We start from the raw sequence: 227,779 nt of genomic DNA on the forward strand, positions 1-227,779 counted from the left end.
CGTAGGTCTGGGCGGTGAGGGTGGAGACGAGGTTGCGGTGGGTGGAGAGGATGCCTTTGGGTCGGCCGGTGGAGCCGGAGGTGAACATCACGCATGCCACGTCCGAGGGCGTCAGGACCACGCCGAGACCGGTCTCCGCCCGGGCGTCGATCAGGTCACGGTCCGTGTCGGTGAGGGTGGTGTGCCAGGGGCCGCTCACCCTCAGGTGGTGGCGTGCATCGGTGACCAGGGTGTGGAGGGTGGCGTCGTGGGCGGTGCCCGTGAGGCGTTCGTCGGGGAACTCGGGGTCCAGGAGGGCGTATCCGGCGCCGGTTTTGACGACGGCGAGGACGGCTGCGGCGAAGTCGGTGCCGCGGTCGAGGAGGATGCCGGCGAGGTGTCCGCGGCGCAGGCCCTGTGCGGCGAGGTGGTGTGCGAGGCGGTTGGCGCGGCGGTCGAGCTCCGCGTAGGTGACCTCCTGGTCCTCGAAGACGACGGCGCGGGCGTCGGGGCGCAGGCGGGCCTGTTCCTCGAAGAGTTCCGCCAGGGTCCCTTCCCCGATGTCGGCGCGGGAGCCGGTCCACTCCTCCAGTACCTGCCGGCGCTCGGCCTCCCCGAGCAGCTCCACCCGCGACAACGGCAGCTCCAGGTCCTCCAGCACCGCCTCCACGAACCGTACGAACCGGTCCTGGTGACCCGCCACCGCCGCGATGTCGCACACCGCGGCTGCCGCGTCGAAGTCGATCCGCAGGCCGTCCTGCGGCCCCAGGTCGTACACGCCGACCGCGAGGTCCTCCACCGGGCCGTTGCTCAGGTTGTGCTGGGTGGTCGGGAACCCGCAGAAACGCATCCCCGGCGTGAACGCCATGATGTTGACCAGTGGGGCCGCGATCCGCCGCTCGCCCTCGCCGAGGCCCAGGTCACGGCAGATGTCCTCATACCGTGTCCGCTGGTGCCGCAGCCCCGTACGGGTCTCCGCGACCACCGAGCCCAGCAGGTCCGAGGCCGACCCCCCTGCCGCCACCGCGATCCGCAGCGGCACCACGTTCGACAGCATGCCGGGCGTGCACCGTGCCAGTTCCGTCCGCCGGGCGGTCACCGGCAGTCCCAGCACCAGCTCCGGGCTTCCGCTGACCCGGTGCAGGTACCCCGCGACCAGCGAGATCACCAGCATCGTCCACGGCGCCCGGCGGGCCCGGGCCGCCTCCCGCAGCTGCTCCACCCGGTCCGGTGGCAGCACCACCGTCCGCCGTACGAAGGGCAGTTCGCCCCGCACCGGCACTCCGCCCGACCTGCCCTCGCCCAGCCGCGGGGTCTGCGGCAGCCCGTCGAGGTGCGCCGTCCAGTGCGCGCGGTCCGCGGCCGCCTCCGGGGAGGAGCGGTACGCCTCCTCCTCCGCCAGCAGACCGGCCAGCGAGCCGAAGGGGCTCGGCCCCCAGGGCTCCCCGGCGCCGGCCTGCTCGTACAGCTCGACGAGCCGGCGGTCGAGGAAGGAGATGCCCATGCCGTCGATGGCGAGGTGGTGGAAGGCGTGGAAGTAGAACCACCGCTCCACCCCCTCGTCGGTCCTGCCCGCCCGGATCAGCACGTGCCGGGTGAGCCAGTCGGCCGTCAGGTCGAAGGGCCGCGCCAGTTCGGCGGCCATCCGCTCACGGGCCGCCGCCCCCGGGTCCTGCTCCCCGCTGAGGTCCAGCAGCTCCAGGGCCCGGCCTTCCGGTTCGGGGTGCAGCAGCTGCCACAGGCCGCCGTCCTCGTCCGCCCCGGTGCCGCGCAGCCGCAGTGCGTCCGCCTCCCGCGCCAGCTGGTACCAGCAGCGGGCGAACAGGTCGGCGTCGAGCGCTCCCAGGATCTCCCGGTACTCCCCGATGTTGTAGCGGCAGCCCGAGGCGTCCAGGCCGTGGGCCATCCAGATGTCGCGCTGCGCGGCGGACAGGGGCAGCCGCACAGCGGCCGGCCCGTGCGCGGTGTCCTGGTCGGACGCGTTGGGGGACATGCACTGGCTCCTCGGAATAGTCTCTGCGGCGGGATTGCGCCGAAGCACCATGGATCGGCGGTGGGACGGGCTGGGTCGTGCGGGGAAGGCGCCGCGGTCAGCGGCGGTGGTGCGTCGGGACTGCTGGGCGGTCCGGCCGTACGTCATCCAACCCGCGGGCCGCGGGCCACAGCGGCAGTTGCTCCGGCACTCGGGAAGCAGTTCACGCCCCGGCGGCAGCCGCCAGGCCGGCTCCGCAGGCGGCCCGGACCAGGCCCAGCACCCGGAAGCGGGAGCTGCCGCCCTCGTGGGCGGCCCGGACGGCCCCGCCGAGCAGCAGCTCACGAAGCATCCGGCCGCACTCCGCCAGCCCGAGTCCGGTGAGCCCGGTCAGGTCGGCCAGCGCGAACTCCTCGTCGGGGCGGTGGCAGAGCCGGAGCAGCAGCTCCCGGGCGGCCGGCGGCAGCCGGTCCATCCGGTCCCGCAGCGCGGTGCGGAAGCCTTCCGCCCCGGCGGCTGCGCCGCTGCCCGTGCCCAGGTGGTCCAGCAGGGCCGCCGGGTCGGCGCGCAGGCTCTGGCACAGGGCGGCCAGGTCGCACACCACCAGCCAGGACGCCGCGGCCGCCAGCGCCCCCGGATGCCCGTCCAGACGGCGGCAGATCCACGCAGCCCGCTCCAGGTCGGCGTGGACCGGAACGAACTCCGGCCGCACCCGCCGGACCTGGTCGAGGAAGACCCGTACCGCCGCGGCGGCCGGGTCCACCGCGCCTTCACCCGGCACCTCCAGCGGAGCCAGCAGGAAGATCCGCTCGCCCGGGACCTCCCACGGCCGGTCCGAGGTGACCAGCAGCCGCAGCCCCGGGCAGGCGCGCAGCAGCCCGGTCAGCCGGTCGACCCGCGGCGGGTTCGCCGGAGCCCCGTCCAGGACGAGCAGGGCCGGCTGCTCGCCGAGCAGCTCGGCAAGGTCCGCGACGGCTTCCGGGACCTCGTCGGGCCGCCCCGGTGCCGGCGAGCACAGACCGGCCACCACCGCTGCGACCTGGTCCGCCGACTCGCCGCCGGCGCAGCCGAGGTAGTCGGCGGCCGCCCCCGGGAAGGCGTGCCACAGCACCGGCATCCCGGCCGTGTGGAGGCGGGCGGCGACCTCCAGCGCCAGCCGGGTCTTGCCCACCCCGGTCAGCCCCACCACGTTCACCAGCCGCTCGGTGCCCGCAGCCAGTTCCCCTGCCAGGACGGCGGCTTCCGCGTCCCGGCCCACCACCGGATGCAGGGCGGCCGGCGGCGCGGGCAGCTCGGCCGGGCCGTGACCGGCGGCCCGGCCCTGCTGGGCGGCCGCCTCCAGCGCGGCCCGGGCCCGCGGGCCGAGACGCAGCGCGTCGGCCATCAGCCGCAGGGTGTCGGGGCGGGGCCGTCTGGCCTTGCCCTGCTCCAGATCGCGGATGGCTCTGACGCTGATCGTCGACAGGTCGGCCAGCTCCCGCTGGGTCAGCCCGGTCCGCAGCCGGTGGGCGCGTATCAGGGGGCCGAGCGCCGTGGCGGCGGTGGGACCGGTCGACAGGTGCTGCGCAGGTGTGTGCGCGGTGGTGGTGTGCCCGTTCATGTGTGCGCTCCCGGCGAAGGTGGTGGGGAACGGCGCGGCCTGGGGTGAGGTGGCCCGGTTCCTGCTTCCCATCGTCGGCAGCCCGCTATCGCCCCGGCATCCCGCTGCGAACGGCCCCCGGCGGCCGGTCCTATCGCCTGCACTCCCCGCCCGGACGGGAGGCCGCGGCGTGATAGCGCGGCGATAGGAGCGGGGCCGGTCCCGGGATTCCCGCCGTTCCTAACGTGGTGTCCACAAGCCAGGGAGCGCCCCGGAAGAGCCGGAGCGCACCGACGAAAGGACCCGAGATGAACCTCGCCCACGCCGTCCGCGCCGCCCTCGTCACCGTCGCCCTCGCCGGGGCCGCCGTACTCGGCACCCAGGTCGCCCAGGCCGACGGCCCGGCCGTCCCCGCCACCCCCGCCGGCACCAGCGTCCCCGCGGCGGCCACCCCCTCGCCGACCGCCACCCACGAGACCAACCCCTGGGACTGACGCCGCGCAGCGGACCTCAGACCCCGGCGGCGGAACCCGTCGCCGGCGCACGCACCACGGACGCCAGCGCGTCCAGGGCAACCACCGCACCACTCGCACCGGCCGAACCGCCCGCACCGGCCGCACCGGCCGAACCGCCCGCACCGGCCGCACCACCCGCACCGGCCGCACCACCCGCACCGACCGAACCGCCCGCACCGGCCGCACCCGCCGGAGCAAGCGCTCCCCCCGGCCCCGCCGGGCCCAGCAGCCGCTCCGCCTCCGCGAGTTCCGGCTCCATCCGCCGGTCACGGAACGCCCGGACCGCCGTCTCCAGCAGCTCCCGCGACCGGGAGAGCTCCGCGGCACCACCACTCGCCGCGAGCAGCCGCGCCAGGTCCATCCGTACGAGCGCGGCACCGCCCTGGTCCATGATCTGCTCCCGCACCGACAGGGCCTGCGCATAGAACCCCTGAGCCGCCTCGCCCCGGCCCATCTCGGCGTACGCGTGCCCCAGGTCCCGCAGCAGGTGCCCTTCGCCTATCACGTCCCCGCCGTCCCGGCACAGTTCCAGCACCTCGCTGAACGTCCGTACAGCCCGGTCGTGTTCGCCCTGCCCCTGCAGCAGCTGCCCCGCCCGGCGCATGGTCCGCGCCTGGCCCCCCGTGTAGCCCACCGAGCGGTAGATGGACAGCGCCTCGTCCAGTCGGCTCTGCGCGGCCGCGGTCTGCCCGCGCCGCATCCAGATGTGCGCGCTCTGGGTCAGGACGATGGCCCTGCCCACCACATCACCGACCAGGTCGAAATCCCGCAGCGCCCGGTCGTACAGGGTCATCGCCCGGTCCTCGTTGCCCCGCATCCGCTCCAGCAGTGCGAGGTCCCGGTGGCACAGGGCCAGTCCCTGCCGGTCGCCGAGCTCCTGGAACACCCCGAGCGCCGAGGTCAGCGCTGTACGAGACTCCTCCGGCTGGCTGCGGCCCAGGTAGAGCGCGCCGAGCGAGCTGAGGAGCGCCGCGCTGCCGCGCCGGTTGCCCGCCGCCCGGACGGCCTCCAGGGCCAGCTGGTGCGTGCGCTCCCAGTCGTCGAAGTACCCGCGCGCCTCGAACAGCGTCGCCAGGGTCGTCGCCAGGTCCCAGCACAGTTCGTCCATCTGCTCCCGCGCCGCGTGCTCGACGGCCTGGACCAGGTTCGCGTGCTCGCTGTCCAGCCACTCCAGCGGGTCCACGAGCAGTTCGTCCACACAGCTCGCCGGCGGCTCCCAGCGGGGTGCCGTGCCGTGCAGCACCGTGAAGTCCCCGCCGTAGATCCGCCGGTGGGCCTGCTCCGCCAGGGACAGCCAGCCGCCCATCATCCGGCCGAGCGCCGCCGACTGCACGGCCGGCTCGTCGTGCACGGCGAGCTGCTCCCGGGCGAAGACCCGGATGATCTCGTGGAAGCGGTAGCGGAACCCGCCCGTGGACTCCACCCCGACGACGTCCAGCATCTGGACGTCGACCAGCGGCTCCAACAGGTCCGAGGGGAACGGCCGGTGGTCGTCGAGCAGGGCTCCGGCCAGCCATCCCGGCAGCGTCGCGCCCTGCGCCAGGCTCAGCAGGCGCAGCAGCCGTCGGTCCTCGGCGGCCAGCCCGTCATGGGTCAGGGACAGGCTGGCCCGCATGGTCATCTCGCCGTGCGTGAGCTCGTCGAGGCGGTGCCGCTCGTTGGCCAGGCGGTGCACCATCGAGGCCAGCGTCCAGTGCGGGCGGGCCGCCAGCCGGGCCGCCACGATGCGCAGCGCGAGCGGCAGTCCGCCCACGGTGCGGATGAGGGCCTCGGCGGCGGCTCCCTCGCGTGCCACGCGGTCGCCGCCGACGACGCGCACCAGCAGCTCCAGGGCCCGCTCGGTGTCCATGACGTCCAGTTCGACGCGGTACGCCCCGGGCAGTCCCGTCAGCCGGACCCGGCTGGTGACCAGCACCGCGCAGCTGTTGCTGCCGGGCAGCAGGGGGCGGATCTGGCTCTCGGACGCGGCGTCGTCGAGCACCACCAGCACCCTGCGCGAGGCCAGCAGCGTCCGGTACATCTCGGCCCGCTCGTCCTGCGACTCGGGGATCACCGGGCCGGGGATGCCCAGGGCCCGCAGGAACCGGCCGAGTACCTCCGCGGCGGTCGCGGGCGCCCCCGTGCCGCGCAGATCGCAGTACAACTGGCCGTCCGGGAAACCGGTCTCGCTGAGGCGGTGCCCGATGTGCGTGGCCAGGGTCGACTTACCGGTGCCGGGCTTCCCGACGATCACGGCGAGGCCCACGGCACGCCGGCCGCCCTCACCGAGCAGGTTCCGCTCGATCCGGTCGATCTGCTCCTCGTCGCCGACGAAGTCGGAGGTGTCGGCCGGCAGTTGGCGCGGAGCCTCCTCGCGGTACGCGGGCCCCTCGAAGGGGTCGGCGGTCCCGCCCCGCGGCCGGGGCGCCCCGGCCGCGGTGAGGTCGGAGCCCGCCTGGCGGGGAAACGCCGCCACGGCCGCCTCCGCCGGGCGCGGCAGGGCGTCCCCGCGGACGCGCGGCGGCGTACCGCCTCCCGCCCCCGCGTCCGGTCCGCCGACGCCGCCGGACGGCCCGCCGCCCGGTTCCCCGGAGCCGGATCTCCCGCCGCCGGGTCTGTCCTCCCCGCGCCCGTGCCCGCCGGCCGGCGCCGTCGCACCGCCGTCCGTCCGGGTGCCCGCACGGGAGGTGCCCGGGGGCCGGGTCTGCGACCGGCCGCCGTATCCGTCCGAGACCTGCCCGGACGGGGCCGGGACCTCGCCCGACAGGATCGCCGACTCCAGCCGGCGCAGTTCCCCGCCCGGCTCCAGGCCCAACTCCTCCACCAGCAGCTCCCGGCCCACCCGGTAGCTCTCCAAGGCCTCCGCCTGGCGGCCCGAGCGGTACAGGGCGAGCATCAGCTGCCCCCGCAGCCGCTCCCGCAAGGGGTGGACCCGCACCAGCAGCTGGACCTCGCCGACGAGCTGGTGGTGGCGCCCCAGGTCCAACTCCAGTTCGATCCGGGTCTCGGCCGCGATCAGCCGCTCCTCGTCGAGCTGGAGCGCCTTGCTGCGCAGCGTGTCGCTGGACACCCCGCTGAGGCAGTCGCCCTGCCACAACTCGCCGGCGCTGCGCAGCAGTTCCACGGCTTCGGCCGCGCCGCCCTGCCGGCCCAGCATGCGGGCGTCGGCCACCTTGCGGGCGAAGACGGCCGCATCGACGAGATCGCCCTCGGTCTTGAGGACGTACCCGGGGGGCCGGGTGGTGATGGCCGCGGCGATCTCCGCCTTCGTGAACAGCTTGCGCAGCCGCGACACGCAGATCTGCACCTGGGTGCGGGCCGTGTCCGGCGGCTCGTCGTCCCAGATCAGGTCGACCAGGTAGTCGGTGCTGACGACGCGGTTCGCCTCCAGGAGCAGGGCGGCCAGGATGACCTCCTGGCGTCCCGGCGGGACCCTGACCGGACCACCGCCGCCGGTCACCTGTAACGGTCCGAGAATCCGGAACACGACGGAATCCGGGGTGGCCGGCACCCCGCCGGGCGAAGCAGTCATGAGTCTCCCAGCTGGGGGCACGCCTGAGAACGAGTGGAGCGCGAGGGTCAGTCTTCCCGAACACCTCTCCGGTTGTAAATGGTGTGGAGATTCCGTGATGGTTCCCGCGGCCGGTGATAGGCCCGCGATAGCACCGAGTTGCGCCCGCGGCGCACGGTGGTACCTGCCGCCACCTGCCGGGGTGCGGGCCGTACGGAAGGACATCCCCCCATGAACAGCCGGAACGCCAGGAGGCTCCCGCCCAGCCCCGTCGTCACCGACTCCGGAGTCGACCACGTACGCCTCGCCTACCACTACCTCGACTGCGGCGACCTCGACGGATACGGCTCCCTCCTGCACGCCGGCGCCCTCGGCGTCGCCGAGCTGGAACGCCCCGCCGCCGGTGCGCGCCACCACATCACCCGGATCGTCGCCGAAGGGGACTGCGTCGTGGCGATGGGCCGGCTCTCGCCCCAACAGCAGGATTTCGTGGACGTGTTCACCCTCTCCGCCGAGGGCATGCTGCGGGCCTGCCGCCGCTACTACGGGGCCGGACCGGCCCACCACCGCTGACCTCCCGGGTCCGGGCGCGGCGGGCGCGGCACAGGTTGACGCCCCGGGGGGTTGCGACCAACCCGGCCGTTCCCGGCGCCGCGTCCGCCGGGCGGCGCTATGGTGCGGGCGGGGACGACTGCACGAGGGGGGCGGGGCGGCGATGCGTTTTCTCTTTGTCCACGGCACGGGGGTCAGGCGCGAGCGGCACGACACGCTCTTCGCCCTGGTCCGCGACCGCCTCACCGCCCGGTTCCCGCACGCGTCCGTCGAGTCCTGCTACTGGGGCGACCGCTTCGGCGCGGCCCTCGGAGCCGGCGGCGTCTCCGTACCGGGCCTGCGCCCGCGGCCCGTACCCGCCGGCCCCGGCCCGGGGGACGCCGAACCCGGCCCCGGGGACGCCCGACCCGACCCGGTGGACGCCGGGACGGCCGAGTGGGCCCTGCTGTTCGCCGACCCGCTCTGCGAGGTACGGGTACTGGCCGAAGCCGGCTGGGACACCGCAGACGGCGACGGCGGCGACGACGCCTTCGCCATGCCCGGCGTCCGCTCCGCCGGGGACCGGGTACGGGACCTGCTGGACCTGCTGGCCCGGACCGCCGGACAGCCGCCGACGGGCCCCCCGGCGCCCGACGGGGAAGCGGGCGCCGCCGGAGCCGAACTGGCCGCACTGCTGCACGGCACCGGACTCGCCGCCTCCTTACCCGCAGCCCTCGACTCCGTCGCCCGTTCCGCAGAGGCCGCCCGGGCCGCGCAGCGCGCCACCGGCGAAGCCCAGGCCCGCGAACTGGCCACCGCCCTCGCCCGGGCCGTGACGGCCGACGCCCTCGCCCGCGCCGGAGCCGAGGCCGACTGCACCGGCGCCGAGCGGGACCGCCTCGTCGAACTGCTCACCGCCCGCCTCGGCGGCGACGCCCGCTTCCCCGGCTCCCGCGCGGCCGCCGTCCTCGGCCGGCTCGCCCAGCGCGTCACCACCCAGCCCCTGCTCAACGCCTGGCGCGGCTCCCTCACCGCCGGAGCCACCCCCGCCGTCGGCGACATCCTCCGCTACCAGGCCCGCGGCCACGCCCTCCGGGACTTCCTGCACGAGCGGATCACCGCCGCCCCCGGAGCGACCGTACTCATCGGGCACAGCCTCGGCGGGATCGCCCTGGTGGACCTCCTCGCCCTCGCCGCGGCCCGGGGCGAGCCCGTCCCCGGCGCGCACCTCCTCGTCACCGTCGGCTCGCAGGCGCCCTTCCTCCACGAACTCGGGGCGCTGACCGCCCTCGCGCCCGGCGCGCAGCTGCCGCCCGGCTTCCCGCACTGGCTCAACGTGTACGACCGCCAGGACGTGCTCTCCTACCTCGCCGGGCCGGTCTTCCCCGGCGATCCGCGCGTCAGCGACCACGAGGTCGCCAGCCGCCAGCCCTTCCCCGCCAGCCACAGCGCCTACTGGAAGCAGGACTCCCTCTACGAGCGGATCGGACAGGCGGTGGCCGAGGCGGGGACCGGGTGATTCCCCCCGGCCTGCTGCCCCCGGGACTCGGCCCCCGGCGCACCTTCGCGCTCGTCGCCGGGGTCGAGCGGTACGGGATCAGCCGCCACTGGGACCTGCGCGGCCCCGCCCGCGACGCCCTGCGGTTCGCCCGCTGGCTGACCGGCCCGGGGGAGGTGCCCCCGGGCAACGTCCGGCTGCTGCTGTCCCCGCTCGACGAACCGGACTCCCTGGACTGGCCCGACTCCCCGCCCATGGCCGCACTGCGGGCGGCCCACCGCCCGGCCACGGAGGCCAATGTGAAGGCGGCCCTGCTCGACGAACTCCCGCAGTGCGACGGCGACCTGCTGTGGATCTTCTGGGCCGGGCACGGCTACCTCGGGCAGCACCGCCAGGAGCTGATCCTGCCCTGCGCCGATGCCAGCGCCGGCCAGATCCGCCACCTCAACCTCGACTCGGCGCTGCGCTGGTGGCGCACCGACCTGGTCACCCGGCGCCGGTTCCCGCTGCAGGCCGCCCTCGTGGACTGCTGCCGGGTCAGCGCGCCCCGCGACGGCCGGCTGAACTTCGGCACCACCGACTACGGCGGCGGGAGCGCCGTCCCCGGCCGACGCCAGTTCCGGCTGTACGCCTCCCGCGAGGGCGAGGCCGCGCAGAACGACGCCGAACGCGGCGCCGGACGCTTCACCGACGCCCTGATCGGCGAACTCGGCCAGCGGTCCGTACGGGAGGGCGTCACCGGGCTCCCGGCCGCCGCCCGCAGCATCCACCGCAGCTTCCAGGAACTGCGCGAACGCGGCGAGGGCTGGCAGCTGCCGCAGTTCCTCGTGGACCGGGACTGGGACGCCTGCTCCTTCCTGGACGAAGACCCCGAGGAGCGGCCCGGAGCCGCTCCGGCCCGCGCCCCCCGGCTCGACCAGAGCGCCTGGGACGCGCTCGGCGAACTCTTCGAAGGCCGCGACCTGCCGCGCTGCGCCCACGAGGCCTACACCTGGGCGTTCAAGGCGGCCGGCTGCGCCGCCCCCGTCGCCGGCGGTCTGCCGGGGGACAGCCTGCTGGAGGTGGTGCAGGACTTGGACGAACGGCAGGGCGGCCCGGAGGGCATGCCGCTCGCGGTGCCCTTCGTCCGCTTCCTGGCCGACCGGGCCGCGGCGGGCGACGGCCCGTGGGCGGCCCGCCTGCGGGACTGGGTGCACGGCACCCGGGAGCGGCTGCGGCTGCCCGCCCTCCCCCCGCCGCCGGCCCCGCCCCGCAGGACGGCCCTGCACGTCCGGCTGGAAGCACCCCCGGGCGGCGGCAGCGGCTACCTGGCCCGCATGTGGCTGCGGCGCGACCACGGCCGGCAGCAGGTCACCGAACACGTCTGGGAGGCCGAGGGCAGCCCGGTCGGCCTGGACGCCGTACGCGAGGAGCTGGTGCACCGGCTCGGCGGGATCGCCCGCACCCCCGGCGGCGGCCCCGACGCCGGACAGCCCTTCGACGGCGTCGAGCGCATCGAGTTCCACGTGCCGTACGAGCTGCTGGACACCGCCTTCGACCAGTGGCCGGTACCGCGCGGGCCCGGCCGCCGCACCACCCGGGCCCTCGGCCTGCTCCACCAGGTGGTGGTGCGCTGCCCGCAGGAACGCGAGGACGCGCAGGCGCCCTGGCGCGGCAAGTGGGCCTGGCTCGGCCGCCAGGGCGGACGGCACGCCGACGCGGTCCGGACGCTCGCGGACCCGGAGGTCACGGACGTCCTCGGGCTGGAGCTCGCAGCGGGACCGGCACCGGCCTGCGTGCTCGCCCACACCACGGGGGGAACCCGGACCGAGGCCCTGCTGGACGCCGTACTCGAAGGGGGGGTCCCGGTGATGGTGTGGCGGCGCGGGGGCGGCGCACCGCCCGGCGGACTCCTCGCGCTGCTCGCACCGCCCGGTGGCCCGGACCAGGCCCCGGACCCCGCCGCCCTGGACGTACTCGCGCTGCCCGCCCGGGTACGGGAGCTGCGCCGGGCCGCCGCGGGCGCCGGCCGGACCGCCGGTCCGGACGGCCAACCGGCCGAAGGGGCAGACCGGTTGGTGCTGCTGTGGGACGATCCCGACGACACCCTCACCCTCCGCTCCCTGTCGTGACGCCGATGCCCGTGCCGATGTCGATGCCGACGCCGACCGCGACCGACCCCATCCGAGCCGACCCGGGGCCACCCGGGCCGACCCGACGCCCGTCCCCGACCGACCGCGACCGACCGCGACACCCGACCATGGAGGAAGAGGCAGTGGCGAAGGACTGGTGGCTGTACCACGGGACCGGTGAGGGCGCGGTCCGGCGCGCCCGCCTGGAGGCCGCACCCCCGCCGCCCTGGCGGGACTTCACCGGCACCCCCGACCCGGACCACGAGCCGCCCGGATGCGCGGGACCGGCCTGGGAACGCACCCGGCGCCGCGGGCAGGGCTATGTGCCCGACGACCCGGAGAAGGACGTGGTGAACACCGCCCTTCACCTGCGCAGGCCCCTGTTGATCACCGGCAAACCGGGCGTCGGCAAGTCCACGCTCGCCTACAGCATCGCCGCGGACCTGGAGCTGGGCCCCGTACTGCACTGGCCGATCACCAGCCGGACCGTCCTGCGGGACGGCCTCTACCTGTACGACGCCATCGGCCGCCTCCAGGAAGCCGGACTGGAGCAGCTGCGCGCCCCCGGCACGCCCGCCTTCCCGGCAGGACCCGACGCCTCCGGGGCCCCGGCCGGCCCCTCGATCGCCCGCTACCTGCGCCTGGGGCCGCTGGGCACCGCGCTGCTGCCGCAGGACCGGCCGCGGGTCCTGCTCGTCGACGAGATCGACAAGAGCGACATCGACCTGCCCGGCGACCTCCTCACCGTCTTCGAGGACGGCGGCTTCGACATCCCCGAACTGGCCCGGCTCGCCAAGGAGGACCCCACCGTGGCCATCGGCACCGACGACGACCCGGATGCCGCCGTACGCATCACCCAGGGCCGCGTCCAGTGCCGGTACTTCCCCGTCGTGGTCCTCACCAGCAACGGCGAACGCGACTTCCCGCCCGCCTTCCTGCGCCGCTGCGTCCGGCTGCACCTGGAACCGCCGCGCCTGGACAAGCTCGCCCGCATCGTGCAGCAGCGCCTCAAGGTCGACATCGACGGCCGGGAGGAGTACCAGGAACTCGTCCGGAGCTTCCTCGAACGCGCGGAGGACGGGGACCTGGCGACCGACCAGCTCCTGAACGCCATCCAGCTCCGCCTCGCCGGCGCCTGGTCGGACCCCGACGACCGCGACCGGTTCCTCGGCACGGTGATGCAGCACCTGACGGGCCCCACCGCATGATCGAGGAGCTGCTCGGCGCCTTCGCCGAAGGCGCCGGAGGCAGCGGCCCGCACCCCGCGGCGGGGGCCGAGGAGATCGCCGACATCCTGTGGCTGGCCGCCCGGGTGGACCCGGCCGTCTTCCGGCCGCCCGCCGACACGGCCGCGGCGCAGCGGCCCGCCCCCGCACCGGACCCGTACGACACCGCCGCCACCGCGGACCCCGGGGCCGCAGACGGGGGCGAACCGGCCGCCCGGCTCTACCCCGGACCCGCGCCCGGACCCGCGCCCGGACCCGCCCGTGCGCCGGCCGGGTCCGCCGGCGGACGCCGGGGAACACCCCTGCGGCTGCCCCGCGCGGCCTCCCTGGAAGACCCCCTCGCCCTGATGCGCTCCCTGCGCCCCGTCGGCCGCCGCTCCATCGGCGGACCGGGCGAGGAACTGGACGAGCAGCTCACCGTGGAACGCAGCATCGAACGGATGGTCCCGACCCCCGTCCTGCGCCCCGCCGAGAGCCGCTGGCTGGACCTGGCCCTCGTCGTCGACACCCATCCCTCGATGCTGCTCTGGGCGGACCACGTCGACGAACTCCGGCAGGTCCTGACCCGCAGCGGGGTCTTCCGCGACGTCCGTACCTGGCAGTTGGCCGGCACCGGCCCCGGCGCGGCCCCGATGCTCACCCGCGGACGGGGCGGCCCGCCCCGCAACCCCCTCGAACTGGCCGACCCGGCGGGCCGCCGCCTGATCCTCGTCCTCTCCGACACCGTCGCGGGCGGCTGGCGCCAGAGCCCCCTCCAGGCAGTGCTGCGCCACTGGTGCGGGCACAACGCCGTGGCCGTCCTGAACCTCCTCCCCGAGCGGCTTTGGACCCGGGGCGCCGTCCGGCCCGTCCCCTTCGCCGTCCGCGCCGACCGGCCCGCCGCCGCCACCCGGTCCTGGCAGCAGGTCCCGCTCGGCCGCCGCGCCCGTCCGGCCCGGCCGGGACCGCGCCGCCCCGGCCCGGCCGTCGTCCCGGTGGTCGGCACCGGCTCGGGGAGCCTGGCCCGGCTGGTACGGGTGGTGTCGGGGGACGGGCGGTGGCGGCGCCTGGCCTGCCTGCGCCTGGACGCGGAACCGGCCCGCACGGCGGACGCGCCGCGCGAAGCGGACAGCGCTCCGTCCGAGCCGGCCGGGCCCCTCTCCGCACTCGAAGCCGTGGAGCGCTTCCGTGCCAAGGCCTCCCCGACCGCCCAGCAGCTCGCCGCGCACCTGGCGGCCGTCCCGCTGACGCTGCCCGTCATGACGCTGGTCCGGCGCTCCCTGCTGCGCGACTCGGAGCACGGCCACCTGGCGGAGGTCGCCCTCGGCGGGCTGTTCGCACCGTGGGAGGACGGGGAGCGCAGCCCCGCGGAGGTCGAGTTCCACTTCCTGCCCGGCGTACGCGAGGCCCTGCTCGGGGCCCAGCTGCGCGGGGACGTGGCCGCGGTCCGGGAACTGGTGCGGCGCCGGGTCTGGGAGTTCATGTCCCGCCACCGCGGTACCGGACCCGACTTCTCCGCCACCGAGGTCAGCACCGGGAAGGAGGGCCGCCGCGTGGTCCCCGACGGGGCGATCCCGTTCGCGGCACGGCCCCGCCCGGCCGGGGACCTGCCCCCGGCCCCGGCCCCGGCCCCGGCCGCGACGACGGCCGCCGACATCGCCACGGAACCCCGGGCGGCGCTGCGGGAGCCGCGGGACGGTCGTCTGCGGGACGGGGGTCTGCGGGACCGGGTGGTGCGGGTCCGCTACGACTCCGCCCCGGAACCCCTGGAGGTCGGCACCCTGCTGACCCCGCGGCTGGTGCTCACGGTCGGCGACGGCCGGGCCGCCTCGGGCGTGGTCGCCTGGGTCCGCGCGGGCGACCGGGAGGTGATGTGCCAGCCGGTGTGGTGGGACGAGGCCTCCCCCCGGGTCTTCCTCCTCGCGGCCGACCGTGACCTGGCCGACCCGGACACTTGGCCGCAGCCGCCGGCCTGGGGGGAGCCCCGGTCCGGCGGAAGAACGGAGCGGCTGCGCGTCGACGGGTACACGGGGCAGGGCGAACCGGTGTCCCTGACCGGCGAGGCGGTTCCGTCCGAGGGTGCCCGCAACGGCGAGCTCGTCCGCCTGTCCTCCGAACCCGAGACCTGGACCCACTACCGCGGCGCTCCCGTCTCCCGCGGGGGTGCGCTCGTCGGGATCGTGCACGGGGTCTGGCCGGACCGCATGGTGTTCCTGTCGGCGCAGGCCCTGCTCCGCCAGCCCGGCTTCCAGGCCGCACTCGCCGCCTCCACGGACCCCGGCCGGACGTCGGACGCTTCAGACGGCCCGGCCGTGTCCGCCGCCCCCGCCGAACGGTGGGCCGAGCGGCCGGGCACCCCGATGTGCCTGGTCGTCAGGGTCATCAGGGGCTCGGGCGCCGGATCCGGACCGGCAGCCGGACCGGCGGTCGCCACCCTCCTGCGCAGGATCCTGGCCCGCACCAGGGTGGCCGGACGGGTCGTCGAATCCTCCGAAGCCGAACTGTTCCTCATGGTGGACGCCCCGGAAGCCCTTGCCGGAACGGGCCGGGTCCTCGCTGACCTGCCGGACGCATTCGCCGAGTTGAGGCAGGACCCGGCGCATGCGGAGCTGGCCGTCGTGGTCGGGGCGAGCGCCGGTCCGATGCGCGCCGAGGACCCCGGCTCCCGCGGGGAGGCGGTCGCGGAAGCCGTCCGGCTCCTCGCCCGCCCCGAGGCCACGGGCCGGCCCCGCCCCGACCACGCACCGCCCCTGCGCCTCGTCCTGTCCGACGCACTGTACGAGAGCGTCCGCACGCTGTTGCGGCCCGACGTCCACACCCCCCTGCTCCCGATGACCGGTCCGGCCGGAGGGTGGCTGTGCATCGGGGACCCCGGCCGACTGGGCCGGGCGCTCATCGAGGTCGCCGGGATCCGCAGCGCCGGCCTCGGCTGGCCGCACTGTGGCACGGGCGCCGACGACGTCGATCCGCTCGGCTGCATCGGCGTGCGGCTGCCCGGCTTCCGGCGGTGCCTGGCCCATCTGGACGGCCCGGAACAAGCCGCCCAGCTGGCGTCCCTCGGTCCCGGATCGCCGGTGGACCTGCGGGGGACGACCTTCGAGGGCGGCCTGCTTGCCCGGGTCCTGAATGCGCTGCGGGAAGCGGGGACCGGCCGCCCGCGGCTGGGGCGGGCCGCCTTCGACCGGGCGCACTTCGTGGACGACTGGACGGCACACGAAGCCGAGTTCGCGGACAGTGCCTCCTTCGGCAAGGCCACGTTCGCGGGCCGGACCTCGTTCGACGAGGCCACGTTCGCGGGCCGGGTGACCTTCGAGGGAGCCGTCTTCCAGGGCGAGGCCGGCTTCCGCGGCAGCCGCTTCCACGGCCGGGCCGCTTTCCCCCGTACGGTCTTCGCGCGCCCGCTGACCCTGGCGGACGCGTGCTTCGACGACGGAGTGACCTTCGACCGGGCGGTCCTGGCCGTCTCGGTGTCCCTGGACGGGATGCGGGTGGAGGGGCCGGCCGACTTCAGCCGTACCGACTTCCGCGGCCCGACCGGGATGAGCCACGCCGTCTTCACCGGCCCGGCGTTCTTCTCGTACGCGAACTGGGAGGGCGGACTGCACTGCGCCGGCGCCCTGTTCGAAGGCCCGGTCACCTTCGACCACGCGCACTTCCGGGGCCGGGTGCGGTTCGAGGGCGTGCGCTTCACCTCCGCCACCGGTGTCGCACTGCCTTCCGCGGACGACCCCGACCGCTGGCGGGCCGAACGCAGCCGGGACGGTGCCTACCACCTGCGCCTGCTCGATGACGGGGAGGGGGAGGGGGTTCCGGCACCGGGCCCGGCCTCTGGCCCTGGTCCTGACACCGGCCCCGGTCCCGGCCCCGGTCCCGGCCCCGGACCGCGGGGTTGAGCGGTCCGGCCGTTCAGCCCGCGCCCCGTGAGGCGGCCTCCAGCTGGCGGCTCGCCCGCCGGTCGGCCGTGTCCAGCCCGGCCTCGATCTCGTCCAGCGCCCGGCGGGCCGTCGCGATGCGCTCCCTGACCTCGGACGACGGGTCCGGTCCCTTGCTGCCCGGCGGCGGCGCCCGGTGCGCTTCCGCCTCCATCTCGCGTGCCTCGTCCAGGGAGTTGAGCACCACCCCGATGAGCACGTTCACCAGCACGAAGGAAGCCAGCAGCGCATAGGACGCGTAGTAGATGATGCTGAGGCGGGAGATCTGGAGCCCGGCACGGACCGCGTCGGTGAGCCCGTCCAGGGTGGTCAGCAGGAACAGGGTGAGGGCGGCCCGGCCCACGGAGCCGTAATGCTGCGGGTCGGACTCGGCGAAGCAGACCCAGCCGACCATGGCGTACACGTACAGCACCAGCGCCCCGACGAAGAGGAAGCTCGCGGTGCCCGGCACGCTGCGGCCGACGGCGATGAGCAGGATCCGCAGATGCGGCAGGAACCGGGCGGTCCGCAGCACGCGGGCGAGCCGCAGCAGCCGCAGGACGGTGGTGTTCTCACGGACCATCGGGACGAAGGCGGACGCCACGATCGCGAGGTCGAAAAGGTTCCAGGGATCGCGGAAGAATGCTTTCGGCCGGTCGGCGTACGCACCCAGCCGCAGCAGCATCTCCACCGTGAACAGGGCGAGGCAGCAGTCCTCCGCCGCTCGCAGCGCCTGCCGGTACTCGACGGCGAGCCCGCTGTACGTCTCCAGCCCCATCAGGCAGGCGTTGAACAGGATCGCGCAGAAGACGACCACCCCGAACGCCTGGGCCTCCGTGACCACCCGGCACCGGGCCGCCAGTCTCATCCGCCTGCGTCGGGCCTGCATCGGGTCCGTCATCTCGCTCCTCGTGCTGTGCGGGTGGCGCACGTCGTCGACGTGGGACGGCGCGCCCGGCGGGCGCCCTGATCCGTCCTTCTAACGCCCGACATCCGATGGGGTTTCACCCGCCACGGCTACGCTTCACCTCTCGGCAGCAGAGATCGCGTAGGAGTGTGCCCCGTGCTCGAACCGGTTCAGGAAAACCCCTTCCCCGACAGCCACACCCTCGGCGAGGGACCCGGACCGCACCCGCAGCTGGAACCCGTACTGCCCCTGCTGGGACGCTGGCACGGCCGGGGACGGGGCGAGTACCCCACCCTGGAGCAGGACTTCGCCTACGAGCAGGAGGTCAGCTTCAGCCACGACGGCCGGCCCTTCCTGCGCTACGAGGCCCGCGCCTGGCTGATCGACGGTTCCGGTAAGGCGGTCCGGCCCGCGGGCCGGGAGGCCGGATGGTGGCGGGTCATGCCCGACGCCTCGCTGGAGGTGGTGCTCACCCACGCCACCGGCATCGTCGAGGTCCTGGTGGGACGGGTGGCGGGGGAGGAGATCGAACTGGAGACCGTGGACGTGGCCCGGACCCCGCTGGCCAAGGAGGTCACCGGGACCCGGCGCCGCTACAGCATGCGCGAGGACGAGCTGATGTCCGTACAGGAGATGGCGGCGGTCGGCCAGCCCATGCAGCACCACCTCGCGGCCCGGCTGCGCCGCGCCTGAACGGACCCGCCGGACGTGCGCGCCGCGTCGGACGTGGGCGTCTGACGTCTGACGTCTGCGCCGGACGTGCGCGCGGATGCGGGCGTGGGCCGCGGGGGTCCGGCGGGGCCGGACGGACGGTGGGGGACACCGGCCGGCCGGCCCCGCGGGCTCCGGGGCGGTCAGCTCCTGCCGAGCAGCCCCTTCATGACGTCGATCTCGGCGGACTGCGCCGTGACCACGGCGACGGCCAAGGCCTTGGCCTCGGCGGCGGCGCCCTGCTCCTGCTCCGTGCGCGCCATCTCCACCGCGCCTTCGTGGTGCTTGATCATCAGCTCCATGAAGGCGGTGTCGAAGGCCTGGCCCGAGGCTTTGCCCAGCCGGTCCATCTCCTCGGCGGACATCATCCCGGCGCCGTCGCCCGCGCCGTGCCCGGCATGCCCGGAGGCATCCGCGCCCTCCGCCGGCACCGGCTCGCCCCAGGCGGTGAGCCACCCGGACAGGGTGGCGATCTCCGGGTCCTGGGCCTTCTTGATCTCCTGGGCGAGCCGCTTGACCTGCGGGGACTGCGCCCGGGTGGCTGCGAGGCCGGCCATCTGCACGGCCTGGCGGTGGTGGGGGATCATCCCGGTGGCGAAGGCGACGTCGGCGGCGTTGTGCTGCCCCGGCTCCGTCGCGGGGGACGTCGTACCGGTGGCGGTCCCGGACGGGGAGCCGGCGGGGTGTCCGTTGTGCCCGACGGAACCCCCGCCGGCCCCGCCGCCGCAGGCGGTGAGGACGAGGGCGGCGGTGGCGGCGGCCGCCAGGGCGGCGCAGCGGCGTACGGAGGAACGGTGTGCGGTCATGGTGGTGCAACTCCTTCACGGAAGGACGGCATGCGGACATGAGGACGTGCCGGAACGCGGGCAGCGCCGCGCGGCGGTCCTATATCCGCAGGAGTTGCAGTTCCGACAGGTCGGGCGGCGCCCGGCCCGCGAGGGCGCAGGCCCCAGCAGACCCGTTGGGCGGCCGCATGCAGGGCGCGGCCGTGCCGACGGCCGCGACGGGCACGGGCGGCGCGTACGCGGAGGCGACACCGGCGGCCGCACAGGTTCCGTCCGCGTGATCGAGGTGCGCGGAACCCCCGCCGGGGTGGGCACGGTGCGCTGCGGCCCCGGTTGCAACCTCGGCGGCCTCCACGGCTCCGGCGTGCCCAGCGGCGGTGTGTACCGCCATCCGCCCGCGGCCCGGGCCCTGACCGGGGCCCGCAGCCGGCGCCGGCCGGGGGCCGAGCCCGTGCATGGCCAGGACGCCGGTCAGCACTGCGAGCACCAGCAGGACGAACCCCGGCCCGGCGGGGCGGCGGCTCGTACGGTACGCGGCGGCAATCACGCACTCATCGTACGAGCAGCCCGCACCCCCGGCGCCCCCGCTCCGCCCTTCGGCCCAACGGCCCCGGATCCCGGTGAACCAGCAGACCGGCCGCCTCACCCGTCCCTCCGTGCTCGCGGTACGGGCGGTGCTCGGTCGCGTCTCCTGTGCGGCGACGGCCGGCAAGGCGCCGCCGCCGGGGTGCGGTTCCGCGACGGCTGTCACGCCCCGGCCCGCACGCCCGGCTTCGGCGCCGTCGGCAGGGCCGACAGGCGGGCAGGGGTCCTCCGTGCGTACGCGGCGCCCTGGGCGACCGGCCGGCCCCGGCCCCCTCACCTCTTGCGGACAGAAGATGTCCGCAAGAGGGATTAGCGTGCTGCCCATGGCCTCCAGGACGTTGCACCCGCACTCCGTACTCGGCACCCGCGCCCTCAACCGGGCCACGCTCGCCCGTCAGCTGCTGCTCAGCCGGGCCGAGATGTCCGTGACCGGGGCGGTGGAGCACCTGATCGGGCTGCAGGCGCAGAACGTGAAGCCGCCCTACTTCCAGCTGTACGCCCGCCTGGCCGGGTTCCGGACGGCCGAGCTGGCCGGGCTGATGGAGTCCCGGGAGGTGGTCCGCATGGTCACCCTGCGCTCCACCATCCATACGCACACCGCCCAGGACGCCCTCGCCCTGCGCCCGTTCGTCCAGCCCGCCCGCGACCGCGAGGTGAACCACTTCCGCAAGGGCCTCGCCGGAGTGGACCTGGAGAAGCTCACCGGGCTCGCCCGCGCCTTCGTCGAGAGCAAGCCGCGCACCATGGCGGAGACCGCGAGGAGCTGCTCCGGGAATGGCCCGGGGCCGACCCGCAGTCGCTGTCCGTCGCCGCCCGCTGCCGGCTGCCGCTCGTGCAGGTCACGCCCCGCGGTGTCTGGGGGCGCAGCGGACAGGTCCGGCTGACCACCGTCGAGTCATGGCTCGGCGCCGCCGCCGGCCCGGCGCAACCCGTGGACGAGGTCGTCCTGCGCTACCTCGCGGCCTTCGGGCCGGCCTCCGTCAAGGACATGCAGGTGTGGGCCGGCCTGACGCGGCTGCGGGAGGCCTTCGAACGGCTGCGGCCGGACCTGGCGGTCTTCCGCGACGAGAACGGCGTCGAGCTCTTCGATCTGCCCGACGCCCCCCGCCCCGACCCCGACACGCCCGCGCCGCCGCGCTTCCTCCCCGAATTCGACAATGTGCTGCTCTCGCACGCCGACCGGAGCCGGGTGGTGCCCCCGGAGCTCAAGGGCCGCAGCTGGAGCGGGAACCAGGCCCACTGCACCCTGCTGCTCGACGGGTTCCTCGCCGGGCTGTGGAAGCTCGACGGCACCGCGCTGACCGTCGAACTCTTCGGTACGGCCACCGAGTCGCGCAAGGAGGCGATCGTCGAGGAGGGGCAGCGGATGATCGCCGCCCTGGCCGCCCGCGAACCGGCCGAGCCCACCGGATCAGCCCCCGGGTCCGCCGTCCGGTCCGGGGCCGGCCCGGGCGGTTCCGTGCGCTTCGGGTCAATCCGCGGCTGACGGCGCTCTAGTCGTCCTTTCGCCTGACACGGCACGATGCGGGGCATGACCGAAAGCACGCAGAACAGCACCCGTAACAGCGCCGCCGACCAGTTCCTTGCCGCGCGGGACTTCCTGCTGGAGCGCCGGGGGGACTACGAGGGCGCGTACACCGGATTCACCTGGCCGCGGCCGCACCGCTTCAACTGGGCCCTGGACTGGTTCGACCGCATCGCCACCGGCAACAGCGCCGACGCCCTGCGGATCGTCGAAGAGGACGGCACCAGCCGCAGCGTGTCCTTCGGCGAGCTGGCCGTACGGTCCGACGCGGCCGCGAACTGGCTGCGCGGCCAGGGAGTCGCGGCGGGCGACCGGGTCCTGGTCATGCTGGGGAACCAGCGCGAGCTGTGGGAGGTCATGCTCGCCGCGATGAAGCTGCGCGCCGTCGTCATCCCCGCCACCCCGCTGCTCGGCGCGGCCGACCTGCGCGACCGGATCGAACGCGGCCGCGTCCGCCATGTCGTCGTGCGCGCCGAGGACGCGGCCAAGTTCGACGAGGTCCCCGGCGGCTACACCCGCATCGCCGCCGGCGAGCACGTCCCGTCGGGCTGGCTGCGGCTGGAGGACATGTACGCGGCCGACCCCGCGTTCACCCCCGACGGCGAAACCCTCGCCACCGACCCGCTGATGCTGTACTTCACCTCCGGTACCACCGCCCGCCCCAAGCTCGTCGAGCACACGCACGCCTCGTACCCCATCGGGCACCTCTCCACCATGTACTGGCTCGGTCTGCGGCCCGGCGACGTCCACCTCAACATCGCCTCTCCCGGCTGGGCCAAGCACGCCTGGTCCAACCTCTTCGCCCCGTGGAACGCGGGCGCGACCGTCTTCGTCCACAACTACGCCCGGTTCGACGCCGAGCGGCTGATGGCCGAGATGGACCGGCACGGCGTGACCACCTTCTGCGCCCCGCCCACCGTGTGGCGGATGCTGATCCAGTCGGACCTCACCAAGCTCGCCACGCCGCCGCGGGAAGCCGTGGCCGCCGGGGAGCCGCTGAACCCCGAGGTGATCGAGAAGGTGCGCGAGGCCTGGGGCATCACCATCCGCGACGGGTTCGGGCAGACCGAGACCACCCTCCAGGTGGGCAACTTCCCGGGTGCCCCGGTCAAGCCCGGCTCGATGGGCCGCCCGGCACCCGGCTACACGATCGTGCTGGTCGACCCGGTGAGCGGCAAGGAGTCCGCGGAGGAGGGCGAGCTGTGCGTCGACCTGCGCACCGGTCCCGCCGGGGTGATGACGGGCTACCGCGACGATCCGGAGCGCACCGCGGAGGCCATGGCGGACGGGATCTACCGGACCGGGGACATCGCCTCGCGGGACGCCGACGGGTACCTCACCTACATCGGGCGGGCCGACGACGTCTTCAAGGCCTCCGACTACAAGATCAGCCCGTTCGAGCTGGAGAGCGCCCTGCTGGAGCACGAGGCGGTCGCCGAGGCGGCCGTCGTACCGGCCCCGGACGCGCTGCGGCTGGCCGTCCCGAAGGCGTACGTGACGCTCGCCGCGGGCTGGGAGCCCGGGCCGGAGACGGCCCGGGTGCTGTTCGCGCACTCCCGCGCCGTGCTGTCCCCGTACAAGAGGATCCGCCGCATCGAGTTCGGGGAGCTCCCGAAGACCGTGTCGGGCAAGATCCGCCGGGTGGAGCTGCGGGACCTCACCGCGGCCGGCTCGACGGCGGAGTACGAGGAGTCCGACCTGGGCTAGGGCGCGCCTGCCGCCGGGAGCTCGTACGCAGGTGTACGCGAACCCGTACGGATGCGGACCCGTACGCACGCGTACGCGTGCGTACGCGGCTCCCGCACGGCAGCCGGCCCCGGGCCCGGCCTGGCCGGGCCCGGGCGGGCAGGCGGCCGGCCCTACGCGGGCAGGTTCGCCTCGATGGCCGCGATGACCTCGGGGGACTCGGGCTCGGTGCGCGGCCGGAAGCGGGCCACGACCTCGCCGGCGGGGGAGATGAGGAACTTCTCGAAGTTCCACTGGATGTCCCCGGCCTCGCCCTCGGCGTCCGGGGTCTTCACCAGTTCCTGGTACAGGGGGTGCCGGTGCTCACCGTTGACCTCGGCCTTCTCCAGGATCGGGAAGGTGACGCCGAAACCGGCCGAGCAGAAGGTCTGGATGTCGTCGGCGTTACCGGGCTCCTGGCCGCCGAACTGGTTGCAGGGCACGCCGATCACGGTGAAGCCCTTGGCCTCGTACGCGAACTGCAGGCGGGCCAGGCCCGAGTACTGCGGGGTGAGCCCGCACTGCGAGGCGGTGTTCACGACCAGGATCGCCTTGCCCTTGTGGGCCGCGAGGCTGGTGGGCTCGTCGGACAGGGTGGTCAGGGGGATGTCGTAGAGGCTCATCGGGCTCTCCTCGGCAGGCGGGGGCTCCACACAGGGCGGCTGAACCCCCGAGCCTAGGCCCCCGCGCCGACCAACTCGTCCGCCGGGTCGTTGACCGGCAGCGGCATGCCGGTGAGGTCCATCACGAACAGCGGTATCCCCAGGTCGTCCGCGCGGGTGCGGGCGTCCTCGGTGTATCCGGCGAGGGAGAAGTAGACGCTGGTCGCGGAGGCCGTCAGCCCGTTCAGCCAGACGCACTCCACCGCCCGCAGCCCGGCGGGCGAGGTGGTCGGGTCCACCTGGGCGACCAGGCCCGGAGCCCGCAGGTCCACCACCGCGGAGGGGATCGGCCGGGCGTCGGGCTGCCGGACGTCCCGGAAGCCCAGCCAGCGCAGGTAGAGGGCGGCCGTGGCCACCGCGTCCCGGGCCGTACGGATGGTCACCGGGCGAAAGGGCGGCCGCGCAGGAGCGGCCCCCGCGCCCTCGGCCTCCGCGCCCCCGGCGGGGCGGCCGGAACCGGAACCGGATGCGGCCGGTCCCGTCCCGGACCCGGTCGGCCGGCGTCCCGGCCGGTCGGCGAGTGGCCGCTGCCGGGCCGTCGGCGGGCGGGAGCCCGCCGGGGAGGTGCCGGTAGCCGCCTCGCCTGCGGGCTCCGCGTGCCGCTGCGCCTCCGCGCCCGCGCCCGCGCCGGTGGCCGTTCCCGCTCCCGTCACCGCCGCTCCCGCTCCCGCTGCCGGAGCGGCCGGTTCCAAGGGGTGGACCGGCAGCCGCACCACCGTCCCGCAGGAGGGGCACCCCACCTCCGGATGCGGCCACTCGCTCTCCCGGCCGCAACTCGTGCACCGCACCGCGACCCAGGCGTCCGACCAGGTCCGGTGGGTCAGCGGTTCCGGTGGCGCCGTCAGGTCGAGCGGCGGGACGACCGGGCTGCCGCAGGCACAGGGGAAGACCGGGGAGGTGTAGCTGTTCTCGCGCCTGCACCCCGGGCAGCGCACCGGTACCGCTTCCGCCATGAGACCCGGATCCCTTCGTCGCCGTGCATGCGTCGCCGTGCACGAGTCGCCGTGCATGCGTCGCCGTGCGTGGATCCATGCTCCCCCACCGGCCGCGGCTGGTGGGAGCGAGTCCTCGTATTGCGCCGGATTCCGGCCGGGGTCCGGCCGATTCGTGCAACTGACGGGGCAAGGCGCGGCTTTTGGTGGGTTCCGGGGTGTGGAAGCGCCTTGACGTGCGCGGAACCGCCGCTTAGCTTGTTCCGTATAGCAGAACAAAACTTCCGGATTACGGAAAAGCCTGACCGTCGGACCCGCAGGAGAACTCGATGCCCCGTATGACAGCCGCCGCCGCTGCAGTGGAGATCCTCAAGCTCGAGGGCGTTTCGCAAGCCTTCGGCGTGCCCGGCGCAGCGATCAACCCGTTCTACCGCGAGCTCAAGAACGTGGGCGGCATCAACCACACGCTGGCCCGCCACGTCGAGGGTGCCTCGCACATGGCCGAGGGCTACACGCGTGCCAAGGCGGGCAACATCGGTGTCTGCATCGGTACGTCCGGCCCCGCCGGCACCGACATGATCACCGGCCTGTACTCGGCGATCGCCGACTCGATCCCGATCCTGTGCATCACCGGTCAGGCTCCGGTCTCGAAGCTCCACAAGGAGGACTTCCAGGCCGTCGACATCGCCTCGATCGCTAAGCCGGTCACCAAGAAGGCCACCACCGTCCTGGAGGCCGCCCAGGTCCCCGGCGTGTTCCAGGAGGCCTTCCACCTGATGCGCTCGGGCCGTCCGGGCCCGGTCCTGATCGACCTCCCGATCGACGTCCAGCTGACGGAGATCGAGTTCGACCCGGAGACCTACGCGCCGCTGCCGGTCTACAAGCCGCGCGCCACCCGCGCCCAGGCCGAGAAGGCCCTGCGCTTCCTGCTGGAGTCCGAGCGTCCGCTGATCGTCGCCGGTGGCGGCATCATCAACGCCGACGCCGCCGCCGAACTCGTCGAGTTCGCCGAGCTCACCGGCGTCCCGGTCATCTCCACCCTCATGGGCTGGGGCGTCATCCCCGACGACCACGAGCTGAGCGCGGGCATGGTCGGCGTCCAGACCTCGCACCGCTACGGCAACGCGACCTTCCTGGAGTCGGACTTCGTCCTCGGCATCGGCAACCGCTGGGCCAACCGCCACACCGGCTACAACCTCGACGCGTACATCGGCGACCGCAAGTTCGTCCACGTCGACATCGAACCCACCCAGATCGGCAAGATCTTCGCCCCGGACTTCGGCTTCGCCTCCGACGCCAAGGCCGCCCTGGAACTCTTCATCGAGATCGCCACGGAGCTCAAGGCCGAGGGCAAGCTGCCGGACTTCTCCGCCTGGGCCGCCTCGGGCCAGGAGCGCAAGGCCACCCTGCAGCGCCGCACGCACTTCGACAACATCCCGATGAAGCCGCAGCGCGTGTACGAGGAGATGAACAAGGCCTTCGGCCCGGAGACGCGCTACGTCACCACCATCGGCCTCTCCCAGATCGCCGGCGCGCAGATGCTGCACGTCTTCAAGCCGCGCAACTGGATCAACTGCGGCCAGGCCGGCCCCCTCGGCTGGACCATCCCGGCCGCGATCGGCGCCGCCACCGCGGACCCGGAGACCCCGATCGTCGCGCTCTCGGGCGACTACGACTTCCAGTTCATGATCGAGGAGCTCGCGGTCGCCGCGCAGCACAAGGTCCCCTACGTCCACGTCCTCGTGAACAACGCCTACCTGGGCCTGATCCGTCAGGCGCAGGGCGGCCTGGGCATCAACTTCGAGGTCAACCTCGAGTTCGAGAACATCAACACCCCCGAGCTGGGCGTCTACGGCGTCGACCACGTCAAGGTGGCCGAGGGCCTGGGCGTCAAGGCGATCCGCGTCACCGACCCGAACGAGCTGGCTGCGGCGTTCGAGCAGGCCAAGAAGCTGGCCCAGGAGTTCCAGGTCCCGGTCGTCGTCGAGGCGATCCTGGAGCGCATCACCAACATCTCGATGAGCAAGACGGTCGACATGAGCGACGTCACCGAGTTCGAGGAGCTGGCCACCGAGCCCGGCCACGCCCCCACCGCGATCAAGGCCCTCCAGGTCTGATCACCGCGTGACCGGATGACCGGTCCGGTACGCAGTGCACGGCGGCCCCCGTCCCTCCACACGGAGGGGCGGGGGCCGGTCTGCATGTCCGAGGGCCGCCGCCGGGCGGGCCGGACTCCCTCGCGCCGGGGCGGCCGGCGGGCCGCCCACGGGGCGGTGGACCCGGACGCCGCTGACCCGTCCCACCCCGGCCGGCAGACCCGGCGCCTTCCCCCCGCCCCCGCCTACGCGGTCCTGGCCGGGACGGAGAAGCCGCGGGAAGGGACGGGAGGCGGGACGGGGGCCGCTGGCTGGCCCTGCGCGTCGAGTCCCTGCGGGTCGAGCGGCGGCGGGTCGAGGCCCTGCGCATCGAGGCCCTGCGGGTCGAGCGGCGGCGGGTCGAGGCCCTGCGCATCGAGGCCCTGCGCGTCGAGGGCCGGCGGGCCGAGGGGCGGCGGGTCGAGCCGTTTCGCCGCCCACGGGCCGGGCTTCAGCAGCTCTCCGCCGCCGGTACGGCCTCTCCACCTGCCGAGGCCGGTCCGAGGCCGCCGGTACGGCTTCGCCGTCCGCCTAGGCCGGTCCGAGCAGGGCGGGTCGCTCCCCGACGACTACCGACGCCTCCGCGGTGACGGCGCTCCTGTGGGACTCCGCCGACGCCGGCGCACTGTCCCCGCCGCCGGCGGCCCCTGCGCGGGGGCCTACGTCCGCATCCGCCCCCCGTACCGGGCCGGCAGGCCGATCGGCGGGGCACGTTCCGGGGCCGGAAACGGCAAAGCGCCGAGTCACGGGACCGTCCGTGACTCGGCGCTCTGGTTGGTGACCGCCCGACGGGGCGAGGCTGGCGCGACAGGACGTTCGCACCGCCGGGCGGAGTAGGAGGCTCCTCAACTCCGTACAGGGGGCTCTGTGCGTGGCCCCCTGTACGGAAGAAAGGAGTGGCTGGGACCGTGGCGGTCGGCGACGAGAACTCCGGCGTCGTCTCCCTCAGGTCAAGAGACGGGCCTCGGAACCCATGACCACCGCACTGGCTCGCACGCCCGCCACGGTCCTCGTCCTGCCCTCACCGCGTACCACCCCTCATCCGGGTCCGCGGTTCGGGCTCAGCACCCGGGGCCCGACCTCCCGTCAGGCCCCCGGTACAGCTGTCGGCTCAGGCGTCGCGCAGGGCGCGGACGGCCTCCTCGACGCGCTTGCCGTAGTCGGCGTCCGCGGCGTGGAAGTGAGCCAGGTTCTTCTCGATGACGTCCTCCAGGGTGACCTGCGACAGGCCGCCGGCGATGTTCGCCACCAGACGCTGCTTCTCGGCCTCCGACATCAGCCGGAAGAGCTCACCGGCCTGGAAGAAGTCGTCGTCCTTGGTGTGGGCCGGGGCCTCGTGGGTGCCCGTGTAGCCGGAGACGGCCTTCGGGGCGCCGAGCGCGAGACCGGTCTCGACCGGACCCTGGTACGAGTTGGGCTCGTAGTTCTTGTCGTGGCGCGAGCCGTTGCGCAGCGCCATGACGCCGTCGCGGCCGTAGTTCTCGGCCTTCGTCGCCTTCGGGGCGTTGACCGGCAGCAGGGTGTGGTTCACACCGAGGCGGTAGCGCTGGGCGTCGGCGTACGCGAAGAGGCGGCCCTGGAGCATCTTGTCCGGCGAGGCGGTGATGCCCGGGACGAAGTTGTTCGGGGAGAAGGCGGACTGCTCGACCTCGGCGAAGACGTTGTCCGGGTTGCGGTCGAGGACCAGGCGGCCCACGCGCTGCAGCGGGTAGTCCGCGTGCGGCCACACCTTGGTGAGGTCGAAGGGGTTGAAGCGGTAGTCCGCGGCCTCGGCGGCGGGCATGATCTGGACGTAGAGGGTCCAGCTCGGGTTCACGCCGCGCTCGATGGCCTGGAGCAGGTCCGTCTGGTGCGAGTTGCCGTCGCTGCCGACGACCTCGGCGGCCTGCTCGGAGGACAGGCAGCGGATGCCCTGGTTCGTCTTGAAGTGGTACTTGACGAAGAAGGCCTCGCCCTGGGCGTTGGTCCACTGGTACGTGTGGGAGCCGTAGCCGTTCATGTGGCGGTACGACGCCGGGATGCCGCGGTCGCCCATCAGCCAGGTGATCTGGTGCGTGGCCTCGGGGGCGTGCGCCCAGAAGTCCCAGACGTTGTCCGGCTCCTGCTTGCCCGTGAAGGGGTCGCGCTTCTGGGAGTGGATGAAGTCGGGGAACTTGATCGGGTCCTTGATGAAGAACACCGGGGTGTTGTTGCCGACGAGGTCGTAGTTGCCCTCTTCGGTGTAGAACTTCAGCGCGAAGCCGCGGGGGTCGCGGACCGCGTCCGCGCCGCCGAGGGAGTCGGCGACGGTGGAGAACCGCAGGAAGGTCTCGGTCTTCTTGCCGACCGTGTTCAGGAACGCGGCGCTGGTGTACGCGGTGACGTCGTCGGTCACCTCGAAGTAGCCGTAGGCGGCCGAACCGCGGGCGTGCACCACGCGCTCCGGGATGCGCTCGCGGTTGAAGCGGGCAAGCTTTTCGAGGAGCTGCTGGTCCTGGACCAGGAGCGGGCCACCGACGCCGGCGGTGGCGGAGTTCTGATTGTCGGCGACCGGGGCGCCGGACTCGGTCGTCAGCGTGCGCTTCGACATGGTGACCTTCCGTACGGATAACTGCTGACGGAAGACGTCTTCCGTCATGCGGAACAGCCTAATTTCGGCGTGAACGCGACGTCAACAGTTTGTTGAACAAAGATGGGAGAGAGGTGATCCGGACGGCGCCGGTACTTGGGCGCGACAGGACAGGTGTCAGCACCGGCGCCATCCGGAAACTCAGGTCCCCTTGCGGGGAGGCCCGGGCCGAGGGGGCCCGGGAGGGGGGTCAGACCTGGTCGCCGGAGAGGCGCTCGACCGCGCGCAGCAGCGCGGAGTGGTCCAGGCCGCCGTCACCCTGGGCGCGCAGCGAGGCCACCAGCTGGGCGACGACCGCGCCGACCGGGAGGGCCGCACCGACGTTGCGGGCGGCGTCGGTGACGATGCCCATGTCCTTGTGGTGCAGGTCGATCCGGAAGCCGGGCTTGAAGTCGCGGTTCAGGAAGTTGTCCTTCTTGCGGGTCAGGACCGTGGAGCCGGCCAGACCGCCGTTGAGGACGTCCAGGGCGGCCTGGAGGTTCACGCCCGACTTCTCCAGGAAGACGACGGCCTCGGCGCACGCCTGGATGTTGACCGCGACGATGAGCTGGTTGGCGGCCTTCACCGTCTGGCCGGAGCCGTGCGGGCCGCAGAGCACGATGGTCTTGCCGAGGGCCTCAAGGACCGGGAGGGCCTCGTCGAAGTCGGCCTGCTCGCCACCCACCATGATCGACAGGACGGCCTCGATGGCGCCGGCCTCGCCGCCGGACACCGGGGCGTCGATGACGCGGATGCCCTTCTCGGCGGCGTTCTTCGCGAGGTCGATCGAGGTCTGCGGGGTGATCGACGACATGTCGATGACCAGGGCGCCGGACTTCGCGTTCTCCAGGATGCCGTTCTCACCGTAGGAGATGGCCTCGACCTGCGGGGAGGCGGGCACCATGGTGATGACGACGTCGGCGTCCTTGACGGCCTCGGCGATCGAGCCGGCCGCAGTGCCGCCGGCGGCGGCGAGGCGCTCCAGCTTGTCCTGCTCCAGGGTGAAACCGGTGACCTGGTAGCCGGCCTTCAGGAGGTTCTCGGCCATGGGGGAGCCCATGATTCCGAGGCCGATCCAGGCAATCTTGGGGAGGTTGCTCATGATGAGGGTCCTTCTCTTAATGCTTTGTACGAAAAGTTGGCGACGTGCCTGGCGGATCGCCTGGACTTGGTCCGCCTAACGGGCGGCGCGGGCCTCGGCCGGCAGCCATGCGAAGGACGCGGCGGCGTCGGCCGCCTTGTACTCCAGGCCTACCCAGCCTTCGTATCCGGCCTTCTTCAGCTGGTCGAGCAGCGCCTCGAGGGGCAGCTCACCGGTGCCGGGGGCACCGCGGCCGGGCTTGTCCGCGATCTGGACGTGTCCGGTCTTGGCGGCGTACTTTTCGATGACCTCGGAGAGGTCCTCATCGTTCATCGCCAGGTGGTACAGGTCGAGGAGGAACTTGGCGTTGCCGAGGCCGGTGGCCTCGTTCACCTTGTCCACCACCTCGATGCCGGCCGGGGCGCTCACCAGCGGGTAGAGCGGCGACTCGGGCTTGTTGAGGGTCTCGATCAGGAGGATCGCGCCGACGCGGTCGGCGGCGCGGGCCGCCACGACCAGGTTCTCCAGCGCGAGTTCGTCCTGGACGGCCGGGTCGACGCCGTCGACGCGGTTGCCGTAGAGGGCGTTCAGCGCCTTGCAGCCCACCGAGGCCGCGAAGTCCGCGGCCACGTTGATGTTGGCGTTGAAGCGCTCCGACTCCTCACCGGGGACCGAGACCGCACCGCGGTCCGGACCCGGCAACCGGCCGGCGTAGAAGTTCAGGCCCACCAGCTGGGTGCCGGCGTCCTCGAGAGCCTTCTTGAGGGCGTCGAGCTCGGCCTGGGCGGGGGTGGGGGTCTCGATCCAGGGCCACCACAGCTCGACCGCCGTGAAGCCGGCCGCGGCGGCAGCCGCGGGACGCTCCAGGAGCGGGAGTTCCGTGAAGAGGATCGAAAGGTTTACATCGAAGCGCTGGTCCGTGTATCCCATGAGGGGTGTGCGCTCCTTCCGTATTGCGGAAGTTAGTTTCTGCTTGATGGAAGACTGCATGGGCCTGCGCGCGGATGTCAAGTGCGGACTCCCGAAAAATCCTGACCGCGGGGTAGCTTGGCCCGCGTGCGATTGAGAGTGGAGTTCACGACCGAGCCCTTCGATCTCGAAGAGGCCCCTGCCCATGCCGTGGCCGCTCGGGAGGTCATCCAGAAGGCCCGGCTGGACGCGGTGGACGTCGGCCCGTTCGGCAACACCGCCGAAGGCGAGTCCGACCCCGTGCTGTCCGCCGTGGCCGCGCTGCTGCGCGACTCCCTGGAGGCCGGGGCGACCCGGGTCTCGCTCCAGGTCAACGTGATCGCGGAGGAGACGCCGTGACCGAGCCCCGCGACCACCCGTTCGTCACCGCGGTCAAGCCGTTGGTGGACGCCATGGGCGGGGAGCTCATGGACCCCTCCCTCGCGCAGCCCGACGACGTCGTGCTCAGCTGGGAGGGCCAGGAGGTGATCGCCGTGCGCCTGCCCCAGCTCTCCGACTCGCTGGACCACATCCTCGCCGCGCTGGAGCGCCGGCACGGCGTACCGTTGGCCCAGCTCGACCGGAAGTCGAAGCAGGACGTCGTGCGGATACTGGAGGCGCGCGGCGCCTTCTCCGTCCGGCACGGCGTGGAAACGGTCGCGGGCGCCCTGGGCGTAAGCCGCTTCACCGTCTACAACTACTTGAACAGGGAAAACCCGAACAAGAGCAGCCAAGAGTAAACGCTCTTTCACCCACCGTAACGAGCCGCCGCCCAATTCATCCGGGCGGCGGCTTTTGTGTACGGGAAGTTTCAACAAAGTGTTGACGCGGTGTTGTCGAGGGCGTTAGCTATGCGCAGCCCGTCAAAGCAACAACAGGCCACGGAGGCCTACCGTGACTTCGAGTCCGACCCCGGGTCTCACCCGGTTCAACGCCTTGGACGACAGCGCGGCCGCGGCCGACCTGCACGAGGTGTGCGCCAGCTCGGCATGGGGGAGCAAGCTGCTCGCCCAGCGCCCCTACGCCACCGTCGAGTCCCTGTTCGCCGCGAACGAGTCCGCCATGGCGGAGCTCACCGCGGAGGACCTGGGCGAGGCCATGGCAGGCCACGCGCCGATCGGCCGGCCGAAGCCGGGAGACCCGACCTCCGCCCGCGAGCAGCGCGGCATGGCCGGCGCCTCGGAGGAGCTCAAGAGCGAACTCCTCGAACTGAACCTGGCGTACCAGGAGAAGTTCGGCCACGTCTTCCTCATCTGCGCCACCGGTGCGACCGGTGAGTTCATGCGGGACGCGGTCAAGGTCCGGATCGACAACTCGCCGGAGCAGGAGCGGGAAATCGCCCGCGGCGAGCTCGTCAAGATCAACAAGATCCGACTGACCCGCCTCGTCGAACCCGTTGAACTCGTTGAACTCGTTGAAGGAGAGTGAGACCGAGATGAGCACCGAGACCACCGCGTCGGTGTCCACGCACATCCTGGACACCAGCATCGGCAAGCCCGCGGAGGGCGTCGCCATCTCCCTCTCGGCCCGCACGGGCCTGGACGGGCAGTGGGCGCCCCTGGGCGGCTCCGCCACCGACGCGGACGGGCGCTGCAAGGACCTGCCGGCCCTGCCGGAGGGCACCACCCACGTGCGTCTCGACTTCGAGACCGAGACGTACTTCTTTAGTAAGCACCGTTCCAAGAAGCAAGCCGAGGCGCAGCAGGACGCCCCCCGCGTAAGGGACAGCGGTGCGTTTTTCCCGGAAGTGACGATCACGTTCGCGGTCACTCCCGGCGAGCACTACCACGTACCGCTGCTGCTCAACCCGTTCGGCTACTCCGTTTACCGAGGGAGCTAGCATGGCCACGATTCTGGGCCAGAACCAGTACGGCAAGGCAGAGAACCGCGTCGTCAAGATCACGCGGGACGGCGACACCCACCACATCAAGGACCTGAACGTCTCGGTCGCCCTCTCCGGCGACATGGACGACGTCCACTACTCCGGCTCGAACGCCAACGTCCTGCCGACGGACACCACCAAGAACACGGTGTACGCCTTCGCCAAGGAGCACGGCATCGAGTCCGCCGAGCAGTTCGGCATCCACCTGGCGCGCTGGTTCGTGGGCAGCCAGGAGCCGATCCAGAAGGCGCGCATCCGGATCGAGGAGTACGCCTGGTCCCGGATCGCCACCTCGGACGCCAACTCCAAGTTCATCGGCTCCGACGAGGTGAACCACTCCTTCGTCCGCGAGGGCATGGAGACCCGCGTCACCCAGATCACGTACGACGGCACGAACTGGGAGGTCATCTCCGGCCTCAAGGACCTCGTCGTCATGAACTCCACGAACTCCGAGTTCTGGGGTTACGTGAAGGACAAGTACACGACGCTGAAGGAGGCCTACGACCGCATCCTGGCCACCCAGGTGTCGGCTCGCTGGCGCTTCAACTGGTCCGACGACGAGCAGCGGATGCCCAACTGGGAGAAGTCCTACGCCGAGGTCCGCAAGCACATGCTGCAGGCCTTCGCCGAGACCTACTCCCTCTCGCTGCAGCAGACCCTGTACCAGATGGGCTCGCGCATCATCAACCACCGTTCGGAGATCGACGAGGTCCGCTTCTCGCTCCCGAACAAGCACCACTTCCTCGTGGACCTTGAGCCCTTCGGCCTCAAGAACGACAACGAGGTGTACTTCGCCGCGGACCGCCCCTACGGTCTGATCGAGGCCACGGTCCTGCGGGACGGCGTAGACGCCCGTATCCCCGTGGACATGACCAACCTCTGATGCGGCACGCGCGTCCCGGGGCTCCGCAGTGGCCCCGGGACGGCGCGACACCCTTGAACTTCGTGAATCGGCACCCGGACGCACCACACGGGGCGGCAGTACTGTCAGCTGTCAAGGCCCCCGGCTCCGGCACTCAAATCTCCTGGGCCTTGCCGTGCCCGCACCGCCACTGAAAGCACGAGGAAGTCCCATGGCAGCATCGGCAGCCCTTGACAGCGCGGTCGAGCGCATCGTCATCGAGAACTGTGCGATCGCGACCGTCGACGCGAACGACACCGAGTACGCCTCGGGCTACGTGGTCGTCGCCGGCAACAAGATCGAGTCGATCGGTGCGGGCAGGGCCCCCGAGAAGCTCGACAACGTGGTCCGCCGCATCGACGGCACGGGTCACCTCGTCACCCCCGGCCTGGTCAACACCCACCACCACTTCTACCAGTGGATCACGCGCGGTCTGGCCACCGACCACAACCTCTTCAACTGGCTCGTCGCCCTGTACCCCACGTGGGCGCGCATCGACGAGCAGATGGCGTACACGGCCGCCCAGGGCTCCCTGGCAGCGATGGCCCGCGGTGGTGTGACCACCGCGATGGACCACCACTACGTGTACCCCAAGGGCTCCGGCGACCTCTCCGGCTCGATCATCCGCGCCGCCTCCGAGATGGGCGTCCGCTTCACCCTCGCCCGCGGCTCCATGGACCGCAGCGAGAAGGACGGCGGCCTGCCGCCGGACCACGCGGTCGAGACCCTCGAAGGCGCGCTCGCGGACACCGAGGCGACCGTCAAGCGCTACCACGACTCCTCCTTCGACGCGATGACCCAGGTCGCCGTCGCCCCGTGCTCCCCCTTCTCCGTCTCCACCGAGCTGCTGAAGCAGGGCGCCGAGCTGGCCCGCCGACTGGGCGTGCGCATGCACACGCACGGCTCCGAGACCGTCGAGGAGGAGCAGTTCTGCAAGGAACTGTTCGGCATGGGGCCGACCGACTACTTCGAGTCGACCGGCTGGCTCGGCGAGGACGTGTGGATGGCGCACAGCGTCCACATGAACGACTCCGACATCGCCGCGTTCGCCCGCACCAAGACCGGTGTCGCGCACTGCCCGTCCTCCAACGCCCGGCTGGCCGCCGGCATCGCCCGGGTACCGGACATGCTCGCCGCCGGCGTACCGGTCGGCCTCGGCGTGGACGGCACGGCCTCCAACGAGTCCGGTGAGCTGCACACCGAGTTGCGCAACGCGCTGCTGATCAACCGACTGAACCCGGTCCACCGCGAGCGCGCCCTGAACGCGCGCCAGGCCCTGCGCCTGGGCACCTACGGCGGCGCCCAGGTCCTCGGCCGCGCCGACAGCATCGGCTCGCTCGAAGCCGGCAAGTGCGCCGACTTCGTGCTGTGGAACCTGAGCACCTTCCTGCACTCCTCGATCGCCGACCCGGTCACCGCGCTGGTCTTCGGCGCCGCGGCCCCCGTGACGGCCTCGTTCGTCAACGGCAAGCAGATCGTGGAAAACAACCGACTCCTCTTCGCCGACGAGGACGCCATCGCCGTGTCCACCCGGGAAGAGGCCCAGCGCCTGGCGCGGATCACCGCCCAGGGCTGATCCCATGGAGTCCGGCCGGGGGGGACGGCCCCCGGCCGGTCGCCGCGGACCCGAGCGGGGTCCGCCGGCAGCCGTTCCCGGGGAGCGCCCGAGGCAATCCGAGGGCGCCCCCGGGGGCGGTGGAACGTGCCACCTGTGGTGGGGTCGGCTTTCGGCGGGTTGGCTTTCGGGTCGGCCGCCGGTTTCGGGTCGGCACTGGTTTTCGGGTCGGCTCACTGGTTTTAGAGGGTCGGCTCACCTGCTTTCGCGCCTACCTTCGCGTCGGCTCCCGCCGGCTCCCCACCGTACGACCAGACCGCGGAACGGTTTTGGGCGAATCGATTCCGCACTCCTGGGGCACGGTGACGTACCTCCAGCGCCGTCCCACCCACCCACAACTGAACACAGGCTCGACTCGCACAGCTTTCGCACCACCTCCATGACACCCACGTCCCTGCCGACGTGTCTAACCGACCGGAGGAAGCCGTGGCCGCAATGCCCAGGTTTCGCAAAGATGCAGTCGCAGTACCGCAGGAGAAGCACCCGGTCGACGAGACCCTGCCTCCACTGAAGATGTTCACCAGCGGCCTCCAGCACGTGGCCGCCATGTACGCGGGTGTCGTAGCCCCGCCCATGATCGTCGGACCCGCCGTCGGTCTCTCCGCCACCGAGACCGCCTTCCTGATGGGCGCCTCACTCTTCACGGCGGGCCTCGCCACCCTCCTCCAGACGCTCGGCTTCTGGAAGATCGGCGCCAAACTCCCCTTCGTCAACGGCGTTTCCTTCGCCGGCGTGACCCCGATGATCGCCATCGGGAAGGGGGAGGGGGACAACGCCATCCCCGTCATCTTCGGCGCGATCATCGTCGCCGGGATCCTCGGCTTCTTCGCCGCCCCCTACTTCGGCAAGCTCGTCCGCTTCTTCCCACCGGTCGTCACGGGTACGGTCATCACCCTGATCGGCGTCTCCCTCCTGCCCGTGGCGTTCAACTGGTCGCAGGGCGGGAACAGCACCGCCACCGACTACGGCTCCATGAAGAACATCGGCATGGCGGCCGCCACCCTGGTCATCGTCCTGCTGATGCGCAAGTTCCTGCGCGGCTTCCTCCAGCAGATCGCCATCCTGCTCGGCCTGGTCGCGGGCACTCTCATCGCGCTCCCGCTCGGCATGACCAGCTTCGACGCCGTCAGGAACGCGTCCCTGGTGGGCTTCCCGACCCCCTTCCACTTCGGGGCCCCCCAGTTCCAGGTCGCAGCGATCATCTCGATGTGCATCGTCATGCTCGTCTGCATGACCGAGTCCACCGCCGACATCCTGGCGCTCGGCAAGATCGTCGGCCGTCCCGCGGACGCGAAGACCATCGAGGGGGGACTGCGCGCCGACACCCTCGGCAGCGCGCTCAGCCCGCTGTTCAACGGATTCATGTGCAGCGCCTTCGCGCAGAACATCGGCCTGGTCGCCATGACCAAGGTGCGCAGCCGCTTCGTGGTCGCGGCGGGCGGCGGCATCCTGATCCTTCTCGGGCTCTGTCCGATGGCCGCCTCCGTCATCGGCGTGGTGCCGCTGCCGGTCCTCGGCGGCGCCGGGATCGTGCTCTTCGGCTCCGTCGCCGCCAGCGGCATCCAGACCCTGGCCGGCGCGGCCATGGAGAAGGGCGAGAACGCCCTGATCGTCGCCGCCTCGGTGGGCATAGGCCTGATCCCGATCGCCGCCCCGGACTTCTACCACGCCTTCCCGAAGGACCTGCTGGTCGTCCTCGACTCCGGCATCAGCACCGGCTGCGTCGTGGCCATCCTGCTGAACCTGGCCTTCAACCACCTCGGCGCCAAGAAGGGCGCGGCCGCGGCCGGCCCGGAACCGGTGCCGGTGCACTGAAACCCCGGCCCGGGGGTCGGGTACGGACGGTCCGTGCGGGCGGTGTACGTGCGGTGCGGGTACGTGCGGTACGTGCGGTATGTGCGGCGGTGCGCACGCCACCCACTGCGGGTGTGGCGTGCGCACCGCCGTGTTTGTACGCCGCCTGTGTGCCGCCGCGTGCGCCGCCGCCGGTGTACCGACCGCCCGGGCCCGGGCGGGGCCCGACGCTTACCGGTGGCTGAGGACGTTGACCACGCGGCCGGCGGGGTCGCGGACGAAGAACCGGCGTACGCCCCACTCCTCGTCCTGGAGGGGGTGCACGACCTCCGCACCGCTGGCCTGCACAGCCGCCCAGGCCGCGTCCACATCGTCCACTTCCACGCTCAGGTCGGGCACGACGGGCGCCGTCTTGTCCCGGGTCATCAGGCTGACCTGGGCCGTCGGGTGGGTGGGGGAGGCCAGCGTCATGATCCAGCCGTGGTTCATCACCTCCTCGAAGCCCAGTAGCCCGTAGAACTCCCGGCTCTCGTCCAAGGTCTCCGACTGGATGGTGGGTACGACACGGCGAACGGACATCGGCGACTCCCGGGCGTGGTGGAACGGCTTCCGTACCGCCCAGGTCTACTACGCCGCCCCGGCGGTCCGCGCGCCGACGGGGTGGACCGCTACAGGACCGGGGCTGCGGGGGCTGTGTGCCGCCTGGGCGGTGTCGGGGTGGGGTGGGGGTTTCCCGTCAGTCCCAGGGTCCTTCCGGGGCGGGACGGCCCGTCAAGGGCGCTCCTTCGTCGCGTCGCTACGCGATGGCCTGCGGCCACCCTTGACCGGCCGTCCCGCCCCGGAAAGACAAGGACTGTCGGGAACCCCCCAAAAGGACGCTCACCGGGGGGCCATGGCCCTTCGCGGCGGCCGGCGAGGGACGGGCGAAGCCCGGGCGCATCAGATCGTGGCCCCGCCCGGCTGTTTGGCGTCTGCACGCCGTCTGTGGCTGTGCACGAGCCAGCCGTCGTCCGGTGGGCTGTGCACGAGCCGGCCATCGTCCGGTGGGCTGTGCATCAGACGCCCACCGTTCGGTGGGCTGTGCATCAGACGCCCACCGTTCGGTGGGCCGTGCATCAGACGCCCACCGTTCGGTGCCCCCTGCCGCTCGGATCGTGGCTCCCGCCCGGCGGCTTGGTGTCTGCGCCCCCCGCACGGGCCCCGGCGGTTGCGGGAAGGCCTCCGCCCCCGGTGCCGGGGGCAACGGGGGCGGAGGGGCGGGGCTTTCGGCCGCTGTGCGATTCAGCCGAAGGTCGGGGGTGTGTCAGCCGACGAGCTGGTCGTAGGCCGGGAGGGTGAGGAAGTCGGCGTAGTCCGCGTCCAGGGAGACCTGGAGGAGGAGGTCGTGGGCCTGCTGCCACTTGCCCGCGGCGAAGGCCTCCTCGCCCAACTCGGCGCGCAGGGCGGCCAGCTCCTCGGCCGCGATCTTCCGGGTCAGCTCGGCCGTGGCCGTCTCGCCGTTCTCGAAGACGACGCCGGCGTTGATCCACTGCCAGATCTGCGAGCGGGAGATCTCAGCCGTGGCCGCGTCCTCCATCAGGCCGAAGATGCCGACGGCGCCCAGGCCGCGCAGCCACGCCTCGATGTAGCGGATGCCCACCTGGACCGCATTGCGCAGGCCCTCGTAGGTCGGCTTGGCGTCGAGGGAGTCGATGGCGATGAGCTCGCCCGGCGCCACCGAGACGTCCTCGCGCAGCCGGTCCTTCTGGTTCGGCTTTTCGCCGAGCACCGCGTCGAAGGAGGCCATGGCGATCGGGACCAGGTCGGGGTGGGCGACCCAGGAGCCGTCGAAGCCGTCGCCCGCCTCGCGGTCCTTGTCCGCCTTGACCTTCTCGAAGGCCACCTTGTTGACTTCGGCGTCCTTGCGGGAGGGGATGAAGGCCGCCATGCCGCCGATGGCGTGCGCGCCGCGCTTGTGGCAGGTGCGGACCAGCAGTTCGGTGTACGCCCGCATGAACGGGGCGGTCATCGTCACGGCGTTGCGGTCCGGGAGGACGAACTTCTCGCCGCCGTCACGGAAGTTCTTCACGATGGAGAAGAGGTAGTCCCAGCGGCCGGCGTTCAGGCCCGCCGCGTGGTCCTTGAGCTCGAAGAGGATCTCCTCCATCTCGTACGCGGCCGTGATCGTCTCGATCAGGACGGTCGCGCGCACGGTGCCCTGGGGGATCCCGACGTAGTCCTGGGCGAAGACGAAGATGTCGTTCCAGAGGCGCGCCTCCAGGTGCGACTCCGTCTTCGGCAGGTAGAAGTACGGGCCCTTGCCGAGGTCGATCAGGCGCTGGGCGTTGTGGAAGAAGTACAGGCCGAAGTCGACCAGCGAGCCGGAGGCCGGGCCGCCGTCGATCCGCAGGTGGCGCTCCTCCAGGTGCCAGCCGCGGGGGCGCATGACGACGGTGGCCAGTTCGTCGGCGGGCCGCAGGGCGTAGGCCTTGCCGGTGCGGGAGTCGGTGAAGTCGATCCGGCGCTCGTAGGCGTCGATCAGGTTGAGCTGGCCGAGGACGACGTTCTCCCAGGTGGGAGCGGAGGCGTCCTCGAAGTCCGCGAGCCAGACCTTGGCGCCCGAGTTGAGGGCGTTGATGGTCATCTTGCGGTCCGTCGGACCGGTGATCTCCACACGGCGGTCGTTCAGCGCGGCCGGGGCCGGCGCCACCTTCCAGTCCCCCTCGCGGACCTGTGCGGTGTCCGGGAGGAAGTCGAGGGTGGAGGTCCGGGCGATCTCGGCGCGGCGCTCACTGCGGCGGGCGAGGAGCTCCGCCCGGCGCGGGGCGAACCGCCGGTGGAGTTCGGCCACGAAGGCGAGGGCCGCTTCGGTGAGGACCTCCTCCTGCCGGGGCAGGGGCTCGGCGTCGACGATGGCCAGCGGAGACGGCGCTGGTGCGGACATAACTGTCACTCCTTCAGCGGCGGTGCCTGGCGGCCGCGGGGGAATGCTCGCGCGAGACGGCACGCAGTGTCGTCGGGTGTGGAGAGTTCCGCAGTACGGTCGCGGGCGCCGTTCTTGGTTCAGGGCGCTTCTGACCAGTGGATAGTAATTTCCTCATGGTGGAAGTTCAATGGTTTGTTGATGTCGAGATTCTCTGAGTCGACAGATTCCGCTTACCCGTGGCCCTCAGTGCCATTCCCGTCACCGCCCGTTCAAGCCAGTCGCGCCAGGTCGGCGGGGGTGTCGATGTCGAAGTCCTCCGCGATGTCCCCGCACTCCACCAGGACGAGCTCCCCTGCGTGGCGGGACAGGTGCACCCGCGCGCCCTTGTCCCCGGTCGCCGTCGCCGCGATGTCCGCCCACCGGTCGGCGCCGAACAGCACGGGATGGCCGCGCTCCCCGCCGTACGCGGCCGCCGCCAGGCTCGCCGGGGAGCGGTACGCCTCCCTGACCCGGGCCGCGGCCGCCGGGCCGATGCCGGGCTGGTCCACCAGCGACACCAGGGCGGCGTGGGCGTCCGTACCGGTCAGCGAGGCGAGTCCGACCCGCAGCGACGAGCCCATGCCCTGCTCCCAGTCCGGGTTGTCCACCACCGCACACCCGCTCAGGTCCGCCCGCTCCCGGACCTCCGCCGCGGACGCGCCGAGGACCACGTGGACGGGCCCGCAGCCCGCCTCGCGCAGCACGCACACGGCGTTCTCGACGAGCGGGCGGCCGCGGTAGGGCAGGAGGGCCTTGGGGCGGCCGCCGAGCCGGCGGCCGCCGCCGGCGGCCAGGAGCAGGCCGGCGATCACCGGAGGGCTGGTTCGGGAGGACATGCCACCGATTCTCGCTCCTCCCGCCGCCGCGCGGACGAACGGCCCCGGTGGGCCAGGGCCCGCCGCAGTCGGGTCAGCGCCGCCCCGACCCGCAGCGGCGCGCAGACCCGCTTCTCGGCGGCGGCCAGCAGGAGTCGTTCGTCACGGTCGGTCAGCATCAGCGGAGCTCCCTTGCCAATCGAAGGCCAATACAGCGAGTCTGGACCCCGATCGGCCCGGACGGCAGGGCCAATCAGGGGAGGTTGGCATGGCGAACACACGAGTGGCCCGAAGCGTGGACAGCACCATCGGCAGCCGGCAGCTCGCCGCCCTGCTGCCCGCCGGAGTACGCGCCCGCCCCGGCTACCGGGCCCTCGCCGACGCCGTCCGCACCCTGCTCCTCGACGGCCGGGTCGCGCTGCACGTAGGGCTGCCCGCCGAACGGGAGCTGGCCGAGGCCCTCGGCGCCAGCCGGGCCACCGTGACCGGCGCCTACGACCTGCTGCGCGAGAGCGGCTACCTCCGCAGCCGGCGCGGCTCCGGCACCTGGACCGAACTCCCCGAAGGCCACGGCCCCGTCGGCGCCCACACGCTCCTCGCGGCGGGCCGCAGCGCCGACGGCGGCCCCGCGATCGACCTCGCCATCGCGGCCATGGGAGCCCCCGAGGGAAGCCTCGCCGAGGCCCTCGCCTGGGCCGCGCCCCGGCTGCCCGAGGCCGCCCGCACCCCCGGCTACCACCCCTTCGGCCTCCCCGACCTGCGCACGGCCGTCGCCGACCGCTTCACCCGCCGCGGCCTGCCCACCCGGCCCGAACAGATCCTGGTCACCTCCGGCGCCCAGCAGGCCCTCGCCCTCGTCGTGGCGCTGCTCTGCGGGCCGGGGGACCGGGTGGTCACCGAGAGCCCCACCTACGCCAACGCCCTCGACGCGCTGCGCCACGCACGGCTGCGCACCGGGTCCATCGCCGTGTCCGACGCGGGCTGGGACATGGAGGTCGCCGAGTCCACGCTGCGGCAGACCGTGCCCAGGCTCGTCTACACCATCCCCGACTTCCACAACCCGACGGGCGCGCTCATGCCGCCCGAGGAGCGGCTGCGCCTGCTGGCCGCGACGCGGCGCACCGGGACCTGGCTGGTCGTCGACGAGACCGTCGCCGACCTCGCCCTGGACGTTCCCGCGCCGCCGCCACTGGCCTCGCTGGCCGCGCGCGGCGCGGCCGACCACGTCCTCACGATCGGTTCGCTGAGCAAGACCCACTGGGGAGGGCTGCGGGTCGGCTGGGTCCGGGCCGCCGAAAAGCTGGTCACCGAGCTGACGGCGGTACGGGTCGCGGCCGACATGAGCGGCTCGGTCCTGGACCAGCTCGTCGCGCTCCCGCTGATCGAGGGCCTGGAGGGGTCGCTGCCCGCACGCCTGACCCAACTGCGGATGCGGCGCGAAGCGCTGGTGCAGTCGCTGCGGCGGCACGCCCCGCGGTGGTCCTGGCAACTCCCGCCGGGCGGCCTCTCGCTCTGGGTCGACCTGGGCGAACCGGTCAGCTCGGCCCTGGCCGAGCGGGCCGCGGCCGCGGGCGTCCACATAGGCCGCGGCGCCCGCTTCGGGGTGCACCCGGGCACCTTCGAACACCGCCTGCGGATCCCGTACACCCTGCCGGCCGCGCTCCTGGACGAGGGCGTGCGGCGCCTCGCGGGAGCCTTCCACGACGGGGTGCCGCTGGCACCCGCACTGGAGACGCCGCACTGGGTCGCCTGAGCCGTCTCACCCGGACCGCACCGGCCCGCCCGATCCGCTGCGCGGGCGGCCTCAGCGCGTGCGGATCAGGCGCCGGCTGCCCGCCGCCGCCACCGCCGCGGTGCGCGAGTCGACGCCCAGCTTGGAGTAGATGTGCACCAGGTGCGATTTGACCGTGGCCTGGCTGAGGAAGAGCTGCTTGGAGACCTGCTGGTTCGACAGTCCGTCCGCGACCAGCTGCAGCACCTCCAGCTCCCGCTTGGTCAGCGCCTCCGCCGGCGTCCGCATCCGGTCCATCAGGCGCAGCGCCACCGCCGGCGCCAGCGCCGACTGGCCCGCCGCCGCGGTGCGCACCGCGGCCGCCAGCTCCTCCGGCGGGGCGTCCTTCAGCAGATAGCCCGACGCGCCCGCCTCCACCGCCGCCAGGATGTCCGCGTCGGTGTCGTAGGTGGTCAGCACCAGGACCCGCGGCGCGTCCGGCCGGGCCGTGATCAGCGCCGTCGCCGCCGAGCCGTGCATCCCCGGGCCGAACTGCAGGTCCATCAGGACCACGTCCACCGGCGCGGCGACCGCCAGCTCCACGGCCCGCTCGGCCGTCGCGGCCTCCGCGACCACCGCGAAGTCCGGTTCGGTGTCGAGGACCGCGCGCAGCCCGGCCCGGACCACCGGATGGTCGTCGGCCAGCAGCAGCCGGATCGTCATCGCAGGACCTCCGCGGCCAACGGCAGGGTGACGGCCACGGCGGTGCCCTGGCCCGGGGCGGACTCCACGGTGAACAGGCCGCCCAGGGTCTCGGCGCGCGAACGCATCGCGGGCAGCCCGAAACCGCCCCCGCCCGCAGGGGCGCGGGACGGGTCGAAGCCCGTGCCGTCGTCCACGATGTCCAGGGTGACCGAGGAGTCCATGAAGGTCAGGGTGATCTCGGCGCGCCCGGCCCGGGCGTGCCGCACCACATTGGCCAGCGCCGACTGGGCGATCCGCAGCAGCGCCACCTCGTACGGGGTGGGCAGCGCCCGGGGCGTGCCGCTGGGCGAGAACCGCACCCGCGGCCCCGGCACCCCGGCGCACAGCCGCTCCAGGGCCGCCGCCAGCGAACCGTGCTCCAGGTCCGGCGGCGTCAGGGCGCGGACGAACCGGCGGGCCTCGGCGAGGTTGTCCTGCGCGGCCTGCCGGGCCCGGGCGATGTGCTCGACGGCCGGGGTCCCGGCGGGCAGCGCCCGTTCGGCCGCCCGGAGCAGCAGCTGGATGGACGACAGGCCCTGGGCCAGGGTGTCGTGGATCTCCCGGGCCAGCCGCTCCCGTTCGGCGAGGATGCCCGCGCCCCGCTCGGCGGCGGCCAGCTCGGCCCGGGTCGCGATCAGCTCCTCGATCAGTTCGCGGCGGCGTTCGCTCTCCCGGTACAGGGCCTGGTAGCCCAGGACGGTCGCCACCGCCACCGCCCCGCCCAGCAGCGGCCCCAGGAACGCGCCCGGCGTCGGCGTGCTGCTGTGCGCGAGGAAGCCGCCGATCGCCGCACAGGCGGTCACCGCGACGGCGGCGACGCCCCAGCGCAGCCGCAGCAGGTGCAGCTCCAGGAAGTACAGCGGGAAGGCGACCCACAAGCCGTCGGGGGAGAGCGCCAGCAGCGCCGCCCAGACCGCGCCCAGGGCGGCCAGCCACAGCGCTCCGGCCCGCGGTGAGCTGTGCACCGCGGGGGCCCGTACCCCGGCGGCGTAGACGGCGGCCAGCACCGTGCACACCGCGGCCACCCACCCGGCGCCCGGCGCGCCGCCGGTCACGGCCCGTACGGCGGCCAGTGCCAGCAGCCCGAGGAACAGCCCGTGCAGGCACAGGCGCAGCACCGCGGAGACCGGGGTGAGGGCCCGGCCGGGGAGGCGGGCGGGGGCGTCGGCGGGGAGAGCGGAGGGGGGTGCGGGAAGGGCAGCCATGGCCCGACCAGGGTATGTCGCCGCGGACGGGCCGCGGTCAACCGAAAGTTCGATGTCCGGATGCACCCTTCGATACCAGGACGCCTCCCTCGGTGCGATGCCGGGTGCCCGTGCGGAGCACCAGGGTGGGGACCATGTTCGTCGCATGGAGAGATCTACGGTTCGCCAAGGGCCGGTTCGCCCTCATGGGCTCCGTCGTCCTGTTGATCACGCTGCTGGTCGGCCTGCTGTCCGGGCTCACGTCCGGCCTGGCCCGGGAGAACACCTCGGCCGTCACCGGCCTGCCCGCCTCGCACCTGGCGTTCGCCGCGCCCGGCGGCGGCCGGCAGGTGTCCTTCACCGATTCCCAGGTCCCCGAGAGCGCCTGGGCGGCCTGGCGGGCCCGGCCCGGGGTGCGGACGGCCGAGCCGGTGGGCATCCGCACCGCCAACGCCGTCTCAGGCGAGCGGACCGCCGCCGTCTCCGTCTTCGGCGTGGAGTCCGGCGCGGGACCCGGCAGCCCCGGTCCGCGGGACATCCGTCCGGCCCCGGGCACGGTGGTCCTCACCGAGAAGGCCGCCGAACAGCTCGGCGGCCTCACCGCGGGCGCCACGATGCGGATCGGCCCGCTCGAACTGGAGGTGGCGGGCGTCTTTGGCACGGCCGCCCACAGCCACACCCCGGTCGTCTGGGCGGACCTCCTCGACTGGCAGCGCATCGGCAGCCCCGGCGCCGCGCCGCAGAGCGTCGCGACCGTCATCGCCCTCTCCGGCGACGGCATGGACCTGGCCGCCGGGGACGCGGCCGCCGGCACGAAGGCCGTGACCGTGGACGAGGCCTTGGGCGCCATCGGCTCCTACCAGGCCGAGAACGGCTCGCTCCAGCTGATGCGCGGATTCCTCTTCGTCATCTCCGCCCTGGTGACCGGCGCCTTCTTCACCGTGTGGACGATCCAGCGCAGCGGGGACGTCGCCGTGCTGAAGGCACTGGGTGCCTCCACCCCGTACCTCCTGAAGGACGCCCTCGGGCAGGCCGTGGTCATGCTCCTCGCGGGCACCGGCCTGGGGACGGCGCTCGCCCTCGGGGCGGGGGCGCTGATCAGCGGAGGGGACGTGCCCTTCCAGCTCGACGCCGCCACCGTGCTGCTCCCCGCCGCCGTCATGACGGTGCTCGGCGCGCTGGGTGCGGCCCTGTCCATCCGGCGGATCACCGCCGTCGACCCGCTGACCGCCCTCGGGAGCGCCCGATGACCCTCCTCGTCCACGAAGCCACCCTCACCTACCCGGACGGCGCAGGGCGCCTCACCGCCCTCGACGGGGTCAGCCTGGAGGTCCCCGCGGGCACCCTCACGGCCGTGATCGGGCCCTCCGGATCCGGCAAGTCCAGCCTGCTCGCCGTCGCCGCCACCCTGGTCGCCCCCGACTCCGGCCGCGTCGTGGTCGCGGGGCAGGACACCGCCCGGCTGAGCCCGGCGCAGAAGTCGGCCCTGCGCCGCGAGCGGATCGGCATCGTCTTCCAGCAGCCGAACCTGCCGGCCTCGCTCACCGCGGCCGAACAACTCCAGGTCATGGCGCACCTCTGCGGCCGGTCCCCCCGGCAGCTGCGCCGCCGCGCCCTGGAACTGCTGGACGCGGTGGGGCTGGCCGGCCAGGCGGACCGGCGCCCGCACCAGCTCTCCGGCGGCCAGCGACAGCGGATCAACATCGCCCGGGCCCTGATGAACGAACCCGCCGTGCTGCTGGTCGACGAACCGACGAGCGCGCTCGACCACGAGCGCGGGGCGGCCGTGCTGGACCTGCTGGTCACCCTCACCCGCGAACGCGCCACGGCCACGGTGCTGGTCACCCACGACCACGCCCACCTCGACCGGATGGACCGCACGGCGACCATGACCGACGGCCGCCTGACCGAGACCCGGCTCCCGGTCTGACCGGTCTGCCGGACCCCTACGGGAGTTCCGCGGGCTCCGGCAGGCGCGGGGCCGCGTCCGGGCGGCCGTCCTGGAGGAGGTCCAGGCGCCGGCGGGCCAGGTGCAGGTGGCGGGGGTCGAGCGAGGGCAGGGCGCGCAGCAGGCGGATGAGCTCCGGGCCGGTCTCGGCCGCAGCCGCCCGGTCCTTGAGCTGGGTCCAGCAGTAGAGGGCGCCCGCGGCCGCGCCCGTGACCTCGGGGGCGTCCGGGTCCTGACGGGCCAGCCGGGCCCGCCCGACGCCGGTCCACAGCCGGGTCGCGAGTCGGAAGTCGCCGGCCATCCGGGCGAGGTCGGCCCGGATCTCCGCGCACTGGACGGCCTCGGGCGAAGCGTGCCCGCAGGTGCGCAGGACGTGCTGCTCCCAGCTCTGCGCGAGGGCGGCGGCCTCCTCGTGGCGCCCCTCGGTGGCCAGGGCGTGCAGGTGCAGCCGGGGATCCCCGCCCGTCTCCCGCCCCGCGTCCGGAGCCTGCTGCGGCGCATGGTCCGGGAGCGGCGGTACGGCCCCCTGCGGGGCGGCGGCCCGCTGCCGCGGCTCGGGGGCGCCCCGGCCGTCCTCCGTCGCCCCGGCGGCTTCCCGCAGGCCCTCCCGGGGCACCCGGGCGCCGAGTTCGCGGGCCGTCGGCAGGACCAGCGCCCCCGGCGGGAGCGCGGCAGCTCCCACCGCCAGGGCGTGCAGCGGGAGGTTGCCGGGCCGGCCGGGGCTGCTGCGGAGGTGCCTGATCCACTCCCGGGTGTAGCCGCTGACGGCCTCGCCGCCCCCGGAGCAACCGGGCGGCAGGACCACCCCGTACACCTCGGCGCAGGGGGCGGCGGGCAGGCCGCCGTACTCCTGGAGCAGCGGCCAGGCCGCCTTGTCCGCGGCCAGGTCCAGCAGGACCGTGGTCAGTGCGGCGGGCCGGCCGCGCAGCTCGGTGGCGAGCCACTCCCACGGCAGTCCCGTGTAGCGCACGGAGGCGGTGGTCGTGCCCGCGAGGCACAGGTGCAGCCGGCGGGTGCGGCGGTCGACCGAGAGCCGCCCCGACAGGTACACCAGCAGCGGCCCCGGGGTGGCCGCGGCCGCCCGCAGCCGCGTCAGGACGGTGTTCGGGTCGCGGGCGCCGTCGAGGTAGGTGGTGTCGCACGGGACGCCGCTGTTCAGCAGCACCGGTACGGGCACCACGCCCAGCGCGGCCAGGTTGGCGCTCGGGGCGACCTGGACGGTGCGGCGCCGTACGGCGGCGTCCCCGGCGATCAGGAGGACGTGCCCCCGCTGCTGCTCCACCGCGATGTTCTGCATGGGCAGACGGTACTCACTGCGCGTGGCGACGGCGAAGGCCCTGCCACCCCCGGCGGGGGGAGGCAGGGCCCTCGGGCGGACGGCGGCGGCCGGCCGTCAGGCCGGGTTCTGGTTCGACAGGGCCACCGACAGTTCGGCGGCCACCCCCTGCAGGATCGGCACGAAGGACTCCGCGACCGCCTCGGTCACCCGGCCTGCCGGGCCCGAGATGGAGATCGCGGCGGCGGTGGGGGAGTTCGGCACCGACACGGCGAGGCAGCGGACTCCTATTTCCTGCTCGTTGTCGTCGACCGCGTAGCCCGCCCGGCGCACCTGCTCCAGGGCGTCGAGGAAGCCCTCGGGGGTGGTGATGGTCTTCTCGGTGGCCGCGGGCATCCCGGTGCGGGCCAGCAGCGCCCGCACCTCCTCGGCGGGGGTGTGGGCGAGCAGCGCCTTGCCCACGCCGGTGGAGTGCGGGAGCACCCGGCGGCCGACCTCGGTGAACATGCGCATGGAGTGCTTGGACGGCACCTGCGCGACATAGACGATCTCGTCCCCGTCGAGCAGGGCCATGTTCGCGGTCTCGCCGGTCTCCTCGACCAGGCGGGCGAGGTAGGGCCGGGCCCAGGTGCCCAGCAGGCGCGACGCGGACTCGCCGAGGCGGATCAGGCGGGGGCCGAGGGAGTACCGTCGGTTGGGCTGCTGGCGTACGTAACCGCATGCCACGAGGGTGCGCATGAGGCGGTGGATCGTCGGCAGCGGCAGGCCGCTCGCGGCGGAGAGCTCACTGAGACCGACCTCGCCTCCGGCATCGGCCATGCGTTCGAGCAGATCGAAGGCGCGCTCAAGGGACTGGACGCCACCGCCGGCGGCGGTGGACTTGGCGGAAGCGTCGGTGGTGCTGGCGCTGGACGTCGGCACGGCGCGGTCCTTTCGGTGCTGGCAGGCAAGGAAGCAGCCTACCGGTCGGTCGGCGTCGGCCCCAGGGCGGGAGGGCTGCCGTCCCCGCCGGTCAGAGGTGGTTTGTCCTGGTGGCGGACGTCCTTGGGAAGTTACCGTCCGGCCCCCGGTGGTGGTAGCTACATTCTGTATAGCGAAATCTTAATTCCATCCTGTGGAAACCTCCAATTGCGGCCCCTTCGGGTCAGCGGTCCGTCCGGGCGCTCTTGACGGGTCCCGGATCGGCGGGAAGACTCCGTCAACAGAACGTTGAATTTCGCTCTGTGGAAGTAGATGGGGAGGTTCCGGTGGCCGACGCGGCTGTGGAACTGGTACTGCGCTCGACGCGCGTCATCACCCCCGAGGGGACGCGCGCCGCCTCGGTGGCCGTCGCCGGCGGGAAGATCGCGGCCGTGCTGGCGTACGAGGCCGAGGTACCGGCCGGAGCCCGGCTGGAGGACTTCGGCGACGACGTCCTGCTCCCCGGCCTGGTCGACACCCACGTCCACGTGAACGACCCGGGCCGCACCGAGTGGGAGGGCTTCTGGACGGCCACCCGCGCCGCGGCGGCCGGCGGCATCACCACGATCCTCGACATGCCGCTGAACTCCCTCCCGCCCACCACCACGACGGAGAACCTGCGCGTCAAGCAGGAGGTCGCCCGCGCCAAGGCGCACGTGGACGTGGGCTTCTGGGGCGGCGCCCTCCCCGACAACGTCAAGGACCTGCGCTCCCTGCACGACGCCGGGGTCTACGGCTTCAAGTGCTTCCTCTCGCCCTCGGGCGTGGACGAGTTCCCCGAACTCGACCAGGAGCAGCTGGCCACCTCCCTCGCCGAGATCACCGGCTTCGGCGGCCTGCTCATCGTGCACGCCGAGGACCCGCACCACCTGGAGTCGGCCCCGCAGAACCCCGGCCCCAAGTACGCCGACTTCCTCGCCTCCCGCCCGAGGGACGCCGAGAACACCGCCATCCAGAACCTGATCGACCAGGCCAAGCGGCTGAACGCCCGCGTCCACGTGCTGCACCTGTCCTCCAGCGACGCGCTGCCCCTGATCGCCGCCGCCAAGGCCGAGGGCGTCCAGATCACCGTCGAGTCCTGCCCGCACTTCCTCACCCTCACCGCCGAGGAAGTCCCGGACGGCGCCACCGAGTTCAAGTGCTGCCCGCCCATCCGCGAGGCCGCCAACCAGGACCTGCTCTGGGACGCCCTCGCCGACGGCACCATCGACTGCATCGTCTCCGACCACTCGCCCTCCACCGCGGACCTGAAGACCGGCGACTTCGCCACCGCGTGGGGCGGCATCTCCTCCCTCCAGCTGGGCCTGCCCGCCATCTGGACCGAGGCGCGCAGCCGCGGACGCTCCCTGGAGGACGTGGTGCGCTGGATGTCGACCGCCCCCGCCGCCCTCGCCGGTCTGGCGCAGAAGGGTGCGATCGAGCCCGGCCGCGACGCCGACTTCGCGGTCCTCGCGCCCGAAGAGACCTTCACCGTGGACCCCGCGGAACTGCACCACCGCAACCGGATCACGGCCTACGCGGGCAAGACCCTGCACGGCGTCGTGAAGTCCACCTGGCTGCGCGGCAGGCAGATCGCCGACCACGGCACCCCGACCGAGCCCACGGGCCTCCTCCTCGAAAGGCAGAACTGACAGTGGCACAGCGCTCCACCGGACCGGCTTCCTTCACCGGCAACGCGAACCCCTACGGAGGCGGCGACCCGTACGCGGACTACCGCACCGCGGACTTCCCGTTCACCCAGTACGCGAACCTCGCCGCCCGTGAGCTGGGCGCCGGTGTCACCTTCGCCAACGACGAGTTCTTCGCCCAGCGCGAGAACCTGCTCATCGCCGAGGCCGCGCACTTCGACCCCGAGCACTTCGGCCACAAGGGCAAGATCATGGACGGCTGGGAGACCCGCCGCCGCCGCGGCGTCTCCGCCACGCAGCCCTGGCCGACCCCCGAGGACCACGACTACGCCCTGGTCCGCCTCGGCGCCCCCGGCGTGATCCGCGGCATCGTGGTCGACACCGCCCACTTCCGCGGCAACATGCCGCAGGCCGTCTCCATCGAGGGCACCAACTGGGAAGGCGCCCTCGCGCCGACCCCGGAGGAGCTCCTCGGCGAGGACGTCAAGTGGACCGTGCTCGTGCCGCGCACCGCCGTCGGCGGCCACGCGGCCAACGGCTTCGAGGTCACCGCCGAGCAGCGCTTCACGCACCTGCGCGTCAACCAGCACCCCGACGGCGGCATCGCCCGCCTCCGCGTCCACGGCGAGGTCGTCCCCGACCCCGCGTGGCTCGCGACCCTGGGCACCTTCGACGTCGTGGCGCTGGAGAACGGCGGCTCGGTGCAGGACGCCTCCAACCGCTTCTACTCGCCGCCGACCAACACCATCAACCCGGGCCGCTCCCGCAAGATGGACGACGGCTGGGAGACCGCCCGCCGCCGCGACAACGGCAACGACTGGATCCGCTACCAGCTGGTGGCCGAGTCCGAGATCCGCGCCGTCGAGATCGACACCGCCTACCTCAAGGGCAACTCGGCCGGCTGGGCCTCGCTGTCCGTCAAGTCCGGCGAGGAGGGCGAGTGGACGGAGTTCCTGCCGCGCACCCGTCTGCAGCCCGACACCAACCACCGCTTCGTGCTGGACGCCCCGGCGGTCGGCACGCACGTGCGCATCGACATCTTCCCCGACGGCGGTTTCTCCCGCCTGCGCCTGTTCGGCTCCCTGACCGAGGCGGGTGCGGCGGCGCACACCGCCCGCCACCAGGAACTGGGCGGCTGAGCCAACCCGTTGAGCACCCCCGGGGGCCGACACTCCCGGGGCGTGCACGGCCCCCACAGGGCGCACCGCCGCAGCGGTGCGCCCTCCGGCGCGTCGCGGGGCGGCCGCTCAGGCGGCGTGGCCGCCGTCGACCGCGAACTCGGCGCCCGTGACGTACACCGCGTCGTCCCCCGCGAGGAAGGACACCACGGCCGCGACCTCACGCGCCGCCGCGAACCGGCCGAGGGCCGTCATGGCGGCCTGCGGTCCCGCGAAGGGGCCGCCGGCCGGGTTCATGTCGGTGTCCACCGGCCCCGGGTGGACGACATTGGCGGTGATCCCGCGCCCGCCGAGCTCCCGCGCCAGCGCCTTCGTCAGCCCGATCAGCGCCGACTTGCTCATCGTGTACAGGGTGCAGCCCGGGCCCGGCACCCGCTGGGTCACGCAGCTGCCGACGCTGATGATCCGCCCGCCGGCGCCCATCGGCCCCGCCGCGGCCCGGGCCGTCAGGAAGGCACCCCGGACGTTGACCGCCAGCACCCGGTCCACCTCGGCAGTGCCCAGCTCCTCCAGCGGCCCGAGCACCCCCACCCCGGCGTTGTTGACGAGCACGTCGATGCGCCCGAAGCGGTCCACGGTCTGCGTCACGCAGGCCGCCGCCTGCTCCGCGTCGCCCGCGTCGGCCCGCACCACCAGGGCGCGCCGGCCCAGTGCCTCGATCCCGGCGGCGACCTCCGCGGCCGCCGCGCCGTCCCCGACGTAGGTGAGGGCGACGTCCATGCCGTCCTCGGCGAGCCGCAGGGCGGTCGCCGCCCCGATGCCGCGGCTGCCACCGGTCACGAGTGCCACGCGGGTGCCGTCCATGGTGTTCCTCCTGCTTTTCCCGGAAAATCGTTGCGGGTTCAATGACATCGGGGCGGGGGCCCGGGCGCCGGCGGGAATGCGACCTGGCGTTCTCGCGCGCCGCACCGATGAGTCCGGACCGGGCGGGAAGTCTGCATCCCAGACACCGACCAAGGAGTGCAGAGCCATGGGCAAGCTGACCCTGACCACCTTCCTGACCCTCGACGGCGTGATGCAGGCGCCGGGCGGACCGCAGGAGGACCCCGGCGGGGGATTCCCGTACGGGGGCTGGCTCAGCCCGTTCGCCGACGAGGGCATGGGGGAGTTCATGGCCGAGGTCTTCGGCCGGGCGCAGGCCTTCCTGCTCGGGCGCCGGACCTACGAGATCTTCGCCGGGTACTGGCCGCAGCACGACGACCCGGCCGACCCGATCGCCGGGCGGCTGAACCGGCTCCCCAAGCACGTGGCCTCGACCACCCTCAAGGAGCCGGCCTGGGCCGGGACCACCGTGATCGACGGCGAGCACCTGCAGAGCGAGATCGTACGGATCAAGGACGCCCTCGACGGGGAGCTCCAGGTGCACGGCAGCGGCGCACTCGCCCAGTGGCTGCTGGTCCGGGACCTCGTGGACGAGCTGAACCTGCTGGTCTTCCCGGTGTTCCTGGGCGCCGGCCGCCGGCTGTTCCCGACCGGCGGCCTGCCGACGGCCTTCGACCTGACCGGCTCCCGCACCACGTCCGGCGGGGCCGCCATCCACACCTACCGGGTCGCAGGCCGCGCCACCTTCGGCACCGTCGGGGCCTGAGGCCTGCCGGGTGCGGCGGGGCCCACCAGGTCCCCGCCGCACCCCGGTCATGGCACGGGCGGTCGAACGCCCCGACCGGCTCGGATACCGTGGGCCCGCACCCGTGCGAGCCGCCGAAGCCTCCACCCCGCCGCTGCCGTTGGAGACCCAGGTGACCGCCACCTCGCCCGCCCTCGCCCCCGCCGAACGCCCCGCGCCCCGCCGGGCCTGGGCCGCCGATCTGCCCGTGCTGGCCGTCGCCGTCGTCTGGGGCGGCAGCTACCTCGCGGCCAAGGGCATCACCACCACCCACACCGTCATCGCCGTGCTCGTCCTGCGCTTCGCGCTCGTCCTGCCCGTCCTGGTCCTCGCCGGCTGGACGCGGCTGCGGGCGCTCACCCCCGCCCAACTGCGCGGCGCGGGCCTGCTGGGCGGCGTACTCGGCGGCATCTTCCTGCTGGAGACCTACGGGGTGGTCCACACCTCGGCCACCAATGCCGGACTGATCATCAGCCTGACCATGGTCTTCACCCCGCTCGCCGAAGCCGCGATCCGTCGCAGGACCCCCTCGCCGGCCTTCCTCGGCGCCGCCGCCCTGTCCGTCGCCGGGGTCGTACTGCTCACCCAGGGCGGCGGCGGCTTCACCGCCCCCGGCACCGGCGACCTGCTCATCCTCGGCGCCGCCCTCGCCCGGACCCTGCACGTCCTGCTCATGGCCCGGATCGAAGCCGTCCAGGACGCGGACTCCCTCTCCCTGACCACGGTCCAACTGGGCGCCGCCGTACTCGTCTTCGCCCTGCTGGCCGCCGTCCCGGGCACCGGGGACACCCCGTGGGCCGCGGCCGCCGGCTTCGGGGCGGCCCAGTGGGCCGGGCTCGCCTTCCTCGCCGTCTTCTGCACCCTGTTCGCCTTCTTCGTCCAGATGTGGGCCGTGCGCCGCACCTCCCCCTCCCGCGTCAGCCTGCTGCTCGGCACCGAGCCCCTGTGGGCCGCCGCCGCGGGCATCGCCCTGGGCGGCGAGCACCTGGGGGCCGCCGGATGCGCGGGAGCGGTCCTCGTCCTGGTCGGTACCGCGTGCGGCCGGCGTGCGGCGGGCCGGACGGACGATTGACCGGAAACGGCCGCCCGGCCTCCGATCCCCCCGACGTACTGTGGCCCCCATGCCCGCCCTCACAGGGGCCCGGTCACAAGCCCGGGAGTTCCTCCAGCCGCACCCGGCGCCGCTCCCGGCGCGACAGCTCGCACGCCTCCGCGACCCGGAGTGCGGCCAGCGCCTCCACCCCCTCGCAGAGGTTCGGGCCCTCGCCGCGCACCAGCCGGACGAAAGCCGCCAGCTCCGCCTCGTACGCCGGGCCGAACCTCTCCAGGAACCCGGTCCACGGAGCCCTGGCGGCCGGCGGCCCGTGCGGTTCCGTCGAAGCGATCGGCGTACGGTCGTCCAGCCCGACCGACACCTGGTCCCGCTCCCCGGCCAGCTCCATCCGCACGTCGTACCCGGCGCCGTTGCACCGCGTGCCGGTGGAGGCGACGAGGGTCCCGTCGTCCAGCGTGAGCACGGCCGCGGCCGTGTCGATGTCGCCCGCCGCCCGGAACTGCGCCGGGCCCGCGTCCGCACCGGCCGCATAGACCTCCGCCACCTCGCGCCCGGTGACCCAGCGCAGCGCGTCGAAATCGTGCACCAGGCAGTCCCGGTACAGCCCGCCGGAGGACCCCAGGTACGCGGCGGCCGGCGGAGCCGCGTCGGAGGTCATCGTGCGGACGGTGTGCAGCCGGCCCAGCGCGCCGGAGCGGACCAGCTCGCGGGCCCGCCCGTAGCCCGCGTCGAAGCGGCGCATGAACCCGAGCTGGAGCACCCCGCCCAGCGCGGCCACCTCGCGCAGCACCGCCAGCGTGCGGGCCAGGTCCGGGGCGACGGGCTTCTCGCAGAACACCGGCAGCCCGCCGCGCACCGCCCGGACCACCAGTTCCGCATGGCCCTCGGTGGCGCAGGCCACCACGACCGCGTCCACCCCCCAGGTGAAGACCTTCTCGACGGAGGGCGCGGCGGTGGCCCCGAGCCGGTCGGCCAGGTGCGCCGCCCGCACGGGGTCGGCGTCGGCGAGCAGGAGCGAACCCGCGTCCGGCCGGCGGGCCAGGGCCGCCGCGTGGAACGAGCCGATCCGGCCCGTCCCGATGAGCCCGATGCGCATGCACTCAACCTGACCCCGTACGGGGGACCTGTCAATCCGCCCGCGCCCGCCCCGATGCCCCTTCATGGTCCACTGTGGCGGATACTGGGCGGCTGGAACCGGAATGACCCGATCGTGACGGATGAGAAGACCGGCGGGACGGACGAGGGAAGGGCGCGGCGACGTGGCTAGGGTTCGGACAGGGGTGCGCGTCGTGGGCGCCGTGCTCGCGGCGGTGCTGGGGGCCTCGCTCGCGGGCTGCAGCAGCACGGGCGGCAAGCGCGCCGAGGAGCGGGCGAAGGCCGCCGAGGCGGGCCGGCCGGCCGTGTCCACCCCGCGCTGGACCTTCGCGATGGTCACCCACGCCGGCGACGGCGACACCTTCTGGGACATCGTCCAGAAGGGCGCCAAGGAGGCGGCGAAGAAGGACAACATCAACTTCGTCTACGCCCACGACGACCAGGCACAGCAGCAGGCCCAGTTCGTGCAGAACGCCATCGACCAGAAGGTGGACGGGCTCATCGTGAGCCTCGCCAAGCCCGACGCCCTCAAGGACGTCATCGGCAAGGCCGTCAAGGCCGGCATCCCGGTGGTCACGGTCAACTCCGGCTCGGCGCAGTCCGCCGCGTACGGGGCCCTGACCCACATCGGCCAGGATGAGGAGATCGCCGGCGAGGCGGTCGGCACCGAGCTGAACAAGCGCGGCCGCAAGCGCGCCGTCTGCGTCCTGCACGAGCAGGGCAACGTGGGCCACGAGCAGCGCTGCGCCGGAGCGAAGAAGACCTTCTCCGGCACCATGGAGAACCTGTACGTCGAAGGCACCAACATGCCCTCCGTGCAGGCGTCCCTGCAGGCCAAGCTCCAGGCCGACCCGGACGTCGACGCGATCCTCACCCTCGGCGCCCCCTTCGCCCCCACCGCGGTCAAGGCCAAGGACACGGCAGGCAGCAAGGCCGAGGTGGACACCTTCGACCTCAACGAGTCGGTCGCCCGGGACCTGAAGTCCGGCGCGCTCGGCTTCGCCGTCGACCAGCAGCCCTACCTGCAGGGCTACGAGGCCGTGGACCTGCTCTGGCTCTACCGCTACAACGCTGACGTGCTCGGCGGCGGCCGCCCGGTCCTCACCGGACCGCAGATCGTCACCGGGGACCAGGCCGCCGCGCTGGAGGAGTTCATCAAGCGGGGCAGCCGATGAGCGCGTCCGCCGCCGTGGACGAACGCCTCGCGCCGGCCTCGCTGGTCCGCCGCCTCCTGGGCCGCCCCGAGCTGGGCGCCGTGGTCGGCGCCGCGGCCGTGTTCGTCTTCTTCTCCTTCGCCGCGGACAGCTTCCTGCGGGCCTCCAGCCTGAGCACGGTCCTGTACTCGGCCTCCACCATCGGGATCATGGCGGTCCCGGTGGCGCTGCTGATGATCGGCGGCGAGTTCGACCTCTCCGCCGGCGTCATGGTCACCACCTCGGCTCTGGTCAGCTCGATGTTCAGCTACCAGATGACCGCCAACGTCTGGGTCGGCGTCCTGGTGTCCCTGCTGGTCACCCTGGGCATCGGATTCTTCAACGGCTTCATGCTGACCCGGACGAGGCTGCCCAGCTTCATCATCACCCTGGGCACCTTCCTGATGCTGACCGGCCTGAACCTCGGCTTCACCAAGCTGATCAGCGGTTCGGTCTCCACCAAGACCATCGCGGACATGGAGGGCTTCTCCTCCGCCCGGGCCCTGTTCGCCTCGCAGTGGAACATCGGCTCCGTCACCCTGAAGGTCACCATCCTGTGGTGGCTGGTGCTGGTCGCCGTGGCCACCTGGATCCTGCTGCGCACCCGCGCCGGCAACTGGATCTTCGCCGTCGGCGGCGGGGCCGACGCCGCCCGGGCGACCGGCGTGCCCGTGGTGAAGACCCGCATCGGCCTCTACATGGGCGTGGCCCTGTGCGCCTGGATCTCCGGGCAGCACATCCTGTTCTCCTTCGACGTGGTCCAGTCGGGCGAGGGCGTGGGCAACGAGTTCCTCTACATCATCGCGGCGGTCATCGGCGGCTGTCTGATGACCGGCGGCTACGGATCCGCCGTCGGCTCGGCCGTCGGCGCGTTCATCTTCGGCATGACCAGCAACGGGATCGTCTACGCCCAGTGGAACCCGGACTGGTTCAAGTTCTTCCTCGGCGCGATGCTCCTGCTCGCGACGCTGCTCAACGCATGGGTCCGCAAGCGGGCGGAGGCGAAATGACCACCAAGACCGACGCGGCCGCGGCCGCACCCGCGCCCGGCGCGGACACCGCACGGGTGAAGCTGACCGACGTCAGCAAGTTCTACGGGAACATCCGCGCCCTCCAGGGGGTCTCCCTGGAGGTCTCCGCGGGCGAGATCACCTGCGTGCTCGGTGACAACGGCGCCGGCAAGTCCACCCTCATCAAGATCATCGCAGGGCTGCACCGGCACGACGCCGGCTCCTTCGAGATCGACGGGGAGGAGACGGTGCTGGCCAACCCGCGCGCCGCCCTCGACCGCGGCATCGCCACCGTCTACCAGGACCTCGCCGTGGTCCCGCTGATGCCCGTCTGGCGGAACTTCTTCCTCGGCTCCGAACCCACCCGGGGCCGCGGGCCCCTGCGCCGCCTCGACGTGCCGTTCATGCGTGAGACCACCCGGGCGGAGCTGCTGCGGATGGGCATCGACCTGCGCGACGTGGACCAGCCCATCGGCACCCTGTCCGGCGGCGAGCGGCAGTGCGTGGCCATCGCCCGCGCCGTCTACTTCGGCGCGAAGGTCCTCGTCCTGGACGAGCCCACCGCCGCCCTCGGCGTGAAGCAGTCCGGTGTGGTCCTCAAGTACGTCGCCGCCGCCCGCGACGCGGGGCTCGGCGTGGTGCTGATCACCCACAACCCGCACCACGCCTACCTGGTCGGGGACCGGTTCGTCCTCCTCAAGCGCGGCACGATGGCGGGCAGCCACACCCGGGCGTCGGTCACCCTGGACGAGCTGACCCGGCAGATGGCGGGCGGCTCGGAGCTGGACGAGCTGAGCCACGAGCTGGAGAGAGTGGCAGAATCGGGGCCGCAGAGCACTCCGCCCGGCCCGGACACCCCGTCCGGCTCCACCGCACCGTGAGGGACGACACGCCTCGATGAGCACGTACCGGGATTTCGCGCTCGCCCACCGGGGTGCGGCGCGGGGCACCGTCCTGCGGACCGTCGGGACCCGTGAGCGCCGGTCGCACCTGACCGCACCGCGTGTCCCGACCGTCGGCATCGACATCGGCGGCACCAAGGTGATGGCCGGCGTCGTCGACGCCGACGGGATCATCCTGGAGAAGATCCGCGCGGAGACCCCCGACAAGTCCAAGAGCGCCAAGGTCGTCGAGGACACCATCGTCGAACTGGTCCTGGACCTCTCCGACCGGCACGACGTCCACGCGGTGGGCATCGGCGCGGCCGGCTGGGTGGACGCCGACCGCTCCCGGGTCCTCTTCGCACCCCACCTGGCCTGGCGGGACGAACCGCTGCGCGACGCCCTGCAGTCCCGGCTCGCGGTCCCGGTCATGGTCGACAACGATGCCAACACCGCCGCCTGGGCCGAGTGGCGCTTCGGCGCCGGACGCGGCGAGGACCACCTCGTCATGATCACCCTCGGTACCGGCATCGGCGGGGCGATCCTCGAAGGCGGGCAGGTCAAGCGCGGCCGGTACGGGGTGGCCGGCGAGTTCGGCCACATGCAGGTGGTCCCCGGCGGGCACCGCTGCCCGTGCGGAAACCGCGGCTGCTGGGAGCAGTACAGCTCCGGGAACGCCCTGGTCCGCGAGGCGCGGGAGCTGGCGGCCGCCGACTCCCCGGTCGCGTACGGCATCATCGCCAGGGTCGGCGGCAACGTCCAGGAGATCACCGGCCCCCTCATCACCGAGCTCGCCCGCGAGGGCGACGCCATGTGCGTCGAGCTGCTCCAGGACATCGGCCAGTGGCTCGGCGTCGGCATCGCCAACCTCGCCGCCGCCCTGGACCCGTCCTGCTTCGTCATCGGCGGCGGCGTCAGCGCCGCCGACGACCTGCTGATCGGGCCCGCCCGGGACGCCTTCCGCCGCCACCTCACCGGCCGGGGCTACCGGCCCGAAGCGCGCATCGCCAAGGCCCAGCTCGGCCCCGAGGCGGGCATGGTCGGCGCTGCCGACCTCGCCCGGCTCGTCGCCCGCCGCTTCCGCCGTGCCACGCGCCGCAGGGTGGAGCGGTACGAGCGCTACGCGCAGCTCGGCCTGCTCGGGACCACCGCCGCCGCGGTCCGGACGGCGGGGCCGGCGCCCGAGCCGGAGCAGCCGGCCCCGCCGCAGCTGCCGGGCCCGGAGCAACCGCAGGCCCCGGAGCAGCCGCAGGACGCGCAGCGGCCTCAGGACCGGCGATGAGGTCCGTGACCGCCGTGACCGCCGTGACCTCCATGACCGCCGTGCCGGCAGACCGGGAACCCCAGTGACTCCGCCCTCCGTGCCCCACCAGGCCTGCGCCCCGGACGGCGGCGGCAGCCCGCAGCCCCCCGCCGAGGACCGCAGGCACGTCGTCCGGCGCCGCTGGATCACCGCCATCATCATCCTGCTGCTGGTCGGCGTACCCGCGGGCTACCTCGCCGTCTCCGCCCAGCAGAGCCGTCAGAGCGGCCGCGACAAGGCCGCCAAGGTCGGCGCGACCAAGGTGCGTCCCGGCTGGCCGTCCCGCGTGCAGCGCAGCATCTACGAGGTGCCGATCCCGGAGAAGGCCTGGCGGGTCGGGTTCCTGGAGACGAACAACTGGCGCACCAGCCGGCTCTACACCCAGTTCGCCGTCACCCCGCCCGAGCTCGACGCCTTCCTCGGCTCCGTCGGTACCAGCCGGCAGGAGCTCACCCCCGGGGTGTCCATCTCGGCGCACGACACCTCGGTCGCCGGATGGAACTGGAAGACCCACGACGAGTGGATCGGCACCACCCTGGAACAGGACGACCCGCGGCCCACCCGGGACATCACGGTCGACGCCACGGACCCCAAGGTCTACAAGGTCTACGTGGTCTCCTCGACCACGCCGTGACGGCGCAACCCCCCGCGACCCGGTGAACCTTTCCGGTCACGGCACTAGCCTGGGATCATGAAGTTCACCAAGCGGCTGCACTCCTGCGTCGAGCTGGAGAAGGACGGGCGCACGCTCGTCATCGACCCGGGCGCCTTCAGCGAACCGGACGCGGGCCTGGGGGCGCACGCCCTGCTGGTCACGCACGAGCACCCCGACCACTTCGAGGAGGGGCGGCTGCGCGCCGCCCTCGACGCGAACCCGGCGGCGGCCCTGTGGACCCTGCGCAGCGTCGCCGAGAAGCTCGCCCCCGCCTACCCGGGCCGGGTGCACACGGTGGGCCACGGCGACACCTTCACCGCGGCCGGCTTCGAGGTCCAGGTGCACGGCGAACTGCACGCGGTGATCCACCCCGACCTGCCCCGGGTCACCAATGTCGGCTACCTCGTGGACGGTTCGCTCTTCCACCCCGGCGATGCGCTGACCATGCCCGGGGCCCCGGTCGACACCCTGATGCTCCCGGTGCACGCCCCCTGGAACAAGGTCGCAGAGGTGGTCGACTACCTCCGCGAGGTCAAGCCACGGCGCGCCTTCGACGTGCACGACGCGTACCTGTCCGACACCGCCCGGCCGGTGTACGACATGCTGCTGGGCACCCTCGGCGGCTCCGACCACGGCCGACTCACCGCCGGGGACAGCACCGACCTGTGACTGTCGGTGCCGGGCGGTAGGTTGGGACGCATGCGTATCGCCACGTACAACGTCAACTCGATCACCGCCCGGCTGCCGCGCCTGCTGGCCTGGCTGGAGAGCTCCGGCACGGACGTCCTGTGCATCCAGGAGACCAAGTGCTCCGCGGAGCAGTTCCCGCACGCCGAACTGCGCGAGCTGGGCTACGAGGCGGCCGTGCACGCCACCGGCCGGTGGAACGGCGTGGCCCTGCTCTCCCGGGTCGGCCTGGACGACGTGGTGCCGGGACTGCCGGGCGGCCCGGACTACGAGGGGGTCCAGGAGCCCCGGGCGATCTCCGCGACCTGCGGCGGAGTCCGCGTCTGGTCGGTGTACGTGCCCAACGGCCGCGAGGTCGCGCACGACCACTTCGGCTACAAGCTGGACTGGCTGCGCGCCCTGACCACCGCCGTCGGCGAGGACGCGGCCGGCCCGCGCCCCTTCGCGGTGCTCGGCGACTTCAACGTGGCGCCGACCGACGAGGACGTCTACGACCCGGCCGTCTTCGCGGGCGCCACCCACGTGACCCCCGAGGAGCGCGCTGCCCTGGAGGCCCTGCGCGCCGCGGGGCTCTCCGAGGTGCTGCCGCGCGCCCTCAAGTACGACCGGGCCTACACCTTCTGGGACTACCGGATGCTCGCCTTCCCCAAGAACCGGGGCATGCGCATCGACCTGGTCTTCGGGAACGAGACCTTCACCAAGGCCGTCACCGACTCCTATGTGGACCGCGAGGAGCGCAAGGGCAAGGGCGCCTCCGACCATGCGCCGGTCGTCGTCGACCTCGCCCTCGACCCGGAGCCGTCCGCCGCGTAGCCGGACGCCGCCCGGCCGGCCAGGCGCGCCCTGTGGCCAGCGGGGGATCCTGGTGCCACGCTGGGCGGTATGAACATCCCCTTCCTGGGCAACTGGCGGAACCGGCACCAAACCGAACGGGGTGCGGGGCTGGCCGCCGCACTCGCGGATGACCCCGAGGGCATCGACGAGTTGTTCGCGGAGTGCGAGTTGCTGCGGGTCCAGGCCAGGGCGGCCGGGCTCGAACTCGACCAAAGCCCGGCCTCGTTGGAGCAGCTCGACCAGCTGATGCCGCGCTGGCGGCGGGACCCCGAGGCCGTGCCGTGGCTGGGAAACGACGCGGGCTTCTACCTCGGCACGGTGATCGTCAGGACCGTCCCGGGATCCGGCTGGCAGGTGTGGCCGAACGGCCAGCCGGTGATCCGGCTCGCCTCGGGCCGGGAGCTGAACGTAATCGAGTCGGGGGTCTCCTGGGCGATGACGGGGTCCCCCGAGCTGAGCCAGGCGTACGCGGAAGCCTCGGAGGGCTGATTCCCGTACAGCGAGACGAGCTTTATGTCCCTTTAGGCGTGTCGAGGCGAAGTCCCCTTCCGCGGCTGGATAGTTTGCGCTGACCTCGACACACCGACAAGTGGGCAGGGCAGCGCATGGCCGTCGATCCGTTGATCGAGCTGCGGGACGTGAACAAGCACTTCGGGGAGTTGCACGTACTCCACGACATCAACCTCACCGTCGGCCGCGGGGAGGTGGTGGTGATCATCGGCCCCTCCGGATCCGGGAAATCGACCCTGTGCCGGACGATCAACCGGCTGGAGACCGTCGAGTCGGGGACGATCAAGCTCGACGGCGCGCCGCTGCCCGACGAGGGCAAGGAACTGGCCCGGCTCCGGGCCGAGGTGGGGATGGTCTTCCAGTCCTTCAACCTCTTCGCGCACAAGACCGTCCTCGCCAATGTCTCCCTCGCCCAGGTCAAGGTCCGCGGCCGCAAACGCGACGAGGCGGACAAGCGGTCCCGGGAACTGCTGGAGCGCGTCGGCCTCGCCGACCAGGCCGCCAAGTACCCCGCCCAGCTCTCCGGCGGCCAGCAGCAGCGCGTCGCCATCGCCCGCGCCCTCGCCATGAACCCGAAGGTGATGCTCTTCGACGAGCCCACCTCCGCCCTCGACCCGGAGATGATCAACGAGGTGCTGGAGGTGATGCAGCAGCTCGCCGGCGAGGGCATGACCATGGTGGTGGTCACCCACGAGATGGGCTTCGCCCGCTCCGCGGCCAACCGCGTGGTGTTCATGGATGACGGCAGGATCGTCGAGGACCGTAGCCCGGAGGAGTTCTTCACCGCCCCCGAGAGCGACCGGGCCAAGGACTTCCTCTCCAAGATCCTGAAGCACTGAGGGGCCGCCCTGTGATCCCCCACCGCGCCCCGGTGCCGCTCCGCGCTCCCGTCCGCGTTCCCGTCCGCGCCTTCGTCCTCGCCCTGGTCCTGCTCGTCTGCGCCCTGGGCTGCGGCCGAGCCGGCAGCCCACCGGTCAAGGGCCCCCAGCCCGAGGACCTGCCCGTCTACCAGGTGGACACCGGCTTCCGGCTGCCCGACTCGCCCACCTGGAAGCGCGCCGAACGCCGCGGCCACCTGGTGGTCGGCGTCAAGGAGGACCAGCCGTACCTCGGGGAGAAGGATCCCGCGAGCGGCCGCTACTCCGGCTTCGACATCGAGATCGCCAAGATGATGTCGGCCTCGCTGGGCTTCGACCCCCAGACCATCGAGTACAAGACGATCGCCTCCGCCAACCGCGAGACGGCCCTGCAGAATGGCCAGATCGACTACTACGTGGGCACGTACACGATCAACGACAACCGCAAGAAGCAGGTCGGCTTCGCGGGCCCCTACTACATGGCCGGCCAGTCCCTGCTGGTCCGCAAGGACGAGCAGGACATCGGGGGACCGCAGGACCTTGCGGGCAAGAAGGTCTGCTCGGCCGCCGGCTCCACCCCGTACCAGCGCCTGCAGAAGGAGTTCCCGAAGGCGGTCCTCGTCGCCTACGACACGTACTCCGTCTGCGTGGACAACCTGCTCACCTACCAGGTGGACGCCGTCTCCACGGACGACTCGATCCTGCTGGGCTACGCCGCCAAGGTCCCCGAGGAGCTGAAGGTGGTCGGCACGCCCTTCTCCCGGGAGCCCTACGGCATCGGTGTGCCGCGCAGCGACAACGCGCTGCGCTTCGCCCTCGACGACGCCCTGGAGGCGCAGGAGAAGAACGGCAACTGGAAGAAGGCCTACGAAGCCACGCTCGGCCTGTCCGGAGTGCCGGCCCCGACACCGCCCGCCATCGACCGCTACCCGGCGAGCTGAGGGAGAGGGCACCGCCATGAACGTACTCACCGACAACTTCGCGCTCTACGGGAAGGGCTTCCTCGGCACCGTCGAACTGACCGTCTACGCCTCCCTGCTCGCCCTGGTCCTGGGTTTCCTGATGGCCTCCTGCCGGGTCGCGCCCGTGGGGTCCTTCCGGGTCTTCGGCACGGTCTGGGTGACCGTCCTGCGCAACACCCCGCTCACCCTGCTCTTCTTCGCGGTCCTGCTGGGCCTGCCCCGCTTCGGGCTGGTGCTGCCCTTCCAGCTCTTCGCCGTCCTGGCGCTGGGCTGCTACACCTCCGCCTTCATCTGCGAGGTGCTGCGCTCGGGCATCAACACCGTGCCCAAGGGGCAGGGCGAGGCCGCCCGCAGCCTGGGCATGAGCTTCGGGCAGACGCTGGGCACGGTCGTCCTGCCCCAGGCGTTCCGCTCGGTGATCCCGCCCATCGGCTCCACCCTGATCGCCCTGGCCAAGAACTCCGCGATCGCCGGGGCCTTCAGCGTCACCGAGCTGCTGGGGACCTACAAGACCCTCAACGAACTGGGGTACAGCATCGTCTGGACCTTCGTCTGGATCGCCGTCGGCTACCTGATCATCACCCTGTCCATCAGCGCGCTGTTCCACGTGCTGGAGAAGCGCTACGGAGTCGCCCGATGACCGCGCACGCGCTGTACGGGGACACGCAGTCCACCGCCCTCTACGACATCCCGGGCCCGCAGGCCCGGCGCCGGCACGCCCTCTACGGGATCGGCTCGACCGTGCTGATCCTCGCCCTGGTCGGCTGGCTGCTCTACCTGCTCTTCGACACCGACCAGTTCACCGCCGCCAAATGGAGCCCCTTCACCTACAAGGGAATCCAGGAGCTGCTGCTCAGGGGCCTGGGCAACACGCTGAAGGCCTTCGCCTACGCCTCGGTGCTCTCCCTGGTGCTGGGGGCGGTGCTCGCCACCGGACGGCTCTCGGTCCACCGGCCCCTGCGGTGGCTGTCCACCCTGTGCGTGGAGTTCTTCCGGGCCATGCCCGTGCTGGTGATGATCTTCTTCATCTTCGTGGCCCTGAAGGTCCAGCCGCTGCCCGCTCTCGTGGCGGGCCTGACCCTGTACAACGGCTCGGTGCTCGCCGAGGTCTTCCGCACCGGCGTCAACGCGGTGGACAAGGGGCAGCGCGAGGCGGCGTACGCCCTGGGCATGCGCAAGACGCAGGTGATGACCCACGTCCTCGCCCCGCAGGCGGTCCGGGCGATGCTGCCCACCATCATCAGCCAGCTGGTGGTGGCGCTGAAGGACACCTCGCTCGGCTTCCTGATCACCTACGAGGAGTTCCTGCACGCGGGCAAGCTCATCGCCTCGAACCTCGACTACGACCTGCCGTTCATCCCCGTCGTGATGATCATTTCGCCCGTGTACATCGGGATGTGCATGCTGCTCTCCTGGTTCGCCACCTGGGTGGCGCGCCGGGAGCGGGGCAATGTCAAGACCAGCGCCGTCGAGGTCGCCGGCACCGATCCGGGAACGGTGCTGCCGGGCAGGTAGCTCCGAAGGGCCGGCCCGCCCGGCGGCAGCCGTGGATCACTGCTCGCGCAGCGGTACCGAGACGTACGAGGGATCGGTGCGCGGCGAGGAGAAGGTCAGCTGCGCGCCGGAAGGGTTGTGCTCGATGTAGAGCGGGTCGACGGTGTCGATGACCAGAGCGAGCCGGTGGCCCGCGGGTACGTCGTAGGCGGTGGAGAACAGCTCCAGGTCCACGCCGAAGGCCTGGCCCGGGGCGCGGCCGTGGAAGGTGTACGGCGCGTTGCTCACCAGCTTGCCGATGCCGAGCGGGCCGACGTCGTAGAGGTAGGCGACGAAGGTGCCGTCGGCCTTGGTGGGCGTGACGGTGGTGTGCACCGCGACCGTGCCGCGGATCCGGCGGGCCTCGTCGTAGCGCCCGGACTGCCAGACGGCGGCGAAGGCGCGGGGGAGGAGGGGGATCGAGGCGGTCGGCGGGGCCTTGGTGAACTGGTCGAGGATGCTGGAGAGGAAGAGGATGCCGCCGTTGGCCCCGGAATCGACGTTGGCGAAGACGTGCTCGCTGTCGGAGAGCGCCAGCTTCTCCGTGCCGCCGGCGCCCACCGACTTCCAGTCCGGGTACCCCTCGTAGCCGTCGTTGCTGCGGGACTTCAGCTGGACGGGGGCCTCGGCGTCGATTCCGTTGCGCTCGCCCTTGAGGTGGCGGTCGAACCAGCGGTGCGCGTTGGTCCAGGTGTCGTTGGGCAGGCCGAGGAGTCCGGTGCCCTCGGCGGTGGCGTGGTCCCCGGGCCGGAACTCCAGGCGCTTGGGGCCGGTCAGCCGGTCGAAGAACTCGGCGTACTGGTTGGGCGGGAAGATGGTGTCCCCCCAGGCGTTGCCCATCATGATCGCTGCGCCGTTGGCGTTGATCCGGTCCACCTGCTCGGCGGCCGAGCGCTTCCTGCCCCACTCGATCATCGCCTGCTCCTTCTCCAGCCGTGAGCCGAGGAAGTCACCGAGGATGGTCTTCAGTTCGGGTCCCGGGCGGCCGGTGAGGTAGCCGGCGGCGCCGAGCATTCCGGCGGCCTGGAGGTGTTGGGTGCGGCCGGAGTAGATGGACTCGATGAGGTCGGCCCAGCCGCTGAGGGCGACCACGGCCTTGATGCGCGGGTCGTGTGCGGAGGCCAGCAGGCTGATGCCCGCCCCGTACGAGACCCCGCCGAGGCCCACGCGGGCCGGGTCGGCGGGGGTGCCGGCGAGGGCCCAGTCGATGACGGCGGAGACGTCGGCCACGTCCGGCGGGCCGGCCACCTCGATCTCGCCGCCGGAGAGCCAGAAGCCGCGCGAGGTGTAACTGACCACGACGTAGCCGGAGTCGGCGAGCTTCTTGGCCTGGACCACGTATTCGATCTGGGGCATGCCCCAACTGGTGGGCAGCACGATCAGCGGGTACCTGCGGCCGGCGACCGCGTCGGCCGGGGTGAAGACGTTGCCCTTGAGGGTGATGCCGCCGGAGCCGGGGATGTCGTGGAAGCGCAGCTCCGGCGAGGCTGCCGGGGAGTCGGCGGCGACGGCCGCGACGGATGCGGGGGCAGCTGCCCGGGCCTGGTGGGGGGCCAGGCCCAGGGCGGCTGCCGCCAGCAGGGCGGTCAGGGCCGCGGCGGTGGTGGTGCGTTCCATCGGTCGCTCCTCGCGTACGCGGGGGGTCAAAGTGACCCGACGGTAACGGCGAGGGCTTACCGAGGGTAACCCGTCGGTAAGTTACGTGGTGGTAACAATTGAACAAGAGTCAGCAGCTGCTGCGGGAGGCACTCCGGAAGCGCTCCCCAGGGCGCCCCCCAGGCGTTCCGGAGGGGACCCCGCCACCCTGGCGGCGGCCGGAACCCGTCCCGCGGGGGATCAGCCGTTCTGCGGGGAGCCGGCCAGGGCGCTCTTCGCCTTCCACTGGTCCCAGCTCAGGTTCCACTCGCCGTAGCCGTTGCCGAGTTCGGCATTGCCCTTGGAGCCCTCGCCGACCACCTCGAAGGGGTCACCCACCTGGGACTGCGCGAAGAACTCCTTGGCGTCGGCGTCGCTCATCCCCACACAGCCGGAACTGGAGTTCGCGCGGCCGAAGTTCGCGGCGTTCCACGGGGCGGCGTGGGCGTACATGCCCGACCAGGTGAGCCGCATCGAGTAGTCGACCATCTTGTCGTAGGCATCGTCCAGGCCCACCGTCTGGGAGTCCATCCGGATGGTGCCCTCCTTCGACATGATCACCATCTTCCCGGACCAGGAGGCCTTCTTGCCGCCGGGCGTGCCCGCCGAGACGGGGATCGTCTTGACCGTCTGGCCGTCCTCCGTCACCGACATCTTCTTCGTGTCGAGACTGACCTGGATCCGCCGGTCCTTGCCGATCTTGAACTCGGTGGCGTAGTCCCGGGCGAAGATGCCGCCGCCCTTGCCGGAATCCACCCCGTTCAGCTTCATCTCGACCTTCACGTCGGTGCCGGGCTTCCAGAACTCCTTGGGCCGCCAGTCGACGCGGTCGTTGCCGGAGTAGTCCTTGACCCACCCCCAGGAGCCCTCCGCGTTGTCGGAGGCGGTCACCTTGAGCTGCTTCTCCACCTCGGCCTTGTTCGTCACCGGGTTGTCGAAGACGAGCGAGACGGGCATGGCCACGCCCACCGTGCTGCCCTTGGGCAGGTTGATCGAGACCTTGTTCACCTTGTCGGCGGCGCTGGTCCTGAACTGCGCGGTGGCGCTCTGGCTCTCGGTGTTCTGCGCCTCGACCTTGTACTCCGCTCCGGGCGGCGCATTGCGCTCGGAGGTCCAGGTCCTGCCGTCGTCGGCTATCTTCCCGGGCAGCTCGGCGCCCTTGGCGTCAGTCACCTTCACCTGGGCCAGCCTGCCCGCCGCGACGGTCACCGTGACCGGCCCGCCCGCCTTGACCTGATCGCCCGTGAGGTTCACCGAAACCGCCATCTCCGGCTTCTGCTTCAGCTCGGCCTTGCCGTCGGCGGACCCGCCGCTCCCGCTCCCGCCCGAGCAGGCGGTCAGTGCGGCGGCCAGGAGTGCGGTGCCCGCCATGGCGGTGCGGCGTGTGCGGCTCAACGAAGGGCCCCTTCAATCAGCGGGATGAACGATGCGTTCGCAGGCGTAGATGCGAACGGCACGACCTTAGGTTGCGCATTCCGCCGAAAAGGTCCTGCTTTTCCTTGTGACATGGACCGCAGCACAACGGTCACCGTCCGGTCATCATCGCCGCGCACTCCGGTCACCGGCACACGTGAGGGTTCGTCACATCCCCCAGGACGTACAGGAAGGACGATCAGCCATGTGTGCCCTGCTCGTGACCCCCGCCCGCCAGCACCGGGACCAGCACCGGGACCAGCGCCAGGACCGGCGCCGGGACCAGGACCGCGAGCTGACCGTGCGCACCCTGTCGGTCCCCGAGTACCAGGCCTTCCTCTCCCGGAACGGGGCGGCGAGCTTTCTCCAGTACCCGTCCTGGGCCTCGGTAAAGGACCTCTGGCATTCGGAAAGGGTCGGATGGCACTACCCGGACGGAGAAATGGAAGGTGCCGGACTCGTCCTCTTCCGCCAATTCCCCGGCACCCGTAAATACTTCGCCTACCTGCCCGAAGGTCCCGTCGCCGACTGGTCCGACCCGCGGATCGACCGCTGGCTGGCCCCGCTCATGCGGCATCTGAAGGCCGCCGGCGCCTTCGCGGTGCGGATCGGCCCCACCCCCGCCTACCGGCGCTGGGACGCCGCCACCGCCAAGGCGGCCACCGGGCCAGGCCGCCAGATCTCCGACGTCCTCGCCACCGAGGTGGACCCGGTCGGAGCGGCCCTCGCCGACCGGCTGCGCACCCGCGGCTGGAAGCGCTGCGGCGGCGAGGACGACGGCGACGCCCAGCCCCGCCACGTCTTCCGCGTCCCGCTGGCGGGACGCTCCCCGGACGAGCTGTGGTCCGGCCTGAACCAGGAGTGGCGGCGCAATGTCCGCAAGGCCGCCAAGGCCGGGGTGGAGACGGTCGTGGGCACCGCCGCCGACCTCCCCGCGTTCTACCGGCTGCTGCGCCTCACCGAGGAGCGCGACGGCTTCCGGCTCGGCCGCTCCCTGGCGTACTACGAGCAGCAGTACGCGGTCCTCAACGCCGAGGAGCCCGGCAGGATGCGGCTCTACCTGGGCATCCACCAGGGGGAGATCCTCGCCGCACACACCATGGTCGTCGCCGGGAGCCGGGTCTGGTACCAGACCGGCGCCTCCGCCGACCACCGCCGCGAGGTGCGGCCCAGCAACGCCCTGCAGTGGCGCATGATGTGCGATGCACACGCCCTCGGCGCACAGGAGTACGACATGCGCGGGGTACCCTCCACCCTTGACCCCGACGAACGCTCCTTCGGGCTGCTGCGCTGGAAGCTCGGCACCGGCGGACAGGTCGTCGAGACGCTCGGCGAGTGGGAGACCCCGATGGACGGATACGCCAACACGGCGCTCTACAAGGCCTTCCAGGCGTACCTGGCCCGCCGGTGAACCACGGCACCACCTCCATCCCCACCCCCACCACCCCCGTCCCCCTCCCCAGCCCCGACGCCGACGCCGGGCCGCAGGCCCCCTCCGCGCCCGCGCCCGCGCCCGCCGCCCCCGCGAAGGACTCCGTCCTGCGCAGCGGTGCGCTCATGGCGGCCGGCTCGGTCGTCTCCCGCGCCACCGGCTTCGTGCGCTCGGCCGTCGTCGTGGCGGCGCTCGGCACCGGACTGCTCGGCGACGGCTACGCCGTCGCCAACACGGTCCCCAACATCCTCTACATGCTGCTCATCGGCGGCGCCCTGAACGCGGTGTTCGTCCCCGAACTGGTCCGGGCCGCCAAGGAGCACGCCGACGGCGGCTCCGCCTACACCGACCGGCTGCTGACCGCCTGCACCGCCGCCCTGCTGGCCCTGACCGCCGCGGCCGTCGTCTGGGCCCCGCTGATCGTCACCGCCTACACCGACTACAGCGGGGCCCAGGCGGCCACCACGACGGCCCTGGCCCGCTACTGCCTCCCGCAGATCCTCTTCTACGGACTGTTCACCCTGCTCGGCCAGGTGCTCAACGCCCGCGGCCGGTTCGGCGCGATGATGTGGACGCCGGTCCTCAACAACCTCGTGATCATCGGCGTCTTCGGGCTCTTCCTCCAGCTCTCCCACGACGCGGACGGAAGCCTGACCGCCGCCGACACCCGCCTCCTGGGCATCGGCACCACCGCCGGCATCGTCGTCCAGGCCCTCGCACTGGTCCCCTCGCTGCGCGCGGCCCGCTTCCGCTGGCGCCCCCGCTTCGACTGGCGGGGCAGCGGACTCGGCCGTCCGCTGCGCAACGCCGGCTGGCTGGTGATGCTCGTCCTCACCAACCAGATCGCCTACTGGGTCGTCACCCGGCTCTCCACCGCCACCGGGGCCCAGGCGGCCGCCGCCGGCCTTGCGGGCGGCGCGGGTTACACCGCCTACAGCAACGCCTACCAGCTGTGGATCGTCCCCCAGGGCATCGTCACCGTCTCCCTCGTCACCGCCCTGATGCCCCGCATGAGCGCGGCCGCCGCCGACGGCGACCTCGCCGCCGTGCGCCGGGAGGTCTCGTACGCGCTGCGCTCCAGCGCCGCGCTCGTGGTGCCCGCCGCCACCGCCTTCGCCGTCCTCGCCCCCTGGGTGATGGGCAGCGTCTTCGGATACGGGCGCACCGGCCCCGCCGACATCGAGGCCATGGCGGGCATGCTGGCCGCGTTCGCCCCCGGGCTGGTCGCCTTCTCCGCGCAGTACGTCCTCTCCCGCGGCTTCTACGCCCTGTCCGACACCCGCACCCCGTTCTTCCTCAACCTGGTCATCGCCGCGTCGAACGCCGCGCTGTCCGTGGCCGCGTACGCCCTGCTGTCCCCGCGCTGGGCGGTCACCGGCATGGCCGCGGCCTCCTCCGTCGCCTTCACCGCCGGCGCCGCCGCCACCGCGTACGTCCTCTCCCGCAGGCTCGGACCCCGCCGCGGCCCGCGCAGCGAACGCCGCGCCACGGCGCTGCGCACCCACCTGAGGCTGCTGGCCGCCTGCCTGCCCGCGGCCGCCGCCGGGTACGGCGCCGCCCGGGCCGCGGACCGGTTCGGGGACCTCGCCGCGGCCGGATCGGGAACCGCCGCCATCGCCCTGGTCGTCATCCTGCTCGCCGGGCCGCTGCGCCTGACGGAGATCACCGACCTGCTCGGCTCCCTGCGCCGGAAGACCGGCCGTTAGCGGGAGGCGGGCCCCGAAGGACCCTGGGACACTGACCCGATGCCACGCATACTCCTGATCGAGGACGACCCTTCCATCCGGGAAGGAGTCGCCCTCGGCCTGCGCCGGCGCGGCCACGAGGTGAGCGCGGCGGAGACCGGCGAGGAAGGCCTCGGCCTGATGGCGGGCTTCCGCCCCGAACTGGTCCTGCTCGACCTGATGCTGCCGGGGATCAACGGCGTGCAGGTCTGCCGCCGCATCCGGGACACCAGCGAGGTGCCGATCATCATGCTCACCGCGCGCGGCGACGACTTCGACATAGTCGTCGGCCTCGAAGCCGGCGCCGACGACTACATCGTCAAACCCGCTCGCACCGAGGTCATCGAGGCCCGCGTCAAAGCCGTCCTGCGGCGGCTGCACGATCCGGCCGGCCAGCGCCCCGGAGTCGAGTTCCACGGGGAGCTGGCCGTCGACCGGGCAGGGCTGACCGTCGCCAAGAACGGCGAGCGCATCCCCCTCGCGCCCAGCGAGATCAAACTCCTGCTGCACCTGTCGGCCTCACCCGAGCAGGTCTTCTCCCGCCAGCAGCTGCTGGAGTACGTGTGGGACCACAGCTACCACGCCGACGCCCGCCTCGTGGACGCCTGCGTGCGCCGGCTGCGCCACAAGGTGGAGGACCCCGCGGCCGGCCCCCGCTACATCCAGACCGTGCGCGGCTTCGGCTACCGCTTCGGTCCGCTGTAGGGCGCGCGCAGTGGCACGCACAGCCCCGCTCGGCCTGCGCACTAGGCTGATGGCCGCCTTCCTGCTGGTCGCCGCGATCAGCGCGGTGGGCACGGCCGCCCTCACGTACCAGAGGGCGCGCACCGCGATCCTCACGCAGAGCCAGGACACGGCCGTGAGCACCCTGCGCGACCAGATCGACTCCAAGGCCTACCAGCTCCCCATGGACCAGGCCACCCTCCAGGCCGCCGTCACCGACCTCGGCAAACGCGGGAAACCGCACCCGTGGGTGGTCTTCGGCGAGTACGGCGAACTGCGCGCCTCCTCGAACATCGACCCGGCCACCTCCTCCGTGGTCACCGAACAGCTCCGCCGGCAGATCTCCGGGAACCCGCACGGGGCCTTCCAGCGGGTGGAGGAGCCCGGCGGCGCCCCCTACCTCACCGTGGGCATCCCGGCCGTCTTCGCCCAGATGGGACGCCAGGAACCCACCGGGCTCGTCTTCTACGCCGTGATGCCCCTGACCACCGAGCGGGACATGGTCGACGCGATGGTCGACGCCGCGCAGCAGGGCGCCATCCCCGGCCTCGCCATCGCGGTGGTCCCCGCCCTGCTCGCCGCGCGCAGCGTGCTGCGCCCGGTACGCGACATGCGCCGCGCCGCCGAACGGCTCGGCCGGGGCCGTCTCGACACCCGCATCGAGGTCAGGGGCTCCGACGAACTCGCCGGCCTGGCCCGTACCTTCAACGAGACCGCCGGCGCCCTCGAACAGTCGGTGAGCGAACTGCGGGACGCGGAGGCCCGGGCCCGCCGCTTCGCCGCCGACGTCTCCCACGAACTGCGCACCCCGCTGGCCGGGATGCTCGCCGTCACCGAGGTGCTGGACGAGGACGCCGAGCACCTGGACCCCGACACCGCCAAGGCCCTGCGGCTGATCAGCGCCGAGACCGGCAAACTCGCCGTACTCGTCGAGGACCTGATGGAGATCTCCCGGTTCGACGCGCGCGCCGCCGAGCTCAACCTCGACGAAGTGGACATCGCCCTGGCCGTCACCAAGACCCTGGAGCGCCGCCACTGGGACGACGGGCGGGTCACCACCGAGCTGCCGAGCGGCGTGCGCGCCCGGCTCGACCCGCGCCGCTTCGACGTGGTCCTCGCCAATCTCGTGGGCAACGCCCTCCGGCACGGCGGCGCCCCCGTCTCGGTCACCGTCGCCAACCGGCCCGGCCCCGACGGGGAGCGGCTGCTGATCGAGGTCGCCGACAGCGGACCCGGTATCGCCCCCGAGGTGCTGCCGCACATCTTCGACCGGTTCTTCAAGGCCGACTCCGCCCGCACCCGCTCGGCGGGCAGCGGCCTGGGCCTCGCCATCACCCTGGAGAACGTACGGCTGCACGGGGGCACCCTGCACGCCGCCAACGGACCGGCAGCAGGCGCCGTGTTCACCATCGACATGCCCGCGGAGGCCCGCGCATGAACCGGCTCCGCACGGTTGCCGCCGCCACGGCCCTGCTGGGCCCGCTCACGCTCGCCGGCTGCGGGATCACCCCCACCGGGGTCGTCGAGAGCGGGTCCCCGGCCACCGTCATCATCGGGCCGCGCGACCGGTCGGGCGTGGTCTACTTCGTCACCCCCGACGACCGGCTCCTGCCCTCCTCCCAGGTCGACTCCCCGCCCTCGTCCCCCACAGGCACCCTGCTGCGGCTGCTCGCCGGGCCGGGCCCGCAGGAACGGGCCGCCGGCCTCGGCACCCGGCTGCCCGTGGTCGAGGGAGACCAGACCGGGCCCGTCGGGGTCACGCTCGTCAGCCCCGGGACCGTGGAGGTCAGGGTCCCCTTCAAGATCGGCGACCTCTCCCGGCTCGCCCGCCGCCAGCTGGTGTGCACCGTGGAGGCCGCCGCCGGGAGCGAAGCCGCCGACGTCCAGGTGATGCTGCGCGGTCCGGACGCCACCGGTTACGAGACGCCCTGCGCCGCCGGACGCTGAACGCCCTCTTGCACGAGGTGCCCGCGGCGGCCACGGTGACCCCATGGACCCCGGCCTCCCCGATGTGCCCGACGTCTTCGACCCCCGGATCTACGCCGAGGGCATCCCGCACGAGCGCTACCGGCTGCTGCGCGAGCACCACCCGGTGGCCTGGCAGCCGGAGCCGGAGGTCATGGGCTGGCCCGCCGGACCCGGCTTCTGGGCGGTCACCCGGCACGCCGACGCCGTACGGGTCCTGCGCGACCACCGCACGTACTCGTCCTGGGCCGGAGCCACCCAGATCCGCGACCCCGACCCCGCCGACCTGCCGTTCCTGCGCCGCACCATGCTCAACCAGGACCCCGCCGAAGCCGCCGGGCAGCACGGCCGGCTGCGGCGCCTGGTCGCCCGCGCCTTCACCCCCGCCCGGGTCGACGCCTTCGCCGGCCGGGTGCGGGAACGGGCCCGCGCCCTGCTCGGCGCCGCCCGGGAGCAGGTCGAGGACGGCGCCGCCGACCTGGTGCGCACCGTCACCGACGAGTACGCCCTGCTGAACCTGACCGACCTGCTCGGCATCCCGCCGGCCGACCGGGGCCTGCTCCTGGACTGGACCGTACGGATCATCGGCTACCAGGATCCCGAGGACGCTCCCGCGCCGCTCCTCGGACCCGACGGCGCACCGCTCAACCCGCGCTCCCCGGCGCTGCTCGGCGAGATGTTCGGCTACGCCCGCTCCCTGGCCGCCCACAAGCGGGCGCACCCCGGCGACGACGTGATGACCGCCCTGGCACACGCCGGACTGGACCCCGCCGAACTGGAGATGTTCTTCTTCCTGCTCACCGTCGCCGGCAACGACACCGTACGCAGCGCCGCCCCCGGCGGGCTCCTCGCGCTGGCCCGTGCACCGGGGGCCTACCGGCAGCTCGCCGCCGGAGAGGTGCCCGTGGACCGCGCCGTGGAGGAACTGCTGCGCGTCCACCCGCCGGTGCTCAGCTTCCGCCGCACCGCCGCCGCCGACACCGAACTGGCGGGACAGCGGATCCGGGCGGGGGACAAGGTGGTCGTCTTCCACGCCTCCGCCAACCACGACGGACGCGTCTTCGCCGACCCCGGCCGCCTCGACCTGGGCCGGACACCCAATGCGCACGTCTCCTTCGGCGACGGACCGCACGTCTGCCTCGGCGCCCACTTCGCCCGGCTCCAATTGCGCACCCTCTACGAGGAGTGGCCCCGCCTGCTGCCCGCACCGGAACTGGCCGGACCGCCGCGCCGGCTGGTCTCCAACTTCATCAACGGGATCACGCGGCTGCCGCTGCGGGTGTCCGGGCCGCCCCGGTGACATCCGCCGCCAGTTCCGTCACATCGGGCCCGTAGGCATCGGAGTTGACGACCTTCAGCACGATGCAGAACGACCCGTTGCGGTACTCCCGGGCGAGGCGGGTGTGGTGCCTGGCCAGGTAGCGGGCAGCGGCCTGGTTGCTGTTGGCGGTCTGCCCCGACAGCAGGAACACCGGCCGGGAGTCCCGTCCGCCGGTCAGCCGGGCCAGCAGCACGTACTCGGCCACCCCCTTCTCCCAGCGGTACGTCTCCCCGCCCACCTGGATGGCCCCCCGGTCGGGCCCCGCCTCGGTGCTGAGGTCGACCCGCACGCCCGGCAGCATGGAGGCGAGGTGCGCCGTCGTACGGGCATTGGAGACGGGTCCGCCCACACAGAACTCGGCCCGCTCGCCGAAGCCCTGCCGGGCCGCGTCGTGGGTGACGATCTGCACGTTCGCCCCGCAGTCCTTGATCAGGGCGGATATCTCCAGCAGCGCGAAGGCGTCGTTGCGGTGCAGGGAGGAATCCGTGCCGCCCATCTGCCGGTTCACCACGAACAGGCAGTCGGAGCCCGTGGGCAGACCGAAGAAGGCCTGCTTGCGGCGGAGCGCGCGGCGCCAGAGGTAGGTGCGGAAGAACCAGCCGAACCCGCCGCTGAGGGCGGTGGCCGCCACCCCGAGCACGATGTTGCGCACGTCGTCGTTCATGCGCGGGATGCTAGGGCATCGGGCCGGCGGTGCAGAGACCGGCCGGGACGGCCGGACGGCGCATCCGGCCGCCCCCGCGCCGGGCCACCCGCCCGCAGGCCTGCGGGCCGGTCCCCTGACGGGGCGGCACCCCGGCCGCTAGGCTCGGCGGACGCTGCCGACCGGAGGTCCGCCATGCACCGTCCTGCCGCACGTGCGCTCCCGCTGCTCGCCCTCGTCGGGGCGCTCCTCTCCACGGGGGCGACGGCCCCGCCGTCGCCCTCCGCCGCCCCGGCCAAGGTCCCGGTGGCCGTGGGGTACGGCGGGGCCGTCGCCAGTGTCGACGCCGACGCCTCCGCCGTGGGCATCGCCGTCCTGAGGTCGGGCGGCAACGCCGTCGACGCGGCCGTCGCGACCGCCGCGGCCCTCGGGGTCACCGAGCCGTACTCGGCGGGCATCGGGGGCGGCGGCTACTTCGTCCACTACGACGCCTCCTCCGGCCGGGTGCAGACCATCGACGGCCGCGAGACCGCCCCGGCGACGGCCACCGCGTCCCTCTTCCAGGAGGACGGACTGCCGATCCCCTTCGAGGAGGGCCAGACCAGCGGCCGCGGCGTCGGCGTCCCCGGCACCCCCGCGACCTGGAAGAGCGCCCTCGACGCCTGGGGCACCCGCCCCCTGGACCGCCTGCTGAAGCCCGCGGAGAAACTGGCCCGGGAAGGCTTCACCGTCGACTCCACCTTCCGGGCCCAGACGGCCGCCAACGAGGCCCGCTTCAGGGACTTCCCGGCGACGTCGAAGCTGTTCCTGCCGGGCGGCGCGCTGCCGGTGGTCGGCTCCACCTTCAAGAACCCCGACCTCGCCGCGACCTACGCGGAACTCGGCCGCAAGGGCGCGGGCGCGCTCTACCGCGGCCCGATCGCCGAGGACATCGTCCGGGCCGTCCGCAAGCCCCCGGTCGACCCCGCGGCCACCCGCACCGTCCGCTCCGGCGACCTGACCACCGGCGACCTGCGGGCGTACGCCACGAAGCGGCAGGCCCCGACCCGGGTGGGCTACCGCGGCCTGGACGTCTACGGCATGGCGCCGTCCTCCTCGGGTGGCACCACCGTCGGTGAGGCCCTCAACATCCTGGAGCGCACCGACCTGGGCTCCCTGTCCGAAGCCCAGTACCTGCACCGGTTCATCGAGGCCTCGCGGATCTCCTTCGCCGACCGCGGCCGCTGGGTCGGGGACCCGGCGGCCCAGGACGTGCCGACCCGGGAGCTGCTCTCCCAGCGGTTCGCCGACGCGCGGGGCTGCCTGATCTCCCCGGACCGGGCGCTGACCAGCCCGCTGGCGCCCGGCGACCCGCGCCGCCCCGAGCCGTGCGCGACGACCGGGCGGGCCGCCCCCACCACGTACGAGGGGGAGAACACCACGCACCTGACGGTCGCCGACCGCTGGGGCGACGTCGTCTCCTACACCCTGACCATCGAGTCCACCGGCGGCAGTGCCATCACCGTCCCGGGACGCGGCTTCCTGCTCAACAACGAGCTGACCGACTTCTCCTTCGCGCCGGCCGCAGCCGGGGTCCCGGACCCGAACCTGCCCGGCCCCGGCAAGCGGCCGCGTTCATCGATGTCCCCGACCATCGTGCTGGAGGACGGACGGCCCGTCCTGGCCGTGGGCTCCCCGGGCGGGGCCACCATCATCACGACCGTGCTCCAGACCCTGACCGGCCACCTGGACCGCGGTCTCCCGCTGGTCGACGCGATCGCCGCCCCCCGGGCCAGCCAGCGCAACCAGGCCACCACCGAGCTGGAACCGGGGCTGTGGAACAGCCCGCTGCGGGCCGAACTGGAGGCGCTCGGGCAGGGCTTCCGACAGAACCCCGAGATCGGCGCGGCCACCGGCATCCAGCGGCTGCCGGACGGGCGCTGGCTGGCGGCCGCCGAGAAGAGCCGGCGCGGGGGCGGCTCGGCGATGGTGGTCCACCCGCGCGGAAACCCGTAACCGCGGCGCCGTCACAGGGCGGTGAGGATCCGCGGCCCGTCGTCGGTGATCGCGACCGTGTGCTCCGCGTGGGCGGCGCGGCTGCCGTCGACGGTCCGCAGGGTCCAGCCGTCCTCGTCGCAGGAGTAGTCGTCCGTGCCGCCCGCGATCAGCATCGGCTCGATGGCGAGGACCATGCCGCGGCGCAGCCGCACACCGCGCCCCGGCGGGCCCTCGTTGGGCACGCCGGGGTCCTCGTGCATGCTGCGGCCGATGCCGTGGCCGCCGAAGCCGTCGGGAATGCCGTACCCGGCGGAGCGGCACACCGTGCCGATCGCGTGGGCGATGTCCCCGATCCGGTTCCCGGGCACGGCCGCGGCGATGCCTGCGGCGAGCGCCGCCTCGGCGGTCTCGATCAGCCGCAGGTCCGCCGGCCGCGCCCGCCCGACGGTGAAGCTGATCGCCGCGTCGCCGGCCCAGCCGCCGAGTTCCGCCCCGAAGTCGGCGCTGACCAGGTCGCCGTCCCGGAGCCGGTAGTCGCCGGGGATGCCGTGCACGATCGCGTCGTTGACCGAGACGCACAGCACGGCGGGAAAGGGCACCGGCGCGAACGGCGGCCGGTAGCCGAGGAAGGGCGAGGTCGCGCCCGCCGCGCGGAGCACCTCGTGGGCCGTCCGGTCCAGGTCCCGCAGGCTCACGCCGACCCTTGCCCGCTGCCGCACGGCGTCCAGGGCGGTCGCGACGACCCGCCCCGGCGCGCGCATCTGCTCGATCGACTCTGCTGTCTTGAGTTCCACCATGCCAATAACTGTACCGGTATAACTTTAACGGTATGGTTATGGGGGAGCCGGGTAGCATGGGGGCATGGTCCGAACCCCCCTCACCCCTGAAGAGCGCGAGCGCGGCGAGCGCCTCGGCGCGCTGCTGCGCGAAGCCCGCGGCGGCCGCAGCATGGTCGAGGTCGCGGCCCGCGCCGGACTCTCCCCCGAAACCCTCCGCAAGATCGAGACCGGCCGGGCGCCCACGCCCGCCTTCTTCACCGTCGCCGCCGTCGCCGAGGCCCTCGGCCTGTCCCTGGACGACGTGCTGCGCCGCTGCGCCTTCGTTCCCGCCTGACCCGGGTCCGCACCCGGCTGCCGACCTCGTCGGCGGAGCCGGGGGAGACGGCTTAGGGTCGGGGGATGACGATCGAAGAGCTCGGCACGGCGCGGTACGTCAGCCTCACCACCTTCCGCAAGGACGGCACGCCCGTGGCGACCCCGGTCTGGGCGGTGGCCGACGGCGGGGAGCTGTACGTATGGACGCGCAGCGACGCGTGGAAGGTCAAGCGGATCCGCGCCGACGGGCGGGTCACCGTGAGCCCCTGCGACGTGCGCGGACGCGTGGCGGAGGGGGCGCCGGTGCTGGAGGGGCAGGCGCGGCTGCTGGACGGGGCGGGACTGCACCGGGTGCGCCGGCTGATGTCGCGCAAGTACACCTGGCAGTTCTGGATGCTGGACGTGCCCGCCGCGCTCTGGCGCCGGGGCAAGCGGCCGCACACCGCGATCGCCGTCAAGCTTTGAGACTCCCGTAGCCCGCCTGTAACGCGCGCGGTGTCCAATGCGGTCATGGAGACCGCGAATGCGCCGGCGATCAGTCAGTTCTGCTCCTACTTACGGGGGTTGACCCAGCGACTGGACCCCGGGTCGGGGTGGTACGGGGAGTTCCTGCGCCGGGACCCGGAGGGAGTGCGGGCCTGCCTCCAGGGCGCCGCCATGGCGCCGTGGGACGTGGTCGAGTCGCTGCTGCGGGACCTCGCCGCCCTGCGGGGCGAGGAGTTCGCGGCGCGGGAGGCCGCGTACGCGACCGGGCTGCGGGCCGCCGCCGTCGCCGCCTGGGACCGGCTGCCGGGCGGCGCAGCGGAGGTGCAGGCCCTCCTCCTGGCGGCGCAGGCCCGGCGGGCCGAGGCGGATGCGGCCCTGCGCTCCCTGTCCGCACGGCTGGCCGGCGCGGCCGGCCGGGAGGAGTCCGAGGCCCTGGACCGGGAGATCGCCTGGACCCGGGACGACGCGGCCCGGGCCACGTCCCGGCATGCGGACCTGGCGGCGCGGCTGGCCGCGGTGTCCCGCCCGGCGCCCGTCCCCGAGCCGTCCGCACCGGAAGCGGGGCCGCCGCCGAAGGCGGCCGTCGGACGGGCCGAGGGGCGGTGGCTGCGCGGGGGGCACCGGTCCGGAGGTGCCCGGTACGCCGGGGCCCCCGCCCCCGCCCCCGCCCCCGGAGCCGGTCCGGGCGCCGCCCTCCCGCCGGGGTACGCACCGCAGCCGGCCGCGCCGGAGGCCGGGCCCGGGCCGGCGGCGCCACCGCCGCGCGGGGCGCGCTTCGGGGCTGCGGGGCGTCCGGGGGCGGCCCGCGGCGCAGTGGCCCCGGCGCAGGCCGCCGCCCGGGCCGCAGCCGGAGACCCCGCCCCGGCGGCGAACGCCGTCGGCGAAGCCGCCTCCGTGGGGGCCGCCGGGGACCCCGAGGCGGATGCGGATGCCGGCGTGGAGGGCGGCGCGGACGCCGGTGCCGGAGCCCGCGCCGCGGCCGGCCCGGGGGGCGAGGCCGAGCCGGCGGGCTCCGGCGGCGCCCCGGCCCCGGCCGCCCCTGCGCGCCGCCCCGTCACGGACTTCGTCGCCGACCTGCTCACGCTGCGCGCCCGGGGCCGGACCGGCGAGGCCCACGTGCTGCTGTGCGAGGCGGCGGCGTGGCCCGCCGGGCGGCTCCCCGGCCTCGCCGCCGAACTGACCCGGGCCGGACTGGCCGCCGACTGGGCCACCCTGCTGTGGGAGGCGGCCTCGCTCCCGCCCGAGCGGCTCGCCGCCGCCGCGGCCGCCCTCGGCGGGTCCGGACGGGATGCCGACTGCGACGCGCTGCTGCGCCAGGGCGCGGCCCGCCCCACCGCCGAGATCGCCGAGGCCGCCCTCGCCCTCGGCGCGGCCGGCCGCAGCCGGGAAGCCGAGGCCCTGCTCGGCGCCTTCGTCCGGGTCCGCACCCCGCAGGAGGCGGCCCGCCTCGCCCGCCGCGACCCGCAGTGGTTCGCCCCGCGCCTGCTCCGGGCGGCCCGCGCCCTGTCCGGGTCCCGGCACCGCGACCTGCTCCACGCCCTGCGCGTGGCCGGAATCAGTACGGCGTAAACCGCCCGGATCCTGACCGGAATCGACCGCTGACCGACCTGATGTGATCGACTACTCCAACCGTGCAAGGCGGTCTTGCCCCGCGCTGTGCCGAGGCCTACGTTCTACTCCCTACGCACTCCGTCTACGTGCGTAGAACCCGGCGTTCCCGTCGCGAGGAGCAGCTCATGGCCCAAGTCGTCCGTGCTGCTCTGGTCCAGGCCACCTGGACCGGAGACACCGAATCGATGATCGCCAAACACGAGGAGCACGCCCGCCGGGCCGCTGCCCAGGGAGCGAAGGTCATCGGGTTCCAGGAGGTCTTCAACGCCCCCTACTTCTGCCAGGTCCAGGAACCCGAGCACTACCGCTGGGCCGAGGCCGTCCCCGACGGCCCGACCGTGCGCCGCATGCAGGACCTCGCCCGCGAGACCGGCATGGTGATCGTCGTCCCGGTCTTCGAGCTGGAGAGCGAAGGCTTCTACTACAACACCGCCGCCGTCATCGACGCCGACGGAAGCTACCTCGGCAAGTACCGCAAGCACCACATCCCCCAGGTCAAAGGCTTCTGGGAGAAGTACTACTTCCGCCCGGGCAACCTCGGCTGGCCCGTCTTCGACACCGCCGTCGGCCGCATCGGCGTCTACATCTGCTACGACCGCCACTTCCCCGAGGGCTGGCGCCAACTGGGCCTGGCCGGAGCCCAGCTCGTCTACAACCCCTCCGCCACGCACCGCGGGCTCTCCGCGCACCTCTGGCAGCTGGAACAGCCCGCCTCCGCCGTCGCCAACGAGTACTTCGTCGCCGCCATCAACCGGGTCGGCCAGGAGGAGTACGGCGACAACGACTTCTACGGCACCAGCTACTTCGTCGACCCGCGCGGCAAGTTCGTCGGTGACGTCGCCAGCGACAAGGAGGAGGAACTCCTCGTCCGCGACCTCGACTTCGACCTGATCAAGGAGGTCCGCGACCAGTGGGCCTTCTACCGCGACCGCCGCCCCGACGCCTACGGAGGGCTCGTACAGCCGTGACCAACCCGATCCCCCTGCACAGCCGCCACGCCGCCGTCCTGCCCGACTGGCTCGCCCTCTACTACGACCGCCCCCTCGAACTGACCCACGGCGAGGGCCGCTACGTCTGGGACGCCGACGGCAACCGCTACCTCGACTTCTTCGGCGGCATCCTCACCACGATGACCGCCCACGCCCTGCCCGAGGTCACCAAGGCCGTCTCCGAGCAGGCCGGGCGGATCATCCACTCCTCCACCCTCTACCTCAACCGGCCGATGGTCGAGCTGGCCGAACGGGTCGCCGCGGTGTCCGGCATCCCCGACGCCCGGGTCTTCTTCACCACCTCCGGCACCGAGGCCAACGACACCGCCCTGCTGCTCGCGACCACGTACCGCCGCTCCAACCAGATCCTCGCGATGCGCAACAGCTACCACGGGCGGTCCTTCTCCACGGTCTCCGTCACCGGCAACCGCGGCTGGTCCCCGACCAGCCTCTCGCCGCTCCAGACGCACTACGTGCACGGCGCCGTCCGCACCCGCGGCCCCTTCGCCGCCCTGCCCGACGCCGAGTTCACCGCCGCGGCCGTGGCCGACCTGGAAGACGTACTCGGCCAGACCCGCGGGGGAGTGGCCGCGCTCCTGGCCGAGCCGATCCAGGGCGTCGGCGGGTTCACCTCCCCGCCCGACGGGCTCTACGGGGCCTTCCGCGAGGTCCTCGACCGGCACGGCATCCTGTGGATCAGCGACGAGGTGCAGACCGGCTGGGGCCGTACCGGAGAGCACTTCTGGGGCTGGCAGGCCCACGCCCAGAACGGGCCGCCGGACATCCTCACCTTCGCCAAGGGCATCGGCAACGGCATGTCCATCGGCGGGGTCGTGGCCCGTGCCGAGGTGATGAACTGCCTGGACGCGAACTCCATCTCCACCTTCGGCGGCTCCCCGGTCACCATGGCCGCCGGCCTCGCCAACCTCTCCTACCTCCTGGAGCACGACCTCCAGGGCAACGCCCGCCGCGTCGGCGGCCTGCTGCTGGAGCGGCTGCGCGCGGTCGCCGCGCACGCACCCGCCGTACGCGAGGTGCGCGGCCGCGGCCTGATGGCCGGGCTGGAGCTGACCCGCCCCGGCACCGACCGGGCCGACCCCGACGCGGCCGCCGCGGTCCTGGAGGCCGCCCGCGCCGGCGGGCTCCTGATCGGCAAGGGCGGCGGCCACAACACCAGCGTGCTGCGCATCGCGCCGCCGCTGTCCCTCACCGTCGCCGAGGCGGAAGAAGGCGCCGACATCCTCGAACAGGCGCTCCGCAGCATCCAGTAGGGGGACCCCATGAGCAACCGCACCCTGATCCGCGGCGGCCTGGTCGTCACCGCCGCCGACGAAGTGCACGCGGACGTCCTCATCGAGGACGGACGGGTGGCGGCCCTCGCCGCACACGGCTCGGCGGCCGCGGACGCCTGGACCGCCGAGCGGACGATCGACGCGAGCGGCAAGTACGTCATCCCGGGCGGCGTCGACGCGCACACCCACATGGAACTGCCCTTCGGCGGCACCGCCGCCTCGGACACCTTCGAGACCGGCACCCGCGCCGCCGCCTGGGGCGGCACCACCACCATCGTCGACTTCGCGGTGCAGAGCGTGGGCCGCGCCCTGCGCGAGGGGCTCGACACCTGGTACGACAAGGCCGACGGCAACTGCGCGATCGACTACGCCTTCCACATGATCCTCTCGGACGTCAACGAGGGCACCCTGAAGGAGATGGACCTCCTCGTCGGCGAGGGCGTCACCTCCTTCAAACTGTTCATGGCCTACCCCGGCGTCTTCTACAGCGACGACGGGCAGATCCTGCGCGCCATGCAGCGGGCCGCCGGAAACGGCGGGCTGATCATGATGCACGCCGAGAACGGCATCGCCATCGACGTCCTCGTCGAACAGGCCCTGGCGCGCGGCGAGACCGACCCCCGCCACCACGGCGAGGTCCGCAAGGTCCTGCTCGAAGCCGAGGCCACCCACCGGGCGATCCAGCTCGCCCGGGTCGCCGGATCCCCGCTGTACGTGGTGCACGTCTCCGCCGAGGAGGCGGTCGCCGAGCTCGCCGCCGCCCGGGACAAGGGCCTGCCGGTCTTCGGGGAGACCTGCCCGCAGTACCTCTTTCTGTCCACCGACAACCTCGCCGAACCCGACTTCCAGGGAGCGAAGTACGTGTGCTCCACCCCGCTGCGCCCCCGCGCGCACCAGGCGGCCCTGTGGCGGGGGCTGCGGACCAACGACCTCCAGGTGGTCTCCACCGACCACTGCCCCTTCTGCTTCCGGGGCCAGAAGGAACTGGGCCGGGGCGACTTCTCCAAGATCCCCAACGGTCTGCCCGGCGTGGAGAACCGCATGGACCTGCTCCACCAGGCCGTCCTGGACGGGCACATCAGCCGCCGCCGCTGGATCGAGATCGCCTGCGCGACCCCGGCCCGGATGTTCGGCCTCTACCCCCAGAAGGGCACCATCGCGCCGGGCTCCGACGCCGACATCGTCCTCTACGATCCGCACGCCGAGCAGGTCATCTCCGCCGAGACGCACCACATGAACGTGGACTACTCGGCGTACGAGGGCAGGCGGATCACCGGACGCGTCGACACGGTCCTCTCGCGCGGCGAACTCGTCATCGACGGGCGCGAGTACACCGGCCGGGCCGGCCACGGGGTGTTCGTCCCGCGCTCCACCTGCCAGTACCTGTAAGCCAGTAAGGAGCCGCCCGTATGGACTTCGGCCTCGTCCTGCAGACCGACCCGCCCGCCTCCCAGGTCGTCAGCCTCATGAAGCGGGCCGAGCGCAACGGCTTCCGCTACGGCTGGACTTTCGACTCCGCCGTGCTGTGGCAGGAGCCGTTCGTCATCTACAGCCAGATCCTGGCCAACACGCAGAAGCTGACCATCGGCCCGATGGTCACCAACCCGGGCACCCGCACCTGGGAGGTGACCGCCTCCACCTTCGCCACCCTCAACGACATGTACGGCAACCGCACGGTCTGCGGGATCGGCCGGGGCGACTCGGCGATGCGGGTTGCCGGACGCGCCCCCAACACCCTGGCCCGCCTCGGCGAGGCCATCGACGCCATCCGCGGTCTCGCCGAGGGCCGCGAGGCCGAGGTGGACGGCAAGCCGCTGCGGATCCCGTGGATCAAGGACGGGAAGCTGCCCGTCTGGATGGCCGCGTACGGCCCCAAGGCCCTGGCCCTCGCCGGGCAGAAGGCCGACGGCTTCATCCTCCAACTCGCCGACCCCTACCTCACCGAATGGATGGTCAAGTCCGTCCGCGAGGCGGCCGCCGCGGCGGGCCGCGACCCGGATGCGATCACCATCTGCGTGGCGGCCCCCGCCTACGTGGGCGACGACCTGGCGCACGCCCGCGACCAGTGCCGCTGGTTCGGCGGGATGGTCGGCAACCACGTCGCCGACCTGGTGTCCCGCTACGGCGAGCACTCCTCGATGGTCCCCGACGAACTCACCGAGTACGTCAAGGCCCGCCAGGGCTACGACTACAGCCACCACGGCCGTGCCGGGAACCCGTCCGCCGACTTCGTCCCCGACGAGATCGTCGACCGCTTCTGCCTCCTCGGCCCAGCCGAGGCCCACATCGAGAAGCTGCGCGTCCTGCGCGACCTCGGCGTCGACCAGTTCGCCGTCTACGACATGCACGACGCGAAGGAGGCCACGATCGACGCCTACGGTTGCGACGTCATCCCGGCCCTGACCGGCTGACCCGCTGACCCGCTGGCCCCCTGACCGGGTGATCCGCATCCGCTCGCCGGGCGTCCGCCGGGCCGGTTCACCCCGCGGCCACCCGGAGTCCGGCCGTCCGTCGCCCCGGGCGGTGGGGTTTGTCGGCCGGGCGTGGTGTGATGGACGCATGATCGACGATTTCCTGTCCCGTGACCTGTCCGACGTGGAAGAAGCCGTCCGCAAGGCGGCTGCGGTCGAGATCATGCCGAGATTCCGGCAGCTCGCCGAGCACGAGGTGGACCAGAAGAGCGGCCCGCACGACCTGGTGACCATCGCCGACCGCCAGGCCGAGGAGCACCTCACGGCCTCGCTGACCCGGCTGCTGCCGGGTTCGGCGGTGGTCGGCGAGGAGGCGGTGCACGCCGACCCGACCGTGTACGGGGCGCTGCGCGGCGACGCGCCGGTGTGGATCGTGGACCCGGTGGACGGCACCCGGCAGTTCGTCGGCGGCGACCCCGCCTTCTGCACCCTCGTGGCGCTGGCCCACCGCGGGGAGATCCTCGCCTCCTGGACCTTCGCCCCGGCACTGGAGGAGCTGGCGACCGCCGTACGCGGGCAGGGCAGCCACGTCAACGGGGTGCGCATCCACAGCGGTTCGCCCGATCCGGGCGCCGAGCTGCGGGTGGCCATGGCCCATCCGCTGTACACCTCCGAGGCCGACAAGCGCACCCTCGCCCGGCTCGACGTGCCGGGGGTCGCCGCCAGGCCCTGCGGCTCGGCCGGCCTGGAGTACCTGAAGGTCGCCCGCGGCGAGATGGACGCGCTGGCCTTCACCTGGCCTTCCGCCTGGGACCACGCGGCCGGCCTGCTGCTGGTCGCGGAGGCCGGCGGCGCCCAGAGCACGGTCGACGGGATCCCCTTCCGGGTGGACCGGGACAATGCGCTGCCCTTCGCGGTGGGCCGGGACGAGGCCACCGCCGTACGGATCCGCGAGCTGCTGCGCGGCGCGTGAGCGAAGTCCCGCCGGTCGGGCGGCGACGGGCCCCGCACGGGGGCGGAATATCCTGGGGGCCGTGGCGCCGCCGGACGAAGGAGTCGCAAGTGCCGTCCATTCTCGATGCGGTCGTGGTGGGGGCCGGGCCCAACGGGCTGACGGCCGCCGTCGAACTGGCCCGGCGCGGCTTCTCGGTCGCCGTCTTCGAGGCCGCCGAGACGGTCGGGGGCGGAGCCCGGACCGAGGAGCTGACCCTCCCCGGCTTCCGGCACGACCCCTGCTCGGCCGTGCACCCGCTGGGCGCCGGCTCACCGGTCTTCGCCGGCATGCCGCTCGAACGCCACGGCCTGGAGTGGCTGGACGCCCCGCTGCCGATGGCGCACCCCTTCGACGACGGCACGGCCGCCGTGCTCTCGCGCTCGGTCTCCGAGACGGCCGCCTCCTTCGGGCCGCGCGACGCGGGGGCGTACCGGCGGCTGGTGCAGCCGTTCCTCGGCCGGTGGGACACCCTGGCCCGCGACTTCATGTCCCTGCCCAGCACGGCGCTGCCCCGGGACCCGGTCACCCTCGCCCGCTTCGGACTGGCCGGACTGCCGCCGTCCACCTGGCTCCTGCGCCGCTTCCGCGACGACCGGGCCCGGGCCCTGCTCGCCGGGCTGGTGGCGCACGCCAACGCCCCGCTCGGCGGGATCGCCACCGGCGCGGTGGGCCTGGTCTTCGCGCTGGCCGCGCACGCGAACGGCTGGCCGCTGCCGCGCGGCGGCTCGCAGTCCCTCTCGGACGCCCTCGCCGGGTACCTGCGCGAGCTGGGCGGGACGGTCCACACCGGATGCGAGGTGAAGCGGCTCGACGAGCTCCCGCCCGCCCGGGCGTACGTCTTCGACACCTCGCCGACCGCGCTGGCGCGCATCGCCCGGCTGGGGAACGCGTACGACCGCTACCGCTACGGCCCCTCCGTCTTCAAGATCGACTACGCCCTGGACGGCCCGGTCCCCTGGACCGCGGGGGAGGCGCGCCGGGCCGGGACCGTCCAGATCGGCCCGGGGAGCCGCGACATCGACGCCGCCCTGCAGCTCGCCTCCGGCGGCCGGGCGCCCCGCAACCCCTTCCTGATCACCGCGCAGCCCAGCCTCGTCGACCCGGGCCGGGCTCCTGCGGGCAAGCACGTGTTCTGGGCGTACGGGCACGTCCCCGCGGGCTGGGACGGCGACCTGACCGAGGCCGTCGAACGCCAACTGGAACGCTTCGCGCCGGGCTTCCGCGACCTGGTGCTGGCCCGTGCGACCGCCGGCCCGCCGCAGCTCGCCGCCCGCAACGCCAACTACGTCGGCGGGGACATCGCCTGCGGAGCCGTCTCCGGACTCCAATTGCTGCTGCGGCCCAAGCTCTCGCTGTCCCCGTACACGACGGCGCATCCGGCGGTCTACCTCTGCTCCTCCGCGACCCCGCCGGGGCCGGGAGTGCACGGCATGTCCGGCCACAACGCCGCCAAGGCGGTCTGGCGCCGACTGCGGAAGGAATCCTGATGGTGCGCATCACCCTCGTCCAGGGCGACATCACGGCCGAAGAGGCCGACGCCGTGGTGAACGCCGCGAACTCCTCGCTGCTCGGAGGCGGGGGAGTGGACGGCGCCATCCACCGCAAGGGTGGCCCGGAGATCCTCGCCGCCTGCGAGGACCTGCGGCGCTCCTCCTACGGCAGGGGGCTCGGCACGGGCCGGGCCGTCGCCACCACGGCGGGGCGGCTGCCCGCGGAGCACGTGATCCACACCGTCGGCCCGGTCTGGTCGCGCGAGGAGGACCGCTCGGAGCTGCTGGCCTCCTGCTACCGGGAGTCCCTGCGAGTCGCCGACGAGCTGGGAGCCCGTACGGTCGCCTTCCCGGCCGTCTCCACAGGCGTGTACGGCTGGCCGATCGACGACGGGGCCCGGATCGCGGTGGAGACGGTGCGGGCGGCCGGCACCTCGGTGGAGGAGGTCCGCTTCGTCCTGTTCGACGCGGACGCGTACCGGGCCTTCGAGGCGGCGCTGGCAGCTGCCTCCTGAGACCGGTCCGCGGACGGGGCGCCGGCGTCCGTGCCCGCGTCCGGCGGCCATCGGCCCGCCCGGTTCGGGGGCGGACCGGGGGTCACCGGGGGGCCGAGTGCCCGGGGCGGGGCCGGGGATAGGTACGGGACTGCTTGACGCTGCCGTACGCGAAGCTCGACTCGATCGAGGCGATGCCCGGGATGGCGTGGATCCGGTGGCGCACCAGGGCCTCGTACGCCTCCAGGTCCTCGATGACCACCCGCAGCAGGTAGTCGCTGCTGCCCGCCATCAGGTAGCAGTCCTGGATGTGCTCGATGCCCGCCACGTGCTCCTCGAAGAGGCGGACCGCCTCCGCCGTGTGGCGCTCCAGCCTGATCCGGACGAACACGGTGACGGGGAGCCCGAAGCCGACCTGGTCGACCATCGCCGTGTAGCCGCGGATCAGGCCGGCTTCCTCCAGCCGGCGGACCCGGCGCAGGCAGGGGGAGGGGGACAGCCGGACGCGGTCGGCGAGGTCCTGGTTCGACAGGCGGCCGTCGGCCTGCAGCTCTCGGATGATCTGCAGGTCGACCGCGTCCATGGCCGTGCTCCTCGGGTGCGTGCCCGGCGCGCCGCCGGGACTGCGGCGGCGGACGGGAGATACCGGGCGATACCGCGGCAGGGCCGGGGTCTGTCCTGCCGTTCTTGGCAGATCCTGCCCCCACGCTAGGCCCAGGGGGCAGAACTGGCAATCGGCTGCCCCGCTCCACGCCCTAGCGTTGCCCCGTGCGGACCGGACCGGTCCGCGTCGAAGAGGCTGGAGCACTTCCTTGGTCGCGACGCACACCACCGGCGCGCCCCCGCCCTCCGGTACGGCAGTCCCGCAGGCCGGCGACCCCGGCCGGCGCGGGCTCTCCCCGCAGGCCCAGGGCGTGGCGGCCCTCCTGGTCACCGTGGCCATCTGGGCGGCCTTCGCGCTCAGTGCCCGCGCCCTGAGCGCTTCCTCGCTGCTGCCCGCCGACGCCGCCCTGCTGCGGTTCGGCGTACCGCTGCTCGTGCTCCTCCCGGCCCTGTGGCGCCGCCGCCACCGCATCGCCGCGGTCCGGCCCGGCCCCGCAGCCAAGATCGTCTGCGGCGCCGGGGTGCCCTTCTTCCTGGCGGCCATGCACGGCGGCTCCCTGACCTCCGCGGCCTTCGTCGGCTCGATCGTCCCCGGCATGGTGCCGCTCTTCGTCAGCGCGCTGATGGCCGCCCGGGGCCACGGTGCGCCCCGGGGCACCCAGGCGGCCGGGCTCGCCCTGATCGCCCTCGGCGTGGCCGCCCTCGTCTGGCGCCACGTGGTCCCGGTGGACGCCGGCGTCCTGGAAGGCGCCGGCACCCTCCTCGTCGCCAGCGGCCTGTGGGCGCTGTACACGGTGGGGCTGCGCGACGTGGACCTCGACCCGGTGGGCTCCATCGGCCTGCTGTGCCTGCCCTCCTTCGTGCTGGTCGGGCTGCTGGTGCTGACCGGGGCACTGCCGACCGGGCTCGCCCGGGCCGCCACCGGTGACATCGCGCTCTTCCTGGTGGTGCAGGGGCTCGGGGTCGGCCTGTGCGCGGGCCTGCTGTACGCCTTCGCCATCCGCCGGCTGGGAGCGGAGCGCAGCTCCGTCGTCGGCAGTCTCAGCCCGGTCGCCGTCGTCCTGCTGGCCGTGCCGCTGCTCGGCGAGTCGCCGACCCCCGCGGTACTCCTCGGGGTGCCCCTCATCACCGCCGGGGTCGTCCTGGCCAACCGCCGGGGCCGCAGCACCGGTCCCGGCCGCCCCCGCGCCACCGCCCGCCCCCGCACGCCCCTGCGCTCCCGCACGCCCGTGCGCAGCCGTGTCCGCCCGCGTCCCGAGGTCCCTGCCGATGCTTGAGCTCCTCCCCCCGCCGCCCACCGACCCGCTGTGGGACCTGACCTACGAGTTCGGCACCGACGAGCGCCCCGAGCGGCTGAACCTCGTCCTCGGCGTCTACCGCGACCCGGCGGGCAGCACCCCGGTGATGGCCGCAGTGCGCGCCGCGGAGATCCGCCTGGCGGAGCGCTCCGAGTCCAAGGAGTACCGCGGGCTGTCCGGCAACGCCGCCTTCAACCGCGCCCTGCTGGGCATGGTCCTGGGCCCGGGCGGCCCGGGCGGCCCGGCCGACCGGGCGGCAGCCGTGCAGACCGTCGCCGGCTCCGGGGCGCTGCGGCTGCTGGCCGACCTGGTCTGCCGGACCCGGCCGGGCACCACCGTATGGATCAGCGACCCCGCGTACGTCAACCACCGCCCCATCCTGGAGGCCGCCGGCCTGACCGTGCGCACCTACGCCTGGCGCGACGCCGCCGGCGGCTTCGACGCCGCCGGGGCTCTGCGGGACCTGGCCGGCGCGGGCCGCGAGGACGTGGTGCTGCTCCAGGGCTGCTGCCACAACCCCACGGGGGCCGACCCCGCGCGTCAGGACTGGGAGGCCCTGGCCGGGCTGGCCGGCCGGGCGGGCTGGGTGCCGTTCGTCGACCTCGCCTACCACGGGCTGGGCGACGGCCTGGAGGCCGACCTGTGGGCCACGCGCATGCTGGCCGAGCGGGTGCCGGAGATGCTGATCGCCGTCAGCTGCTCCAAGAACTTCGGGCTCTACAGCGACCGCACCGGCTGCGCCATCGTCCTCGGCGCCTCGGCCCGGGCGGTACGGCACGCCGAGACGGCCCTGCAGAACGCGGCCCGCACCCTGTACTCGATGCCCCCCGAGCACGGCGCGGCCGTGGTGACCACCGTCCTGGAGGACGCGGGCCTGCGGGCGCTCTGGCGCACGGAGCTGGACCTCATGCGCGACCGGATCGGGGCGAACCGCGCGGAGCTGACCGCCTGCCTGACCGCGCGGGGCCACGGCGACCTCGCCGCCACCCTCGCGCGGCAGAAGGGCATGTTCTCGATGCTGCCGCTCTCCGCGCCCGGGATGCTGGCACTGCGCCGCCGGTTCGCCATCTACGGCACCACCTCGGGGCGGATCAACATCGCGGGCATCCCGGAGGACCGGATCCCCTGCCTGGCGCGCGGCATCGCCGGGGTCCTGGAGCAGCCCTCCCCGCCGACACAGCGCCTGGCGCCGAGGCCTCGGATAGGGTGAATCGGTAAGATTTCGGACACCCCGGGGTGAGGTCGCCTGCGTTGGACACCTACCAGTCGACGAGCGAAGTGCCGGAGCAGCAGCCGGTGCCCGCCGTCGGTTACGCCGGAGTGCTCCGTGAACTGCTCCCCATCGCCCTGTGGCGGGAGGACGCGGCCGGACGCGTCGTCGAGTGGTCGCTGGCCGCGCAGGACCTGCTGGGACACCGCCCCGAGGACGTCATCGGCCGCCACGGCACCGCCGTGCTCGTCCCCGATGCCAACCGGGAGCTCGCCGGTGAGCTGACCCGGCGGGTCCAGTCGGGTGAGACGGTCGTCGGCACCCTTCCGGTCCGCCACCGCGACGGGCACCGCGTGCCGATGGAGATGTGGATCGTGCCCGCCCGCGACGCCCAGGGCGGCACGGGGGCCCTGCTCATCGCCGTGGAGACCTCCCAGGTCCACCACATGCGGGACTCGCTGGCCGCCCTCCAGAGCCTGTTCACCCAGTCACCCATCGGCCTCGCCACCCTCGGCCCCGACCTGCGCTTCCTCCGGGTCAACGACGCCCTGGCCCGGATGAACGGGGTCTCCGCCGAGGCGCACCTGGGCCGGCGGCTCACCGAGGTGGTGCCCGGGGTCAACGCCACCGCCCTGGAGGCGATGATGCAGCGGGCCCTGGACGGGGGGACCGCCGTCGTCGACGTCCGCCGCACCGGCCGCACCCCGGCCGACCCCGAGCACGACCGGACCTGGTCCTGCTCCTACGCCCCCCTCCTCGACGGCGCCGGGCGCCGCCTCGGCCTCATCGCCTCCCTGATCGACATCACCGAGGGCCAGCGCGCCCAGGCCGACGCCGAACGGTCCCGGCAGCGCTTCGCCCTCCTCGCGGAGGCGGGTACCCGCATCGGCACCACCCTGGACCTGCGCCAGACCGCCCGGGAGATCGTGGAGGTGCTCGTACCGCAGCTGGCGGACTCCGCCGACGTACAGCTCCTGGAAGCGGTACTGGAGCCCGACGAGGCGGCGGCGTCGACGCACGGGATCCTGCGCCGGCTGGCGGCCACCTTCCCCGATCCGGACGCACCCACCGCGAAACTGTCCGCCGGACAGACCTTCCAGATCCCGGCCGGCACCGTGTACGAGCAGGTCATTGCCGAGGGCAGGCCCATGGACCTGTACGCCTCCGACGTCCCGGCCCTGATCAGGGACCCGCGCGCGGAACGGCTGCGCAGCTACCTCGCCGGCCTCGGGTCGGCCCGCATGATCCCGCTGGTCGCCCGCGGCACGGTGCTCGGCGCCGTCGCCGTGACCCGGCTGCGCACCCGCGAGCCCTTCGACGCCCAGGACCGGGTCCTGATCGACGAGCTCGTCGCCCGGGCGGCCCTCAACATCGACAACGCCCGCATGTACACCCGCCAGCGGCAGGCGGCCCTCACCCTCCAGCGAAGCCTCACCAACAGCGCCCTCCCCGAGGTGGCGGGCCTCGAACTGACCGGCCGCTACCTGCCCGCCAGCGACCACGACGTCGGCGGTGACTGGTTCGACGTGATCCCGCTGCCCGGCGGCCGGACCGGCCTGGTCATCGGGGACGTCATGGGCCACGGTATCCACGCCGCCGCCGTGATGGGCCAGCTGCGCACGGCGGTGCGGACCCTGGCGCGCCTGGACGCGCCTCCGGCCCGGCTGCTGCGCTCGCTCGACGCGGTCGTCTCCGACCTGGGCGAGGACGAGATGGCCACCTGCGTCTACGCGGTCCACGACCCGGTGTCGGGCAGCTGCCTGATCGCCCGCGCCGGGCACCCGCCGCCGGCCGTGGCCGGACCCGGCGGGGAGGTCGCCTTCCTGGACGGCCCGCCCGGGACCCCGCTGGGCACCGGCGCCCGGGACTTCCGCGAGGAGCAGGTGCTGCTGCCCCCGGGAAGCCTCCTCGCCCTGTACACGGACGGCCTCATCGAGGCCCGTGACCGCGACCTCGACCAGGGCATGGCCGAGCTGGCGGGGGTGCTGAGCGGGGCTGCGCAGCCCCTGGAGGAGCTGTGCGACGGAATCCTGGAACGGCTGCTGCCGTGCGCCCCCCAGGACGACGTGGCGGTGCTGCTGGCGCGCGCCCGGCCCCTCTGACGGGGCGGGCCGGTCCGGCGGGGACGGCCGGCGACGGCGAGGACGGCCGGCGACGGCGAGGACGGCCGGCGACGGCGATGCGGGCAGACCGGCGGGGACGGCCGGCGACGGCGAGGCGGGCAGGCCGGCGGGGCGGGGCGGGCCGGTGGGGCCGGGCGGGCCGGTGGGGCCGGGCGGGCCGGGCGGGCCGGTGCACGGACGGTCCGGCGGGGCCGGGCGGCGCGGCCCGGTCACCAGGCGAGGTCCTCCAGGGCGTCCAGGTCCGGCGCGGCCGGCCCTGGCGGCTCCTCCTCCGCCGTCAGCGGCAGCTCCGCCCAGATGACCTTGCCGCGGTCGGTGTAGCGGGTGCCCCACCGCTCGGCGTACTGCGCGACCAGGAACAGGCCGCGGCCGCCCTCGTCGGTGGTGGCGGCGTACCGCAGGTGCGGCGAGGTGCTGCTGCCGTCGGACACCTCGACGATCAGGTTCCGGTCCCGCAGCAGGCGGACCCGTACGGGCGCGCTCCCGTACCGGATGGCGTTGGTGACCAGCTCGCTGAGGATCAGCTCGGTGGTGAAGGCGATCTCCTCCAGGCCCCAGGCGCCCAGCTGCGCCGATCCCGCGTTGCGCACCCGGGAGACGGCCGACGGGTCGCCGGGCACCTCCCACTCGGCGATCCGCTCGGCCTCCAGCCGCCGGGTGTCGGCGATCAGCAGGGCGATGTCATCGCTCGGCGAGGGGAAGAGCAGCGCCGCGAGCACGTCCGCGCAGGCCTGCTCGGGGCTTCGGCCCTGCCGCGCCAGCGTCTCACCGAGCAGGCGCAGGCCGGTGTCGAAGTCCCGGTCGCGGTCCTCGACCAGCCCGTCCGTGAACAGCGCCAGCCGGCTCGCCTCGGGGAGCTGGAACTCGGCCGCCTCGAAGGGCATGCCGCCCACCCCCAGCGGAAGGCCGGTGGGCAACTCCGGGAACTCCACCCATCCGTCGGGGCTGACCAGCGCGGGGCCGGGGTGGCCGGCGCTGGCCATCACGCACCGCCCCGAAGCCGGGTCGTACACCGCGTAGAGGCAGGTGGCCCCGGTGACCTGGGCTGCTTCCCCCAGGCCGTCGGGCCCGTCCTGCGCCCCGGCCCCCGGCTCCCCGGACCCGTCCGGGTCCCCGTCCCCGCCGCCGTCCCCGGCCCGGGCCTCGTTCTGGTCGATCCGGTTGATCAGCTCGTCCAGGTGGCCGAGGAGTTCGTCGGGCGGCAGGTCCAGCGTCGAGAAGTTGTGCACGGCGGTCCGCAGCCGCCCCATCGTGGCCGCGGCGTGCACCCCGTGGCCGACGACGTCGCCGACGACCAGCGCCACCCGGGCCCCCGGCAGCGGGATCACGTCGAACCAGTCCCCGCCCACACCGGCCTTCGCGGGCAGGTAGCGGAAGGCGACGTCCACGGCGCTCTGGTCGGGCAGCACCCGGGGCAGCAGGCTGCGCTGGAGCGTCACCGCCATCGCGTGCTCACGGGTGAAGCGGCGGGCGTTGTCGATGGACACGGCCGCCCGCGCCGCCAGCTCCTCGGCGAAGGACAGGTCCTCCTCGTCGAAGGGCTCCGCCGTGTCGGCGGCCCGCCAGAAGTTGGCCATGCCGAGGACCACACCCCGCGCCTGGAGGGGTACGGAGATCAGCGAGTGCAGCCCGTAGTCCAAGGCGACGCGCGTCCCGTCGGCGTCCTGTGCGCGCCAGCCCATCGCGGAGTCCAGGTCGGCGGCGAGCACCCCCCGCCCCGCGGCCAGGGCCGCCGCCATCGGCGCCGTCGGCACCACGAAGCGGATGACGTCGCCGACGGGCTGGAGCGGCTGGTCCGCGCGGACCCCGCTCATCGCCGCCCGCCGCATCTCCGTGTACCGGCCGGTCACCGGCGAGGGCTCGTCCCCGCGCAGCACCGGGTCGAGCAGCTCCACGGTGACGAAGTCCGCGAAGCGGGGGACGGCCACCTCGGAGAGCTCCTCCGCGGTGCGCACCACGTCCAGGGTGGTGCCGATGCGCACGCCCGCGTCGTACAGCAGCTGGAGCCTGCCGCGGGCCACTTCCGCCCGGCCGGAGACCGCGGCGAGCTCGGTGGAGTCGCGCAGCGTCATGACGGTGCCGGAGGGCTGGCCCCCGTACGGCTTGGTGGGCCGCACGTTGACCGCGAGCAGCCGGTCGGCGGCCAGGTGCACCTCGTCCGTCACCACCCGGCCGGAGATGATCAGCTCGGCGGTGCCCGGGTCCAGGCCGAGGTCGCCCACGTGGCGCTGTTCGGGATCGGGCGGCAGGTCGAGGAGCCGGCGGGCCTCGTCGTTGGCGAGGACCAGCCGGTGGTCGGCGTCGACGATGAGCACGCCCTCGCGCACGGCGTGCAGAACCGCCTCGTGGTGTTCGTTCATCCGGGTCATCTCGGCGGCGCCCATGCCGTGGGTCTGGCGCCGCAGGCGGCGGCTGACCAGGGCGGCGCCGCCGGTGCCCAGCAGCAGGGCGCCCACGGCCGCGCCGAGCAGGAGCGGCAGCTGGTCCTCGACCGTGTCGCTGACGTTCTCCACCTCGATACCGGTGCTGACCAGCCCGACGACCGCGCCGCGGGAGTCGCGTACGGGAACCACGGAGCGGACCGCGTCGCTCGGCTTCCCCGTGAAGGTCTCGGTGAAGGACTGCCCGGCCACGGCGCGCGTGAGGTCACCGCTGGCGCGCTGGCCGATCAGCTCCGGCCGGGCGTCGGTGTACCGGGTCCCCTCCAGGCTCAGTACGGCGATGAAGTCCACCCCCGAGGCCCGGCGGGCGGCCTCGGCCAGCGGCTGGAGCACGGCGGTGGGGTCGGGCTCCTGCAGGGCCGCGGGCAGGCCGGGGGCGTGGGCGAAGGCCTCGGCCGCGGCGAGCGAGCGGTGGGCGGCGTCCCGGCGGCTGTCGAAGCGGGCCTGGACGACGAGGGCGGAGGCGGCCGCCGCGATCAGCAGCAGCACGATCACCGCCTGGAGGGCGAAGACCTGGCCGGCGACGCTGCGGACCCACTGGGACAGGCGCGCGAGCAGGCGCTGGCCCCATCGGGTCGGCTGCCGACCACCTCGTCCGGTCATGAGCCATTTCTAACACTGTCGAGGGAGTTTGGGAGTGGCTGCCGGTACGCCGCCACCGGGCGGGACGCCTGCTTCCGCATCCGGTGCCCAGCGGGTCCGGGGACGGCGGCGGCCCGGACCCCTGGAGGGGGCCGGGCCGTACCGTGCGGCTGCGGGTCCGCTCAGAGGACGTCGGCGGCGATGTTCTCCGCGACCTGCTCCAGCAGGGGCCCCGCCTGGGGGATGGACTTCGCCGGGTCCGGTTCCAGGTCCGTCAGCGGGTACGCCCGGCGGATGCCGGCCGCCTCCAGGGCCTCCTGGGACAGCAGCAGACGGCCGCACACGGCCACCACCGGCTTGCCCGCCGCGCGCGCGGCGGCCGCCACGCCCGCGGGCGCCTTGCCGTGCAGGGTCTGCTCGTCCAGGGAGCCCTCGCCGGTGATGACCAGGGTGGCCCGCTCCAGCGCCGGGGCGAAGCCCAGCACCTCCAGCATCAGCTCGATGCCCGGACGGAAGGTCGCACCCAGCAGCAGGGCCCCGTAGCCGATGCCGCCCGCGCCGCCCGCGCCCGGAAGCACGGCGCACTCGGCGGCCTTCGCGCCGACCGACTTCTCCAGCACCACGGCGAAGTGGGCCAGGGCCGCGTCGAGGGCGGCCACGTCCTCGGGGGAGGCGCCCTTCTGCGGGCCGTAGACCGCGGGCGCGCCCTTCGGGCCCGTCAGCGGGTTGTCCACATCGCTGGCGAGGACGAAGTCCACGTCGGCGAAGCGGGGGTCGATCCCGGACAGGTCGGCGGAGGCCAGGTCGGCCAGTGCGCCGCCGCCCGGGCCGACGGGTTCGCCGTTCGCATCCAGGAACACGGCACCCAGGGCGGCCAGCATGCCGGCGCCGCCGTCGGTGGTGGCGCTGCCGCCCACGCCGAAGACGATCGAGCGGGCGCCCGCGTCCAGGGCGGCCTTCAGCAGCTCGCCGGACCCGTACGTGGTGGCCGTCAGCGGGGCGAAGGTGCCCGCCGGCAGCAGCTGGAGCCCGGAGGCCTCCGCCATCTCGACCACGGCGGTGCCGTCGCGCAGCGCGAAGGCGGCCGTGACCTGGTCGCCGAGCGGTCCGGTGACCCGTACCTCCCGGCGCTCGAAACCGGCCGCCACCGCGGCCGCGACCGTGCCGTCGCCGCCGTCCGCGACGGGGAGGGTCTCGATCTCCACGTCCGGTACGGCCCTGCGGAGACCTGCCGTGACCCGCTCCGCGACCTGCACGGCCGTGAGCGAGCCCTTGAATTTGTCCGCGGCGATGAGCACGCGCGCGGCCTCAGTTACTGCTCCGTCCGTCACCTTGCTATTCCCTTGCTATCGAACAGTGCAGTCGCGCCGCCATGAGCTTATCCGGAGGATCCTCCTATGCCCATGAGTGCTCTGGGCCACACCCGGCGCGCGATGCCCGCAAATGCCCACATAACCCTCCGTGGCGGCTCCGGCCGGCCCGAAACCGGGCGCCGGACCAAGATCCCCGGACCCCGAGGCGGCTGGGTAGGGTTGCGGACGTGACCACCACGGATGACTACGCCACCTACATCGCGAGCCTGCCCCGGGTGCTGGCCGGCGCGGCCGCCCTCTACCGGGACGCCGCGGGCCGGGTCCTGCTCGTCGAGCCCAACTACCGCGAGGGCTGGGCCCTGCCGGGCGGCACCATCGAATCGGACCTGGGCGAGTCACCGCGCGCCGCCGCCCGCCGCGAGAGCGCCGAGGAGATCGGCATCGACCTGCCCCTCGGCCGGCTGCTCGCCGTCGACTGGACGCTCGGCGCGGCCCGCCCGCCGCTCGTCGCCTACCTCTACGACGGCGGGGTGCTGGACGACGCGCAGTTGGCCTCCCTCGTGCTCCAGGAAGAAGAGCTGCTGTCCTGGCGCCTGGTCGAGCCCGCCGAACTCACCGCCTACCTGCCCGGATCGCTGGGCCTGCGCGCCCAGGAGGCCTACCGCGTCCTGGAGTCGGGCGAGGGCGCGGCGGAACTGGAGAACGGCCGCCGCCCCACCGCCCGGTGAGCACCGGGTCCCGTCACACCGCGTCTACGCCGAGCAGGACAGAATCCAGCAGATGATCACCATGTACGCCTGGCCCAGCACCGCGGACGGGCCCGACGCCCTTCCCATGGTCCACTTCACCACCGAGCAGCAGGCCGGCGGGGAGGTCACCGAGGAAGGCACGCCCGTCTGGCTCTTCGACACCGCGATACGCGACGGCGGCTGGGCCCAGTTCACCGACTTCGAGGGCTGGTCCGTGCCCGCCGCGGGCTGGCAGGCCTTCTACCGTCGCGAGGACGACCTCCTCGCCGTCACCGGCCCCGGCTCCTGCGAGGGCTGGTATCAGGGCAACCTCGGCGCCGACGCCGACTGGGTGGAGGCGGCCGCCACCCAGCAGAGCGTGGTCCTGCTCGCCGCCCCCGTCCAGCACCCCTCGCTGTACGGCTACGCCGTCGAGGCGGGCGCCGCGTTCGCCCTGCTGGTCCCGCTCGCCGTGGTCTGACGGCCCGGCCCGGACCGCCCTGCCGCCCCCGGCTCCTTCTTCTCCAGCTCCAGCAGCCGCACCTTGCGGTCCAGCCCGCCGCCGTAGCCCGTCATCGCGCCCGAGGCCCCGATCACGCGGTGGCACGGGACGATGATGCTCACCGGGTTCCTCCCGTTGGCCAGGCCCACCGCGCGCGAGGCGCTCGGCTTGCCGAGCTCCGCCGCGAGCCGCCCGTACGACCACGTCTCGCCGTAGGGGATCCGTACCAGCTGGTCCCACACGCTGCGCTGGAACGCGGTGCCCTCCAGGTGCACCGGGACGGTGAACTCCCGCAGCTCCCCGGCGAAGTAGGCCGTCAGCTCCCGGAGCACGGCCGGGAACGGGGCCTCGGCCGCCGGGACCCGCTCCCCGAAGGACTCCTCGCCCGGCCGGTGCCGGTGGTCCGTCATGTACAGCGCACTGAGGACCCCGCCGGTGGAGACCAGGGTGAGCGGCCCCAGGGGGCTCTCGACGACGGTGTACTGCTTGCCGGTGGTGCTCATGGGAGTGCTCCTCAGACGGGCAGGTGGTTGACGGGGTGGGCGTCGGTGGCCCACAGGTACTGCACGGCGTACGCGCGCCAGGGCCGCCAGTCGGCCGCCCGGGCGGTCAGCGCCGCCGGGGTGGAGGGCAGCCCCAGCCCCCGCGCCGCCCGGCGGATGCCCAGATCGGAGGGCAGGAAGGCGTCCGGGTCGCCCAGTGCCCGCATCGCGATCACCTCGGTGGTCCACGGCCCGAAGCCGGGCAGCGCCGAGAGCCGGGCCCGCGCGGCCTCCCAGTCGCTGTCGATGCCGAGCGGCAGGGAGCCGTCGGCGAGCGCCGAGACCAGCGTGGTGAGGGTGGTGCGCCGGCTGCGCGGCAGGGCCAGCTCCTGCGGGTCCAGTCCGGCCAGCGCCTGCGGTGAGGGGAAGAGGCGGGTCAGCCCGCCCTGCGGGTCCTCGACGCGCTCCCCGTACGCGCTCACCAGCCGGCCGGCGTGCGTCCGGGCCGCGGCCGTGGACACCTGCTGGCCCAGGACGGCCCGTACGGCGAACTCCGCCGCGTCGACCGTGCGCGGGACCCGCCGGCCGGGAGCCTTGTCCACCAGCGGCGCCAGCAGCGGGTCGCGCCGCAGCTGCCCGTCGACCGCCACGGGGTCGGCGTCCAGGTCGAGCATCCACCGGCAGCGGCTGATGGCGATGGTCAGGTCCCGCAGGTCGGTGAGGGCCAGCCGGCAGCCGACGTGGTCGGGCTGCGGGGTCAGGGCCACGATCCCGGTGCCGTAGGGCAGGCGCAGCGTCCGGCGGTAGGCGCCGTCGCGCCACTCCTCGACCCCGGGCACGGCGGTCGCGGCGAGGTGGCCGAAGAGGTTGTCGGGGTTCAGGGGGCTGCGGAACGGCAGCCGCAGGCTGATGGTCCCCGGGATCCGCGGCTCGGTGCCCCGCCGCCGGCCGGCCTTCGCCGCCCTCTCGCGCAGCGCGCTGGGGGAGAGGGCGAAGACCTCGCGGACGGTGTCGTTGAAGGTACGGATCGAGGAGAACCCGGCGGCGAAGGCGACGTCGCCCATGGGCAGTTCGGAGGTCTCGATGAGCAGCCGCGCGGTCTGGGCCCGCTGGGCCCGGGCCAGGGCCAGCGGTCCGGCCCCCAGTTCGGCGCTCAGCTGCCGCTCCACCTGGCGGGCGGAGTAGCCGAGGCGGGTGGCGAGGCCGGGCACGCCCTCGCGGTCGACGACCCCGTCCTGGATGAGCCGTACCGCGCGGGCCACGGCGTCGGCCCGGGCGTTCCACTCGGGGGAGCCCGGACTGGTGTCCGGCCGGCACCGCTTGCAGGCCCGGAAACCGGCCTGCTGACAGGCGGCGGCGCTGGGCAGGAACGTCATGTTCTCGACTTTGGGGGGCACCGCCGGGCAGCTGGGCCGGCAGTAGATCCGGGTGGTCAGGACCGCGGTGAAGAACCAGCCGTCGAAGCGGGCGTCCTTCGACTGCACGGCTCTGACGCAGCGCTCGGTGTCGGTGTGCATGGATCCAGGATCCCGGGGGGCGGGGAGAGGGGCTGGCGGTTTTCCGACATCAAGGCTACGCCGGCCCGGTCCGCCAGGCCGCCGACAGCCGGTGGGCGGCCACGGCCAGGGTCAGCGCGATCAGGTCGTGCGGACGGGACAGCGAGCGGGCGGTCAGCTGCTCCAGGCGGCGCAGCCGGTTGAAGACGGTGTTGCGGTGACAGTACAGCCGGGTCGCCGCCCGGCCCGCCGAGCCCTCCGCCGCCAGCCATGCGTCCAGGGTCTCCAACAGGACCGCCCGGTCCGCCGGATCGAGCTCCAGGAGGGGCCCCAGCACCTCCTGCACCAGTTCGCCCGCGAGTTCGGGCTGGCGCACGACCAGGGCCGTGGGCAGCCGCTGCGACAGCTTGACCAGGGTTCGCTCCTCCGCCCCGCAGGTGGCCAGCGCCGTCTCCGCGAGCCGCCGGGCCCGGCCCAGCTCCGCCAGCCCGTCCACCACCGGGCCGATCCCGCCGGGGCCCGGGCAGCGGTCGGCCAGCTCCGCCGCCAGCTCGTCCAGCGAGCAGGTGCCGAGGGCGACCACCGCCAGCTCGTGCTCCGCCCGCATCCGCCAGAACAGCCGCATGCCGCCCGCCGCCGTCACCCGGTGCACCGAGTCCCGCCGGTCCACCGGCAGGACGACCACGGCGTAGCGGCCCTGCTCCGGCAGGTCCAGCCCGGCCGCCGCCCGCGCCGCCAGGCCCGGCGCCGCGTCCCCCTCCAGCAGGGCGTCGAGCAGCGCCTGCACCCGCTCGTCGCTGCGCCGCCGCATCTCCTGCTCGCCCGCCCGGTAGGCCTCCGCCGTCGCCGCCGCCTGCTGCTCGATCCCCGCCCACATCGCCCCCGCCGTACGGGCCAGCACCGGCAGGGCCTCCGGGTCCTCCTCGGTGACGATGTCCAGCAGGGCGTCCCAGGTGAGGCGGCCCGCGCGGCGGTAGGCGTACAGCAGCAGGTCCAGCGGCAGCCCCTGTTCGGCCCGCCTCCGGCCCAGCTCCTCCGCGTACTCAAGGTCCTTGCGCAGATCCGAGCGGCGCGCCGCGAAGGCCTCGATGCCGTACCGCATCGCCTCGGTGACCTGCTGCCAGTGCTCGTCGCGCGGCACCGCCAGGTCGTACAGCGGAGAGTGCTTCGCCAGGTCGCCGATCAACTGCTCCGTCAGCACCGGGACACGGTCCAGCAGCACCTCGGCCGCCGTCAGCAGCACCGACCACTCCGCCTCCGTGCGCGCCCTGCGTCCGCCCATGGCCGCTGAGGATGCCACCCCGGCAGCGCTCGCGTAAGGGGCCCGGTCAGCAGGTCTGTGCCCCTGCACAGCCGCACCCCGGTCCCGGCTGGTCATCCGCAGCGATTCCGGTTCCGGCCGTGGACGGCCGGCCCGGCCCGGTGCTGGTCTGTGCGCCAGCACAAGGCCCGGACGTGGCCTGGCAGGAGGAGGGGATGTGGCCTCGCTTCAGGTGCGCGGGCTGTCCGTCGGCTACGGGCCGGTACGGGCGCTGCGCGACGTGACACTGGACGTGCCCGAGGGGTCGGTGGTCGTCGTGCTCGGTGGGAACGGCGCGGGCAAGTCGACCCTGCTGCGCGCGGTGTCCCGGACCCTCGGCTTCCACCGGGGGGCCGTCACCGCCGGGACCCTCGCACTCGACGGCCGGCCGCTGCCCGGTCCGGGGCCGGACCGGGCCGTCGCCGCCGGGGTGGTCCAGGTCCCCGAGGGCCGCCAGGTGTTCGCCCGGATGACCGTCGCCGACAACCTCCGGGCCGGCGCCCTCGGGGCCCGGGCCGGCTCCCGTGCCGACATCGCCCGCTCCCTGGCCCGGGTCCACGCCCTCTTCCCCGTCCTCGCACGGCGGACCGGGCAGCGCGCCGGACTGCTCTCCGGCGGGGAGCAGCAGATGCTGGCCCTGGGCCGGGCGCTGATGGCCCGTCCGCGGCTGCTGCTGCTGGACGAGCCCTCCCTGGGCCTGGCACCGAAGATGGCCGCGACCATCGCCGAGACGGTCACGGAGATCAACGCGGCGGGCACCTCGGTCCTGCTCGTGGAGCAGAACGCGGCCCTGGCGCTCCGGCTCGCCTCCCATGCCTACGTCCTGGAGGTCGGCGAGGTCACCCTGTCGGGCCCGGCGGCCGAGCTGGCGGCCTCGGACGAGGTCCGCCGCCGCTACCTCGGACTGACCGGCCCCGCGGACGGGACCGTGCCGGCCCCGCGCAGCCCCCGCGCCCTGGCCCGGTGGTCCGGATGACCCGCCCCCCGGCCCCCGCCGAGGAGGCCGTCCCGGCGCTCACCGTCAGCGGGGTCACCGTCCGCTTCGCCGGGCTGACCGCCCTCGACGGCGTGTCCTTCACCGTCGAGCCGGGCAGCGTCCACGCGGTCATCGGACCCAACGGCGCAGGCAAGTCCACCTGCTTCAACGTGCTCTCCGGGGTCTACCGGGCCACGTCCGGGAGCGTCCGCTTCGGCGCCGCCGAACTCACCGGACTCGCCCCGCACGCGGTCGCCGCCCTCGGCGTCGCCCGCACCTTCCAGAACCTGGCCCTGCCCGCACACACCACCGTCGCGGACAGCCTGCTGCTGGGCCGGCACCGGCTCATGCGCTCCGGGTTCCTCGCCACCGGGCTGCGGCTCCCCTCCGCGGCCCGCGAGGACCGCCGCCACCGGGAGCGCGTCCGCGAGATCGCCGCCTTCGTCGGCCTGGAGGACGACCTGGCCGCGCCCGCGGGCTCCCTCCCGTACGGGAAGCAGAAACTCGTCGAGCTGGGCCGGGCCCTGTGCATGGAGCCCCGGCTGCTGCTCCTGGACGAGCCCGTCGCCGGGATGACCGCGGACGAACGGCAGCGGACCGCCGCCGTGATCGCGGGCGTCCGGGACGGCCTCGGCATCTCGATCGTGCTGGTCGAACACGACATGGGGGTGGTGATGCGGCTCGCGGACGCGGTGACCGTACTCGACTTCGGCAGACGGATCGGCGGCGGGACCCCCGCCCAGGTGCAGGACGACCCCGCGGTCGTGCGCGCCTACCTCGGCGAGGAGGACCCGGCAGCGTGACCACTTTCCTGGAACTCCTCCTCGGCGGGCTCTCCATGGGCTCCGTCTACGCACTGATCGCCCTCGGCTTCGTGGTGATTTTCAAAGCCACCGAGGTCGTCAACTTCGCCCACGCCTCCCTCCTCCTCGCCGGCGGGTACGTCACCGCCGTCCTGCACGACGAGATCGGCTTCTGGCCGGCCCTCGCCGTCGGCGCCGCCTCGGCCGCCGCCGTCGGCGCTGCGGTCGAGTTCCTCGTGATGCGCCGCTACCGCGGCCAGGACCAGAGCGTGCTCGCCATCGTCACCATCGGGGTGGACATCCTGCTCACCACCGACCTCACCCGGCGCATCGGCACGGACGTCCTCGCGCTCGGCGACCCCTGGCGAGACGCGGTGGTCCACCTCGGCCCGGTCACCCTCCCGCAGACCCGCATCGCCGCCTTCGTCTGCGCGGGCCTCCTGATCGGGGCGTTCCTCCTGGTGTTCCGTTACACCGCCTGGGGCGTCGCCATGCGGGCGGCCGCCGAGAAGCCGGAGACCGCCGCACTGATGGGCGTCCGGCTCGGCCGGGTCTCCCTGGCCGCCTGGGCGGTCGCCGGGGCCCTGGCCGCCGTGGCGGCGCTCTTCCTCACCGTCTTCCCCACCCCCGGCCTGGAGCGGGCCACCTCCCTGGCCGCCCTCAAGGCCTTCCCCGCGGCCATCCTCGGCGGCCTGGACTCCACCACCGGAGCCCTGGCCGGCGGCCTGATCGTCGGCGTCACCGAAGCCATGGCCACCGGCTACCAGAGCCAGCTCGCCTTCCTCGGCCGCGGCATCGGCGACCTCGCCCCCTATGTGGTCATGGTCGTGGTGCTGCTGATGCGTCCCGCGGGCCTCTTCGGCACGAAGGAGCTCGCCCGTGTCTGACACCGCCTCCCGCGCCGGCCGCACCCGGTACGCCCTGTGGGCCGCGGCAGGGCTGGTCCTGCTCGCCCTGCCCTTCTACCTGGACCGGTTCTGGCTCCAGGCCGGGCTCTTCGCCATCGCCGCGGGGATCGGGGCCATCGGGCTCAACCTGCTCACCGGGGCCACCGGCCAGCTGTCCATGGGGCACGCCTTCTTCCTCGCCGTCGGCGCCTACGGGTACTGCGCGCTGGCCGGGGACGGCGGGCGCTCCGGCGGCCACGAGCTGGTCGGCCTCGGCCTGCCCAGCTGGCTCGCGGCCGTGCTCGCCGTCGTCCTCGCGGGAGCCGCCGGAGGGCTGTTCAGCCCGATCGCCGGCCGCCTGCGCGGCGCGTACCTCGGCATCGCCACGCTCGCGCTGATCTTCATAGGGCAGCACGTCCTGTTCAACGCCACCGCCCTCACCGGCGGCTTCAACGGCCGGGCCGTCGAGCCGCTCTCCCTCCTCGGGTTCACCTTCGACGACACGGAGTCCGTGGTCGCCGCCGTGCCCTTCCGGTCCGCCGAGAAACTCTGGTACGCGGCCCTCGCCGCGCTCCTGGCCTGCGGCCTGTTCGCCCGCGGGGTCCTGCGGGGGCGGCCCGGCCGCGCCCTGAACGCCGTCCGCGACCACCAGGTCGCCGCCGGGGTCATGGGCGTCCCCGTGGCGCGCTACCGGGCCGCGGTCTTCGTCCTGTCCTCCATGTACGCGGGGCTGGCCGGGGTGCTGCTCGCCCTGGTCTTCCAGCGCACCGTCCCCGACTACTTCGGCATGGTCCTGTCCCTGGAGTACCTCGCCATGATCGTGATCGGCGGCCTCGGCACGGTCGCGGGCGCCGTCCTCGGCGCCGTGTTCGTCTCCCTGCTGCCCCAGCTGCTCACCCGCTACAGCGAAGCCCTCCCGCTCGTCTCGGCCCCCGGCACCGGCGGGGTCTCCCCGGGCGAGGCGTCCCGCTACCTCTACGGCGCGGCCGTCGTCGCGGTCGTCCTCTTCCTCCCGGGCGGCCTCGCCCGGATCCGCCGCCCCGGCCCCGCCCGGGTCCGCCCCTCCCAGCCCGTACGCCCCTCGAAGGAGCCAGCGTGAACAGATCAGGCCCGCACCGCAGGACACGACGAGCCACGGCGGCCCTGGCGGCCGCCCTCGTCCTCACCGGGGCCGCCGGCTGCAGTGCCAAGGCGGGTGGCGGCGGCGAGGACAAGCCCGCCGAAGGGGGAGTCACGACGGGCACCGGGGTCACCGCGACCGCCATCAGGCTCGGCGCCCTGACCGACATGACCGGCGTCTACGCCTCGCTGGGCAAGAGCGTCACCCAGGCCCAGCAGCTGTGGATCAAGCAGGCCAACGCCTCCGGCGGGATCTGCGGACGCCGGCTGGAGCTGACCGTCCGCGACCACGGCTACGACCCGCAGAAGGCGCTGGCCGGCTACACGGAGCTGGAGCCGCAGGTCCTCGGCTTCGCCCAGTTCATCGGGTCCCCGTTCGTGGCCGCCGTCAAGGACCGCGTCGAGGGCCAGGACAAGGGCCTGGTCGTCCCGCAAGCCTGGTCCGCCTCGCTGCTGGGCAGCGCGTCGATCCGGACGATCGGGGCCACCTACGACATCGAGACCGTCAACGCCGTCGGCTACCTCCTCGACCAGAAGCGGATCGCCTCCGGAGACCGGATCGGACACGTGTACTTCGAGGGGGACTACGGCGAGAACGCCCTCGCCGGGGCGAAGCACGCGGCCGGCAAGGCCGGGCTGACCATCGTCGAGCAGAAGATCAAGCCCACCGACAACGACATGTCCGCCCAGGTGGCGGCCCTCAAGCAGGCCGGGGTCAAGGCCGTCGTGGTCAGCGCCGGGCCCAAGCAGGCGGCCTCGCTCGTCGGCGTGGCGGCGGCGGGCGGCTGGAACGTCCCGGTCGTCGGCAACAACTCGGCCTTCGCCCCGCAGCTGCTCGCCACCCCGGCCGGCGCGGCCCTGCAGAAGGACTACTACGTCGCCGCCTCCAGCCTGCCGATCGGCGACCCCGCCCCCGGCCCCGCGGCCCTTGCCGCGGCCTACAAGGCGGAGTACCCGGACGCGGGCCTCGACAACGGCGTGGTCGCGGGGTACACGGCCGCGGCGGTCTACGGGGAGGCGCTGAAGAAGGCCTGCGCCGACAAGGACCTCACCCGGGCGGGCGTCGGCAAGGCCCTCCTGGGCCTGAAGTCCTACGACGGGGGATTCGGGATCACCCACGACTTCTCCGACCCCAAGGCCCCCTCCACCCGGCAGAGCGTGATCATGAAGCCGGACGCACAGGTCCCCGGCGGGCTGAAGGTGGTCAAGGAAGCCGCCGTCGCCCCGGCCGCCCAGGACTACACCCCGGCCGGCTGACCGGCCCGGGACGACGCGAAGGCCCCGGATGCCAGTGGCATCCGGGGCCTTCGTCCGTGTGCGGTCAGCGCAGCGAGGCGCGGGCCTCGCGGCGGTTGTGCCGGAAGGTGTTCGCCCGGCGGGTCGTCGCGAACAGGGGGATGGTCGCCGCCAGCGCGATCTGCAGGGCGCAGCCCGTCTGGAGCAGCAGCTGCCCGCCCGGGGCCTCGAAGGCCCAGGCCGCCAGCAGGCCCATCGCACCGACGATCCAGCAGAGCATCGCCACCGCGAGGACACCCCGCGGCTTGGGGTACTCGACGCGGCTCACCATCAGCCAGGCCACCCCGATGATCGCCAGCAGCGTCGGGACGAACGGCAGCTCCAGCAGCACGACCGAGACGACCGTCAGCGCGCCGAAGGGGCTCGGCATGCCCTGGAACATGCCGTCCTTCAGCGTCACACAGCTGAATCTCGCGAGTCGGAGCACCACCGCGAGCAGCACCACGATGGCGGCCAGGGCCGACATCTTCTGGTGCGCGTCGTCGGCGACCATGCCGTAGACCAGCACGAAGTACGCCGGAGCGAGTCCGAAGCTGATCAGGTCGGACAGGTTGTCCAGCTCGGCGCCCATCGGCGAGCTGCGCAGCTTGCGGGCCACGATGCCGTCGAAGAGGTCGAAGACCGCCGCGAGGAGCATCAGTATCACCGCGGTGGCCGCGCTGTGCCGGGCCATGCCCGACTCGCCGCTGCCGGTCAGGTGCGGGATGAGGATTCCGGTGGTGGTGAAGTACACCGCCATGAACCCGCACGTCGCGTTACCGAGGGTGAGGGTGTCCGCTATCGACAGCCGCAGCGAGAGCGGCATGTCGTCCTCGGCGGACTCCTCCTCGGCGGACTCGGGCACCCAGCCGGCGGAAGGGGTCTCGGGGTCAGTCACGGTCAATTCGGGTCACCCCCGCGGTGGTGGTCTGACCGACCTCGACCGCGACCTCGACGCCCTCGGGGAGGTAGATGTCGACGCGCGAGCCGAAGCGGATCAGACCGATGCGTTCGCCCTGCTCGACCTTGGTGCCGGCCGGCAGGTACGGGACGATGCGGCGTGCGACGGCGCCGGCGATCTGCACCATCTCGATGTCACCGAGCTCGGTGTCGAAGTGCCAGACGACGCGCTCGTTGTTCTCGCTCTCCTTGTTGAACGCCGGGACGAACCCGCCGGGGACGTGCTCCACGGACGTCACCGTGCCCGCCAGGGGCGCGCGGTTGACGTGGACGTTCAGCGGGCTCATGAAGATCGCGACCCGGGTCCGCCCGTCCTTCCACGGCATGATGCTCTGCACCACACCGTCGGCGGGCGAGATGACACGGCCCGGGGCGATCTCACGCTCGGGGTCGCGGAAGAACCACAGCATGCCCGCCGCGAGCGCGGTGGCGGGCACGGCCGCCGCGGCCCAGCGCCCGGACTTGCGCGCCCGGGTGAGGCTGAGCGCCGCGGTGGCGACGGTCGGCAGGAGCCACGGCGATGCTCCGCGTGCGAGACGTCCGTTGAGGAAGCCGACGCGAGGTGCAGAGGTTTGGCTGTGGGGCATGGATGACCTTCGTAGCGGGTGATTGCCGCGCCGCAAACGGGGGGACAGGACGGCGGCTTTACTGGAATGCTATCGGTTGCGCGCAACAACTGGGCAAGCCAGAAGCCGAGTCGATGGCCGTCGGCCAGTGACTGCCTGTGACCCGCTCGCGACGAACCCGTGGACGATTCGCCACAAAGGGGACTTTCAGCCCTGGAGGCGGTACTCCTCAAGCAGGCGCCGCCCGATGATCATTTTCTGGATCTCGGCCGTACCTTCACCGATGAGCAGCATCGGGGCCTCGCGGTAGAGGCGCTCGATCTCGTACTCCTTCGAGAAGCCGTACCCGCCGTGGATGCGGAAGGCGTCCTCCACCACCTCCTTGCAGTACTCGGAGGCGAGGTACTTCGCCATCCCTGCTTCGAGGTCGTTTCGTTCCCCGGAGTCCTTTTTGCGTGCTGCATTGACCATCATCGCATGGGCGGCTTCGACCTTGGTAGCCATCTCGGCCAGCTTGAACTGAATGGCCTGGTGCTCGGCGATCGGCTTACCGAAAGTGTGACGTTGCTGGGCATAGGAGACGCCGAGCTCGAAGGCACGCTGAGCGACCCCGCAGCCACGCGCCGCCACGTTGACGCGGCCGACCTCGACTCCGTCCATCATTTGGTAAAACCCTCGGCCGGTCGCCCCGCCCAGGACCCGATTGGCCGGAATGCGCAGTCCGTCCATGATGAGCTCGGTCGTGTCGACGCCCTTGTAGCCCATCTTGTCGATCTTGCCCGGGATGGTCAGCCCCGGACGGACCTCGCCGAAGCCGGGCTCCTTCTCCACGAGGAAGGTCGTCATCGACTTGTGCGGCGCCGTGCCCTCGGGGTGTCCTTCGTCACTGCGCACCAGGACGGCCACCAGGGTGGAGCTGCCGCCGTTCGTCAGCCACATCTTCTGGCCGTTCAGGACGTACTCGTCGCCGTCCTTGACCGCCTTGGACGTGATGGCCGACACGTCGGAGCCGAGGGCCGGCTCGGACATCGAGAACGCGCCGCGCACCTCGCCCAGCGCCATGCGGGGCAGGAAGTGGTCCTTCTGCTCCTGCGTGCCGTGCTGCTTGAGCATGTACGCCACGATGAAGTGCGTGTTGATGATGCCCGACACGGACATCCAGCCGCGCGCTATCTCCTCCACGCACAGCGCGTAGGTGAGCAGCGACTCACCCAGGCCGCCGTACTCCTCCGGGATCATCAGCCCGAACAGGCCGAGCTCCTTGAGGCCGTCGACGATGTCCTGCGGGTACTCGTCGCGGTGCTCCAGCTCCGTGGCGACCGGGATGATCTCCTTGTCGACGAACTCCCGGACGGTCTTGAGGATCTCCCGCTGGACGTCCGTGAGCCCGGCGGTCTGGGCGAGTCGGGCCATGGCTACTTCCCCTGTTCCTTCAGCGTGGGGCGGCCAGGCTGCTCGCCGCCGCGCTCCTTGATGTACGTCTCGGTCGGGACCATCACCTTGCGCCGGAAGACGCAGACGAGGGTGCCGTCCTGCTTGTAGCCCTTGGTCTCCACGGAGACGATGCCGCGGTCGTTCTTCGACTTCGACGGGGTCTTGTCGAGGACCGTGGTCTCACCGTAGATCGTGTCGCCGTGGAAGGTCGGCGCCACGTGGCGCAGCGACTCGATCTCCAGGTTGGCGATCGCCTTGCCGGAGACGTCCGGCACGGACATGCCCAGCAGCAGGGAGTAGATGTAGTTGCCCACCACCACGTTCCTGCCGAAGTCGGTGGTGTTCTCGGCGTAGTTGCTGTCCATGTGGAGCGGGTGGTGGTTCATGGTCAGCAGACAGAAGAGGTGGTCGTCGTACTCCGTGACCGTCTTCCCGGGCCAGTGCTTGTAGACGGCCCCGACCTCGAACTCCTCGTACGTGCGTCCGAACTGCATGGTGCTACGCCTCCGGGGTCTCGAACTTGCTGGTGCGCTGCATGCCCGCCGCGCGCCCCTTGCCCGCGATGACCAGGGCCATCTTGCGGCTGGCCTCGTCGATCATCTCGTCGCCGAGCATCGCGGAGCCCTTCTTGCCGCCGGCCTCCGAGGTGCACCAGTCGTAGGCGTCGAGGATCAGCTCGGCGTGGTCGTAGTCCTCCTGCGAGGGGGAGAAGACCTCGTTGGCGGCGTCGACCTGGCCGGGGTGCAGCACCCACTTGCCGTCGAAGCCGAGGGCCGCGGCGCGCCCGGCGACCTCGCGGTAGCCGTCGACGTTCTTGATCTGGAGGAAGGGGCCGTCGATCGCCTGCAGGTTGTGCGTGCGGGCGGCCATCAGGATGCGCATCAGGATGTAGTGGTAGGCGTCCGCGCCGTAGCCGGGCGGCTGCATGCCCACGACCAGCGACTTCATGTTGATCGAGGCCATGAAGTCGGCCGGGCCGAAGATGATGGTCTCCAGCCGCGGCGAGGCGGCGGCGATCTCATCGACGTTCACCAGGCCCTTGGCGTTCTCGATCTGCGCCTCGATGCCGATCTTGCCGACCTCGAAGCCCATGGTCTTCTCGATCTGGGTCAGCAGGAGGTCGAGGGCGACGACCTGCTGGGCGTCCTGGACCTTCGGCAGCATGATGCAGTCGAGGTTCTGGCCCGCGCCCTCGACGACCGTGATGACGTCGCGGTAGGTCCAGTGGGTGGTCCAGTCGTTGACGCGCACGACCCGGGTCTTGCCCGTCCAGTCGCCGTTGTTCAGCGCGTCCACGATGGTGTGGCGGGCGCCTTCCTTGGCGAGCGGGGCACAGGCGTCCTCCAGGTCGAGGAAGACCTGGTCGGCCGGCAGGCCCTGGGCCTTCTCCAGGAACCGCGGGTTCGAGCCGGGCACCGCGAGGCAGGAGCGGCGCGGGCGCAGCCGGTTCACGGGAGACGTGGGCGTGGTCATGCGGGGACCTCCAGAGGATCGAGCTTGTTCGCTTTCCGGATCTCGTCGACGATACGGCCGATGATCTCCGTGATGCCGAAGTCTTTGGGAGTGAAGACGGCGGCGACTCCGGCCGCCTTGAGCGTCACGGCATCCGCGTTCGGGATGATGCCGCCGACGATGACGGGGATGTCCCCCGCCCCCGCCGCACGCAGGCGTTCGATGACGTCCGGGACGAGTGCGCCGTGCGAACCGGACAGGATGGACAGTCCCACGCAGTGCACGTCCTCGGCCAGCGCCGCCGAGGCGATCTCCTCCGGCGTCAGCCGGATGCCCTGGTAGACCACCTCGAAGCCCGCGTCGCGGGCCCGGACGGCGATCTGCTCGGCGCCGTTGGAGTGGCCGTCCAGCCCCGGCTTGCCGACCAGCAGCCGCAGCCGGCCGGAGCCGAGGTCGTCGGCCGTGCGGGAGACCTTCCGCCGGACGAGGGCCATCGGCGTGCCCTCTTCGGCGGTGACCGCCACCGGGGCCGAGGAGACCCCGGTCGGCGCCCGGAACTCGCCGAACACCTCGCGCAGGGCGCCGGCCCACTCGCCGGTGGTGACACCCGCCCGGGCGCACTCCAGGGTGGCCTCCATCAGGTTCTCGGTGCCCGCCGCGGCCTCCTTGAGGCGCTCCAGGGCCTGCTGCGTGGTCGGGAAGACGAACGGGTCGCCCCCGCCCTGGCGGGTGGAGGACTCCTCCCGCTCGGCGCGCCAGCGGACGATGCGCTCGACCGTCAGCGCCTCCACGGCGCCGTCGACCGTCATGATCGCGCCGTCCAGGTCGGCGGTGAGCGGGTTCTCCTCGGTCTGCTGGAAGCAGTTGACCCCGACGATCTTGTCCTCGCCGGCCTCGATCCGGGCCCGCCGCTCGGCGTGCGAGGAGACCAGCTGGGACTTCAGGTACCCGGACTCGACGGCGGCCATCGCGCCGCCCATCTCCTGGATCCGGTCGATCTCGGCGAGGCACTCGGCCACCAGGGACTCGACCTTGGCCTCGATCACGTGGGATCCGGCGAAGATGTCCTCGTACTCCAGCAGGTCGCTCTCGTGGGCGAGGACCTGCTGGATGCGCAGCGACCACTGCTGGTCCCAGGGCCGGGGCAGGCCCAGCGCCTCGTTCCAGGCGGGCAGCTGCACGGCGCGGGCCCGGGCGTCCTTGGAGAGGGTGACGGCCAGCATCTCCAGCACGATGCGCTGGACGTTGTTCTCCGGCTGGGCCTCGGTGAGGCCGAGGGAGTTGACCTGGACGCCGTACCGGAAGCGGCGCTGCTTGGCGTCCTCGATGCCGTAGCGCTCACGGGTGACCTGGTCCCAGATGCGGCCGAAGGCGCGCATCTTGCACATCTCCTCGACGAAGCGGACGCCCGCGTTCACGAAGAAGGAGATCCGGGCGACGACCTCGCCGAACCGCTCCTCGGGCACCTGGCCCGAGTCGCGCACCGAGTCCAGCACGGCGATGGCCGTGGACATCGCGTACGAGATCTCCTGCACCGGGGTGGCCCCGGCCTCCTGCAGGTGGTAGCTGCAGATGTTGATCGGGTTCCACTTGGGGATGTGGTTGACCGTGTACGCGATCATGTCCGTCGTCAGGCGGAGCGAGGGTCCCGGCGGGAAGACGTGCGTCCCGCGCGAAAGGTACTCCTTGACGATGTCGTTCTGGGTGGTGCCCTGGAGCTGCGAGACGTCCGCCCCCTGCTCCTCGGCGGCCACCTGGTAGAGCGCCAGCAGCCACATGGCGGTGGCGTTGATCGTCATCGAGGTGTTCATCTGCTCCAGGGGGATGTCCTGGAACAGCCGCCGCATGTCGCCCAGATGGGAGACCGGGACCCCGACCCGGCCGACCTCGCCGCGGGCGAGGACGTGGTCGGGGTCGTAGCCGGTCTGCGTCGGCAGGTCGAACGCGACCGACAGGCCGGTCTGGCCCTTGGCGAGGTTGCGGCGGTACAGCTCGTTGGACGCCTCGGCCGTCGAGTGGCCGGCGTACGTCCGCATGAGCCACGGACGGTCCTTCTGGCGCTCTGTCATCTCAGGCGTTCCCCGGCCTTCAGATGTTGCGGAAGCGGTTGATGGCGTCGAGGTGCGTGGCGCGCATCTCGTGGTCGCGCACGCCCAGGCCCTCCTCGGGGGCGAGGGCGAGGACGCCGACCTTGCCCTGGTGGAGGTTGCGGTGGACGTCGTAGGCGGCCTGGCCGGTCTCCTCCAGGGAGTAGACCTTCGACAGGGTGGGGTGGATCTTGCCCTTCGAGATCAGGCGGTTGGCCTCCCACGCCTCGCGGTAGTTGGCGAAGTGCGAGCCGATGATCCGCTTGAGCGACATCCACAGGTAGCGGTTGTCGTACTCGTGCATGTAGCCCGAGGTGGAGGCGCAGGTGGTGATGGTGCCGCCCTTGCGGGTGACGTAGACGCTCGCTCCGAAGGTCTCCCGGCCGGGGTGCTCGAAGACGATGTCGATGTCCTCGCCGCCGGTGAGCTCGCGGATGCGCTTGCCGAAGCGCTTCCACTCCTTGGGGTCCTGGGTGTGCTCGTCCTTCCAGAACTTGTAGCCCTCGGCAGTGCGGTCGATGACCGCGGTCGCCCCCATGGCCCGGCAGATGTCGGCCTTCTCGGGGCTGGAGACCACGCAGATCGGGTTGGCGCCGCCGGCCAGCGCGAACTGGGTGGCGTAGGAGCCGAGGCCGCCGCTGGCGCCCCAGATCAGGACGTTGTCGCCCTGCTTCATGCCGGCGCCGTTGCGGGAGACCAGCTGGCGGTAGGCGGTGGAGTTGACCAGGCCGGGGGAGGCGGCCTCCTCCCAGCTGAGGTGGTCCGGCTTGGGCATCAGCTGGTTGGACTTGACCAGGGCGATCTCCGCCAGGCCGCCGAAGTTCGTCTCGAAGCCCCAGATGCGCTGCTCGGGGTCGAGCATCGTGTCGTTGTGGCCGTCGGAGGACTCCAGCTCCACCGAGAGGCAGTGCGCGACGACCTCGTCGCCCGGGTTCCAGGCGTTGACGCCGGGACCGGTGCGCAGGACGACGCCCGCGAGGTCGGAGCCGATGACGTGGTACGGCAGGTCGTGGCGCTTGGTGAGCTCCGACAGGCGGCCGTAGCGCTCCAGGAAGCTGAAGGTGGACACCGGCTCGAAGATCGAGGTCCACACCGAGTTGTAGTTGACGGAGGAGGCCATGACGGCCACCAGGGCCTCGCCCGGGCCGAGCTCCGGCACGGGGACCTGGTCCAGGTGCAGGGACTTGCGCGGGTCCTTCTCGCGCGTGGTGAGCCCGGCGAACATCTCCGCCTCGTCCTTGTGCACGGTGATCGCGCGGTAGGAGTCGGGGAGCGGCAGGGCTGCGAAGTCTGCGGCAGTGGCGGACTGCGACTGAATCGCGTCCAGGATGTCCTTCACGGGAGAGCCTCCGGCGTAGCGCTGATGAGGGTGCGCTGAGGTAAAGGGGGTGTGGAGCAGGTGGTGGGTGTGCCGTCGGTCCGGCTGGTGCGGTGGTGCTGGGCAGCCCGTGGTGGGGCGTGCGGTGCCTGGTGACGCAGGCAATCCGGGGCGCGTTCCGTGCCGGGTGGGCGTGGGTCGCGGGGACATCCGGACGAGATTCAACGTATGGCACCCCGTGTCACTCAGCAAGGCACCGCGTGCCAAAAGTTTCTCTCATTTGCCAATTGACCTGCGCTTATGAGCGATGATCGATCAGAGTTACCGGCGAGTAGGGGCAAGCTGGACAAACGGAAGCGGCCGCCCCCTCCCCGGGGGCGGCCGCTGTGACGAGCATCGCTCGCGCGCTCTGCCGCGAGCGGCTTCCTGCTGCCGCTACGTGTTCTTCAGCGCCTCTTCGATGGTCCGCATGACCTCGTCCAGCGGAGCGTCCGTACGGGCCACCGCCACCAGCACCTCGCCCTGCGTGCGGACGGCCGCCGGCGCGGTGGACGCCGGGTCCTGGGTGCGGCCGGCGCCGATCCCCGAACCGAAGGTCTTGCGCACGATGGAGAAGGCGTGGTCCAGCTGCCCCTCCACGTCCCCCTGGCCGCCCGCCCGCAGCCAGCGCCGCAGCACGTGGTTGTGGGCGGTCACCACCGCGGAGGCGGCCACCTCGGCCAGCAGCGGGTCGTCGTTCCCGTCGTGCGGCTCGTGCTCGTCGAAGTGGGCCAGCAGGTAGCGGGTGAACAGCCGCTCGTAGCGGGCCACCGAGGCGATCTCCCGCTCGCGCAGCGCCGGCACCTCCCGGGTGAGCCGGTAGCGCTCCACCGACACCGCCGGCGAGGCGGCGTACATCTTCATGACTTCCTTGATCCCGCGGCACACCGTGTCGAGGGGGTGCTCGTGCGCCGGGGCCACGTCCAGGACCGCCTCGGCGCGGGTCAGGGTGTCGTCGTGGTCCGGGAAGATCGCCTCCTCCTTGGACCGGAAGTGGCGGAAGAAGGTGCGCCGCGCCACCCCCGCGGTCGCGGCGATCTCGTCGACCGTGGTGGCCTCGTACCCCTTGGTCGCGAACAGCTCCATGGCGGCCGCGGCGAGCTCCCGGCGCATCTTGAGCCGCTGCGCGGCCGCCCGGGTGCCGGCCGCGCTCTCCGGGGCGTCGGAGGCCGAGGAGGCGCGGGGCGGGGTCTTGGCGGGCTGGGACATAGAGCGAAAGTACTTCATCTGCGCCGGAGCCCGCGCCTGCGGGGGGTGGCGGGGGGATGGATGCGGGGGAGAGCCCGCACTGGGCTCGGGAGGGTCAGTCCGCCGTGAGGGTCCGGCGGACCCGAGCAGCCCTCCCCACGCATCCGGCTCAGGGCCCGGCCGGGGGTTACCGGCGGGCGTACTCACGGAATCCGCGGCCGGTCTTCCGGCCCAGGCAGCCCGCCGCCACCAGGTGCTCCAGCAGCGGGGACGGGGCCAGGCCCGGGTCGCGGAACTCCTTGTGGAGCACCTTCTCGATGGCCAGCGAGACGTCCAGGCCGACCACGTCGAGGAGCTCGAAGGGCCCCATCGGGTAGCCGCCGCCCAGCTTCATCGCCGCGTCGATCTCGTCGAGGGTCGCGTAGTGCTGCTCGACCATCTTCACGGCGTTGTTCAAGTACGGGAACAGCAGGGCGTTCACGATGAAGCCCGCACGGTCCCCGCAGTCCACCGGGTGCTTGCGGACCTTGAGGCAGATCTCGCGGACCGTGGCGTGCACGTCGTCGGCGGTCAGCACCGTGCGGACCACCTCGACCAGCTTCATCGCCGGGGCCGGGTTGAAGAAGTGCATGCCGATCACGTCCTGCGGACGCGAGGTCGCCCGGGCGACCGCGATCACCGGCAGCGAGGAGGTGGTCGTGGCGAGCACCGCGCCGGGCCGGCAGACCTTGTCCAGGGCCGCGAACAGCTCCTGCTTGACCGCCAGGTCCTCGGCGACCGCCTCCACGGCGAGGTCCACCTCGGCGAACGCCTCCAGCGAACCGGCCGGCGTGATCCGCCCCAGGGTGGCCGCGGCGGCCTCCTCGGTCAGTCGGCCCTTGGACACCGCACGGCCCAGGGACTTCCCGATCGCGGCCTTCGCGGCCTCCGCCTTCTCCTGGCTGCGGGCCGCCAGGACCACCGCGAAGCCGGACTGCGCGAAGACCTGCGCGATCCCGCTCGCCATGGTGCCCGAACCGGCCACGCCGACCGAGCGCACCGGGCGGCCCCCGCCGGCCCCGCCGCCCTCCGCCGGGGTCTGCGGGTCGCGGACCACCGTGGAGCTGCCCGGTGCCTCGTACGTGTAGAACCCGCGCCCGGCCTTCTGCCCGGTCAGGCCCGCCTCGGCGAGGTGGCCGAGGATCGGGGCCGGAGCGTGCAGCCGGTCGCCGGAGGAGGCGTACATGGCCTCCAGGACGGTGCGCGCGGTGTCCACGCCGATCAGGTCGAGCAGCGCCAGCGGGCCCATCGGCAGGCCGCAGCCCAGCCGCATCGAGGCGTCGATGTCCTCGCGGGAGGCGTACTTGGCCTCGTACATCGCGGCGGCCTGGTTGAGGTAGCCGAAGAGGAGCCCGTCGGCGACGAAGCCGGGACGGTCGCCGACCGCCACCGGCTCCTTGCCCAGCGAACGGGCCAGCTCGGTGACGGCCTCCACGGCCGGCGGGGCCGTGAGGACCGAGGAGACCACCTCGACCAGCTTCATCGCCGGCGCCGGGTTGAAGAAGTGCAGGCCCAGCACCCGCTCGGGCCGCTGGGACTCGGCGGCCAGCCGGGTCACCGACAGCGCGTTCGTGCCGGTGGCCAGGATGGTGTCCGGGCGGACGATCGCGTCGAGCTCGCGGAAGACCCGCTGCTTGAGCTCGTACGACTCGGGCACGACCTCGATCACGAGATCGGCCTCCGCGGCGGCGGCCAGGTCGCCGAAGGTGCGGAAGCGGGCCAGCACGTCCGCCCGCTGCTGCTCGCTGAGCAGCTCCCGGGTGACGGAGCGGGCGGTGGCGGAGGCCAGGGCGGCTGCGGCCCGGCGGCCGGCGTTCTCGCTGATGTCGATGCCGATGACCTCGTGCCCGGCGCGGGCGAGGACCTCGGCGATGCCGGTGCCCATCGTGCCGAGGCCGACGACGGCGATGGTCTGGAGGGAGGGCTGACTGGACGGACGGTCCATCGAGGGACTCCAGTGGAAGAGGGTGACGACTGGGGGGCGCGCGGCGCACGACGCGCGCGGATGCCGCAGGGGGAACCGTGCGGGCAAGCCCGCGGGGCGAAGGCCCGGGGGCGGAAGCGGAGCGGCCCTGTCCCGGGGCCACGCCGTGGAAGTACGAACCGACCGGCACGAGGCGGCTGCGTCACCAGGCCGCCCTCGTACGTGTGGATCGACAGTAACCCGCCGGTAACTCGGGCGCCAGAGTGCGGAGATGTGACCTGTACCGCCGAAATGTACCGATCATCGATCATCGATCATCCCGGGTCGTCCTCGTACGGGAGAACCCCCCTCGGCGGCGGGCGGCACGCCCTAGGGTGGCCCGGGTGAACGACGTGCTGGAGCGCCTGCGTACGGAAGCCGCCGGTTCGCCGGAGTACCCGGAGTGCGAGCGGCTGCTCGCGGCCGGCCCCGACGCCCTGGCCGATGCGCTGACCTCGGCCGGGCTCCCCCTGTGGGCCCGCGAACTGGCGGCGTACCGGCTGGGACTGGCGGGCGACCGCCGCGCCTTCGAACCCCTCGTGCTGCTGCTGAACCACCGCGACCCGCCGCGCTGCGCCGCCGCGGCCGAGGCGCTGGCCGTCCTGGACGACCCGCGCACCGCCCGCGCGGCGGCCGCCCTCGCCACCAACGGACTGCGCACGGCCTACGCCCTCCAGCCGGTCCGCCTCCTGACCGCCCTGCGCGCGCCGGAGTCGGCGCCGGCCCTGATCGCCACGCTGTCCCGGCTGCTGTCCCCGCACGATCCGTACTGGCGGGTCGCCCTGGCCTGCGTCGAGGGGCTCGGCGCCCTCGCGGACCCGCGGGCCCGCGAGGTGCTGACCCGGGCCCAGTCGCACCCGCGCCTCGCGGTGGCGGCCACGGCCGCGCTGCACGCGCTCGGCTGAAGCCGGCGGGCCGGCCCCCCACCCCGCCCCGCCGTCGCCCCGGGGGCCCGCTCAGCCGCGGAAGCCCAACAGTCCGTGCAGGGCCGCGCCGCCGGCCGAGGGCGGTACCGCGCGGGTGGCCGCGGCCGGCTTCGGGGCCGCCTGCGCGGGGCAGACGGCATCCGCCGCCCGGCCCGTCCGCAGGTACGCCGCGACCTTCTCGTCCAGGCACTTGTTGCCCGCCAGGGCGATGCCGTGGTTGCCGCCGCCCTCCTCGACGACCAGGGCCGCGCCCTTCAGCTTGTCCCGCATGCTCAGCGCACCCCCGAACGGCGTGGCCGCGTCCTCGGTCGCCTGGAGCAGGAGGGCGGGCGGCAGGTCCCCGTTGGTCACGTCGGGGGCCCGCAGCGGCTCCGTCTTCCAGAACGCGCAGGGGGCGTTGTACCAGGCGTTGTTCCAGGTCATGAACGGGGCCTCGGCGTGCGTGCGCCACATGTCCGCCCGCCACCGGTTCCAGCTCCGGGGCCAGGCCGAGTCCCGGCACTGCACCGCCGTGTACACGCTGTAGCTGTTGCCCGCCGAGGGCTCCACCGCCCCGAACCGCTCGTACGCCGCCACCAGCGGCTTCGCGTCCCCCTGGACCGCGTACGCCGAGAAGGCCTCGGCCAGGCTCGGCCAGTAGCCGTTGTAGTAGCCGCCCGGCATGTAGGTGTCCTCCAGCTCGGCGGGCCCCACCTTGCCGCCCGCCGGCCCGGTGCGCAGGGCCTCCCGCATCGCGTACCAGCGCTCCTCGACCCGCGCGGGATCGGAGCCCAGGCGGTAGGTCGCGTCGTACCGCGCCACCCAGGCCAGGAAGGCCTTGTGGCGCGCGTCGAAGGCCCGGTCCTGGGCGAGGTTGTCCTGGTACCAGACCCCGCCCGGGTCCACGACGGAGTCCAGCACGAGCCGGTGCACCCGGCCGGGGTGCAGCTTGGCGTACACCGCCCCCAGGTAGGTCCCGTAGGAGTAGCCGAAGTAGCTGAGCCGCTCGGCGCCCAGAGCGGCGCGCAGGACGTCCAGGTCGCGGGCGGCCGAGACGGTGCCGATGTGCGGGAGCACATCCGCGTGCCGGGTCTGGCAGGACTCCGCGAAGGAGCGGACCCGCTCCAGGTTGGCCCGCTCCGTCGCGGCGTCCCGGGGGACCGAGTCCGGGCGCACCGGGGTGAAGTGGCCGCCGCCGCAGTCGAGGGCGGGCTCGCTGCGCCCCACGCCCCGCGGGTCGAAGCCGATCACGTCGTACTGGGCGGCGACGTCCGCGGGCAGGGCGGAGGCGACGAACCCGGCGAGGGTGCGGCCGCTGCCGCCCGGGCCGCCGGGGTTGACCAGCAGGGGGCCCTGGGAGGCGGCGGCGGTGTGCGGGACCCGGGTGAGGGCCAGCGAGATCTGCCGTCCGGCAGGCCGGTCGTGGTCCAGGGGGACCTTGAGGGAGGCGCACTGCAGGGTCGGGTAGCGCGGCGTCGCGCAGTTGCTCCAGCGCAGGGCGGCCTGCGAGGCCCCCGGGGCGGCGGGGGCGGCCGTGACCGGGGTCGCCAGGACTGCGGCGACGGTGGAGATCGACAGCAGGACAGCGGCGCGCTTCTTCACGGGGTGCAGCATGGGGCCTCCCAGCCGAGGGTTCTGGGCGGAATCGTCCCGGAAACCACGGCCGGAAGGCGGTATTGGGGCCTCCATTGGCCCGATCTGATGAGTCCTCAGGCGCTGCCCGCCGTCACAGCAGGCTCAGCTGGGCGGGGCCGGCGGACCCGGACCCCTGCGGACCGTCCCCGGGCCGCTCGGGAACGGGGATGCGGCGGGCCGCCCCGCGCCCGCCCGGACCGATGCCGAAGGCAGCGGCCAGTTCGTGGACTTGGCGGGTGATCTGCCGCTGGTACCAGGTGGGCGCGTACGACCCGCCCGCGTACATCCGCTCGTACCGCGGGACCAGGTGCGGATGGTGCGCGGCGAGCCAGGACATGAACCATTCGCGGGCCGCGGGCCGCAGATGGAGTACCAGGGGTGTCACGGAGGTGGCGCCGGACGCGGCCACGGCCCGGACCGTCTCCCGCAGCTGCTCCGGGGCGTCGCCGAGGAAGGGGACGACCGGCGCCATCAGCACCCCGCACTCGATGCCCGCGTCGGTCAGCGTCCGGACGGCGGCCAGCCGCGCGGCGGGCGAGGGGGTGCCGGGCTCCACCGTCCGCCACAGGCCGGCGTCGGTGAAGCCGACGGAGACCGACACCCCGACCTCGGTGACCGCGGCGGCCTGCCGGAGCAGCGGCAGGTCGCGCAGGATCAGCGTGCCCTTGGTCAGGATCGAGAAGGGGTTGGCGCGGTCGCGCAGCGCCTCGATGATCCCCGGCATCAGCCGGTAGCGGCCCTCGGCGCGCTGGTAGCAGTCGACGTTGGTGCCCATGGCGATGTGCGCACCGTTCCAGCGGCGCGCGCCGAGCTCGCGGCGCAGCAGCTCGGGGGCGTTGGTCTTGACGACGATCTGCGAGTCGAAGCCGAGCCCGGTGTCGAGGTCGAGATGGCTGTGGGTCTTGCGTGCGAAGCAGTACACGCAGGCGTGGCTGCAGCCGCGGTAGGGGTTGACGGTCCATTCGAACGGCATGCGCGAGGCGCCGGGCACCCGGTTGACGATCGAGCGGGCGCGCACCTCGTGGAAGGTGATCCCGCGGAACTCGGGGGTGTCGAGGGTCCGCGTGACGACGGCGTCCGTCCCGAAGAGTGCGGCCGGGCCTGTGGGGCCCTCGGTCAAGTTGTCCCAGCGCATGGCGGCTCCTTCGGTAGCTCTGGACCGAGAATAGAACAAACGTTCCCATGATCGTGCGCGACGGGAGGCCTGCCCCCCGGCCGGGCCCGGATTTGGGCACCGCGCCCGGAGGTGGTTGGCTTCGCCGTGACGAGCGATCACAACTGCTGGAGGAACAGCCATGGCGCAGGTCGAGGCCACCACGGAGCGGATCATCGCGGCCGACGCGGAAACCGTGTTCGACGCGCTGGCGGACTACGCCGGGACCCGGGGGAAGCTGCTGCCCGAGCACTTCAGCGAGTACGAGGTGCGCGAGGGCGGGGACGGCGAGGGCACCCTCGTCCACTGGAAGCTCCAGGCCACCAGCAAGCGCGTGCGCGACTGCCTCCTGGAGGTCACCGAGCCCACCGACGGCCAGCTGGTGGAGAAGGACCGCAACTCCACCATGGTCACCACCTGGACCGTCACCCCGGCCGGCGAGGGCCGCTCCAAGGTCGTCGTCACCACCGTCTGGAACGGCGCCGGCGGCATCGGCGGCTTCTTCGAGCGCACCTTCGCGCCCAAGGGCCTCGGCCGGATCTACGACACCCTGCTCGCCAACCTGGCGGGTGAAGTAGAGGGCTGAGCAAGGGCGGTGCCCGGCGGCTGCCCGCCCGGCCGCCGGACCCCGCCGCCGGACCCCGCCGCCGGAGCCCCCCCCGGCGCCGGACCCCGCCGCCGGCCGCAGCAGCCCGCGCCGCCGGACCGGGCGGCTCCGCCGCCGCGCCGGGGCCGCCGGGCTCCGGGCGTGGCCCCGGCCCCGCGGGGGCCCCGGCGGCTAGGGTGGGGCCCTGAGCGTGCCGTCCGCGACGCGTGCGGCCGACCGCGTGCACCGACGGCGTGCACCCGACCGCCCGGGGGCCCGATGAAGATCCTCATCTCCGCCGACATGGAGGGCGCCACGGGCGTCACCTGGCCCGCGGACGTCCTGCCCGGCACGCCGCAGTGGGAGCGCTGCCGGCCGATGTTCACCTCCGACGTCAACGCCGCCGTCCTCGGCTTCTACGACGGCGGCGCCGACCAGGTCCTCGTCAACGAGGCCCACTGGACCATGCGCAACCTGCTGCTGGAGAAGCTCGACGCCCGCGCCGAGATGCTCACCGGCCGCCACAAGACCCTCTCCATGGTCGAAGGGGTCCAGCACGGGGACGTCGACGGGATCGCCTTCGTCGGCTACCACACCGGCGCCGGCACCGAAGGGGTCCTCGCCCACACCTACCTCGCGAACTCCATCACCGGGGTCTGGGTCGACGGCGTCCGCGCCAGCGAGGGCCTGCTCAACGCCCACGTCGTCGCCGAGTACGGGGTCCCGGTGATCCTGGTCACCGGCGACGACCTGACCTGCGCCGACGCCGCGGGCTACGCCCCGGACGCGGTGACCGTCGCCGTCAAGGACCACGTCTCGCGGTACGCCGCCGTGTGCCGGACCCCCGCCCGCACCGCCGCGGACATCCGCGCCGCGGCCAAGGAGGCCACCGCCCTCGCGGTCCGCCGCGAGCCCGTGCCGGGCGGCCCCCACACCGTGGAGCTGGAGTTCGACGCGGAGCACCTGGGCATGGCCGCCACCCTGGTCCCCGGCGTGGAGCGCAGCGGCGAGCGCCGCGTCGCGTATCGCAGCGCGACCATGTACGAGGGGATCCGGACGTTCAAGGCCGTCACGACGGTCGTCTCGGCTGCCGTGGAGGAGCAATATGGCTGACATGCCCGCAACCACCGCCGAGGCCCCGCCCGGCGCCGCCGTCGACGCGGTCGCGCTCGACGAGGCGGTCGAGTTCACCTCGGGCCTCATCCGCATCGACACCGCCAACCGGGGCGGGGGCGACTGCCGCGAGCGGCCCGCCGCCGAGTACGTCGCCGAGCGGCTCGCCGATGCCGGACTCCAGCCGGTCCTGCTGGAGCGCACCCCCGGCCGCACCAACGTCGTCGCCCGGATCGAGGGCACCGACCGCACGGCCGAGGCCCTCCTCGTCCACGGACACCTCGACGTGGTCCCCGCCACGGCCGCCGACTGGAGCGTCGACCCCTTCTCCGGCGAGGTGCGCGACGGGGTGGTGTGGGGCCGCGGCGCCGTCGACATGAAGAACATGGACGCGATGGTGCTGGCCGTCGTCCGGGCCTGGGCGCGGGCCGGCGTGCGGCCGCGCCGGGACGTCGTGATCGCCTACACCGCCGACGAGGAGGACAGCGCCGTCGACGGCGCCGGCTACCTCGCCGACCACCACCCGCACCTCTTCGAGGGCTGCACGGAGGGCATCAGCGAGTCCGGCGCCTTCACCGTGCACACCGGCGGCGGACCGGTCCTCTACCCGATCGCCGCCGGTGAACGCGGCACCGCATGGCTGAAGTTGACCGCCCGGGGGACCGCAGGACACGGGTCCAAGCCCAACCGGGCCAACGCCGTGAGCCGGCTCGCGGCCGCCGTCGCCCGGATCGGCGAACACCGGTGGCCGGTCCGGCTCACCGCCACCGTGGCCGCCTGCATCACCGAACTCGCCGCCCTCCAGGGCCTGTCGGTGGACCCCCACGCCCCGGGCTTCGACCTCGACGGCGTGCTCGCCGGGCTCGGCCCCGCCGCCGCCCTCGTCGAGGCGACCGTACGCAACAGTGCCAACCCGACCATGCTCAGCGCCGGTTACAAGGTCAACGTGGTCCCGGGCGAGGCCACCGGGTACGTGGACGGGCGGATGCTGCCCGGCGGCGAGGACGAGTTCATCGCCACCCTCGACGCACTCACCGGACCGGACGTGCGCTGGGAGTTCCAGCACCGCGAGGTCGCCCTGCAGGCACCGGTGGACGGACGGACCTTCGCCGTCCTGCGGGAATCCGTCGAACGGTTCGACCCCGGCGGCCGCGTGGTGCCGTTCTGCATGGCGGGCGGCACCGACGCCAAGCAGTTCTCCCGCCTCGGTATCACCGGCTACGGCTTCTCCCCCCTGAAGCTCCCGCCCGGCTTCGACTACTGGTCCCTCTTCCACGGCGTGGACGAACGCGTCCCCGTCGAAGCCCTGCACTTCGGCGTCCGGGTCCTCGACCACGCGCTGCGGACTCTCTGAGGGGAACCCTGTGATGGCGGCGCACACCCTGCCCTACGGAAGCTGGCCCTCGCCCATCGACGCGGGCCTCGCCGCAGCGCTCGACGGGCGGCCCGAGTACCTCGGCGCGATCGGCCCCGAGGTGTGGTGGACCGAGCCCCGGCCCCGCGAAGGGGGCCGCCGCGCCCTGGTGCGCCGTACCGTCGAGGGCGGCCGTGCGACGACCGCGCTGCCCGCGCCGTGGAACGTGCGCAGCCGCTACACCGAGTACGGCGGCCGGCCCTGGGCCGGGGCGCAGCGGGACGCCGGCGGACCGCTGCTGGTGTTCGTCCACTTCGCCGACCAGCGGCTGTACGCGTACGAGCCGGACGCCCCCGGCGGCGCGCAGCCGCGGCCCCTCACCCCCGTCTGCGCGGTCGGCGGCGGCCTGCGCTGGGCCGACCCGGTGCTGCGCGGCGGCGAAGTGTGGTGCGTGCTGGAGGAGTTCACCGGACCGGCTCCGACGGACGTGCGCCGGGTCCTGGCCGCCGTACCGCTCGACGGCTCGGCGGCCGAGGACCGCGGGGCCGTACGCGAGCTGACCGACGACCGGCACCGCTTCAGCACCGGGCCCCGGCTCTCCCCGGACGGGCGGCACGCCGCCCGGCTCGTGTGGGACCACCCCCGGATGCCCTGGGACGGCACCGAGCTGCGGCTGGCCGAGATCACCGCCGACGGGCGGCTCACCGGGGAGCGCAGCGTCCTCGGCGGCCCCGAGGAGGCCGTCGCCCAGGTGGAGTGGACCCCCGGCGGCGCCCTGCTCGCGCTGAGCGACCGCAGCGGCTGGTGGAACCCGTACCGGGTGGACCCCGGCACAGGGGAGGCGGTCAACCTCTGCCCCCGCGAGGAGGAGTTCGGGGGAGCGCTGTGGAAGCCGGGACTGAGCTGGCTGGCCCCCCTCCCCGACGGCCTCCTCGCGGTCCTGCACGGCCAGGGCTCCTCGGTGCTCGGCGTCCTGGACCCCGACAGCGGCGACCTGGTGGACGCGGCCGGACCCTGGACCGCCTGGCAGCCGACGCTCGCCGTGTGCGGCAGCCGGGTCTACGGGGTCGCCGCCAGCCCGCGCAGCCCCTACGAGGTGGTGGAGCTGGACACGGCCGGCGGGCACGCCCGGGCGATCGCCGGGCCGCAGGGGCCCGAGACCCGCCCGGTGGACCCGGCCTACTACCCGGAGCCGCAGAACCGCACCTTCGCCGGTCCCGACGACCGGCAGATCCACGCGCACGTGTACCCGCCGCACCACCCGGCCTGCACGGCCCCCGCCGACGAACTGCCCCCGTACGTGGTGTGGGCGCACGGCGGACCCACCGACCACGTGCCGCCCGTACTCGACCTGCAGATCGCCTACTTCACCTCCCGCGGCATCGGCGTGGTCGAGGTCAACTACGGCGGTTCGACCGGCTACGGCCGTGCCTACCGCGAGCGGCTGCGCGAGCAGTGGGGCGTGGTCGACGTCGAGGACTGCGCGGCCGTGGCCCGCGCCCTGGCAGCCGAGGGCACCGCGGACCCGGGCCGGCTCGCCATCCGCGGCGGCAGCGCGGGCGGCTGGACGGCGGCGGCCTCCCTGGCCGCCACCGGCCTCTACGCCTGCGCGGCGATCAGCTACCCGGTCCTGGACCTGCCGGGTTTCGCCGAGGAGACCCACGACCTGGAGTCCCGCTACGTCGACGGCCTCGCCGGACCGCCGCAGACCCTCGCCGTGCTCAACCGCGAACGCTCCCCGGTGGCCCGCGCCGACCGGATCACGGCGCCGTTCGTCCTGCTCCAGGGGCTCGACGACCCCGTCTGCCCGCCCGCCCAGGCGGAGCGGCTGCTGGCGGCCCTGCGGGGGCGGGCGGTGCCGCACGCCTACGTGGCCTTCGAGGGCGAGGGGCACGGCTTCCGGCGGGCCGACACCGTGGTCCGGGCGCTGGAGGCCGAACTGTCGCTGTACGCCCAGGTCTTCGGGATCGAACGGCAGGACGTCCCCCGCCTGCCCCTGCACGACTGAACCCCGGGCCGACGGGTGCCCGCCGCCGAAACGCCGTACCTGCCGGACGCCGGTGGAACAGGATGGGCCCATGCGATCCCTCGTGCTCCTCGACGCCCCGTCCAACCTCGGCCTGCGACCGCCCGCCCCCGGAACCGTCCCCGGGGTGTACAAACTGGCCGGCGCCCTGCGCGACCAGGGCCTGCTGGCCCGGCTCGGTGCCCGCGAAGGCGGCGTGGTGGTCCCGCCGCGCTACGACCGCGGCACCTGGCAGGAGGGCGACGGGGTGTTCCACGCCGCTGCCATCGCCGCGTACACCACCACCCTCGCCGACCGGATCGAACGCCACCTGCGGGCCGGGGAGTTCCCCGTCGTACTCGGCGGCGACTGCTCGATCCAACTGGGCGCCGCCCTCGCCATGCGGCGGATCGGGAGGTACGGACTGGCGGCGATCGACGGCTCGGCCGACTTCCGCCACCCCGGCAACGAGGCCGTGAACGGGCCCGTCGGCGCCGCCGCGGGCGGGGAGCTGGCCCTGTCCACCGGCCGCGGCCAGCGCGACCTCTGCGACCTGGAGGGACTCGCGCCCTACCTGAAGGACGAGGACGTACGCCTCTTCGGACTCCGGGACGGGGACGCGGACCTGGCGGAACTGCGGGCCGCGGGGATCGCGGCGGCCACCGTCTCCGAGATCCGCGAGAGCGGAGCCGGGCCGGTGGCGCGCGCCGCCCTGGACGGGCTGCACCCGCCGGTCACCGCCGGCTTCTGGGTGCACCTGGACGCCGACGTGCTCGACCCGGGCGTCATGCCGGCCGTGGACAGCCCCGACGCCGGGGGCCTCGTCCCGGACGAACTCGGCGAACTGCTCGCGGTGCTGGTGCGCTCCCCGAGGTGCGTGGGGCTCAACGTCACCGTCTACGACCCGGACCTGGATCCGGACGGACGTGCGGGCGCCCTCCTCGCCGACCTGGTCGCGGGCGCCTTTGCGTAATCCTGACCGGTGGTGATCCGCTGAACCCCTGTGCACCGGCCGCCGCGGCGTGTTCCCTTTCCCCATGGCCACCACAGTCCGCCGTGCCGTACTGACGCTCCCCGCCGCCCCGACCGGCCCCGAGAACCCGCTGCCCGCCCTGCGCGCACCGGACGGGGTGCACGTGCTCGACCAGCGCTCCCGCCAGGGCCTGCCGCGCGACAGGGTGCGGCAGGCCGGGTACGGCCCACCGCGCTCGCTGCTGCCCGTACGGATCGCGGACGGCTACCGGCGTGAGCGCGAGGAGCGGGAGTTCGACGCGGTCGTCATCGAGAACACCCATCTGCGGGCCACCGTCCTGCCCGGTCTCGGCGGCCGCGTCCACTCGCTCGTGCACCTGCCGACCGGACGGGAACTCCTCTACCGCAACCCGGTGTTCCAGCCCGCCAACCTCGCCTTGAACGGTGCCTGGTTCTCGGGCGGCATCGCATGGAACACCGGGGCCGCCGGGCACGGCACCCTGTCCTGCGCTCCGCTGCACGCCGCGCTCGTCCCCGCGCCGGACGGCGCAGTGATGCTGCGGATGTGGGAATGGGAGCGGCTGCGCGACCTGCCCTTCCAGGTCGACCTGTGGCTGCCGCAGGACTCCGCCTTCCTGTACGCCGGGGTCCGCGTGCGCAATCCGCACGAGCGGCCCTCACCCGTCTCCTGGTGGTCGCACGCTGCGGTCCCGGAGGAACCGGGCCGTCGCGTCCTGGCGCCCGCCGACGAGGCCTGGTACTTCGGCCACGAGCGCTCCCTGCGCCGCATCCCGGTGCCGCGCTGGGAGGACGCGGACCGCACCTACCCGCTGGGCAGCGAGTACCCGGCCGAATTCTTCTACGAGCTGCCCGACGAGGCCCGGCCCTGGATCGCCTCGCTGGACGCCGACGGCCACGGGCTCGCCCAGACCTCCACCGGCGCACTGCGCGGACGCAAGCTGTTCGTCTGGGGGGCGGGCGCCGGCGGCCGCCGCTGGCAGGAGTGGCTGACCGCCCCGGGCAACGGCGGCTACGCCGAGATCCAGGCCGGTCTGGCGCGCACCCGGCTGGAGCACGTCCGGCTGGAGGGCGGCGCGGAGCTCAGCTGGCTGGAGGCGTACGGACCGCTGTCCGCGGACCCGTCGGCCGTGCACGGCGAGAACTGGCCGGCGGCCCGCGCCGCGGCCGGGGACGCGCTGGAGGCCGCCCTGCCCCGCGACCGGGTGGACGCGGCGTACGAGGCCTGGCGCGCCTGCGCCGACACCGAGCCCGGCGAACGGCTGGCGACGGGCTCGGGCTGGGGCGCGCTGGAGGTGCTCTGCGCGGGCCACCGGCTGCCCGGCACCCCCTTCGACGAGTCGACCCTCGGCGAGGAGCAGGCCCCCTGGCTGGAGCTGTGGCGCACGGGGGTCTTCCCGGCGCCGAAGCGGGTGGCGCCGCCGGGGCCGAGCCTGGTCGCCGAGCACTGGCGGGACATGCTGGAGACGGCCCCGGCGGACCCGCTCACCGAGTACCACCTGGGCGTGGCCCAGTGGCACGCCGGCGATGTGGCCCAGGCGGTCCGCAGCTGGGAGCGCGGACTGGCGCTGGCGCCCTCCCGGTGGCCGCTGCTGCGCTGCCTGGCGGTCGCCGACGCCGTGGCCGGGGATCCGGCGCGGGCGGCCGACGGATTTGCGGCGGCCTTCGAGGACCTGGTCGCGGAGAGCCGGGGCGGCGACCAGTGGACGGCCGCGGAGTCGGCGCTGGGCCGGGAGGCCATGACGGCCCTGCTGGCCGCCGGACGGCTGCCTCAGGCGCGCCGGGTCTGGGACCGGCTGCGGCCCGCCCTGCGCGAGCAGGGCCGGTTCCGGCTGCTGGCGGCGCGGCTGCTGGCCGCCGAGGGCCATGTGGCCGCGGCCCGGCGGGTCTTCGAGGACGGCTTCGAGATCCCGGACCTCAGGGAGGGCGAGGAGACCCTGGCGGACGTCTGGTCCACCCTGACGGACCACCCGCTGCCGGCGCGCTACGACTTCCGCGTGCGCCCGCCGGCCGCCCCGTAGGCGCCGCTCCGGCACGCCTCAGGCCCGGCAGAGGATTTCGCCGTTCAACACCGAGAACCAGGCGTCGGGTTCGGCGCCCCAGGAGCGCCAGGCGTCGGCGGCGGCGGCCAGGTCCGCGGGTGCGGCGTGGCCGCCCCGGACGGCGAGGTCGGCGTAGGCGGAGGCCGTCGTGCGGTCCGCCCACAGGCCGGACCACCAGTCGGCCTCCTCCGGTGTGGCATAGCACCAGGAGGTCGCCGTGCACCGGACGTCGGTGAACCCGGCCTCGCGGGCCCAGGCCCGCAGTCGGCGCCCGGCGTCCGGTTCGCCGCCGTTCGCGCGGGCCACCCGGCGGTACAGGCCCAGCCAGTCTTCCAGTCCGGGGGTGGGCGGGTACCAGGTCATGGCCGCGTAGTCGGCGTCCCGGGCGGCCACGATCCCGCCCGGGCGGCACACGCGGCGCATCTCGCGCAGGGCCCGTACGGGGTCGCCGACGTGCTGGAGCACCTGGTGGGCGTGGACCACGTCGAAGGTGTCGTCCGGGAAGTCCAGCGCGTGGACGTCCGCGGTGGCGAACTCGACCCCGGCGAGACCGCGCTCCGCGGCGTGGGCGCGGGCCTGCTCGACGATCTCCGCGGACGCGTCCACCGCCGTGACCCGGCCGTCCGGCGCGACCAGTTCCGCCAGGTCGGCGGTGATCGTGCCCGGGCCGCAGCCCACGTCCAGGACGGACAGCCCCGGCCGCAGCTCGGGGAGCAGGTACGCGGCCGAGTTGGCGGCCGTGCGCCAGCGGTGCGAGCGCAGCACCGACTCGTGATGGCCGTGGGTGTAGACGGCGGTCTCCTGTTGGGCGTTCATGGCCGACCCCTCTTCGTTTCCTCGTCGAAGCGATGCCGCCACCGTAGACGATCAGTTCGGAATCTGAGATGGGTGTTTTGACATGTGGACATCGCCCTTGTGGGGCACCGGAGGTGGCGTCCGTCGTGATCCGCCCGGTGACGGTGAAGCCTCCCTCTCGGGTAGCCGGGTCCGGCCGTCCGTGCGGTCGGGGAGCGAGCGGGGAAGCCATAACGGGCATGACCCGCCAAATAATCGTATAAAGGGCAGGGCTGGCGGAGTGGAGCGGTGCGAGCGCGGAAGGCGGGACCCGGTGGAGGGGATGCAGCGCACGGCGGCGGAGGGCCGTGGCCCGGTCCGGTACGGTCCGCCGGCGCCCCAGCCCGGCCTGCCGGTCCTCCCCGAGCTGCTGTCCGTCCTCGCCGCGGCCGCCGGACGCTCCGCCCCCGAACCGCCCGGCGGAGGCCGACCCGTCCGCGAGGCCGCGTGCCGCCACTGGGGCCGGCGCGGGCTCGCCACCGCCCCGGAGGACGTGGCCGCAGGCCCGGGTGCGGCGGGGCTGCTGCTCGCGCTGCTCGGCGCCCACGGCGGCGACGTCATGCTGCCCCGGCCCTGTCCCGCCTGGTGGACCCCGCAGGTCCGACTGCTGGGACGCCGGGCCTACCACGTGCCCACCCCCGCCGAGTGCGGCGGAGTGCCGGACCCGTACGCCCTCCTGGAGACCGTCCGGCGGGTGCGCGCCGAGGGCGGCGACCCGGGGGTCCTGCTGCTGTCGGTGGCCGACGACCCGACCGCGACCGTGCCCCCGCCGGAACTGCTGCGCGAGGCCTGCGAGGCCGCCGAGTCGGCCGGGCTGTTCGTGGTGGCCGACGAGACCTGGCGCGACACCGTGCACCGGCCGCACGAGACCCTCGTCCTGAGCCCCGCCGAGATGCTCCCCGACCGGGCGGCCGTCCTGGTCGACCTGGCGGGTGCGCTGCTGCCGGCCGGGTGGCCGGCCGCGGTGGTCCGCTTCCCGGCCACCGCCCGGGGGGCCGGGCTGCGCGCCCGCACCCTCGACGTGCTGACCGCCACCGGCGCGCTGGTCGCCGGCCCCGTCGCCGGGGCGGCCGCCCATGCGCTGGAGGAACCCGCCGCGGTCGCCGCCCGGGCCCGCCGGGCAGCCGTCCTGCACGGCGCGGTGGCCGCCGCCGCACACCGCGAACTGCTCGCCGTGGGCGCCCTGGCCCGGCCCCCGCAGGCCGGCCGGCACCTGTACGCCGACCTCACCCCGCTGCGTGCCGGACTCGCCCGGCAGGGCGTGGGCGATGCCATGGAGCTGGAGGACTGGCTCGGCGCGCGGCTCGGCGCGCCCGCACCGGGCGGCCAGCGCTTCGCGGACGACATGGGGGCGCTGCGCGTGCGGCTGTCGACCGGGCCGCTGCTGGGGGCCACCCCCGAGGAGCGGCTGGCCGGGCTCACCGCCGCGGACCCCCTCGCCCTCCCGCAGGTCCGGCGCTCCCTGGACCTCCTCGGGTCAGTCCTGGCCGGGCTGGTCTGAGGCCGGCCCGACCGATCCGACCCGGTGAACGGAGAGACCCGATGAGGGACCAGACGGACGCCCCGCCCGCCTCAGCCGCGCCCGCCCCGGCAGCGGCCCTGGTCCCATCGGCGACTCCACACCCGGAACCGCCGCCAAGTCCGGCCCCGGCTCCGGGTCCCGCCCCGGCCCCGGCTTCGGGACCCGCCCTGGCTTCGGGTCCCGGCCTGGCTTCGGGTCCAGCCTCGGCTTCGGGTCCAGCCTCGGCCCCGGGGCCAGCACCGGCTCCGGCTCCAGCCCCGGCTTCGGGACCCGCCCTGGCTTCGGGACCCGCCCCGGCTTCGGGTCCAGCCTCGGCCCCGGGTCCAGCCCCGGCTCCGGGTCCCGCCTCGGCTCCGGCTCCAGCCCCGGCTTCGGGACCCGCCCCGGCTTCGGGACCCGCCCTGGCTTCGGGACCCGCCCCGGCTTCGGGTCCAGCCTCGGCTTCGGGTCCCGGCCCGGCGGCTGCCGGTCCGCGCCCCCTCGGAGAGCTCCGCCGCTGGCCCCGCTCCTTCGCGGACCGGCTGACCACCCCGCTGCCCGGCGTCCGGGCCTTCGCCAGGCTGGCCCGCGAAGGCGCCTTCCGACCCGGCCCCGAAGGGCTGCGCGGCATCCCCGACCTGCCGTACGACCCGGCCCCGCTGCCCCCCGCCGCCCCTGGCACGGTCTGCGTCACCTGGGCCGGACACGCCAGCTGGGTGATCCGGGCCGGCGGGCTGACGGTCCTGACCGACCCGGTCTGGTCCCGCCGGATCCTCGGCACCCCCGCGCGGATGACACCCGTCGGAGTGCCCTGGGCGGACCTGCCACCGGTGGACGCGGTGCTCATCAGCCACAACCACTACGACCACCTCGACGCCCCCACCCTCAAGCGGCTGCCCCGCCACACCGCCTTGTTCGTCCCCGCGGGCCTGGCCCGCTGGTGCCGGCGCCGCGGGTTCACCCGGGTCACCGAACTCGACTGGTGGGAGTGCGCCGAACTGGACGGCGTACGCTTCGAGTTCGTCCCCGCCCACCACTGGTCGAAGCGCTCCCTCACCGACACCTGCCGCAGCCTGTGGGGCGGCTGGGTCCTCACCGACACCCGCGGTCCGGCGCGCACCCGGGTCTACTTCGCGGGCGACACCGGCTACGGCCACTGGTTCGGTGAGATCGGCCGCCGCCACCCCGGCATCGACCTCGCCCTGCTGCCGGTGGGGGCCTACGCCCCGCGCTGGTGGCTGCGCGACGTGCACGCCGACCCGGAGGAGGCCGTCCAGGCCTGCCTCGACCTCGGCGCCCGGCGCATGGCCCCCATGCACTGGGGCACCTTCGTCCTCTCCGCGGAACCCGTCATGGAACCCCTCCACCGGACCCGGGCCGCCTGGGACCGGGCGGGGCTGCCCCGGGAAGACCTCTGGGACCTCCCCGTCGGCGCCTCCCGCACGCTCGTCCCGCCACCCCCCGGCGCGCCGTGAGCGGGCCCGGCCCCGGCCCCGCTCAGGACCCCGGCCGCCACCGGCGCCACACCGCCGGACCCGCGCTGAGCAGCAGGGCCATGCCCACCGCCAGGGCCACGCCCTTCCAGGGCTCCGAGAACAGGGAGCCGCCCACGATCCCGATCAGCCCGTACGTCGCCGCCCAGGCCAGACAGGCCGGCGCGTCACCGCGGGCGAACCGGCGCAGCGGGAGCTCCGCCAGCAGACAGGCCAGCATCACCGGGATGCGCCCCGCCGGAACCAGCCGGGACAGCACCAGCACCAGCACCCCGTGCTCGTCCAGCTTCGTCTGCGCCTGCTCCAGCCGCTCGGGCGTGGCCCGGCTGCGCAGCGCCTCCAGCCAGCGGGACCCGTTGCGGGAGTGCACCCCGCGCCGCCCCAGCCAGTACAGGGCCACGTCCCCGGTGAACGCGGCCAGCGCCGACACCGCGAAGACCAGCAGCAGCCCGAACGGCAGCGACTGGTGGAAGGCCACGACCGCGGCCGAACTGACCAGCGCCCCCGTCGGGATCACCGGCACCAGCGCTCCGAGCGCCACCAGCAGGAACAGCGCCGGATAGCCCACGGCCTGCGGGGCGGGTCCCGGCGGGACCTGTCCGGCCGCCGCCACGATGTGCCCGAGAGTCACGGCAGCCGCACCCGTTCGCCGTGCGCGGGCACGCGCACCGCCACCTTGGGCGCCAGCCGGCCGGCGCAGCGCGCGAACTCCCCGCCGGGCGCGTGGAACTCGTGCGGCCGGACCGCGTCCAGCCCCACCGGCCAGTACGTCCCGTAGTGCACCGGGACCGCCGCCGCGGGCGCCAGCGCGGCCAGCGCCGCGGCCGCCCGTCCCGCGTCCAGGTGCCCCGGGCCCAGGTAGGGGCCCCAGCCGCCCACCGGCAGAAGGGCCACGTCGACCGGCCCGACCTCCTCGGCCATCGTGTCGAACAGCCCGGTGTCCCCGGCGAAGTAGGTGCGTGACGCACCTTCGACCACGTAGCCGAGCGCGGGGGCGGTCTCAGGGCCGAACGGCAGCCGGCGCCCGTCGTGCCGGGCACTGACCGCCCGCACCCGCACGCCGTCCCGTACGTCCGTCCCCTCGCCGGGCGCCAGTTCGGTGACCTCCAGCCCGCGCCGCGAAGCCAGCCGGGCCAGGGCCGGCAGTGCCCGGCGGGCCCCTCGCGGCACCAGCAGCCGGGTGCCGGGCGCGAGCCGTGCCAGGGACGGCAGGTGCAGGTGGTCGGCGTGCAGGTGCGACACCAGGACCGCGTCCGCCACGGCCGCCTCGGGCGGGGGCAGCGCCCCGCGCCGGCGCCGCAGGTGCGCCAGCCTCCGTGCGAACAGCGGGTCGGTCAGCAGCCGAACCCCGGAATCCTCGACCGTGCACGTGGCATGGCCCCACCAAGTGATCTCCACCGCTACCCGCCTCCCTCGCCCGCCTCGGTCGCAGCCTAGGCCTCTCGGGCCGTCCCTCGCGTGCCCTCGTGATCCGCTCCGAACCAGAAGCGGACCGACCCTCCTCCCGGGCAGCGGATCGGAGTAGGGTCGGGCGGCATGGAAGAGCTGCGCGTGGCCGCGATCGCCAGCCTGGCCCCCCTCGAAGACCTGGACGCCGACCCGTTCGCCGTGGACACCCGCAGCCAGCAGGAGATGTGCGCCCGCTGGGCCGCGGACCGCGGCTACGTCGTGACCAGGCACCTGCTCTTCTACGGCCTGCGCTCCGACCACTGCGGCCTGTGGGCCGGCGTCGACGACGGGCAGGTCGACCTGTTCGTCGCCGCCAACCAGCGGGTGCTGACCCGCGCACTGCGCTCCGTCGAGGAGTTCACCGCCGAGTGCAGGCGACGGGGCGTCCGGCTGGAGACCGCCGGGCTCGACGAGCCGCGTTACACCTCCGCGATGAAGGCCGAGGTGCACCGCCGGCTGTCCATGCCGACCGCCGGGTACGACGGCACCTGACGCCCCCGGCTCCCGCCGACCGCGGGAGCGGCGCCCGCACCGCACCCGCACCTCCCGCACCCGTACCCGCGTTCGCCGGGCCGCGCCCTGAGCTGCGGCGGACCGGCAGGGAGGCGGCATCCGTGTCACCCGGCCGGGGCGGGACGGCACTGTGCGAGCCTGGGTGCGGGACGGGGGCCCGCGGGCGTGTCGCGGGCCGAGGCGGTGAGGCGGGTACGGCGTGTTGCACGGACGGTGGCGGACCGCGGGGAGCGCCCTGGTGCGGGTGGTCCTCGTGTGGGCGGTGTCCACGCTCACGATGCTCGCGCTGGCCGGGGTCCTCCCGGACTTCCGCCTGCGGTCCGGGGACGACGACAGCCTCACGCAGATCGGCCTGACCGCCGCCTGGGGCGCCGGGGCCTTCGGCCTGCTGAGCGCCCTGGTCTGGCCCGTGCTCGTACGGGCCCTGCTGCTGGTGCCCGCCCTGGTGCTCGGCGTGCTGGTCTTCGCCCTCAACGGCTCACTGCTGCTGCTGGCGCTCCGGCTGGCCCCGGCCGGGCAGGGCGAGGTGGCGCCGGAGACCGCGGTGGTGGTGGCCGCCGTCATGTCCGCGGTGGCCTCCGCGACCTCGACCGCGCTCGCGGTGCGCGACGACGAGGCCTACCGCAGGCGCCTCTACCGGCTCGCCGCCCGACGCCGCCGCCGGGAGCGCCGTGCGGGCGCGCCCGGCGCCGGCGCGCCCCCGCCGGGCCTGGTCTTCCTCCAGCTCGACGGGGTCGGGTACGAGGTGCTGCGGCGGGCTGCGGGCAGCGCCCTGATGCCGACCGTGCAGGCGTGGCTGGAGGACGGCCACCGCCTCACGTCATGGCGTACGGACTGGTCGAGCCAGACCGGAGCGAGCCAGCTCGGAATCCTGCACGGCTCCACCTTCGACGTGCCCGCGTTCCGCTGGTACGAGAAGGACACCGGCGAGGTGGTCGTCTGCAACCGGCCCGCCAGCGCCGCCGAGCTCCAGCGGCGTGCCGTCGCCCGCACCGGCGACGGGGGCCTGCTCACCCTGGACGGGGCCAGCCGCGGCAACCTGTTCAGCGGGGGCGCCGACCAGCTGGCGCTGGTGCTCTCGGTCTCGGCCCGGCGGGGCCGGGCGAACCGGTCCCGCGCGGGCTACTTCGCGTACTTCTCCGATCCGGCCAACGCCGTCCGCACCGCCCTGTCCTTCACCGCCGAGGTGGCCCGCGAGATCGGCCAGTCGGTGCGGGCGCGGGTGCGCGGGGACCGGCCCAGGGTGTCGCGAGGCGGGCTGTACCCGCTGATCCGGGCTTTCGCCACGGTGGTGGAACGCGACGTGGTGGTGGCGGCCGTGATCGGTGACATGCTCGCCGGACGCGCCGCGGTCTACGCGGACCTCGTCGCCTACGACGAGGTCGCCCACCACAGCGGGCCGAGCAGCCGCGACACCGACCGGGTCCTGGCCCGCCTCGACCGGAGCCTGGCGCTGCTCTCCCGGGTCGCCGAGCACGCCCCGCGCCGGTACCGGATCGTGCTGCTGTCGGACCACGGCCAGAGCCCGGGGGAGACCTTCCTCGGCCGGTACGGACTCACCCTGAAGGACCTGGTCCGGGCGGGCTGCGGGTTGCCGGTGTCCCGCCGGGCCGGCCGCACCCGCAGCGGCGCCGAGGCCCGTGCGGCCTTCCTCGCGGCGCTGCACCGGCCGGTGGAGGAGGGCGGGGAGGCGGACCCGGAGCCGGGTTCCGCCCCGGTGGTGCTCGCCTCCGGCAACCTCGGGCTGATCTCCTTCCCCGAGGTCCCCGGCCGGGCGTCGCGGGCGTGGATCGAGCGGGCCCACCCCGCGCTGCTCGCCACGCTGGCGAACCATCCCGGTGTGGGCTTCCTCCTGGTGGACGGGGTGCTGCTGGGCCCGGGCGGGTCGGCGGCGCGGCTGGACGTCCCGGGGGAGGCGGAGCGGTTCCTGGCGCCCTTCGGGCCGGGCGCGGCGGCCGCCGTCCGGCGGACCGACTCCTTCCCGCACGTGGCCGACGTCATGGTGAACTCGGCGTACGACCCGGCGACGGGGGAGGTGCACGCCTTCGAGGAGCAGATCGGCTCCCACGGCGGGCTGGGCGGCGAGCAGGGGCACCCGTTCCTGATGTGGCCGTCGGACCTGTCGGAGCCGGATGCCGGGCTGGTGGGTGCGGAAGCGGTGCACGCCCAGCTGCGGCGGTGGCTGCGGGAGGCCGACGGCCCCCAGGTCCCGGTGGACCCGGGGACTGCGCAGGGGAATTCCCGGCCGGACGGCGCGACGAGCGGAATCCTTCCTTCCGAGGGGGCTGCCGAACGGGGCGACGTCCGCTGACGTGGCGCCGTCCGCGGGGGTGCCCGACGCCCTGCGGACCTGCCCACCATGCGGCCCACCCCGAGGCACCCCGAGGCGCACCACCGCGGGCTGGGCCGCCGCTGCCTGCGCCGCCGTGGTCCCGATGGCGGGCGCCCTCGACGGCTGGACCCTGCTCACCGCGCGGACCCCGTACGCCGTCGCGCAGGGTCACCCGAACGGCCACACCCCGGATGCCGTCCCCGGCGCGCCGGGGCAGGCTGTGGCCACTGACCGCCGCCACCGCACAGACGAGGACCGCGCCATGACCCACACCCGGCGTATCGGCGTCATGACCGGGGTCGCAGCGCTGCTGCTGACCGCCACCGCGTGCTCGGGTCTGGGCCGGAGCACGGTGGGCATGCTCAGCTTCCGGGGCCACGACTCCCCGGTCGAGGTGAGCTACTCCAACACCCCCGTCAAGGGGTGCCACCGGATCGAGGTCCCCCACGGGGCCACCCACGTCGAGAACAACACCCTGGTCGACGTCGTCCTCTACCGGACCCCGGACTGCAGCAAGGGCGACCGCGAGGACGGCATCTACGTCGCCACCACCCTCTCGAACGTGACGGCGCCGGCCAGCCTCCCCTGGCGCAGCTTCCGGGTGATCCACTGAGCGCAGGGCGCCGCCGTCCCGCACGCCGAAGCCCGCGCCGTGGCGGCGCACGTGTCACCTGCGGTGACGCGGCGCCGTACGGCGCGGGCTTCGGCATACGGGACGGGGCCCGGGAACCGGCCGGCCGGGGGCCGGCCGCCGCGGTCTAGTCGAGGTAGTCGCGCAGCACCTGCGAACGGGACGGGTGACGCAGCTTCGACATGGTCTTGGACTCGATCTGGCGGATCCGCTCACGGGTGACCCCGTACACGCGGCCGATCTCGTCCAGGGTCTTCGGCTGGCCGTCGTTGAGGCCGTAGCGCATGGAGACCACGCCCGCCTCGCGCTCCGAGAGCGTGCCCAGGATCGACTGGAGCTGCTCCTGCAGGAACGTGAAGGACACCGCGTCCGCGGGCACGACCGCCTCGGAGTCCTCGATGAGGTCGCCGAACTCGCTGTCGCCCTCCTCACCCAGGGGGGTGTGCAGGGAGATCGGCTCGCGGCCGTACTTCTGGACCTCGATGACCTTCTCGGGGGTCATGTCGAGTTCCTTGCCCAGCTCCTCCGGAGTGGGCTCCCGGCCGAGGTCCTGGAGCATCTGGCGCTGGACGCGCGCCAGCTTGTTGATGATCTCGACCATGTGGACGGGGATGCGGATGGTGCGCGACTGGTCCGCCATGGCGCGGGTGATCGCCTGCCGGATCCACCAGGTCGCGTACGTGGAGAACTTGAAGCCCTTGGTGTAGTCGAACTTCTCCACGGCGCGGATCAGGCCGACGTTGCCCTCCTGGATCAGGTCCAGGAAGAGCATGCCGCGGCCCGTGTAGCGCTTGGCCAGGGACACCACGAGGCGGAGGTTGGCCTCCAGCAGGTGGTTCTTGGCGCGGCGGCCGTCCTCGACGAGGATCTCCAGCTCGCGCTTGAACGCGGGCTTGTGGTCCTCCTCCTCTTCGAGCTTGTACTCGGAGAAGAGGCCGGCCTCGATGCGCTTGGCCAGCTCCACCTCCTGCTCGGCGTTGAGGAGCGGCACCTTGCCGATGAGCTTCAGGTAGTCCTTGACGGGGTCGGCGGTGGCGCCGGCCACCATGACCGTCTGTGCCGGGGCGTCGTCCTCGTCGTCGTCCGACAGGACGAAGCCCTGGGTGCCGCCGGCCTTCGGCGTCTCCTCCTCGGCCTCGTCGGCGATGTCCTCGGCCGCCCAGTCCTCGCCCTCGGCCGCGGGGGTCTCGGCCTCGTCGGAGTCCTTGGCGCCGGTCTTCTTCGCCGCGGCCGTCTTCTTGACGGCCGTCTTCTTCACGGCGGTCTTCTTCACGGCGCGCTTCTTCGGCTCGGCAGCCGCTTCGGCCGAGTCCTCGGGAACGGCGGCCTCGTCGGTGGCGGCCGATATCGCCGCCGCGGCGGCGACGGGGGCGGCCGCGGTCTTGCGCGCGCCGATGGGGCGCGGCGCGGCGGCGGCCTTCTTGGCCACGGTGCGGGCGGGAGCGGCGGCCTTGCGGGGCTTCTTGGCCGGAGCCTTGGTGGCGGGCGCCGCGCTGACGTGAAGGGCGACACCCTCCTCGTCGAGGACCTGGTTCAGGCTGCGCAGGACCCGCTTCCACTGGTCCACCGGGATGCGGCCGGCCTCGAAGGCCTGGCGCACGTCGTCACCGTTGATGTGACCCTGCTCGCGGCCGCGCTCGACGAGCGCGACGAGGGCCTCCGATTCGGCGATCTCCGGAGGGAACGTACGGGACGGGCTGAGCGACACAAGGAGCCTCTCGTTGCGAACAGATAAGGGGTGGACGGGACATCATCGCGCGAACTCGGGAAACAGACCCGAGGGGGGTCGGTATTCCGGGGCCGCACGAGGACACCTGTCGGTTCATCGCACGCCCGAGTCGATTCGTTACGCGCTGAATTGAGTGACCTGCGCCACGCTGTGTCCGCGCAACCCCTTCCGGTGCGGATCCGTCCGCCTCTTCCGTCAGTCCGATCTGCGGGCTTCGATGAGGAAACGAGCGGTATGTGCGACGAACGGGCCCTCGCGCTGGATCCGTTCGTGCAGAGCGCGCAGCCGGTCCCGGTGGAGCCCGACCGTGAAGCCCGGCACCATCCAGATCACCTTCCGGAGAAAGTAGATCACGGCTCCGATGTCGTGGAGTTCGGTGCGCAGGCGTTCGGAGCGCAGATCGACCACCTCCAGCCCGGCCGCCGCCGCCGCGGCCACCGCGTCGTCGGGGTGCCGGCGGCGCCGCACCTCCTCGGGCTGCGGCCCCAGGAAGAACTCGACGAGCTCGAAGACGCTCGCCGGGCCGACCTGCTGGGACAGGTAGGCGCCGCCCGGCCGCAGGACCCGCGCGATCTCGTCCCACCAGACGGTCACCGGGTGCCGGCTCGCGACCAGCTCGAAGGCCCCGTCGCCGAAAGGCAGTGGCGGCTCGTCGGCATCGACGACCACCACCGCGCCCAGCGGGTGCAGCAGCTCGGTGGCCTTCTGCACGTTCGGCGGCCAGGACTCCGTGGCCACGGTCAGCGGGGGCAGCGGGGCGGCTCCGGCGAGCAGCTCGCCGCCGCCGGTCTGGATGTCGAGCACGGAGCGGACCGAGGCCAGCCGCTCCCGCAGCAGTCCCTGGTAGCCCCAGGAGGGGCGCTGCTCGGTGGCCCGGCCGTCCAGCCAGGAGAAGTCCCAGCCGTCCACGGAGACGGACTCGGCCTCGGCGACGAGATGGTCGAAAGTGCGCGTCATGTCCCGATCGTCCCAGGTTGGACTCCGGTGATCCAGCAGATATGTCGACTAGAGTGGTCCGCGGGCCGTGACTGGCGTTCGGGTGGATCACCACCGGGGAGCGGCCCGGCGTACCGGTGTACGCCGACTGCCGCGCGCCTGGGCGAACCGCGATCCGCAGCGACGTTCAGGAGACCCCGTGACGACTGCCACTGCCCAGCTGATGGACGGCACCGCCCTCGCCCGCAGCATCTCCGAGGAGACCGCCGCCCTCGCGGCGAAGATCACCGCACGCACCGGGACGGCTCCCTGCCTGGCGACCGTACTGGTCGGCGAGGACCCCGCCTCCGTGACCTACGTGCGCATGAAGCAGAACCGCTGCGCCAAGGCCGGGATCACCTCCCGCCACGTGGAGCTGCCGGCCGGGACCACCACCGAGGAACTGGTGGCCGCCCTCACCGCGCTCTCCGAGGACCCCGGGGTCAGCGGCATCCTGCTCCAGCACCCCGTCCCGCACCACATCGACGAGCGCGCCGCCTTCGAGGCCATCGCCCCGGGCAAGGACGTCGACGGGGTCACCATGCACTCGTTCGCCGCCATGGGCTTCGGGCTGCCCGGCTTCGTCTCCTGCACCCCCGGCGGGATCATGTGGCTCCTCGCCGCCTACGACGTGGACCTGACCGGCAAGCACGCCGTGGTCGTGGGCCGCAGCGCGATCCTCGGCAAGCCCGCGGGGATGCTGCTCCTGGAACAGAACGCCACCGTCACCTACTGCCACTCGCGCACCCGCGACCTGCCGTCGATCGTGCGCCAGGCGGATGTGCTGGTCGCCGCCGTCGGCAAGGCCGAGTTCATCCGCGGCGAGGACATCAAGCCCGGTGCGGTGGTCCTGGACGCCGGCTACAACGAGGGCAACGTCGGCGACGTGCACTTCGAGTCGGCCGCCGCCCGCGCCTCGCTGATCACCCCGGTCCCCGGCGGAGTGGGCCCGATGACCATCGCCGTCCTGCTGGAGCAGACCGTGCAGGCGGCGGCCGCGCAGGCCGGGCTGGACCTCGCGGACCTCTGACCCGTCCCCGCACCCCCCGCGCACGGCGAACGCCCCGGACCCTTCGGCCCGGGGCGTCGCGTTTCCCCGGGCAACCCCCGGAGCCCGAAGCGGCACCCGCGCGGGCTCGCCGGATGAGCACCCGCTCACGTGCGGCCCGGCCCTGCTGCTGACCGGAGCCTGCGTCGTGGTCATGTCCGCGGCCGCCGCCCTCGCCTCCGGCGGTGCGAAGGTCCCCCTGACGTGGCTGGTCGGGGTGTACGTCATCCAGGTGACGGGCGGGATGTGCCTGAGCCCGCTCGGGACGGCACGGCGGGTACGTACCGGCCTTCGCCGTGCGAACCTTGACGGCACGTCCCCAGAGAAGGAGCCGGTGCATGCCGAGTGAACCGCTGTCGCAGAAGGAGATCGAGGACCGCCTGCGGGAACTTCCGGGCTGGGCCTTCGAGGAGGACCGGATCGTCCGCACCTACCGGCTGGGCAGCCATTTCGGGGCGAGCGCCCTGGTCGCCCACATCGCGTCCGTGCAGCAGGAGTTGAACCACCACTCCGACCTGACCCTGGGCTACGACACGGTCCGCCTGTCGGTGAACACCCACGACGCCGGCGGCGCCGTGACGCAGGCCGACTTCGCCCTGGCCGAACGCGTCGAGGCCATCGCCCCGGCCCACGGGGCACGCTGACCCCGCAGGGGCCCCGGACACCGGGGCCCCCGTCCGGCACCCGGGTGCCGGCGCGGACCTGGCCCGTCCGCATCCGCCGTCCGCCAGAGCCGGTCCGGCCGGGCCTTCAGAGGGGCTCCAGCCGCCACCACTGGGCGGGGGAGTCGCTGTCCTCGCCCTGGCGGACCCGCCCCTGGCCGTCCGCCTCCAGCAGCAGGCCGCTGATGCACGCGACCAGGGACACCACGCCGGGGTCGTCGAGGTGCTCCTCGACGATCCACTCCTGCGCGCCGAAGGCATTCGCCCGCCACACCTGCACGCGGGCGCCGCTCTCCGTCGAGGCGTTCGCCACGTCGAGGCGCCGGCCGTTGTCCCCGCTCACCACGTGGAAGATCCCGCCGCCGCTGTGCACGGGGGAGACCAGCCAGCGGCGGGCGGCCTCCGGTGCGGGCGGCCCGTCGGGGCCGACCCGCACCCGGGAAGCGCCCTCCAGCTGGAGCACCAGCCCGCTGTCCGCGCTACGGATCCGGTAGACCCCCTCGGAGAGGTTCACGCGGCCGCCGCTCAGACGTCGAAGACGGCCGGGTCGGGACCGATGCGGCGGCCCGCCGCGCCCGCGCCGAGGGCGTCGAGCGCGGCCACCTCGGCGGCGTCCAGCTCGAAGCCGAAGACGTCCAGGTTCTCCCGGATGCGCGCGGGGGTCACCGACTTCGGGATCACCACGTTCCCGTGCTGGAGGTGCCAGCGCAGCACCACCTGGGCCGGGCTGCGGCCGTGCTCGGCGGCGATCGCGGCGACCTCCGGGAGCGTCAGGAGCTCCTTGCCCTGGCCCAGCGGGGACCACGCCTCGGTGGCGATGCCGCGCTCGGCGTGCAGGGCGCGCAGCTCGGCCTGCGGGAACAGCGGGTGCAGCTCGATCTGGTTCACCGCCGGGACCAGCGCGCTGACCTCGGCCAGCCGGTCCAGGTCGGCCGGGCGGAAGTTCGACACGCCGACGGCCTTGGCGCGTCCGCCCGCGGCGATCTCCTCGAAGGTCTGCCAGATGCCCAGGAAGTCCTCACGCATCGGGCGGGGCCAGTGGATGAGGTACAGGTCGACCTGGTCGAGGCCCAGCTTGTCCAGCGAGTCGTCGAAGGCGCGCAGGACGGCGTCCCGGTCCCAGGACTGCTTCGGGCCGTTCCACAGCTTGGTGGTGACGAACACGTCCTCGCGGGGCACCCCGGAGACGGCGAGGCCCTTGCCGGTGCCGCTCTCGTTGCCGTAGACGGCCGCCGTGTCGATACTGCGGTAGCCGGCCTCCAGCGCGGTCGCGACGGCCCGTTCCGCCTCCGCATCGGGGACCTGCCAGACGCCGAAGCCGAGCTGGGGCATCTGCGTGCCGTTGTTGAGCCGGATGGTGGGGACCTGGTTCACGTCGGGTCGTTCCCTCGCGTCGGGGGCGGGTGTCGTACGAGGGGCGACAACCGGCCTCCCGTGCGCCGTATTCCCGCCGGTCGCGCCCTGTCGTGCCGCGTTTCCCGCACCCCTCGGCCGGCCGGGCGCCGCGGCTCACGCCGACCCCAGATACGCCTCCCGCACCCGCGGGTCGGCCCGTACCTCGGCCGGCGGACCCTCGGCGAGCACCGCACCGAGGTCCAGGACCACCACCCGGGTGCACAGGTCCATCACGAAGGCCACGTCGTGCTCCACGAGGAGCACCGCGCAGCCCTCCTCGGCGGCCAGCCTGCGGACCACCGCGGCGAGTCGTTCCCGCTCGGGGGCGGACGTGCCGGAGGCGGGCTCGTCCAGCAGCAGGACCCGCGGCGGATCGGCCACCGCGCGGGCCAGCTCCGCCATCCGGGCCTGTCCGACGGGCAGCCCGGCCGCGTACGCCGCCCCGAGCGGGCCGATCCCGCAGTCCGCGAGCACCTGCTCACCGCGCTCCCGGCGGGCCCGCTCCCGGGACCGGCGGGGCGCCAGGGCCAGGAGGTCGGCGGTGAGTCCGCCCCCGCCGCCCCGCCACTCCTGGGCCACCAGCAGGTTGTCGGCCGCGCTGAGCTGCCCGAACAGCTGCCGGCGCTGGAAGGTCCGGCGCATCCCGTGCCGGGCCCGCCAGACCGGGGAGCTGCGGGTGATGTCCGCGCCGTCCAGCAGCAGCCGCCCCCGGTCGGGCCGCCGGATCCCGGACAGGACGTCGAACAGGGTGGTCTTCCCGGCCCCGTTCGGTCCGATCAGCCCGCACACCTCGCCGGCCCGCACCCCGAGGTCCACGCCCGCCAGCGCCGTGATCCCGCCGAAGCGGACGCAGACGCCGCGCGCTTCGAGCACGTAGCCGCTCATGTCGCCATCCCCAGGTAGGCCTCGGTCAGCCGGTCCGCCTCGACCTCGGACCGCGGGCCGCACCAGGAGATCCGGCCCTGGGAGAGGTACGCGACGGTGTCGGCGACCCCGAGGACCTCGGCCGCCTTCTCCTCCACGAGCAGCAGCGCGGCGCCGCCCGCCCGCAGTTCGGCGAGCAGCGCGTACACCTCCGCCACGATCTGCGGGGCCAGCCCCAGCGAGGGCTCGTCCGCGATCAGCACCGCAGGCGGCCGCTGGAGCAGCGGGGCCAGTGCCAGCATCTGCTGCTCCCCGCCGGACAGGGCTCCGGCAGGGATCTGGCGGCGCTGCGCGAGCCGGGGGAACCGCTCGTACACCGCGGACCGGGCCGCCGAGTCGGAGAGCTGCAGGGCCAGGTTCTCCTCGATGGTGAGCGCGGGGAAGATCCCCCGGCCCTCCGGGGCGAGCAGCACCCCGGCCCGGGCCCGGCGCACGGCCCCGTCGGCCGTCGCGTCCCGCCCGGCGACGTACACGGCGCCGCCCGCCGCGGGCAGCAGTCCGGCCGCCACCCGGCAGGCGGTGCTCTTGCCCGCCCCGTTCGGGCCGAGCACCGCGAGGATCTCGCCCCGGCGCACGGAGAGGTCGATCCCGTGCAGGACGAGGCCCCCGGCGTACCCGGCGGTGACCCCGCGCAGCTCCAGGGCGGGACGGTCCGCCGCCGGCCCCTGCGCGGAACCGCTGCCGGGACCCGCGGTACGGGCCGTTCCCCCAGCCGTACGGGGCGCGGGCACCGGGACGGCGGAGGCGGGGGCCGCCGAGGCTGCCGCGGGTCCGGGATCCGCGGCCGAGGCGGCGTCCGCGGCCCGGGCGTTCCGGGCCGCGGCGCGGCGGCGGGCCCGGCGCACCGGCAGCGCCGCGCAGTACCCGTCCGGGTCGTTGGCCAGTGCCAGCCCGGCCAGGCCGAAGAGGATGACGGGGAGGTGCGCCGACTCCGTCACGTAGTCCGCGAGGAGCCTGGGGGCCACCGCGAACACCAGCCCGGCCACCACCGCGTACTGCGGCCGGCGGACCCCCGCCGCCACCACGACCGCCAGCCACACCAGGCCCGTCATCGCGGTGAAGTCCGTCGCCGTGATCCGGGTGTTGTACGCGGCGTACAGGACCCCGCCGAAGCCGGCGAGCCCCGCCGACAGCGTGAACAGCAGCAGCTTCGTGCGCAGGACGGACACCCCGCAGGCCATCGCCGCCGCCGGCGACGACCGCACGGCCAGCATCGCCCGCCCCGAGGGGGAGGCGCGCAGCGCGCTCAGCCCGGCGGATACCGCGGCGGTCAGGACCACGAGGGCCACCCCCAGCGCCCGGTCGTCCGCCAGGTCCACCGGCCCGAACGCCGGCCGCGGCACGGCCCATCCGGAGTCCCCGTTGCGCAGCGGGCCGACCTGGAAGAGCACCTGGTCGGCGAGGAAGGCCAGCGCCAGGGTGGCCAGCGCGAGCGAGCGCCCGCCCAGCCGCAGCGCGGGCAGCGCGACCAGCGCCCCGAGGACGGCGGCCCCGCAGGTCCCCACGGCCAGCGCCGCGGCGAACGGCCAGCCGCGGCTCATCAGCAGCCCGGCGACCAGTGCGGCTCCGGTGACGAAGGTGGCCTGGGCCAGGGAGACCATCGCCCCGAGGCCGGTGACCACCGTGAAGGACAGGAACACCAGGGCGATGGCCAGCCCTTGGGCCAGCAGACCGCTCCAGAACGGGGTCGTCACGGTGTAGAAGGCCGTACCGAGCAGTACCGCCCCCACGGCCCAGACCCCCCACCGCCGCCCCCAGGACGCCCCCGCAAGATGGTCCACGGGCGGGGCGTCGGCGGCCTCGACGCCCGCGGTCCGAGCCCGCCGGGTGAGTACCAGCAGGCCGCCGAAGAGGATCAGGAAGGGCACCGCCGTACGGAAGCCGGTGATCCGCTCGGCGAAGGAGGCGTACCCGGCCACGAGGTTCTGCAGGACGCCGAGCCCCAGCCCGCCCGCGAAGGCGAGCGGTACGGAGGCGAAGCGGCCGATGACGGCCGCCGTGGCCGACACGAACAGGAACAGGGTGAAGTCGTGAGCCGACAGCCCCAGCAGCGGGGTCGCCAGCACGCCGGCCAGGCCGGCCAGCGCCGAGGCGATCATCCAGGCGATCGAGGACAGCCGGTCGGCGCTGATGCCGCGCAGCTCGGTCAGCGACCGGTTGTCGACGGCGGCGCGCAACTGCAGCCCCAGCCGGGTGTGCCGCATCAGCACCCACAGGGCCACGGCCACCAGCGCCGTCACCACCCAGGTGATCACCTGGTCGGAGTCGATGCCCACCCCGTCCGCGAGCTCCCAGGACACCGCGGGGCTCGGTCCCACCCCCGGCAGCCCGAACTGGTTCTCCGCGGGCTTCACGGGGGCGCCCGCCCCGTCGAGCAGCTCGACCGCCCACAGTCCCGCGGCGGGCAGGGCCACCAGCAGGCCGATCGTGGCGACGATCTGTGCGGTGTCACCGACCCGGGCGAGCCGGCGGAACATCAGCCGGTCCAACCCCCAGCCCAGCAGGGGGGCCGGCACCAGCACCACCAGCAGCGCCGCGGGCACGGCGGGCCAGCCGAAGCCCGAGTGCAGCTCGTGGAAGGTCAGTGCATACAGGTAGGCGGTGGCCCCGTGCGCGAAGTTGAACAGCCCGGACGCCGAGTACGACAGCACCAGGCCGGTGGCCAGCAGCGCGTACAGGGCGCCGGAGACCAGGCCGCTCAGCACGAAGACGAGCAGATCCCCCATGCCGGCCCCCTAGGTGAAGGGGATCGGCTGGTGGCACGTGAAGGGCACGGAGACCTCGTACGCGCCGTTCTTGAGCTGGACGAGTGCTCCGCAGCCGAAGCTGTCCTTCTGCCCCTTGGGCTCCGCACGGTCCCCGACGAGCGTGCCGGTGTCGGAGAAGTTCTGCGCGGCGGCCTGGAAGGACTCGGCGGTCAGGTCCTTGCCGGCCTTGGCGGCGATGGACAGGAACAGGTCGGCCGACATGTACCCGGTGAGCGTGTGCATGCTGAGCGGGACCTCCTGGCCGCCCGCGGCCGCCTTCACGTCGGCCTTGAACCGGGCCATCTGCGGGTCCGCCGACTCGAAGGGCTGGAACTGCAGCAGCACGTGCACCCCGTCGAGGGCCTGTCGGGTGGCCTCCTTGGTGAGCAGGCCCGGATCGTAGTCGGTCGGGTCGGAGAGCAGGCCCTGGTAGCCGCTGCGCTTGAGCGCGGTGAACAGCCCGATGTTGTTGGGGGTCTGCATGACGGAGACGACGGCGTCCGGGGCCTTGCCGCCGTTGCTCGCCAGGATCTCCTTCACGTACGCGGACCAGTCGCTTGGCACGGCCGTGCCGGGGACGGAGGCCTTGGCGTAGGAGACGGTGAACCCGGCGCCTGCGAAACCCTGCTGGAAGGTGCGGACCCCGAACCTGCCGGCGTCGCTGTCGTTGGCGATGACCGCGACGGACTTGCCCCGGGCTCCGCCGAGCAGGCGGGCGATGCCCTCGGGCCAGGTCTGGTTGACGGTGCCGCCGGGGGAGGGGACCAGGCAGCCGTTGAACCCGTAGATGAACTTCGGTCCGCAGAAGGAGGGCAGCGTGCCCCAGCCGAAGGTGGGGACCTTCTGCTGCTCCAGGAAGTCGGCTCCGGCGAAGGTCACCGAGCTCATGGGGGAGACCGCGAAGACCTTGTCCTGCTGGACGAGCTTGCGGGCCGCCGCCAGGTTCCTGGCCGGGTCCTGGCCGTCGTCCTCGGCGCCCAGGTAGTCGATCCGGCGGCCGTTGACCCCGCCCTCGGCATTGGCCCTGAGGTAGCGGGCCCTGGCGCCGAGGTCCGTGTCCTTCTTGCTGTAGCCGCCGGCGCTGGTCATCGACACGATGCCGCCGACCTTGATCGAGTCGGCGGTGACCCCGCGGGTGGTCCCCGCACCGCCGGGGCCGCCGCTCGGGCCGGCGCCGCCCGAGGTGGCGGCCGAGTTGCAGGCGGAGGCGAGGGCGAGGGCCGCGGCCGCGGCTGCCAGCGTGCGGATCGGTCGCAACATGTCGGGGATCCCCTCCGTCGGAGTCCCCGCATTCTGTGCCGCACCTGACGGGTCGTCAATATTCGCGGCCGGGCAAAGTGATGGACCGTCAGAACAGTGGCGTGGTCGTCGGGTCACCTCTGGTAGAGCGCCGCCACCTCCCTCTCGTACGCCTTCTCGATTGCCCGGCGCTTCAGCTTGAGCGAGGGGGTCAGCAGCCCCTGCTCCTCGGTGAACTGCTCCGGCAGCACCCGGAAGTCGCGGATCGCCTCCGCCTGCGACACCAGGGTGTTGGCCGCCACCACCGCCCTGCGGACCTCCGTCGCCAGCTCGGCGTCGTGGACCAGGTCCGCCGCCGGCAGCTGCGGCCGGCCCCGCATGGCGAGCCAGTGCGCGACGCCCTCCATGTCCAAGGTGAGCAGCGCGGCGATGTACGGCCGGTCGTTGCCCACCAGTACGCACTGGGAGACCAGGGGGTGCGACCGCACCCGCTCCTCCAGGGCGTTGGGAGCCACGCTCTTGCCGTTGGAGGTCACCAGGATCTCCTTCTTGCGGCCGGTGATGGTCAGGTAGCCGTCCGCGTCGAGCCGCCCCAGGTCACCGGTGGCGAGCCAGCCGTCGCGCAGCACCGCCTCGGTGGACAGCGGATCGTTGAGGTATCCCGCGAAGATGTGCGCGCCGTGCAGCCACACCTCGCCGTCCTGCGCGATGTGCACCGTGCTGCCGGGGATCGGCCGGCCCACGGTCCCGTACTTCGTCGCCCCCGGCGGGTTCGCTGTCGCCGCCGCGCAGGACTCGGTCAGCCCGTACCCCTCGAAGATCGTGATCCCGGCGCCCTCGAAGAACAGCCCGAGCCGCCGGGACATCGCCGACCCGCCCGACATGGCGTGCCGCACCCGCCCGCCCATCGCCTCACGGACCTTCGCATAGACCAGTTTCTCGAAGAGCTGGTGCTCCATCCGCAGGGCCGCCGACGGCCCCGGCCCGGTGCCGAAGGCCTTCTCCTCGCGGGCCTGCGCGTACCGCACCGCCGTCTCCACCGCCCGGCCGAAGGGGCCGGTGCGCCGCTCCGCCTCCGCCGTGCGGCGGGCCGCCGCGAAGACCTTCTCGAAGACGTGCGGCACCCCCAGCACGAAGGTCGGCCGGAACGCCGCCAGGTCCGGCAGCAGCTCGGCCGCCGCCAGGACCGGCTGGTGCCCGAGCTTGACCCGCGCCCGGACGGCCGCCACCTCCACCATCCGCCCGAAGACGTGGGCCAGCGGCAGGAACAGCAGCGTGGAGGGCTGCTCACCGGCCCGGGACTGGAAGACGGACTCCCAGCGGTCCACCATCGTGTCCGCCTCGTACATGAAGTTCGCGTGGGTGAGCACGCACCCCTTGGGCCGGCCGGTGGTCCCGGAGGTGTAGATCACGGTGGCGACCGCATCCGGGGTCACGGCTCCGCGGTGGCGGTGCACCACGTCCTCGGCGACCCCCCGCCCGGAGTCCACCAGCTCGTCCACCGCACCCGTGTCGAGCTGCCACAGCCTCCGCAGTCGGGGCAGCCGGTCGATCACCGAGCCCACCGTCATGGCCTGGTCCTCGTTCTCCACGACGCAGGCCGTGCAGTCGGAGTCGTACAGGATCCAGTGCACCTGCTCGGCGGAGGACGTCGGATAGACGGGCACCGGCTGGGCGCCGACGGCCCACAGGGCGAAGTCGAACAGCGTCCACTCGTACCGGGTCCGGGACATCACGGCCACCCGGTCCCCGAAGCGGACCCCCTGGGCCAGCAGCCCCTTGGCCAGGGCGAGCACCTCGGCGGCCAGCTCGCCGGAGGTCACGTCCTGCCACACGCCCCCGGTCTTGCGGCCGAGGACCACCCGGCCGGGATCCTGGCGGGCGTGCAGGAAGACGGTGTCGGCCAGGCCGCCGACGGGCGAGCCCGTGACGACGGGTGGGACGGTGATCTCGCGCAAGGCCCCGCTCCTCTCCGCACAGCGCGGCGACGCTACCCCACGCCCGAACACAGATGATCAGCCCGCGGATTCCTCCACAAGACCTCCTCAGCGCGGTTCCGGTACAGCCGGGACCCGTGGTGCGGCGCTGGTCAGCGGTACGGCTGAGGCGCTGCGCACCCCCGAGGACGGCCGCGGCCAGGGCCTCTGCGGCGCCCGTCGGCCGCTGCCCCCGGAGCAGTGCGCACCCCACCGGCCCTGCTCCGCCAGCCCGCCCACCCGCACCGGGCCCGGCGGGATCAGCCCCGGGTGTGCGCCCTCACGCCCAGCCCGGCCGACCCGGGTGCTCGCGCCGACGGATCGCCGGCCTCCTCGTCCGCCGCCGCCGGATTCCCGGGCCGCGTCGACAGCGGTCCGGTCCTGCTCGTCGTCCGCGCCGCCTTCAGCGCGGGCCTGGCCGCCGCATCCGGCGCCGGGTCAGCCTGCCGCGGCTCGCGCCCTGCTGCTGGTGGAGGCCGTCCTGCGCGCCCTGATGCTGCTCGTCAGCCGGTACGGGGCCGGCCGCCTCCGGCTCGGCCGCGCGGACCGCATCGCTTCCCGTCCGCCGGGTCGAGGAAGAGCCTGGCCGCCGGACTCCCCAGGGTGAGCGTCCTGTTGGGAGCCGACGCCGCCTGACGGCGCCGCCGCTCATCCCTCAGATCCGGCTACTGGTCTGCGCGGTCAACGCCCGCCGCCGCGACCGAACCTGCCGCCGACGGTGTGGCGGAGGTCTCCCCACCGTCCGAACACCCCGCTGTGCAGGACCGGTAGCGTTCGGCGGTGACCTGGACACGCCCGATCGCCGCCCGCGCCGAACGCCCCTGCACGCTCGTGGTCTGCCGCGGCTGCTGCTGCGGCGACCCCCGCAAGACCCCCGGCTCCGACCATGCCGGGCAGCTCGCCCGGCTGCGCGCGGCCGCCGCCGCCTCCGACGGCCGGCTGGCGGTCCGTACGAGCGACTGCCTCGGCCCGTGCGCACAGGCCAACGTGATCGTGGTCCAGCCCACCAGCGAGGCCCGGCGCCGCGGCGCCCGCGCGGCCTGGTTCGGCTGGGCCCTGGACGACACGGCGACCGACGAGATCATCGCCTGGGCCCGGTCCGGCGGCCCCGGGGCCACCCCGCTGCCCGCCACCCTCGACCTGCACCGGATCGACCCCCCGGCCGACCAGGCCTCCCCGCCCGCCGCCTCCCGCTCCGGGCGCCGCGGCCGCCGCGCGCGCTGAGACGGCCGGGGGCCGCGTCTGCGGGGCGCTGCCCCGGCGCCGCCGCCTCGCGGCCCCTCGCTTCGCGGCGGCCCCGGTCTCCTCGCGTCACAGGGTGATGCGCTCCTCGCCGGCGTAGACGTTCATGTCCGCCCCGCGCAGGAAGCCCACCAGGGTGAGCCCCGACTCCGCGGCCAGGTCCACGGCGAGCGAGGACGGGGCCGACACGGCCGCCAGCACCGGGATGCCCGCCATCACGGCCTTCTGGGCCAGCTCGAAGGAAGCCCGGCCCGACACCAGCAGGACCGCCCCGGCCAGCGGCAGCCGGCCCTCTTGCAGGGCCCGGCCGACCACCTTGTCCACCGCGTTGTGCCGCCCCACGTCCTCCCGCACGTCCAGCAGGTCGCCCTCCGCCGAGAACAGGCCCGCCGCATGCAGCCCGCCCGTCCGGTCGAAGACCTTCTGCGCCGCGCGGAGCCGGTCCGGGAGTTCGCCGAGGAGCCGCGCGGGTACCCGTACCGGGTCGGCGGCGACGGCACCGGGAAAGCGGGTCGCGGTGCGTACGGCGTCCAGGCTGGCCTTGCCGCACAGACCGCAGGAGGACGTGGTGTAGACGTTCCGCTCCAGGGTGATGTCCGGCACCGCGACACCCGCGGCCAGCTGCACGTTGACGACGTTGTAGGTGTTCACCCCGTCCGCGTCCGCCCCCTCGCAGTAGGTGACGGCCCGTACGTCGTCGGCGGAGCCCAGCACGCCCTCGCTCACCAGGAAGCCCGCCGCGAGCGCGAAGTCGTCGCCCGGCGTGCGCATGGTGATGGCCAGTGGCCTGCCGTTCAGCCGTATCTCCAGCGGCTCCTCGGCCACCAGCGTGTCCGGCCTGGCCCCGGCGACCCCGTTCCGGATCCGTACGACGCGACGACGCTCCGTGACGCGTCCCATGGCGATCAGCCCACCCCTTCTGTTCTCGTCCGCTGTTCTCGCCGGCCGTCCCCGTCGGCAACCGACAAGGTCATTGTCCCGGTTCCGCTTCGCACGCGGCTCCCGGCAGGAGGATCCTCGGGAAGCTCCAAATTCCAGTGCCGGAATCCTGTCGGGTCACACGCCCCCGTACCCACCGGTAGCAGGCGAAGCTGGGTGATCCTGACTTCCGTACGAGGGGGGACCCCGCCCATGACCGGTTCACGCGTGGTGGCGCTAGGGCACTACCAGCCCGCGAGAGTGCTCACCAACGAGGACCTCGCGGCCATGGTGGAGACCACCGACGAGTGGATCCGTTCCCGGGTCGGCATCAAGACCCGCCACATGGCCGGCCCCGACGAGCCGGTCGACGAGCTGGCCTACCAGGCGGCCGGCAAGGCCCTGGCGAGCGCGGGCCTGACCCCTGACGACATCGACCTGGTCCTGGTGGCCACCTCCACCGCGATCGACCGCTCGCCCAACATGGCCGCGCGCGTCGCCGCCAAACTGGGCATGGGCGGCGGCCCCGCCGTGATGGACCTGAACGTCGTCTGCTCGGGCTTCACCCACGCCCTGGCCACCGCCGACCACGCGATCCGGGCCGGCTCCGCCACCCGCGCCCTGGTCATCGGCGCCGACAAGATGACCGAGATCACCGACTGGTCCGACCGCACCACCTGCGTCCTCACCGGCGACGGCGCCGGCGCGGCCGTCGTCGAGGCCAGTGCGGAGCCGGGCATCGGCCCGGTGCTGTGGGGCTCGGTCCCGGAGATGGGCCACGCGGTGCGCATCGAGGGTTCGCCGCCGGTCTTCGCGCAGGAGGGCCAGGCGGTCTACCGCTGGACCACCAGCCAGCTCCCGCCGCTGGCCCGCAAGGTGTGCGAGAAGGCCGGGATCACCCCGCAGGATCTGGCCGCGGTCGTCCTGCACCAGGCCAACCTGCGGATCATCGAGCCCCTCGCCCAGAAGATCGGCGCGGTCAACGCGGTCGTCGCCCGCGACGTCGTCGACTCCGGGAACACCTCGGCCGCCAGCATCCCGATGGCCCTGTCCAAGCTCGTGGAGCGCGGCGAGATCCCCTCGGGGGCCCCGGTCCTCCTGTTCGGCTTCGGCGGCAACCTCTCCTACGCCGGTCAGGTCATCAGCTGCCCCTGACCCGCACCCCGGCACCCGCCGGACCGAAGCCCGCCCCGCCCGGGAGCCTCGGCCGGCCGGTGTACCGCGCCGGACGCCCGCGACGCCGCGAGACGCATCGTCTCGGGGCGTCGCGTTGGGTATGCGTGCAGGTCAGCGCGGCGTGGCGGGACACCGGCCGGGCAGATATCTGGTCGGAACCCCGCCAATCCTTTGCTATGGTTGTCCATGTCGCCGCGGGAAACCGGGGCCGACCACCGGTCCGGGTGGCGGAATGGCAGACGCGCTAGCTTGAGGTGCTAGTGCCCTTTATCGGGCGTGGGGGTTCAAGTCCCCCCTCGGACACAGATGAGAACCCCACTCCGGTGGGGTTCTTCTGCATGTCCCGGCGCTTTCCTGCACGGCGGTCGGCGGCCCCGCGGGCGGCCCGAGCGCGTCCTGCCCCCGGCTCGCCCTATGCAGGTGCCGAAGTCCGGGGCCGTTCGGGCCGGGCGCTGCGGGAGCGGCGGCGCGGGGGAGATGCTGGGCCCGGGCGTTCGCAGCGACGGCAGGGGGTCCCATGAGCCCGGACGCGATGGTCACGCACTTCGTCGGAGCGGCCGCCGTGGTCCTGGTCGTCGCCCACGGCGCCGGGCGGTGCGCACGGTGGCTGCGGCAGCCGGTGATCGTCGGGCAGCTGGCCGCCGGGATCGCCCTGGGACCGACCCTGCTGGGCGCCGCCGCCCCCGGCGCGGCCCGGCTGCTGTTCCCGACCGAGATCGGGCCGATGCTCAGCGCTCTGTCCCAACTGGCCCTGGTCGTCTTCCTGTTCCTGATCGGGTACGAGCTGGACCTCCCGGTCCTGCGGCGGCGCGCCCGCACCGTGGTCGCGGTCTCCCTCGCCGCCTTCCTCCTCCCCATGGCCCTGGGCACCGCAGCGGCCCTGTGCTTCCGCGAGGAACTGGTGCGGCTGGGGGCGCCTGCCGGGATGCCCCTGCCCGCCGTGCTGTTCCTGGGGGTGGCCCTGTCCGTGACTGCCGTCCCGGTCCTGACGGCCATCGTGCGGGAGAACGGGCTGACCGGGTCGCTGCCCGGAGTGATCGCCGTATCCGCCGCCGGTCTCATCGACGTCCTGGGCTGGGCCGTCCTGCTCGGCGCCCTGTTCGACGCCGACGGCCGGGACGCCCGCTCGGTGGCGCTGCGGCTGCTCCTCGTGCTGCTGCTCACCACGGCGGTCCTGCTCGTGGCCCGGCCGCTGCTGCGCCGGCTGACGGCCGGCGGCGGCCCGGACCCCTCGTACCGGCCGGCGGTCCTGGTGGGATTCGCCTGCGGCTGCGCCTGGGCGACCAGCGCCCTCGGGCTCCACGTGATCTTCGGAGCCCTGCTGGCGGGGGTGGCGGCTCCGCGCGGACCGGGATCCGGCGCCGTCGCGGTGCGGCCCCTGCAGGAGCTGTCGGCGCTGCTGCTGCCCTTCTTCTTCGTCGTATCGGGCCGCAACGTCTCCGTGCGCGGGCTCGGCGGCGCCGCTCTGCTCGCCCTGGCCGCCGTCACGCTGCTCGCCGTACTCGTCAAGGTGGGCAGCGGATGGGGCGCGGCGCGGCTGTGCGGAGTGGGACGCGATGACGCCCGCACCATCGGGGTGCTGCTCAGCACCCGCGGCCTCACCGAACTGATCGCTCTCGACGCGGGCTTCCGGGCCGGACTGATCGCCGGCCCGCTCTACGCCGTGTTCGTCCTCATGGCCCTCGCCACCACGGCCCTCACCCAGCCGCTGCTGGTCCTGGTGCGGAGCCGGGCCCGCCGACGGGAGCGACGCCCGGCGGACGGTGCGGGCGGCGGGACGGGCACGCCGGACCCGGTGCCCGCCGCCGGGACGGGCACGCCGGACACCCTGCCCGCCGTCGGCCGGCCGGCCGGACCGGAGCCGGTGACCCGGACGCCGGACCACGAGGTCCCTCCGCGGCTCGGCCCGGCCCGGATGCGGCGGAGCGGCCTACGTGTGCAGGACCACCAGGCCGTCCGGGGTGCTCAGGCTGCCCGGCACCACCTCGGTGAAGGTGTGCGGCAGGGACAGGCGGGGCACGCCGCCGCCCGGGTCCGCCTCGAAGAAGTAGGCCGCCGCCGCCGCGGAGTCGCTGACCAGGTGCGGTCCGCCGGGCGCGGTGGCGGTGCCGGGGAGCGGGGCACGGAACAGCCGCCGCAGCCGCCGAAGTTGGCGAAGCGTCTCCGGGGTGGCCGGGGCCGGCGCCGACGACGGCTCCGGCCGGGGCTGCTCCCCGGGCCGGCCCGCGGCCACGCCCGCCGGGGCCGGGGGGCCAGCCGCCGGGTCGGGCGGGATCGCACCGCTGAGGAGGAGGGCGAGGAGCACCGGGACCGCCTTGCGGCGCAGTGCCTCGGTGGCTGCGGGCAGGCGGTGGGCGTGCACGGCGGGCAGCGACAGGGCGAGGCTGCCCGCGGCGCCACCGGCGGCGATGGGGACCGCCGAGCACACCACCCCCGGCGCGTACTCGCGCAGGTCGAAGACGGGCGCTCCGGGAGCCACCGCGTCCAGGGCGTGGAACAACGCCCGGCTGTCCGTGATGGTGCGGGCGGTCAACCGCGCCGGCCGGTGCCGGGCCACGTGGTCGGCGCGGCCGTCGTGGTCGAGCTGGGTCAGCAGGCACTTGCCGACCGCGCTGGCGTGCGCGGCCTCCCGGAAGTCCACCCACTCCCGCACCGGGGGCGCCCCCGGCCCGTCGGCCATCTGCGTGATGTGCACCTCGCCGTCGGCGTACCGGCTCAGGTACACCGCCGCGCCCGCGCTGTCCCGGGCCAGCGCCAGCGTGCGCTGGAGCTGGCCCGCCAGCCCGCGGCCGCCCGGCGCGGCCAGCCGGTCGAGGGCCGCGCCCGGCGCGTACACCCCGGCGCCCGGCCGGCAGGCGTACTCCTCCTCGCACAGCATCGCCAGCAGGGGTCCCAGTTCCGCCCCGGCCAGCCCGGACTCCCGACCGAGCCGGGCCGTCCTGACCCCCAGCGGGTGCCGTTCCAGGACGTGTACGACGGCCAGCGCCCGGCGGGCCTCCGCCAGGGCGCCGCCGGTCCCCGTCCGCACGACGCCGGCGCGGGCGGCCGCCGTCAGCGCGGGATGGCGCAGCGGCCCCGCGTCCGGCCGGGGCGCGGCAGCCGGGACGTCGGCGGGCGGCGGCAGGAAGGCGGCGAGGACCCCGGGCAGCCCCGGCCTCGGCAGCGGCACCGGCCCCAGATCGGGGTCGTCCACCTGCTCGACGTAGCGCAGGACGGCGGCCTGGGCGCACAGCCGGACCTCCCGCAGGTCGCGGCGGCCGCCCGGCCGGAACCCGCGGCGGCCCAACTCGCGGGCCCACAGCCCGGCGTCGTGGTGCTCGCCGCGCCGGGAGTGGTCGAGGAAGAGGCAGTAGGCCGCCGGGGCCGTCCACGGCCGGCCCGAACCGGCGGCGAACTGCCACCAGAAGCGGGCCCCTTCGCGCAGCCCGGCCAGGTGCAGCAGACAGCCGAACACCACCGCCCCGGCCAGGTCGGTGTGGGCGTGCGCGAGGAAGGCGGCGAGGCGCCCCTCGGCCTCCGGGGCGCACACGCAGGCCAGGCAGGCGGCCTTGAGGTCGCGCCGGGCCCGTTCGGCGTCGAGCGGGCAGTCCCGCGCCGGGTCGCTCCAGCCGTGGGAACGGCGGGTGCGGGCGACGGCAGGATGCGGGGAGCGCAGCAGCCGGGCCTCGGCCGCGCCGAGGTCGTAGTGCGGGTAGCGGTCGCGGACCCCCGCCCGGGCCAGGAGCTCGGCGAGGGGCCGGGGGAGGCCGTCGTCCTCCCGGGGACCGTGCCGCTCGTGGCGCCTCATGACCCCGCCGAGGCGTCGAGCAGGCGGGAGAGCCGCCGGTGCGCCTGGCCGAGGTAGGAGCCGACGGTGGCCTCGTCGACGCCCATCACGGCAGCGGCCTCGCCCGGGGAGCACCGGAGCCCGTACCGCAGCAGGACGGCGTCGCGCTGCCGTTCGGCGAGGCGGGAGACGGCCGAGTAGAAGCGGATGGTGTCGGTCAGCACCTCGTACTGGTCCTCGTGCGCCGCCTTGAGGGCCGCCTCGAAGGCGCTGATGTCCATCGGCTCGGGGCAGTGCTGCCGGGCCGGGCGGCCACGCTGCCGGTCGACGATGCAGTGCTTGAGCACCGTCCAGGCATGGGCGTCCAGCCGGTCCATGTGGAGCATCCGCAGCCACTGGCCCATGATCGAGTCGAAGGCGGCGTCCACCGTCTGCTCGGCCGCGGTGTCCGAGCCCAGGTGCAGGTACGCGAACCGCATGTACGCGGGCCGCCGGTCGGCGTGGAACGCCCAGTACGACAGGCGCGCCGCCGCGTCCCACCGGCTCATGGGCGTCGGCCGCGGGCGCCGGCTCGGCAGGCCCACGGCACCGCCGGACTCCTCGTGTCCGCCATCGCTCACCGTTCCACCTCATCCCCTGTGCGGGGCCCAGGAAAGCAGTGCGGGCGCATCCGAGGGGCGCAGAGCGGAAACCTGGAAATATTACGTTCGGTGATGACCGACTTGTGATCGATCTCGACCGGCCGAGCGGTCAACCAGCGCGTATGCATATGCCGCCAGCGGATGACGGTGCACGGCGTGTGACCATCCCATGATTCACTCGTTTGTCTGAGGCGTGAGCACATCACCGCGATTCCGCTCCACCGCCCTCGAACAGGCCGAGGCGGTGCTTGTCGAGCAGTACCCCCGCCTCGTGCGGCTCGCCTACCTCACCCTCCCCGACTCCCTCGGGCGCCACAGCCGGGTGCTGCTGGCCCACAAGGCCGTCCAGCGTGCCCTGCCCCGGTCGGCCTCGGCCGGCGCCCGCGGCGGACCGGGCGGCCCCGACAGCCCGGGCGGCCCCCTCGCCGAGGTGCGGGTACGGGTCCTGCGCTGCTGCCTCGCCCCCGCCGGACGGACGGGCTCCGCCCTGGCCCGGATCGGCCGGCCGCCGGTCCCGCCCTTCGTGTGGGGGCTGCGGCTGTGGCCCCCGGCCGGCGGGATCGAGGAGGCAGCCCGCCTGCTGACGGGCGTGCCCGCACAGGTCCGGGCCGCCTTCGTGCTGCACCGGATGGACGGGCTGCCCGAGGAGGCGGCCGCCCGGCTGCTGGGCGCGGCGGGCGTACCGGCCGCCGCCGACGTGCTCCGCGAGGCCCACGCCCTGCGCATCGGTGAAACGCTCCTGCGGGAGCTGGCGCGACCGGAGTTCGACGCCAGCGTGGTCAGCACGCGCCCCACCGACCTGCTGCGCCGGCGCCGCCGCGTGCGGACCGGGTGGGTCGCCGCGGCAGTGCTCGCCGCGGTCGGCGGCCTGCTCGTCGCCGACGCCTCGGCGCCGCCGTACACCGCCCGGCCCGCCGCCGGCTCGATGGCGGCCGGGGCGCTGGACCCCGGCCGGCTGGTCCGGGCCGGGGAGCAGGCCTGGGCCGACACCGCCCGCGTCGACTTCACGGCCTGGCCCGCCCGCGGCGGACGCACCCTCGACCGGGCCCTGCTCGCGCGGGCGCTCGGCAGCTGGTCGGATGCCGCGCAGCGGAGCGCCGCCGGGGCGGGAGCGGAGGGCCGGGGCGCCGAGGACACGGGCGCGGCCGGGGCGGATGCCTCCGGTCCAGGCGCCTCAGGTCCGGGCACGGCCGGACCCGGACCCGGTGCCGCCGCCGGCTCTGGCTCCGGCGCCCCGCCCTCCGCGCAGGCGGCGCCCGCCCGGGTGCTCTCCGGCGGGGTACGGGTCACGGCCGCCCCCGGCACCCCCACCGACCCGCCCGCCCGGCCCCCGCAGCTGCTCTACGCGGGGGACGCCGACGGCCGGTCCGTGGTCGTCCTGCTCGACGGGGACCGGGTGGTGCGCTACGCCGAGGCCCGCGGGGGACCGCCAGGCGGACGCGAGCTCGACTTCGCCCGCACCGACGAGGCCGGGGTCACCACGGCCGCCGCGCTCTCCCTGGTCCGCAGCCCCGACGGCGCCCGGGCCCGCTACCTGCTCGCCCCGTGGATCGCCTCCGCGGGCACCCGCGACCTGCTGCGGGCCGCGGACGAGGCCACGCCGCTGGACGTGGCGGCCGACGGTGTCACGGCCCCCGTCGAGGTGCCCCGCGCAGCCGGCGCCTGCGCGGCCTGGCCCGCCCTGGAGGTCACCTCCTCGGCCCGCATCGTGGAGAAGCACTCCTTCGTCCTCGCCGACCTGGGCGCGCTGACCCCCGTACACCTCACCTACACCCCGCTGCCCGACGGGCCGGGCGCCGTGGCCGCGCGGCAGCCCCGCGAAGCCACCGGGGCAGCCGCCCGGGCCGCCTGGGCGCCCACCGCCTGCCGCCTCCGGGAGATGGCCGGCGCGGGGGTACGCGCCGTCAACATCTGGGAGTTCGCCGCCTCCGAACTGCCCGACGGCGGCGGCCGGGCCGTCTGGTCCTGCACCCGCGCCTCCGGCTGGGCGGGCCCCGGCGACGTGCTCGTCCGGCTGGCTCCGGCGTCCGGGGCGCCGCAGGACGTGGCGCGGGCCCGGGCCACGGCCGCCTGCGGCCGCTTCGGCCAGCACCTCCTCGCGGGGACCCGGTGGCGCTCGCCCGCCGGGCGGTGGTACCTGGTCGCGGCGGGCAGCCGGGAGGTCACCGGGATCACCGCCACCGGTGCGGTCCGGGCGGAGGCCCAGGGCCGGGCCCTGGCCGCGCCCGCCGGCCCGGAGGGAGCCGCGGTCCGGCTGACCGGCCGCCTCGCGAGCGGCGGCCGGGTCACCGCACTCGACGGCGCGGGCGGCGGCCGCGACTGACCGGGGGCGCCCGGTGCCCCCGACGGGTCAGGGGCACCGCGCGCCGCCTGTAACATTGGCCCATTGCGAGGGCCGTGACGGAGAGGTCACTGCCCTCGCTTTTGCGTATGTCCACCCAAGGAAAAAGCGGGGCGTGGCCTTTCACCGGTTCGATACGATGAACCGCACCGATTTCGGCAGGCCACGCGATACCGCACATATGAAATGGAGCATCCGAGGATGGCTCGACACCTGATCACCAGCGCGCTTCCGTACATCAACGGGATCAAGCACCTGGGCAACATGGTCGGGTCGATGCTTCCGGCGGATGTGTACTCCCGGTACCTCCGCCAGCGCGGCCACGACGTCCTCTACATCTGCGCCACCGACGAGCACGGCACCCCCGCCGAACTCGCCGCCAAGGCAGCCGGCCTCTCGGTCGCCGAGTTCTGCGCGCAGGCCCACGACGCCCAGAAGGCGGTCTACGACGGCTTCGCGCTGTCCTTCGACTACTTCGGCCGCAGCTCCTCGGAGCAGAACCGCGAGATCACCCAGCACTTCGCGCGCCGGCTGCAGGAGAACGGCTTCATCGAGGAGCGCGCGATCCGGCAGGTCTACTCCCCGGTCGACGGCCGCTTCCTCCCGGACCGCTACGTAGAGGGCACCTGCCCGCACTGCGGCTACGACAAGGCCCGCGGCGACCAGTGCGAGAACTGCACCCGCGTCCTGGACCCCACGGACCTGATCGAGCCCCGCTCGGCCATCTCCGGCTCCACCGAGCTGGAGGTCCGCGAGACCAAGCACCTCTTCCTCCTCCAGTCCAAGCTGCAGGTCGAGGTCGAGGCCTGGGTCGCGCAGCACGAGGAGGAGTGGCCGCAACTGGCCTCCTCCATCGCCCGCAAGTGGCTCACCGAGGGCCTGCACGACCGCGCCATCACCCGTGACCTGGACTGGGGCGTGCCAGTGCCGGCCGACACCTGGCCCGAGCTCGCCGCCGACGGCAAGGTCTTCTACGTCTGGTTCGACGCCCCGATCGAGTACATCGGCGCGACGAAGGAGTGGGCCGACCTCGACCCGGCCCACGGCGACTACCGTTCCTGGTGGTACGAGGCCGAGGACGTCCGCTACACCCAGTTCATGGCCAAGGACAACGTCCCCTTCCACACCGTGATGTTCCCCGCCACCGAGCTGGGCACCCGCGAGCCGTGGACGAAGGTCGACTACGTCAAGGCCTTCAACTGGCTGACGTACTACGGCGGAAAGTTCTCCACCTCGCAGAAGCGCGGTGTCTTCACCGACCAGGCGCTGGAGATCCTCCCCGCCGACTACTGGCGCTACTTCCTCATCGCCAACGCGCCCGAGTCCGACGACTCCTCCTTCACGTGGGAGCACTTCACCGCCACGGTCAACAAGGACCTTGCCGACACCCTCGGCAACTTCGTCAACCGCGTGCTCTCCTTCTCCCGCAAGCGCTTCGGCGACGAGGTGCCGGCGGGCAACGCGGCCGGCGGCGCCGAGGCGAAGCTGGGCGAGCAGATCGCCGAACTCCTCGCCGAGTACGAGGGCCACATGGAGGACCTGCAGTACCGCAAGGCCGCAGCCGCGCTGCGCGCCCTGTGGTCGGCCGGAAACTCCTACCTGGAGGAGAAGGCCCCCTGGCTCGAGATCAAGACCGACCCCGAGGCCGCCGCGCTGACCCTGCGCACCGCGATGAACCTCATCCACCTCTACTCGGTGGTCTCCGAGCCGCTCATCCCGGCCTCGGCCCGGACCATGCGCTCCGCCTTCGCCCTCGACGGCGACACCGCGGCATGGGTGACCCCGGAGCAGGCCAAGGCCCTGGACTCGGTTCCGGCCGGCACGCCGTTCACGGTTCCGCCGGTGCTTTTCGCGAAGATCACCGAAGAGGACCTGGAGTCGTACAAGGAGCGCTTCGGCGGCTCCCCGGACGAGGCCTGACACCACCGCCCGCAGGGCGCGCCCGTGGCCACACCGACCCGTCGTCTCGTTGACGGACCGCCCCCCGACGAAGCCCGTCCGGCAGGCGGCCCGTCGCTCGGGCGGTCTGGCGCAGATCCGGTGGTACCGCGAGGATGATGACACGCGCATGTCATTAACCGGGCGGCGTGCATCCTCGCGGTGCACACGGAGAAGGGCGACGACACGATGAACAGATCCGCCTCCAGGGGTGCGGCCCGAGCGGGTCGGGCGGGCCGGGCGTGCCTCGCCTTCGGTGCGGCCTTGGCGTCGACCGTGCTCTGCGCCACCGTGAGTGCGGCGGCGCCCACGGACGTGAGTGCGGCCGGAGCATCCCCGTCGCGTACGGACGGCCGTCAACGCGCCTGTCCCGTCGTGTACTTCGACCTCGGCGAGACCCTCGTGCACACCGGCGCCGACGGCAGCATCGACTACCGGACCGGAGCGGCCGTCTATCTGCGCGCCCTGCGCGAGCGCCACATCGGCATCGGGCTGATCACCAACGTTCCCCCCTCCTGGGGTGCGACCGACGCCGAGCGTGCCGCCAGGCTGAAGAGGGAAGTCGACGCTTCGTGGAAGGGCTCTGCGCCCTTTGCCTGGGAGGACTTCGCCGACCGCATCCTCACCCCCCGCACCGAGGCCGAACGCAAACCGGCCCCGGTTCTCTGGCAGCGCGCGAAGGCCGATGCGGGGCGTTGCCGGCTCGTCTTCCAGGCGGAGACGGCCGAAGAGGTCCAGGTCGCCGCCTCGTTGGGCTTCGTGCCGTACCAGATCGGACAGCCCCACCGGCCCGCGTTCCTCCCGGTCGGCCTGGTCGAACTCCTCGGTGCACCGCTGCCGGGGGCCGACGGGCGGCCGTGACGCACCGAGCGCCCCCCGACCGGGTGCCCTTTCCGCCGGCCCCGTGGGTGTGCTGCGTGCGTACGGTCCGGGGGGTGCGGGCGGACGGGCATTTCGGCTGACCGGTCACCGCGGCCGGACGGGTGACCTATCCTTCCGTGCGTGGATCAGCTGACCGCCGAAGACCCCAGCCGCATCGGACCGTACCGCCTGATCGCCCGGTTGGGCGCCGGGGGCATGGGGCTGGTCTACCTGGGCCGCTCCGAAGGCGGGCGCACGGTGGCCGTGAAGGTCGTCCAGGGCGAGTTCGCCGGAAACCCCGAGTTCCGCCGGCGGTTCGCCCGCGAGGTGGCTGCCGCGCGGCGGGTGGGCGGGAGCTGGACGGCGGCGGTGCTCGACGCCGACACGGAGGCGGCCGTGCCCTGGGTGGCGACCCGGTACATCCCGGGCCCCGACCTGCACAAGGTCGTCGCCCGGGACTTCGGGCCGCTGCCCGAGGACTCGGTGCGGACCCTCGCCAACCGGCTCGCCCTCGCCCTGCGGGCCGTACACGGAGCAGGGCTGATCCACCGCGACCTCAAGCCGTCCAACGTGCTCGTCACCGTCGACGGCCCCCGCGTCATCGACTTCGGCATCGCCCGCGCGATGGACAGCCTGACCGGGGACAGCCTGCACACGCGCACCGGCATGCTGATCGGCTCGCCCGGGTTCATGTCCCCGGAACAGGTGCGCGGCCGTGAACTGACGCCCGTGAGCGACGTCTTCTGTCTGGGCGCGGTCCTTGTGTACGCCGCCACCGGGCGCATGCTCTTCGGCGCCCGGGACACGGGGCTGAACGCGCACCTCTTCCGGGTCGCCGAGGAGGAGGCGGATCTGACCGGCGTACCGGAGTCGCTCGCCGCCCTGGTCGGCGCGTGCCTGCACAAGGACCCGGCACGTCGGCCCCTCCCCGAGGAGGTGGCGGAGCGTACGGCCGCCGATGCGGCGGGGGAGTGGCTGCCCGGTGCGGTACTGGCCCAACTGGGGCGTCATGCCGCTCAGTTGCTCGACTACGCCCCGGCCTCGCCGGTCGGACCCTCTTCCGTCGTCGGCCCCGCGTCCGGGTCCGGGTTCGGCTCCGGGTTCGGCTCCGGCTCCGGCTCGGTGCCCGCGCCCGCCGTCGGCGCCGGATCACCCGCCGTGGGCCCACCCGTTCCGACGCCCGACCCCCGCGTGGTGCCCCCGCAGTCCCGGCCGCAGCCCGGACCCCTGGACAGACCTCCGAACGAGCCCCCGGACGGCTCCCGCGCCGTGCCCGGCCCGCACAGCCCCCCGCCTCCCGCGTACCCGCCCGCGGCCCCGGGCCGGTTCGGGCCCGCGGACGGCTTCGGCCCGTCCCTGCACCCCGCGTCCGGGGACGTGTCGCGGCCGGCGCCCCCGCACCCCCGGCGATGGTGGGGCCTTGCGGTCCTCGCCCTGACCCAGCTCCTGGTGGTCGTCGAGGCCGCGCAGTTCAACCTGGTGCTTCCCCAGGTCAACGCCGAACTCGGCCTCAGCGCCGCCGGCCTGGGCCCGGTCTTCAGCGCCTACCTGCTCGCCCTCGGCGGCCTGCTCCTGCTCGGCGGGCACCTCGTCGACCTTGCCGGCGCCCGGCGGATGCTGGTGGTGGGCCTGGCCGGCTTCGCAGCAGCCGCCGTACTCGGCGGCGCGGCGGGCGGCTCCGGCACGCTGATCACCGCCCGCGCCCTGCAGGGCGCCTTCGCCGCCCTGCTCGTCCCGGCTGCCCTGTCCCTGGTCACCACCGGCTTCACCGACCTCCGGGAACGCAGCCGGGCCTTCGGGATCTACGCCGCAGTCGCCGCGGGCGGCGGCGCGCTGGGCGTGTACACGGGAGGCCTGCTCGCCGAGGCCTTGAGCTGGCGCTGGACCCTGTGGGCGGTGGCGCCCCTCGCCGTGCTCGCACTGATCGGCGCGCTCACCCTGCTGCCCGGCCGCTCCGGCCGCTCCGGCGGCAGGTTCGACGGGCTCGGCGTGCTCCTCGGCTCGGCGGGGTCCGCCGCGCTGACCTACGGTCTGGCCGAAGCCGAGAGCGCCGGCTGGGCCGTCCCGCAGAGCGTGTTCCTGCTGACGGGCGGCGCCGCGCTGTTCGCGGCCCTCCTGTGGTGGCAGAGCAGGGCCGCCGGGCGGCTGCTCCCGGCGCACGTCCTCGCGGACCGGAGCCGCCTGGGCTCCCTCCTGGCGCTGCTCCTCACCGGCGCCGCCTTCGTCGGCATGCTCCCGGCCCTCGGCTTCTTCGCCCAGCAGATCCGCGGCGAGGGACCGGTCGCGGCCGGGACGGCCCACCTGCCCCTGGTCGCCGCCGCACTCCTGGGCGCCACCCAGGTCTCCGCCCGCCTGCTGCCGCGCCTGGCGCCCCGCGCCCTGATCGTGTCCGGCCTCGCCGCCGCGGCCGCCGGGCTGGCGCTGCTGGCCGGGCAGGAGGGCGACACCGGCTACGCGACCGGGGTCCTGCCGGGGATGATCCTCGGCGGTTTCGGCCTGGGCCTTGCCCTGGTCCCGCTCTACGCCGTCGCCACGGCCGGGGTGGCGCTGCCGTACACCGGCGGGGCCACGGGAGTCCTGGCCACGGCCCACCACCTGGGCCAGTCGGTCGGCGGAGCCGTGCTCGGCACCGTCCTGGTGAGCCGCCTGGACCGGGTCTCGGACCAGACCGACGTGTTCGCCCGGCTGCTGGCCGCCTACACGACCACCCTGTGGTGGGCCGTCGGCGGCCTCCTGCTCGCAGCCCTGCTCGCCGGTCTCCTGGTCACGTCCGGCGCCCCGCGCGGCGCCCGCATCCCGGCCTGACCGCGACCCGCCGCCCGCCACACCACGGCGCAGGGGCGTACACGCGTGTGCGGGCCGTCCCGGGGCGGTGTCCGAGCGCCCGGCCCGCCGGGCCCTCCGCGTAAACTCGGGGGCATGAACCAGAGCGGCCCCCGGGCGGAACTCGGCGACTTCCTGCGGTCCCGACGTGCGCGGATCCTGCCCGAGGACGCCGGACTGCGCTCCTTCGGAGGCCGCCGCCGCGTGCCCGGACTGCGCCGGGAGGAACTCGCGCAGCTCGCCGGAGTGAGCGTCGACTACTACACCCGCTTCGAGCAGGGTCGCGCCGAGAACGTCTCCGACTCCGTCCTGGGCGCCGTCGCCACCGCCCTGCGCCTCGATCCGGCCGAGACGGCCCACCTCACCCGGCTGGTCCGCACCGTCGGCCGCGGGGGCGCCCCCGCGGCCGACCGGGGGGCTGCGGCCGGGCCGGAACAGGCGCAGGAGGTCCGCCCGGGGCTGCGCAGACTGCTGGAGTCCATGCCGCAGACCCCCGCCTTCGTCATCGGCCGGCGCACCGACATCCTGGCCTGGAACCCGCTGTTCGCCACCCTCGTCACCGACTTCGGGGCACTGCCCCCCGAGCGCCGCAACAAGGCCTGGCTGCTCTTCCTCGACCCGCAGGTACGGGAGCGGTTCGTCAACTGGGAGCGCAAGGCCGAGGACCTCGTCGCCTACCTCCGCTTCGACCACGGACGGCACCCGCACGACGCCCGGTTCACCGCGCTCGTGGCGGAACTCTCCGCGCGCAGCCCGGAGTTCGCCACCCTGTGGGCGGCCCAGGAGGTACGGGAGAAGACCCACGGCGGCTACCACCTGCGCCATCCGCTCGTCGGCGAGTTCACCCTCGCCTACGAGAGCCTGAACCTGCCCGACGACCCGGACCAGAGCCTGATCACCTATACCGCGGCAGCCGGTTCGCCCTCCGAGGCGGCCCTGCGCATCCTTGCCGCGGAAGCGGCACGCACCGCCGGGGGCGCCGGCCGGGCGTCAGGGCGCAGGACCGGAGGAGCCCCGGATCACGGCGCGGGGACTCCGACGCGCAGCGACAGCCGCTCGTAGCCGGGGATCAGCACCCCCCGGGCCGGGCGCCGCCCGACGACCTCCAGCTCGGGGAAGCCCCGCAGGGCCCCGACCACCGCCCGGATCTCCGCCATGGCCAGCGGCATCCCCAGACAGAAGTGCGGTCCGGCGCCGAACCACAGCCGGCGCAGCTCCGCAGGATCGGGCGCGCCCGGTCGGGGGCAGCCCGCAGCCCTCCCGCCGGAGCCCCGGTCCGGCGCGAAGGGACCGTAGGCCCGCGTGCACAGCAGGGTGGCGATGACCACGCGCTCCCCGGCCCCGACCCGTACGCCCCCGAGCAGCCCGGCGGCGGCCGCGCTGCGCAGCATCACCGGGGTCGGGGAGGTGACCCGCAGGGCCTCCTCCGTCAGCGCGTCGTCGATCCGGTCGGGCCCCCGGCCGGTGTCGTGGGCCAGTGCGACCAGCCGGGGTATGAAGGAGACCAGCGTCTCGGTCCCGGTCAGCAGGAACACTCCGACGGCGCCCCGAGCCTGCGCCTCGTCCAGGCCGAGTGCGCGCAGCCGTCCCGGCACGGTGGACTCGTCGCCGGCCCGGTACGCGGCGACAGCCGCCTCGCTCAGCCTCGCCAGGGCGGCCCGGGCACGGGCCGTCTGGCGTCCGGTCAGCGAGGTGCGCCAGAGCCGGACCGTCGACACCACCGCCGCGGCCTCGGTGAAATCCGCCGACCCCGCGGGCAGCCCGACCAGCTCGCGGACCACCTCGGTGGCACATGCGCGGACGACCCGTACCAGGTCGACCTCCTCACCCGCGGCGAGCCGCTGCTCCAGGGCGGCCAGCGGGGCGCGCAGGACCCGCTCGCACACGGCCGCCACGTGGCCCGGGGTGAACAGCCCGCCCAGCCTGCGGCGCAACACGGCGTGCTCCGCGCCCTCCGTGTTGATCAGCACCCGGGGGCCGAGCACCGACGTCCACAGGCCGCCGGCCGCTCCGGGGCCGGTCTTCGTGTAGCGCTCCGGGTCCGTCAGCACCTCGCGGGCCAGGCCCGCATCGCTGACCACCACCCCGACCCGCGGCACCCGCACCACGGGGCCGCGCGCCCCGGCCGCACTCAGCAGCCGGTACGCGACGGGGTGCGCGGCCGTCTGTACCCGCCGCTCCCAGCGCTCCCACTCGTCCATCGGCGCAGAGTATGCCGCCGATGGCCTGAAGTGACCCCCCGCGGGCGGCATCTTGACCTGACTGCCGCGTATCGAAGCGGGGCCGTGATCGTTTCTTCAGCCGTAACCCCTACAAGTGTTGCGGAATCGGGAGGGCGCGCGTGACCGCTTGGCAGGTCTTCGCCGGAGCGGGTCTGGTGGCAGCGATGTGCCCGCTGCACGGCCACGTGGCGGTCGCGGGTGACGGCAACGGCCGCGGAGCCCGGATCGACGTGTGCGTGCCCGCCGGGCACCCCCGGCCGCCCGGGGCCCGCCCGACCGCCTCGCTCCCGGCCCCGTCCGTGGTCACCGCCGGGCCCGGGGGGCCCACGGTGCACCACCCGGGGCGTCCCGCGCGACCCGCCCGCCCCGCCGGGCCGCCCCGGCCCGCCACCCCACCGGACCCCGCCGTACCGCCCGCGGCGGCCCCGGAGCCGCCGCGGCCCGCGCCGGCGGCTGCCGCTCGGGGCCAGGCGCCCGCGGCCCGGCCCGCGGTGCCCGCGGCGGCGTCTCCGGCCGCGGCCCGGCCCGCGGCCTCCCTGACGCGCGCCGGCGCCTTCCACGTGCGTCCGTACCGCGCGGTCGCCGTGGCACGCCGCGGCCCGGGCGGCATGTCCACGGTGATGCTCATGGTGGTCGTCACCACCCCGGCCGTGCTCGCGGCCGCGGCGCTGCGGCCCCGCGGTCGCAGCGCCGGCCGCAGCTAAGCCCCGCCCCGCAACCCTGCCTGCCTCCCGAGACCCCGTCCCCGAGACCCCGTCCCCGAGACCCCGTCCACCGATCCACCGATCCATCGATCCACTGATCCAGACCGGAGAATCCACGTGTCCGAATGGCTGGTCCTGGCCATCGCCATGGCGCTCGTCTGCGCCGTCGTCCTCACCATCACCACGATCCGGCACCGCCGGGCCGCCGCTGACGAGGACACCAGCGAGACCCCCGATGTCATCGAGTACATGACGATGATGGTGGGCGTGGTCTACGCGATCGTGCTCGGCCTGGCCATCGCGGGCGTCTGGGAGGCGCGCGGCGCCGCCGAGGACAGCGTCCGCCGCGAGGCCCAGGCGCTGTACGAGGTCACCCAGCGCGCCGACGTCTACCCCGCCCCGGTGCGCGACCGCATCCGCGGGGAGGTCGACGCGTACGTCGCGCACACCGTCTCCGTGGACTGGCCGCTGCTGACCTCGGGCGAGACGGCGTCCAGCGAGGGCGGCCTCCTGCTCGGCAAGCTGCGCAGCGACGTCACCCACCAGAGCCCGGCCACCGAGCTCCAGGCGCAGGCCTACCAGCCGCTGCTCGACCACATCGCCGCCGCCGACGACGCCCGGCACTCGCGGACCCAGAGCTCCGACTCGACGCTGCCGGGCGTGGTGTGGTTCGGGCTGCTGGTCGGCGGACTGGTCACCGTCGGCCTGATCTTCACCTTGCAGATCCGCCGTTCCGGCCGGGAGCTGCTGCTGGCCGGACTGTTCAGTGCCCTGATCGTGTTCCTGCTGTTCATGGTGTGGAGCTTCGACGCCCCCTACGGCCGGGAGGGCATCGATTCGGCCGGCCCCTTCCAGGACCTGTTCCCGGCCCTGGCGCTGGCCGCCGGACGCTGACCGCCCCGGACCGGGCGCCCCCCCCGGCCGGCCGCTACGGGCGGCCGGCGGAGGATGCGGCCCGGTGCCGGACGGACGCGACCACGGGGGAGTGCCGCAGCGCGTGGGAGATCCCCAGCAGGTCGCGCGGCCCGTCGGAGGTGTCCAGCACGCTCTCCTCGCTGGCCACGATGACCCGGCCCTCGGGGTCCGCGGACCGGGCCCGTACGGCGGCGGCCACCATGGCGGCGTCGGCGACCGCGCGGGCGGTGTCCTCGTCGGAGCCCGTGGCGACGGCGCGCCGGTAGGCGTCCTCTCGGTGGTCCGTGTCGAAGTAGGGCCCCAGGTGGAGGAATCCGTCGTGGATGTCCGACTCCCGCTGGATCACCCGCAGCTCGGCGGCCGACCACCAGGACATGTGGACGGACGGGGTGCCGCTGGGCGCGGAGATCTGCACCTCGTGCCAGAGCGCGCCGAGGCGCCGGTAGGTCCGCCAGGTGTGCCAGCTGTCCCACAGGCGCTGGCAGACGAGGGGGACGACGAAACCGATGGCGCTGATCAGGGCGCCCAGTGAGGCCAGCGGCGGGGCGACGAAGGTGCTGAGGTCGTCCAGGTCGTGGCCCAGCCAGCGGGCCACGACCGCCGACATCTTGGTGGCGTCGTAGCTGAGGTTGAAGAGGTAGCCGCAGACGATGATCACCAGGCCGGCCCGCAGCCAGCCCCGGACCTGCAGGGACCAGCGCCAGCACAGGGAGACCATCACGACGGCGGCCACGTGGTGCGCCAGCAGGTAGATGGCGATCATCTGCCGGATGTACGGCGTGTTCGCGTAGTAGGTGTCGAAGTCGCGCAGCCGCTCCGTCGGGGTGTCGCCGAGGGCGAACAGCACGACCAGTGTGGCGATCACGGTGCCGTAGCCCAGGATCCAGCGCCGGGAGATCCGGCGGGTCTCCTCCGGCGGTCCGCCGCGCCAGTTCACCATCAGGACCAGGCAGGAGGCGCTGAACGCGGTGATCAGGCAGTACACCAGCGGGGCGGAGATGTTGGCGATGCCCGTCCAGCGGTTGACCGCCGCGATGGTGGGCGGGGCGGCGAAGGCGAACACCGCGCCGGCCAGGGTCAGCAGCGCGCAGACCGAGCGCAGCAGCGGATCGCGCCAGTTGTGGCGCAGCGCCGGCAGTTTGAAGGCGAGGGCGATGGCCATCGCCGCTGCCGGTATGTAGTAGTCCTCACCGTTCAACGGTCGTTCCTGTGCCCCCGGTATCCGAGCGAGGCCTCGATGCGGCCCGCCAACTGGTCACGCTGGGCCGGAGCCCGGTGGCTCGCCGATCCGGCCAGCCATGTCCTGCACTTGCTGCCCAGCAGTAAACCGAATGTCTCGGCCTCCGTCTCCTCCCGCACGTCGGCCCGGGTGCGCGCCGCGACCCGGCGGACCGTCTCGCCGATGTCCGCCTCGTCGGATAGCAGCCGCGCGGCGACGGCGGCGCCGTCGACGTGGTGGCTGCAGTGGCCGGCCTTCATGTGCCACAGCTCGTGGCCGAGGATCACGAGCTGGTGGTCCGGCGCGGTGCGCTCCTCGATGACCACCAGGTCCCGGTCCGCCATGTCGAGCCACAGGCCGCTGGCCGTGCCCGGCGGGAACGATGCCATCCGGAAGTCCACCCGGCGGCCACGGTGTCTGCTCATGCCCTCGCAGAGGGCAGCGTAGAGGTCCACCGGTTCCACGGGGGCGGTCAGCCGGATCCCGGCCACCAGCTCCCCGCACAACCGCCGCTGCTCTCTGCCTATGCTCACCGTTCTCCCCGTCGGCGCGGATCCGGATCAGGTCTCAAGGATCAGACCCAGACTTTCGACTGGGTCAGGATTCGTTCGGTGTGACGCTTTCGAGGAGCATGTCCAGCCATTCGGTCACCTTGTCCCGGTGCTTGTCGCTGGGCAGTTGGGCAGCGCGCCAGGCGATGCCCCGCACTCCGTGGTTCTGGAGGAGTCTTGCCAGCGGATCGCCTGCCGAAGCGGCCGGAGCCGGTACGGTTTCCCGCGCCCGCCCGGCGAAGTCCTGGAGCAGCTGCTGCTCGGTCCGCTGGAGGGCATCGGTCAGGGCGTCCGCGTCGTGCGCCGTCAGGAAGCCCGCATGCACTCCGAAGAACCGCTGGATGGCGTCGCAGTGTTCCATGGTGGGCCGGCGGTCGCCGTTGATCAGGGCCCCCGCCTGCTGGCGGGACATGCCCGCCCCGTCGGCGATCTCCTGCTGCGTGTACCGCCGGCCGTTGGGTTTGACCCGGGTGCGGCGGAGCAGGTCCAGCCGCTGGAGGAAGCGGGCCTGGAGATCGGGCTCGCCGGCCGGCCGTCCGTCGAGCAGGGTCCTGACCACCTCCGTGGGCACGCCGGAGGCCTCCGAGAGCCGCCGCAGGTCGAAGACCTGGTTCAGCTCGCGGCCCATCTTGCCCGCGAGTTCGGCGACCCGCATGACGGTGGCGGCCAGGGGTGCGTGGGCCACCGCGACGGGAGCCGGGAAGCCGTCTGTCACCAGTGGTTCTCCTAGATCGCGCGAGGTCGGTTCGGGCACGTGGTCGGCCTCTGAAATCTATCCGCTCCGCTTGCGGAGGACCAGAACTTGCCACAGCTGTGGCGGGAATGAGCTGTCGTCAGGCTGGAATTGCCACAATAGTTGACACTCGAATGAAGTCGGTAGCAGGATCGCCACAGGAAATGAAGATCCAGACCGTGAGGAGGGGGAGCTCTCGGTGCCACATCTCGCAGCGGTGGGCCCGTCCGATGGCCTCGCCCGAGCCGGCGAGGAGCGCCTGCCGGGCGATGAGTCGGCACGCGGCGCCGTGCGGTCGGAGCGACGCAAGGAGATTTTGCGCCAGCGCCGCGAAGAACTGGGCCTGAGCCAGGAAGACCTCGCGGCACGGCTGCGCATCAGCGTGCGTGCGTACGGCAACTGGGAACGGGGCCTGGTCAAGGAGTGGACGGACCGCAAGCTGCTCGCCCTGGCCGAGGCCCTGGAGATGAGCGAGCGCCAGTGCTTCTGGCTCTTCCGCGTCATGGTGGACCGTGACCCGCCGCTCACCTGGCGCGCCGCCGAGGACAGCCGGCTCCCCGAGGACCCGGCGCAGCGCGACTACCTGTGCGACTACGCCGCGCTCATGGAGGCCGTGCCCTACCCGAGCTTCCTGGTGGACCACCGCTGGGACGTCGCGCTGACCAACTCGGCCTTCGACCAGCTCTTCCAGTCCGTGCGGCCGCACCCCACGGCCCTGCCGGACGACAACTTCCTGCGCTTCGTGCTGTTCCACCCGGACGCCGCCGCGGTGCTGGAGGACCACGAACCCGCCTGGTGCGTACCGCTGCTGGCCCGGTTCGCGACCGCGCTGGCCGACGCCCCGGAGGACGAGGGCCTGCGCAGCATCCGCCAGGAGGTGGCCCGCGACCCGTTCATGGAGGCGGCCTACCGGTACGGGGTCCCGCACTGGCTGAGCACGCACGGGGCCGAGGCCGCCGAACTGGACGGGGCGGTGCGCACCGTACGCCACCCCGACCCGCGGTGGGGGGTGGTCCGTTGCAGGATGGTGGCCGAAAGCAGCCGGATGCTGGGCGGGATGGGCCTGACGCGCGTCACCCTGGTCCTCTCCGCCCCGCAGGGCCTGCCCTCCGGCCCGGTCCGGGGCGAGGCCGCTCCGCTGCAGCAGGGCGCCCGGCTGCGGGCCGTGCCGCCGCTGGGGGAGTAGCCGCCCGGGGCAGACTGGTACCCCGCCGCCCGTGTGCGGCGGGCGTGCCGCGGATCGTGGCACGGACGCGGTGCGGTGGCGGGCGAAGGGCGGTTGGACGTGCGGCTGACGATCCTCGGCGGGGGCGGATTCCGGGTACCTCTCGTCTACGGGGCGCTCCTCGGCGACCACGCCGAGGGCCGGGTCACCCGGGTGACCCTCTACGACGAGGACTCCCTCCGGCTCGCGGCCATGGCCCGGGTGCTCACCGACCAGGCCGCGGCCGCCGGGGTGCCCGACGCGCCGGCCGTGACGGCCACCACCGACCTCGACGAGGCCCTGCGCGGAGCCGACTTCGTCTTCTCCGCCCTGCGCGTCGGCGGCCTGGAAGGACGCGCCGCCGACGAGCGGGTCGCCCTCGCCGAGGGGGTGCTCGGCCAGGAGACGGTGGGCGCGGGCGGGATCGCGTACGGGCTGCGCACCGTGCCCGTGGTGCGGGAGATCGCCCGAAGGATCGCCCGGCTCGCCCCCGAGGCCTGGGTCATCAACTTCACCAACCCGGCCGGGCTGGTCACCGAGGCCATGGCGGAGGCGCTGGGGGACCGGGTCATCGGCATCTGCGACTCGCCCGTGGGCCTCGGCCGGCGCCTCGCGCGGCTGCTGGGCGCCCGCCCGCAGGAGGCCTGGATCGACTACGTCGGCCTCAACCACCTGGGCTGGGTGCGGGGGGTGCACATCGCCGGGCGCGACGAGCTGCCCCGGCTGCTGGCCGACACCGCGGCCCTGGAGTCCTTCGAGGAGGGCAGGCTGTTCGGCGCGCAGTGGCTCCGGTCCCTCGGCGCGGTCCCGAACGAGTACCTCCACTACTACTACTTCAACCGGGACACCGTACGGGCCTACCAGGAGGCGAAGCAGACCCGCGGCGCGTTCCTGCGCGACCAGCAGCACGGCTTCTACGCCGAGGCGTCCCGCGACGCCCTGCCCGCCGGGGCCGCGCTCGCCGCCTGGGACCGCACCCGGGCGGAGCGCGAAGCCACGTACATGGCCGAGAACCGCGAGGCAGCAGGGGTCGGCGAGCGCGACGAGAGCGACCTGGAGTCGGGCGGCTACGAGAAGGTCGCCCTGGCCCTGATGCGCGCCATCGCCCGCGACGAGCGGGCCACGCTGATCCTCAACGTCCGCAACCGCTCCACGCTGTCCGTGCTCGACGCCGAGGCCGTGATCGAGGCGCCCTGCCTGGTCGACGCCAACGGCGCCCACCCGGTGTCCGTGGCGCCCCTGCCGCTGCACGCCGTGGGGCTGGTGACCGCGGTCAAGGCGGCCGAGCGGGAGGTCCTGGCGGCCGCCGCCAGCGGTTCCCGGGCCGACGCGGTGAAGGCCTTCGCCCTCCACCCGCTGGTGGACTCCGTGGCTGTGGCGCGCCGCCTGCTGGACGGCTACGCGCAGGCCCACCCGGGCCTGGCCCACCTGCGCTGACCTCCGGCGCCGGCCCCCTGCGCCCGGGGAGGCGCCGTACGGGTCCCTCGTACGGCCCCGTGCGCATGCGGGGCGGCAGCGGCGCTGTGAGAGTGCGAGAGCGACCACAGCCCCCGCTGCAGGCATGGCCCCGCCCGCGCCCCCCGTCATCGACCGGCGGCGGCGCAACATCATCTTCGGCACGATCATGCTGGGGGTGCTGCTGGCGGCCCTCGACCAGACCATCGTGGGCACCGCCCTGCCGACGATCGTGGCGGACCTCGGCGGCGGCGACCACATGTCGTGGGTGGTGACGGCCTACCTGCTGGCGGAGACCGTCTCGACGGTACTCGTCGGCAAGTTCGGTGACGTGTTCGGCCGGAAACTGATCTTCCAGATCTCGGCGGTCATCTTCATCAGCGGCTCCTTCCTGTGCGGGCTCGCGAGCAACATGACCCTCCTCATCCTGTGGCGGGGCGTCCAGGGCATCGGCGCGGGCGGGCTGATGGTCACCGCGATGGCGCTGATCGCCGATGTGGTGCCGCTGCGCGAACGGGGCAAGTACCAGGGCGCGATCGGCGCGGTCTTCGGCGTCGCCACGGTCATCGGACCGCTGCTGGGCGGCCTGTTCACCGACTCCCTGAGCTGGCGCTGGTGCTTCTACGTGAACGTGCCGGTCGCCATCCTGGTGGTGGTCGCGGCCGCCCGGACCATCCCCTCGGTCCGCGCCGCCGGCAAGACCGTGATCGACTACCTCGGCATCGCGCTGGTGGCGGTCGGGGCGAGTGCGCTGATCCTCGCCACGAGCTGGGGCGGCAACGAGTACGCCTGGAACTCCCCGGTGATCATCGGGCTGTTCGCGGTCGGAGCCGTGGCGCTCGCCCTCTTCTGCCTCGCCGAGGTCCGGGCCGCCGAACCGATGCTCCCGATGCGGCTGTTCCGCAACCCGGTCTTCTCGGTCTGCTCCGTCCTGAGCTTCGTCGTCGGCTTCGCGATGCTCGGCGCGATGACCTTCCTGCCGACCTACCTCCAGTACGTGGACGGGGACTCGGCCACCATCTCGGGTGTGCGGACCCTGCCGATGGTCATCGGCCTGCTGATCGCCTCCGTCTTCAGCGGCAACGTCACCAGCAAGACCGGCCGCTACCGGATCTTCCCCCTCGTGGGCTGCGCCGTGATGGGCCTCGGCCTGTACCTGCTCTCGCTGATGGGGCCGGGCACCAGCAGCTGGCTGGAATCCCTGTACATGTTCGTCCTGGGCACCGGCATCGGCCTGTGCATGCAGGTGCTGACCATCGCGGTGCAGAACACCGTGGACTACGCCGACCTCGGCACGGCCACCTCCGGCGTCACCTTCTTCCGCACGCTCGGCAGCGCCTTCGGGACGGCCGTGTTCGGAACCATCTACGCCAACACCCTCGGGCCCGCGCTGCAGAAGGCGGTGGGCGAGGCCGCCCGGGCCACCGGGACCGACCCGGCGGCGCTGGGCGCGGCCGCACAGAGCCCGGCCGGGGTGCACGGCCTGGAACCGGCGGCGGCCGCCCCGGTGGTCGACGCGTACGCCGAGGCCCTGCAGACGGTGTTCCTGTGGACGGTGCCGGTGGCGGTGGTCGGCTTCGTCGTCGCGCTCTTCCTCAAGCAGGTCCCCCTGCGCGACAGCGCCCGGGCTGGGTCGACGGACATGGGCGACGGGTTCGCCTCGCCCGCCACGGCCTCCGGGGGCTCCGACAAGCTTCTGGAACTGGCCGTCGGCAAACTCGTGCGGACCATGGGGCCGGAGACCGCCCGGGGGATCGTGACCTCCTCGGACACCCGGCTGGACATGGCGGGCGCCTGGGCCGTGATGCAGGTGGAGCTGCTGACGCGGACGGTCGGCTACGCCAGCCTGGGCCTGGTCGCCTCGCGGCGCTCGGTGCCCCCGGAGGTCCTGCTGCCGGTCTTCGAGCGGATGGTGGACGAGGGCTACCTGACGCGCGAGGACGCCTTCCTCACCCTCACCCCGGCAGGGGAGCGGGAGGCCGGGGTCATCTCGCAGGCCTGGGCGCAGTGGCTCGGCGACCAGCTGGAGAAGGACCGCGGCCGGCCGCGCAGCGCCGAACTGCGGGCGGCGGCGGACGCGATCGCGAAGCGGCTGCTGGCCGAGGACCTGCGCGACGGGAACTTCGCCCCGCGGCCCTCGCTGCGGGTGTAGGCCCCCGCCCCACCGGATCGCGGACCGGGACTGGCCAGGCGCGGGCCGGGGCGGGCGCGGCGGGGCGCGGGCGGGCGCGGCGGGGGCCTCAGCAGTGCGGGCCGGGGCGGTCCGGGGCGGGCTGGCGCGGCGCGGGGGCTCAGCAGCGCGGGCCGGGGCGGTCCGGGGCGGGCTGGCGCGGCGCGGGGGCTCAGCAGCGCGGGCCAGGGCGGGCTGGCGTGGCGCGGGCCGGGGGCCTCAGCCGGCGGCCGGCCCGCCCCGGGTCGCGTAGGCGTACGCGGGCACGCGCGGCAGCGACGGCAGGTCCGGGCGCCAGACCCCGAGGACCGCCGCCGAGGGCGCGTACAGGGCCACCGGGATCTCCGCCGGGGCGAACCAGCACCACTCGATGATCTTGTGCGGCTCGGTGACGGCAGGGGTCCCCCGCGCCGTGGTCGTGACCGCGGCCGCAGTCAGCCGGGTGAGCCCGGCGACGGCGTCGACCAGGACGGACACCACCCTGATCCCGTCGGGGTCGGCCCGCAGGTCCGTCTCCTCGGCGAGCTCCCGGGCGGCGGCCTGTTCGAAGCCCTCCCCGGGATCCACCTTGCCGCCCGGCAGCTCCCAGCGGCCGTCATGGGCCCGCCCGAGCAGGACGCGCCCGTCGGGGTCCACGACCACCAGCCCGACGCCGACGACCGCATGGGGCCGCGGCGCGGCACGCTCGGGACGCTCCCGCTCCGGGTGCGGGGGCTGCTCCGGGTAGGCGGGGCGCCGGTCGGCTGCGGTCATGTCCGTCCCTCCGGTCGGGGGCCGGGCCGGGCCCGGACGTGGATCCGCTCGCCCTGCGGCCCGAAGAGGCTGAGGAGCTCGGCGGGGTGCGGGCCGGGGTTGAAGAAGGCGTGCGGGGTGTGCGTGTCGAACTCGGCGGCTTCCCCGGGGCCGAGTACGAGGTCGTGCTCGGCCAGGAGCAGGCGGACCCGCCCCGACAGCACGTACAGCCACTCGTAGCCCTCGTGGACGCGTAGCCCGGGCGTCGGACCCTCGTGCGGCGGCATGATCGTCTTGAAGGCGTTCACCCCGCCGGGACTGCTCCGCGACAGCGGTACGTAGGTGGCGCCGTGCCGGACGAAGGGCCGCGGGCGGATCCGCGGGTCCCCCGTCTCCGGCGCCCCGACGAGCTCGTCCAGTGCCACCCGGTGCGCCCTGGCCAGCGGAAGCAGCAGCTCCAGCGTCGGGCGGCGCTGCCCGGACTCCAGCCGCGACAGGGTCGACAGGGAGATCCCGGTCTCCTCGCCGAGCTGCGCCAGCGTGGCGCCGCGCTGCTGGCGCAGGGCGCGCAGCCGCGGCCCGACGGCGGTGAGCACCCCCGCGAGTTCTTCGTCCTGCTGATCGGTGGCCATTCCTCCATTTGCTGCTCCGGCAAGGTGATGTGTCAAGGCCGCCTTCCTCCCCACCCCTGCGGGTCCGCGACGGGTCCGGGTCCGCGGCGGGTTCGGGTCCGCGGCGGGTTCGGGGACGCGGGCGGCGGGGGGTTGGGGCGGCGCGGGGGTGGATCAGCCGGGGGAGCCGAGGACCTCGGCCAGGTCGTAGCCGACGACCTCCTCCAACTGGTCGTAGGTGCAGCTCTCCGGCTGACGGTCGGGCCGCCAGCGGCGGAACTGGGCGGTGTGCCGGAAGCGGTCGCCCTCCATGTGGTCGTACTTCACCTCGATCACCCGCTCGGGGCGCAGCGGCACCCAGGACAGGTCCTTCTTCCCCGTCCAGCGGCTCTGCGCACCGGGCAGCCGCGCGCTCTCGTGGGCCTCCTCCTCGGCCCAGGAGGCCCACGGATGGCCGGTGACGTCGGCCATCCGGAGCGGGGCGAGCTCCTCGACCATCTCGGCCCGGCGCTTCATCGGGAAGGCGGCGCACACGCCCACGTGCTGGAGGGCGCCGCTTCCGTCGTACAGGCCGAGGAGCAGCGATCCGATGATCGGACCGCTCTTGTGGAAACGGAAACCGGCGAGGACGGCATCGGCCGTACGCTCGTGCTTGATCTTGAACATGAGCCGGGCGTCGGGCCGGTAGGGGAGGTCGAGCGGTTTGGCGACCACCCCGTCGAGCCCGGCGCCTTCGAACCGCTCGAACCACTCCTGCGCCAGCGCGGAATCGGTGGTCGCGGGTGCGAGATGCACGGGGGGCCGAGCGGTGGAGAGGGCATGGGTGAGGGCGGTTCGCCGCTCACTGAGCGGTGTGTCGAGGTACGAGCGGTCGTCGAGGGCGAGCAGATCGAAGGCGACGAAGCTGGCCGGCGTGGTCTCCGCGAGCATGTTCACGCGGGAGGCGGCCGGGTGGATGCGCTCCGTCAGCCGGTCGAAGTCGAGGCGACCACCCTGGACGATCACGATCTCGCCGTCCATGACGCAGCGGGCCGGCAGGTTCTCCTTCAGCGCCGCCACCAGTTCGGGGAAGTACCGGGTCAGCGTCTTGCCCGTACGGCTGCCGATCTCCAGCTCGTCGCCGTCGCGGTGCACGAGGGCGCGGAAGCCGTCCCACTTGGCCTCGTACTGCATCCCGGCCGGAATCCTGGCCACCGACTTGGCGAGCATCGGCTTGACGGGCGGCATCACCGGTAGGTCCATGCCTTCGATTCTGCGGTGGTACGTCCGGAGCCGCCCGGTATGCGCGCCCGGCCGGGCCCGCCTACCGTGGCGCACATGGGTGCTGCGGGAAACGTGATCGAGCTGGAGGCGGGCGGCCGGACGGTACGGCTGTCCAGCCCCGACAAGGTGTACTTCCCCGAGCGGGGCCTCACCAAGAGGGACGTGGCCGAGTACTACCTGGCAGTCGCGCCGGGCATCACCCGGGCCCTGCGCAACCGCCCCACCACCCTGGAGCGGTTCCCCGAAGGCGTGGAGGGCGAGTCCTTCTTCCAGAAGCGCGCCCCGAAGAACCTCCCCGACTGGATCCCCACCGCCCACATCGCCTTCCCGAGCGGCCGTTCGGCCGACGAGATCTGCCCGACGGAGCCCGCAGCCGTCCTGTGGGCCGCCAACCTGGGCTGCCTCACCTTCCACCCCTGGCCGGTCCGGCGCGAGGACACCGACCGCCCCGACGAACTGCGGATCGACCTCGATCCGCAGCCCGGCACCGACTACCACCACGCCGTGGCCGCCGCGCACGAACTGCGCGGCCTGCTGGGAGAACTGGGCCTGCGCGGCTGGCCCAAGACCTCCGGGGGGCGGGGCCTGCACGTCTTCGTCCCGATCGCGCCGCGCTGGACCTTCACCGAGGTCCGGCGGTCCGCGATCGCCCTCGGCCGGGAACTGGAGCGCCGCATGCCGGGCAAGGTCACCACGGCCTGGTGGAAGGAGGAGCGCGGCGAGCGGATCTTCGTCGACTACAACCAGACGGCACGCGACCGCACGATCGCCTCCGCCTACTCCGTCCGGCCCCGCCCGCACGCCCCGGTGTCGGCGCCGCTGCGCTGGGACGAGGTGGACGACGCGGAGCCGCGGGACTTCGACATCGTGACGATGCCGGCCCGCTTCGCCGAACTCGGCGACCTGCACGCCGACATGGACGACCACGCCTTCACCCTGGACACCGTCCTGGAACTGGCCGACCGCCAGGAGCAGGACCACGGCCTGGGCGACATGCCCTACCCGCCGGACTACCCGAAGATGCCGGGCGAACCCAAGCGCGTCCAGCCGAGCCGTGCCCGGCACGAGGACTGACCGCGCCACACCTCTCGGGGCGGAGACGCGCGGTGTTGATCAGGCGTTGATCGGACGTCCATCGGCAGCGGCCAGGCTCTGCGGCATGTCGATGAACACCACGGACACCGCCGCCCCCGCCTGGTACGACCTGGCCCTCTGCGCCCAGACGGGCCCCGGCTTCTTCTTCCCGGAGCCCGGCTCGTCCCTGCGCGACGCCAAACGCCTGTGCGGCGCCTGCGAGGGCCGGACGGCGTGCCTGGAATACGCCCTGGCCAACGACGAGCGCTTCGGCGTCTGGGGCGGCCTCTCCGAATCCGAACGCCAGGCCCTCCGCCGCAACTGATCAGGTCCGCGTGGCCTTCCCGCTCTCCCGCACCAGGCCGACCCGCAAAGCAAGGCCGAAACCCTCACCACCGCACTCCTCCCGCCGCGGCACATGGGGCACAACCCGCACGGGGTAGTGCCCCCCGACGGGCGACACAACCCCCCCGAACCGGGGATCCCCGGCAAACCAAATCCGGTCCGGGTGGTCGTTCTCCCGCTCCGCCAGTGCGACGGGGAAGGGGACCATGCGCAAGACAGAAGTGACGTTTTCGTTGAACGGGATGACGATCGTGGCGGGGCTACCGTTCGGCCGGGGCGGGTAGCGACAGGGAAATTCCTGCCAGGGATATGCCCGAAGGACGGCCTTGACGCGATGGCGCCGGCCGAACGCAACGGCTGCCCAGGGCACCCACGGGATGAATCCAACGGAGAACAGGATGAGGGCGAAAGCCGCTTGCCGCAAAGGCTCGATGAAGAGGCAGGATGCGGCTACCACCAGTGGGCCGCCCAGACCGGCAATGGAGCGGGCACGTCGGAGAACCAGTTTCTCGTAACCGACCACAGTCGAAGGGTTGTCCCAGGCCACCTTGGCGAGCTGCCTCACCGCAGGAGGTCCAGGACGCGTGAACGCGGGGCCGCAGTGGCCGGCGAGGGATCGGGATCGGTGAAGGTGAGCGTGTGGGCAATCGCCTCCAGGATGTCGGTGTACGCCTCTTGGTGCTCCAACGCGGGGCTGGTGAGGTCGAGCACCAGCAGGTGGAAGCCGGCCGGATGCGTCGTGGCCACCCGAGCCTGGAACAGTGATTGCTCTCCGTCCGGCCCGGTGATCGTTCCGCCGACGAGGTAGCACGGCAATGACGAGGGCAGGTCGATGACGCGCTGCGCCGACGTCTCCCACGCGCTTGACCGGGCCATGCTCAATGCAATCCGCGCCACGCTGAGCCGCGGATTGGGGTCGTCCGCCGCGAGGATCGTGAGGGAGAACAGGGATGTGCACACGCCACCGTCCTCGGCTGGGTGAAAGCCGAGCGCAGTATGGACGACGTCAAGTGCTCCCAGCTGATCCAACCCAGCCATGAGTTGCGCCAGTTCAGCCTGTGCTGCATCGCTTTCGAAGGCGCGCGCGAACCCGTCCAGAGAATCACGATCGGCTGTACCGATGCTGTGAAAGCCGGGAGGCAGTCTGAACCAGACGGGTGGTCGCTCAGTCGGATGCCTCATGGCCTCGCCGCCCTCCAGAATTGGCTCGATTTCGCAATTGTCGAAGGTGCGTCGTCGAGGACACCCCGCGCACCATCCACGGCCACGGAACCCTGTTCCAGCGTCTCGTCGTCGGTGAACAGATCGAGACCGGCAGTGACGGCACCCGATCCGGCCACGGCCACGCCCACCCGTTCCCTGGTTTCCTGCGGTGCCGTGCGCATCGCCCATGCAGCAAGAGGGTTTTCTACCTGTCGCAGGGTGTCGGCCGTCGACCAGGTCGTGCTGCGGAAGGCCGAGGCTCCCGGGGAGAGGGCGGCCAGGGCGCTGGTTTCGGGGGCGGCGGCCAGGGCTGCGCGGGTTGCTGCCGTGCCGGCCTTGGCGCCCGAGGCGACCGCGGCCACGCCCGGGACCGAGCCCGCGGTGTCGCCGAGGAGGGTCACCGCGCTCTTCCAGAAGTCCGCGTCGAACTTTCCCTTCGTGGCGCCGTCCACCAGCGGCTTGCGGAACTTCGGGTCCGCCAGGTGCGTCGTGAGGGCGGCCAGGGACAGGCCCCCGGCGACCAGCATCACCGCCAGTCCCGCCGGCGGGCACATCAGGGCCACTCCGGCCCCGATCGCGCCGAGGATGGCGGAGGCGTTGGACAGGGCGTCGCCGGGGTCGTCCGTGATCTTGTGCCAGATCGAGGCCAGGACGCCTGGCTCTTTCGGCGCCAGCCGTTCCCCGGCCGAGTCCAGGGCCTTGGCCACCCGGCGGGCGGCCGCAGCGTGCTCCGAGGCGAGTTCCTGCGCCAGGCGGCGGACGTCCGCGAGGGCTTCCTCGGTCGTGGCAGCTGCGGCCCGGGACTCGTATCGGGCAGCTTGCGCGCGGTGTGCCACCAGGGTGTCGTGCCATCCCGCCAGCCGGCGCGCGGCCTCCGCCACCGAGGTGTGGGCCGAGCCGAGGTGGCGCGGGAGGTCCTGGGACAGGGTCGCGCGGAAGGCGGTGGCGGCTTCGCCCTGCCAGGCCGCGCTGTGGGAGGCGAGCGATGTCACGATGCGTGCGGCCTCGCCGAGGGAGGCGGCCGAGGCGGTGAGCTTCTTCGCCAGGGCCAGTACCGTGCCCGGGTCGCCCGGCGCCGGGTCGAAGCCCAGCGCGGCGTGCTCAGCCACGGGCGGCCGCCGCCGCTTCGCGGAACGCCGTACGGACGGCCTCCTCCAGTTCCGTGTACTCGGCGGCGCTGCGGTCGACGCCTTCGCGCACGGCCTTGACCCGCCGGGTCAGTTCACGTGCGCCGAAGGCCCATCTCTCCTGGAAGCCGTCGCAGGCCGCGTCCAGGTCGGCGGTGCCCAGCTGGTCGGCCCGTACGTGGTCCAGGGCGCGACGGGCCTCCCGCAGGGAGACCAGCGAGGAGTCCAGGGTGCGGGTCAAGCGGGTCAGCTGGTCGATGTCCACCTGGAGCGAGGTCATGACGCGAAACCCTGGCAGAGCGAGGCTCTGCCAGGGCAATCGGCCTCACCCGCGCGAGCGAGCGGAAACCGGTCAGGCCTTGCGGGCCGCGATGCGCGCCGCGCGGGCGGCCAGGCGCTCGTCGAACTTGCGGGCTTCGGAGTCCAGGCCGTTCATGAAGAGCCCGAGCTCCTCCTGGGCCTTCTGGCCCTCCGGGCCGAGGCCGTCGATGTTCATGATCTTGAGGAAACGGATCACGGGGCTCAGTACGTCGTCGTGGTGGATCCGCAGGTTGTAGACCCCGCCGATGGCCATCTGCGCGGCCATCCGCTCGAAGCCGGGCATGCCGTGTCCAGGCATCCGGAAGTTGACCACGACGTCCCGCACGGCCTGCATGGTCAGGTCCGGGGCGAGCTCGAAGGCCGCGCCCAGCAGGTTGCGGTAGAAGACCATGTGCAGGTTCTCGTCCTGCGCGATGCGGGCCAGCATGCGGTCGCAGACCGGGTCGCCGGACTGGTGGCCGGTATTGCGGTGCGAGATGCGGGTGGCGAGCTCCTGGAAGGCGACGTAGGCCACCGAGTGCAGCATCGAGTGCCGGTTGTCGGACTCGAAGCCCTCCGACATGTGCTCCATCCGGAAGGCTTCCAGCTTGTCCGGGTCCACGGCGCGCGAAGCCAGGAGGTAATCGCGCATCACGATGCCGTGGCGGCCCTCCTCGGCGGTCCAGCGGTGCACCCAGGTGCCCCAGGCGCCGTTGCGGCCGAAGAGCGAGGCGATCTCGTGGTGGTAGCTGGGGAGGTTGTCCTCGGTCAGCAGGTTCACGACCAGCGCGATCTTGCCGATCTCGGTGACCTTCGACTGCTCCGGGTCCCAGGCCTCGCCGTCCTCGAAGAAACCGGGGAAGTTGCGGCCGTCGCTCCACGGGACGTACTCGTGGGGCATCCAGTCCTTGGTGACCGCCAGGTGGCGGTTGAGTTCCTTTTCGACCACCTCTTCCAGCGCGAACAGCAACTTGGCGTCCGTCCACGCCTCCGAGCTGCCGAGGTGGGGAGAGGTGATCGTCACGGGTACTCCTGGGTGCAAAAGCGAATTACCTACGGTTGCGTAGCCTACGGAGTCGTAGGTTAAGGGTGACATCAAGGCCAGCCAAGTCCCACGCCTGCCTATGTCCAGTTACATCCTGTTATCTATGCAGTTTGAGCGGGGGGTAAAGGGGAAGGGGCGCGGCACAAGTCGTACCGCTGGCAGGCTGTGGCCGGATCTGATCCCGTCTGACGGCGGAGACCGGCCGGAGCCTCTGCCGGTGTGCGCCTGCCCCGTGGCGCCCGTCCAATGCCCCGCAGCCCCCTCCGATTCCGGCAGCGCAGCAGTAATGGCAGCGGCAATGGCGGTGGCAGTGGCCGGGCCGATGACTGCGCCCCGTCGGGGTCCGGTGCGACGCGTGCCAGGCCGCCTCCGCCGCCCCGTCAACCCCGCGCGGCGACCCCCGACCCTTGGGACGCCCGCAGCCCAGCCGGGCGGGCCCGGCCGGGACCGAGCGCCCCCGGCCTCGCCCCCGGCCTTCGGCTCCAGCCGGGCGGTCTCGGCCTCAGTCGCCGACCTGCGGCGCTGGGCCCTCAGCCACCGGGCAGCGGGTCAAAGCCCGTGCCCCGGCGTTCGGCCCCAGCCGGGCGGTCCCAGCCGGGCGGCCTGCGGCCCCGGCCTGCGGCCCCTAGGCGCCCGCAACCAGCCGCGCGGGCCCGGCCTCAGGCGCCGACCTCCCGCGCCGGGCCCTCAGCCACCGGGCAGCGGGGCCAAAGCCCGCGCCCCGGCGTTCGGCCCTAGCCGGGCGGTCCCGAGCATCAGCCCCGGCCCCGGCCTTCGGCCTCGGCCTGCGGCCCCGGTCCCGGCCGGCTTTCGGCCCCCGGCCCCGGCTGGGCGGTCTTGGCCTTCGGCCTCCTGGGCGCCCGCAGCCCAGCCGGGCGGCCTCGGCCTCAGGCACCGACCTCCCGCGCCGGGCCCTCAGCCACCGGGCAGCGGGCCAAAGCCCGCGCCCCGGCGTTCGGCCCTAGCCGGGCGGTCCCAGCCGGGCGGCCTGTGCGGCCCCGGCCCACGGCCTGCGGCCCGGCCTTCGGCCCCAGCCGCGCGGCCCCGGCCGCCGGGCGGCCCCGGCCTCCGTCGCCCGGCCCTCCGCCATCGGGCAGCGGGTCGATGCCACGGCGGCCTACTCCGGCCACAAGGTCTCGCGGACTTCCTCTGCGGTCGTGGGGTGCAGGGTGCCGTCCAGGAGCAGCCAGCGGGTGATGCCGATCGACTCCAGGAACGGCACGTCGTGGCTCGCCACCAGCAGCGCCCCCTCGTACGAGTCCAGTGCATCCGTGAGCTGGCGCACGCTCGCCAGGTCCAGGTTGTTCGTCGGCTCGTCCAGCATGAGCAGTTGCGGGGCCGGTTCCGCCAGCAGCAGGGCCGCCAGGGTCGCCCGGAAGCGCTCGCCGCCCGACAGGGTGCCGGCCGGGCGGTCGGCCCGGGCGCCGCGGAACAGGAAGTGCGCGAGCCGCGCCCGGATCAGGTTGTTCGTGGCCTGCGGGGCGAACCGCGCCACGTTCTCCACCACCGAGCGGTCGTCGTCCAGGACGTCGAGCCGCTGCGGCAGGAACCGGGCGGTCACGTGGGCCACGGCTTCCCCGGACTCCGGCGCGAGCCCGCCCGCGAGGGTGCGCAGCAGCGTGGTCTTCCCCGAGCCGTTGCCGCCCACGAGGGCGATCCGCTCCGGTCCGCGCAGCTCCCACGAACCGGGGGCGGCGGCGCCGTGGGCAAGCCGCAGATCGGTCAGGGTCAGGACCCGCCGCCCCGGCGGGACCCGGGTCGCAGGCAGCTCGATGCGGATCTCGTCATCGTCGCGCACGGCCTCCACTGCCTGGTCCAGCCGCTCCTTCGCCTGGGCCAGCTTCTCGGTGTGCATGATCCGGTGCTTGCCGGCCGACTCCTGGGCGGCCCGCTTGCGGGCCCCCATCACGATCTTCGGCTCGCGCTTGTTCTCGAACATCTTCTGGCCGTACCGTTTGCGCCGCGCCAATTTGACCTGCGCTTCGGCCAGTTCCCGCTTCTGCCGCTGCACATCGCCCTCGGCGACCCGCACCAACCGCTCGGCCGACTCCTGTTCGGCGGCGAGCATCTCCTCGTAGTCGGTGAAGTTCCCGCCGTACCAGCTGACTTCGCCGTCGCGCAGGTCGGCGATCTGGTCGACGCGCTCCAGCAGCTCCCGGTCGTGGCTGACCAGGACCATCACGCCGGTCCACGACTCGACCGCCGCGTAGAGGCGCCGCCGGGCCCGCAGGTCCAGGTTGTTGGTGGGTTCGTCCAGCAGGAGGACGTCGGGCCGGGCGAGCAGCAGGGCGGCCAGCCTCAGCAGGACGCCTTCCCCGCCCGACAGTTCGCCGACGGTGCGGTCCAGGCCGATCCGCGCGAGGCCGAGCTGGTCGAGCGCGGCCAGTGCCCGCTCCTCCACGTCCCAGTCGTCGCCGACGGCGGCGAAGTTGGCCTCGGTCGCCTCGCCCGCCTCGATGGCGTGCAGGGCCGTGCGTGCGGAGCGGATCCCGAGGGCCTCGTCCACGCGCAGCGCGGTGTCGAGCGTCAGGTTCTGCGGCAGGTGACCGATACTGCCGGCGATGGTGAACTGGCCCTCCGTAGGCGTCAGTTCACCCGCGATGAGCTTCAGCAGGGTGGACTTGCCGCAGCCGTTGCGGCCGATCAGGCCGGTCCGGCCCGGGCCGACGGCCAGCTGGAAGCCGTCGAAGACGGGAGTGCCGTCCGGCCAGTCGAAGGAGAGGGAGGAGCAGGTGATGAAGGTAGGGGCGTGACTCATGGAGGCCTCCAGGTTGCGTGAATGGTGCGTGCAACGCGGGGAGACAGCCGACGGAACCGGCCTGTGGGACCGGTCGGCGGCACGGAAGGCCGCGGGGTGGTCGGTGTCTCGAACCTCAGACGAGCAACGTCCTGCTCCGTTCGACGGCAATGGGGCGCTTACGAAGCTACGGGTGACCGCAGCCGCCCGCAAACGGATTTACCCGCCGACGGGTTTTCCCGCCGACAGGTGTTCCTGTCGACTGGGGCTTCCTTACGACGGGTCTCCCCGCCGGCAGATCCCCCGCCGACAGATCCCCCGTCGACGGGTACGGGTCGACCCGGCGACGAGTCCCCGTCGACGGATCCCTCATCCTCGGATCGCCGACGGATCCACGTCGGCGGGTCGGACGGCCGGGCCGTCAGCAGCTGTCGCGCAGCAGCTCGGCGAGGCTGTGGTCCATGTCCAGGTAGAGGTGTTCCAGGCCCGGCGGCACCACGCTCGCGGCCCGCTCCAGGAACCGGTGCAGTTCGGCCGTCGTCATCAGCACGATGGCGACGCCTTCGGGGGCGTGGAACTCGATCGTGGTCCGGTCGGCGTCGTACGGGCGTACGCGTACGTCGCCGCCGCCCGAGGGCCGGTCCAGGCCGGCCTCCAGCAGCTCGCGCGCGAAGGTCCACGAGACCTCGACGCCTTCCAGGGTGGCGGGGGCCGGGAAGGCCATGCGCACGGCGAACGGATCCGCCCGGTCGTAGCAGAGGGTGACGGGCACGGTCTCGACCTTCGGCGCAGTGGCGACCAGACGGGCCTGAACGGCCTGCTCGATGACAGTGATCAAGGCACACTCCCTTGCGGCGATCTGCTGCCGGGCTGAGGGGTGGAGCCCGGCAACCGGATAGACGCCCGAATCCGCGAACCGGTGCATGCGCGAGGACGTGAGCTGTGTCACCGGTTGGCCGGAACCCGCCCGTGTGATCGCACAGAGTGACGGTATGGAGGAAGCGGTGGAAGGAGAGCCGCCCGGTTCCCCGGCATCCCCGGGGACCGCAGAAGGGCCGATATGCGCTCACTCCGCCGGCGCAGCGCGGCGTCCCCCCCATGGCCGGCGCCTCGGACGCACCCTGGACGGCGGATCCGGGGTGCGTTAGCTTCCGGCGCCATGAGACTTCTGGGAGTTGGCATGTGCGCGGCGGTCCTGGCGGTGGGGGTCCTGGTGGCACCCGCACAGGCCGCCCCGGCCGCCCCGGTCCCTTCGGGGCCGCAGGCGGATGCGGTGGCCGCGCTGCGCGGCGCGCACTGGGCGCTGAAGGACACCGGGAAGGACTCCCGCTTCCGGGGGCTGGCGGCGGTCAGCCGCTCGACGGCCTGGGTCGCGGGCTCCCGCGGGGCCGTCCTGCGCACCGTGGACGGCGGCCGCAGCTGGCGGGACGTCTCCCCGCCGACGGCCGTGGCCGAGAAGCTGGAACTGCGGGACATCGAAGCCTTCGACGCGCGCCGCGCGGTGGCCCTGTCGATCGGGGAGGGCGAGGCCTCCCGGGTGCTGCGGACGGACGACGGCGGGGCCACCTGGACCGAGACCTTCCGCAACCCGGACCCGAAGGCCTTCTACGACTGCCTCACCTTCTTCGACTCCCGGAACGGGCTGGCCGTGAGCGACCCGGTGGACGGGAAGTTCCGGATCCTGTCCACCCGGGACGGCGGCCGGAGCTGGCAGGTGCTGCCCGGCGCCGGGATGCCGCAGGCGCTGCCGGGCGAGGCGGGCTTCGCCGCGAGTGGCCAGTGCCTGGTCAGCGCGGGGCCGAGGGATGTCTGGCTGGCCACCGGAGGCGGTTCGGCAGCCCGGGTCCTGCACTCCGCGGACCGCGGCCTGACCTGGCGCGTGGCCGACTCCACCGTCCCGGCCGGCGATCCGGCGCGCGGGGTCTTCGCCCTGGCCTTCCGGGACCGTACGACGGGCCTGGCGGTCGGCGGCGACTACCGGACGGGCGAAGCCTCGCCGCGGGCGGCGGCCGTGTCCACCGACGCCGGACGCAGCTGGCGCCAGGCGTCGGCCCCGCCGCCGGGCTACCGCTCGGGCGCGGCCTGGTACCCGTACACCCGCGGCACGGCGCTGGCCGTCGGGCCGACGGGTACGGACGTGACCACCGATGGGGGCCGCAGCTGGCGGCCGCTGGACACCGGCTCCTTCGACACCGTCGACTGCACACCGGACGCAGGCTGCTGGGCTGCGGGGGAGAAGGGCCGGGTGGCCCGGCTGGAACGGCCGTGACCGGCTGACGCGCCGGTCCGCAGCCGGGCCCGCGGCCGCCCCGCCCCGGCGCAGCGCGCGTCACGGCCCCGCCCCGGACCCGCCGCACGCGCCCCAGGCCCTCGGCGCCCCCGCGCCGGCGCCCCCGCGCACGCACCCCAGGCCCCACCGGCACCCCCGCCCCAGCCCCCGCGCCCCCGTCCCGGCGCGCGTGCGCCGGGTCCGGGGGCCTCGGTGGGGTGGGTCAGGCGGCGGGGTTCTCGCGGACCGTTGCGAGGTCGGCCGAGGTCTTCGTGGCGAGGAACTCGGTGATCCGGTAGGCGCAGACGCCCGCGACCGCGAAGGGGTCCCCGGCCGCGATCGCCTCCACCTCCTCCCGGGAGACCCCGCCGGCCAGGATCACGCCGCCTTCGCGCGGGACCTTGCGGCCGGAGGCGAGGAAGACGCCGGCCGCGTAGTGGACGTCCAACCAGGCGATGTGCGCGTCCATCTGCTCTTCGACGGCTTCGAGGGGCGCGGTGTAGGTGAGCTCCATGACGAACATGATCGTCAGGCTACTCTCGCTCCTCGTGACGAGGACGAAGACCCCCGCCGACGAGGCCGAGGCCCGGGCGGTACAGGACGAACTGCGCCACCAGGTGGTGCTCACCGAGACGGGCCCGCCGCCCGGCCGGGGGCTCGTCGCGGGCGTGGACGTAGCCTACGACGACGCCCGCGACCTGGTCGCCGCCGCGGCCGTGGTGCTGGACGCGGCGACACTCCGGGTCGTGGCGGAGGCCACCGCCGTCGGGCACGTCAGCTTCCCCTACGTGCCCGGCCTGCTGGCCTTCCGGGAGCTGCCGACCGTACTGGACGCCCTCGACTCCCTGAGCACGGCGCCCGATCTCGTCGTCTGCGACGGCTACGGCCTCGCGCACCCCCGCGGCTTCGGGCTCGCCTGCCATCTGGGGGTGGTCACCGGCCTGCCCTCGATCGGCGTCGCGAAGAACCCCTTCACCTTCACCCACGAGGAGCCGGGCGCCCGGCGCGGGGACCGGGCGGCGCTGCTCGCCCCGGACGGGGCCGAGGTCGGGCGGGCCCTGCGGACCCAGGACGGGATCAAGCCGGTCTACGTGTCCGTGGGCCACCGGGTCTCCCTGGACAACGCCTGCGCCCAGGTCCTGGCCCTGAGCCCGCGCTTCCGCATCCCGGAGACCACCCGGCACGCGGACTCCCTGTGCCGCCGCGCCCTGCGCGAGGCCTCCTGAGCCCTCGGTCAGCGGGAGTCCACCACCCGGAAGCTGATCCCGGCCTTCTGGAGCCGGGCCAGCAGGGCGTCGCCCATCGCCACCGCCGTCGTCAACTGGCCGGCAGCCTCCGGCAGGGCGTCGTAGGCCAGGCAGAGCGCCGACTCGGCCAGCATCTTCGCCGTCTCCCCGTAGCCCGGGTCACCGCCCGCGACCTCGGTGAGGACCCGCCGCCCGCCGCCCTCGCCCACGAACCGCACGGTGAACCAGCTGCGCGCCCTGCGCTCCGCGTCCGGCCCCGTACCGGGCTCCCAGCGGTTCATCAGCAGCCGCCGTGCCGGCGGGAGCTGGGCCAGGGCGGCCGTCGCGGCCAGGGCCGCCGTGCCGCCCAGCGCGACCGGCAGGTGCCGGACCGAGGCGTAGTGCCGGTAGCGGAAGTCCGGGCCGTAGTGCTCCAGGGCGGCGGCCGAGCGGGCCACGACCGCCGGGTCCAGCGTGGGCAGCGGCAGCGCCCAGGTGCCGGTCTCCCGGCTGAACCGCGGCGCCCCGGCCGGCCCCCGGGCCCGCCGCCCCAGCAGCCGCGGCTCGTGCAGCTGGCGGGCGCGGGCGGCCGCCAGGGTCTGCGGCCCGCGGCTGAGCGCGGTGAGCGCGGAAGCCAGGGTGCCGCCGGAGAACAGGGCGTTGGAGCGTACGAAGCCGTCGACCGTCAGCGGGACCCCCTCCGGCAGCAGGCCGACCGTGAAGTACGCCCCGAGGTCCGCCGGGATCGAGTCGAAACCGCAGGCGTGCACGATCCGCGACCCGGTCTCCCGGGCCTGCGCGTCGTGGGCCACGTACATCCGGTCCACGAACTCCGGCTCGCCGGTGAGGTCCAGGTAGTCGGTGCCCGCCTCGGCGCAGGCGGCGACCAGGGCGGAGCCGTACCAGACGTACGGTCCCACCGTGGTGGCGAGGACGCGGGTGGACGCGGCCAGTTCGCGTACGGCCTCCTCGTCCGCGGCGTCCGCGCGCAGCAGCGGCAGGTCTGCGCAGGCGGGGTCGATGGCGGCCAGCCGCTCGCGCAGCCGCTCCAGCCGGGCCAGGTCCCGGCCCGCCAGGGCCCACCGGCAGCCGTCCGGCGCATGCGCGGCGAGGTACTCGGCGGTCAGCGCGCCCACGAACCCGGTCGCGCCGAACAGGACGAGGTCGTGGGCCCGTTCCGGATGGTCCTGCCGAACCTGTGCGTTCATGACCGCTCCTCCCAGCTGGTGTCGGTGGCTGAGGCTAGCGTGAGGAGGAACGGTCCGCGCGGGCAGGTGTCACCCGCGCTGCGAGGAGGCGTCATGAAGGCTGCGGCGGCTGCGGTGCGCACGTGGGAGGCGGTGCGGGAGTTCGCCCTCGGGCTTCCCGAGGCGGTCGAGGACCAGCCCTGGGGGCCGGAGGACCTGGTGGTGAAGGTCAACAAGAAGATCTTCGTCTTCCTGGGCAGCGCGGACGGCCCGCAGCTGCCGGGGCTGTCGGTGAAGCTCAAGGACGAGGTCCTGCACGGGCACGCGATGGCCGCGCCGGGGGCGGAGCCCACCGGGTACGGCCTGGGCAGGTCGGGGTGGGTCTCGGTGCCGCTGGGGGAGCTGGGGGCGCCGTCCCGGCAGGTGTTGTGCGAGTGGGTCGAGGAGAGCTACCGGACCGTGGCGCTCAAACGGCACGTCAGGGAGCTGGACGCCCGGATCGCGGCAAACGGCTAAGCGCTTGCTCTTGTGCTGCGGGGGACACGTTCCTAGCATCGCTGGTGTTACATCAGTTGTGTCACACCGTGCGACCAAAACGCTGGGGGCCCGATGGCAGTGACAGGGAACGGACCGCTCGCCGGGGTGCGCGTCGTCGAGCTGGCGGGCATCGGCCCGGGCCCGTTCGCCGCCATGCTCCTCGCCGACCTGGGGGCGGACGTGGTCCGCGTGGACCGGCCCGGCGGCGGCGGGCTCGCCGTGAATCCCGCCTTCGACGTCACCAACCGCAACAAGCGCTCCGTGCTCGTCGACCTCAAGTCCGCCGAGGGCCCCGCCCGGGTCCTTGACCTGGTCGAGCGGGCCGACATCCTGATCGAGGGCTTCCGCCCCGGGGTCGCCGAGCGGCTCGGCGTCGGCCCGGCCGACTGCCACGCCCGCAACCCGCAGCTGGTCTACGGCCGGATGACCGGCTGGGGCCAGGAGGGCCCCCTCGCCCAGAGCGCCGGACACGACATCGCGTACATCGCCGTCACCGGGGCGCTGGGCATGATCGGCAGCCCGGACGCGCCCCCGGCCGTCCCCGCCAACCTCGTCGGGGACTACGCGGGCGGCTCGCTCTACCTCGTCGTCGGCGTGCTCGCCGCCCTCCGGCACGCCCGCACCCCCGGGGGCGCCGGACAGGTCGTGGACGCGGCCATCGTCGACGGCACCGCGCACCTCACCGCCATGATCCACGGAATGCTCGCCGCGGGCGGCTGGCAGGACCGGCGCGGAGCCAACCTCCTCGACGGCGGCTGCCCCTTCTACGGGACCTACGAGACCTCCGACGGCCTGTACATGGCGGTGGGCGCCCTGGAGCAGCAGTTCTACGACACCTTCGTGGAGCTGCTCGGCATCGCGGACCGGGCCCCCGCCCGCAAGGACCTGTCCCGATGGGGCGAGCTGCGGGCTGCCGTGGCCGAGCGGTTCGCCTCCCGTACCCGCGCCGAGTGGACGGCCGTGTTCGAGGGCACCGACGCCTGTGTGGCCCCGGTGCTCTCGCTGCACGAGGCCCCGCACCACCCGCACCTCGCCGCCCGCTCCACCTTCACCGAATTCGGCGGGATCACCCAGCCCGCGCCGGCGCCGCGGTTCTCCGCGACCCCCGGCGCCGTCACCAGGGCCCCCGCCCTGCCGGGGGCGGACACCGCCTCCGTCGCCCGGGACTGGGACGTGCCGGGCCTGGCCGGAGAGGGCGCCTGATGAAACTGTCCATGCTGCTCGACTACGCGGGGGACCCGCGCCGGGCCGCCGACGAGGCGGCCGCCCTGGAGACGGCCGGCCTCGACGCCGTGTGGGTCGCCGAGGCCTGGGGCTTCGACTCCCCGACGATCATGGGGTACCTGGCGGCGCGCACCGAGCGGATGAAGATCGGCTCGGCCATCGTGAACGTCTACTCGCGCACCCCGGCCCTCATCGCCCAGACGGCCGCCGGACTGGACGCCGTGTCCGGCGGCCGGGCCCTGCTCGGTCTGGGCGCGTCCGGCCCCCAGGTGGTGGAGGGCTGGCACGGCAAGCCGTACGACAAGCCGCTCGGCCGGACCCGCGAGACCGTCGAGCTGTGCCGCCGGATCTGGCGCCGCGAGACGATCGACCACCACGGCATCACCGACATGCCGCTGCCCGCCGCGAAGGGCGGCCGGCACGGCAAGCCCCTGAAGATCCTGACCCGGCCGGTACGGGACCGCATCCCCGTCTACGTGGCCTCCCTGGGCCCGGCCAACGTGGCGATGACCGCCGAGATCGCCGACGGCTGGCTGCCCACCCTGTTCCTCCCCGAGAAGGCCGGGGCGGTCTGGGGGAGCGCCCTCGCCGAGGGGGCTGCCCGACGGCCCCCGGAACTGGGCCCGCTGCAGACCGTCGCGGGCGGCCTGCTGGCGATCGGCGAGGACGCCGCCGCCGCACGGGACCTCGCACGGCCGCAGATCGCCCTGTACGTGGGCGGGATGGGCGCGCCCGGCAAGAACTTCTACAACGACCTCGCCGTCGCCTACGGGTACGGGGACCAGGCCCGCCGGATCCAGGAGCTCTACCTTTCCGGCCGCAAGCGCGACGCGGCGGCCGCCGTGCCGGACGAGTTCTGCGAACTCATGACCCTGTGCGGCCCGGCGGGCTACGTGCGCGAGCGGGTCGAGGCCTTCCGGGAGGCGGGCGTCACCATGCTCAACGTCACCCCCGTCGGCCCCGAGCCGGCCCGGCTGATCGAAACCGTCAAGAGCTGGCTGTAGGTAAGGGGCCCTGATGCAACGCCGCATTTTCGACGCCGACCACGAGGCGTTCCGCGAGACCGTCCGCACCTTCCTCCACAAGGAGGTGCTGCCGCACTACGAGCAGTGGGAGAAGGACGGCATCGTCAGCCGCGAGGCGTGGCGGGCCGCCGGCCGGCAGGGCCTCCTGGGCCTGGCCGTCCCGGAGGAGTACGGCGGCGGCGGGAACACCGACTTCCGCTACGCCGCCGTGATAGCCGAGGAGTTCACCCGGGCCGGCGCTCCCGGGCTCGCCATCGGCCTGCACAACGACATCATCGGGCCCTACCTCACCTCACTGGCCACCGAGGAGCAAAAGCGCCGGTGGCTGCCCGGATTCTGCTCCGGCGAGACCATCACCGCCATCGCGATGACCGAGCCCGGCGCCGGCTCGGACCTCCAGGGCATCCGCACGACGGCAGAGGACCGCGGCGACCACTGGCTGCTGAACGGCTCCAAGACCTTCATCTCCAACGGGATCCTCGCCGACCTGGTGGTCGTGGTCGCGAAGACCACCCCGGAGGGCGGGGCGCACGGGCTGTCCCTGCTGGTCGTCGAGCGCGGCGCGGAGGGCTTCGAGCGGGGCCGCAACCTCGACAAGATCGGGCAGAAGGCCCAGGACACCGCCGAGTTGTTCTTCCACGACGTACGGGTGCCGAAGGAGAACCTGCTCGGCGAGCTCAACGGCGCCTTCGTCCACCTGATGACCAACCTCGCGCAGGAGCGGATGGGCATCGCGATGGCCGGCATCGCCGCCGCCGAGCACCTGCTGGAGATCACCACCCGGTACGTCAAGGAGCGCGAGGCCTTCGGCCGGCCGCTCGCCAAACTCCAGCACGTCCGCTTCGAGATAGCCGAGATGGCCACCGAGTGCGCGGTCACCCGCACCTTCCTCGACCGGTGCATCGTCGACCACTCCCAGGGAGAACTGGACCACGTACACGCCTCGATGGCCAAGTGGTGGGCCACCGAGCTGCAAAAGCGCGTTGCGGACCGCTGCCTGCAACTCCACGGCGGCTACGGCTACATGTCCGAGTACCCGGTCGCGCGGGCCTTCACCGACGGCCGCATCCAGACCATCTACGGCGGCACGACCGAGATCATGAAGGAGATCATCGGCCGCTCGCTGCTCGGCTGACCCCATCTGACCCTGCTCCCGCCGCACCCCCCTCGCATCCCTCCGAAAGGCTTGACCAGTGAGCACCGAAGCGTACGTATACGACGCGATCCGCACGCCGCGCGGCCGCGGCAAGGCCAGCGGCGCCCTCCACGGCACGAAGCCGATCGACCTGGTCGTCGGCCTCATCCACGCCCTGCGCGAGCGCAACCCCGGACTCGACCCCGCCGCCATCGACGACATCGTGCTCGGCGTCGTCGGGCCCGTCGGCGACCAGGGCTCCGACATCGCCCGGATCGCGGCCATCGCCGCCGGACTGCCGGACACGGTCGCGGGCGTGCAGGAGAACCGCTTCTGCGCCTCCGGCCTGGAAGCGGTCAACCTGGCCGCCGCCAAGGTCCGCTCCGGCTGGGAGGACCTGGTGCTCGCCGGCGGCGTGGAGTCCATGTCCCGGGTCCCGATGGCCTCCGACGGCGGCGCCTGGTTCGCCGACCCGATGACCAACTGGGACACCGGCTTCGTCCCGCAGGGCATCGGCGCCGACCTGATCGCCACCATCGAGGGCTTCTCCCGGCGCGACGTGGACGAGTACGCGGCCCTGTCCCAGGAGCGGGCCGCCGCGGCCATCAAGGACGGCCGCTTCGCCAAGTCCGTGGTCCCGGTCACCGACCGCAACGGCCTGACCGTCCTCGACCACGACGAGTTCGTCCGCCCCGGCACCACCGCCGACACCCTCGCCAAGCTGAAGCCGTCCTTCGCGGACATCGGCGAGCTCGGCGGCTTCGACGCGGTGGCCCTGCAGAAGTACCACTGGGTCGAGAAGATCGACCACGTGCACCACGCGGGCAACTCCTCGGGCATCGTCGACGGCGCCTCCCTCGTCGCCATCGGCTCGCGCGAGGCCGGCGAGCGGGGCGGCCTGCAGCCGCGCGCCCGGATCGTCTCGGCCGCCGTGTCCGGCTCCGAGCCCACCATCATGCTCACCGGCCCGGCCCCCGCCACCCGCAAGGCCCTCGCCAAGGCCGGCCTGACCATCGACGACATCGACCTCGTCGAGATCAACGAGGCCTTCGCGGGCGTCGTCCTGCGCTTCGTCAAGGACATGGGCCTGTCCCTCGACAAGGTCAACGTCAACGGCGGCGCCATCGCCCTCGGCCACCCGCTCGGCGCCACCGGTGCCATGATCCTCGGCACGATCGTCGACGAGCTGGAGCGCCAGGACAAGCGCTACGGGCTCGTCACCCTCTGCGTGGGCGGCGGCATGGGCGTCGCCACCATCGTCGAACGCCTCTGAATCGTCCTGCACCCCCCGCCCCCGGACCTCCCGAAACGAAAGCAGTGACCATGAGCGAGTCCACCACGATCCGCTGGGAACAGGACGAGAGCGGCGTCGTCACCCTGATCCTCGACGACCCCGACCAGTCCGCCAACACGATGAACCAGGCCTTCAAGGACTCCATCGAGGCGATCGCCGACCGCGCCGAAGCCGAGAAGGACTCCATCCGCGGCATCGTCTTCACCTCCGCCAAGAAGACCTTCTTCGCCGGCGGCGACCTCAAGGACATGATCCGGCTGCGCCCCGAGGACGCACAGCTCGCCTTCGACGCCGGTACCGCCATCAAGCGCTCCCTGCGCCGGATCGAAACCCTCGGCAAGCCCGTCGTCGCCGCCATCAACGGCGCCGCCCTCGGCGGCGGTTACGAGATCGCCCTCGCCTGCCACCACCGCGTGGCCCTCGACGCCCCCGGCTCGAAGATCGGCCTGCCCGAGGTCACCCTCGGCCTGCTGCCCGCCGGCGGCGGCGTCACCCGCACCGTGCGCCTGATGGGCATCGCCGACGCGCTGCTCAAGGTCCTGCTCCAGGGCACCCAGTACAACCCGAAGCGCGCCCTGGAGAACGGCCTCGTCCACGAACTGGCCGCCACCCCGCAGGAGATGCTCGACCGGGCCCGCGCCTTCATCGACGCCAACCCGGAGTCCAAGCAGCCCTGGGACGTACCCGGCTACAAGATCCCGGGCGGTACGCCCGCCAGCCCGCGGTTCGCCGCGAACCTGCCGGCCTTCCCCGCGAACCTGAAGAAGCAGCTGAACGGGGCCCCGTACCCGGCGCCGCGCAACATCCTGGCCTGCGCCGTCGAGGGCGCCCAGGTGGACTTCGAGACCGCGCTGACCATCGAGGCCCGCTACTTCACCGAGCTGGTCACCGGGCAGACCGCCAAGAACATGATCCAGGCGTTCTTCTTCGACCTCCAGGCCGTCAACGCGGGCCGCAGCCGCCCGCAGGGCGTGGAACCGCGCCCGGTCCGCAAGGTCGCCGTCCTTGGCGCGGGCATGATGGGCGCGGGCATCGCCTACTCCTGCGCCCGCGCCGGCATCGAGGTGGTGCTCAAGGACGTCAGCGCCGAGGCCGCGGCCAAGGGCAAGGCATACTCCGAAAAGCTCCTCGACAAGGCCGTCTCCCGTGGCCGGACCACCGCGGCCCAGCGCGAGGAACTGCTCGCCCGGATCACGCCCACCGCGGACGTCTGCGACCTCGCGGGCTGCGACGCCGTCATCGAGGCCGTCTTCGAGGACACCGGCCTCAAGCACCGGGTGTTCCAGGAGATCCAGGACGTCATCGCCCCCGACGCGCTGCTCTGCTCCAACACCAGCACCCTGCCCATCACCGGGCTCGCGGAAGGTGTGAAGCGGCCCGCCGACTTCATCGGCCTGCACTTCTTCTCGCCCGTCGACAAGATGCCGCTCGTCGAGATCATCAAGGGCGCACAGAGCAGCGACGAGGCGATCGCCCGCGCCTTCGACCTGGTCCGCCAGATCAACAAGACGCCCATCGTGGTCAACGACTCCCGCGGCTTCTTCACCTCGCGCGTCATCGGCCAGTTCATCAACGAGGGCGTGGCGATGGTCGGCGAGGGCATCGAGCCCGCCTCGGTCGAGCAGGCCGCGGCGCAGGCCGGCTACCCCGCCAAGGTGCTCTCGCTGATGGACGAGCTGACCCTGACCCTGCCGCGCAAGATCCGCAACGAGACGCGGAAGGCCTTCGAGGCCGAGGGGCGGACCTGGGCCGAGCACCCCGCGGACGCGGTCATCGACCGGATGGTGGACGAGTTCGGCCGTCCCGGCCGCAGCGGCGGCGCCGGCTTCTACGCGTACGACGAGTCCGGCAAGCGCGCGGGCATCTGGCCGGGCCTGCGCGAGCACTTCGCCAAGCCGGGCTACGAGATCCCCTTCGAGGACATGAAGGAGCGGATGCTCTTCTCCGAGGCCCTGGACACCGTCCGCTGCCTGGACGAGGGCGTCCTCACCTCGATCGCCGACGCCAACATCGGCTCGATCATGGGCATCGGCTTCCCCGCATGGACCGGCGGCGTCATCCAGTACGTCAACGGCTACCCGGGCGGCCTTCCCGGCTTCGTCGCCCGCGCCCGTGAACTCGCCGCGCAGTACGGCGAGCGCTTCACCCCGCCGGCCTCCCTGGTGGCGAAGGCCGAGCGCGGCGAGACCTACGCGGACTGAGCCCCGCCCGGCCGCAGGAGCGGATCCGGGTGCGCCCCCAGGGCGCAGCCGGACCGCTCCTGCCCGTGGCCCGGCCGGGCTACGGCGCAGACACGGCGCGGGCGGGGTCGCGCAGGACGGCGAACGCGCCGTGCCGGAGCGCGCCGTCCGGCAGGGACCACGGGGCGAGCACCTGCCCCAGGATCCCGTCCCCGGCGGCGGGTCCGGGGCGCAGCGCGCGGGTGAGCGCCAGGTCCAGGGCCCGGCTCTCCGCACCCGCCGGGCGCAGCGCCACGACGGTGGCCGCGGCGGTGTCCGTCACCGTGCCGGGGCCGGTCAGGCCCGGCAGCACGCCCGCGTCCTCCCGGCGGACCTCCACCGTCGGGTCCGGGACCTCGCTCGCGTTCTGGTCCTGGGCCGCCGCACGGCCGGTGATCAGGGCCAGCAACTGCGCGGGCAGGACCGGGTCGTGGGCGCCGTCGTAGATCCAGCGGCGGCCCAGCACCCCGTGCTCGGACGTGCCGATCAGGCCTTCCTGCGCGCCCTCCAGCGGGGCCCCGCGGTAGGTGACCGGAACCTGGTAGGCGACCGGGGCGTCCCCGCAGGCATCGGTGACCACCATGATCTCGATGCCCACCTCGCCCTCCGGGTCGTCCAGCCGGAAACCGCCCGCCTTGGCGAGCTGCGGGACGCTGCCCGCGGACCCCTGGTACCAGGGACGTGACGGGAGCCATCCGGCGAGGAGTTCGAGCTTTCCGGGGGACATGGTGGTGCGGTGAATGATTGCCATGATCGTGAACCTACCCGGCGTCGTGCTCCGGCTCCGAGGCGAACGCCGCCCGCAGTTCTTCCTTCAGCGACCGCTGGAAGGCCGTCACCAGGGCCTGCACCACCATGGGCTGCATGTGGGCCGACAGCGCCTTCATCGACTCCACCCGCTCCGGGTCGCTCTCGCCCTCGGTGAACGGCCCCCACACCTCGTCGCGGAACAGGGCCGTCAACTCGTGCGCCGCCGACCGGGTGTGCTCCACCAGCACCGTCCGCGCCGCCAGGATCGTCTCGTGCGCGAGGGGCACGTCGAGCAGCGCGACGCCCAGCCGCAGCAGCCCCACGTCCACACGGAACCCGTCCCCCGCGGGGGCGAGCACGTTCATGGCGGTCAGCCGCCGGATGTCGGCGTCCGACAGTCCGCGGCCCGCCCGCTTCTCCAGCTCCGCCCGCCCGACCTCCTGCGCCGCGTCGGGGGCCCAACTGGCCACCATCGCCCGGTGGATCGCCAGGTCGTGCGCGCTCAGGTCGTCGGGCAGGGCGTCCAGGTAGCGCTCGATCGCCGACAGGGTCATGCCCTGGTGCTGCAGCTCCTCGATCAGCGCCAGCCGGGACAGGTGCTCCGGCCCGTAGTGCCCCACCCGGCGGGCACCGATCACGGGAGGGGGCAAAAGGCCGCGCGTGCTGTAGAACCGTACGGTGCGGACGGTGACGCCCGCCCGGGCCGCCAGCTCGTCCACGGTGAGCGTCGGCTCGGGTGCCTGGTCGGCCATCGTCTGCGCCTCGCTCTCTGCTCCACAGCTTGGGTTCAACAGTATTGCTGTCGCACCAACGATGTGAAACGGCCAGGAGCTGCCCATGACCACGAACCTGCGACTGCCCGGACGACCCGAAGAGCTCACCCTCCCCGCCCTGCTGGCCCGCAACGCCGCCGAGTACGGGGACCTGCCCGCCCTGTCGTGGCGCTCCGGCCCCGCAGCGGCCCACTGGACCACCCTCAGCTGGACCGAGGTCCGCCGCCAGGTGTCCGTCCTGGCCTCCGGCTACACCGCCCTCGGCGTCGAGCGCGGCGAGCACGTGCTGCTGATGATGGGCAACCGCCCCGAGCACTGGCTCAGCGACCTCGCCCTGGTCCACATCGGAGCCGTCCCCGTGACCGTCTACGGGACCTCCGCAGCCGAGCAGACCGCCCACATAGCCCGGCACAGCCGGGCCCGGGTCGCCGTCGTCGAGGGCGCCCGCGAACTCGCGCTCTGGGAGCCGCTCCTCGCGGACGAAGGGGTCCCGCTGGAGCGGCTGGTCGTCGCGGACGCCCCGGCCGCGGGCCGCCACCTCAGCTACGGCTCCCTGTACGCCGGCGGGGCCCGCGCACACCGCGCCGACGCCTTCGAGAAGGCCTGGCAGGAGACCGCCCCCGAGGACCCGCTGACCGTCGTCTACACCTCCGGCACCACCGGGGACCCCAAGGGGGTCCGGCTCACCCACCGCAACATCCTGCTCCAGTCCGTCCGACTGGACCGCCGCACCGATCTGCCCGAGCACGCCGAGCACCTGTGCTACCTGCCCTTCGCGCACGTCGCCGAGCGCATCCTCGGCATCTACCTCCCCCTCCTGCGGGCCGCCCACGTCCGGCTGTGCGCCGACCCGACCGCCGTGTCCGCCGCGGTCCGGGAGCTGCACCCCGTCCAGTTCTTCGGCGTGCCCCGGGTGTGGGAGAAGCTGGCCGCCTCCGTGCGGGCCGTGCTGGCCCGGCTGCCCGAGGACCAGCAGGCCGCCATCGGTGCCGCGAACGACCTGGCCCGGGCCCGCGCCGCCCACCTGGAGCGCGGCGAGGAGGTCCCGGCCGCGCTGGAGACCTCGTACGCCCGCGCCAAGGGGCAGGTGCTGGACCCGCTGCTGGCCCTCGCCGGGCTGGACCGGCTGGTGTGGACGGCGAGCGCCACCGCGCCCATGCCCGTCGACGTGGTGCGCTTCTGGGCGGGCTGGGGGATCACCATCATGGACGCGTGGGGGCTCACCGAGACCTCGGGGGTGTGCACGGTCAACAGCCCGGACGGATTCCGGCTCGGCTCGGTCGGCCGCCCCATCGAAGGGCTGGAGCTGAAGCTCGCCGCCGACGGGGAGATCCTGACCCGCGGGGCGACCGTCTTCGGCGGCTACCTGAGGCCCGACGGCTCCGTGGAGAGCGCCACCGACGCCGACGGCTGGTTCCCGACCGGGGACATCGGCCGCCTCGACGAGGACGGGTACCTCTGGCTGACCGACCGCAAGAAGGAACTGATCATCACCTCGAACGGGAAGAACGTCTCCCCGGCCCTGGTGGAGAACACCGTCAAGGAGCACCCCCTGATCGGCCAGGCCCTGGTCCACGGCGACGGCCGCTCCTACCTCGTCGCCCTGCTGGTCCTCGACGCGGAGATGGCGCCGGCCTGGGCCGCGGCCCGCGGGATCGACACCGCCCCGCCGGGCGGACTCGCCGCTCACCCCGCCGTCCGCGAGGAGGTGGCCCGCGCGGTCGAGGCCGCCAACGCCCGGCTCAACCGCACCGAGCAGATCAAGCGGTACCGGCTGCTGACCGAGGAGTGGGGCCCGGAGACCGGGGAGCTCACCCCTTCCCTGAAGCTGCGCCGCCGGGTGGTCCGGGACAAGTACGGCCCCGTGATCGAGGAGCTCTACGAGGAGCCGTACGGGCCTTCCGCGCCGTAGAGCGCGGACCCCGGGCAACAGGCCGACGGCCGTCCGGCATGCGCGTGGCCGCTGCGGGCACTGGAGCAGGGAGCTACTGTTCCAGTCCTGGGGCGGCCCCGCCGGCCGGCCCCCGCCGAGAGGGTGCCCGATGGCCGACGAGTCCCGAGCCAGTGCAGGTGAGCAGCCCAGGCTGCGGTCTCCGGAGATGGTGGAGCCGCTCCTGGACCTGGAGCTGCGGATGCTGATCAACCTGGTCAACAAGGACGAGGAGAACCGGTCGCACTTCGGCGTCTCACTGAACATCCCCGGCGGGGTGATCTACGGGCAGGTGATCAGCCGCAGCGCCTACGCACTGGAGTGGGAGGCTGCGCTGAGCGGCCTGCCCGGCGCGGGCGCCGAGTCCTTGGCGAGCCTGCCGAGGCTGATCAACCAGGTGCTCGACGAGCAGCTGGCGGAGTACGACACCGACCCGCTGCCGCGGTGGGTGCACCTGCGGGACGCCACCTTCCTGACCGGGGCGCCGAACCAGACGATGCACTACGGCCTCTGGCGCGGGCGCCTCGCCGACATCGTCGGATGGTCGCTGTCCATCCCCTCCTGAGGCGCGACCGCCGCGGGCGGCCCGGCCGGACGGGGCCGGGGCGCATCAGGAGGGCTGCCGGTCGGGGGCGGGGGCCGGTCAGCGACCGATCAGCGGATAGTGGTCCGCTAGGAACCGCTGCCAAAAGGGGTACGACGCTACGTGGGAATGACAACGCCTTGTCGGGGTGTTGTCGCGCGCCGTATGTGGGGTGCCAAGTGCACCGTTTGCCCTGCCCCGCGGGTGGGTCGAATGGTGTTCAAGGTGAGCCGCTGTTGCAACAGCCGCGGCTCGTCCGGACGTAGGTGGCTGGCGCCGCCATCCGCCGCCATCCGCCGGCCCGTTGCGGCGCGTCATCCCTGCCGGAGGACGGCGATGTCACCCCATTGCGTCACTCGTTGCTGGACGAACTTCTCGCACATGATCGTGGCTTCGATGCCGTCGGCAGGGTCACCGACTCCGCATGCGGTGAGGGCGATGAGTGTGGCGGTCGCGCCAGCAACGGCGGCGTGGGTCGGTTTATCGCGCCATGCTGACGGGGCTGGCGCCTTGGGGAGGTGGCCGTAACCGGTCTGTGACGCGCGAAAGCCCCGCACGATGGCGGGGCTTCTGCGTCCGGACACACTGGACTTGCGACGAGGATGGAGCACGAGCGCCGGTTCTGCCACCGGGTGCGAAAGCGGTCGTGTGGGTGGACCCCAGTGGACCTACTGGATGGTCCACTGCCCCGTCTGTTCGGCGAAGCCACTGTTCAGGCCGAAGTGCAGCAGTGTGATTTTCGAATCCTTCGGTACCTCGAACACGATGTAGCCGAGGGCCTTGCCGCCCGGGGCGATCTTCACCCCGCCGGGAAGTTCGGGCCCAGCCGTGATACCCATGGTGATGGTCGAGGTGAACTGCTGGCCCTGCTCATCGGCGACCTTCGCGCCATTGGAGGGGCTGTCATCGTAGGGAGCAGTCCCGGAGTTGACGAGTTCCAGCTGCGCAGCGACGTACCGATTGCCGTCCTGGGGCTTCCCGAATTCGTTCTTGGGGAGGGCGGGGTCGGCCCACTTCTTCACCGTGACAGCGATCTGCTCGCCGTCCTCGTTGCCCTTGAGGGTGAGCGTGCTGCCGACGGTGGCGGTCTGCTGCGCGGGCGCGGAGCTGCTGGCTGCGGGAGCGCTGGGCGTCGACGCGGCGGCGGCTGTGCTGTCAGGCGTGGTCTTGATGTCGGCAGGGCCGCAGGCGGTGAGGGCCAGGACGGCGGCCGTAGTGAGGGCGGCGAGGGCGTGGTGTGTGCGCATCCGGCCATCCTGTCCGATGTGTGGGCGGTGTGAGGTAGCTGTGACGTTCCTGTGACGTGCGATTCCCGGCCTGGGTGCAAAGCGCATAAGAGCCCTGCAGCAGGGGGACGTAGCGGCGAGGCTCTCCAGTAGTGCGCGCCAGCGGGTGCAACGTGGGAGGCGGCACGTTCCCCTCCAGGTAATGCGATCGCACTATGCCCGGGGTGGCCGGTGGAACACCCAGTGCGTGGCCGGATTTCGGCTCGGGGTGGGCGCGTCTGCTCCTACGGCCGTACCCGCTTGCCGAGAGCCCTGACAGTGTCGTGCGATGCGTGCCAGCGGCCCTCGGCGCGCACCGGCCGGTATGCGCCCTCGGGAATGACGGCAGGTGGCGTAACCAGCTCCCAGGGCAGACGCCCGGGATCCTCGACGAGGAATAGCTCGGGCTTGCTCTCGCAGTTCACGGCGACGTAAAGCCACCAGGCGCCCCCGTAGTCGAGCATTGCGTTCCGCTGCCGGTCGACCAGGTCTACGGAGGTTCGGTCCCCACGCCCTTTCACCTCGATCAGCCGGACGATGCTGCCGTCTCCCGCGCGTGACACGAGGTCGCACGTGGGGCGAACTCCGGCACAGCCCCGACGGCGCCCCCACTCCATGACTTCCCCGCCCAACCCGGGAGGCCAGCCATCTCCGACGTAGGTCACCGTTCGGCCCTGCGCCCGCTCGTAGCGGATCGCAAGGTCCACGGCGACTTGCTCAACAGGATTCACGGGGCGGCTCCTCCGCTAGGTGTGCTGGAGCATGCCACCCTGATTCCTCCCTAGCGAGTCTGCTGCGCAGCGCTTATACCCCGCTCTGTCCAGATTGCTGAGCAGTCCGTGCACTGCGCGACCGGGTCGGTGCCGGTCCCGCCGTACCCTTCGATGCGGCCTCCGCTCCGACACGGCCGGTCGATGGCCGGCTCCGGAAGCTGGTAGGTCAGATCCAAGGCCTCCTGAATGATGCGCCTTACGCCACGGCCGCGGTGTCGGCCACCGACAGGACCCGGCCGCACACGCCTGTACATCGGGCCTCGGGGTCGCGGCCGGCGCCCGCGGCGAGGGAATCGGAGCGGTCGGCGCAGCCGATGGCGATGTGCTCGATGTGGTGGAGCTGGGCTGCAGTGAGGGGCCGGAAAGGGTCGGCTCGCCGGTGAGGCGGGCAGCCAGCTGGCCGCCTGCTCGACGGTGCCCAGTCCAACGTACCGCCAGTGCGCCGCGTCGCCCTGCTCGAACGCGGCGGTCGTGTCCCGGTGCCGGGCGTCGTCCGGGGCCCAGCCGCGGGCGGCCCAGTCCGCGGGTCTCGCCGAGCTGCGCCGGGTCCCGCTCCGGGGCGCGCAGCGCGGCGATCTCCTCGGCGTCGACGCGGTCGAGGGTGGCGAACAGGTTGCTCATCGGGGCGAGCCAGAGGGTGTTGTCGAAGCGCACCATCCTGGCCTCGCTCATCCGGCGGGCGGAGACCCTCCGGATGCACGTCAGGCGGAAGCCAGCTCCGCGTCGGGCCACCTGATCCGCTGGAACCCAACTACTGGGCCACGTATCCCCTGACAGGGTAGTGGTCCGAGAGGTTCGCGTACGTGTACGAGGTGCCCCAGCTGGAGACCGTCCAGGGCGCGGACTCCTCCTTGACCACGTGGTTCTCCCAGCCGGCCGGGCGCGCGTTGCCCTTGCGGTAGAGCACGTAGTCCAGGTCCTCGCGTGGGTCGGTGGGGTAGCGGTACTTCGCGATCGAGTTCAGCGCCGTGTCGAAGGAGTACGGGTGGCCGGTGCGCGTGTCGGAACCCGCCAGGTCGGCGTTGGCGAGCATGCTCGCGAGTTCGGGGGTGTGCGAGTCGACGTTCATGTCGCCCGCCACGATCACCTGTTCGTCCGCCGGGATGTTCTTCCCGTCGAGGAACCCGTCGATGGCCCGGAACTGGCGGGCGCGCATCTCGGCTGCCTCGCCCGCACCGCAGCCGGGGTCCGTGGACTGCGCATGGGTGCCCACCACGTGCACCCTGGCGCCGTTCACGTTCAGCACGACGTAGGCGAAGCCCTTGTTGGACCACCAGTCGGCGCCGCAGGCGTCCTTGTAGACCACCTGCTCCTTGCGGACGATCGGCCACTTGCTGAGGATCGTGACGCCGCCGTCCTCCGGGGTGGTGGAGGAGTACGCGCCGCCGGTGGCGTCCCAGCCGCTCTTGCCGCGGCCGACGACCGGGGTCTGGTACGGGTACTGGGCGGCCGAGCCGGCCTTCAGGGCGTCCGACGCGGAGTTGTCGAAGGCCTCCTGGAGCACCACCACGTCGTGGCCCTGGTAGAAGGACGCCCGGGGGATCGCGGCGGCGCGGTGGTCCTGGCCCCAGTTCGGATAGAGGCTCTTGCTCATCAGGAACACGTTGTACGACAGGACGCTGAGCCGCGGGGCGGCGGCCGACGCGCCGGCGGCGGTGGGCGCCGCCGAGGCTGCGGGCGCGGTGGTGGCGGCCAGGGCGCCGACGGCGACTGCCGCGACGGCCGTGGCGGCGGCGCGGCGCGTGCGGGACGAGGAAAGCAGCATGGGGGTCTCCGTCATTCCTACGGGGGAGAGCGACGCCGTCATACAAGCAGCAGGAGTTACCTCTGGGTAACACCCGTGCAGCGACTTTCTGTCCGTGAGACGGCCGTCCGGTGCTCGCATACTTGTCCCATGACGAAGACGGACCCCGCACTCCCCGCCGGACCTGCGGCAGCGCCCCGCGCCGACCCCGAGCCGCCGCCGCCCGGCGGGGTGCTGTGGACCATCGCCGGCGATGTGCGCGCCCTGCTGATGCTGCCCGCCGCCTTCACCATGCAGGTCGCCCACCCCGCGATCGGGGCCGGGGTCGACGAGCACTCCGTGTTCCGCACCGACCCCTGGGGTCGCGGGGAGCGGTCCCTGCGCTCGGTCCAGCTGTGGGTGTACGGAGGCGCCGAGGCCGCCGAGGAGGGCCGCCGGGTCCGCCGGCTGCACCGGGAGATCCAGGGCACCGACACCCGCGGGCGGCGCTACCACTCCCTGGACCCCGCCTGCTACGGCTGGGTGCACGCCACCGGCTTCCCCGTCTACCTGTACGCGGGCCGCTACCTGCTGCGCCGCTTCACCCCCGCCCAGGAGCAGCAGCTCTACCGGGAGTGGCTCCAGGTCGGCCGGATCCTCGGCATCCGCGACCGGGACATGCCGCAGACCATCGAGGAGTTCTGGGTCTACTGGGCCCGCATGCTGGCCGAGGAGATCGAACCCACCGCGGTCGCCCGGGAACTCGTCGCCACCGACGTCCCGCTGCCGCGCCCCGAGGGCGGCACGGCCCCGGTGCGGTTCCTGCTGAGACTCACCTGGCCCCTGCTGCGCCGGGCCTTCCTGCACCTGCGGGCCTTCGTCACCGTCGGGTACATGCCGCCGCAGGCCCGCGCCGCGATCGGGCTGGAGTGGACCGCGGCCCAGGAGCGCCGGCTCCGGCGGTTCAGCACGGCCGTACGCCTCCTGGTACCGCTGCTGCCCGAGCGGCTGCGTTACCTGCCGGTGGCGCGGGCGGCGCGGGCCCGGTGGCGCGCCGCCCGCTGAGCCGTCTCCGGCGGACCGTGCCGTGCCGGCCCGGCCGGATCAGTGCTCGCCGTGGCCGCTGTCGTGGACCGTGTTCGTCGCAGCGATCTTCTTCCAGGACTTCGGCTCCACCGGTCCGGCCGCCGGCGCGGCCGGGGAGGCCGGGAGCGAGCGGGCCTTCGACTGCTGCGATGCAGGGTTCAGGGCGGAGGCGGCCGGCTTGCCCGGCGTGTACAGCCAGGTTTCGAACAGCTGGGCCAGCGGCTTGCGCGAGACCTTCTCCGCGTACCGGATGAAGTCGCCGACCTTGGCGTTGCCGCCGGCGCGCTCGGTCGGCCAGCCCTTGAGGATCTGGAAGAACTTCTCGTCGCCGACCTCGTTGCGCAGCGCCTGCAGGGCGATCGCCCCGCGGTCGTACACGGCCCCGTGGAACTGGTTCTCCGGACCCGGGTCACCGGGCTTGACCTGCCAGAACGGGTCCTCGGCCGGGCGGGAGGCGTAGGCCCAGTCGGCCAGCTCCTGCGCGGTGCCCTCGCCCTCCTTCTCCGACCACAGCCACTGGCTGTAGCGGGCGAAGCCCTCGTTGATCCAGATGTCCTTCCAGTTCTCCACGGACACGCTGTCGCCGTACCACTGGTGGGCCAGCTCGTGCACGACCACCGAGACGTTCGCACCGCTTGCGAACTGGCGCGGGCTGTAGAACGGCCGGGTCTGCGTCTCCAGGGCGAAGCCGCTCGTGACGTTGGGGACGTAGCCGCCGAGCGCGTTGAAGGGGTACGGGCCGAAGACCCCCTCCAGCCACTCCGCGACCTCCGTGGTCCGCTCCACGCTCGCGCGCGCCGCCCCCGCGTTGTCGCCGAGGTCCTTGCTGTACGCGTTGAGGACTGGGAGGCCGCTGGCCGTCTTGTCGGTGGTGATATCGAACTTGCCGACGGCGAGGGTGGCCAGGTAGGTGGCCTGCGGCTTGTTGGAGCGCCAGTTGAAGCGGGTCCAGCCGAGCTTCGAAGTCTGCGACTGGAGCACGCCGTTGCTGATCGCCTGAGTGCCGTCCGGGACGTTCACGGAGACGTCGAAGGTGGCCTTGTCCAGCGGGTGGTCGTTGCTCGGGAACCACCAGGCGGCCGAGTCCGGCTCCTGCGCGGCGACGGCCCCGTCCGGGGTGCGCGCCCAGGCCGTCCAGCCGTCGACCTTGAACTCCGAGGGCTTGCCCGCGTACTTGACGACGACGGTGACCGGCGTGTTGCGGGCCAGCGGCTTGGCCGGGGTGACCTCCAGCTCCTGCGCGCCGGAGGCGGCGAACTTCGCCTTGGCGCCGTTGACGCGGACCTCGCTGACCTGGAGGCCGAAGTCGAGGTTGAAGCGCGACAGGTCCTGCGTGGCGGTGGCCAGCAGGGTGGCGGTGCCTTCGAGCAGGTCGGTCTTCGGCTGGTACTGCAGGCGCAGGTCGTAGTGGGACACGTCGTATCCGCCGTTGCCGCTGGCCGGGTAGTAGGGGTCGCCGATACCCGGGGCGCCGGGACCGTAGCTCGCCGCCGACGCCGGGATCACCAGCAGGAGGGAGGCGGCGAGCACGCTCGGGGCGATGACTTTGCGGTGCACGAAGGGCTCCAAAGGGGTAGAGGAGACTGCTCTGTTCGATGACGCGTGACTCGACGGTATTCACCCTCGGCGCCCCAGGCCATGTCTACGGCCCCTGCTGTCACATGATCGCCATTCGGCCGTCACGGGAGCCCCGCACCGGCCGCGGAGAGGCCCTTTCGTCCGGGCCGACGGCCGGAAAACGGCCGGAACCCGTACCCGACGACGACCGGGGCAGGGCATGACCGCCCAGTGGATCAAGCCCATCCACGGCTGGGGCCAGAGCCGGCTGGACACCGCCGCCGACCTGCTCGACGCCGACCCCTACGGGCACTCCGGCGCACCGGGGCCGGCCCGGCTCCACGAACTCGGCGGCGGTTTCGTCCTGCGGGCCGTCGCCGGCGGAGCGTTCCCCCGCGACCTCTTCGGCACGGCCTGACCGGCCGGCCGGTGCGACAACCGGCGGGGTCCCGCCGTCCGCCGCCGCCACCTGCCACAATTGGCAGCCTTCCAGTGCAAACGAAGGCAGGCGGGACCCGATCGTGACGACGTCCATCGAAGGCAGGATCGCCGAGGAGCTCGGCGTACGGGAACGGCAGGTCAAGGCCGCCGTCGAGCTGCTCGACGGCGGCTCCACCGTGCCGTTCATCGCGCGCTACCGCAAGGAAGCGACCGAGATGCTCGACGACGCCCAGCTGCGCACCCTCGAAGAGCGGCTGCGGTACCTGCGGGAACTGGAGGACCGGCGCGCAGCCGTCCTGGACTCCGTACGGGAGCAGGGCAAGCTCGACGCCGAGCTGGAGGCGCGGATCAACGCGGCCGACACCAAGGCCCGGCTGGAGGACATCTACCTGCCCTTCAAGCCCAAGCGCCGCACCAAGGCCCAGATCGCCCGGGAGGCGGGCCTCGAACCGCTCGCCGAGCGCCTGCTCGCCGACCCGTCGGCGGAACCGGCCGCGGCCGCGGCCGCCTTCGTGGACGCGGACAAGGGCGTCGCCGACCCCGCCGCGGCCCTGGACGGCGCCCGCGCCATCCTCACCGAGCGGTTCGCCGAGGACGCCGACCTGATCGGCGAGCTGCGCGAACGCATGTGGGGCCGCGGCCGGCTCGCCGCCAAGGTCCGCGAGGGCAAGGAGGAGGCGGGCGCCAAGTTCGCCGACTACTTCGACTTCGCCGAACCCTTCACCGCCCTGCCCTCGCACCGCGTCCTCGCCATGCTCCGCGGCGAGAAGGAGGACGTCCTCGACCTCACCCTGGAACCGGAGCCGCCGTCCGAGACCCCCGGCCCGTCCACGTACGAGGGCATGGTCGCCCGCCGCTTCGGCGTGGCCGACCGCGGCCGGCCGGGCGACAAGTGGCTGGCCGACACGGTCCGCTGGGCCTGGCGCACCAAGATCCAGGTGCATCTCGGCATCGACCTGCGGACCCGGCTGCGCGCCGCCGCCGAGGACGAGGCCGTCCGGGTCTTCGCCGCGAACCTGCGCGACCTGCTCCTCGCGGCGCCCGCCGGGACGCGCGCCACCCTCGGCCTGGACCCGGGCTTCCGCACCGGCGTCAAGGTGGCCGTCGTGGACGCGACCGGCAAGGTGGTGGCCACCGACGTCATCCACCCGCACGTCCCCGCCAACCGGTGGGACGAGTCCCTCGCCAAGCTGGCCCGCCTCGCGAAGGAGCACGCGGTCGAGCTGGTCGCCATCGGCAACGGCACGGCCTCCCGCGAGACCGACAAGCTCGCCGGGGACCTGATCACCCGGCACCCGGAGCTGAAGCTGACCAAGGTGATGGTCTCGGAGGCCGGCGCCTCCGTGTACTCCGCCTCTGCCTTCGCCTCGCAGGAACTCCCCGACTTGGACGTGTCGTTGCGTGGCGCCGTGTCCATCGCCCGGCGCCTCCAGGACCCGCTCGCGGAACTGGTCAAGATCGACCCGAAGTCCATCGGCGTGGGGCAGTACCAGCACGACCTCTCCGAGGTGAAGCTGTCCCGCTCCCTGGACGCCGTGGTCGAGGACTGCGTGAACGGCGTCGGCGTGGACGTCAACACCGCCTCCGCGCCGCTGCTCTCCCGGGTGTCCGGCATCAGCGGCGGCCTCGCCGAGAACATCGTGGCCCACCGCGACAGCAACGGGCCCTTCCGCAGCCGCAAGGGCCTCAAGGACGTGGCCCGGCTCGGCCCCAAGGCGTACGAGCAGTGCGCGGGCTTCCTGCGGATCCGCGGCGGCGACGACCCGCTGGACTCCTCCGCCGTGCACCCGGAGGCCTACCCGGTGGTGCGGGCCATGGGCAAGACCGCGGGCGGCGAGGTGGCGGCGCTGATCGGCAACACCTCGGTGCTGCGCTCGCTGCGCCCCGAGCAGTTCGTCACCGAGGCCTTCGGGCTGCCGACCGTCACGGACATCCTGCGCGAACTGGAGAAGCCGGGCCGCGACCCCCGCCCCGCCTTCAAGACGGCCACCTTCAAGGAGGGCGTGGAGAAGATCGGCGACCTCGCCCCGGGCATGGTCCTGGAGGGCGTGGTCACCAATGTGGCCGCCTTCGGCGCGTTCATCGACATCGGTGTCCACCAGGACGGCCTGGCCCACGTGTCGGCGCTGTCGAAGAACTTCGTCAAGGACCCCCGCGACGTGGTCAAGCCCGGGGACATTGTCCGGGTGAAGGTCATGGACGTGGACATCCCGCGCAAGCGGATCTCGCTGACCCTGCGGCTGGAGGACGAGGCCGCGGCGGAGCGCGGCGCGGCAGCGCCGGGGCAGCGCGAAGGGCGGCAGGAACGCCGCGGGGGCGGCCGCCCGCCGCAGCAGCGCGGCCAGGGCGGTCAGCGCGGCCAAGGCCAGGGCCAGGGCGTCCAGGGTCAGGGCGGTCAGCGCGGCCAGGGTCAGGGCCAGGGCGGCCAGCGCAGTCAGGGCCAGCGCCAGGGCGGCGGCTCGGCGCCCGCCCCGGGCAACAGCGCGATGGCCGACGCCCTGCGCCGCGCCGGCCTCACCGGCCCCGGGGCACAGGGCCGCAAGCGCTAGCCCGCCCTCCGGGACCCCGCCTGTCCCGCGCCCCCGGTACCGGGGGCGCGGGGGCGGCTTCCGGACCACCCGGCTCGTGGCGGCTGCCGCTGACGTGGCCGAATAGGTCCGCCGGCCGGGGGAGCGCCTTGCCAACTCCGGTACAAGATCTGTAGGCATGATGGAACGCCCGTTCGTCCTTCGGCGAACGGGCTTCCGCATGTCCCCTCAGGACCGTTCTCCCGAGGCCGTCTTGGAGGCACAGGACGTCATGCCCCCGACCACGCACGCCTACCGACGCTGCCCGAGGAAGGGTCCGAAGAGGGATCGCATGCCCCACCCGCACCTGCCCCACCCGCACCTGAGCCTGCGCAAGAGGTGCGAGCGCATTCTCGGCCATCTGGATCTGGCGCAACCCTTCTCCCTCGACGGGCTGTGCCGGCACATCGCCGGGCAGCGCGGCCGCCCCCTCCGGCTCCACCCGCTCCCGAAGGAGGCGGCGGAGTCCGGCGTCTGCGGCCTGTGGGTGGGCACCGACAGCACGGACTACGTCTTCTACGAGGCGCAGACCACGCCGCTGCACCGCGAGCACATCGTCCTCCACGAACTCGGCCACATCCTCTTCGGCCACCACTCCGTGGAGGGCGAGGAGAGCGGCGGCAGCGCGCCGGTCGTCCTCGGCCGCACCAACTACACCACCCGGCAGGAGCGGGAGGCGGAGATGCTCGCCAGCATGATCCGCATCCGGATGGCCCAGGGGGCCCCGGCCCCGGCCGTCCGCTCCGGCGGCACCCTGGCCCGCCTGGAGTCCGCGATGGGCTACGAGGGGCACGGCCGCCAGGAGCCCCGCGTGCCCCAAGACCACCGAGAGCTGCCGGACGGCACCGGACGGAGGGGCCATGGCGGCTGACCTGACTGCCTGGGGGGACTGGCTCGCCGTCCCGAGCGTCGTGGGCCTGTGGATCGCGGTGCTGCTCCGCGCCCCCGCCGCCCTGCGGGCCCCCAACCAGCGCGGGCTGTGGCTCGCCGTGGCCACCGCTGCGGCCGCGATGACCCTGAACCTCCCCGCCGTCGTCACCTACGCGATGCGCGACCCGCACCACTCGCACGCCGTCGGCCTCGTCCGCAACCTGATCGGGGTCCTCTCCGCGGGCGCCGTGCTCTACTTCGTGGCAGCGGCCACCCGCGGCCGCGGACTCCAACTCGCCTCCTGGACCGCCACCCTGGCCTGGCTGACGGCCCTCGTGGCCCTGGACGCGGCCGCGCCCGCGCACGGCACGCACACCATGCCGCCGGCCGGCGACCCGGTGCCCTCCCTCGCGTACTGGCTCGTCCTGATCTCCGCGCACGTCACCGCCAACACCGTCTGCGTGGCCCTGTGCTGGCGCTACAGCCGCCGCACCGGGAGCCGGGGCCTGGCCGCCGGACTGCGGCTGTTCGGGCTCGGCACCGCGCTGGCAGGCCTGTTCTGGTGCGCCTACCTGCTCAAAGCCCTCTTCGGCAGCACCTGGGCGATGCCCGCGCTGCCCCTGCTGATGAACCTGCACGGGCTGCTGCGCGGGGCCGCGATCCTGGTGCCGACCCTGTTCACCCTGCGCCGCACCACCACCGACGTCGCCACCGCGTGGCGGATCTGGCCGCTGTGGCGCGACCTGGTCCAGGCCGTACCGCACGTGGCCCTCAACGCACCGCGCACCGGCCGGGTCGCGGAGCTGCTGTGGCCGCCGGTCCCGCGCAACCTGCTGGTGTACCGCAAGGTCATCGAGACCCGCGACGCCATCCTGATCCTGGGCGAGTACGTCGCCCCGGGCGTCCAGGAGCTGGCCCGCGGACACGTCACCGGCGAGGGGGTCCCCGAGCAGCGGCGGACCGCCGCCGCGCTGGCCTGCGTACTGAAGGAGGCTCGCCGGGTCAAGCTCGCCGGGCACCCGGGGGCGCCCGGCAAGGCGGCGGACCTGACCCTGCCGGCCGCCGTCCAGACCACGGCCGAGGGCAGCGGCCTGGACGACGAGGCCCGCTTCCTGGTGGACGTGGCCCAGGCCTACGCCTCCCCGACCACCACCGCCTTCACCCCGTGACGCGCACGATGCACACCGAGTACGAGGAAGTGACCCCCTCTTGACCACCGTTCTGATCACCGGGGCCAGCGCCGGGCTCGGCGCCGCCTTCGCCCGCGCGTTCGCGGCCAAGGGCTGCAGCCTGGTCCTGGTGGCCCGCGACAAGGACCGGCTCGCCTCCGTCGCCGCGGCGCTCGGCCGGGAGTACGGAACGGCCTGCGAGGTGCTGCCCGCGGACCTCCTCGACGCAGCGGACCGCGAGGCCGTCGCCGAGCGGCTCGCCGACCCGGCCCGGCCGGTGGACGTCCTGGTGAACAACGCCGGTTTCGGCCTGCCCGCGCCCTTCCCGTACAGCCCGTTCGAGGACGAGGAGCGGATGCTCGACCTGCTGGTCAAGGTGCCGCTGCGGCTCACCCACGCGGTACTGCCCGGCCTGCGCGCCCGCCGCCGAGGCGCGGTGCTCAACGTCTCCTCGGTGGCCGGGCTGCTGCCCACCGGTACCTACGGGGCCGCCAAGGCCTGGGTGACCGCCTTCAGCGAGTCCCTGCGCGTGGACATGGAGCCGTACGGGGTCCGGGTGCTGGCGGTGGTGCCCGGCTTCACCCGCACCGAGTTCCAGGAACGGGCCGGGATGGACACCAGCGCCCTGCGCGACGCGGTCTGGCTGGAACCGGAGGCCGTCGTGGACCGGGCACTGCGCGACCTCGCGCTGCGCCGCCCGGTCAGCGTCACCGGCCTGCGCTACCGGGCGTACGCCCTCGCAGCCCGCCACCTGCCGCGCACCTTCGTCGCCCGCAGGATGGCCCGCAAGCGCCGCCCGCCGGCCGGCCGGGACACCTGATCCGGCCCCGGCAGGCGCGGGGAGCGCGGCGGCGACCCGCCGGACCGGGCCGCACCGCCGCTACAGCTCGGTGACCTTGCCCGCCACGACCTGCAGGCGGCGCGTCACGTGGACGGCGTCCAGCATGCGGCGGTCGTGCGTAACCAGCAGCAGGGTGCCCTCGTACGCGTCCAGGGCCGACTCCAGCTGCTCGATCGCCGGGAGGTCGAGGTGGTTGGTGGGCTCGTCCAGCACCAGCAGGTTCACCCCGCGGCCCTGGAGGAGGGCCAGCGCGGCCCGGGTGCGCTCACCCGGGGACAGGGTGGCCGCCGGGCGCATCACGTGGGCCGCCTTCAGCCCGAACTTGGCCAGCAGGGTGCGGACTTCGGCGGGCTCGGTGTCCGGGACGGCCGCGCAGAACGCCTCCAGCAACGGCTCGTCACCGAGGAACAGGCCGCGCGCCTGGTCCACTTCGCCCACCAGCACGCCCGAACCGAGCGTCGCGGAACCGGAGTCCGGCGCCAGCCGGCCCAGCAGGACGGCGAGGAGGGTGGACTTGCCCGCGCCGTTGGCCCCGGTGATCGCCACCCGGTCCGCCCAGTCGATCTGCAGGCTGGCCGGGCCGAACCCGAAGTCGCCGCGCTTGACCGCCGCCTCGCGCAGGGTGGCCACCACCGAGCCGGAACGCGGGGCCGCCGCGATCTCCATGCGCAGCTCCCACTCCTTGCGCGGCTCGTCCACCACATCCAGCCGCTCGATCGCCCGCTGCGTCTGGCGGGCCTTGGCGGCCTGCTTCTCGCTGGACTCGCCGCGCAGCTTCTTGCCGATCTTGTCGTTGTCGGTCGCCTTGCGCCGGGCGTTGCGCACGCCCTTGTCCATCCAGTTGCGCTGCATCTGCGCCCGGCCTTCGAGGGCGGACTTCTTGTCCGCGTACTCCTCGAACTCCTCGCGCGCATGGCTGCGGGCGCGTTCGCGCTCCTCCAGGTAAGAGTCGTAGCCGCCGCCGTAGAGGTTGATCTGCTGCTGCGCCAGGTCGAGTTCGAGGACCTTGGTGACGGTCCGGGTGAGGAACTCGCGGTCGTGGCTGATCACGACCGTGCCCGCGCGCAGCCCCTTGACGAACTGCTCCAGCCGCTCCAGCCCGTCCAGGTCCAGATCGTTGGTGGGCTCGTCGAGCAGGAAGACGTCGTAGCGGGAGAGCAGCAGCGAGGCGAGGCCCGCGCGGGCCGCCTGGCCGCCCGACAGGGCCGTCATCGGCAGGTCGAGTCCGACGGAGAGGCCCAGGTCGTCGGCCACCTCCTGGGCCCGCTCGTCCAGGTCCGCCCCGCCCAGGTCCAGCCACCGGTCCAGCGCCGTCGCGTACGCGTCGTCGGCGCCGGGGGTGCCGTCCACCAGGCCCTGCGTCGCGGCGTCCAGGGCGGCCTGCGCCGCGGCCACGCCGGTGCGCCGGGCCAGGAAGTCCCGTACCGATTCCCGGTCGCGCCGCTCGGGCTCCTGCGGGAGGTGCCCGACGGCGGCGGTCGGCGGGGAGAGCCGCAGCTCACCGGTCTCGGGGGTGTCCAGCCCGGCGAGCAGGCGCAGCAGGGTGGACTTGCCGGCGCCGTTGACGCCGACGAGACCGATGACGTCGCCGGGCGCGACGACGAGGTCGAGATCGGCGAAGAGGGTGCGCTCACCGTGCGCGGCGGTGAGCTTCTTGGCGACGAGGGTTGCAGTCATGGTCCGCCGATCCTATCCGCGCCGCGGGGCGTGGCCGTAAAGGTGGGAAGCCCGTCATTGCAGCCGCCCGGCCCGTCGTCACACCATGGGGTCATGACCGTACGAAACGTGCTCGTCGTCCTGTACGACGGGGTGCAGAGCCTGGACGTCACCGGACCGGTGGAGGTGTTCGCCGCCGCCGACCGGTTCCCGGGGCGGACCGGGTACGCGATCCGGACCGTCTCGCCGGGCGGGGTGCCGGTGCGCACCAGCAGTGGGCTCCGGCTCGTCCCGGACGGGGCGCTGGAGGAGGCCCGGCCCGGCCCCGGGACCACCCTGCTGGTGCCCGGGGGCCGCTACACCGCCGACTTCGAGCCGCGGATCACCGCCTGGCTCCGCGCGCACGGGGGGCGTGCGGAGCGGCTGGTGTCGGTGTGCACGGGAGGGCTGCTGCTCGCCGAGGCCGGCCTGCTGGACGGGCGCCGGGCGACGACGCACTGGTACGTGTGCGAGCAGATGGCGCGGGACTACCCGGCCGTGCTGGTGGAGCCGGACCCCATCTTCGTACGGGACGGGCCGGTGGCCACCTCGGCGGGGGTCACGGCGGGCATCGACCTCGCCCTGGCCCTGGTGGAGGAGGACCACGGGCGGGATGTCGCGCTGACGATCGCCCGGCATCTGGTGGTCTTCCTGCGCCGGCCCGGCAACCAGGCCCAGTTCAGCGCGCAGTTGGAGGCGCAGACGGCCCGGCGGGAGCCCCTGCGGGACGTCCAGCAGTGGGTCGCCGAGCACCCGGACGGGGACCTGGGCGTCGAAGCCCTCGCCGCCCGGGCCCGCCTCTCCCCGCGGCACTTCGCCCGCGCCTTCCAGGCGGAGACGGGCGTGACACCGGGCCGCTACGTGGAACGGATCCGGGTGGAGCACGCCCGGCGCCTGCTGGAGGAGGGCTCCACGGGCATCGCCCAGGTCGCCCGCGCCAGCGGGTACGGCACGCCGGAGGCGATGCGCCGCGCCTTCGTGAAGATCCTCGGCCAGCCCCCGACGGAGTACCGCCGCCGCTTCGGCACGGCCCGCCGCTGACTGCCGCGCCACCGACCGCCGCACCGCCACCGACAACCGACCGCCGCACCGCCGGCCGCACCCGCGTCACCGGCCGCCGCACCCGCGTCACCGGCCACCGCGCCGCCGACCGCACCCGCGCCACCGGCGGCCGCGCCAGCGTCGCCGGCCACCGCGCCACCGCCACCAACCGCCGCACCAGCGTCACCGGCCGTCGCGCCGCCGCACGTGCCGCTCCCGCCGGGGCGGTACCGCTCACACCGACCGCTCCGGAGGAGCCATGCAGATCGCGATCCTGCTCTTCGACCGCTTCACCTCGCTCGACGCCGTGGGGCCCTTCGACACCCTCGGCCGGCTGCCCGGCGCCGAGACCGTGTTCGTGGCCGAGCGGCCCGGCCCCGTGCGCAACGACTCCGGGGCGCTCGCACTCGTGGCGGACCGGGCCCTGGCCGAGGTGGCGCATCCCGACATCATCCTGGTCCCCGGGGGGCCCGGGCAGAGCGCGCAGATGGACAACCCGGTCCTCCTGGACTGGCTGCGGGCCGCCGACGCCACCAGCACGTGGACCACCTCGGTGTGCACGGGCTCGCTGCTGCTGGCCGCGGCCGGGCTGCTGGAGGGCCGCCGGGCCACCTCGCACTGGCTGGCCCTGGACCAGCTCCCCGCGTACGGGGCCGAGCCCACCGGGGAGCGGGTCGTCATCGACGGGAAGTACGCGACCGCCGCCGGGGTCTCCTCCGGCATCGACATGGGCCTGACCCTGCTGGGCCGGATCGGCGGGGACCGGCTGGCCCAGTCCGTCCAGTTGCTGACGGAGTACGACCCCCAGCCGCCCTACGACGCGGGCTCGCCGGAGAAGGCTCCGGCGGACGTGGTGGAGGAGTGGCGGAGCCTGCGCAGCCTCATCCTGCAGTAGGGCCGGTCCCGCAGGCCGCGCCGGGCACGGCCGCGGACCCGGCGCCGGGCCCCGCGGCGGACCAGGTGAAGCGGGGGGCGCGGCGCTCCAGGAAGGCGGCTACGCCCTCCGCGGTGTCGCCGCTGCCGGCCGCCTCGGCGGTCCAGTGCCCGTCCCGGTCGGTGCGGCCGTCCGCGAACTCCTTGGCCGCGGCCTGCGTCAGCTGCGAGCGGGCGGTGAGGGTGCGGGTGAACGCGGCGACCCGCTCGTCCAGTGCGCCGGCGGGCAGCAGCTCGTTCAGGAACCCGGCGCGCAGCGCCGTCGCGGCGTCGACCAGCTCGGCCGAGAACAGGAGGTACTTGGTCCAGGCGGGCCCGACCAGGGCGGCCAGCCGCCGGGTGGAGGAGGCCGGGTAGACGATGCCGAGCCGCGCCGGGGTGACCCCGAACGAAGCGCCCTCCTCGGCGAAGCGCAGGTCGCAGGCGGCCGCCAGCTGGCTGCCGCCGCCCACGCAGAAACCGCGCACCGCCGCCAGGGTCGGCTTCGGGAAGGCGGCCAGCGCCTCCTCCGCCGCCACGGCGAGGGCCTGCGGGTCCTCGCCGCCGGTCAGCGAGGAGATGTCCGCCCCGGCACAGAAAGTCGGCCCGGCTCCGGTGAGCACCAGGACCCGTACGCCCGGGTCGGCCGCCAGCTCCGCGAGCAGCCGCGGGAGCGAGCGCCACATCGCGGCCGTCATCGCGTTCCGCTTGGCGGGGTGGTGGACGACGACGGTGGCGACCCCGTCGGCCACCGTGTGCTGCAGGGACGCGTCCAGGGCTGCTTCCATGCGCCGGATGCTATCCCGGGCGGCGGATCCTATGATCGGGGGAGTCCGTCCGGGGGGTGCGAGGAGGTGGCACGCTCATGGGCGCAGACCGTACCGAGGCGAAGGGCGCCGACCCGGCGAACCGCGACCCGCGGCGGGAGAAGAAGCAGCTCGGCCGCAGCTTCGGAGCCCTGACGCTGCTCGGCGTGCTCCTCGTGGTGGCCGGCCTGGTCGGCCTGGTCTACGCCGGCCTGGCCACCCTGACGTCGATGTTCCTGTTCGGCTGGCTGCTGCTGATCGGCGGTGTGGTGGGTCTGCTGCACGCCGTGCAGTCCCGCAAGGGCAACTACTTCTGGCTCGCGGTGATCGTCGCCGCGATCAACCTCGCGGCCGGCGTGGTGATCCTGTGCCGGCCGCAGGCGAGCGCCGAGGCGCTCACCATGTTCGCGGCCCTGCTCTTCCTCACCGGCGGGGTGTTCCGGCTGGTCGGCGCGCTCGTCGTGCGGGGCGCCAACTTCGGGCTGGCGCTCGTCCAGGGGGCCTTCGGGATCCTGCTGGGCGTGCTGATCCTGGCGAGCTGGCCCGGCAGCAGTCTGTACGTGATCGGAACCTTCTTCTCCCTCGCGCTGCTGTTCGACGGCCTGAGCCTGATCGCCACGGGCTTCGCGGCCCGGCGCATCCTGGGGCTGGTCAGCGAGGACGAGGCGGCGCGTGGTCCGGGCGGGGCGGGCGGTGCGCGCCAGACGGTGGAGAACCGACCAGTAGAAGATCAGGAACGGTCGAACAACTGACTCTGTCATACGCCAGTGCTCAGAAAGTGTCCGAATGACGCTGACTTCTGGTCAGTGGACGGGTCCGGACCAGCCCGTTCCCCACTCTTGACGCGTGGACACGATCGAGCGCGAAGACGGGGGACGAAACATGGACGTCAGCGGGAGCGTCCCGCCGGCCAGAGGGGGTGAGCCGGATGCCCCGACCGACTCCCTCGCCTACGAGGGAGTGTGGCGGTTCACGGCTCCCGCCGTAGAAGAATCCGTTCCTCAGGCCCGCCGCGCGGTCCGGGACCTGCTCGGGCGCCAGGGGGTGCCGGCCCCGCAGGACCTGGTGTACTCGCTGCTCCTGATCGTCTCCGAACTGGTGACGAACTCGGTCCGGCACGCCGCCCTGCTCTCCCCGGAGGTCGCCGTGGAGGTGGCGATCGGCCGGGAGTGGGTCCGGGTCGCCGTGGAGGACAACCACCCCTACCGGCCCAAGGCCCTGGAGGCCGATTTCGGCCAGACCGGTGGCCGGGGGCTGCTCCTGGTGCGGGAGGTCACCCGCGAGGCCGGCGGGGTCTGCGACGTCGAGCACACCTCCACCGGAGGCAAGGTGATCTGGGCGGCCCTGCCGCTCACCGCACCGGCGCCGGCGCCCGTACCGGCACCGGCGCCCTCGGGCCCCGCCGTCTGAGCCGCGGCCGGACTACCAGCCCGCCGCGTCGCCCGTCAGCTCGCGGATGGCCGGCCGCGCAGCGTCCAGCACCGTCATGAACCAGGCCGAGAACGGCGCCTCGGCGTGCCGCTTCGCCAGTTCCGCGGCCGTGACGAAGGCCGTGTCGCCCACCTCTTCGGGATCCGGCCGCACGGCCACCTGTGCCAGCCCCACGAACAGGTGGTTGAACTCCTGCTCCACCAGGCCCGACGCCGGGTCCGGGTGGTTGTAGCGCACGGTGCCCGCCTCCGCGAGGAGCGACGGGGACAGCCCCAGTTCCTCGTGGGTCCGCCGGGCCGCCGCCGCGAAGGGCGACTCCCCGGGGTACGGGTGGCCGCAGCACGTGTTCGACCAGACGCCGGGGGAGTGGTACTTCCCGAGGGCGCGCTGCTGGAGCAGCAGCCGGCCCTGCTCGTCGAAGAGGAACACGGAGAACGCCCGGTGCAACTGCCCCGGCGCCTGGTGGGCGGAGAGCTTCTCCGCCGTGCCGATGGTGTTGCCGGACTCGTCGACCAGTTCGAGCATGATCGCTTCCTGAGTGCCGGTGCCGTGGGACGCGCCGTTCGCGGCGGTGGCTGGTGTGGTCGGCATACCCATCCTTCGCTTCGGACTCCGGCCTTCAGTCTGCCGTACAAAAGGGGCTTGTCCCTACTTCGGTGATCTACGCATGTCTGCTCCCGGCACGTGGTAAACGCCGAGGCGCCGCAGCGCCGGGCCGGGGGCCGGTTTGTGCTCGCCGCACACGGTCGTCGATGATGATCGCGAACGGGCCCCCGGCCCGGGATCACACGGCCCATCGGGGCGCAAACGGGTGATGAACCCCGGCTTCCATTCATCCGATAGCCTCTGCCGACGTGCCGCCGCCCGCTCAGGCGACGGTCCAGAATCCGTCGCAAGGAGTGAGTTCGTCTGCCGACCGTCATCCTTACCGGCCTGCCGGTCCCCGGATCACCGCTCGCCGACGAGCTGCGCACCCTCGGCTTCGACGTCCGCCCCGCAGCCGGTTCCGAAGAGGCCGCCACCGTGCTGGCCGGCGTCCCCGCCGACCAGCGGGTGGCCGTCGTGGACAGCGCCTTCGTCGGCCACGTGCACGCCCTGCGCCTCGCACTGACCGACCCCCGCTTCGACGCCTGCGCCGTCCCCGGGGCCTTCGCCGTGCAGCCCGCCGCCCGGGGAGCCCTGGACAAGGCCGCCGCCGATGCCGCGGGCGACGGCGCCGGACCCTACGCCGACCGGCTCGCCGCCGGGGCCGAGGCCGCCGGGACCACCGTCCAGCGCCCCGACCTCGGCACACTCGTCGCCGCCGTACCGGCCACCACGGCCGAGCGGGACGCGGCCGTCGCCGCCGTCGCCGCCGTCGACGAGGAAGCCGTACGGCTGCGGACCGCCGTGAAGTCCCGCGACGGCTTCTTCACCACCTTCTGCATCAGTCCGTACTCGCGCTACATCGCCCGCTGGTGCGCGCGCCGGGGCCTCACCCCGAACCAGGTCACCACCGCCTCGCTGCTCACCGCGCTGATCGCGGCCGGCTGCGCCGCCACCGGCGAGCGCTGGGGCTACGTGGCGGCCGGCGTGCTGCTCCTGGTCTCCTTCGTCCTGGACTGCACCGACGGGCAGCTCGCCCGCTACTCGCTGCAGTACTCGACGATGGGTGCCTGGCTCGACGCCACCTTCGACCGCGCCAAGGAGTACTCCTTCTACGCGGGCCTCGCGCTCGGGGCCGCCAGGAACGGGGACGACGTCTGGGGCCTCGCCCTGGCCGCCATGATCCTCATGACCTGCCGGCACGTCGTGGACTTCTCCTTCAACGAGGCGAACCACGACGCGACGGCCAACACCAGCCCCACGGCCGCCCTCTCCGACCGGCTCGACAGCGTCGGCTGGACGGTCTGGGTCCGACGGATGATCATCCTGCCGATCGGCGAGCGCTGGGCGATGATCGCGGTCCTCACCGCCGTCACCACCCCCCGCACCGTCTTCTACGCGCTCCTGGCGGGCTGCGCCTTCGGGGCCGTGTACACCACCGCCGGCCGGGTGCTGCGCTCGCTGACCCGCCGGGCCACCCGTACCGACCGCGCGGCCCAGGCGCTGGCCGACCTCGCCGACTCGGGCGTGCTCGCCTGGACCGGCGGGCCGCGCACCCCCGCCCGGTACCGCCCCGGCTACTCCGCCCTGCTGCTCGCCGCGGCCGGCTCCGCGCTGATGGCCGGCGGCGCGGCGACCCGCGGCTTCGCCGACCCCTGGCTGATCGCCACCGCGGCGGCCTACGCCGCCTTCGCGGGCGCCGCCGTCTCCGGCCCCCTCAAGGGCCCCCTCGACTGGCTCGTCCCGCCGCTCTTCCGGTGTGCCGAATACGTCACGGTCCTCGCGCTGGCCGCCAAGGCGGACGTGCCCGGAGCCCTTCCGGCGGCATTCGGACTGGTCGCGGCGGTCGCCTACCATCACTACGACACGGTCTACCGCATCCGGGGCGGCTCGGGAGCGCCCCCGCGCTGGCTGGTGCGGGCGACCGGCGGCCACGAGGGCCGGGTCCTGCTGACCGTGGTCCTCGCCGCAGTCCTTCCCCGGGACGCGTTCCCCGTCGCGCTCACGGCCCTGGCCGTGTACGTGGCACTGGTGGTGCTCGTGGAGAGCATCCGCTTCTGGGTCTCCTCCGGAGCACCCGCCGTACACGACGAAGGAGAACCAGCATGATCGGCCTTGTCCTCGCTGCCGGTGCCGGACGCCGCCTGCGTCCCTACACCGACACCCTGCCCAAGGCCCTGGTGCCCGTCGGTCCCGAGGGCCAGGAGGAGAGCCTGACGGTCCTCGACCTGACGCTCGGCAACTTCGCCGAGGTGGGCCTCACCGAGGTCGCCGTCGTCGTCGGGTACCGCAAGGAGGCCGTCTAC

The 227,779-nt window shown here is 73.6% G+C and carries 192 protein-coding genes, 1 tRNA gene, 4 pseudogenes and 1 riboswitch (1 of these 198 cut by a window edge); of the genes and pseudogenes, 115 read left to right on the top strand and 82 right to left on the bottom strand.

All coding sequences use genetic code 11. The annotated features are described in order from the left end of the window. Together ACLJTM_RS16425 and ACLJTM_RS16430 are read right to left on the bottom strand one after the other, a co-directional pair. The coding region (locus ACLJTM_RS16425) for a condensation domain-containing protein (protein WP_411104336.1) at nt 1–1,972 on the bottom strand (1,972 nt) is incomplete at its 3' end. Nucleotides 1,973–2,174: 202 nt separating this feature from the next. Next, the gene (locus ACLJTM_RS16430) at nt 2,175–3,551 is read right to left on the bottom strand and encodes a helix-turn-helix domain-containing protein (protein WP_411104337.1); all 1,377 of its coding nucleotides are present in this window, start codon (nt 3,549–3,551) and stop codon (nt 2,175–2,177) included. Nucleotides 3,552–3,838: 287 nt separating this feature from the next. Between ACLJTM_RS16430 and ACLJTM_RS16435 the strand changes: the two genes are divergently transcribed. Continuing rightward, a complete protein-coding gene (locus tag ACLJTM_RS16435; protein WP_411104338.1) occupies nt 3,839–4,024 on the top strand; it encodes a hypothetical protein in 186 nt (61 codons plus the stop codon). Between the two features lie 16 nt (nt 4,025–4,040). Here the strand turns inward: ACLJTM_RS16435 and ACLJTM_RS16440 are convergent, their stop codons facing one another. Then, on the bottom strand, nt 4,041–7,556 hold the full coding sequence (locus ACLJTM_RS16440) for an AfsR/SARP family transcriptional regulator (RefSeq protein ID WP_411104339.1): 3,516 nt from the start codon (nt 7,554–7,556) through the stop codon (nt 4,041–4,043). 210 nt (nt 7,557–7,766) lie between these two features. Between ACLJTM_RS16440 and ACLJTM_RS16445 the strand changes: the two genes are divergently transcribed. The 5 genes from ACLJTM_RS16445 to ACLJTM_RS16465 all read left to right on the top strand — a co-directional run bounded on the left by ACLJTM_RS16445 (nt 7,767) and on the right by ACLJTM_RS16465 (nt 16,773). Then, a complete protein-coding gene (locus ACLJTM_RS16445; protein ID WP_411104340.1) occupies nt 7,767–8,108 on the top strand; it encodes a nuclear transport factor 2 family protein in 342 nt (113 codons plus the stop codon). A gap of 142 nt (nt 8,109–8,250) precedes the next feature. After that, on the top strand, nt 8,251–9,585 hold the full coding sequence (locus tag ACLJTM_RS16450) for a hypothetical protein (protein ID WP_411104341.1): 1,335 nt from the start codon (nt 8,251–8,253) through the stop codon (nt 9,583–9,585). Further along, the gene (locus ACLJTM_RS16455) at nt 9,582–11,675 is read left to right on the top strand and encodes a hypothetical protein (RefSeq protein WP_411104342.1); all 2,094 of its coding nucleotides are present in this window, start codon (nt 9,582–9,584) and stop codon (nt 11,673–11,675) included. The genes ACLJTM_RS16450 and ACLJTM_RS16455 overlap by 4 nt, the downstream gene beginning before the upstream one ends. Nucleotides 11,676–11,818: 143 nt before the next feature. Then, nucleotides 11,819–12,883, top strand: coding sequence for an AAA family ATPase (locus tag ACLJTM_RS16460; protein ID WP_411104343.1), 1,065 nt, complete (start codon nt 11,819–11,821; stop codon nt 12,881–12,883). Next, nucleotides 12,880–16,773 (top strand): SAV_2336 N-terminal domain-related protein, encoded by a 3,894-nt coding sequence (locus ACLJTM_RS16465; RefSeq protein WP_411104344.1) that lies wholly within the window; start codon nt 12,880–12,882, stop codon nt 16,771–16,773. The genes ACLJTM_RS16460 and ACLJTM_RS16465 overlap by 4 nt, the downstream gene beginning before the upstream one ends. Nucleotides 16,774–16,786: 13 nt before the next feature. Here ACLJTM_RS16465 and ACLJTM_RS16470 read toward each other — a convergent pair whose 3' ends face one another. Continuing rightward, nucleotides 16,787–17,692 (bottom strand): ion transporter, encoded by a 906-nt coding sequence (locus ACLJTM_RS16470; RefSeq protein WP_411104345.1) that lies wholly within the window; start codon nt 17,690–17,692, stop codon nt 16,787–16,789. A gap of 162 nt (nt 17,693–17,854) precedes the next feature. On the opposite strand from ACLJTM_RS16470, the gene ACLJTM_RS16475 reads away from it, so the two are divergent. Further along, a complete protein-coding gene (locus tag ACLJTM_RS16475; protein WP_411104346.1) occupies nt 17,855–18,391 on the top strand; it encodes an FABP family protein in 537 nt (178 codons plus the stop codon). Between the two features lie 161 nt (nt 18,392–18,552). Here the strand turns inward: ACLJTM_RS16475 and ACLJTM_RS16480 are convergent, their stop codons facing one another. Both ACLJTM_RS16480 and ACLJTM_RS16485 read right to left on the bottom strand, forming a co-directional pair. After that, the gene (locus ACLJTM_RS16480; RefSeq protein WP_411104347.1) at nt 18,553–19,215 is read right to left on the bottom strand and encodes a DUF305 domain-containing protein; all 663 of its coding nucleotides are present in this window, start codon (nt 19,213–19,215) and stop codon (nt 18,553–18,555) included. 79 nt (nt 19,216–19,294) lie between these two features. Beyond that, nucleotides 19,295–19,738 (bottom strand): DUF6153 family protein, encoded by a 444-nt coding sequence (locus ACLJTM_RS16485; protein ID WP_411104765.1) that lies wholly within the window; start codon nt 19,736–19,738, stop codon nt 19,295–19,297. Between the two features lie 364 nt (nt 19,739–20,102). Between ACLJTM_RS16485 and ACLJTM_RS16490 the strand changes: the two are divergent. Next, nucleotides 20,103–21,265: pseudogene (locus ACLJTM_RS16490) on the top strand (winged helix DNA-binding domain-containing protein). A 45-nt stretch (nt 21,266–21,310) separates the two neighbouring features. After that, nucleotides 21,311–23,011, top strand: coding sequence for an AMP-binding protein (locus tag ACLJTM_RS16495; RefSeq protein WP_411104348.1), 1,701 nt, complete (start codon nt 21,311–21,313; stop codon nt 23,009–23,011). Between the two features lie 152 nt (nt 23,012–23,163). Here the strand turns inward: ACLJTM_RS16495 and ACLJTM_RS16500 are convergent, their stop codons facing one another. Both ACLJTM_RS16500 and ACLJTM_RS16505 read right to left on the bottom strand, forming a co-directional pair. Continuing rightward, nucleotides 23,164–23,652, bottom strand: a complete 489-nt coding sequence (locus tag ACLJTM_RS16500) for a glutathione peroxidase (protein ID WP_411104349.1) — start codon at nt 23,650–23,652, stop codon at nt 23,164–23,166. A 53-nt stretch (nt 23,653–23,705) separates the two neighbouring features. Further along, nucleotides 23,706–24,644, bottom strand: coding sequence for a hypothetical protein (locus ACLJTM_RS16505; protein WP_411104350.1), 939 nt, complete (start codon nt 24,642–24,644; stop codon nt 23,706–23,708). Nucleotides 24,645–24,952: 308 nt separating this feature from the next. Here ACLJTM_RS16505 and gcl point away from each other — a divergent pair, with 308 nt between their 5' ends. Beyond that, a complete protein-coding gene (gene gcl, locus ACLJTM_RS16510; protein ID WP_411104351.1) occupies nt 24,953–26,740 on the top strand; it encodes a glyoxylate carboligase in 1,788 nt (595 codons plus the stop codon). Between the two features lie 1,129 nt (nt 26,741–27,869). On the opposite strand, the gene ACLJTM_RS16515 is transcribed toward gcl, so the two are convergent. From ACLJTM_RS16515 to ACLJTM_RS16525, 3 genes are all read right to left on the bottom strand, one after another. After that, on the bottom strand, nt 27,870–29,327 hold the full coding sequence (locus ACLJTM_RS16515; RefSeq protein WP_411104766.1) for a catalase: 1,458 nt from the start codon (nt 29,325–29,327) through the stop codon (nt 27,870–27,872). A 229-nt stretch (nt 29,328–29,556) separates the two neighbouring features. Next, nucleotides 29,557–30,447 (bottom strand): 2-hydroxy-3-oxopropionate reductase, encoded by an 891-nt coding sequence (locus tag ACLJTM_RS16520; protein ID WP_411104352.1) that lies wholly within the window; start codon nt 30,445–30,447, stop codon nt 29,557–29,559. A 75-nt stretch (nt 30,448–30,522) separates the two neighbouring features. Beyond that, nucleotides 30,523–31,356, bottom strand: a complete 834-nt coding sequence (locus ACLJTM_RS16525) for a TIM barrel protein (RefSeq protein ID WP_411104353.1) — start codon at nt 31,354–31,356, stop codon at nt 30,523–30,525. Nucleotides 31,357–31,482: 126 nt separating this feature from the next. On the opposite strand from ACLJTM_RS16525, the gene ACLJTM_RS16530 reads away from it, so the two are divergent. From ACLJTM_RS16530 to ACLJTM_RS16560, 7 genes are all read left to right on the top strand, one after another. Beyond that, entirely contained in the window at nt 31,483–31,734 is a 252-nt protein-coding gene (locus tag ACLJTM_RS16530; RefSeq protein ID WP_411104354.1) for a hypothetical protein, read from the top strand. Continuing rightward, nucleotides 31,731–32,114: a helix-turn-helix domain-containing protein gene (locus ACLJTM_RS16535; RefSeq protein ID WP_411104355.1), complete on the top strand. Its 384-nt coding sequence runs from the start codon at nt 31,731–31,733 to the stop codon at nt 32,112–32,114. Before ACLJTM_RS16530 ends, ACLJTM_RS16535 begins: the two co-directional genes overlap by 4 nt. Nucleotides 32,115–32,268: 154 nt before the next feature. After that, nucleotides 32,269–32,802, top strand: coding sequence for a 2-oxo-4-hydroxy-4-carboxy-5-ureidoimidazoline decarboxylase (gene uraD / locus ACLJTM_RS16540; protein ID WP_411104356.1), 534 nt, complete (start codon nt 32,269–32,271; stop codon nt 32,800–32,802). A 7-nt stretch (nt 32,803–32,809) separates the two neighbouring features. Beyond that, the gene (gene uraH / locus ACLJTM_RS16545) at nt 32,810–33,214 is read left to right on the top strand and encodes a hydroxyisourate hydrolase (protein WP_411104357.1); all 405 of its coding nucleotides are present in this window, start codon (nt 32,810–32,812) and stop codon (nt 33,212–33,214) included. A 1-nt stretch (nt 33,215) separates the two neighbouring features. Further along, nucleotides 33,216–34,139 carry a factor-independent urate hydroxylase gene (pucL, locus tag ACLJTM_RS16550; protein ID WP_411104358.1) on the top strand — a complete coding sequence of 308 codons (924 nt, stop codon included), beginning with the start codon at nt 33,216–33,218 and terminating at the stop codon, nt 34,137–34,139. Between the two features lie 190 nt (nt 34,140–34,329). Next, nucleotides 34,330–35,733 (top strand): 8-oxoguanine deaminase, encoded by a 1,404-nt coding sequence (locus ACLJTM_RS16555; RefSeq protein WP_411104359.1) that lies wholly within the window; start codon nt 34,330–34,332, stop codon nt 35,731–35,733. A gap of 474 nt (nt 35,734–36,207) precedes the next feature. After that, the gene (locus tag ACLJTM_RS16560; protein WP_411104360.1) at nt 36,208–37,587 is read left to right on the top strand and encodes a nucleobase:cation symporter-2 family protein; all 1,380 of its coding nucleotides are present in this window, start codon (nt 36,208–36,210) and stop codon (nt 37,585–37,587) included. Between the two features lie 210 nt (nt 37,588–37,797). Here ACLJTM_RS16560 and ACLJTM_RS16565 read toward each other — a convergent pair whose 3' ends face one another. From ACLJTM_RS16565 to ACLJTM_RS16580, 4 genes are all read right to left on the bottom strand, one after another. Continuing rightward, nucleotides 37,798–38,145, bottom strand: a complete 348-nt coding sequence (locus ACLJTM_RS16565) for a VOC family protein (protein WP_411104361.1) — start codon at nt 38,143–38,145, stop codon at nt 37,798–37,800. Nucleotides 38,146–38,869: 724 nt separating this feature from the next. Continuing rightward, the gene (gene aceB, locus ACLJTM_RS16570) at nt 38,870–40,489 is read right to left on the bottom strand and encodes a malate synthase A (protein ID WP_411104362.1); all 1,620 of its coding nucleotides are present in this window, start codon (nt 40,487–40,489) and stop codon (nt 38,870–38,872) included. A 251-nt stretch (nt 40,490–40,740) separates the two neighbouring features. Next, complete coding sequence (locus ACLJTM_RS16575; RefSeq protein ID WP_411104363.1) at nt 40,741–41,346, bottom strand: NTP transferase domain-containing protein; 606 nt, start codon at nt 41,344–41,346, stop codon at nt 40,741–40,743. Further along, nucleotides 41,319–41,504 carry a hypothetical protein gene (locus ACLJTM_RS16580; protein ID WP_411104364.1) on the bottom strand — a complete coding sequence of 62 codons (186 nt, stop codon included), beginning with the start codon at nt 41,502–41,504 and terminating at the stop codon, nt 41,319–41,321. Before ACLJTM_RS16580 ends, ACLJTM_RS16575 begins: the two co-directional genes overlap by 28 nt. Before the next feature lie 89 nt (nt 41,505–41,593). On the opposite strand from ACLJTM_RS16580, the gene ACLJTM_RS16585 reads away from it, so the two are divergent. Next, nucleotides 41,594–43,078, top strand: coding sequence for a PLP-dependent aminotransferase family protein (locus tag ACLJTM_RS16585; protein WP_411104365.1), 1,485 nt, complete (start codon nt 41,594–41,596; stop codon nt 43,076–43,078). Between the two features lie 51 nt (nt 43,079–43,129). Here the strand turns inward: ACLJTM_RS16585 and ACLJTM_RS16590 are convergent, their stop codons facing one another. Together ACLJTM_RS16590 and ACLJTM_RS16595 are read right to left on the bottom strand one after the other, a co-directional pair. After that, nucleotides 43,130–43,759 (bottom strand): response regulator, encoded by a 630-nt coding sequence (locus ACLJTM_RS16590; RefSeq protein ID WP_411104366.1) that lies wholly within the window; start codon nt 43,757–43,759, stop codon nt 43,130–43,132. After that, the gene (locus ACLJTM_RS16595) at nt 43,756–44,985 is read right to left on the bottom strand and encodes a sensor histidine kinase (protein ID WP_411104367.1); all 1,230 of its coding nucleotides are present in this window, start codon (nt 44,983–44,985) and stop codon (nt 43,756–43,758) included. The genes ACLJTM_RS16590 and ACLJTM_RS16595 overlap by 4 nt, the downstream gene beginning before the upstream one ends. 134 nt (nt 44,986–45,119) lie before the next feature. Between ACLJTM_RS16595 and ACLJTM_RS16600 the strand changes: the two genes are divergently transcribed. Both ACLJTM_RS16600 and ACLJTM_RS16605 read left to right on the top strand, forming a co-directional pair. Continuing rightward, the gene (locus tag ACLJTM_RS16600) at nt 45,120–46,214 is read left to right on the top strand and encodes an ABC transporter permease (RefSeq protein ID WP_411104368.1); all 1,095 of its coding nucleotides are present in this window, start codon (nt 45,120–45,122) and stop codon (nt 46,212–46,214) included. Continuing rightward, nucleotides 46,211–46,894: an ABC transporter ATP-binding protein gene (locus tag ACLJTM_RS16605; RefSeq protein WP_411104369.1), complete on the top strand. Its 684-nt coding sequence runs from the start codon at nt 46,211–46,213 to the stop codon at nt 46,892–46,894. Before ACLJTM_RS16600 ends, ACLJTM_RS16605 begins: the two co-directional genes overlap by 4 nt. Nucleotides 46,895–46,910: 16 nt before the next feature. On the opposite strand, the gene ACLJTM_RS16610 is transcribed toward ACLJTM_RS16605, so the two are convergent. Together ACLJTM_RS16610 and ACLJTM_RS16615 are read right to left on the bottom strand one after the other, a co-directional pair. After that, nucleotides 46,911–48,209, bottom strand: coding sequence for a hypothetical protein (locus ACLJTM_RS16610; RefSeq protein WP_411104370.1), 1,299 nt, complete (start codon nt 48,207–48,209; stop codon nt 46,911–46,913). A gap of 96 nt (nt 48,210–48,305) precedes the next feature. After that, nucleotides 48,306–49,109: an IclR family transcriptional regulator gene (locus ACLJTM_RS16615; protein WP_411104371.1), complete on the bottom strand. Its 804-nt coding sequence runs from the start codon at nt 49,107–49,109 to the stop codon at nt 48,306–48,308. 326 nt (nt 49,110–49,435) lie between these two features. Between ACLJTM_RS16615 and allB the strand changes: the two genes are divergently transcribed. Then, nucleotides 49,436–50,779 carry an allantoinase AllB gene (allB, locus tag ACLJTM_RS16620; RefSeq protein ID WP_411104372.1) on the top strand — a complete coding sequence of 448 codons (1,344 nt, stop codon included), beginning with the start codon at nt 49,436–49,438 and terminating at the stop codon, nt 50,777–50,779. A 2-nt stretch (nt 50,780–50,781) separates the two neighbouring features. Continuing rightward, nucleotides 50,782–51,915, top strand: a complete 1,134-nt coding sequence (gene alc, locus ACLJTM_RS16625) for an allantoicase (protein ID WP_411104373.1) — start codon at nt 50,782–50,784, stop codon at nt 51,913–51,915. Nucleotides 51,916–52,023: 108 nt separating this feature from the next. On the opposite strand, the gene ACLJTM_RS16630 is transcribed toward alc, so the two are convergent. Then, nucleotides 52,024–52,758 (bottom strand): SDR family oxidoreductase, encoded by a 735-nt coding sequence (locus tag ACLJTM_RS16630; protein ID WP_411104374.1) that lies wholly within the window; start codon nt 52,756–52,758, stop codon nt 52,024–52,026. A gap of 166 nt (nt 52,759–52,924) precedes the next feature. On the opposite strand from ACLJTM_RS16630, the gene ACLJTM_RS16635 reads away from it, so the two are divergent. Then, a complete protein-coding gene (locus ACLJTM_RS16635; protein ID WP_411104375.1) occupies nt 52,925–53,542 on the top strand; it encodes a dihydrofolate reductase family protein in 618 nt (205 codons plus the stop codon). 151 nt (nt 53,543–53,693) lie between these two features. After that, the gene (locus ACLJTM_RS16640; protein ID WP_411104767.1) at nt 53,694–54,632 is read left to right on the top strand and encodes a DMT family transporter; all 939 of its coding nucleotides are present in this window, start codon (nt 53,694–53,696) and stop codon (nt 54,630–54,632) included. A 73-nt stretch (nt 54,633–54,705) separates the two neighbouring features. Here ACLJTM_RS16640 and ACLJTM_RS16645 read toward each other — a convergent pair whose 3' ends face one another. Further along, nucleotides 54,706–55,710: a Gfo/Idh/MocA family oxidoreductase gene (locus ACLJTM_RS16645; RefSeq protein ID WP_411104376.1), complete on the bottom strand. Its 1,005-nt coding sequence runs from the start codon at nt 55,708–55,710 to the stop codon at nt 54,706–54,708. Between the two features lie 193 nt (nt 55,711–55,903). Between ACLJTM_RS16645 and ACLJTM_RS16650 the strand changes: the two genes are divergently transcribed. The 12 genes and pseudogenes from ACLJTM_RS16650 to ACLJTM_RS16705 all read left to right on the top strand — a co-directional run bounded on the left by ACLJTM_RS16650 (nt 55,904) and on the right by ACLJTM_RS16705 (nt 66,116). Beyond that, nucleotides 55,904–56,884 (top strand): sugar ABC transporter substrate-binding protein, encoded by a 981-nt coding sequence (locus tag ACLJTM_RS16650; protein WP_411104768.1) that lies wholly within the window; start codon nt 55,904–55,906, stop codon nt 56,882–56,884. Further along, nucleotides 56,881–57,912, top strand: coding sequence for an ABC transporter permease (locus ACLJTM_RS16655; RefSeq protein WP_411104377.1), 1,032 nt, complete (start codon nt 56,881–56,883; stop codon nt 57,910–57,912). The genes ACLJTM_RS16650 and ACLJTM_RS16655 overlap by 4 nt, the downstream gene beginning before the upstream one ends. Further along, entirely contained in the window at nt 57,909–58,793 is an 885-nt protein-coding gene (locus ACLJTM_RS16660) for an ATP-binding cassette domain-containing protein (RefSeq protein WP_411104378.1), read from the top strand. The genes ACLJTM_RS16655 and ACLJTM_RS16660 overlap by 4 nt, the downstream gene beginning before the upstream one ends. Nucleotides 58,794–58,809: 16 nt before the next feature. Further along, nucleotides 58,810–59,967: pseudogene (locus ACLJTM_RS16665) on the top strand (ROK family glucokinase); the annotation flags it as partial. A gap of 172 nt (nt 59,968–60,139) precedes the next feature. Next, entirely contained in the window at nt 60,140–60,730 is a 591-nt protein-coding gene (locus ACLJTM_RS16670; protein WP_411104379.1) for a hypothetical protein, read from the top strand. Between the two features lie 57 nt (nt 60,731–60,787). After that, nucleotides 60,788–61,420 carry an MBL fold metallo-hydrolase gene (locus tag ACLJTM_RS16675; protein WP_411104380.1) on the top strand — a complete coding sequence of 211 codons (633 nt, stop codon included), beginning with the start codon at nt 60,788–60,790 and terminating at the stop codon, nt 61,418–61,420. A gap of 30 nt (nt 61,421–61,450) precedes the next feature. Next, nucleotides 61,451–62,251: an exodeoxyribonuclease III gene (locus ACLJTM_RS16680; RefSeq protein WP_411104381.1), complete on the top strand. Its 801-nt coding sequence runs from the start codon at nt 61,451–61,453 to the stop codon at nt 62,249–62,251. Nucleotides 62,252–62,320: 69 nt separating this feature from the next. Then, nucleotides 62,321–62,761 carry a DUF6278 family protein gene (locus tag ACLJTM_RS16685; protein ID WP_411104382.1) on the top strand — a complete coding sequence of 147 codons (441 nt, stop codon included), beginning with the start codon at nt 62,321–62,323 and terminating at the stop codon, nt 62,759–62,761. A 116-nt stretch (nt 62,762–62,877) separates the two neighbouring features. Beyond that, a complete protein-coding gene (locus tag ACLJTM_RS16690; protein ID WP_411104383.1) occupies nt 62,878–63,621 on the top strand; it encodes an amino acid ABC transporter ATP-binding protein in 744 nt (247 codons plus the stop codon). 14 nt (nt 63,622–63,635) lie between these two features. After that, on the top strand, nt 63,636–64,580 hold the full coding sequence (locus ACLJTM_RS16695) for a glutamate ABC transporter substrate-binding protein (protein ID WP_411104769.1): 945 nt from the start codon (nt 63,636–63,638) through the stop codon (nt 64,578–64,580). 16 nt (nt 64,581–64,596) lie between these two features. Next, nucleotides 64,597–65,241, top strand: coding sequence for an amino acid ABC transporter permease (locus ACLJTM_RS16700; protein ID WP_411104384.1), 645 nt, complete (start codon nt 64,597–64,599; stop codon nt 65,239–65,241). Further along, entirely contained in the window at nt 65,238–66,116 is an 879-nt protein-coding gene (locus tag ACLJTM_RS16705) for an amino acid ABC transporter permease (RefSeq protein WP_411104385.1), read from the top strand. The genes ACLJTM_RS16700 and ACLJTM_RS16705 overlap by 4 nt, the downstream gene beginning before the upstream one ends. A 36-nt stretch (nt 66,117–66,152) precedes the next feature. Here the strand turns inward: ACLJTM_RS16705 and ACLJTM_RS16710 are convergent, their stop codons facing one another. Together ACLJTM_RS16710 and ACLJTM_RS16715 are read right to left on the bottom strand one after the other, a co-directional pair. Further along, on the bottom strand, nt 66,153–67,751 hold the full coding sequence (locus ACLJTM_RS16710) for a CocE/NonD family hydrolase (RefSeq protein WP_411104386.1): 1,599 nt from the start codon (nt 67,749–67,751) through the stop codon (nt 66,153–66,155). A gap of 219 nt (nt 67,752–67,970) precedes the next feature. Beyond that, nucleotides 67,971–69,140 (bottom strand): Ig-like domain-containing protein, encoded by a 1,170-nt coding sequence (locus ACLJTM_RS16715; RefSeq protein ID WP_411104770.1) that lies wholly within the window; start codon nt 69,138–69,140, stop codon nt 67,971–67,973. 247 nt (nt 69,141–69,387) lie between these two features. Here ACLJTM_RS16715 and ACLJTM_RS16720 point away from each other — a divergent pair, with 247 nt between their 5' ends. The 6 genes from ACLJTM_RS16720 to ACLJTM_RS16745 are packed head-to-tail and all read left to right on the top strand — an operon-like array spanning nt 69,388 to nt 76,326. Further along, on the top strand, nt 69,388–70,593 hold the full coding sequence (locus ACLJTM_RS16720; RefSeq protein WP_411104387.1) for a lipid II:glycine glycyltransferase FemX: 1,206 nt from the start codon (nt 69,388–69,390) through the stop codon (nt 70,591–70,593). A gap of 17 nt (nt 70,594–70,610) precedes the next feature. Beyond that, nucleotides 70,611–72,320, top strand: coding sequence for a murein biosynthesis integral membrane protein MurJ (gene murJ / locus ACLJTM_RS16725; RefSeq protein ID WP_411104771.1), 1,710 nt, complete (start codon nt 70,611–70,613; stop codon nt 72,318–72,320). 39 nt (nt 72,321–72,359) lie between these two features. Continuing rightward, complete coding sequence (locus ACLJTM_RS16730; protein WP_411104388.1) at nt 72,360–73,043, top strand: response regulator; 684 nt, start codon at nt 72,360–72,362, stop codon at nt 73,041–73,043. A 49-nt stretch (nt 73,044–73,092) separates the two neighbouring features. After that, complete coding sequence (locus ACLJTM_RS16735) at nt 73,093–74,499, top strand: ATP-binding protein (RefSeq protein ID WP_411104389.1); 1,407 nt, start codon at nt 73,093–73,095, stop codon at nt 74,497–74,499. After that, a complete protein-coding gene (locus ACLJTM_RS16740; RefSeq protein WP_411104390.1) occupies nt 74,496–75,008 on the top strand; it encodes a hypothetical protein in 513 nt (170 codons plus the stop codon). The genes ACLJTM_RS16735 and ACLJTM_RS16740 overlap by 4 nt, the downstream gene beginning before the upstream one ends. A gap of 43 nt (nt 75,009–75,051) precedes the next feature. Beyond that, the gene (locus tag ACLJTM_RS16745) at nt 75,052–76,326 is read left to right on the top strand and encodes a cytochrome P450 (protein ID WP_411104391.1); all 1,275 of its coding nucleotides are present in this window, start codon (nt 75,052–75,054) and stop codon (nt 76,324–76,326) included. Here ACLJTM_RS16745 and ACLJTM_RS16750 read toward each other — a convergent pair. Further along, on the bottom strand, nt 76,286–77,011 hold the full coding sequence (locus ACLJTM_RS16750) for a hypothetical protein (RefSeq protein ID WP_411104392.1): 726 nt from the start codon (nt 77,009–77,011) through the stop codon (nt 76,286–76,288). The two genes, ACLJTM_RS16745 and ACLJTM_RS16750, sit on opposite strands and share 41 nt — an antisense overlap. Before the next feature lie 174 nt (nt 77,012–77,185). Between ACLJTM_RS16750 and ggt the strand changes: the two genes are divergently transcribed. After that, nucleotides 77,186–78,985: a gamma-glutamyltransferase gene (ggt, locus tag ACLJTM_RS16755; RefSeq protein WP_411104393.1), complete on the top strand. Its 1,800-nt coding sequence runs from the start codon at nt 77,186–77,188 to the stop codon at nt 78,983–78,985. 11 nt (nt 78,986–78,996) lie between these two features. Here the strand turns inward: ggt and map are convergent, their stop codons facing one another. Further along, nucleotides 78,997–79,764 carry a type I methionyl aminopeptidase gene (gene map / locus ACLJTM_RS16760; RefSeq protein WP_411104394.1) on the bottom strand — a complete coding sequence of 256 codons (768 nt, stop codon included), beginning with the start codon at nt 79,762–79,764 and terminating at the stop codon, nt 78,997–78,999. 64 nt (nt 79,765–79,828) lie between these two features. Between map and ACLJTM_RS16765 the strand changes: the two genes are divergently transcribed. From ACLJTM_RS16765 to ACLJTM_RS16810, 10 genes are all read left to right on the top strand, one after another. Continuing rightward, nucleotides 79,829–80,080, top strand: coding sequence for a helix-turn-helix domain-containing protein (locus ACLJTM_RS16765; protein ID WP_411104395.1), 252 nt, complete (start codon nt 79,829–79,831; stop codon nt 80,078–80,080). 65 nt (nt 80,081–80,145) lie between these two features. Then, nucleotides 80,146–80,526 carry a PPOX class F420-dependent oxidoreductase gene (locus ACLJTM_RS16770; protein ID WP_411104396.1) on the top strand — a complete coding sequence of 127 codons (381 nt, stop codon included), beginning with the start codon at nt 80,146–80,148 and terminating at the stop codon, nt 80,524–80,526. A gap of 99 nt (nt 80,527–80,625) precedes the next feature. After that, nucleotides 80,626–82,116, top strand: a complete 1,491-nt coding sequence (locus ACLJTM_RS16775) for a hypothetical protein (RefSeq protein WP_411104397.1) — start codon at nt 80,626–80,628, stop codon at nt 82,114–82,116. 167 nt (nt 82,117–82,283) lie between these two features. Further along, the gene (locus ACLJTM_RS16780) at nt 82,284–83,126 is read left to right on the top strand and encodes a nitrilase-related carbon-nitrogen hydrolase (protein ID WP_411104398.1); all 843 of its coding nucleotides are present in this window, start codon (nt 82,284–82,286) and stop codon (nt 83,124–83,126) included. Next, nucleotides 83,123–84,418, top strand: a complete 1,296-nt coding sequence (locus ACLJTM_RS16785; RefSeq protein ID WP_411104399.1) for an aspartate aminotransferase family protein — start codon at nt 83,123–83,125, stop codon at nt 84,416–84,418. Before ACLJTM_RS16780 ends, ACLJTM_RS16785 begins: the two co-directional genes overlap by 4 nt. 9 nt (nt 84,419–84,427) lie before the next feature. Further along, entirely contained in the window at nt 84,428–85,828 is a 1,401-nt protein-coding gene (hydA, locus tag ACLJTM_RS16790; RefSeq protein WP_411104400.1) for a dihydropyrimidinase, read from the top strand. A 20-nt stretch (nt 85,829–85,848) separates the two neighbouring features. Further along, complete coding sequence (locus tag ACLJTM_RS16795; protein WP_411104401.1) at nt 85,849–86,850, top strand: TIGR03842 family LLM class F420-dependent oxidoreductase; 1,002 nt, start codon at nt 85,849–85,851, stop codon at nt 86,848–86,850. A 148-nt stretch (nt 86,851–86,998) separates the two neighbouring features. Further along, the gene (locus ACLJTM_RS16800) at nt 86,999–87,823 is read left to right on the top strand and encodes an inositol monophosphatase family protein (RefSeq protein WP_411104402.1); all 825 of its coding nucleotides are present in this window, start codon (nt 86,999–87,001) and stop codon (nt 87,821–87,823) included. A gap of 89 nt (nt 87,824–87,912) precedes the next feature. Continuing rightward, nucleotides 87,913–89,331 (top strand): phytoene desaturase family protein, encoded by a 1,419-nt coding sequence (locus tag ACLJTM_RS16805; protein WP_411104403.1) that lies wholly within the window; start codon nt 87,913–87,915, stop codon nt 89,329–89,331. Beyond that, nucleotides 89,331–89,849 carry an O-acetyl-ADP-ribose deacetylase gene (locus ACLJTM_RS16810; protein ID WP_411104404.1) on the top strand — a complete coding sequence of 173 codons (519 nt, stop codon included), beginning with the start codon at nt 89,331–89,333 and terminating at the stop codon, nt 89,847–89,849. The genes ACLJTM_RS16805 and ACLJTM_RS16810 overlap by 1 nt, the downstream gene beginning before the upstream one ends. A gap of 82 nt (nt 89,850–89,931) precedes the next feature. Here the strand turns inward: ACLJTM_RS16810 and ACLJTM_RS16815 are convergent, their stop codons facing one another. Next, complete coding sequence (locus tag ACLJTM_RS16815; RefSeq protein ID WP_411104405.1) at nt 89,932–90,411, bottom strand: Lrp/AsnC family transcriptional regulator; 480 nt, start codon at nt 90,409–90,411, stop codon at nt 89,932–89,934. A 229-nt stretch (nt 90,412–90,640) separates the two neighbouring features. On the opposite strand from ACLJTM_RS16815, the gene ACLJTM_RS16820 reads away from it, so the two are divergent. The 3 genes from ACLJTM_RS16820 to ACLJTM_RS16830 are packed head-to-tail and all read left to right on the top strand — an operon-like array spanning nt 90,641 to nt 95,041. Next, complete coding sequence (locus ACLJTM_RS16820) at nt 90,641–91,708, top strand: DMT family transporter (RefSeq protein ID WP_411104406.1); 1,068 nt, start codon at nt 90,641–90,643, stop codon at nt 91,706–91,708. Then, nucleotides 91,701–92,939: an aromatic amino acid transaminase gene (locus tag ACLJTM_RS16825; RefSeq protein WP_411104407.1), complete on the top strand. Its 1,239-nt coding sequence runs from the start codon at nt 91,701–91,703 to the stop codon at nt 92,937–92,939. The genes ACLJTM_RS16820 and ACLJTM_RS16825 overlap by 8 nt, the downstream gene beginning before the upstream one ends. 41 nt (nt 92,940–92,980) lie before the next feature. Continuing rightward, nucleotides 92,981–95,041, top strand: a complete 2,061-nt coding sequence (locus ACLJTM_RS16830) for a SpoIIE family protein phosphatase (protein ID WP_411104408.1) — start codon at nt 92,981–92,983, stop codon at nt 95,039–95,041. A gap of 230 nt (nt 95,042–95,271) precedes the next feature. Here ACLJTM_RS16830 and ACLJTM_RS16835 read toward each other — a convergent pair whose 3' ends face one another. Together ACLJTM_RS16835 and ACLJTM_RS16840 are read right to left on the bottom strand one after the other, a co-directional pair. Beyond that, nucleotides 95,272–98,106: a SpoIIE family protein phosphatase gene (locus ACLJTM_RS16835; protein WP_411104409.1), complete on the bottom strand. Its 2,835-nt coding sequence runs from the start codon at nt 98,104–98,106 to the stop codon at nt 95,272–95,274. Nucleotides 98,107–98,267: 161 nt separating this feature from the next. Further along, the gene (locus ACLJTM_RS16840; protein ID WP_411104410.1) at nt 98,268–99,416 is read right to left on the bottom strand and encodes a glycerate kinase; all 1,149 of its coding nucleotides are present in this window, start codon (nt 99,414–99,416) and stop codon (nt 98,268–98,270) included. A 209-nt stretch (nt 99,417–99,625) separates the two neighbouring features. Here ACLJTM_RS16840 and ACLJTM_RS16845 point away from each other — a divergent pair, with 209 nt between their 5' ends. Then, nucleotides 99,626–100,126, top strand: a complete 501-nt coding sequence (locus tag ACLJTM_RS16845) for an NUDIX domain-containing protein (protein WP_411104411.1) — start codon at nt 99,626–99,628, stop codon at nt 100,124–100,126. 52 nt (nt 100,127–100,178) lie between these two features. Beyond that, nucleotides 100,179–100,607: a hypothetical protein gene (locus ACLJTM_RS16850; RefSeq protein WP_411104412.1), complete on the top strand. Its 429-nt coding sequence runs from the start codon at nt 100,179–100,181 to the stop codon at nt 100,605–100,607. Here the strand turns inward: ACLJTM_RS16850 and ACLJTM_RS16855 are convergent. The 3 genes from ACLJTM_RS16855 to ACLJTM_RS16865 are packed head-to-tail and all read right to left on the bottom strand — an operon-like array spanning nt 100,550 to nt 103,888. Further along, complete coding sequence (locus tag ACLJTM_RS16855) at nt 100,550–101,131, bottom strand: methylated-DNA--[protein]-cysteine S-methyltransferase (RefSeq protein ID WP_411104413.1); 582 nt, start codon at nt 101,129–101,131, stop codon at nt 100,550–100,552. The two genes, ACLJTM_RS16850 and ACLJTM_RS16855, sit on opposite strands and share 58 nt — an antisense overlap. An 11-nt stretch (nt 101,132–101,142) precedes the next feature. After that, the gene (locus ACLJTM_RS16860; protein WP_411104414.1) at nt 101,143–102,627 is read right to left on the bottom strand and encodes an AlkA N-terminal domain-containing protein; all 1,485 of its coding nucleotides are present in this window, start codon (nt 102,625–102,627) and stop codon (nt 101,143–101,145) included. Between the two features lie 55 nt (nt 102,628–102,682). After that, nucleotides 102,683–103,888 (bottom strand): PucR family transcriptional regulator, encoded by a 1,206-nt coding sequence (locus ACLJTM_RS16865; RefSeq protein WP_411104415.1) that lies wholly within the window; start codon nt 103,886–103,888, stop codon nt 102,683–102,685. Nucleotides 103,889–104,084: 196 nt separating this feature from the next. On the opposite strand from ACLJTM_RS16865, the gene ACLJTM_RS16870 reads away from it, so the two are divergent. From ACLJTM_RS16870 to ACLJTM_RS16890, 5 genes are read left to right on the top strand one after another with little or no spacing between them, the layout of a single operon-like run. Then, nucleotides 104,085–104,882, top strand: coding sequence for an ABC transporter ATP-binding protein (locus ACLJTM_RS16870; protein WP_411104416.1), 798 nt, complete (start codon nt 104,085–104,087; stop codon nt 104,880–104,882). After that, on the top strand, nt 104,879–105,685 hold the full coding sequence (locus ACLJTM_RS16875; RefSeq protein ID WP_411104417.1) for an ABC transporter ATP-binding protein: 807 nt from the start codon (nt 104,879–104,881) through the stop codon (nt 105,683–105,685). The genes ACLJTM_RS16870 and ACLJTM_RS16875 overlap by 4 nt, the downstream gene beginning before the upstream one ends. After that, nucleotides 105,682–106,572, top strand: a complete 891-nt coding sequence (locus tag ACLJTM_RS16880) for a branched-chain amino acid ABC transporter permease (protein ID WP_411104418.1) — start codon at nt 105,682–105,684, stop codon at nt 106,570–106,572. The genes ACLJTM_RS16875 and ACLJTM_RS16880 overlap by 4 nt, the downstream gene beginning before the upstream one ends. After that, nucleotides 106,565–107,671 (top strand): branched-chain amino acid ABC transporter permease, encoded by a 1,107-nt coding sequence (locus ACLJTM_RS16885; RefSeq protein WP_411104419.1) that lies wholly within the window; start codon nt 106,565–106,567, stop codon nt 107,669–107,671. Before ACLJTM_RS16880 ends, ACLJTM_RS16885 begins: the two co-directional genes overlap by 8 nt. Then, nucleotides 107,668–108,948, top strand: a complete 1,281-nt coding sequence (locus ACLJTM_RS16890; protein WP_411104420.1) for an ABC transporter substrate-binding protein — start codon at nt 107,668–107,670, stop codon at nt 108,946–108,948. The genes ACLJTM_RS16885 and ACLJTM_RS16890 overlap by 4 nt, the downstream gene beginning before the upstream one ends. 64 nt (nt 108,949–109,012) lie before the next feature. On the opposite strand, the gene pssA is transcribed toward ACLJTM_RS16890, so the two are convergent. From pssA to ACLJTM_RS16935, 9 genes are all read right to left on the bottom strand, one after another. Beyond that, nucleotides 109,013–109,792 (bottom strand): CDP-diacylglycerol--serine O-phosphatidyltransferase, encoded by a 780-nt coding sequence (gene pssA / locus ACLJTM_RS16895; protein ID WP_411104772.1) that lies wholly within the window; start codon nt 109,790–109,792, stop codon nt 109,013–109,015. A 64-nt stretch (nt 109,793–109,856) separates the two neighbouring features. Then, complete coding sequence (locus ACLJTM_RS16900; RefSeq protein ID WP_411104421.1) at nt 109,857–110,513, bottom strand: phosphatidylserine decarboxylase; 657 nt, start codon at nt 110,511–110,513, stop codon at nt 109,857–109,859. Between the two features lie 186 nt (nt 110,514–110,699). Then, complete coding sequence (locus tag ACLJTM_RS16905) at nt 110,700–111,905, bottom strand: acyl-CoA dehydrogenase family protein (RefSeq protein ID WP_411104422.1); 1,206 nt, start codon at nt 111,903–111,905, stop codon at nt 110,700–110,702. Between the two features lie 2 nt (nt 111,906–111,907). Beyond that, nucleotides 111,908–112,420: a MaoC family dehydratase gene (locus tag ACLJTM_RS16910; RefSeq protein ID WP_411104423.1), complete on the bottom strand. Its 513-nt coding sequence runs from the start codon at nt 112,418–112,420 to the stop codon at nt 111,908–111,910. 4 nt (nt 112,421–112,424) lie between these two features. After that, a complete protein-coding gene (locus ACLJTM_RS16915; protein WP_411104424.1) occupies nt 112,425–113,399 on the bottom strand; it encodes an HpcH/HpaI aldolase/citrate lyase family protein in 975 nt (324 codons plus the stop codon). Continuing rightward, nucleotides 113,396–115,447 carry a protein meaA gene (locus ACLJTM_RS16920; protein WP_411104425.1) on the bottom strand — a complete coding sequence of 684 codons (2,052 nt, stop codon included), beginning with the start codon at nt 115,445–115,447 and terminating at the stop codon, nt 113,396–113,398. The genes ACLJTM_RS16915 and ACLJTM_RS16920 overlap by 4 nt, the downstream gene beginning before the upstream one ends. 19 nt (nt 115,448–115,466) lie before the next feature. Next, the gene (ccrA, locus tag ACLJTM_RS16925; RefSeq protein ID WP_411104426.1) at nt 115,467–116,804 is read right to left on the bottom strand and encodes a crotonyl-CoA carboxylase/reductase; all 1,338 of its coding nucleotides are present in this window, start codon (nt 116,802–116,804) and stop codon (nt 115,467–115,469) included. Nucleotides 116,805–117,218: 414 nt separating this feature from the next. Continuing rightward, nucleotides 117,219–118,031, bottom strand: coding sequence for a TetR family transcriptional regulator (locus ACLJTM_RS16930; protein WP_411104427.1), 813 nt, complete (start codon nt 118,029–118,031; stop codon nt 117,219–117,221). A gap of 166 nt (nt 118,032–118,197) precedes the next feature. Next, complete coding sequence (locus ACLJTM_RS16935) at nt 118,198–119,994, bottom strand: 3-hydroxyacyl-CoA dehydrogenase family protein (protein ID WP_411104428.1); 1,797 nt, start codon at nt 119,992–119,994, stop codon at nt 118,198–118,200. A 362-nt stretch (nt 119,995–120,356) separates the two neighbouring features. Between ACLJTM_RS16935 and ACLJTM_RS16940 the strand changes: the two genes are divergently transcribed. Then, nucleotides 120,357–120,917: an adenylosuccinate lyase gene (locus tag ACLJTM_RS16940; RefSeq protein ID WP_411104429.1), complete on the top strand. Its 561-nt coding sequence runs from the start codon at nt 120,357–120,359 to the stop codon at nt 120,915–120,917. A 51-nt stretch (nt 120,918–120,968) separates the two neighbouring features. On the opposite strand, the gene ACLJTM_RS16945 is transcribed toward ACLJTM_RS16940, so the two are convergent. Further along, the gene (locus tag ACLJTM_RS16945) at nt 120,969–122,531 is read right to left on the bottom strand and encodes an alpha/beta hydrolase (protein WP_411104430.1); all 1,563 of its coding nucleotides are present in this window, start codon (nt 122,529–122,531) and stop codon (nt 120,969–120,971) included. 112 nt (nt 122,532–122,643) lie between these two features. After that, the gene (locus tag ACLJTM_RS16950) at nt 122,644–123,687 is read right to left on the bottom strand and encodes an Rv2578c family radical SAM protein (protein ID WP_411104431.1); all 1,044 of its coding nucleotides are present in this window, start codon (nt 123,685–123,687) and stop codon (nt 122,644–122,646) included. 160 nt (nt 123,688–123,847) lie between these two features. Between ACLJTM_RS16950 and ACLJTM_RS16955 the strand changes: the two genes are divergently transcribed. The 6 genes from ACLJTM_RS16955 (at nt 123,848) to ACLJTM_RS16980 (ending at nt 131,774) form a co-directional block, all read left to right on the top strand. Further along, nucleotides 123,848–124,291: an SRPBCC family protein gene (locus ACLJTM_RS16955; RefSeq protein ID WP_411104432.1), complete on the top strand. Its 444-nt coding sequence runs from the start codon at nt 123,848–123,850 to the stop codon at nt 124,289–124,291. Between the two features lie 279 nt (nt 124,292–124,570). Further along, the gene (locus tag ACLJTM_RS16960; protein ID WP_411104433.1) at nt 124,571–125,404 is read left to right on the top strand and encodes a M55 family metallopeptidase; all 834 of its coding nucleotides are present in this window, start codon (nt 124,571–124,573) and stop codon (nt 125,402–125,404) included. 1 nt (nt 125,405) lies between these two features. After that, on the top strand, nt 125,406–126,758 hold the full coding sequence (locus ACLJTM_RS16965; RefSeq protein WP_411104434.1) for a M20/M25/M40 family metallo-hydrolase: 1,353 nt from the start codon (nt 125,406–125,408) through the stop codon (nt 126,756–126,758). Nucleotides 126,759–126,771: 13 nt separating this feature from the next. Continuing rightward, a complete protein-coding gene (locus ACLJTM_RS16970; protein WP_411104435.1) occupies nt 126,772–128,766 on the top strand; it encodes a prolyl oligopeptidase family serine peptidase in 1,995 nt (664 codons plus the stop codon). Between the two features lie 70 nt (nt 128,767–128,836). Next, complete coding sequence (locus ACLJTM_RS16975) at nt 128,837–129,736, top strand: arginase family protein (RefSeq protein ID WP_411104436.1); 900 nt, start codon at nt 128,837–128,839, stop codon at nt 129,734–129,736. 64 nt (nt 129,737–129,800) lie between these two features. Further along, nucleotides 129,801–131,774 carry a DUF5107 domain-containing protein gene (locus ACLJTM_RS16980; protein ID WP_411104437.1) on the top strand — a complete coding sequence of 658 codons (1,974 nt, stop codon included), beginning with the start codon at nt 129,801–129,803 and terminating at the stop codon, nt 131,772–131,774. Between the two features lie 18 nt (nt 131,775–131,792). Here ACLJTM_RS16980 and ACLJTM_RS16985 read toward each other — a convergent pair whose 3' ends face one another. Then, a complete protein-coding gene (locus ACLJTM_RS16985) occupies nt 131,793–132,611 on the bottom strand; it encodes a methyltransferase domain-containing protein (RefSeq protein WP_411104438.1) in 819 nt (272 codons plus the stop codon). Between the two features lie 301 nt (nt 132,612–132,912). Here ACLJTM_RS16985 and ACLJTM_RS16990 point away from each other — a divergent pair, with 301 nt between their 5' ends. Then, entirely contained in the window at nt 132,913–134,130 is a 1,218-nt protein-coding gene (locus tag ACLJTM_RS16990) for an aminotransferase class I/II-fold pyridoxal phosphate-dependent enzyme (protein ID WP_411104773.1), read from the top strand. 422 nt (nt 134,131–134,552) lie between these two features. Beyond that, nucleotides 134,553–135,605: an MBL fold metallo-hydrolase gene (locus ACLJTM_RS16995; RefSeq protein ID WP_411104774.1), complete on the top strand. Its 1,053-nt coding sequence runs from the start codon at nt 134,553–134,555 to the stop codon at nt 135,603–135,605. Between the two features lie 22 nt (nt 135,606–135,627). Here the strand turns inward: ACLJTM_RS16995 and ACLJTM_RS17000 are convergent, their stop codons facing one another. After that, entirely contained in the window at nt 135,628–136,254 is a 627-nt protein-coding gene (locus tag ACLJTM_RS17000) for a DedA family protein (RefSeq protein WP_411104439.1), read from the bottom strand. Then, the gene (locus ACLJTM_RS17005) at nt 136,251–137,021 is read right to left on the bottom strand and encodes an MBL fold metallo-hydrolase (protein ID WP_411104440.1); all 771 of its coding nucleotides are present in this window, start codon (nt 137,019–137,021) and stop codon (nt 136,251–136,253) included. Before ACLJTM_RS17005 ends, ACLJTM_RS17000 begins: the two co-directional genes overlap by 4 nt. Nucleotides 137,022–137,159: 138 nt before the next feature. Between ACLJTM_RS17005 and ACLJTM_RS17010 the strand changes: the two genes are divergently transcribed. The 3 genes from ACLJTM_RS17010 (at nt 137,160) to ACLJTM_RS17020 (ending at nt 140,530) form a co-directional block, all read left to right on the top strand. Then, nucleotides 137,160–137,564 (top strand): hypothetical protein, encoded by a 405-nt coding sequence (locus tag ACLJTM_RS17010; RefSeq protein ID WP_411104441.1) that lies wholly within the window; start codon nt 137,160–137,162, stop codon nt 137,562–137,564. A 220-nt stretch (nt 137,565–137,784) separates the two neighbouring features. Further along, nucleotides 137,785–139,896 (top strand): alkaline phosphatase family protein, encoded by a 2,112-nt coding sequence (locus ACLJTM_RS17015; RefSeq protein ID WP_411104442.1) that lies wholly within the window; start codon nt 137,785–137,787, stop codon nt 139,894–139,896. Between the two features lies 1 nt (nt 139,897). Next, a complete protein-coding gene (locus ACLJTM_RS17020; RefSeq protein WP_411104443.1) occupies nt 139,898–140,530 on the top strand; it encodes a hypothetical protein in 633 nt (210 codons plus the stop codon). 145 nt (nt 140,531–140,675) lie between these two features. On the opposite strand, the gene ACLJTM_RS17025 is transcribed toward ACLJTM_RS17020, so the two are convergent. Next, nucleotides 140,676–142,256, bottom strand: a complete 1,581-nt coding sequence (locus ACLJTM_RS17025) for an RNA polymerase sigma factor (RefSeq protein ID WP_411104444.1) — start codon at nt 142,254–142,256, stop codon at nt 140,676–140,678. Nucleotides 142,257–142,472: 216 nt separating this feature from the next. Then, nucleotides 142,473–143,234, bottom strand: a complete 762-nt coding sequence (locus ACLJTM_RS17030; RefSeq protein WP_411104445.1) for a methyltransferase domain-containing protein — start codon at nt 143,232–143,234, stop codon at nt 142,473–142,475. 57 nt (nt 143,235–143,291) lie between these two features. Continuing rightward, nucleotides 143,292–143,385: riboswitch (ZMP/ZTP riboswitch) on the top strand. Between the two features lie 51 nt (nt 143,386–143,436). Between ACLJTM_RS17030 and ACLJTM_RS17035 the strand changes: the two genes are divergently transcribed. Continuing rightward, nucleotides 143,437–144,282, top strand: coding sequence for a bifunctional 5,10-methylenetetrahydrofolate dehydrogenase/5,10-methenyltetrahydrofolate cyclohydrolase (locus ACLJTM_RS17035; RefSeq protein ID WP_411104775.1), 846 nt, complete (start codon nt 143,437–143,439; stop codon nt 144,280–144,282). 356 nt (nt 144,283–144,638) lie between these two features. Continuing rightward, nucleotides 144,639–144,944: a 4a-hydroxytetrahydrobiopterin dehydratase gene (locus tag ACLJTM_RS17040; protein ID WP_411104446.1), complete on the top strand. Its 306-nt coding sequence runs from the start codon at nt 144,639–144,641 to the stop codon at nt 144,942–144,944. Between the two features lie 106 nt (nt 144,945–145,050). On the opposite strand, the gene ACLJTM_RS17045 is transcribed toward ACLJTM_RS17040, so the two are convergent. From ACLJTM_RS17045 to ACLJTM_RS17070, 6 genes are all read right to left on the bottom strand, one after another. Continuing rightward, entirely contained in the window at nt 145,051–145,476 is a 426-nt protein-coding gene (locus ACLJTM_RS17045; protein WP_411104447.1) for an RICIN domain-containing protein, read from the bottom strand. Nucleotides 145,477–145,487: 11 nt separating this feature from the next. After that, nucleotides 145,488–146,336 (bottom strand): aldo/keto reductase, encoded by an 849-nt coding sequence (locus ACLJTM_RS17050; RefSeq protein WP_411104448.1) that lies wholly within the window; start codon nt 146,334–146,336, stop codon nt 145,488–145,490. Between the two features lie 135 nt (nt 146,337–146,471). Next, on the bottom strand, nt 146,472–147,242 hold the full coding sequence (locus ACLJTM_RS17055) for an ABC transporter ATP-binding protein (protein WP_411104449.1): 771 nt from the start codon (nt 147,240–147,242) through the stop codon (nt 146,472–146,474). Further along, nucleotides 147,239–150,007, bottom strand: coding sequence for an ABC transporter permease subunit (locus ACLJTM_RS17060; protein WP_411104450.1), 2,769 nt, complete (start codon nt 150,005–150,007; stop codon nt 147,239–147,241). Before ACLJTM_RS17060 ends, ACLJTM_RS17055 begins: the two co-directional genes overlap by 4 nt. Before the next feature lie 9 nt (nt 150,008–150,016). Beyond that, complete coding sequence (locus tag ACLJTM_RS17065) at nt 150,017–151,288, bottom strand: ABC transporter substrate-binding protein (RefSeq protein WP_411104451.1); 1,272 nt, start codon at nt 151,286–151,288, stop codon at nt 150,017–150,019. A 113-nt stretch (nt 151,289–151,401) separates the two neighbouring features. Further along, nucleotides 151,402–153,225 (bottom strand): AMP-dependent synthetase/ligase, encoded by a 1,824-nt coding sequence (locus tag ACLJTM_RS17070; RefSeq protein ID WP_411104452.1) that lies wholly within the window; start codon nt 153,223–153,225, stop codon nt 151,402–151,404. Nucleotides 153,226–154,023: 798 nt separating this feature from the next. Between ACLJTM_RS17070 and ACLJTM_RS17075 the strand changes: the two genes are divergently transcribed. After that, a complete protein-coding gene (locus tag ACLJTM_RS17075) occupies nt 154,024–154,467 on the top strand; it encodes a (2Fe-2S) ferredoxin domain-containing protein (RefSeq protein ID WP_411104453.1) in 444 nt (147 codons plus the stop codon). 87 nt (nt 154,468–154,554) lie between these two features. On the opposite strand, the gene fdhD is transcribed toward ACLJTM_RS17075, so the two are convergent. Further along, nucleotides 154,555–155,385: a formate dehydrogenase accessory sulfurtransferase FdhD gene (gene fdhD / locus ACLJTM_RS17080; RefSeq protein ID WP_411104454.1), complete on the bottom strand. Its 831-nt coding sequence runs from the start codon at nt 155,383–155,385 to the stop codon at nt 154,555–154,557. 231 nt (nt 155,386–155,616) lie between these two features. On the opposite strand from fdhD, the gene ACLJTM_RS17085 reads away from it, so the two are divergent. The 3 genes and pseudogenes from ACLJTM_RS17085 to ACLJTM_RS17095 form a co-directional block, all read left to right on the top strand. After that, entirely contained in the window at nt 155,617–156,558 is a 942-nt protein-coding gene (locus ACLJTM_RS17085) for a beta-ketoacyl-ACP synthase III (protein ID WP_411104455.1), read from the top strand. A 239-nt stretch (nt 156,559–156,797) separates the two neighbouring features. Then, a tRNA-Leu gene (locus tag ACLJTM_RS17090) sits at nt 156,798–156,882 on the top strand. A gap of 229 nt (nt 156,883–157,111) precedes the next feature. Further along, a pseudogene (locus ACLJTM_RS17095) lies at nt 157,112–158,281 on the top strand (cation:proton antiporter); the annotation flags it as partial. Nucleotides 158,282–158,863: 582 nt separating this feature from the next. Here ACLJTM_RS17095 and ACLJTM_RS17100 read toward each other — a convergent pair. Together ACLJTM_RS17100 and ACLJTM_RS17105 are read right to left on the bottom strand one after the other, a co-directional pair. Beyond that, a pseudogene (locus tag ACLJTM_RS17100) lies at nt 158,864–159,607 on the bottom strand (IclR family transcriptional regulator C-terminal domain-containing protein); the annotation flags it as partial. Between the two features lie 755 nt (nt 159,608–160,362). Continuing rightward, nucleotides 160,363–160,965, bottom strand: a complete 603-nt coding sequence (locus ACLJTM_RS17105) for an RNA polymerase sigma factor (RefSeq protein WP_411104456.1) — start codon at nt 160,963–160,965, stop codon at nt 160,363–160,365. Between the two features lie 214 nt (nt 160,966–161,179). Here ACLJTM_RS17105 and ACLJTM_RS17110 point away from each other — a divergent pair, with 214 nt between their 5' ends. The 5 genes from ACLJTM_RS17110 to ACLJTM_RS17130 all read left to right on the top strand — a co-directional run bounded on the left by ACLJTM_RS17110 (nt 161,180) and on the right by ACLJTM_RS17130 (nt 170,011). Continuing rightward, nucleotides 161,180–163,309: a hypothetical protein gene (locus tag ACLJTM_RS17110; RefSeq protein WP_411104457.1), complete on the top strand. Its 2,130-nt coding sequence runs from the start codon at nt 161,180–161,182 to the stop codon at nt 163,307–163,309. A gap of 219 nt (nt 163,310–163,528) precedes the next feature. Continuing rightward, a complete protein-coding gene (metG, locus tag ACLJTM_RS17115) occupies nt 163,529–165,247 on the top strand; it encodes a methionine--tRNA ligase (protein WP_411104458.1) in 1,719 nt (572 codons plus the stop codon). A 282-nt stretch (nt 165,248–165,529) separates the two neighbouring features. Then, on the top strand, nt 165,530–166,126 hold the full coding sequence (locus ACLJTM_RS17120; RefSeq protein ID WP_411104459.1) for a hypothetical protein: 597 nt from the start codon (nt 165,530–165,532) through the stop codon (nt 166,124–166,126). Nucleotides 166,127–166,267: 141 nt separating this feature from the next. Continuing rightward, nucleotides 166,268–168,931: an MFS transporter gene (locus ACLJTM_RS17125; protein ID WP_411104460.1), complete on the top strand. Its 2,664-nt coding sequence runs from the start codon at nt 166,268–166,270 to the stop codon at nt 168,929–168,931. Between the two features lie 114 nt (nt 168,932–169,045). Beyond that, entirely contained in the window at nt 169,046–170,011 is a 966-nt protein-coding gene (locus ACLJTM_RS17130; protein WP_411104461.1) for a helix-turn-helix transcriptional regulator, read from the top strand. Here the strand turns inward: ACLJTM_RS17130 and ACLJTM_RS17135 are convergent. After that, nucleotides 169,969–171,150: a cytochrome P450 gene (locus ACLJTM_RS17135; protein WP_411104462.1), complete on the bottom strand. Its 1,182-nt coding sequence runs from the start codon at nt 171,148–171,150 to the stop codon at nt 169,969–169,971. The genes ACLJTM_RS17130 and ACLJTM_RS17135 overlap by 43 nt on opposite strands. A gap of 140 nt (nt 171,151–171,290) precedes the next feature. Here ACLJTM_RS17135 and ACLJTM_RS17140 point away from each other — a divergent pair, with 140 nt between their 5' ends. Next, nucleotides 171,291–171,875 (top strand): hypothetical protein, encoded by a 585-nt coding sequence (locus tag ACLJTM_RS17140; protein ID WP_411104463.1) that lies wholly within the window; start codon nt 171,291–171,293, stop codon nt 171,873–171,875. A 117-nt stretch (nt 171,876–171,992) separates the two neighbouring features. Continuing rightward, on the top strand, nt 171,993–172,769 hold the full coding sequence (locus ACLJTM_RS17145) for a hypothetical protein (protein WP_411104464.1): 777 nt from the start codon (nt 171,993–171,995) through the stop codon (nt 172,767–172,769). Between the two features lie 34 nt (nt 172,770–172,803). On the opposite strand, the gene ACLJTM_RS17150 is transcribed toward ACLJTM_RS17145, so the two are convergent. The 3 genes from ACLJTM_RS17150 to ACLJTM_RS17160 all read right to left on the bottom strand — a co-directional run bounded on the left by ACLJTM_RS17150 (nt 172,804) and on the right by ACLJTM_RS17160 (nt 175,275). Next, the gene (locus ACLJTM_RS17150) at nt 172,804–173,988 is read right to left on the bottom strand and encodes an MAB_1171c family putative transporter (RefSeq protein ID WP_411104465.1); all 1,185 of its coding nucleotides are present in this window, start codon (nt 173,986–173,988) and stop codon (nt 172,804–172,806) included. Continuing rightward, nucleotides 173,985–174,542, bottom strand: coding sequence for a toxin-antitoxin system, toxin component (locus ACLJTM_RS17155; protein WP_411104466.1), 558 nt, complete (start codon nt 174,540–174,542; stop codon nt 173,985–173,987). Before ACLJTM_RS17155 ends, ACLJTM_RS17150 begins: the two co-directional genes overlap by 4 nt. Nucleotides 174,543–174,606: 64 nt before the next feature. After that, the gene (locus ACLJTM_RS17160; protein ID WP_411104467.1) at nt 174,607–175,275 is read right to left on the bottom strand and encodes a helix-turn-helix domain-containing protein; all 669 of its coding nucleotides are present in this window, start codon (nt 175,273–175,275) and stop codon (nt 174,607–174,609) included. 334 nt (nt 175,276–175,609) lie between these two features. On the opposite strand from ACLJTM_RS17160, the gene ACLJTM_RS17165 reads away from it, so the two are divergent. From ACLJTM_RS17165 to ACLJTM_RS17175, 3 genes are all read left to right on the top strand, one after another. Further along, the gene (locus ACLJTM_RS17165; RefSeq protein ID WP_411104468.1) at nt 175,610–176,479 is read left to right on the top strand and encodes a helix-turn-helix domain-containing protein; all 870 of its coding nucleotides are present in this window, start codon (nt 175,610–175,612) and stop codon (nt 176,477–176,479) included. Nucleotides 176,480–176,578: 99 nt separating this feature from the next. Next, on the top strand, nt 176,579–177,934 hold the full coding sequence (locus ACLJTM_RS17170; protein ID WP_411104469.1) for a 6-phospho-beta-glucosidase: 1,356 nt from the start codon (nt 176,579–176,581) through the stop codon (nt 177,932–177,934). Nucleotides 177,935–178,058: 124 nt separating this feature from the next. Continuing rightward, nucleotides 178,059–180,104 (top strand): MDR family MFS transporter, encoded by a 2,046-nt coding sequence (locus ACLJTM_RS17175; protein WP_411104470.1) that lies wholly within the window; start codon nt 178,059–178,061, stop codon nt 180,102–180,104. Nucleotides 180,105–180,341: 237 nt separating this feature from the next. On the opposite strand, the gene ACLJTM_RS17180 is transcribed toward ACLJTM_RS17175, so the two are convergent. From ACLJTM_RS17180 to ACLJTM_RS17190, 3 genes are all read right to left on the bottom strand, one after another. Then, nucleotides 180,342–180,875: an NUDIX domain-containing protein gene (locus ACLJTM_RS17180; RefSeq protein ID WP_411104471.1), complete on the bottom strand. Its 534-nt coding sequence runs from the start codon at nt 180,873–180,875 to the stop codon at nt 180,342–180,344. After that, entirely contained in the window at nt 180,872–181,486 is a 615-nt protein-coding gene (locus tag ACLJTM_RS17185) for a helix-turn-helix domain-containing protein (protein WP_411104472.1), read from the bottom strand. Before ACLJTM_RS17185 ends, ACLJTM_RS17180 begins: the two co-directional genes overlap by 4 nt. 153 nt (nt 181,487–181,639) lie before the next feature. After that, nucleotides 181,640–182,707 (bottom strand): ATP-dependent DNA ligase, encoded by a 1,068-nt coding sequence (locus ACLJTM_RS17190; protein ID WP_411104473.1) that lies wholly within the window; start codon nt 182,705–182,707, stop codon nt 181,640–181,642. Nucleotides 182,708–182,782: 75 nt separating this feature from the next. Between ACLJTM_RS17190 and ligD the strand changes: the two genes are divergently transcribed. Continuing rightward, entirely contained in the window at nt 182,783–183,802 is a 1,020-nt protein-coding gene (gene ligD, locus ACLJTM_RS17195) for a non-homologous end-joining DNA ligase (protein WP_411104474.1), read from the top strand. An 85-nt stretch (nt 183,803–183,887) separates the two neighbouring features. Then, nucleotides 183,888–184,127, top strand: coding sequence for a WhiB family transcriptional regulator (locus ACLJTM_RS17200; RefSeq protein WP_411104475.1), 240 nt, complete (start codon nt 183,888–183,890; stop codon nt 184,125–184,127). Here the strand turns inward: ACLJTM_RS17200 and ACLJTM_RS17205 are convergent, their stop codons facing one another. The 7 genes from ACLJTM_RS17205 to ACLJTM_RS17235 form a co-directional block, all read right to left on the bottom strand. Then, nucleotides 184,128–184,712 carry a hypothetical protein gene (locus tag ACLJTM_RS17205; RefSeq protein WP_411104476.1) on the bottom strand — a complete coding sequence of 195 codons (585 nt, stop codon included), beginning with the start codon at nt 184,710–184,712 and terminating at the stop codon, nt 184,128–184,130. Next, nucleotides 184,709–185,329: a hypothetical protein gene (locus tag ACLJTM_RS17210; protein WP_411104477.1), complete on the bottom strand. Its 621-nt coding sequence runs from the start codon at nt 185,327–185,329 to the stop codon at nt 184,709–184,711. The genes ACLJTM_RS17205 and ACLJTM_RS17210 overlap by 4 nt, the downstream gene beginning before the upstream one ends. Next, nucleotides 185,326–186,459 carry a hypothetical protein gene (locus tag ACLJTM_RS17215; protein WP_411104478.1) on the bottom strand — a complete coding sequence of 378 codons (1,134 nt, stop codon included), beginning with the start codon at nt 186,457–186,459 and terminating at the stop codon, nt 185,326–185,328. The genes ACLJTM_RS17210 and ACLJTM_RS17215 overlap by 4 nt, the downstream gene beginning before the upstream one ends. Then, nucleotides 186,452–186,757 (bottom strand): hypothetical protein, encoded by a 306-nt coding sequence (locus ACLJTM_RS17220; protein WP_411104479.1) that lies wholly within the window; start codon nt 186,755–186,757, stop codon nt 186,452–186,454. The genes ACLJTM_RS17215 and ACLJTM_RS17220 overlap by 8 nt, the downstream gene beginning before the upstream one ends. Nucleotides 186,758–186,829: 72 nt before the next feature. Continuing rightward, nucleotides 186,830–187,801, bottom strand: coding sequence for an acyl-ACP desaturase (locus ACLJTM_RS17225; RefSeq protein WP_411104480.1), 972 nt, complete (start codon nt 187,799–187,801; stop codon nt 186,830–186,832). Between the two features lie 1,138 nt (nt 187,802–188,939). After that, nucleotides 188,940–190,580, bottom strand: a complete 1,641-nt coding sequence (locus ACLJTM_RS17230; RefSeq protein ID WP_411104481.1) for an ABC-F family ATP-binding cassette domain-containing protein — start codon at nt 190,578–190,580, stop codon at nt 188,940–188,942. A gap of 400 nt (nt 190,581–190,980) precedes the next feature. Next, entirely contained in the window at nt 190,981–191,397 is a 417-nt protein-coding gene (locus tag ACLJTM_RS17235) for an SsgA family sporulation/cell division regulator (RefSeq protein ID WP_411104482.1), read from the bottom strand. 321 nt (nt 191,398–191,718) lie between these two features. Here ACLJTM_RS17235 and ACLJTM_RS17240 point away from each other — a divergent pair, with 321 nt between their 5' ends. Next, nucleotides 191,719–192,828 carry a WD40/YVTN/BNR-like repeat-containing protein gene (locus ACLJTM_RS17240; RefSeq protein ID WP_411104483.1) on the top strand — a complete coding sequence of 370 codons (1,110 nt, stop codon included), beginning with the start codon at nt 191,719–191,721 and terminating at the stop codon, nt 192,826–192,828. Between the two features lie 223 nt (nt 192,829–193,051). Here the strand turns inward: ACLJTM_RS17240 and ACLJTM_RS17245 are convergent, their stop codons facing one another. After that, the gene (locus tag ACLJTM_RS17245; RefSeq protein ID WP_411104484.1) at nt 193,052–193,351 is read right to left on the bottom strand and encodes a YciI family protein; all 300 of its coding nucleotides are present in this window, start codon (nt 193,349–193,351) and stop codon (nt 193,052–193,054) included. A 25-nt stretch (nt 193,352–193,376) separates the two neighbouring features. Here ACLJTM_RS17245 and ACLJTM_RS17250 point away from each other — a divergent pair, with 25 nt between their 5' ends. Further along, nucleotides 193,377–194,054, top strand: coding sequence for an endonuclease V (locus tag ACLJTM_RS17250; protein WP_411104485.1), 678 nt, complete (start codon nt 193,377–193,379; stop codon nt 194,052–194,054). 8 nt (nt 194,055–194,062) lie between these two features. Here ACLJTM_RS17250 and ACLJTM_RS17255 read toward each other — a convergent pair whose 3' ends face one another. Further along, nucleotides 194,063–195,262 (bottom strand): saccharopine dehydrogenase family protein, encoded by a 1,200-nt coding sequence (locus tag ACLJTM_RS17255; RefSeq protein WP_411104486.1) that lies wholly within the window; start codon nt 195,260–195,262, stop codon nt 194,063–194,065. Between the two features lie 93 nt (nt 195,263–195,355). Here ACLJTM_RS17255 and ACLJTM_RS17260 point away from each other — a divergent pair, with 93 nt between their 5' ends. The 6 genes from ACLJTM_RS17260 (at nt 195,356) to ACLJTM_RS17285 (ending at nt 202,657) form a co-directional block, all read left to right on the top strand. Next, nucleotides 195,356–195,757 carry an MmcQ/YjbR family DNA-binding protein gene (locus ACLJTM_RS17260; protein WP_411104487.1) on the top strand — a complete coding sequence of 134 codons (402 nt, stop codon included), beginning with the start codon at nt 195,356–195,358 and terminating at the stop codon, nt 195,755–195,757. Nucleotides 195,758–195,850: 93 nt separating this feature from the next. After that, entirely contained in the window at nt 195,851–196,981 is a 1,131-nt protein-coding gene (locus tag ACLJTM_RS17265; protein WP_411104488.1) for a CaiB/BaiF CoA transferase family protein, read from the top strand. Then, nucleotides 196,981–198,006 (top strand): LLM class F420-dependent oxidoreductase, encoded by a 1,026-nt coding sequence (locus tag ACLJTM_RS17270; RefSeq protein ID WP_411104489.1) that lies wholly within the window; start codon nt 196,981–196,983, stop codon nt 198,004–198,006. The genes ACLJTM_RS17265 and ACLJTM_RS17270 overlap by 1 nt, the downstream gene beginning before the upstream one ends. A gap of 13 nt (nt 198,007–198,019) precedes the next feature. Then, the gene (locus tag ACLJTM_RS17275; RefSeq protein WP_411104490.1) at nt 198,020–199,162 is read left to right on the top strand and encodes an acyl-CoA dehydrogenase family protein; all 1,143 of its coding nucleotides are present in this window, start codon (nt 198,020–198,022) and stop codon (nt 199,160–199,162) included. A gap of 58 nt (nt 199,163–199,220) precedes the next feature. Further along, a complete protein-coding gene (locus tag ACLJTM_RS17280) occupies nt 199,221–200,435 on the top strand; it encodes an acetyl-CoA C-acetyltransferase (RefSeq protein WP_411104491.1) in 1,215 nt (404 codons plus the stop codon). A 50-nt stretch (nt 200,436–200,485) separates the two neighbouring features. Next, nucleotides 200,486–202,657 carry a 3-hydroxyacyl-CoA dehydrogenase NAD-binding domain-containing protein gene (locus tag ACLJTM_RS17285; RefSeq protein WP_411104492.1) on the top strand — a complete coding sequence of 724 codons (2,172 nt, stop codon included), beginning with the start codon at nt 200,486–200,488 and terminating at the stop codon, nt 202,655–202,657. A gap of 79 nt (nt 202,658–202,736) precedes the next feature. On the opposite strand, the gene ACLJTM_RS17290 is transcribed toward ACLJTM_RS17285, so the two are convergent. Both ACLJTM_RS17290 and ACLJTM_RS17295 read right to left on the bottom strand, forming a co-directional pair. Beyond that, nucleotides 202,737–203,426 carry a maltokinase N-terminal cap-like domain-containing protein gene (locus tag ACLJTM_RS17290; protein WP_411104493.1) on the bottom strand — a complete coding sequence of 230 codons (690 nt, stop codon included), beginning with the start codon at nt 203,424–203,426 and terminating at the stop codon, nt 202,737–202,739. Between the two features lie 10 nt (nt 203,427–203,436). Next, nucleotides 203,437–204,177 (bottom strand): MerR family transcriptional regulator, encoded by a 741-nt coding sequence (locus ACLJTM_RS17295; RefSeq protein ID WP_411104494.1) that lies wholly within the window; start codon nt 204,175–204,177, stop codon nt 203,437–203,439. Between the two features lie 85 nt (nt 204,178–204,262). Between ACLJTM_RS17295 and ACLJTM_RS17300 the strand changes: the two genes are divergently transcribed. Together ACLJTM_RS17300 and ACLJTM_RS17305 are read left to right on the top strand one after the other, a co-directional pair. After that, complete coding sequence (locus ACLJTM_RS17300; protein ID WP_411104495.1) at nt 204,263–206,110, top strand: AMP-dependent synthetase/ligase; 1,848 nt, start codon at nt 204,263–204,265, stop codon at nt 206,108–206,110. Between the two features lie 187 nt (nt 206,111–206,297). After that, nucleotides 206,298–206,693, top strand: coding sequence for a hypothetical protein (locus tag ACLJTM_RS17305; protein ID WP_411104496.1), 396 nt, complete (start codon nt 206,298–206,300; stop codon nt 206,691–206,693). A gap of 686 nt (nt 206,694–207,379) precedes the next feature. Here ACLJTM_RS17305 and ACLJTM_RS17310 read toward each other — a convergent pair. The 3 genes from ACLJTM_RS17310 to sph all read right to left on the bottom strand — a co-directional run bounded on the left by ACLJTM_RS17310 (nt 207,380) and on the right by sph (nt 210,514). Beyond that, nucleotides 207,380–207,958: a DUF4352 domain-containing protein gene (locus ACLJTM_RS17310; RefSeq protein WP_411104497.1), complete on the bottom strand. Its 579-nt coding sequence runs from the start codon at nt 207,956–207,958 to the stop codon at nt 207,380–207,382. A gap of 263 nt (nt 207,959–208,221) precedes the next feature. Continuing rightward, on the bottom strand, nt 208,222–208,707 hold the full coding sequence (locus tag ACLJTM_RS17315; protein WP_411104498.1) for a DUF3883 domain-containing protein: 486 nt from the start codon (nt 208,705–208,707) through the stop codon (nt 208,222–208,224). Between the two features lie 793 nt (nt 208,708–209,500). Next, on the bottom strand, nt 209,501–210,514 hold the full coding sequence (gene sph / locus ACLJTM_RS17320) for a sphingomyelin phosphodiesterase (RefSeq protein WP_411104499.1): 1,014 nt from the start codon (nt 210,512–210,514) through the stop codon (nt 209,501–209,503). Nucleotides 210,515–210,643: 129 nt separating this feature from the next. Here sph and ACLJTM_RS17325 point away from each other — a divergent pair, with 129 nt between their 5' ends. Beyond that, on the top strand, nt 210,644–211,537 hold the full coding sequence (locus tag ACLJTM_RS17325) for an oxygenase MpaB family protein (protein ID WP_411104500.1): 894 nt from the start codon (nt 210,644–210,646) through the stop codon (nt 211,535–211,537). Between the two features lie 39 nt (nt 211,538–211,576). On the opposite strand, the gene ACLJTM_RS17330 is transcribed toward ACLJTM_RS17325, so the two are convergent. Then, nucleotides 211,577–213,115: a M1 family metallopeptidase gene (locus ACLJTM_RS17330; RefSeq protein WP_411104501.1), complete on the bottom strand. Its 1,539-nt coding sequence runs from the start codon at nt 213,113–213,115 to the stop codon at nt 211,577–211,579. A 220-nt stretch (nt 213,116–213,335) separates the two neighbouring features. Here ACLJTM_RS17330 and ACLJTM_RS17335 point away from each other — a divergent pair, with 220 nt between their 5' ends. The 5 genes from ACLJTM_RS17335 to ACLJTM_RS17355 all read left to right on the top strand — a co-directional run bounded on the left by ACLJTM_RS17335 (nt 213,336) and on the right by ACLJTM_RS17355 (nt 218,982). Then, the gene (locus ACLJTM_RS17335) at nt 213,336–213,533 is read left to right on the top strand and encodes a hypothetical protein (RefSeq protein WP_411104502.1); all 198 of its coding nucleotides are present in this window, start codon (nt 213,336–213,338) and stop codon (nt 213,531–213,533) included. A gap of 103 nt (nt 213,534–213,636) precedes the next feature. Then, the gene (locus tag ACLJTM_RS17340; RefSeq protein ID WP_411104503.1) at nt 213,637–216,105 is read left to right on the top strand and encodes a Tex family protein; all 2,469 of its coding nucleotides are present in this window, start codon (nt 213,637–213,639) and stop codon (nt 216,103–216,105) included. Nucleotides 216,106–216,415: 310 nt separating this feature from the next. After that, nucleotides 216,416–216,994, top strand: a complete 579-nt coding sequence (locus ACLJTM_RS17345) for a hypothetical protein (RefSeq protein ID WP_411104504.1) — start codon at nt 216,416–216,418, stop codon at nt 216,992–216,994. Further along, nucleotides 216,984–218,162 carry an MAB_1171c family putative transporter gene (locus ACLJTM_RS17350; protein WP_411104505.1) on the top strand — a complete coding sequence of 393 codons (1,179 nt, stop codon included), beginning with the start codon at nt 216,984–216,986 and terminating at the stop codon, nt 218,160–218,162. Before ACLJTM_RS17345 ends, ACLJTM_RS17350 begins: the two co-directional genes overlap by 11 nt. Before the next feature lie 40 nt (nt 218,163–218,202). After that, a complete protein-coding gene (locus tag ACLJTM_RS17355; RefSeq protein WP_411104506.1) occupies nt 218,203–218,982 on the top strand; it encodes an SDR family NAD(P)-dependent oxidoreductase in 780 nt (259 codons plus the stop codon). A gap of 60 nt (nt 218,983–219,042) precedes the next feature. Here ACLJTM_RS17355 and ACLJTM_RS17360 read toward each other — a convergent pair whose 3' ends face one another. Beyond that, complete coding sequence (locus ACLJTM_RS17360) at nt 219,043–220,680, bottom strand: ABC-F family ATP-binding cassette domain-containing protein (protein WP_411104507.1); 1,638 nt, start codon at nt 220,678–220,680, stop codon at nt 219,043–219,045. Nucleotides 220,681–220,773: 93 nt separating this feature from the next. Here ACLJTM_RS17360 and ACLJTM_RS17365 point away from each other — a divergent pair, with 93 nt between their 5' ends. Together ACLJTM_RS17365 and ACLJTM_RS17370 are read left to right on the top strand one after the other, a co-directional pair. After that, nucleotides 220,774–221,739, top strand: coding sequence for a GlxA family transcriptional regulator (locus tag ACLJTM_RS17365; RefSeq protein ID WP_411104508.1), 966 nt, complete (start codon nt 220,774–220,776; stop codon nt 221,737–221,739). Nucleotides 221,740–221,998: 259 nt separating this feature from the next. Beyond that, complete coding sequence (locus ACLJTM_RS17370; protein ID WP_411104509.1) at nt 221,999–222,634, top strand: DJ-1/PfpI family protein; 636 nt, start codon at nt 221,999–222,001, stop codon at nt 222,632–222,634. Here ACLJTM_RS17370 and ACLJTM_RS17375 read toward each other — a convergent pair. Next, nucleotides 222,621–223,439, bottom strand: coding sequence for an enoyl-CoA hydratase/isomerase family protein (locus tag ACLJTM_RS17375; RefSeq protein ID WP_411104510.1), 819 nt, complete (start codon nt 223,437–223,439; stop codon nt 222,621–222,623). The genes ACLJTM_RS17370 and ACLJTM_RS17375 overlap by 14 nt on opposite strands. 77 nt (nt 223,440–223,516) lie before the next feature. Here ACLJTM_RS17375 and ACLJTM_RS17380 point away from each other — a divergent pair, with 77 nt between their 5' ends. Both ACLJTM_RS17380 and ACLJTM_RS17385 read left to right on the top strand, forming a co-directional pair. Then, nucleotides 223,517–224,209 carry an HdeD family acid-resistance protein gene (locus ACLJTM_RS17380; RefSeq protein WP_411104511.1) on the top strand — a complete coding sequence of 231 codons (693 nt, stop codon included), beginning with the start codon at nt 223,517–223,519 and terminating at the stop codon, nt 224,207–224,209. Between the two features lie 94 nt (nt 224,210–224,303). Further along, nucleotides 224,304–224,867 (top strand): ATP-binding protein, encoded by a 564-nt coding sequence (locus ACLJTM_RS17385; protein WP_411104512.1) that lies wholly within the window; start codon nt 224,304–224,306, stop codon nt 224,865–224,867. A 12-nt stretch (nt 224,868–224,879) separates the two neighbouring features. On the opposite strand, the gene idi is transcribed toward ACLJTM_RS17385, so the two are convergent. Then, nucleotides 224,880–225,479 carry an isopentenyl-diphosphate Delta-isomerase gene (idi, locus tag ACLJTM_RS17390; protein ID WP_411104513.1) on the bottom strand — a complete coding sequence of 200 codons (600 nt, stop codon included), beginning with the start codon at nt 225,477–225,479 and terminating at the stop codon, nt 224,880–224,882. Nucleotides 225,480–225,836: 357 nt separating this feature from the next. Next, entirely contained in the window at nt 225,837–225,974 is a 138-nt protein-coding gene (locus ACLJTM_RS17395; RefSeq protein ID WP_411104514.1) for a hypothetical protein, read from the bottom strand. On the opposite strand from ACLJTM_RS17395, the gene ACLJTM_RS17400 reads away from it, so the two are divergent. Next, nucleotides 225,951–227,582 carry a DUF5941 domain-containing protein gene (locus ACLJTM_RS17400; protein ID WP_411104515.1) on the top strand — a complete coding sequence of 544 codons (1,632 nt, stop codon included), beginning with the start codon at nt 225,951–225,953 and terminating at the stop codon, nt 227,580–227,582. The two genes, ACLJTM_RS17395 and ACLJTM_RS17400, sit on opposite strands and share 24 nt — an antisense overlap. Beyond that, on the top strand, nt 227,579–227,779 hold the start of the coding sequence (locus ACLJTM_RS17405; RefSeq protein ID WP_411104516.1) for a sugar phosphate nucleotidyltransferase. It continues 552 nt past the right edge of the window; 201 of the gene's 753 nt are visible here — the first part of the coding sequence; it begins with the start codon at nt 227,579–227,581; its stop codon lies beyond the right edge, outside the window. The genes ACLJTM_RS17400 and ACLJTM_RS17405 overlap by 4 nt, the downstream gene beginning before the upstream one ends.

The sequence above is a fragment of the Streptomyces sp. cmx-4-9 genome (assembly GCF_046548835.1).
In the GTDB taxonomy this organism is placed as follows: domain Bacteria; phylum Actinomycetota; class Actinomycetes; order Streptomycetales; family Streptomycetaceae; genus Streptomyces.

Coding starts and splice junctions, on each gene's coding strand:
- ACLJTM_RS16430 (WP_411104337.1), bottom strand. CDS start 3,551: ATGAACGGGCACACCACCACCGCGCACACACCTGCGCAGCACCTGTCG.
- ACLJTM_RS16435 (WP_411104338.1), top strand. CDS start 3,839: ATGAACCTCGCCCACGCCGTCCGCGCCGCCCTCGTCACCGTCGCCCTC.
- ACLJTM_RS16440 (WP_411104339.1), bottom strand. CDS start 7,556: ATGACTGCTTCGCCCGGCGGGGTGCCGGCCACCCCGGATTCCGTCGTG.
- ACLJTM_RS16445 (WP_411104340.1), top strand. CDS start 7,767: ATGAACAGCCGGAACGCCAGGAGGCTCCCGCCCAGCCCCGTCGTCACC.
- ACLJTM_RS16450 (WP_411104341.1), top strand. CDS start 8,251: ATGCGTTTTCTCTTTGTCCACGGCACGGGGGTCAGGCGCGAGCGGCAC.
- ACLJTM_RS16465 (WP_411104344.1), top strand. CDS start 12,880: ATGATCGAGGAGCTGCTCGGCGCCTTCGCCGAAGGCGCCGGAGGCAGC.
- ACLJTM_RS16470 (WP_411104345.1), bottom strand. CDS start 17,692: ATGACGGACCCGATGCAGGCCCGACGCAGGCGGATGAGACTGGCGGCC.
- ACLJTM_RS16480 (WP_411104347.1), bottom strand. CDS start 19,215: ATGACCGCACACCGTTCCTCCGTACGCCGCTGCGCCGCCCTGGCGGCC.
- ACLJTM_RS16495 (WP_411104348.1), top strand. CDS start 21,311: ATGACCGAAAGCACGCAGAACAGCACCCGTAACAGCGCCGCCGACCAG.
- ACLJTM_RS16500 (WP_411104349.1), bottom strand. CDS start 23,652: ATGAGCCTCTACGACATCCCCCTGACCACCCTGTCCGACGAGCCCACC.
- ACLJTM_RS16505 (WP_411104350.1), bottom strand. CDS start 24,644: ATGGCGGAAGCGGTACCGGTGCGCTGCCCGGGGTGCAGGCGCGAGAAC.
- gcl (WP_411104351.1), top strand. CDS start 24,953: ATGCCCCGTATGACAGCCGCCGCCGCTGCAGTGGAGATCCTCAAGCTC.
- ACLJTM_RS16515 (WP_411104766.1), bottom strand. CDS start 29,327: ATGTCGAAGCGCACGCTGACGACCGAGTCCGGCGCCCCGGTCGCCGAC.
- ACLJTM_RS16520 (WP_411104352.1), bottom strand. CDS start 30,447: ATGAGCAACCTCCCCAAGATTGCCTGGATCGGCCTCGGAATCATGGGC.
- ACLJTM_RS16525 (WP_411104353.1), bottom strand. CDS start 31,356: ATGGGATACACGGACCAGCGCTTCGATGTAAACCTTTCGATCCTCTTC.
- uraH (WP_411104357.1), top strand. CDS start 32,810: ATGAGCACCGAGACCACCGCGTCGGTGTCCACGCACATCCTGGACACC.
- pucL (WP_411104358.1), top strand. CDS start 33,216: ATGGCCACGATTCTGGGCCAGAACCAGTACGGCAAGGCAGAGAACCGC.
- ACLJTM_RS16555 (WP_411104359.1), top strand. CDS start 34,330: ATGGCAGCATCGGCAGCCCTTGACAGCGCGGTCGAGCGCATCGTCATC.
- ACLJTM_RS16560 (WP_411104360.1), top strand. CDS start 36,208: ATGCCCAGGTTTCGCAAAGATGCAGTCGCAGTACCGCAGGAGAAGCAC.
- ACLJTM_RS16565 (WP_411104361.1), bottom strand. CDS start 38,145: ATGTCCGTTCGCCGTGTCGTACCCACCATCCAGTCGGAGACCTTGGAC.
- aceB (WP_411104362.1), bottom strand. CDS start 40,489: ATGTCCGCACCAGCGCCGTCTCCGCTGGCCATCGTCGACGCCGAGCCC.
- ACLJTM_RS16575 (WP_411104363.1), bottom strand. CDS start 41,346: ATGTCCTCCCGAACCAGCCCTCCGGTGATCGCCGGCCTGCTCCTGGCC.
- ACLJTM_RS16580 (WP_411104364.1), bottom strand. CDS start 41,504: ATGCTGACCGACCGTGACGAACGACTCCTGCTGGCCGCCGCCGAGAAG.
- ACLJTM_RS16585 (WP_411104365.1), top strand. CDS start 41,594: ATGGCGAACACACGAGTGGCCCGAAGCGTGGACAGCACCATCGGCAGC.
- ACLJTM_RS16590 (WP_411104366.1), bottom strand. CDS start 43,759: ATGACGATCCGGCTGCTGCTGGCCGACGACCATCCGGTGGTCCGGGCC.
- ACLJTM_RS16595 (WP_411104367.1), bottom strand. CDS start 44,985: ATGGCTGCCCTTCCCGCACCCCCCTCCGCTCTCCCCGCCGACGCCCCC.
- ACLJTM_RS16600 (WP_411104368.1), top strand. CDS start 45,120: ATGTTCGTCGCATGGAGAGATCTACGGTTCGCCAAGGGCCGGTTCGCC.
- ACLJTM_RS16605 (WP_411104369.1), top strand. CDS start 46,211: ATGACCCTCCTCGTCCACGAAGCCACCCTCACCTACCCGGACGGCGCA.
- ACLJTM_RS16610 (WP_411104370.1), bottom strand. CDS start 48,209: ATGCAGAACATCGCGGTGGAGCAGCAGCGGGGGCACGTCCTCCTGATC.
- ACLJTM_RS16630 (WP_411104374.1), bottom strand. CDS start 52,758: ATGGACGGCACCCGCGTGGCACTCGTGACCGGTGGCAGCCGCGGCATC.
- ACLJTM_RS16635 (WP_411104375.1), top strand. CDS start 52,925: ATGGGCAAGCTGACCCTGACCACCTTCCTGACCCTCGACGGCGTGATG.
- ACLJTM_RS16645 (WP_411104376.1), bottom strand. CDS start 55,710: ATGCGCATCGGGCTCATCGGGACGGGCCGGATCGGCTCGTTCCACGCG.
- ACLJTM_RS16655 (WP_411104377.1), top strand. CDS start 56,881: ATGAGCGCGTCCGCCGCCGTGGACGAACGCCTCGCGCCGGCCTCGCTG.
- ACLJTM_RS16660 (WP_411104378.1), top strand. CDS start 57,909: ATGACCACCAAGACCGACGCGGCCGCGGCCGCACCCGCGCCCGGCGCG.
- ACLJTM_RS16675 (WP_411104380.1), top strand. CDS start 60,788: ATGAAGTTCACCAAGCGGCTGCACTCCTGCGTCGAGCTGGAGAAGGAC.
- ACLJTM_RS16680 (WP_411104381.1), top strand. CDS start 61,451: ATGCGTATCGCCACGTACAACGTCAACTCGATCACCGCCCGGCTGCCG.
- ACLJTM_RS16685 (WP_411104382.1), top strand. CDS start 62,321: ATGAACATCCCCTTCCTGGGCAACTGGCGGAACCGGCACCAAACCGAA.
- ACLJTM_RS16690 (WP_411104383.1), top strand. CDS start 62,878: ATGGCCGTCGATCCGTTGATCGAGCTGCGGGACGTGAACAAGCACTTC.
- ACLJTM_RS16700 (WP_411104384.1), top strand. CDS start 64,597: ATGAACGTACTCACCGACAACTTCGCGCTCTACGGGAAGGGCTTCCTC.
- ACLJTM_RS16705 (WP_411104385.1), top strand. CDS start 65,238: ATGACCGCGCACGCGCTGTACGGGGACACGCAGTCCACCGCCCTCTAC.
- ACLJTM_RS16710 (WP_411104386.1), bottom strand. CDS start 67,751: ATGGAACGCACCACCACCGCCGCGGCCCTGACCGCCCTGCTGGCGGCA.
- ACLJTM_RS16715 (WP_411104770.1), bottom strand. CDS start 69,140: ATGGCGGGCACCGCACTCCTGGCCGCCGCACTGACCGCCTGCTCGGGC.
- ACLJTM_RS16720 (WP_411104387.1), top strand. CDS start 69,388: ATGTGTGCCCTGCTCGTGACCCCCGCCCGCCAGCACCGGGACCAGCAC.
- ACLJTM_RS16730 (WP_411104388.1), top strand. CDS start 72,360: ATGCCACGCATACTCCTGATCGAGGACGACCCTTCCATCCGGGAAGGA.
- ACLJTM_RS16735 (WP_411104389.1), top strand. CDS start 73,093: ATGGCCGCCTTCCTGCTGGTCGCCGCGATCAGCGCGGTGGGCACGGCC.
- ACLJTM_RS16740 (WP_411104390.1), top strand. CDS start 74,496: ATGAACCGGCTCCGCACGGTTGCCGCCGCCACGGCCCTGCTGGGCCCG.
- ACLJTM_RS16745 (WP_411104391.1), top strand. CDS start 75,052: ATGGACCCCGGCCTCCCCGATGTGCCCGACGTCTTCGACCCCCGGATC.
- ACLJTM_RS16750 (WP_411104392.1), bottom strand. CDS start 77,011: ATGAACGACGACGTGCGCAACATCGTGCTCGGGGTGGCGGCCACCGCC.
- ggt (WP_411104393.1), top strand. CDS start 77,186: ATGCACCGTCCTGCCGCACGTGCGCTCCCGCTGCTCGCCCTCGTCGGG.
- map (WP_411104394.1), bottom strand. CDS start 79,764: ATGGTGGAACTCAAGACAGCAGAGTCGATCGAGCAGATGCGCGCGCCG.
- ACLJTM_RS16765 (WP_411104395.1), top strand. CDS start 79,829: ATGGTCCGAACCCCCCTCACCCCTGAAGAGCGCGAGCGCGGCGAGCGC.
- ACLJTM_RS16770 (WP_411104396.1), top strand. CDS start 80,146: ATGACGATCGAAGAGCTCGGCACGGCGCGGTACGTCAGCCTCACCACC.
- ACLJTM_RS16780 (WP_411104398.1), top strand. CDS start 82,284: ATGGCCCAAGTCGTCCGTGCTGCTCTGGTCCAGGCCACCTGGACCGGA.
- hydA (WP_411104400.1), top strand. CDS start 84,428: ATGAGCAACCGCACCCTGATCCGCGGCGGCCTGGTCGTCACCGCCGCC.
- ACLJTM_RS16795 (WP_411104401.1), top strand. CDS start 85,849: ATGGACTTCGGCCTCGTCCTGCAGACCGACCCGCCCGCCTCCCAGGTC.
- ACLJTM_RS16800 (WP_411104402.1), top strand. CDS start 86,999: ATGATCGACGATTTCCTGTCCCGTGACCTGTCCGACGTGGAAGAAGCC.
- ACLJTM_RS16810 (WP_411104404.1), top strand. CDS start 89,331: ATGGTGCGCATCACCCTCGTCCAGGGCGACATCACGGCCGAAGAGGCC.
- ACLJTM_RS16815 (WP_411104405.1), bottom strand. CDS start 90,411: ATGGACGCGGTCGACCTGCAGATCATCCGAGAGCTGCAGGCCGACGGC.
- ACLJTM_RS16825 (WP_411104407.1), top strand. CDS start 91,701: ATGCTTGAGCTCCTCCCCCCGCCGCCCACCGACCCGCTGTGGGACCTG.
- ACLJTM_RS16835 (WP_411104409.1), bottom strand. CDS start 98,106: ATGACCGGACGAGGTGGTCGGCAGCCGACCCGATGGGGCCAGCGCCTG.
- ACLJTM_RS16850 (WP_411104412.1), top strand. CDS start 100,179: ATGATCACCATGTACGCCTGGCCCAGCACCGCGGACGGGCCCGACGCC.
- ACLJTM_RS16855 (WP_411104413.1), bottom strand. CDS start 101,131: ATGAGCACCACCGGCAAGCAGTACACCGTCGTCGAGAGCCCCCTGGGG.
- ACLJTM_RS16860 (WP_411104414.1), bottom strand. CDS start 102,627: ATGCACACCGACACCGAGCGCTGCGTCAGAGCCGTGCAGTCGAAGGAC.
- ACLJTM_RS16865 (WP_411104415.1), bottom strand. CDS start 103,888: ATGGGCGGACGCAGGGCGCGCACGGAGGCGGAGTGGTCGGTGCTGCTG.
- ACLJTM_RS16875 (WP_411104417.1), top strand. CDS start 104,879: ATGACCCGCCCCCCGGCCCCCGCCGAGGAGGCCGTCCCGGCGCTCACC.
- pssA (WP_411104772.1), bottom strand. CDS start 109,792: ATGCCGCTCTCGCTGCGGCTGTCGATAGCGGACACCCTCACCCTCGGT.
- ACLJTM_RS16900 (WP_411104421.1), bottom strand. CDS start 110,513: ATGCCCCACAGCCAAACCTCTGCACCTCGCGTCGGCTTCCTCAACGGA.
- ACLJTM_RS16905 (WP_411104422.1), bottom strand. CDS start 111,905: ATGGCCCGACTCGCCCAGACCGCCGGGCTCACGGACGTCCAGCGGGAG.
- ACLJTM_RS16910 (WP_411104423.1), bottom strand. CDS start 112,420: ATGCAGTTCGGACGCACGTACGAGGAGTTCGAGGTCGGGGCCGTCTAC.
- ACLJTM_RS16915 (WP_411104424.1), bottom strand. CDS start 113,399: ATGACCACGCCCACGTCTCCCGTGAACCGGCTGCGCCCGCGCCGCTCC.
- ACLJTM_RS16920 (WP_411104425.1), bottom strand. CDS start 115,447: ATGACAGAGCGCCAGAAGGACCGTCCGTGGCTCATGCGGACGTACGCC.
- ACLJTM_RS16930 (WP_411104427.1), bottom strand. CDS start 118,031: ATGTCCCAGCCCGCCAAGACCCCGCCCCGCGCCTCCTCGGCCTCCGAC.
- ACLJTM_RS16935 (WP_411104428.1), bottom strand. CDS start 119,994: ATGGACCGTCCGTCCAGTCAGCCCTCCCTCCAGACCATCGCCGTCGTC.
- ACLJTM_RS16945 (WP_411104430.1), bottom strand. CDS start 122,531: ATGCTGCACCCCGTGAAGAAGCGCGCCGCTGTCCTGCTGTCGATCTCC.
- ACLJTM_RS16950 (WP_411104431.1), bottom strand. CDS start 123,687: ATGCGCTGGGACAACTTGACCGAGGGCCCCACAGGCCCGGCCGCACTC.
- ACLJTM_RS16955 (WP_411104432.1), top strand. CDS start 123,848: ATGGCGCAGGTCGAGGCCACCACGGAGCGGATCATCGCGGCCGACGCG.
- ACLJTM_RS16960 (WP_411104433.1), top strand. CDS start 124,571: ATGAAGATCCTCATCTCCGCCGACATGGAGGGCGCCACGGGCGTCACC.
- ACLJTM_RS16965 (WP_411104434.1), top strand. CDS start 125,406: ATGCCCGCAACCACCGCCGAGGCCCCGCCCGGCGCCGCCGTCGACGCG.
- ACLJTM_RS16970 (WP_411104435.1), top strand. CDS start 126,772: ATGGCGGCGCACACCCTGCCCTACGGAAGCTGGCCCTCGCCCATCGAC.
- ACLJTM_RS16975 (WP_411104436.1), top strand. CDS start 128,837: ATGCGATCCCTCGTGCTCCTCGACGCCCCGTCCAACCTCGGCCTGCGA.
- ACLJTM_RS16980 (WP_411104437.1), top strand. CDS start 129,801: ATGGCCACCACAGTCCGCCGTGCCGTACTGACGCTCCCCGCCGCCCCG.
- ACLJTM_RS16985 (WP_411104438.1), bottom strand. CDS start 132,611: ATGAACGCCCAACAGGAGACCGCCGTCTACACCCACGGCCATCACGAG.
- ACLJTM_RS16990 (WP_411104773.1), top strand. CDS start 132,913: ATGCAGCGCACGGCGGCGGAGGGCCGTGGCCCGGTCCGGTACGGTCCG.
- ACLJTM_RS17010 (WP_411104441.1), top strand. CDS start 137,160: ATGGAAGAGCTGCGCGTGGCCGCGATCGCCAGCCTGGCCCCCCTCGAA.
- ACLJTM_RS17030 (WP_411104445.1), bottom strand. CDS start 143,234: ATGACGCGCACTTTCGACCATCTCGTCGCCGAGGCCGAGTCCGTCTCC.
- ACLJTM_RS17035 (WP_411104775.1), top strand. CDS start 143,437: ATGGACGGCACCGCCCTCGCCCGCAGCATCTCCGAGGAGACCGCCGCC.
- ACLJTM_RS17040 (WP_411104446.1), top strand. CDS start 144,639: ATGCCGAGTGAACCGCTGTCGCAGAAGGAGATCGAGGACCGCCTGCGG.
- ACLJTM_RS17055 (WP_411104449.1), bottom strand. CDS start 147,242: ATGAGCGGCTACGTGCTCGAAGCGCGCGGCGTCTGCGTCCGCTTCGGC.
- ACLJTM_RS17060 (WP_411104450.1), bottom strand. CDS start 150,007: ATGGGGGATCTGCTCGTCTTCGTGCTGAGCGGCCTGGTCTCCGGCGCC.
- ACLJTM_RS17065 (WP_411104451.1), bottom strand. CDS start 151,288: ATGTTGCGACCGATCCGCACGCTGGCAGCCGCGGCCGCGGCCCTCGCC.
- fdhD (WP_411104454.1), bottom strand. CDS start 155,385: ATGGGACGCGTCACGGAGCGTCGTCGCGTCGTACGGATCCGGAACGGG.
- ACLJTM_RS17085 (WP_411104455.1), top strand. CDS start 155,617: ATGACCGGTTCACGCGTGGTGGCGCTAGGGCACTACCAGCCCGCGAGA.
- metG (WP_411104458.1), top strand. CDS start 163,529: ATGGCTCGACACCTGATCACCAGCGCGCTTCCGTACATCAACGGGATC.
- ACLJTM_RS17130 (WP_411104461.1), top strand. CDS start 169,046: ATGAACCAGAGCGGCCCCCGGGCGGAACTCGGCGACTTCCTGCGGTCC.
- ACLJTM_RS17135 (WP_411104462.1), bottom strand. CDS start 171,150: ATGGACGAGTGGGAGCGCTGGGAGCGGCGGGTACAGACGGCCGCGCAC.
- ACLJTM_RS17175 (WP_411104470.1), top strand. CDS start 178,059: ATGGCCCCGCCCGCGCCCCCCGTCATCGACCGGCGGCGGCGCAACATC.
- ACLJTM_RS17180 (WP_411104471.1), bottom strand. CDS start 180,875: ATGACCGCAGCCGACCGGCGCCCCGCCTACCCGGAGCAGCCCCCGCAC.
- ACLJTM_RS17185 (WP_411104472.1), bottom strand. CDS start 181,486: ATGGCCACCGATCAGCAGGACGAAGAACTCGCGGGGGTGCTCACCGCC.
- ACLJTM_RS17190 (WP_411104473.1), bottom strand. CDS start 182,707: ATGGACCTACCGGTGATGCCGCCCGTCAAGCCGATGCTCGCCAAGTCG.
- ligD (WP_411104474.1), top strand. CDS start 182,783: ATGGGTGCTGCGGGAAACGTGATCGAGCTGGAGGCGGGCGGCCGGACG.
- ACLJTM_RS17200 (WP_411104475.1), top strand. CDS start 183,888: ATGTCGATGAACACCACGGACACCGCCGCCCCCGCCTGGTACGACCTG.
- ACLJTM_RS17210 (WP_411104477.1), bottom strand. CDS start 185,329: ATGAGGCATCCGACTGAGCGACCACCCGTCTGGTTCAGACTGCCTCCC.
- ACLJTM_RS17220 (WP_411104479.1), bottom strand. CDS start 186,757: ATGACCTCGCTCCAGGTGGACATCGACCAGCTGACCCGCTTGACCCGC.
- ACLJTM_RS17230 (WP_411104481.1), bottom strand. CDS start 190,580: ATGAGTCACGCCCCTACCTTCATCACCTGCTCCTCCCTCTCCTTCGAC.
- ACLJTM_RS17240 (WP_411104483.1), top strand. CDS start 191,719: ATGAGACTTCTGGGAGTTGGCATGTGCGCGGCGGTCCTGGCGGTGGGG.
- ACLJTM_RS17245 (WP_411104484.1), bottom strand. CDS start 193,351: ATGTTCGTCATGGAGCTCACCTACACCGCGCCCCTCGAAGCCGTCGAA.
- ACLJTM_RS17255 (WP_411104486.1), bottom strand. CDS start 195,262: ATGAACGCACAGGTTCGGCAGGACCATCCGGAACGGGCCCACGACCTC.
- ACLJTM_RS17260 (WP_411104487.1), top strand. CDS start 195,356: ATGAAGGCTGCGGCGGCTGCGGTGCGCACGTGGGAGGCGGTGCGGGAG.
- ACLJTM_RS17265 (WP_411104488.1), top strand. CDS start 195,851: ATGGCAGTGACAGGGAACGGACCGCTCGCCGGGGTGCGCGTCGTCGAG.
- ACLJTM_RS17270 (WP_411104489.1), top strand. CDS start 196,981: ATGAAACTGTCCATGCTGCTCGACTACGCGGGGGACCCGCGCCGGGCC.
- ACLJTM_RS17275 (WP_411104490.1), top strand. CDS start 198,020: ATGCAACGCCGCATTTTCGACGCCGACCACGAGGCGTTCCGCGAGACC.
- ACLJTM_RS17285 (WP_411104492.1), top strand. CDS start 200,486: ATGAGCGAGTCCACCACGATCCGCTGGGAACAGGACGAGAGCGGCGTC.
- ACLJTM_RS17290 (WP_411104493.1), bottom strand. CDS start 203,426: ATGGCAATCATTCACCGCACCACCATGTCCCCCGGAAAGCTCGAACTC.
- ACLJTM_RS17295 (WP_411104494.1), bottom strand. CDS start 204,177: ATGGCCGACCAGGCACCCGAGCCGACGCTCACCGTGGACGAGCTGGCG.
- ACLJTM_RS17300 (WP_411104495.1), top strand. CDS start 204,263: ATGACCACGAACCTGCGACTGCCCGGACGACCCGAAGAGCTCACCCTC.
- ACLJTM_RS17305 (WP_411104496.1), top strand. CDS start 206,298: ATGGTGGAGCCGCTCCTGGACCTGGAGCTGCGGATGCTGATCAACCTG.
- ACLJTM_RS17310 (WP_411104497.1), bottom strand. CDS start 207,958: ATGCGCACACACCACGCCCTCGCCGCCCTCACTACGGCCGCCGTCCTG.
- sph (WP_411104499.1), bottom strand. CDS start 210,514: ATGCTGCTTTCCTCGTCCCGCACGCGCCGCGCCGCCGCCACGGCCGTC.
- ACLJTM_RS17325 (WP_411104500.1), top strand. CDS start 210,644: ATGACGAAGACGGACCCCGCACTCCCCGCCGGACCTGCGGCAGCGCCC.
- ACLJTM_RS17335 (WP_411104502.1), top strand. CDS start 213,336: ATGACCGCCCAGTGGATCAAGCCCATCCACGGCTGGGGCCAGAGCCGG.
- ACLJTM_RS17345 (WP_411104504.1), top strand. CDS start 216,416: ATGCCCCACCCGCACCTGCCCCACCCGCACCTGAGCCTGCGCAAGAGG.
- ACLJTM_RS17350 (WP_411104505.1), top strand. CDS start 216,984: ATGGCGGCTGACCTGACTGCCTGGGGGGACTGGCTCGCCGTCCCGAGC.
- ACLJTM_RS17360 (WP_411104507.1), bottom strand. CDS start 220,680: ATGACTGCAACCCTCGTCGCCAAGAAGCTCACCGCCGCGCACGGTGAG.
- ACLJTM_RS17365 (WP_411104508.1), top strand. CDS start 220,774: ATGACCGTACGAAACGTGCTCGTCGTCCTGTACGACGGGGTGCAGAGC.
- ACLJTM_RS17370 (WP_411104509.1), top strand. CDS start 221,999: ATGCAGATCGCGATCCTGCTCTTCGACCGCTTCACCTCGCTCGACGCC.
- ACLJTM_RS17375 (WP_411104510.1), bottom strand. CDS start 223,439: ATGGAAGCAGCCCTGGACGCGTCCCTGCAGCACACGGTGGCCGACGGG.
- ACLJTM_RS17380 (WP_411104511.1), top strand. CDS start 223,517: ATGGGCGCAGACCGTACCGAGGCGAAGGGCGCCGACCCGGCGAACCGC.
- idi (WP_411104513.1), bottom strand. CDS start 225,479: ATGCCGACCACACCAGCCACCGCCGCGAACGGCGCGTCCCACGGCACC.